This window comes from Granulicella sp. L46 (assembly GCF_009765785.1).
GTDB lineage: Bacteria > Acidobacteriota > Terriglobia > Terriglobales > Acidobacteriaceae > Granulicella.
Genome location: NZ_LMUT01000012.1, coordinates 510,403 through 716,620 on the forward strand (window position 1 = coordinate 510,403; position 206,218 = coordinate 716,620).

The 206,218-nt window shown below is 60.2% G+C and carries 182 protein-coding genes, 2 tRNA genes and 1 riboswitch; of the genes, 100 read left to right on the forward strand and 84 right to left on the reverse strand.

The features are described 5' to 3' along the window. The 3 genes from GSQ80_RS11475 to GSQ80_RS11485 form a co-directional block, all read left to right on the forward strand. Positions 1-400: TolC family protein (locus GSQ80_RS11475; protein ID WP_158787771.1), on the forward strand; the 400-nt coding region annotated here is incomplete at its 5' end. Between the two features lie 7 nt (positions 401-407). Further along, on the forward strand, positions 408-1,823 hold the full coding sequence (locus GSQ80_RS11480; protein WP_158787772.1) for a sigma-54 dependent transcriptional regulator: 1,416 nt from the start codon (positions 408-410) through the stop codon (positions 1,821-1,823). Next, entirely contained in the window at positions 1,813-3,216 is a 1,404-nt protein-coding gene (locus tag GSQ80_RS11485) for a PAS domain-containing sensor histidine kinase (RefSeq protein WP_254059590.1), read from the forward strand. Before GSQ80_RS11480 ends, GSQ80_RS11485 begins: the two co-directional genes overlap by 11 nt. Before the next feature lie 32 nt (positions 3,217-3,248). On the opposite strand, the gene GSQ80_RS11490 is transcribed toward GSQ80_RS11485, so the two are convergent. Then, the gene (locus GSQ80_RS11490; protein WP_158787773.1) at positions 3,249-5,903 is read right to left on the reverse strand and encodes an ABC transporter permease; all 2,655 of its coding nucleotides are present in this window, start codon (positions 5,901-5,903) and stop codon (positions 3,249-3,251) included. 9 nt (positions 5,904-5,912) lie between these two features. Next, positions 5,913-6,251, reverse strand: a complete 339-nt coding sequence (locus tag GSQ80_RS11495; protein ID WP_158787774.1) for a PadR family transcriptional regulator — start codon at positions 6,249-6,251, stop codon at positions 5,913-5,915. A gap of 663 nt (positions 6,252-6,914) precedes the next feature. Between GSQ80_RS11495 and GSQ80_RS11500 the strand changes: the two genes are divergently transcribed. From GSQ80_RS11500 to GSQ80_RS11510, 3 genes are all read left to right on the forward strand, one after another. Further along, positions 6,915-7,002: transfer RNA gene (locus GSQ80_RS11500), tRNA-Ser, on the forward strand. A gap of 367 nt (positions 7,003-7,369) precedes the next feature. Next, positions 7,370-8,893 carry a PAS domain S-box protein gene (locus tag GSQ80_RS11505; RefSeq protein ID WP_158787775.1) on the forward strand — a complete coding sequence of 508 codons (1,524 nt, stop codon included), beginning with the start codon at positions 7,370-7,372 and terminating at the stop codon, positions 8,891-8,893. Between the two features lie 51 nt (positions 8,894-8,944). After that, positions 8,945-11,035, forward strand: a complete 2,091-nt coding sequence (locus tag GSQ80_RS11510) for a PAS domain-containing protein (protein WP_158787776.1) — start codon at positions 8,945-8,947, stop codon at positions 11,033-11,035. Between the two features lie 22 nt (positions 11,036-11,057). Here GSQ80_RS11510 and GSQ80_RS11515 read toward each other — a convergent pair whose 3' ends face one another. From GSQ80_RS11515 to GSQ80_RS11530, 4 genes are all read right to left on the reverse strand, one after another. After that, positions 11,058-12,077 carry a response regulator gene (locus GSQ80_RS11515; protein WP_158788670.1) on the reverse strand — a complete coding sequence of 340 codons (1,020 nt, stop codon included), beginning with the start codon at positions 12,075-12,077 and terminating at the stop codon, positions 11,058-11,060. 420 nt (positions 12,078-12,497) lie between these two features. Next, positions 12,498-15,068 carry a hypothetical protein gene (locus tag GSQ80_RS11520; RefSeq protein ID WP_158787777.1) on the reverse strand — a complete coding sequence of 857 codons (2,571 nt, stop codon included), beginning with the start codon at positions 15,066-15,068 and terminating at the stop codon, positions 12,498-12,500. A gap of 111 nt (positions 15,069-15,179) precedes the next feature. Beyond that, positions 15,180-16,124 (reverse strand): DmsE family decaheme c-type cytochrome, encoded by a 945-nt coding sequence (locus tag GSQ80_RS11525; RefSeq protein WP_254059591.1) that lies wholly within the window; start codon positions 16,122-16,124, stop codon positions 15,180-15,182. Between the two features lie 494 nt (positions 16,125-16,618). Continuing rightward, positions 16,619-16,771, reverse strand: coding sequence for a hypothetical protein (locus tag GSQ80_RS11530; RefSeq protein ID WP_158787778.1), 153 nt, complete (start codon positions 16,769-16,771; stop codon positions 16,619-16,621). Between the two features lie 171 nt (positions 16,772-16,942). Between GSQ80_RS11530 and GSQ80_RS11535 the strand changes: the two genes are divergently transcribed. Both GSQ80_RS11535 and GSQ80_RS11540 read left to right on the forward strand, forming a co-directional pair. Next, positions 16,943-17,656 (forward strand): Crp/Fnr family transcriptional regulator, encoded by a 714-nt coding sequence (locus GSQ80_RS11535; RefSeq protein WP_254059592.1) that lies wholly within the window; start codon positions 16,943-16,945, stop codon positions 17,654-17,656. 220 nt (positions 17,657-17,876) lie between these two features. Further along, the gene (locus tag GSQ80_RS11540) at positions 17,877-18,821 is read left to right on the forward strand and encodes a universal stress protein (protein WP_158787779.1); all 945 of its coding nucleotides are present in this window, start codon (positions 17,877-17,879) and stop codon (positions 18,819-18,821) included. Positions 18,822-18,877: 56 nt separating this feature from the next. Here GSQ80_RS11540 and GSQ80_RS11545 read toward each other — a convergent pair whose 3' ends face one another. The 4 genes from GSQ80_RS11545 to GSQ80_RS11560 form a co-directional block, all read right to left on the reverse strand. Next, positions 18,878-20,035: a TIGR04053 family radical SAM/SPASM domain-containing protein gene (locus GSQ80_RS11545; RefSeq protein WP_158787780.1), complete on the reverse strand. Its 1,158-nt coding sequence runs from the start codon at positions 20,033-20,035 to the stop codon at positions 18,878-18,880. A gap of 12 nt (positions 20,036-20,047) precedes the next feature. Next, entirely contained in the window at positions 20,048-21,487 is a 1,440-nt protein-coding gene (gene hemG / locus GSQ80_RS11550) for a protoporphyrinogen oxidase (RefSeq protein ID WP_158787781.1), read from the reverse strand. Between the two features lie 320 nt (positions 21,488-21,807). Beyond that, positions 21,808-23,349, reverse strand: a complete 1,542-nt coding sequence (locus tag GSQ80_RS11555; RefSeq protein WP_216850288.1) for an acetyl-CoA hydrolase/transferase family protein — start codon at positions 23,347-23,349, stop codon at positions 21,808-21,810. 158 nt (positions 23,350-23,507) lie between these two features. Beyond that, positions 23,508-24,827: a citrate synthase gene (locus tag GSQ80_RS11560; protein WP_158787782.1), complete on the reverse strand. Its 1,320-nt coding sequence runs from the start codon at positions 24,825-24,827 to the stop codon at positions 23,508-23,510. Positions 24,828-25,115: 288 nt separating this feature from the next. Here GSQ80_RS11560 and fumC point away from each other — a divergent pair, with 288 nt between their 5' ends. From fumC to GSQ80_RS11575, 3 genes are all read left to right on the forward strand, one after another. Continuing rightward, the gene (gene fumC / locus GSQ80_RS11565; RefSeq protein ID WP_158787783.1) at positions 25,116-26,525 is read left to right on the forward strand and encodes a class II fumarate hydratase; all 1,410 of its coding nucleotides are present in this window, start codon (positions 25,116-25,118) and stop codon (positions 26,523-26,525) included. A 152-nt stretch (positions 26,526-26,677) separates the two neighbouring features. Beyond that, on the forward strand, positions 26,678-27,868 hold the full coding sequence (locus GSQ80_RS11570) for an alpha/beta hydrolase (protein WP_158787784.1): 1,191 nt from the start codon (positions 26,678-26,680) through the stop codon (positions 27,866-27,868). Positions 27,869-27,969: 101 nt separating this feature from the next. Next, the gene (locus GSQ80_RS11575; RefSeq protein WP_158787785.1) at positions 27,970-30,426 is read left to right on the forward strand and encodes a bifunctional (p)ppGpp synthetase/guanosine-3',5'-bis(diphosphate) 3'-pyrophosphohydrolase; all 2,457 of its coding nucleotides are present in this window, start codon (positions 27,970-27,972) and stop codon (positions 30,424-30,426) included. Between the two features lie 25 nt (positions 30,427-30,451). On the opposite strand, the gene GSQ80_RS11580 is transcribed toward GSQ80_RS11575, so the two are convergent. Both GSQ80_RS11580 and GSQ80_RS11585 read right to left on the reverse strand, forming a co-directional pair. After that, a complete protein-coding gene (locus GSQ80_RS11580; protein ID WP_158787786.1) occupies positions 30,452-30,844 on the reverse strand; it encodes a LysM peptidoglycan-binding domain-containing protein in 393 nt (130 codons plus the stop codon). A 167-nt stretch (positions 30,845-31,011) separates the two neighbouring features. Further along, a complete protein-coding gene (locus tag GSQ80_RS11585; RefSeq protein ID WP_158787787.1) occupies positions 31,012-32,250 on the reverse strand; it encodes a glycine C-acetyltransferase in 1,239 nt (412 codons plus the stop codon). Between the two features lie 130 nt (positions 32,251-32,380). On the opposite strand from GSQ80_RS11585, the gene GSQ80_RS11590 reads away from it, so the two are divergent. After that, positions 32,381-33,298, forward strand: a complete 918-nt coding sequence (locus tag GSQ80_RS11590) for a hypothetical protein (protein WP_158787788.1) — start codon at positions 32,381-32,383, stop codon at positions 33,296-33,298. Between the two features lie 128 nt (positions 33,299-33,426). Then, positions 33,427-34,623 (forward strand): VWA domain-containing protein, encoded by a 1,197-nt coding sequence (locus GSQ80_RS11595; protein WP_254059593.1) that lies wholly within the window; start codon positions 33,427-33,429, stop codon positions 34,621-34,623. 12 nt (positions 34,624-34,635) lie between these two features. Here the strand turns inward: GSQ80_RS11595 and GSQ80_RS11600 are convergent, their stop codons facing one another. The 3 genes from GSQ80_RS11600 to GSQ80_RS11610 all read right to left on the reverse strand — a co-directional run bounded on the left by GSQ80_RS11600 (position 34,636) and on the right by GSQ80_RS11610 (position 37,389). Next, positions 34,636-35,013 carry an RNA-binding S4 domain-containing protein gene (locus GSQ80_RS11600; RefSeq protein WP_158787789.1) on the reverse strand — a complete coding sequence of 126 codons (378 nt, stop codon included), beginning with the start codon at positions 35,011-35,013 and terminating at the stop codon, positions 34,636-34,638. Continuing rightward, the gene (miaA, locus tag GSQ80_RS11605; protein WP_254059594.1) at positions 35,010-35,996 is read right to left on the reverse strand and encodes a tRNA (adenosine(37)-N6)-dimethylallyltransferase MiaA; all 987 of its coding nucleotides are present in this window, start codon (positions 35,994-35,996) and stop codon (positions 35,010-35,012) included. Before miaA ends, GSQ80_RS11600 begins: the two co-directional genes overlap by 4 nt. A 226-nt stretch (positions 35,997-36,222) precedes the next feature. Further along, entirely contained in the window at positions 36,223-37,389 is a 1,167-nt protein-coding gene (locus GSQ80_RS11610; protein ID WP_254059595.1) for a TonB family protein, read from the reverse strand. Positions 37,390-37,526: 137 nt separating this feature from the next. Between GSQ80_RS11610 and GSQ80_RS11615 the strand changes: the two genes are divergently transcribed. Then, on the forward strand, positions 37,527-38,036 hold the full coding sequence (locus GSQ80_RS11615) for a molybdenum cofactor biosynthesis protein B (RefSeq protein WP_158787790.1): 510 nt from the start codon (positions 37,527-37,529) through the stop codon (positions 38,034-38,036). A 33-nt stretch (positions 38,037-38,069) separates the two neighbouring features. Further along, positions 38,070-38,726 carry a YqaA family protein gene (locus tag GSQ80_RS11620; RefSeq protein ID WP_158787791.1) on the forward strand — a complete coding sequence of 219 codons (657 nt, stop codon included), beginning with the start codon at positions 38,070-38,072 and terminating at the stop codon, positions 38,724-38,726. 72 nt (positions 38,727-38,798) lie between these two features. Here GSQ80_RS11620 and GSQ80_RS11625 read toward each other — a convergent pair whose 3' ends face one another. The 4 genes from GSQ80_RS11625 to GSQ80_RS11640 form a co-directional block, all read right to left on the reverse strand. After that, on the reverse strand, positions 38,799-39,356 hold the full coding sequence (locus tag GSQ80_RS11625) for a DUF6580 family putative transport protein (protein WP_158787792.1): 558 nt from the start codon (positions 39,354-39,356) through the stop codon (positions 38,799-38,801). 144 nt (positions 39,357-39,500) lie between these two features. After that, complete coding sequence (locus tag GSQ80_RS11630) at positions 39,501-40,691, reverse strand: metal-dependent hydrolase (RefSeq protein ID WP_158787793.1); 1,191 nt, start codon at positions 40,689-40,691, stop codon at positions 39,501-39,503. Between the two features lie 6 nt (positions 40,692-40,697). Continuing rightward, complete coding sequence (locus GSQ80_RS11635; RefSeq protein ID WP_158787794.1) at positions 40,698-41,669, reverse strand: hypothetical protein; 972 nt, start codon at positions 41,667-41,669, stop codon at positions 40,698-40,700. Positions 41,670-41,763: 94 nt separating this feature from the next. Then, on the reverse strand, positions 41,764-41,946 hold the full coding sequence (locus tag GSQ80_RS11640; RefSeq protein WP_158787795.1) for a hypothetical protein: 183 nt from the start codon (positions 41,944-41,946) through the stop codon (positions 41,764-41,766). A 313-nt stretch (positions 41,947-42,259) separates the two neighbouring features. On the opposite strand from GSQ80_RS11640, the gene GSQ80_RS11645 reads away from it, so the two are divergent. The 3 genes from GSQ80_RS11645 (at position 42,260) to GSQ80_RS11655 (ending at position 45,829) form a co-directional block, all read left to right on the forward strand. Continuing rightward, a complete protein-coding gene (locus tag GSQ80_RS11645; RefSeq protein ID WP_158787796.1) occupies positions 42,260-45,193 on the forward strand; it encodes a ribonuclease R family protein in 2,934 nt (977 codons plus the stop codon). 61 nt (positions 45,194-45,254) lie between these two features. After that, positions 45,255-45,533: a type II toxin-antitoxin system RelE/ParE family toxin gene (locus GSQ80_RS11650; protein ID WP_158787797.1), complete on the forward strand. Its 279-nt coding sequence runs from the start codon at positions 45,255-45,257 to the stop codon at positions 45,531-45,533. 11 nt (positions 45,534-45,544) lie between these two features. Then, entirely contained in the window at positions 45,545-45,829 is a 285-nt protein-coding gene (locus tag GSQ80_RS11655; protein WP_158787798.1) for a HigA family addiction module antitoxin, read from the forward strand. An 84-nt stretch (positions 45,830-45,913) separates the two neighbouring features. Here the strand turns inward: GSQ80_RS11655 and GSQ80_RS11660 are convergent, their stop codons facing one another. After that, entirely contained in the window at positions 45,914-47,635 is a 1,722-nt protein-coding gene (locus tag GSQ80_RS11660; protein ID WP_158787799.1) for a M56 family metallopeptidase, read from the reverse strand. Position 47,636: 1 nt separating this feature from the next. Continuing rightward, on the reverse strand, positions 47,637-48,011 hold the full coding sequence (locus tag GSQ80_RS11665) for a BlaI/MecI/CopY family transcriptional regulator (RefSeq protein WP_158787800.1): 375 nt from the start codon (positions 48,009-48,011) through the stop codon (positions 47,637-47,639). Positions 48,012-48,220: 209 nt separating this feature from the next. Between GSQ80_RS11665 and GSQ80_RS11670 the strand changes: the two genes are divergently transcribed. From GSQ80_RS11670 to GSQ80_RS22900, 4 genes are all read left to right on the forward strand, one after another. Then, positions 48,221-48,787 (forward strand): RNA polymerase sigma factor, encoded by a 567-nt coding sequence (locus tag GSQ80_RS11670; RefSeq protein ID WP_158787801.1) that lies wholly within the window; start codon positions 48,221-48,223, stop codon positions 48,785-48,787. 41 nt (positions 48,788-48,828) lie between these two features. Further along, a complete protein-coding gene (locus GSQ80_RS11675) occupies positions 48,829-49,221 on the forward strand; it encodes a DUF3106 domain-containing protein (RefSeq protein ID WP_216850290.1) in 393 nt (130 codons plus the stop codon). A 16-nt stretch (positions 49,222-49,237) separates the two neighbouring features. Then, positions 49,238-49,600, forward strand: coding sequence for a hypothetical protein (locus tag GSQ80_RS11680; protein WP_158787802.1), 363 nt, complete (start codon positions 49,238-49,240; stop codon positions 49,598-49,600). Positions 49,601-49,959: 359 nt separating this feature from the next. Continuing rightward, positions 49,960-51,852, forward strand: coding sequence for a FecR domain-containing protein (locus tag GSQ80_RS22900; RefSeq protein WP_174241335.1), 1,893 nt, complete (start codon positions 49,960-49,962; stop codon positions 51,850-51,852). 180 nt (positions 51,853-52,032) lie between these two features. On the opposite strand, the gene GSQ80_RS11690 is transcribed toward GSQ80_RS22900, so the two are convergent. Further along, positions 52,033-53,451: a serine hydrolase gene (locus GSQ80_RS11690; RefSeq protein WP_158787803.1), complete on the reverse strand. Its 1,419-nt coding sequence runs from the start codon at positions 53,449-53,451 to the stop codon at positions 52,033-52,035. Positions 53,452-53,602: 151 nt separating this feature from the next. Further along, positions 53,603-55,597 (reverse strand): 30S ribosomal protein S1, encoded by a 1,995-nt coding sequence (locus GSQ80_RS11695; RefSeq protein ID WP_158787804.1) that lies wholly within the window; start codon positions 55,595-55,597, stop codon positions 53,603-53,605. Positions 55,598-55,993: 396 nt separating this feature from the next. Between GSQ80_RS11695 and GSQ80_RS11700 the strand changes: the two genes are divergently transcribed. Together GSQ80_RS11700 and GSQ80_RS11705 are read left to right on the forward strand one after the other, a co-directional pair. Next, positions 55,994-56,575, forward strand: a complete 582-nt coding sequence (locus GSQ80_RS11700) for an HIT domain-containing protein (protein ID WP_158787805.1) — start codon at positions 55,994-55,996, stop codon at positions 56,573-56,575. Between the two features lie 186 nt (positions 56,576-56,761). Then, positions 56,762-57,112, forward strand: coding sequence for a hypothetical protein (locus GSQ80_RS11705; protein WP_158787806.1), 351 nt, complete (start codon positions 56,762-56,764; stop codon positions 57,110-57,112). 109 nt (positions 57,113-57,221) lie between these two features. Here the strand turns inward: GSQ80_RS11705 and GSQ80_RS11710 are convergent, their stop codons facing one another. The 4 genes from GSQ80_RS11710 to GSQ80_RS11725 form a co-directional block, all read right to left on the reverse strand. Then, positions 57,222-57,692, reverse strand: a complete 471-nt coding sequence (locus tag GSQ80_RS11710; protein WP_216850292.1) for a nuclear transport factor 2 family protein — start codon at positions 57,690-57,692, stop codon at positions 57,222-57,224. 184 nt (positions 57,693-57,876) lie between these two features. After that, positions 57,877-58,164 carry a putative quinol monooxygenase gene (locus GSQ80_RS11715; protein WP_158787808.1) on the reverse strand — a complete coding sequence of 96 codons (288 nt, stop codon included), beginning with the start codon at positions 58,162-58,164 and terminating at the stop codon, positions 57,877-57,879. Positions 58,165-58,207: 43 nt separating this feature from the next. After that, the gene (locus tag GSQ80_RS11720) at positions 58,208-59,548 is read right to left on the reverse strand and encodes an adenylosuccinate synthase (protein WP_254059596.1); all 1,341 of its coding nucleotides are present in this window, start codon (positions 59,546-59,548) and stop codon (positions 58,208-58,210) included. Between the two features lie 166 nt (positions 59,549-59,714). Further along, positions 59,715-60,224, reverse strand: coding sequence for a DUF1572 family protein (locus GSQ80_RS11725; protein ID WP_158787810.1), 510 nt, complete (start codon positions 60,222-60,224; stop codon positions 59,715-59,717). 51 nt (positions 60,225-60,275) lie between these two features. Here GSQ80_RS11725 and mutM point away from each other — a divergent pair, with 51 nt between their 5' ends. The 10 genes from mutM (at position 60,276) to GSQ80_RS11775 (ending at position 67,469) form a co-directional block, all read left to right on the forward strand. Beyond that, positions 60,276-61,151, forward strand: coding sequence for a bifunctional DNA-formamidopyrimidine glycosylase/DNA-(apurinic or apyrimidinic site) lyase (gene mutM, locus GSQ80_RS11730; protein ID WP_158787811.1), 876 nt, complete (start codon positions 60,276-60,278; stop codon positions 61,149-61,151). Positions 61,152-61,175: 24 nt separating this feature from the next. Then, entirely contained in the window at positions 61,176-61,751 is a 576-nt protein-coding gene (locus GSQ80_RS11735) for a thiamine phosphate synthase (RefSeq protein ID WP_158787812.1), read from the forward strand. Between the two features lie 87 nt (positions 61,752-61,838). After that, positions 61,839-62,390, forward strand: coding sequence for a DUF177 domain-containing protein (locus GSQ80_RS11740; protein ID WP_158787813.1), 552 nt, complete (start codon positions 61,839-61,841; stop codon positions 62,388-62,390). A gap of 95 nt (positions 62,391-62,485) precedes the next feature. After that, on the forward strand, positions 62,486-62,671 hold the full coding sequence (gene rpmF / locus GSQ80_RS11745) for a 50S ribosomal protein L32 (protein WP_158787814.1): 186 nt from the start codon (positions 62,486-62,488) through the stop codon (positions 62,669-62,671). A gap of 116 nt (positions 62,672-62,787) precedes the next feature. Continuing rightward, positions 62,788-63,828: a phosphate acyltransferase PlsX gene (plsX, locus tag GSQ80_RS11750; RefSeq protein ID WP_158787815.1), complete on the forward strand. Its 1,041-nt coding sequence runs from the start codon at positions 62,788-62,790 to the stop codon at positions 63,826-63,828. Positions 63,829-63,906: 78 nt separating this feature from the next. Beyond that, positions 63,907-64,377, forward strand: coding sequence for a vitamin K epoxide reductase family protein (locus tag GSQ80_RS11755; protein ID WP_158787816.1), 471 nt, complete (start codon positions 63,907-63,909; stop codon positions 64,375-64,377). 18 nt (positions 64,378-64,395) lie between these two features. After that, positions 64,396-64,836 carry a hypothetical protein gene (locus tag GSQ80_RS11760; RefSeq protein ID WP_158787817.1) on the forward strand — a complete coding sequence of 147 codons (441 nt, stop codon included), beginning with the start codon at positions 64,396-64,398 and terminating at the stop codon, positions 64,834-64,836. 6 nt (positions 64,837-64,842) lie between these two features. Next, entirely contained in the window at positions 64,843-66,069 is a 1,227-nt protein-coding gene (locus GSQ80_RS11765; protein WP_158787818.1) for a S9 family peptidase, read from the forward strand. Position 66,070: 1 nt separating this feature from the next. Next, entirely contained in the window at positions 66,071-66,421 is a 351-nt protein-coding gene (locus GSQ80_RS11770) for a hypothetical protein (RefSeq protein ID WP_158787819.1), read from the forward strand. Positions 66,422-66,455: 34 nt separating this feature from the next. Then, the gene (locus GSQ80_RS11775; protein WP_158787820.1) at positions 66,456-67,469 is read left to right on the forward strand and encodes a threonine/serine dehydratase; all 1,014 of its coding nucleotides are present in this window, start codon (positions 66,456-66,458) and stop codon (positions 67,467-67,469) included. Here GSQ80_RS11775 and GSQ80_RS11780 read toward each other — a convergent pair. Then, a complete protein-coding gene (locus GSQ80_RS11780; protein ID WP_158787821.1) occupies positions 67,455-68,429 on the reverse strand; it encodes an amidohydrolase family protein in 975 nt (324 codons plus the stop codon). The two genes, GSQ80_RS11775 and GSQ80_RS11780, sit on opposite strands and share 15 nt — an antisense overlap. Before the next feature lie 65 nt (positions 68,430-68,494). On the opposite strand from GSQ80_RS11780, the gene GSQ80_RS11785 reads away from it, so the two are divergent. After that, a complete protein-coding gene (locus GSQ80_RS11785; RefSeq protein WP_158787822.1) occupies positions 68,495-69,409 on the forward strand; it encodes an undecaprenyl-diphosphate phosphatase in 915 nt (304 codons plus the stop codon). Here GSQ80_RS11785 and GSQ80_RS11790 read toward each other — a convergent pair. After that, complete coding sequence (locus tag GSQ80_RS11790) at positions 69,406-69,807, reverse strand: DoxX family protein (RefSeq protein ID WP_158787823.1); 402 nt, start codon at positions 69,805-69,807, stop codon at positions 69,406-69,408. The two genes, GSQ80_RS11785 and GSQ80_RS11790, sit on opposite strands and share 4 nt — an antisense overlap. Positions 69,808-69,849: 42 nt before the next feature. Next, a complete protein-coding gene (locus GSQ80_RS11795) occupies positions 69,850-70,326 on the reverse strand; it encodes a PA2169 family four-helix-bundle protein (protein ID WP_158787824.1) in 477 nt (158 codons plus the stop codon). Between the two features lie 401 nt (positions 70,327-70,727). Between GSQ80_RS11795 and GSQ80_RS11800 the strand changes: the two genes are divergently transcribed. Continuing rightward, complete coding sequence (locus tag GSQ80_RS11800) at positions 70,728-73,442, forward strand: DNA translocase FtsK (protein WP_158787825.1); 2,715 nt, start codon at positions 70,728-70,730, stop codon at positions 73,440-73,442. Between the two features lie 8 nt (positions 73,443-73,450). On the opposite strand, the gene GSQ80_RS11805 is transcribed toward GSQ80_RS11800, so the two are convergent. Beyond that, positions 73,451-74,230 carry a hypothetical protein gene (locus GSQ80_RS11805; RefSeq protein ID WP_158787826.1) on the reverse strand — a complete coding sequence of 260 codons (780 nt, stop codon included), beginning with the start codon at positions 74,228-74,230 and terminating at the stop codon, positions 73,451-73,453. Between the two features lies 1 nt (position 74,231). Beyond that, positions 74,232-75,575: a hypothetical protein gene (locus GSQ80_RS11810; protein WP_158787827.1), complete on the reverse strand. Its 1,344-nt coding sequence runs from the start codon at positions 75,573-75,575 to the stop codon at positions 74,232-74,234. A 158-nt stretch (positions 75,576-75,733) separates the two neighbouring features. Here GSQ80_RS11810 and GSQ80_RS11815 point away from each other — a divergent pair, with 158 nt between their 5' ends. Then, entirely contained in the window at positions 75,734-76,729 is a 996-nt protein-coding gene (locus tag GSQ80_RS11815; protein ID WP_158787828.1) for a YpdA family putative bacillithiol disulfide reductase, read from the forward strand. Between the two features lie 21 nt (positions 76,730-76,750). Here the strand turns inward: GSQ80_RS11815 and GSQ80_RS11820 are convergent, their stop codons facing one another. Beyond that, positions 76,751-77,602: an ABC transporter permease gene (locus tag GSQ80_RS11820; protein WP_158787829.1), complete on the reverse strand. Its 852-nt coding sequence runs from the start codon at positions 77,600-77,602 to the stop codon at positions 76,751-76,753. 21 nt (positions 77,603-77,623) lie between these two features. Beyond that, positions 77,624-78,574, reverse strand: coding sequence for an ATP-binding cassette domain-containing protein (locus tag GSQ80_RS11825; RefSeq protein WP_158787830.1), 951 nt, complete (start codon positions 78,572-78,574; stop codon positions 77,624-77,626). Positions 78,575-78,871: 297 nt separating this feature from the next. On the opposite strand from GSQ80_RS11825, the gene GSQ80_RS11830 reads away from it, so the two are divergent. Together GSQ80_RS11830 and GSQ80_RS11835 are read left to right on the forward strand one after the other, a co-directional pair. Continuing rightward, complete coding sequence (locus GSQ80_RS11830) at positions 78,872-80,488, forward strand: OmpA family protein (protein ID WP_158787831.1); 1,617 nt, start codon at positions 78,872-78,874, stop codon at positions 80,486-80,488. Positions 80,489-80,587: 99 nt separating this feature from the next. Further along, entirely contained in the window at positions 80,588-81,364 is a 777-nt protein-coding gene (locus tag GSQ80_RS11835) for an SDR family oxidoreductase (RefSeq protein WP_254059597.1), read from the forward strand. Positions 81,365-81,372: 8 nt separating this feature from the next. Here the strand turns inward: GSQ80_RS11835 and GSQ80_RS11840 are convergent, their stop codons facing one another. The 3 genes from GSQ80_RS11840 to GSQ80_RS11850 all read right to left on the reverse strand — a co-directional run bounded on the left by GSQ80_RS11840 (position 81,373) and on the right by GSQ80_RS11850 (position 83,709). Continuing rightward, positions 81,373-81,633 (reverse strand): hypothetical protein, encoded by a 261-nt coding sequence (locus GSQ80_RS11840; RefSeq protein ID WP_158787832.1) that lies wholly within the window; start codon positions 81,631-81,633, stop codon positions 81,373-81,375. 56 nt (positions 81,634-81,689) lie between these two features. Then, the gene (locus tag GSQ80_RS11845) at positions 81,690-82,382 is read right to left on the reverse strand and encodes a hypothetical protein (protein WP_158787833.1); all 693 of its coding nucleotides are present in this window, start codon (positions 82,380-82,382) and stop codon (positions 81,690-81,692) included. Positions 82,383-82,530: 148 nt separating this feature from the next. Then, entirely contained in the window at positions 82,531-83,709 is a 1,179-nt protein-coding gene (locus GSQ80_RS11850; RefSeq protein WP_158787834.1) for a DUF481 domain-containing protein, read from the reverse strand. Positions 83,710-83,902: 193 nt separating this feature from the next. Between GSQ80_RS11850 and GSQ80_RS11855 the strand changes: the two genes are divergently transcribed. The 3 genes from GSQ80_RS11855 to GSQ80_RS11865 are packed head-to-tail and all read left to right on the forward strand — an operon-like array spanning position 83,903 to position 85,825. After that, positions 83,903-84,349: a hypothetical protein gene (locus tag GSQ80_RS11855; RefSeq protein WP_158787835.1), complete on the forward strand. Its 447-nt coding sequence runs from the start codon at positions 83,903-83,905 to the stop codon at positions 84,347-84,349. Between the two features lie 23 nt (positions 84,350-84,372). Then, positions 84,373-85,554: a lactonase family protein gene (locus GSQ80_RS11860; protein WP_158787836.1), complete on the forward strand. Its 1,182-nt coding sequence runs from the start codon at positions 84,373-84,375 to the stop codon at positions 85,552-85,554. 10 nt (positions 85,555-85,564) lie between these two features. Next, positions 85,565-85,825 carry a hypothetical protein gene (locus GSQ80_RS11865; protein WP_158787837.1) on the forward strand — a complete coding sequence of 87 codons (261 nt, stop codon included), beginning with the start codon at positions 85,565-85,567 and terminating at the stop codon, positions 85,823-85,825. A 40-nt stretch (positions 85,826-85,865) separates the two neighbouring features. Here GSQ80_RS11865 and GSQ80_RS11870 read toward each other — a convergent pair whose 3' ends face one another. Then, complete coding sequence (locus tag GSQ80_RS11870; RefSeq protein ID WP_158787838.1) at positions 85,866-86,909, reverse strand: NAD(P)-dependent alcohol dehydrogenase; 1,044 nt, start codon at positions 86,907-86,909, stop codon at positions 85,866-85,868. Between the two features lie 109 nt (positions 86,910-87,018). On the opposite strand from GSQ80_RS11870, the gene GSQ80_RS11875 reads away from it, so the two are divergent. Together GSQ80_RS11875 and GSQ80_RS11880 are read left to right on the forward strand one after the other, a co-directional pair. Further along, positions 87,019-87,453 carry a DUF2809 domain-containing protein gene (locus tag GSQ80_RS11875; protein WP_174241336.1) on the forward strand — a complete coding sequence of 145 codons (435 nt, stop codon included), beginning with the start codon at positions 87,019-87,021 and terminating at the stop codon, positions 87,451-87,453. Positions 87,454-87,552: 99 nt separating this feature from the next. Then, positions 87,553-89,241 (forward strand): CRTAC1 family protein, encoded by a 1,689-nt coding sequence (locus GSQ80_RS11880; protein ID WP_158787840.1) that lies wholly within the window; start codon positions 87,553-87,555, stop codon positions 89,239-89,241. A 16-nt stretch (positions 89,242-89,257) separates the two neighbouring features. On the opposite strand, the gene GSQ80_RS11885 is transcribed toward GSQ80_RS11880, so the two are convergent. The 3 genes from GSQ80_RS11885 to GSQ80_RS11895 all read right to left on the reverse strand — a co-directional run bounded on the left by GSQ80_RS11885 (position 89,258) and on the right by GSQ80_RS11895 (position 92,151). Then, a complete protein-coding gene (locus GSQ80_RS11885; RefSeq protein WP_254059598.1) occupies positions 89,258-90,799 on the reverse strand; it encodes a tetratricopeptide repeat protein in 1,542 nt (513 codons plus the stop codon). Between the two features lie 367 nt (positions 90,800-91,166). Further along, positions 91,167-91,694: a DinB family protein gene (locus GSQ80_RS11890; protein WP_158787841.1), complete on the reverse strand. Its 528-nt coding sequence runs from the start codon at positions 91,692-91,694 to the stop codon at positions 91,167-91,169. Positions 91,695-92,075: 381 nt separating this feature from the next. Continuing rightward, positions 92,076-92,151, reverse strand: a tRNA-Ala gene (locus GSQ80_RS11895). A 254-nt stretch (positions 92,152-92,405) separates the two neighbouring features. On the opposite strand from GSQ80_RS11895, the gene GSQ80_RS11900 reads away from it, so the two are divergent. From GSQ80_RS11900 to GSQ80_RS11935, 8 genes are all read left to right on the forward strand, one after another. Next, the gene (locus GSQ80_RS11900; protein ID WP_158787842.1) at positions 92,406-93,074 is read left to right on the forward strand and encodes a sigma-70 family RNA polymerase sigma factor; all 669 of its coding nucleotides are present in this window, start codon (positions 92,406-92,408) and stop codon (positions 93,072-93,074) included. Then, a complete protein-coding gene (locus GSQ80_RS11905) occupies positions 93,071-93,799 on the forward strand; it encodes an anti-sigma factor (protein ID WP_158787843.1) in 729 nt (242 codons plus the stop codon). The genes GSQ80_RS11900 and GSQ80_RS11905 overlap by 4 nt, the downstream gene beginning before the upstream one ends. A gap of 86 nt (positions 93,800-93,885) precedes the next feature. Then, complete coding sequence (locus GSQ80_RS11910) at positions 93,886-95,751, forward strand: hypothetical protein (RefSeq protein WP_158787844.1); 1,866 nt, start codon at positions 93,886-93,888, stop codon at positions 95,749-95,751. Positions 95,752-95,847: 96 nt separating this feature from the next. Next, positions 95,848-96,729 (forward strand): ribonuclease III, encoded by an 882-nt coding sequence (gene rnc / locus GSQ80_RS11915; RefSeq protein ID WP_158787845.1) that lies wholly within the window; start codon positions 95,848-95,850, stop codon positions 96,727-96,729. Further along, positions 96,726-97,448, forward strand: coding sequence for a signal peptidase I (gene lepB / locus GSQ80_RS11920; protein ID WP_158787846.1), 723 nt, complete (start codon positions 96,726-96,728; stop codon positions 97,446-97,448). Before rnc ends, lepB (GSQ80_RS11920) begins: the two co-directional genes overlap by 4 nt. Before the next feature lie 953 nt (positions 97,449-98,401). Next, complete coding sequence (lepB, locus tag GSQ80_RS11925; RefSeq protein WP_158788679.1) at positions 98,402-99,241, forward strand: signal peptidase I; 840 nt, start codon at positions 98,402-98,404, stop codon at positions 99,239-99,241. 211 nt (positions 99,242-99,452) lie between these two features. Further along, positions 99,453-100,190, forward strand: a complete 738-nt coding sequence (gene lepB / locus GSQ80_RS11930; RefSeq protein WP_158788680.1) for a signal peptidase I — start codon at positions 99,453-99,455, stop codon at positions 100,188-100,190. A gap of 42 nt (positions 100,191-100,232) precedes the next feature. Beyond that, complete coding sequence (locus tag GSQ80_RS11935; protein WP_158787847.1) at positions 100,233-101,903, forward strand: AsmA family protein; 1,671 nt, start codon at positions 100,233-100,235, stop codon at positions 101,901-101,903. A gap of 234 nt (positions 101,904-102,137) precedes the next feature. On the opposite strand, the gene GSQ80_RS11940 is transcribed toward GSQ80_RS11935, so the two are convergent. From GSQ80_RS11940 to GSQ80_RS11955, 4 genes are all read right to left on the reverse strand, one after another. After that, positions 102,138-104,324, reverse strand: a complete 2,187-nt coding sequence (locus GSQ80_RS11940) for a hypothetical protein (RefSeq protein WP_158787848.1) — start codon at positions 104,322-104,324, stop codon at positions 102,138-102,140. Between the two features lie 89 nt (positions 104,325-104,413). Next, positions 104,414-104,623 (reverse strand): hypothetical protein, encoded by a 210-nt coding sequence (locus GSQ80_RS11945; protein ID WP_158787849.1) that lies wholly within the window; start codon positions 104,621-104,623, stop codon positions 104,414-104,416. Between the two features lie 116 nt (positions 104,624-104,739). Continuing rightward, complete coding sequence (rlmB, locus tag GSQ80_RS11950) at positions 104,740-105,546, reverse strand: 23S rRNA (guanosine(2251)-2'-O)-methyltransferase RlmB (protein WP_158787850.1); 807 nt, start codon at positions 105,544-105,546, stop codon at positions 104,740-104,742. Between the two features lie 19 nt (positions 105,547-105,565). Then, positions 105,566-105,949 carry a rhodanese-like domain-containing protein gene (locus tag GSQ80_RS11955; RefSeq protein ID WP_158787851.1) on the reverse strand — a complete coding sequence of 128 codons (384 nt, stop codon included), beginning with the start codon at positions 105,947-105,949 and terminating at the stop codon, positions 105,566-105,568. Positions 105,950-106,211: 262 nt separating this feature from the next. Between GSQ80_RS11955 and GSQ80_RS11960 the strand changes: the two genes are divergently transcribed. From GSQ80_RS11960 to GSQ80_RS11975, 4 genes are all read left to right on the forward strand, one after another. Next, on the forward strand, positions 106,212-106,871 hold the full coding sequence (locus tag GSQ80_RS11960) for an RNA polymerase sigma factor (protein WP_158787852.1): 660 nt from the start codon (positions 106,212-106,214) through the stop codon (positions 106,869-106,871). Beyond that, positions 106,868-107,251, forward strand: coding sequence for a hypothetical protein (locus tag GSQ80_RS11965; RefSeq protein ID WP_158787853.1), 384 nt, complete (start codon positions 106,868-106,870; stop codon positions 107,249-107,251). Before GSQ80_RS11960 ends, GSQ80_RS11965 begins: the two co-directional genes overlap by 4 nt. After that, a complete protein-coding gene (locus tag GSQ80_RS11970) occupies positions 107,248-107,796 on the forward strand; it encodes a zinc ribbon domain-containing protein (RefSeq protein ID WP_371315710.1) in 549 nt (182 codons plus the stop codon). Before GSQ80_RS11965 ends, GSQ80_RS11970 begins: the two co-directional genes overlap by 4 nt. Positions 107,797-107,874: 78 nt before the next feature. Continuing rightward, positions 107,875-108,774 carry a LytTR family DNA-binding domain-containing protein gene (locus tag GSQ80_RS11975; RefSeq protein ID WP_158787854.1) on the forward strand — a complete coding sequence of 300 codons (900 nt, stop codon included), beginning with the start codon at positions 107,875-107,877 and terminating at the stop codon, positions 108,772-108,774. A 125-nt stretch (positions 108,775-108,899) separates the two neighbouring features. Here GSQ80_RS11975 and GSQ80_RS11980 read toward each other — a convergent pair whose 3' ends face one another. After that, positions 108,900-109,859 (reverse strand): hypothetical protein, encoded by a 960-nt coding sequence (locus GSQ80_RS11980; RefSeq protein ID WP_158787855.1) that lies wholly within the window; start codon positions 109,857-109,859, stop codon positions 108,900-108,902. A gap of 165 nt (positions 109,860-110,024) precedes the next feature. Here GSQ80_RS11980 and GSQ80_RS11985 point away from each other — a divergent pair, with 165 nt between their 5' ends. Then, positions 110,025-110,336, forward strand: coding sequence for a hypothetical protein (locus GSQ80_RS11985; protein ID WP_158787856.1), 312 nt, complete (start codon positions 110,025-110,027; stop codon positions 110,334-110,336). Here the strand turns inward: GSQ80_RS11985 and GSQ80_RS11990 are convergent. Continuing rightward, the gene (locus tag GSQ80_RS11990) at positions 110,333-110,941 is read right to left on the reverse strand and encodes an outer membrane protein (protein ID WP_158787857.1); all 609 of its coding nucleotides are present in this window, start codon (positions 110,939-110,941) and stop codon (positions 110,333-110,335) included. The two genes, GSQ80_RS11985 and GSQ80_RS11990, sit on opposite strands and share 4 nt — an antisense overlap. Before the next feature lie 215 nt (positions 110,942-111,156). Between GSQ80_RS11990 and GSQ80_RS11995 the strand changes: the two genes are divergently transcribed. Continuing rightward, positions 111,157-112,287 (forward strand): Gfo/Idh/MocA family protein, encoded by a 1,131-nt coding sequence (locus tag GSQ80_RS11995; protein WP_158787858.1) that lies wholly within the window; start codon positions 111,157-111,159, stop codon positions 112,285-112,287. Between the two features lie 6 nt (positions 112,288-112,293). On the opposite strand, the gene GSQ80_RS12000 is transcribed toward GSQ80_RS11995, so the two are convergent. The 3 genes from GSQ80_RS12000 to GSQ80_RS12010 all read right to left on the reverse strand — a co-directional run bounded on the left by GSQ80_RS12000 (position 112,294) and on the right by GSQ80_RS12010 (position 114,607). Beyond that, entirely contained in the window at positions 112,294-112,602 is a 309-nt protein-coding gene (locus tag GSQ80_RS12000) for a hypothetical protein (protein ID WP_158787859.1), read from the reverse strand. A gap of 195 nt (positions 112,603-112,797) precedes the next feature. Beyond that, a complete protein-coding gene (locus GSQ80_RS12005; RefSeq protein WP_158787860.1) occupies positions 112,798-113,097 on the reverse strand; it encodes a GlsB/YeaQ/YmgE family stress response membrane protein in 300 nt (99 codons plus the stop codon). A 703-nt stretch (positions 113,098-113,800) separates the two neighbouring features. Continuing rightward, positions 113,801-114,607, reverse strand: coding sequence for a DUF4097 family beta strand repeat-containing protein (locus tag GSQ80_RS12010; RefSeq protein ID WP_158787861.1), 807 nt, complete (start codon positions 114,605-114,607; stop codon positions 113,801-113,803). Between the two features lie 307 nt (positions 114,608-114,914). Between GSQ80_RS12010 and GSQ80_RS12015 the strand changes: the two genes are divergently transcribed. From GSQ80_RS12015 to GSQ80_RS12025, 3 genes are all read left to right on the forward strand, one after another. Continuing rightward, entirely contained in the window at positions 114,915-115,166 is a 252-nt protein-coding gene (locus tag GSQ80_RS12015; RefSeq protein WP_158787862.1) for a hypothetical protein, read from the forward strand. Between the two features lie 164 nt (positions 115,167-115,330). Beyond that, the gene (locus GSQ80_RS12020) at positions 115,331-116,308 is read left to right on the forward strand and encodes an ornithine cyclodeaminase family protein (RefSeq protein WP_254059599.1); all 978 of its coding nucleotides are present in this window, start codon (positions 115,331-115,333) and stop codon (positions 116,306-116,308) included. A 91-nt stretch (positions 116,309-116,399) separates the two neighbouring features. Beyond that, positions 116,400-116,654: a hypothetical protein gene (locus GSQ80_RS12025; protein ID WP_158787863.1), complete on the forward strand. Its 255-nt coding sequence runs from the start codon at positions 116,400-116,402 to the stop codon at positions 116,652-116,654. A gap of 39 nt (positions 116,655-116,693) precedes the next feature. On the opposite strand, the gene GSQ80_RS12030 is transcribed toward GSQ80_RS12025, so the two are convergent. Beyond that, a complete protein-coding gene (locus tag GSQ80_RS12030; protein WP_158787864.1) occupies positions 116,694-118,160 on the reverse strand; it encodes a DHA2 family efflux MFS transporter permease subunit in 1,467 nt (488 codons plus the stop codon). 224 nt (positions 118,161-118,384) lie between these two features. Then, positions 118,385-118,717 carry a hypothetical protein gene (locus GSQ80_RS12035; RefSeq protein ID WP_158787865.1) on the reverse strand — a complete coding sequence of 111 codons (333 nt, stop codon included), beginning with the start codon at positions 118,715-118,717 and terminating at the stop codon, positions 118,385-118,387. Between the two features lie 297 nt (positions 118,718-119,014). On the opposite strand from GSQ80_RS12035, the gene GSQ80_RS12040 reads away from it, so the two are divergent. Further along, positions 119,015-119,245, forward strand: coding sequence for a hypothetical protein (locus GSQ80_RS12040; protein WP_158787866.1), 231 nt, complete (start codon positions 119,015-119,017; stop codon positions 119,243-119,245). 35 nt (positions 119,246-119,280) lie between these two features. Here GSQ80_RS12040 and GSQ80_RS12045 read toward each other — a convergent pair whose 3' ends face one another. Next, on the reverse strand, positions 119,281-119,547 hold the full coding sequence (locus tag GSQ80_RS12045; protein WP_158787867.1) for a GlsB/YeaQ/YmgE family stress response membrane protein: 267 nt from the start codon (positions 119,545-119,547) through the stop codon (positions 119,281-119,283). A gap of 243 nt (positions 119,548-119,790) precedes the next feature. Here GSQ80_RS12045 and GSQ80_RS12050 point away from each other — a divergent pair, with 243 nt between their 5' ends. From GSQ80_RS12050 to GSQ80_RS12060, 3 genes are all read left to right on the forward strand, one after another. After that, positions 119,791-122,340, forward strand: a complete 2,550-nt coding sequence (locus GSQ80_RS12050) for a phosphocholine-specific phospholipase C (RefSeq protein WP_158787868.1) — start codon at positions 119,791-119,793, stop codon at positions 122,338-122,340. Between the two features lie 61 nt (positions 122,341-122,401). Continuing rightward, positions 122,402-123,940 (forward strand): MFS transporter, encoded by a 1,539-nt coding sequence (locus tag GSQ80_RS12055; protein WP_158788683.1) that lies wholly within the window; start codon positions 122,402-122,404, stop codon positions 123,938-123,940. 203 nt (positions 123,941-124,143) lie between these two features. Further along, a complete protein-coding gene (locus tag GSQ80_RS12060) occupies positions 124,144-124,743 on the forward strand; it encodes a hypothetical protein (RefSeq protein WP_158787869.1) in 600 nt (199 codons plus the stop codon). An 80-nt stretch (positions 124,744-124,823) separates the two neighbouring features. On the opposite strand, the gene GSQ80_RS12065 is transcribed toward GSQ80_RS12060, so the two are convergent. After that, a complete protein-coding gene (locus tag GSQ80_RS12065; protein ID WP_158787870.1) occupies positions 124,824-126,722 on the reverse strand; it encodes a winged helix-turn-helix domain-containing protein in 1,899 nt (632 codons plus the stop codon). Positions 126,723-127,135: 413 nt separating this feature from the next. Here GSQ80_RS12065 and GSQ80_RS23055 point away from each other — a divergent pair, with 413 nt between their 5' ends. The 4 genes from GSQ80_RS23055 (at position 127,136) to GSQ80_RS12085 (ending at position 134,439) form a co-directional block, all read left to right on the forward strand. Further along, positions 127,136-128,191 (forward strand): cytochrome P460 family protein, encoded by a 1,056-nt coding sequence (locus tag GSQ80_RS23055; protein ID WP_216850295.1) that lies wholly within the window; start codon positions 127,136-127,138, stop codon positions 128,189-128,191. A gap of 89 nt (positions 128,192-128,280) precedes the next feature. After that, positions 128,281-130,011, forward strand: a complete 1,731-nt coding sequence (locus GSQ80_RS12075) for a thiamine pyrophosphate-dependent enzyme (RefSeq protein WP_158787871.1) — start codon at positions 128,281-128,283, stop codon at positions 130,009-130,011. Positions 130,012-130,145: 134 nt separating this feature from the next. Beyond that, positions 130,146-130,333, forward strand: a riboswitch (cobalamin riboswitch). Positions 130,334-130,425: 92 nt separating this feature from the next. Further along, positions 130,426-133,263 carry a ribonucleoside-diphosphate reductase subunit alpha gene (locus tag GSQ80_RS12080; RefSeq protein WP_158787872.1) on the forward strand — a complete coding sequence of 946 codons (2,838 nt, stop codon included), beginning with the start codon at positions 130,426-130,428 and terminating at the stop codon, positions 133,261-133,263. 33 nt (positions 133,264-133,296) lie between these two features. Continuing rightward, positions 133,297-134,439 carry a ribonucleotide-diphosphate reductase subunit beta gene (locus GSQ80_RS12085; RefSeq protein ID WP_158787873.1) on the forward strand — a complete coding sequence of 381 codons (1,143 nt, stop codon included), beginning with the start codon at positions 133,297-133,299 and terminating at the stop codon, positions 134,437-134,439. A 525-nt stretch (positions 134,440-134,964) separates the two neighbouring features. Here GSQ80_RS12085 and GSQ80_RS12090 read toward each other — a convergent pair. Beyond that, entirely contained in the window at positions 134,965-135,450 is a 486-nt protein-coding gene (locus GSQ80_RS12090) for a hypothetical protein (protein ID WP_158787874.1), read from the reverse strand. Between the two features lie 451 nt (positions 135,451-135,901). Between GSQ80_RS12090 and GSQ80_RS12095 the strand changes: the two genes are divergently transcribed. From GSQ80_RS12095 to GSQ80_RS12105, 3 genes are read left to right on the forward strand one after another with little or no spacing between them, the layout of a single operon-like run. Further along, positions 135,902-136,372 (forward strand): hypothetical protein, encoded by a 471-nt coding sequence (locus GSQ80_RS12095; protein WP_158787875.1) that lies wholly within the window; start codon positions 135,902-135,904, stop codon positions 136,370-136,372. Then, complete coding sequence (locus GSQ80_RS12100; protein ID WP_158787876.1) at positions 136,369-137,268, forward strand: TIR domain-containing protein; 900 nt, start codon at positions 136,369-136,371, stop codon at positions 137,266-137,268. The genes GSQ80_RS12095 and GSQ80_RS12100 overlap by 4 nt, the downstream gene beginning before the upstream one ends. An 8-nt stretch (positions 137,269-137,276) precedes the next feature. Further along, on the forward strand, positions 137,277-137,666 hold the full coding sequence (locus tag GSQ80_RS12105; protein ID WP_158787877.1) for a hypothetical protein: 390 nt from the start codon (positions 137,277-137,279) through the stop codon (positions 137,664-137,666). A gap of 64 nt (positions 137,667-137,730) precedes the next feature. On the opposite strand, the gene glmS is transcribed toward GSQ80_RS12105, so the two are convergent. The 12 genes from glmS to GSQ80_RS23755 all read right to left on the reverse strand — a co-directional run bounded on the left by glmS (position 137,731) and on the right by GSQ80_RS23755 (position 153,475). After that, on the reverse strand, positions 137,731-139,671 hold the full coding sequence (gene glmS, locus GSQ80_RS12110; protein WP_158787878.1) for a glutamine--fructose-6-phosphate transaminase (isomerizing): 1,941 nt from the start codon (positions 139,669-139,671) through the stop codon (positions 137,731-137,733). A gap of 166 nt (positions 139,672-139,837) precedes the next feature. Continuing rightward, positions 139,838-141,361, reverse strand: a complete 1,524-nt coding sequence (locus GSQ80_RS12115; protein ID WP_158787879.1) for a hypothetical protein — start codon at positions 141,359-141,361, stop codon at positions 139,838-139,840. A 131-nt stretch (positions 141,362-141,492) separates the two neighbouring features. After that, positions 141,493-142,305 (reverse strand): hypothetical protein, encoded by an 813-nt coding sequence (locus GSQ80_RS12120; RefSeq protein WP_158787880.1) that lies wholly within the window; start codon positions 142,303-142,305, stop codon positions 141,493-141,495. A 115-nt stretch (positions 142,306-142,420) separates the two neighbouring features. Beyond that, on the reverse strand, positions 142,421-143,506 hold the full coding sequence (locus GSQ80_RS12125; protein ID WP_158787881.1) for an LLM class flavin-dependent oxidoreductase: 1,086 nt from the start codon (positions 143,504-143,506) through the stop codon (positions 142,421-142,423). A gap of 39 nt (positions 143,507-143,545) precedes the next feature. Next, positions 143,546-143,815, reverse strand: a complete 270-nt coding sequence (locus GSQ80_RS12130) for a hypothetical protein (protein ID WP_158787882.1) — start codon at positions 143,813-143,815, stop codon at positions 143,546-143,548. 18 nt (positions 143,816-143,833) lie between these two features. Further along, positions 143,834-144,697: an NmrA family NAD(P)-binding protein gene (locus GSQ80_RS12135; RefSeq protein ID WP_158787883.1), complete on the reverse strand. Its 864-nt coding sequence runs from the start codon at positions 144,695-144,697 to the stop codon at positions 143,834-143,836. A 19-nt stretch (positions 144,698-144,716) separates the two neighbouring features. Further along, positions 144,717-145,730: a RimK family alpha-L-glutamate ligase gene (locus GSQ80_RS12140; RefSeq protein WP_158787884.1), complete on the reverse strand. Its 1,014-nt coding sequence runs from the start codon at positions 145,728-145,730 to the stop codon at positions 144,717-144,719. Positions 145,731-145,803: 73 nt separating this feature from the next. Continuing rightward, a complete protein-coding gene (locus tag GSQ80_RS12145; protein ID WP_158787885.1) occupies positions 145,804-146,238 on the reverse strand; it encodes a DUF4375 domain-containing protein in 435 nt (144 codons plus the stop codon). A gap of 96 nt (positions 146,239-146,334) precedes the next feature. Continuing rightward, the gene (locus GSQ80_RS12150) at positions 146,335-146,781 is read right to left on the reverse strand and encodes a response regulator (RefSeq protein WP_254059601.1); all 447 of its coding nucleotides are present in this window, start codon (positions 146,779-146,781) and stop codon (positions 146,335-146,337) included. A 132-nt stretch (positions 146,782-146,913) separates the two neighbouring features. Continuing rightward, a complete protein-coding gene (locus tag GSQ80_RS12155; RefSeq protein WP_158787886.1) occupies positions 146,914-148,656 on the reverse strand; it encodes an ATP-binding protein in 1,743 nt (580 codons plus the stop codon). A 157-nt stretch (positions 148,657-148,813) separates the two neighbouring features. Next, on the reverse strand, positions 148,814-149,512 hold the full coding sequence (locus GSQ80_RS12160; protein ID WP_158787887.1) for an outer membrane beta-barrel protein: 699 nt from the start codon (positions 149,510-149,512) through the stop codon (positions 148,814-148,816). 18 nt (positions 149,513-149,530) lie between these two features. Beyond that, the gene (locus GSQ80_RS23755; RefSeq protein WP_158787888.1) at positions 149,531-153,475 is read right to left on the reverse strand and encodes an Ig-like domain repeat protein; all 3,945 of its coding nucleotides are present in this window, start codon (positions 153,473-153,475) and stop codon (positions 149,531-149,533) included. Between the two features lie 618 nt (positions 153,476-154,093). On the opposite strand from GSQ80_RS23755, the gene GSQ80_RS12170 reads away from it, so the two are divergent. The 5 genes from GSQ80_RS12170 to GSQ80_RS12190 all read left to right on the forward strand — a co-directional run bounded on the left by GSQ80_RS12170 (position 154,094) and on the right by GSQ80_RS12190 (position 160,108). Then, on the forward strand, positions 154,094-155,266 hold the full coding sequence (locus GSQ80_RS12170) for a hypothetical protein (protein ID WP_158787889.1): 1,173 nt from the start codon (positions 154,094-154,096) through the stop codon (positions 155,264-155,266). Continuing rightward, the gene (locus GSQ80_RS12175) at positions 155,250-156,311 is read left to right on the forward strand and encodes a DUF4129 domain-containing protein (RefSeq protein WP_158787890.1); all 1,062 of its coding nucleotides are present in this window, start codon (positions 155,250-155,252) and stop codon (positions 156,309-156,311) included. The genes GSQ80_RS12170 and GSQ80_RS12175 overlap by 17 nt, the downstream gene beginning before the upstream one ends. Then, a complete protein-coding gene (locus tag GSQ80_RS12180; RefSeq protein WP_158787891.1) occupies positions 156,308-157,528 on the forward strand; it encodes a DUF4350 domain-containing protein in 1,221 nt (406 codons plus the stop codon). Before GSQ80_RS12175 ends, GSQ80_RS12180 begins: the two co-directional genes overlap by 4 nt. Positions 157,529-157,560: 32 nt before the next feature. Beyond that, positions 157,561-158,541, forward strand: coding sequence for a MoxR family ATPase (locus tag GSQ80_RS12185; RefSeq protein ID WP_174241337.1), 981 nt, complete (start codon positions 157,561-157,563; stop codon positions 158,539-158,541). Positions 158,542-158,620: 79 nt separating this feature from the next. Next, the gene (locus GSQ80_RS12190; RefSeq protein ID WP_158787892.1) at positions 158,621-160,108 is read left to right on the forward strand and encodes a DUF58 domain-containing protein; all 1,488 of its coding nucleotides are present in this window, start codon (positions 158,621-158,623) and stop codon (positions 160,106-160,108) included. A 99-nt stretch (positions 160,109-160,207) separates the two neighbouring features. On the opposite strand, the gene GSQ80_RS12195 is transcribed toward GSQ80_RS12190, so the two are convergent. Then, entirely contained in the window at positions 160,208-161,173 is a 966-nt protein-coding gene (locus GSQ80_RS12195) for a stage II sporulation protein M (RefSeq protein WP_158787893.1), read from the reverse strand. Positions 161,174-161,220: 47 nt separating this feature from the next. Here GSQ80_RS12195 and GSQ80_RS12200 point away from each other — a divergent pair, with 47 nt between their 5' ends. After that, the gene (locus GSQ80_RS12200; RefSeq protein ID WP_158787894.1) at positions 161,221-162,114 is read left to right on the forward strand and encodes an RDD family protein; all 894 of its coding nucleotides are present in this window, start codon (positions 161,221-161,223) and stop codon (positions 162,112-162,114) included. A 117-nt stretch (positions 162,115-162,231) separates the two neighbouring features. Beyond that, positions 162,232-163,242, forward strand: coding sequence for a YihY/virulence factor BrkB family protein (locus GSQ80_RS12205; RefSeq protein ID WP_158787895.1), 1,011 nt, complete (start codon positions 162,232-162,234; stop codon positions 163,240-163,242). Positions 163,243-163,449: 207 nt separating this feature from the next. Here the strand turns inward: GSQ80_RS12205 and GSQ80_RS12210 are convergent, their stop codons facing one another. Beyond that, positions 163,450-165,351: a M61 family metallopeptidase gene (locus GSQ80_RS12210; RefSeq protein ID WP_158787896.1), complete on the reverse strand. Its 1,902-nt coding sequence runs from the start codon at positions 165,349-165,351 to the stop codon at positions 163,450-163,452. A 181-nt stretch (positions 165,352-165,532) separates the two neighbouring features. Between GSQ80_RS12210 and GSQ80_RS12215 the strand changes: the two genes are divergently transcribed. From GSQ80_RS12215 to GSQ80_RS12235, 5 genes are all read left to right on the forward strand, one after another. After that, positions 165,533-166,996, forward strand: a complete 1,464-nt coding sequence (locus GSQ80_RS12215) for a sodium:solute symporter (protein ID WP_158787897.1) — start codon at positions 165,533-165,535, stop codon at positions 166,994-166,996. 140 nt (positions 166,997-167,136) lie between these two features. Then, a complete protein-coding gene (locus GSQ80_RS12220; protein ID WP_158787898.1) occupies positions 167,137-167,712 on the forward strand; it encodes a hypothetical protein in 576 nt (191 codons plus the stop codon). A gap of 28 nt (positions 167,713-167,740) precedes the next feature. Further along, entirely contained in the window at positions 167,741-168,208 is a 468-nt protein-coding gene (locus GSQ80_RS12225; protein WP_158787899.1) for a DUF1440 domain-containing protein, read from the forward strand. 6 nt (positions 168,209-168,214) lie between these two features. After that, positions 168,215-168,427: a hypothetical protein gene (locus GSQ80_RS12230; RefSeq protein ID WP_158787900.1), complete on the forward strand. Its 213-nt coding sequence runs from the start codon at positions 168,215-168,217 to the stop codon at positions 168,425-168,427. Next, on the forward strand, positions 168,424-169,917 hold the full coding sequence (locus tag GSQ80_RS12235; protein ID WP_158787901.1) for an aldehyde dehydrogenase family protein: 1,494 nt from the start codon (positions 168,424-168,426) through the stop codon (positions 169,915-169,917). The genes GSQ80_RS12230 and GSQ80_RS12235 overlap by 4 nt, the downstream gene beginning before the upstream one ends. 17 nt (positions 169,918-169,934) lie before the next feature. On the opposite strand, the gene GSQ80_RS12240 is transcribed toward GSQ80_RS12235, so the two are convergent. From GSQ80_RS12240 to GSQ80_RS12255, 4 genes are all read right to left on the reverse strand, one after another. Beyond that, the gene (locus tag GSQ80_RS12240) at positions 169,935-170,618 is read right to left on the reverse strand and encodes a radical SAM protein (RefSeq protein ID WP_158787902.1); all 684 of its coding nucleotides are present in this window, start codon (positions 170,616-170,618) and stop codon (positions 169,935-169,937) included. A 1-nt stretch (position 170,619) separates the two neighbouring features. Next, a complete protein-coding gene (gene queD, locus GSQ80_RS12245) occupies positions 170,620-171,012 on the reverse strand; it encodes a 6-carboxytetrahydropterin synthase QueD (protein WP_158787903.1) in 393 nt (130 codons plus the stop codon). A 71-nt stretch (positions 171,013-171,083) separates the two neighbouring features. Next, a complete protein-coding gene (locus tag GSQ80_RS12250) occupies positions 171,084-171,338 on the reverse strand; it encodes a hypothetical protein (RefSeq protein ID WP_158787904.1) in 255 nt (84 codons plus the stop codon). Between the two features lie 18 nt (positions 171,339-171,356). Continuing rightward, on the reverse strand, positions 171,357-173,426 hold the full coding sequence (locus GSQ80_RS12255) for an ATP-dependent DNA helicase (RefSeq protein WP_158787905.1): 2,070 nt from the start codon (positions 173,424-173,426) through the stop codon (positions 171,357-171,359). An 84-nt stretch (positions 173,427-173,510) separates the two neighbouring features. Here GSQ80_RS12255 and der point away from each other — a divergent pair, with 84 nt between their 5' ends. Together der and GSQ80_RS12265 are read left to right on the forward strand one after the other, a co-directional pair. Next, positions 173,511-175,451: a ribosome biogenesis GTPase Der gene (der, locus tag GSQ80_RS12260; RefSeq protein ID WP_158788687.1), complete on the forward strand. Its 1,941-nt coding sequence runs from the start codon at positions 173,511-173,513 to the stop codon at positions 175,449-175,451. Positions 175,452-175,456: 5 nt separating this feature from the next. After that, positions 175,457-175,852: a hypothetical protein gene (locus GSQ80_RS12265; RefSeq protein ID WP_158787906.1), complete on the forward strand. Its 396-nt coding sequence runs from the start codon at positions 175,457-175,459 to the stop codon at positions 175,850-175,852. Here the strand turns inward: GSQ80_RS12265 and trmFO are convergent. Beyond that, entirely contained in the window at positions 175,839-177,215 is a 1,377-nt protein-coding gene (trmFO, locus tag GSQ80_RS12270) for a methylenetetrahydrofolate--tRNA-(uracil(54)-C(5))-methyltransferase (FADH(2)-oxidizing) TrmFO (RefSeq protein ID WP_158787907.1), read from the reverse strand. The two genes, GSQ80_RS12265 and trmFO, sit on opposite strands and share 14 nt — an antisense overlap. A gap of 6 nt (positions 177,216-177,221) precedes the next feature. Beyond that, a complete protein-coding gene (locus GSQ80_RS12275) occupies positions 177,222-177,743 on the reverse strand; it encodes a GNAT family N-acetyltransferase (RefSeq protein WP_158787908.1) in 522 nt (173 codons plus the stop codon). An 81-nt stretch (positions 177,744-177,824) separates the two neighbouring features. Here GSQ80_RS12275 and GSQ80_RS12280 point away from each other — a divergent pair, with 81 nt between their 5' ends. The 11 genes from GSQ80_RS12280 (at position 177,825) to moaC (ending at position 187,066) form a co-directional block, all read left to right on the forward strand. Beyond that, positions 177,825-179,129: a 3-deoxy-D-manno-octulosonic acid transferase gene (locus GSQ80_RS12280; RefSeq protein ID WP_158787909.1), complete on the forward strand. Its 1,305-nt coding sequence runs from the start codon at positions 177,825-177,827 to the stop codon at positions 179,127-179,129. Beyond that, positions 179,126-180,178, forward strand: coding sequence for a tetraacyldisaccharide 4'-kinase (gene lpxK / locus GSQ80_RS12285; protein ID WP_158787910.1), 1,053 nt, complete (start codon positions 179,126-179,128; stop codon positions 180,176-180,178). The genes GSQ80_RS12280 and lpxK overlap by 4 nt, the downstream gene beginning before the upstream one ends. Further along, positions 180,178-181,185 carry a glycosyltransferase family 9 protein gene (locus tag GSQ80_RS12290; protein WP_158787911.1) on the forward strand — a complete coding sequence of 336 codons (1,008 nt, stop codon included), beginning with the start codon at positions 180,178-180,180 and terminating at the stop codon, positions 181,183-181,185. Before lpxK ends, GSQ80_RS12290 begins: the two co-directional genes overlap by 1 nt. Positions 181,186-181,232: 47 nt before the next feature. Next, positions 181,233-181,808, forward strand: coding sequence for an isoprenylcysteine carboxylmethyltransferase family protein (locus GSQ80_RS12295; protein WP_254059602.1), 576 nt, complete (start codon positions 181,233-181,235; stop codon positions 181,806-181,808). A 53-nt stretch (positions 181,809-181,861) separates the two neighbouring features. Further along, positions 181,862-182,710 (forward strand): DUF3108 domain-containing protein, encoded by an 849-nt coding sequence (locus GSQ80_RS12300; protein WP_371315711.1) that lies wholly within the window; start codon positions 181,862-181,864, stop codon positions 182,708-182,710. Positions 182,711-182,765: 55 nt separating this feature from the next. Beyond that, positions 182,766-183,074, forward strand: a complete 309-nt coding sequence (locus tag GSQ80_RS12305) for a putative signal transducing protein (protein WP_158787913.1) — start codon at positions 182,766-182,768, stop codon at positions 183,072-183,074. Further along, entirely contained in the window at positions 183,071-183,799 is a 729-nt protein-coding gene (gene queC / locus GSQ80_RS12310; RefSeq protein WP_158787914.1) for a 7-cyano-7-deazaguanine synthase QueC, read from the forward strand. Before GSQ80_RS12305 ends, queC begins: the two co-directional genes overlap by 4 nt. 43 nt (positions 183,800-183,842) lie before the next feature. Further along, positions 183,843-185,042 carry a tetratricopeptide repeat protein gene (locus GSQ80_RS12315; RefSeq protein ID WP_216850297.1) on the forward strand — a complete coding sequence of 400 codons (1,200 nt, stop codon included), beginning with the start codon at positions 183,843-183,845 and terminating at the stop codon, positions 185,040-185,042. A 90-nt stretch (positions 185,043-185,132) separates the two neighbouring features. After that, positions 185,133-186,359, forward strand: a complete 1,227-nt coding sequence (glp, locus tag GSQ80_RS12320; protein ID WP_158787916.1) for a gephyrin-like molybdotransferase Glp — start codon at positions 185,133-185,135, stop codon at positions 186,357-186,359. Positions 186,360-186,368: 9 nt separating this feature from the next. Then, complete coding sequence (locus GSQ80_RS12325; protein ID WP_158787917.1) at positions 186,369-186,599, forward strand: hypothetical protein; 231 nt, start codon at positions 186,369-186,371, stop codon at positions 186,597-186,599. Continuing rightward, complete coding sequence (moaC, locus tag GSQ80_RS12330; protein WP_158787918.1) at positions 186,596-187,066, forward strand: cyclic pyranopterin monophosphate synthase MoaC; 471 nt, start codon at positions 186,596-186,598, stop codon at positions 187,064-187,066. The genes GSQ80_RS12325 and moaC overlap by 4 nt, the downstream gene beginning before the upstream one ends. Positions 187,067-187,902: 836 nt before the next feature. Here moaC and egtD read toward each other — a convergent pair. Together egtD and egtB are read right to left on the reverse strand one after the other, a co-directional pair. Further along, on the reverse strand, positions 187,903-188,949 hold the full coding sequence (egtD, locus tag GSQ80_RS12335; RefSeq protein ID WP_158787919.1) for an L-histidine N(alpha)-methyltransferase: 1,047 nt from the start codon (positions 188,947-188,949) through the stop codon (positions 187,903-187,905). 254 nt (positions 188,950-189,203) lie between these two features. Continuing rightward, entirely contained in the window at positions 189,204-190,601 is a 1,398-nt protein-coding gene (gene egtB, locus GSQ80_RS12340) for an ergothioneine biosynthesis protein EgtB (protein WP_158787920.1), read from the reverse strand. Positions 190,602-190,892: 291 nt separating this feature from the next. Between egtB and GSQ80_RS12345 the strand changes: the two genes are divergently transcribed. From GSQ80_RS12345 to GSQ80_RS12355, 3 genes are all read left to right on the forward strand, one after another. Next, a complete protein-coding gene (locus GSQ80_RS12345; protein ID WP_158787921.1) occupies positions 190,893-191,747 on the forward strand; it encodes a hypothetical protein in 855 nt (284 codons plus the stop codon). Positions 191,748-191,813: 66 nt separating this feature from the next. After that, positions 191,814-195,473 carry a TonB-dependent receptor gene (locus GSQ80_RS12350; protein WP_254059603.1) on the forward strand — a complete coding sequence of 1,220 codons (3,660 nt, stop codon included), beginning with the start codon at positions 191,814-191,816 and terminating at the stop codon, positions 195,471-195,473. Positions 195,474-195,516: 43 nt separating this feature from the next. Further along, positions 195,517-197,691 carry a VWA domain-containing protein gene (locus GSQ80_RS12355; RefSeq protein ID WP_158787922.1) on the forward strand — a complete coding sequence of 725 codons (2,175 nt, stop codon included), beginning with the start codon at positions 195,517-195,519 and terminating at the stop codon, positions 197,689-197,691. A gap of 13 nt (positions 197,692-197,704) precedes the next feature. On the opposite strand, the gene GSQ80_RS12360 is transcribed toward GSQ80_RS12355, so the two are convergent. From GSQ80_RS12360 to GSQ80_RS12395, 7 genes are all read right to left on the reverse strand, one after another. Further along, a complete protein-coding gene (locus GSQ80_RS12360; protein ID WP_254059604.1) occupies positions 197,705-197,914 on the reverse strand; it encodes a DUF5522 domain-containing protein in 210 nt (69 codons plus the stop codon). Continuing rightward, complete coding sequence (locus GSQ80_RS12370) at positions 197,911-202,884, reverse strand: DEAD/DEAH box helicase (RefSeq protein WP_254059605.1); 4,974 nt, start codon at positions 202,882-202,884, stop codon at positions 197,911-197,913. Before GSQ80_RS12370 ends, GSQ80_RS12360 begins: the two co-directional genes overlap by 4 nt. 347 nt (positions 202,885-203,231) lie before the next feature. Further along, positions 203,232-203,636: a cupin domain-containing protein gene (locus GSQ80_RS12375; RefSeq protein WP_158787923.1), complete on the reverse strand. Its 405-nt coding sequence runs from the start codon at positions 203,634-203,636 to the stop codon at positions 203,232-203,234. A 10-nt stretch (positions 203,637-203,646) separates the two neighbouring features. Further along, entirely contained in the window at positions 203,647-204,252 is a 606-nt protein-coding gene (locus GSQ80_RS12380; protein WP_158787924.1) for an HAD family hydrolase, read from the reverse strand. Positions 204,253-204,371: 119 nt separating this feature from the next. Further along, a complete protein-coding gene (locus GSQ80_RS12385) occupies positions 204,372-204,680 on the reverse strand; it encodes a YXWGXW repeat-containing protein (RefSeq protein ID WP_158787925.1) in 309 nt (102 codons plus the stop codon). A 108-nt stretch (positions 204,681-204,788) separates the two neighbouring features. Continuing rightward, positions 204,789-205,451 (reverse strand): hypothetical protein, encoded by a 663-nt coding sequence (locus GSQ80_RS12390; RefSeq protein WP_158787926.1) that lies wholly within the window; start codon positions 205,449-205,451, stop codon positions 204,789-204,791. Positions 205,452-205,635: 184 nt separating this feature from the next. Continuing rightward, positions 205,636-205,833: a hypothetical protein gene (locus GSQ80_RS12395; RefSeq protein ID WP_158787927.1), complete on the reverse strand. Its 198-nt coding sequence runs from the start codon at positions 205,831-205,833 to the stop codon at positions 205,636-205,638. Positions 205,834-206,218 lie beyond the last annotated feature (385 nt).

Genomic DNA, 206,218 nt, shown 5'->3' on the forward strand with positions numbered 1-206,218 from the left:
CAAGTCCGACCAGTACCGCGCCGAACTGGAATCGCGCCAAGCTGAGCTGCGCCTCCAGCAACTCCGCAAACAAATTCGCATCGAAGTCCGCAACGCCCAATATTCTCTGGATCAAAGCCAGGCCCGAGTCCAATTCGCCACCAAGGCCCGCGACCTCGCACAGAAGACCTTCGATATCACCGGCAAGGAGCAATCGCTCGGCGCAGGCTCGGCGCTCCAGACCCTCACCGCGCGTCACGACCTCGCCACCGCGGAGTCTGCGCTGGTAGCTGCAAGGACGGCATACCAGAAAGCACGCATCGAATTGGACCGCGCGGTCGGTAGAACGCTCGATGCGAATTCAATTTCGGTAGAATCAGCTCGTACCGGTGTGCAGTCCGTAACCTCGAAGCAGCCGTAGCCAAACTATGCCGGAAGAAACAGTCCTTCATCCCGCTGCACCGATCCAGTCCGCTGCGGCGGACACCGGCGGACCTCGCCGCCTGCTCATCGGCGATGACCAGCTGCACATTCTCGAAGCGTTGGAGATACTGCTTCTTCCCGAAGGATATCGCCTCTCGACAGCGCGCACGCCGGCCCTGGTCCTCGACTGCTTTGCGCATCAAGAGTTCGACGGCGTGTTGCTCGACCTGAACTACACCCGAGACACTACCTCCGGTCTTGAGGGCCTCGACCTGGTTGCGGCCATCCGAGAACGTGATGCTCTGATCCCGATCATCGTCATGACCGCCTATGCGAACGTAGATCTTGCCGTAGAGGCCATGCGCCGCGGTGCCAATGACTTCGTTCAAAAGCCTTGGGACAACCCGCGCCTGCTCACTGTCCTGCGCAATCAACTCGAATTGCATCGTGCGCTCAAGCGGACGCAATGGCTCGAAGCCGAAAACCGCATCCTCCGTGCCGAAGGCGCACCCGACTTCATCGCTACTGCGCCTTCCATGTATCCGGTCGTTGCCTTGATGGGACGAGTCGGTCCGTCGGACGCGAACATCCTCATTACGGGAGAGCACGGCACCGGCAAAGAGGTCGTCGCCCAAACCCTCCATCGCCTCTCTCATCGTGCCCAAAGAAACATCGTCGCCGTCAACACCGGCGCGCTCTCCGAAGGCACCTTTGAAAGTGAACTTTTCGGCCACGTGAAGGGCGCGTTCACCGACGCCCGCGTCGATCGCATCGGCCGCTTCGAGTTGGCCAACGGCGGCACGCTCTTCCTCGATGAGATTGCCAACATCCCCATTCGCCAGCAAGCCAAACTGCTCCGGGTGCTTGAAACAGGGGAGCTCGAGCGCGTTGGATCCTCGACCACTCGTACGGTCGACGTGCGTATGCTATCCGCCACCAATGCCAACCTGCACGTCGAGGCAAGCGCCGGCCGTTTCCGCGAAGATCTCCTCTTTCGCCTCAATACTGTCGAGATCAGGTTGCCCGCACTGCGTGAGCGGCGCGAAGACATCCCCACTCTGGCGGCGCACTTTCTCTCTCGCTACGCCGCACGCTACCGCCGTCCGATCGAAGGCTTCGATGCGCCCGCCATGCAGGCTCTGCTCTCCTATGCCTGGCCAGGCAATGTCCGCGAACTTGATCACACCATGGAGCGTGCTGTTCTCATGGCTGGGAACTCCCGGATTCACATCGCAGATCTCGGTTTGAATACGCAGCGAACTTCGCCCCAAAGCCTCGATGACCTTAGCCTCGAAGCCGTCGAATCCATTCTTATCCAAAAGGCGCTCAGCCGCTCTCAAGGAAACGTGACCCAGGCCGCCGAAGCTCTCGGCCTCAGTCGCGGTGCACTCTATCGTCGGATGGAGAAGTATGGGCTCTAGGCCGGAGCCCGCCGTCCAGCGTCAGCGGCTCTCGCTCGGCCCAACCCGACGTCGCCTCAAGTACGAGCACCGCATTCGCCTCTGGCTCACCGCCTTCACGCTGCCCATGATCGTCGGCGCCGCTCTACTTGCCTACCAACAAAGCCAGTCGCCACTAATATCCATTGCCGCGGCCGCTTCGGCCGCAACCATCTGCGCAATTGCTTGTGCCTATTTCTTTGAACAGCTCATTCGCCCCCTGCAGACTCTTTCGAACGTCGTCGCTGCTCTGCGCGAGGATGACTTCTCCTTTCGCGCCCGCGGAGCCAGCCGCGGAGACTCTCTGGGAGATCTAGCACTGGAGATCAATGCGCTCGCGAGCACGCTGCAGAGTCAACGCTCCGCCGCACGCGACGCGCTCACCCTCGTAGAGCGGGTCATGACCTCCATGCAGTCGCCCGTGCTGGCCTTTGATTCAGCCGGGCGTCTGCGCCTCCTCAATCCCGCAGCACAGCAGGCCTTTCATCTCGAACGTCAGCGAAGCATCGGCATTTCGGCAAACCAATTGCAGCTCGACACCCTGCTCGCTACCGAGGACGAAGGCCTTTACGCTGGTGCCAACCCTCTCGTCGAGCACGCATCTGTTGCCGTCCGCTGGTCCGTCCGACGCACCACTTTTCGCCTCCAGGGCGTACCCCACACGCTCTTTGTCCTCTCAGACGTCGCAGCAGCGCTTCGCGAAGAGGAACGCATTGCCTGGCACCGTCTTATACGCGTGCTCAGCCACGAGATCAACAACTCGCTCACTCCTATCAAGTCCATTGCGGGAAGTTTGCGCACACGGCTCACTGCCCCTCACAACCCGGGCGCTAACGATGACATGTATCGCGGTCTAACCGTGATTGAGGAGCGTGCTGCCTCTCTCAATCGCTTCCTCCAGGCCTACCAGCAGCTCATGCGTTTACCTGCGCCCCACATTCAATTGCTCTCGCTCACTCCATTGCTCGAACAGGTCACCCACCTTGAAACCCGCCTCCCCATCGCCCTCCATCCCGGCCCACCCATTCACCTCCGTGCCGATGCCGACCAACTCCAGCAACTGCTCATCAACCTCATTCGCAATGCCGTCGAAGCAGCTCTCAGTTCCACCGCTGGAGCCCGCCCCGAGGTCTCAGTCGCCTGGAGCACCAACCCCACCTCCGCAGTCGTTCAGGTTCGCGACAACGGTATGGGGCTCATGAATCCGGCCAATCTTTTCGTCCCCTTTTACACTACAAAGCCGGAGGGCAGCGGCATCGGCCTCGTCCTCGCACAGCAAATCGCGACCGCGCACAAGGGCTCCGTAACGCTCTACAACAACCCCGACGCGGCAGGGTGCATCGCCGAACTCCGACTTCCCTTGGAGCAATCGTGATGACATGTTGGCCTGCTCGCTAACCTTGATTGCTAACACTCCCGCAAGAGCCGCGCCGGATCGATCGCGAGAGCGCGACGCGCCGGGATCCATGTACCAATGAGACCAAGCATCATCATGACGAGGGCGACGCAGGCGAGCAACAGCGGATCACTCGTGCTTGGGAAGGAAATGAGGTGTGCGAGGAGGCGCGCAGCCAACAAGCCGCCGATGAGACCGGCGCACGCTCCAATGATCAGGATGAGGACGGGGCGGCTAAGCGTGGAGCGCATGACCTGCATGCGCTGAGCGCCGAGGGCCATTCGGATGCCTTGCTCCTTCATGCGTTTAGAGACGGAGTACGACGCCATACCGAAGATGCCGGTGACCGCGAGTATGGCGGCAATCAGCCCCATGACGCCCAGAACAAGCGTGGCGGTGCGAACTGGCATCATGGACCGATCGATGGCGTCGCTCCATGTGAGGATGGAGAACGGCGCGGTCGTTACGACCTGCGAGAGCGAGCGGCGCAGAGCGCCAGCAATTTGGTCTGGAGGCAATTGCGAGCGAACAAGAACGGTTACGGGACCAGAGACCATATACTGCCCGATGCCCTGCGCATAGGCCATGAAGATCGCGGGTTGCGGATTCTCGCCTGGATCCATGTATTTTCCGTCTTCGACAACGCCGATGATCTCCAGTCTGACCGGGTCGAAAAGCTTGAACCGCTTTCCGAGAACATGGGTCGTGCCAAACATGCGCCGGGCAAAGGTCTCATTGACAAGGGCGACGGTCGGCGAGCCCGGCTTGTCCTCTGGTGTGATGTCGCGCCCGGATTCGAGGTGCGTCCCGGCAACCTGAAAATACCCTGGAGAAACAGAATAGGTGATCGAGTCGAAGGCTGCGTTAGCCGGCACAAACTGCGTTGTGTCCCATGAATAGGTTGTCCATCCCCAGACGCCCAGGAATGGAGCGTAATCCGAAGTCGCGGCTGCGGTCACTCCAGGTATCGCCCCGGCCGTGTCCAGCAGCCGTTTCTGGACAATTCGAGCTTGAGGATCGGGAACGCCGGCCATCTTCAGATCGACCTGGGCGAGCGTTACCCCCTTGGTTGAGATACCCAGCGGCGCGCGCAGCCGCTGGATCATGCCACGCACGGCAACCAGCGAACTGGTGACAAGAAGAGTGCAGACAGCGACCTGGACCAGCAGCAGAGCGTCACGCATGGCAAAGCGACGAAAGGACCCGGCGGCGACATAATTGCTCTTGATCGCCTGAACGACATCTGTCTTCCACACCTGCCGTGCCGGAAGGAGGGCGAACACGATTCCACTTCCTATGGAGAGAACGATGGCGACGATATAGACGCGCACATCCGGAGCGATGAGGAATTTGCTGGGGAAATCGCCAGGCCGCCAGTGACTGAGGACGCCAAGCACCAGACGGGCGAAGAAGGTTCCGACAATGCCGCCAACGAGTGAAACGAGGATGGCTTCGGTCAGCAACTGACGCGCGACAGCCAATCGGCTGGAGCCGATAGCTAGACGGATAGCAAGCTCGCTGCTACGGTCCGCGGCACGTGCCGCGAAGATGCTGGCGAGATTAGCGCATGCGGCGAGCAGGACCAGCAACGCCAGGACTGTCATGCCGAGCAGTGCTTTTCTGATTGGATCATCACTGTTGCCAGAGGGTCCTGGTTTGCGTGTGGTGAGTGTGAGCCCTTGGTCTTCCGGGTACTCTCTTGCCATCTGCCTCGCAATCGCTCCGATGTCTTGCGAGGCTTGCTGCTGTGTGACACCCGGCTTGAGCCGGCCGAGGAGGGTGAACTCGCGGTGACTGCGCCAATCAAAGTCGTCCCAACCCGTCACCTGCTGGGCGTTCACCGCAGGAATCCAATAGTCCGGCCAGAAGAAGAAATCGGTGCCGTGAAAGTTCTTCGGCGCAACGCCAATGACGGTAAGGGGCTGCTGATTGAGAAAAGCAACCTTGCCGATTAAGTGCGGGCTTGCGGCAAAATGACTCTGCCAGAAGTCGTAGCTGAGAACAATGTATGGCGCCGAGGCGAGGCCGTGTTCATCCGAAGCATGAAAGAAGCGACCGAGTGCGGGTTGCAGGCCGAGCACATCGAAGTAGTTGCCGGATGCGGCATTGCCCCAGCTTTGAGATAGGGACTTGTCGATGTCCATGCTGACGTGAATGATCTTGTAGGCAAGTATCCCGCTAAAGGATCGGTTGCGGTCCTGGTAGTCGCGATAGTCGGGATAGGACTGCGAGGCACCTCTGTTTCCTTCACCCGCAATCTGGACGAGATTATCGGGCTGAGGTACATTCAACGGCCGAAGCAGGATGCCATTCAGCACACTGAAGACGACGACATTGGCACCGATTCCGACTGCGAGCGTGAGGATGGCAGTGAGAGCGAATCCCGGTGAATGGAGTAGCTTACGAAAAGCGAAGCGGATGTCACGCGCGATCTCTTCGAGCCAAGGCAATCCTCGCTGTACGCGATAGCTCTCGCGAACCTGGGTGACACCGCCGACCGCGCGCAGAGCTGCTATCCGCGCCTGCTGCTCGGTCATGCCGTTTGCTCGATGTTCTTCCATCGCCAGTTCGATGTGCGCGCGTAGCTCTTCATCGAGATCGGCATCGAGCTGCCTCTTGCGGAAGACCGCCGAGCAGCGACTTAACAAGACGCGAATCCAACTCATAGGCGGCTCCTAATTAAATGGTGCAAGAAAGCGCGCCATGGTGGCGGCGACGCGCTCCCAGTTCTCAGTTTGCTGCGTTATCTGCTTTCGTCCGCTACGTGTCAGCGAGTAGAACCTGGCTCGACGACCCGTTTCCGATGTGCCCCACGCGGCCTTTACCCATGCTCGCTGTTCCAGGCGAAGGAGAGCCGGATAGATAGTCCCCTGGTTGAGGCTGACGGAGTTCTCACTGACCTGTTCAATGCGCCGCGCTATGCCATAGCCGTGCATCGGGCCCATCGACTCAAGCGTCTTTAGCACCATCAGATCAAGCGTTCCCTGTAATACATCTGATTTGCTTTCTGGCACGCCTTTTCTCCTGTTGGTTGTCCGCCTATAGGATGGGCGCGCTATAGGCCGAATGTCAACAGGTAAGGGATTAATATCTCCGTCTTTGTTTGAACCTCAATTTTTGATATCAGGCCGATGCGCTCATTGAACCCTAAAACGAGGAGCCTCCATGTTGTTCGGGGGAATTTAGGGCAACTCAGAAGCTCTCTCGTTTGGGCTTGCCAAACGCTCAACCATTGCGAGTAATACGATGCTCTAGATCGGGAGTGTCAAGTGTCCGAGCGTCCCAAGATGTGAGTAACACGGAGCGCTAGCTTGGCGGTTGCGGCAGGGGAAGGCCCTCGAGCGAGCCTTCAACTATACGTTCAGGTGGGTTTCGGGTTACAAGCCGGGGTGCTTAGCCCGGTTTCGGGTTACGCATCTAGGTCTACAGCAACGTGTCGCTTCATTCTTCGACGAGCCAAACAATAAGGGAGCTTGACCGAAGAACGAGCGGCCTAACCAAGGAAATCCGATCTGGAGTTGTTCTTGGCCCTCTTATGCGGCTTGCCAGCACTTCGCTGTCGCTGGAACATTCGCGGATGGACCAATGACCCGACGAACGCTGGCGCTCCGTGTTACGACGGATACTTCCCTGCTTACCCCTCGTGATAAAGTTAAACGGTTGCCCCGCGTTCGAGTGGAGAGATGGCCGAGTGGCTGAAGGCGCACGCTTGGAAAGCGTGTTTACCGCAAGGTAACGTGGGTTCGAATCCCACTCTCTCCGCCATTTTAGAATCAATGGTTTGCATGGAGAGCGGCACCATCCCGGTTCTAATCCGTTGCCAACGCTGCCTTGGAGTACGTCTTTCTCAAGCGCCCCGGTTCCCTGCCGTGCTCGAGGCCCGATAAAAAAGTTCTGCCGCCTGCCTAATAAAGGGCCGGGGCGTTTGTGTAACCATCGCCATCGGGTCAGCTTCATCCTGCTGAAGCGCTTCCGCCTATCCCCACACAGCACTGGAACCCGAGATGTCACGCGCGCCCATTCGGGCGCGATGAGCGCGTTTGTTATCGCAAGTTAAGAGCAATTAGCGAATGCCTATGCTCATTCTATTGCACTTAAGAGTGTATGATGGCTTTTCCGGGAGATCGACGGGATGAAAAATGCCAGTGTTGCGGCGCAACTCGAAGCCGTTGTTGCTCCAACCAAGACTACGATCCGGCCTCAGATAACTACGCCGAATGGAGACGAGATTCTGAGTGAGAGCGAAGCGCGGTTTCGCTGGTTGGCGGATGCTGCTCCGGTGCTGATCTGGGGGTCCGGCGTCGACAAACTGTACACCTACTTCAATAGGCCCTGGCTGGAATTCACGGGACGAGCCTTGGACCTCGAGCTTGGAGAGGGCTGGGCAGAAGGTGTTCATCCGGAGGATTTGCGACAGTGCCTGAATACCTACACGCAATCCTTCGATCGGCGAGAGAAATTCAGGGTGGAATACCGGCTACGGAGGTACGACGGCGAGTATCGATGGATTTTGGACATCGGAGTGCCGAGGTTTGATCAGGATGATTCCTTTGTCGGTTATATGGGGATTGCTGTCGATGTGACCGATCGCAAGTTAGTAGAGGAAACACTGCGGGGGAGCGAGGCGCGGTATCTGGAGTTGGCCGAACAGAGCCGCTCGACCCACTGGGAAGTGGACCCGCAGGGTCTTTTCATCTATGTCAGCAATGTCTCCCAGGCCACCTGGGGTTATCCCCCGGAGGAAATCATTGGCCAGATGCACTTTTACGACCTCCATCCCGAAGAAGGACGCGATGCGTTCAAGGCGGCGAACTTCGCAATCATGGAACAGAAGCAAAGGTTCCAGGACGTAGTCCACGCCGTGAAAAGAAAGGATGGCCGCCTCGCTTGGGGCTCCGTCAACGGCATCCCCGTTCTGAATGCCGACGGAACCCTGCGGTGTTATCGAGGTAGTTGCACTGACATCACCGAGCGCAAGCTGGCGGAAGAGGCGCTTTCCAGCGTAAGCCGGAAGCTAATCGAAGCACACGAACAGGAACGTACTCGGATTGGGAGAGAATTGCATGACGACATCGTCCAAAGACTCGCGATGTTGGTGGTACAGCTCGACAGAATTCAACAGCATATTCCCGATCCGGCATCTGAATTCGGTAGGCAAATCGGCGATCTTAGAGGCCAAGCTTCCGAAATAACGAACGATGTTCAATCGTTGTCCCACGAATTGCACTCTTCGAAACACGAGTATCTAGGGATCGTTGGAGCGACCAGAAATTTCTGCCGTGAGTTTGGTGAGCGTCAGAAGGTGGAGGTTGATTTTCAGAGCCATGATATTCCTGATACCTTACCAACCGACCTTTTTCTTCCATTGTTCCGAGTTTTACAAGAGGCCCTCAGTAATGCCAGCAAGCACAGTGGGGTAAGGAGCTTCGAAGTGAAACTGTTGGGGAGCCCGGAAGACATTCAGCTCACTGTCAGAGATCGCGGTGCGGGGTTTGATCCAGAAGCCGCAACGAAGTGCACCGGGCTTGGCCTCACGAGCATGAAGGAGCGTCTGAGACTCGTCGGTGGAGAACTTTCGATCAGGTCGCAACGCGAGCACGGCACTACCATCCACGCTCGTGTACCCCTCGGTCGGGATGCAATTCAAAGTGTGTGACTCGGTAACTTATCTAGATTGGAAGTGTCTTTGCTTTAATCGGTGGCGTTTATGTTTAAAACTCTCATCATAAACATGGGGAAACGATTCTCGTCGAATTCTGGAACGGGGCTAAGAGTTTCTCTTTGGCCGACGGCGCTGGTCGGAATCGTGGTCATCAAAGCCGTGCTTTCACTCAACGTGACGCCGGGATCTTTTCTGCTTTCTTATAGCGGGATCAGTTATTTCCTTTTACTATTTTTGGCAACAAGTTTCGCTATCCGCAATGGAATACGGAAAACCGCAGGAACGCGCGCATTCTGGATGTCTCTCGCAATTGCCTACGGCCTTTGGACGCTAGACCAGTATCTGATGCTGTACTACGAGCTTGTTCGGCACATTGCGGTGCCCGATGGTTCGATTGCTGATCCGTTGCTATTTCTGCACATCGTACCGCTGATGGCCGCTGTGGCAAGCTTGCCACACCAGAGCAGCACTTCCGGCCGCAAGCTATACAGCACGATATTGAACTCTCTACTCTTATTGTTTTTCTGGAGCTTTCTCTATGGTTACCTGGTTTTTCCATACCAATACTTCCCAACCGCCGCCGGTTACGCCCTGCGTTTTGACGTTCTCTACTTACTAGAGAATCTGGCTCTGTTGTTGGTTGTCGGCGTATTGACCCTGCGCGCGCAGCCTCCATGGAGGTCTATCTATCTTCATCTCCTGGGCGCCTCGACTCTATATGCGTTAAGCTCAACTGTCGCCAACCTTGCAATTGACTCGGGAGGATACATCAATGGCAAGTTGTATGGCCTGGGCCTGACCGCTTCGGTTTGCTGGTTCGTGTGGATACCGCTGCGCGCACGGCAGATAGAGGGAGAAGCAACAGCCATCCAGTCTGATAGTGGTCAGAGTTCACGAGGCTCTGCATGGGCGATGCTCGTTGTTGTGGCAGTTCCGATCCCGATTATCTGGGAACTGTTCAAACGAAATGAAAACGTCGGTCTGCCGACTTTTCGTCTGCTGGTCGCAATTATCGCGATTCTGTGTCTGGCGAGCGCTGCCTTTATAAAGGAATATCTTGCCAGACGTGAAATGGATTTCCATTTTAATTTGGCCAACGACAGACTACGTCTTGCTATGGAAGCAGGCGCATCGGTGGGGTGGGACCTGGACGTGAAGAGCGGACGGAATGTCTGGTTCGGCGACCTGCGCATCTTCGGAATCGATTCCGATACTTACGTAACAACCGGCTCAGAGTTCACTCGTCTCCTGCATCCGGAAGACCGGACGAGAGTCTCGGAAGCGATCGCGGATGCAAGGCAAAGCAAGAAGCCGTACGCCGCAGAATTTCGTGTCTTACAGCCAGATGGGACAGTTCGCTGGCTGGGAGCGCGAGGCAAGTTTTACTACGCCAGGAACGGCAACCCGGAGCGGATGCTTGGCGTGTCGGTAGATATCACCAAGAGCAAGTTGGCGGAAGAAGCCGTTTCCTCCATGAACCGCAGAGTGATTGAGGCAGAAGAACGGGAGCGTGACCGGATCGCGAAAGACCTTCACGAAAACATCGGTCAGCGTCTTGCTTTGTTGGCGATTGCGATCGAACAACTCAAACGTGACCTCCCCGATCAGGCCGTCGAATTTCTTGATTCTATGGACGCAGTATGGAGGAAGACCTTAGGGATATTGACCGATGTGAAAGCTTCGGCGCATGAACTGTATTCTCCAAGGCTCGAGTATCTCGGCATTGCTGCAGTGATGAAGACCTTCTGCGAAGAGTTCTCGGAGAGAAAGAGTGTTGAAATTGACTTCAGGAGCCAAGGTTTCTCCAGCCCCGTACTACCGGACGTTTCTATCTGTCTTTTCCGCGTTCTGCAAGAAGCGCTGCATAACGGGGTGATGCACAGCGGGGTGCAGAAGTTCAGTGTGAAATTGTGGGGTGAATCGGATGAGATTCGTCTTAGAGTCAGCGACGCGGGCGTTGGCTTTGATCTCGGAGCGGCGAGGGGAGGCCGTGGGCTTGGCCTGGTTAGAATCGAGCAGCGAATTAAACTGGTGGAAGGAACGTCTTGGATCGATTCACAACCAGAAAAAGGCACTACAGTCCAGGTTAGCGTGCCCATGCATTCTGAACGCGTTTTCCTTCGTGCGGCTGGCTAGATAAGCACGAACTTTTGCCCGTTCAATTGAAAGAAACGGCGGAGTGCCTCGCGCGAATTCTTTCATAGATGCGGCTTTCCTCTTCACTCTGAAAAGCGCTCAACACATACCCACACAAAAGATCGGCATCGCAGCTCCTGGCGATCTCGTCACATAGGCGTTCTACTTCCATCGCCGCATCCGTCTTTCCCTGCTCCCACAAAACGGGAGCACATTCACCACAAAGCGCGACATGGGGGCGATCCCCGCTCGATGCTTTTCCGGCTGCGGCAATCAGATCGCCCGCGACTTTAAGAAATCGAGCCGGGTCAGGCAGATCATTCACCATGAAAGTCGAGAGCGTGTCGGCAACATCCAAAGAGACATAGCGCGCCTGTTCAACAGCGGCGACAATATCCACGCCGTGCTGGCGCAATTTCTCTAGAAGACTCCTCCGATGCGACTCAGTCACCACCGCGATCACTGTATTGCCGGCGACCAAAGCGGCTTCGATGAAACGAGTAAAGCCAATTACGAAGGCTGCGTCATCCGCATAGAATTCAACCTCGTGATTGCGCGTGGCATCCACCCTTTCCAATGCTGGTGGTTGCAAAGGCTCATCGGTACGGTCGAGAGTTTTCGTCTCAAACGAGGGGATGAAAACGTGACCCGATAGTCCGCTGCTGACAAACTGCACGCCTTGAAGAACCGCTTCCACAGCAACCAGCAACTCGTTGCCGGCGTGCACTTTAACCACGTAGCCCAGGGCCCCCGTGGCGAGAGCTTCCTGTACTACTTCGGCAGAAGACTCTTGGCTAACGAAGAGGATTTTGCTCTCCGGGAACAGCTTGCGGATTCGTCGAGCCGCATCGATTCCATTCAGTGAAGGAAGCCCGATGTCGAGCAAAATCAACTCCGGCCGGAGTTCTTCGGCTTTCTTGACTGCTTCTAATCCGTCCGCGACCTCGCAGATCTGAAATCCTGGCTCCTTGCTCAGCGTCGAACAAATGAAGCGCCGAAATGGCTCATAATCTTCGACTACGAGAACCCGGCGCAATGACATTTCCAAGTTGTTTCCTCACCCTTCATAAGGTGCAAACCCGGTTCTCCGAGTTTAGTTGCTAGTTCTACTCATAGTCTCACGTTCCGCGATTCAGGCTGGGCCTTCGCCTGTGAGTGGGTATCTCACCCCGATATCCTCCCCACCTGACAAATCTGGCGGCCTCGCCGGGAGGCAGTCGCTTAGCCGATCTCTGGTTTCAGCCGTTGACTTGGGCTGGCATGGGAAGCGAGCGGACATCCAGATATGCACCTCTGCCAGACGATTCCTAGTGCGTTGGAAACTGGCACCTACTCAATGCACTTTGCATCCGCTGATGAAAGCACAACAAACATTGAGGTGCCCGGCCGAATCCGGTTTAAAGAAAATGCAGCTGCCCCAAACTATCGAGAGCGGCTGTCATTTCTTTAGCAGTCTGCGTTTCTAGAACTCGTAGTGCATGGAGAGGGTGACGAGGTTGGCGTGGAAGTTTCTGGGGGCTGTTAGGCCGGAGGGAGGTTCGGTGAGGCCGGTGGGATAGGGTGCGAGGGAGGGGGAGTTGCAGGGGACTACCACCGCGGTTGGCGAGGTGGTGGTGCTGCAGAGGGGAGCGCCGGAGGGGCCGCCTTCACCGTAGCCGTAGTAGTTGTAGTCGGCTCGGAAGATCCAGCCGGGGTGAACCGTCCATGCAACGTGTACGAAGGGCGATTGATAGGCGGACTGTAAGGAACCATTCACCTGGCGTGCGTCGTTGAAGAACTGGTTGCCGCTGACCGCGCTGATGGTGTAGCCGAGGCTACCCTGGATGGTCCTGGTCGGATTCACGGTGAGCGAGGCAGAGGCGTACTGGGTGGGTGCATCCATGAAGTCCTTGGTTGGACCCCAGTCGGAGAGGACGGTCGTCGATCCGCGGACGAAGACTCCGGGACAGATGGCAGGGGTTCCGGCGGGCGTAAGGACGGCTGTACCGGGCAGCGTGGGGGTGGCTCCGTTGAGGTAGCAGATGTTGGTGGAGGTGTAGACATCCGAGTAGGCGTAGCTGAAGTCGAAGCTGTAGCGCTCGCTCGGCGCCAGGTCCGTGGAGATGCTGGCCACGCGGCTGTGATCCACATGCTGGAGGGGGCCGTCGATGGGCGGGACACCGGTGTTGTTGGTGTTGTTGTGGTGCTCGGTGTCGAGGTAGGAGGTGGCGATCGACGCCCAGGTTTTGGGTTTGTAGGTCGAGTGCACGCGATAGACCTGGGTCTGGCGCGCGCCTACCGGGGTGAAGGCATTGTCGGCGTAAAAGGCCTCGAAGGTGCCGTTGATGTTCCAGTGATCGGTTGGGCGAAGAGCGATGTTGACGATGCCGCCGTTTTGTTCGATGTTGATGTTGGTGGTCGGCGAGGTGAGCACGGAGGGGGTTCCGGCGTAGGCTGAGATCTTTTGGCCGATGAACCGGGTGCCGTAGCGATAGGTGACCGAGATCATGGCACGCGGCGTGACATCCCAGGTAACCGTTGCGTTATTGGTGAGGATCCTTTGCCCGAAGTAGTTTGGCAGCGGCAGTCCGTTGGGAGCCTGGCCGACGATCGCGACCACGCCTGGAGTCAGTGGACCGGCGTAGTTGATGGTCTCGTTGTGCGCCGTCGCGGGCGTGCTCTCAGAGACGCCGCGGAACGTGCCCGTACCGGGGATGCGGACATTGGAGAAGTCGAACTGCTCCGAGAAGCTGAACTTCTTGGCGAACTGCCAGGTCGCACCCACATCTGCGCCTACGTTCTGACGCCTTGCTGTCCCTGCTCCCGTGTAGCTCTGGGTGCGGATGATGCCATTCAGGCCCTGGAAGTTCTCCTGGTAGCTGGGCATATTCGTATTCGCCGCGGTGTAGCGGAAGATTCCATTGGCGGCGAGATTGTGGATGCTGGAGGATTGGAAGCGCAGCATCTCGGTCGGGTAAATGCTCCGCGTCGGCTGATAGCGAGAGTAGTTGGAGATGACGCTGCAGGCTGGATCCACCACCGGCAGGCCGGCGGTGCCCGAGGCTGACGTCAGGATAACGCCTGGCGTCGCGATGCTGTTCGCGTTGCAGTTGCTCGCAGCGTACGGTGTCTGGCTATCCCAGTTGCCCAGCGATACCGGCAGGCCGTTCGCCTCCTGCACCGTGTATTGATTGGGGTTGAGGATGAAGTAGGAGTCATTCTTGTAATGCGTGATCTGCTCCTCGAACGTGATCATGGTCTGCTGCAGCGGCTTCCAATCGACCGCGCCAAGGAAATCATCCGTGCTGTTGCGCTCCATCTCCTGGAACAGCATGCTGGTTTTGGCTGTTTCGTAGCCGCCGCCGATGCTCCTTGGACCCTGGAAGATGTTCTGCGAGTAGCCGACACGGAAGGTCAGCTTGGATAGAGGGAAGATGGTGAGGTTGGTGTCGGTCATCCTGCGGACGGTGTTGAACAGCTCCGGGGACTGGAGAACCTGGGGCCAGGCGTAGTTTCCAAGCGCTCCGCCCACGCCGATCGGGATGCTCTGCCCTCCCGGGATGTTGGGATTGCCGAACAGATCGTAATCGAAGTACTGGCGGTCGCGACGGAACAGGCCGGAGAACTCGTAGACCTTGCCCTTCGAGAAGTCGAGCTTGACGACATTGATCGGATCGCCGCCGAAGCCGTTGCTGTACCCCGTCAGGCTATCCAGCAGCGGATGCTTGATGCCCGGAACCGAGCGCAGCGTGATGGTTTGACCCAGCACCCGCGGTCCGGATTGGATGTTGACCAGCGTGTCGTACATCGAACCGCTGCCGGTGATGCCAACGATGTGTCCGCCCAGGTCCACCGTGTTATGGACAACGAAGCCGTCCTGCACAACGGGCTTGGCGGGCAGAGCGGCGTTGACAGGAGCTGCGGTTGCAGGAGCTGCGTCCTGGGCGGCCGCGAAGCCGGTCATCAGCAGTAGGGCGACGCCTACGGCACCGGCGACCCGATGGGTCATGCTGGGGTGCGCTTTGGGCAGCCGCGTATCGTTTGTCTTCATCATCTCAAGCCTCACTTGACCTAAACCTTGCTTCTGTAAGCCCGTTATCCGGGCGTGCTGCTGAATCTGGACCCAGCCGTCCTGTTGCTGCCGGACGGCAACCACGTATCGCCGCTACTTTTTCAGGTAGGGATCCACGTTCGATCCGTGGATCATCACGTGGCAGTCGATACAGGGAGACAACTCTGCCGATCCCGAACCCATCCCGTGGACGGTGTTTGCGGCAACCGGACTATGGCACTGGTTGCACAGCTGGTTGATGTTCGGCACATTCAACAAGCGGGCGTTTTGCGATCCGTGGGGCGTATGGCAGGCGATGCAGCCTTCTCCCCTCACCGCGGCGTGCTCGTAGATGAACGGTCCGCGCGTCTCGGTGTGGCACTTGGTGCAGATCGCGTTCTGATCTGCCGTTATTTTGAGATTGGCGGGCTGGAACGTCCCGTGCACGTTGTGGCAGTCGCTGCAGGAGATCAAGCCCTCGTTCACCTTGTGGTGGAACGGCATCGCGAACGCCGGCTTGATGCTGGTGTGGCAGCTGTAGCAGAGCGTCGGCTGCGTCGCCACTAACAGCGGCGTGTCCTCGACCGACTTGTGGATGCTGTGGCAGCTCAGGCAGTTCACCCCGGCCTTGGCATGCGGCGAGCGCAGGAAGTTCGGGTGCGTGTTTGCGTGGCAGCCCAGGCAGGTCTTGTCCACCTCGGACGGCGTCAGCTTGTTGAAGCGCACGATCTTGGTCACATCCCCGCCACCCTCTACGTGCGCCTGGCCTGGTCCGTGGCAGCTCTCGCAGCTCGCGCCCGCTCCACCATGCTCGAGCGCCAGCTTGGCATGGGGATTGTCCACCATGCTGTCCGCGTTCTTCTGGTGGCATGTCGCACACGTCTCGCTGCCTACATACCCAGGCGCCGGGGTCGCTTCCGCCGCCGTCGTCGCCTGCTTCAAGGTCTGCGTCTGGGTCTGCGTCTGCGCGGCCGCCATCCCCGCGCCCCACATCGTCATCACCCCAACCACTGCGATCAGAAGAAAATACTTCGTTGTCTTGCGGGGCATCTGTCCCATGTAAAACACCTCTATTGGCGCGTTAAGTTTGTTGTTTCCATCTACTGGTTGAAGTCGGCCACACCATCAACATCGCAACCATAGTCTTGCCCCCAGCCGCATACGGTGACCTTCATCACACGGATGACGATAAGGAATCACTCCCTCTACGCCATGCTTCGAGACGGGGACGCAATCTGGTGAAAATGAGCCAGTTACTGGATTCCCGATCTAAATGGAATGGGGGCGATATGCGGTGAAGCAGTTCGGTAAACGAATCTTGTGATCCAGATCACCGCGTCATGTTCAGGCTTGGCATTTTATGGTGATGCGGGTTCATCTGAGCGACCCGAATTCACTGGAGGCTGCATGCCACTGCAGTTTCGGCGAGGAAGAGCGATGAGAGTGTCGGCAGGCCCTGAAGCTCAAATCAAGATCCTGTGCCGATCGAATCGCCTTGCGCCATTTGAAGCTTCACGCAGAGACGAAATCATGAGCCTTGGCGAAGAAAGATCTTACCGGGGGAGCTGGGCAGAGCAGAGGGTGGTCGCGAGGTTGGCAACGAACAGGACGAGGAAGGCGACAAGGATTACAACGACACCGCCGACGGTCAGCCGTTCCCAGAGATCTGAACTATCGCGTGCTAGCAACTCCCGTATACCTGTCATCACTCTTGTCCTCATGAGCAACTTTACAGCCCTCACCAATCATTGCAGTGACCAAGATCACAGGCCGACTCTTTGCCCTTCGCCGACGCAGAGATGTTGCTCTTCGCTAACACAGAGACGGATCGCATCCACAAGGATTTTCCCATTCGCATTTCAAGAGAGAAGGTTTGCATGACGTATCCCCACTCACACATGACCACGGGCTGCAAGAACTGTTCGGACCGTTCGCTGCGAATTATGTGCGACCTTTCCGGGCAGGCGCGCGTGGACTTTGAGGCCCTCGGCATGCAGATGAAGCTGCCCAAACGCGCGATCATCTTTCAGGAAGATGACGTCTGCGATGCGGCGACGATTGTCTGCATGGGCCAGGTGAAGTTGTCCTGCACTTCGCGTGAGGGCAAGACACACATCCTTAAGATTGCGGTCCCGGGCGACGTGCTTGGAATGGGCGCAGCGATCTCCGGGGCGCACTTCGAGGTGACGGCGGAGACGATCGAGCCGTGCGTGGTGAAGAAGATTCGGCGCAGCGAGCTGCTGGCGTTTCTGGAGAAGTATGGGCAGGCGAGCATGCTCGCGGCTAAGGCACTGTCTGAGGAGTACAAGTCGGCGTTCTTCGATGCGCGGCGGCTGGCGCTGTCAGGATCTACGGCGGGCCGGCTGGCTGGCGTTCTGCTGGACTGGGGACGAGCTGCAGCGGGATGCAATGGAACCGATATGCGGTTCACGATGGCGTTGACGCATGAGGAGCTGGCGAACCTGGCAGGCACGTCGCGAGAGACGGTCACGCGCGCGCTGGGGAAGTTTCAGAAGGAAGGGTTGATCGAGATTCATGGCTCGTCGTTTCGCGTGGTTTCACCGACGGGCCTGGAGACGTTGTGCTCTTAGTACGACAGAAGCTTTCTCATAATCGGCTCATAAGTCCTTCATAAAACCTGTTTGTGACTTTTATCACAGCTATCGACTCTCAGAGCGCATTGAATCAGGCGCAACGCAGCTTTCAAGATGGCCCGAATGACTGGACGGTCGATGTGCAGGCATCAGAGCTCTTTTCCGAGACCGACGGTGCGCGCGCGAGACTCGAACGCTGAGTGAGGAGTCATGGGCTATGAAACAGATATCGGGTAAGACAAGCTCACCATTCAGGCGAGTTCTATTTGCGACGAAGTGCTCGGCGGATTATGAGGGCGCCCTTCAGGCAACATTTAATTTTTGTCAGAAAAACAAAGCCAGCCTGCGCATTCTGCATGTATCGAAGACGAATGCTTCGCCACGTGGAGGGAGCAACGCATCGACGGATCAGAGTGCGGCATTGATCCTTCGGCAGATGAAGGAACGGGCGATAGGGCTGGGGCTCAGCTGCACCAGCCAGCTTGAAACGGGAGATCCGGCAGAGAAGATTCTGCAGGCGATCGAGGAGTACCAGGCGGACCTTTTGATTCTGGGAACCAGTGAGCTGCGCGGATCGAAGCGCGGAGCCTTCGGTCCCACCGCTGAAGAAGTCATGCGTGCGTCGAGCTGCCCCATCATGACGGTTGGTCCGGTGGCCGCAGGCCTTATTCCGCAGCAGGCGTTTGACGGGCCAGTGGTATTTGCGACCGATTTCCACTCGAGGACACGGCATGCGGTTCAAACGGCGGTTTGCTATTGCAAGGGGCTCGACCTGCAGCTGCATTGCCTGCATGTACTTCCGCGCTCGCTACAATCCAGCCACGACAATACGCTGCCGGAGATCCTGACTTCTGCGCTGAAACATCTGGTCGCAACCAGTCCCGTGGCGATCGAGAAGCTGGTCTGCCGCGTCACGTATGGCAGCGAGATATCCAATTCGGTGGTTGATTACAGCCGGCAGCAGGGCGCAAGTTCGATTTTTCTCGGAGTTCGCCGCGATAGCATCTTCTCTCTGGACGATCCGTTGCCAATTGTCTTCCGCATCATTACCGAGGCGCCGTGCCCCGTGGTCACGATTCTTTGTGACGCCGAGGCTGATCCGGAGTCGACGAGCCATCCTGCACCGCCGAAGTCGGCCGTGCCGCCGTCATTTCTTCAGTAAGCTGACCGCCCGAGTAGACCGCGAGCGAGCGCGCTCTACTTGCGGTTGAGGTGTTTCTAGTGGACCGCTGGCTCGTAGTGGCAGAAGGGGTCGCTGGCCAGCGCATCGCCGGTGGCGGCGAAGGCGCGAGCTCGGGAGCCGCCGCAGAGGGCGCGGTACTCGCAGTAACCGCATTTCCCCTTGAACAGGTTTGGATTGTGCAGTGCCTGGAACATGGGGGCGTTGCGGTAGACGTCCTGCAGTTGATCCTGACGGACGTTGCCGATGGTGAGCGGGAGGAAGCCGGCGGGGCAGATGTCTCCCTGGTTGGAGATGAACATGATGCCGTGGCCGTCGCGAATGCCGAAGCCGCGGTAAACGGGCGTGCGCTCGATCTCGGCGGCAACCATGCCGGCCTGGCGCATGCGGTTGAGCGCGACGCGGCGATAGGACGGTGCCTCGGTGGTCGCCATGGCGAAGGGTGCAATCTTCGACTGATCGTAGATCCAGTTCATTAGCTGCTCGCCGCGCTCGCTCGAAATGGGCTGCAGAACTTTGCCGCGGCCGACTTCGATGAGGAAGAAGAGGCTCCAGCGCATGACGGGGAAGGACGAAGTTAGCAGCTCGTAGATTGCGGGAATGTCGTCGACCGTTTCCTGGGAGACCAGCGTGTTGATCTGAATGGGAACGCCGAGGCTGGCCGCGGCTTTGGCAGCGGCGATGGTCCAGTCGAAGCAGCCTTCGACGCCGCGAACGGCCTCATGGCGAGCGGCGTTGGAGCCATCGAGACTGAGGCCGAAGCTGTCGACGCCGTGGGCTTTCAGCTTGGTCATTACTTCGAGCGTGAGATCGGTGGTGGCGCTGGGCGTGATGGAGACGTTGATGCCGAGGGAGCGTGCCTCGTCGATGAGTTCGAAGAGATCCTTGCGGCGCAGCGGGTCGCCGCCGGTGAAGACCAGGTGCGGCGTGGGGTGGTTGAAGGCTGCGATTTGGTGCAGCAGGTTCTTCCCTTCCTCGGTGGTGAGCTCGTTGGGGTGGGGCGTGGAGACTGCCTCGGCGCGGCAGTGGCGGCACGCAAGGCCGCACGCCTGCGTCATCTCCCAATAGACCAGCATGGGCTGATCCGAATAGCTGTGGGTGGAGGAGTGCTGCGGGTGCGTGGACGGGTGGCCATGACGGGCGGGAGTGGGAATGGGAATGGAACGAATATCTTTGATCGAGGTTGGGGACGACATTGGGTGGATCTCCTAGGTGGCAACGAAAGCAGGCGCTGCGTGGGAGATCGCAGGGTTTGAAGAAGTTTGGCGCGGGACGATCTTTGCGGCAGTGTCGACGCCGCTCTGGATGCAGTCGGGGATGCCCGAGCCGCGGTAGGCCGCGCCGGCGAGGTAGAGGCCGGGATGCGCGGATACGAGCTGATCGATTTCCTTGATGAGCGCGCCGTGGCCGACGTTGTATTGCGGGTTCGATTTCGTCCAGCGGTAGGCGCGGGCGAGCACAGGCGTTGCGGTGATACCCATGATGTCGCGGAGTTCGTTGCGCGCGATGTCGATGAGGGTAGCTTCATCTTGCTCGGCGAGGTCTTCCGCGAAGGCGCCCCCGATGAAGACGCGCATGAGGACGAAGTCGTCGGGTGCGCGATGGCTGAACTTGGTCGATGACCAGGAGCAGGCGTTAATCTTGCGGCCTTCGGCGGCGGGCACGATGAAGCCGAAACCGTTGAGGTCGCAGGTGATTTCGCTGCGGCGGAAGGCGAGCGAGACTGTGGAGGTCGAGACGTAACGGATGCGACGCAGCTTTTCGGCGAGAGCGGGAGTGAGCTGCTGCAGTATCTCGGCGGTTACGTAGGCAGGCGTGGTGAAGACGACGTTGTCCGCGATCAGCGAGGTTCCGTCGGCCAGGCTGATCCTGTACTGGCCGCCGGCCGCCGCTACGGATTGCACGCGGGTGTTGAGCTTGACCTGCTGCGGGTTGAGGCGCGCGGCGATGGCGTTGGGCAGTTGCTGCAGGCCGCCGGAGAGCGTGGTGAACATGGACGGACGCGGACCTGTGGTCAGCTGGGCTGCTTGAGCCTTTTTGCGTTTCATCATTCCTAGCACCAGGCTGCGATGAGTCTTTTCCATGTCGGTAAACATGGGGAAGGTGCTGCGCAGGCTGAGGGCTTCGGGGTCGCCAGCGTGGATGCCGGCCATCAGCGGGCCAGCGATTTTCGCGAGCAGCTCAGAGCCCATGCGGCGGCGGACGAAGCTGCCCAGGCTTTCGTCGGCGACGGTGGTGTTGCGGCCGATGAAGATCTCAAGGCCCATGCGCAGCTTGCCGGGCCAGGAGATTAGCTCCGAGCGCAGGATGGGAAGGATCATCGTCGGCGCCATGAGCATCATGCCCTCGGGCATGGGGTGGAGCTTGCCCTTGCTCAAGACGTAGGTGGAGGGAGTCGCGGTATGGTTGGAGCCGATGAGCTGATCGCCGAGGCCTAGCTCGCGGCAGAGGTCGAGCGCCGCGCGCTTTTGGGTGAGGAACGAATCGGGACCACCTTCGATGAGGAAGCCCTCGCCGGCGTAGGTGACGATTTTTCCGCCGAGGTGGTCGGAGGCCTCGATCAGCAGATAGTCGGCTTCAGATTTTTGAAGGGCGTAGGCCGCCGCGAGGCCAGAGATCCCACCACCGATGACGATAGTTTTTGGCATCACGCTGTCAGCTTTCGGTCAGCATTGCTACGCATTGTTACCCCTGGGAGAGGGCTCCTTGTTTGAGAGCCCGCGAGTTCGTCATCGCCCTTAAGGTTAGCGGCGGTTGAACGGTCGCACCGTGACTTGAATCACAATGCTGTTGCGGCGAGGATGCACTATCGACGGAAATTCGCCGCGATATTGCGAAACCGCCGCTTGATTCGACCTTAAACTCATTGGCTGTGAGGGTCAAGGAAGGGATCACACAACGACGCAGCAGGAGCTCGATGGCGACTGCTGCGTTCGTTGGAAGCTGCTTTTCTGGGAGGTTTCAGTTGTTACTGTGGCAGCATGCTCCCCGTCTTCAGGAAGCGGCTGTGCCAGGATAACGACTCGTCGAGAAGATGGGGAGTGTGCTTGCCGGGCGCCAGCTTTTCCGCGCGATCGAGGTAATCGCGCAGCGCGGGACGGAAGTCGGGGTGCGAGCAGTTTTCGATGATGAGGCGCGCACGCTTCTTCGGGGAAAGTCCGCGTAGATCCGCCAGCCCCTGATCGGTGACCATAACCTGTAGGTCGTGCTCGGTGTGGTCGACGTGCGAGACCATGGGGACGATGGTGGAGATGTTGCCCTTGGCGGCAGTGGAGGGCGCCATCATGAAGGAGAGGTAACCGTTGCGGGTGAAGTCTCCCGAGCCGCCAATGCCGTTCTGCATGCTCGAGCCCATGATGTGGGTGGAATTTACGTTGCCGTAGATATCGCCTTCGATCATCGCGTTCATGGCGATGACGCCGATCCGGCGGATGATCTCGGGGTTATTGGAGATCTCCTGCTGGCGGATGACGACCTGGTTGCGGTAGCTGCCAATCTTCGGCATGATGTTTGCGATGCCGTCGGGGCTGAGCGAAAAGGCCGTCGCGGAGAGGCTGCAGATCTTGCCCTTGTCGAGCAGCTGAACCATACCGTCCTGGATGACTTCGGTGTAGGCCGTCATGCCTTCGAAGGGCGCATCTTCGAGGCCGAAGAGCACAGCGTTGGCTATGTTTCCGACGCCGGATTGCAGCGGGAACAAGGTCGAGGGTAGGCGGCCTTTCTTAACTTCCCACTCGAGGAAGTTAATGATGTTGGCCGCGATCTTGCGCGAGGCTTCGTCGGGTGCCTTGAATGGGCTTGCACGGTCTCCGATGTCGGTCGAGACGACCGCGATCACCTTCTCCATCGGCACCTTGAGGTAGGGAGTGCCGATGCGCTGGTCGGACCGGAGCAGCGGGATGGGCTGGCGATTCGGCGGGAGGCCCAGGCCATAGTAGATGTCGTGCATGCCCTCAAGTTCGAGAGGCTGCGCCGAGTTCACTTCGAGGATCACCTTGTCCGCGCGGTTGATCCAGGTGGTGTTGTTGCCCATCGAGGAGCTGGGAACGATGCGCCCGTCTTCGAGGATTGCTGTGACCTCGATGATGGCCACATCCATCTTGCCGAGGAAGCCGTAGTCGACCAGCTGCGCGACGTGACTGAGATGGATGTCCATGTAGTCGGTCTCGCCCCCGTTGATGCGCTTGCGCATCTCGGGATCGCCGCTATAGGGGAGGCGCAGATTGACGCCATCGGCCTTGGCGAGCGCGCCGTCCAGCTCCGGGCCGGTGGAAGCACCGGTGAAGACACTGACCTTGAAACTCTCACCCTTCTCATGCGCGGCTACGATTCGCTTCGCGAGGGCGGTCGGAACGGCCTTCGGATATCCGGAGCCGGTAAAGCCGCTCATGCCAAGGATGGATCCAGGCTGGATCAGCGCTGCTGCTTCGTCGGCGCTCATCGTGCGCTGAGCGAGAGCGGGATTCAAAATTCTGGAGCTCGTGGGGATGGTGGAGCTTGTGGAGGCCATTGAAATTTATACCTTCCCTTTTCATATCGTTATCTTTGCCGGGCTCGATCGGGATGAGTCTCGCACGCCTCGGGAACTCCTCATCGCCCGCCATGAAGATTCATGCGCGGGTCGCACTGGGGGGCTCCGGCGGGCTGGATTTCCCGGCGTCGATTATTCTAGCGGGTGTAAGCCAGGGACTCTTCCGATGGAGCTCCATAAGTATAAGAATCAGGAAGCTTCCTTTGCTCGTAGCCGGTATAAATTTGCCGGGGGCGGGCGATTTTCTGCGCCGGATCGTTGATCAGCTCCTGCCATTGGGCCAGCCAGCCCACTGCACGCGGAATGGCGAACAGCACGGTAAACATCTGGGGCTCGAGGCCCATGGCCTCATAGATGATGCCGGAGTAGAAATCGACGTTAGGATACAGCTTGCGCGAGACGAAATAGTCGTCGGTGAGGGCGATCCGCTCCAGCTCCATGGCAAGATCGATCTTCTTGTTCCGGCCAGTAACCTCAAAGACTTCTTCTGCCGTCCGTTTGATGATGCGAGCGCGCGGGTCGTAGTTCTTGTACACGCGATGCCCAAAACCCATCAGCTTGTGCTTACCCTCTTTCACTCCCCTGATAAATTCAGGAATGTTTTCCTGGCTACCGATCTTGTCCAGCATCTTGAGTACTTCTTCATTGGCGCCGCCGTGCAGCGGGCCAGCCAGGGCGGCGGCCGCGCCGGCGATCGACAGGAACGGGTCCGCTTCCGAACTGCCTACCGCGCGCATCGCGTTGGTCGAACAGTTCTGCTCGTGGTCGATATGCAGAATGAACAGCACATCGAGGGCGCGCGCCAGCACCGGGTGCTTCAGGTGTTCGAGCGGGCTGCGGTCCCACAGCATGTGCATGAAGTTTTCCGCGTAGCCTAGCTTCGGCTCCGGAGAGATGTAATCGAGACCCTTGCTATGACGGTATCCATAGGCAGCGATGATGGGAATCTTCCCGATGATTCGGCGGATGCAGTGCATCTGCACCTCGGAATTGCGCACGTCTTTAGCGTCGGGATAGAAGGTGGAGAGCGCGGCCAGCGTGCTGACCAGCATGCCCATGGGGTGGGCGTCGTAGCGGAAGCCTTCCATGAACTTTTTGATGTTTTCGAAGATGCCCATGTGGATACGCAGGGCGGCCAGCCACTCAGTCTCCTGCTCAGGATCGGGGAGCTCGCCGTGGATGACGAGGTAGGCTACCTGCGGGAAGGTGCAGTGCTCGGCCAGGTCGGCGATGTCATAGCCGCGGTAGCGCAGAATTCCCTTGTCGCCATCGATGTAGGTGATCTTGCTCTCGCAGGAGGCGGTGTTCATGAAGGCAGGATCGTAGGACATCATCCCGAAGTCATCGGGAGCAACCTTGATCTTGCGCAGATCCATCGCGCGAATCGTGTCGTGCGTAACAGGAAACGTGTATTGCTCGCCGGTCCGGTTGTCGGTGACGGTGACGGTGTTCTCCATGGGTACTCCCTTTCGATGGGTCAACAATCCACTTCCGCGATTATCGTTGGCTGTGATGAATATCACAGGCCCGGCTAATAGCCTCAAGCCCCTGAAGTTACTGTATTCAAGGGAGACAGGGGATGGTAAGGGTGAAGCGCGGGGCTGAGCGATTACCGAAACGGGCGGGTTGAGGCCACGTCATTTGTACCTTGTAAAGTTGGAAGGAAGAGTAAAAAGGAATCTGCAGAGGATTCTGCGCAAGCGGAGCGAATTGGGGCGCATACCATCGTGAACAGGACAACCGAGATGATTGAAGAGAGCGTAAAAGGCGTACGTGTCGAGTCCGACAGCATGGGGCAGATCGACGTGCCGGCCGACCATTATTGGGGAGCGCAGACGGAGCGTTCGCTGCATCACTTCGCTATCGGCGACGATCGGATGCCGCTGGAGCTGATTCGCGCCTTCGCGATCCTGAAGAAGGCTGCGGCACTGGTGAACTTCGATCTCGGCAAGCTGCCGAAGGATACGATGCAGCTGATCGTGAGGGCCTCCGATGAGGTGATTGCCGGCGAGCATAACGGCGAATTTCCGCTGAGTATCTGGCAGACGGGGTCGGGCACGCAGACCAATATGAATGTGAATGAGGTGATCTCGAACCGTGCCATCGAGATCGCCGGCGGAGAGATGGGCAGCAAGAAGCCCGTGCATCCCAACGACCACGTCAATATGTCGCAGTCGTCGAATGACACCTTTCCGACCGCGATGTATATCGCCGCGGCAACGGCGGTGAAGGAGCGGCTGATCCCGGCAGTGCAGCATCTGCGGGCCGCGCTGGCAGCCAAGGCAAAGGTGTTTGAGCACATCGTCAAGATTGGTCGAACGCATCTGCAGGATGCTGTGCCGATGACGCTGGGGCAGGAGATTGGTGGATGGGCAAGCCTGCTGGAACGCGACATTGCGCGGATGGAATCCACGCTGGATGGTCTCTACGAGCTGGCGATTGGCGGAACGGCCGTCGGTACGGGGCTGAACACGCATCCGGAGTTCGCGGACCGCGCGGCGGCGAAGATTGCAGAGCTGACCGGGCTTCCCTTCCGCTCGCATCCGAATAAGTTTGCTGCTCTTTCGGCGCATGACGAGCTGGTGTTTGCCAGCGGCGCGCTAGTCACGCTCTCGGCATCCATGATGAAGATTGCCAACGATATTCGCTGGCTGAGCTCGGGACCTCGCTGCGGTATTGGCGAGCTGATCATCCCGGAGAACGAGCCGGGAAGCTCGATCATGCCCGGCAAGGTGAACCCCACGCAAAGCGAGGCGATGACCATGGTGGCGGTGCAGGTGCATGGCAACAACGCGGCGATTGCCTTTGCCGGCAGCCAGGGCAACTTTGAGCTCAACGTCTTCAAGCCGGTGATGATCTACAACTTTATGCACTCGGTGCGGCTGTTGACCGACACGTCGCACATGTTTGTCGAGTTCTGCGTTCAGGGCATGGATGCCAATCTCCAGCGCATTAATGAATATGTGGAGAAGTGCCTGATGCTGGTCACTGCGCTCAACCAGCACATTGGCTACGACAAGGCGGCCAAGCTGGCCAAGACGGCGCATCACAAGGGGCTGTCGCTGCGCGAGGCCAATCGCGAGCTCGGTTACCTGACCGAAGAGGAGTTCGATCGTTACATGCGGCCCGAGAAGATGACCAGCGCTGGAGGGTGATCGGGTCTAGCCATGCGAATGGTTCCCTGGCGGCCGCATCGTTACGACCATTTTTTCGATGCCCTCTCGCTGCATGACCTGTTGTCTATGCGAATTTTTAGCTTCCGCGGCGGACCGGCTGAAGCGGTCGCGCTAAAATGATCCAACCCCACATGCTCATGGCTGCACGACGACCCACACTCGCCGCCATCGCCCTCCCGGCAATTCTGCTGCTAGCGTCCGCGCCCGGGCTGGATGCTGCCGGGCCGCCTGCTACGCCGACGCCCAGCCATAACGAGGTGCTTCAGTCGCCAGCGGGCATCACCGAGGTCGGGCTGCTCAACGGCGCCTCCTATCGCATCGACATACCGCTGCACTGGAACCACTCGCTGGTGGTCTTCTATCACGGGTATGCGCTGCAGCCCGTCAGCTATCACATTGCCGCGCGACTGGCTGGCCAGGAGCAGCCGTTCTTCGAGCGGCATTATGCCGTCATTCAAAGCGCTTTCTCGAAGACCGGATGGGCGCTGGAGCAGGCCTATCCCGAGACCGATGCGTTGCGCCGCTACTTCATCAAGAAGTATGGCCAGCCCAACGAGACCTACGTCGCGGGCGGCTCCATGGGCGGCCAGTTGGTCGCGGTAACGCTGGAGCTCAATCCCAAGCCGTACCTGGGAGGGCTCGACCTGTGCGGCTCGGTCGGGCCAACGTATGTGAACTTCGATCACCGCTTCGCGATGCGCGCTGCGTTTGACTATTACTTTCCGGGGGTGATGCCGCCGCTGGTGCCTGTCCCGGCGAGTTTCGAGGACACGATCGCCGATCGGGACAAGGTGTTCGATGCGCTGCGTGCGGATCCTGCCGCCGCGACCGCTATGCGCAATCTGACCGGTCTGCACAACGACGCGAACCTTGCGCACGATATTGCGTACTGGACGTTCATCGTCAAAGACCTGCAACAGCGAGCGGGCGGCAACCCCTTTGACAACAGGAATTTTGTTTACAACGGCACCAGTCCGAGCAGTGCGGGCGACGATTTCGAGCTAAATGAGAAGGTGAGACGCTACACCGCGTCCCCCCAGGCGCGCGCCTACATGTTGCACCATTACACACCGACCGGCCGGCTGGGCCGCCCCATGCTCGCCCTGCACACGATCTACGATCCCATCGTGCAGCTGAGCCAGCTCGAGTTGTATGAGGACGAGGTCCAGGTTGCGGGGGCAGAACAGAATCTGGTGCAACAGGTCGTCGACCGGGAGGGTCACTGCGACTTCACCCAGGACGAGATCGGCGATGCCTTCGATGCGATGGTCCGCTGGGCAAAGGGCGGGCCGCGGCCTGTACCCGGGGTGATTAAACCCTGAGGCTGCGGGCTCAATACGTGGCGTCCTGCCGCTGCCAGAGCCTACGTTACGCTCGCGTTACCTCTTCACGACAGCCCTGCACGCGGCCCGTATAATAGAGTATGGAATTTGTGCGGCCGGAGACTTCGGACTCCAGCGCTCCTGAATCTAGCGCGCCCGCTTCCTCCGGCGCGACCCAAACCAGCGAAACAGGCATCGAGCTCGAAGCAGCGCTCCCCGCCATTCCGCATACTCAGAGTGTGTCCAAGGCCTCCGCCGCAGTGGATGGACCCGCCGGCAAGCTTGCGCCGGTGTTTCCAAAGGCGCCGCCCACTGGTCTAATTCCCTCATCCGACCGCGCGGATTTGGAGGCGCGATTCGAGCATCTGATCGAGACGGTTAAAGCTAATCGCCCGGCCGACGATCTCGACCTCATCCGCTCTGCCTGGGCCTTTTCCATCCAGAAACACGAAGGGCAGCGCCGTGCATCGGGCGAGGCCTACATTGGCCATCCGCTGGAGGTCGCGCAGGTACTTGCCGAGCTGAAGATGGACGCGACGGCCATCGCCGCCGGCCTCTTGCACGATGCCGTGGAAGACACCGATGTTACCGCCAGCGATATCGCCAAACGCTTCGGCGAGCAGGTCGCGCACATCGTTGAGGGCGTCACCAAGCTCGACAAGATCAAGTTTGCGAATCGCGAAGACCACCAAGCCGAGAACATCCGCAAGATGCTTCTGGCAATGGTCACGGACCTGCGCGTGGTCATCATCAAGCTCGCTGACCGCCTGCATAACATGCGCACACTCGAGCACCTGAACCCTGAGAAGCAGCGCCGCATCGCTCGCGAAACGCTCGATGTGTATGCGCCGCTGGCACATCGTCTCGGCATGGGTAAGCTGCGCGGCGAGCTCGAAGACCTGGCGTTCCGCTACATCGATCCCTTCACGTACACGCAACTCTCGTCCGAAGTCGATTCTCTGCGCGGCGAGGGCGAAGCGTTTTTGCAGCGCATCGTCAGCACACTCGAGACGAAGTTTAAAGAAGTTGGCGTCACCGCGCGGGTCGAGTCGCGCATCAAGCGGCTCTTTTCTATTCAGCAGAAACTCATCGCCCACAGCATTCCCGTGGAGCAGGTCTACGATCTCTTTGCCGTTCGCGTGATCACCGAAACCGAGTCCGACTGCTACGCCGTACTCGGCCTGTTGCACAGCATGTGGCGTCCTGTGCCGGGCCGCTTCAAAGACTTCATCGCGATGCCGCGGCCTAACCTTTACCAGTCGCTGCACACTACTCTGATCGCCGAGGGCGGACACCAGTTTGAGGTGCAGATCCGCACCGAGGACATGCACCGCGTCGCCGAAGAAGGCATCGCCGCGCACTGGAAGTACAAGGCTACCGACAACGTCAGCGCAAAGGACGAGCAACGCCTGGCGTGGGTTCGTCAGCTGATGGAATGGCAGCGCGAGATGAGCGACCCCAACGAGTTCATGTCGACGCTGCGCATCGACTTGTATCCCGAGGAGGTCTACACCTTCACGCCTAAGGGCAAAGTGATCGTGCTGCCCAAGGACGCGAGCCCGATCGACTTCGCGTATGCGATTCACACGGACGTCGGCCATGCCACTATCGGCGCCAAGGTCAATGGCCGTATCGTCCCGCTGCGTACGCGGCTGCGCAATGGCGATATCGTCGAGGTCACCACGCAGGCCGGCCATGCGCCTTCGCGCGATTGGCTGAGCTTTACGAAGAGTTCGCGCGCGCGCAACAAGATCAAGCACTGGTTGAATGAGAATCAGCGCGCACGTGCCGTTGAGATTGGCAACAAGCTGCTGCAGCGTGAGGCTCGCAAGTACAAGCTCTCGTTGGAGAAATTCAAGAACCCGGACTACGAGCGCATCGCCTCGGAATACGGTCTGAGCTCCGTGGACGATTTGCTTGCTGGCATCGGCTTCGGAAAATATTCTGCGCGACAGGTGCTGAACAAACTTGAGCCCGGCAGCACGATGCCTGCAGAGAATACGAGCACCGAATCCGGCACGACCGGCAACACGCTCGCGCACATGTCGGAGGCGGTCAAGCGCGTCTTCTTCGGCAAAGGCTCGGACTCGCTGCAGGTGGAAGGCCAGGACGATCTGCTGGTCTATCGCGCCCGATGTTGTAACCCGATTCGTGGCGAAGAAATTATTGGCTACGTGACGCGCGGCAAGGGTGTCGCGGTGCACGCCCGCAGCTGCCCCAATGTGCAGAACCTGCTCTACGAGGCCGATCGCCGCATTGATGTGGCCTGGGCTGAGAGTCCCAGCAACGCCTCACCTGGCGCTCCTAAGCCCACTACGTATCCGGTCAAGCTGGTGATTCTCGTCGACGATCGCTCCGGCCTGCTCAAGGAATTCGCCGCCATCATCTCCGAAGACGGCACCAACATCAAATCCGTTGAGACTCGCCCGGCTGACGACGAAGCCGTGTACGTCGACTTCGTCATCGAGACGCTTGACCTGCGACACCTTACGCGCCTCACGCAAAATTTGCGCAAGGTGCCGGGCGTGCGCGACGTTCATCGCGTGCAGAAGGTTTAGCCAGCGATTCGATTTCGTCGAGAACCTACGACAGGACGGGCACGTTGATCTGCTGTCCTACCTTGACTAGATCCGGATTGCTGATGCTGTTCGCCGAGGCAATCTCCGTGTAGTGATTCGGGTTGCCGTAGAACAGCTTGCTCACCTTGCTCAGGTTGTCGCCAGGCTTGATCGTGTAAGGCTGCTCCGCCCCTCCGGTCGTCGCGATCTCGTGCTCCAAATCGCTGTAAGTCGGGTCGACTTGCTTGATCACATCCCATACGCGATTGGCAATCACTGTCGACGGAACCTCACCCTTGATGTGCAGCTTTTCGCCATCAAGATCGACGGAGTCCACCTTGGCTCCATACTCTGAAAAGCTATTGAGTGTATCCAGCACGGGCGCATACTTTTGTTTCAGTGCATTCAGGTCAGCCATAACGATCCGTCCCTCCATGGACTTTCTAGCTCACCAGATGCCGTTTTCACGTCTCGAGGATGCTAATTCTCCAACAAAAACTTCATCGCTTTCTTCAAGGAACCCTCATCGCCGCGCAGACAGTGGCGGTCTTCGACGTAAATGCTTCTCACCGCAGCGGATGTTGCCTAGGACAACAACTCCATCCGCTTCGCTGTCCCTGTCAAAACTTCCAGCGCCTTATCGATCTGCGATTGCGTGTGTTCGCTGGTCATGATGCAGCGCACGCGCGCCTTGCCTTCGGGCACCGTTGGGAAAGCGATGCCGGTCGCCATCACACCCTGCTCGAAGATTGCACGGCTGAACTCCATCGTCTTTCGGCCATCACCAATGATGATGGGCGTGATCGGGGTCTCGCTTTTCGGAGTCGTCCGACCGCCGATGTCGAAACCGGCGTGAGTCAATTGCTCCTGGAAATAACGGGTGTTCGACCATAGCCGCTCGATACGGTCTGGCTCGTTCTCGAGGATGTCGAAGGCAGCGATGCAGCTAGCGGCGACGCTGGGCGGATGCGAGGTGGAGAACAGAAACGGCCGCGCGCGATGGTAGAGATAGTCGATGAGATCGCGCGAGCCGCACACATAGCCACCCAGCGCGCCGATCGCCTTGGAAAGCGTGCCGACCTGCACATCCACGCGCTGCGTGCAGCCAAAGTGATCCACACTGCCGCGGCCGTTACGCCCCAGCACACCGCTGGCGTGCGCGTCGTCCACCATCATGATCGCGCCATACTTCTCGCAAAGATACGCCAGCGAACCGACCGGCCCAATGTCGCCATCCATCGAGAACACGCCATCGGTAATCACGAGCTTGTGTCCGGGCTCGTTTTGAATCTCCTTCAGCAACTCCTCCGCGTGCTCGACATCCTTGTGGCGAAAGACCTTGATCTTGGCGCGCGAGAGCCGCGCTCCATCGATGATGCTGGCGTGGTTCAGTTCGTCGGAGAGAATGAAATCTTCTTTGCCCAGGATGCTCGACACGGTTCCAGCATTCGCCGTGAACCCTGATTGAAATACGACGCACGCTTCCACGCCCTTGAAGTGCGCAATCTTTTCCTCGAGCTCCATGTGAATACGCATGGTGCCAGCAATGGTGCGAACGGCGCCTGAGCCAACACCGTACTTCTCGATCGCAGCCGTCGCGGCTTCACGCAGCTTGGGGTGATCGCAAAGGCCAAGGTAGTTGTTGGAGGCGAGATTGATCACCTCGCGGCCATCGTAGTGGCACACCGGAGCCTGCGCGTCGTCGAGCACACGCAGTTTGAAATAGGTGCCTTGAATCCGCAGGGCTTCTAACTGCGCGCTTAGGTGCGCCAACTGCGGGCGCTTCGACGATGTCTCTCCGAGAAGGGTTGTCGCGATACTCATAATGCTTCGATGTTAAACCTTTCTTCCGCTTTAGGCAGCACGCTCAGCGCCAAGGGGCATCTTACCTACCATGCAAGATCGTGGCGTTAGCCCTTCTTCGCAAGCCATGCGTGCGCATGGAAGGAGATCTATGACCATCCGTAGAACGTTTCACGTCATCCTCAGCGGTGCCGGAATTTTGACCCTCGCATTCCTCGCAGGCTGCGCCAACAAGGTAAACCGGGCGGTCGATCAGGCCAAGTCGCAGGCAACGACGACCAACACGCCGCAACAAGTCCAGTACGTTGATAGCGACGGCAACACGATCACCAAGACCGTACAGCCACCCGCAGCCCAAGGCCAGCAGGCCGCGGTATCGACGTTGACCACGCCACCGCCGCCGGGACCGAAGCCGCACAGCACGGACCCGGTGATCACGCCGTTAACCTCCGGCGCACAAGGCGCGCCGATGCAGGGACAGGATGCTCAGCCTATGGCGATGACGGGTGCCCCCACTGCACCGCAGCCGTCGCAACCGGGCCAGCCGCCTTCGGTCTCGGTTCAAGTTCCTGCGGGCACGGAGCTCGCCATTCGCATCGATCAGCGCATCAGCGTCAAAACCAGCCAGGCCGGTGACCATTTCAACGGCAACGTAGTTGAGCCAGTGTCGACCAACGGCACCGTGGTGATTCCGAACGGCACGCCCGTCAGCGGACGCGTCGTCGAAGCGCATCACAGTGGACACTTCCGCGGACGCTCGGTGCTCGAGTTGCGGCTGACGGCGATGACCCTCAACGGCTACGAATATCCTCTCGACACGCATGACAGCGTACGCAGCCAGAAGGGCAAGGGACGTCGCTCTGCAGGGATCATCGGTGGCATGACCGGCGCCGGCATGCTGATCGGTGGCCTCGCCACCGGCGGCGTCGGCCTGGCGATTGGAGCCGCGGCAGGCGCAGGCGGCGGCACCGCCATCGCAGGCGCTACCGGCAATCACAATCTCGACATCCCGGCCGAGTCGATCGTGCACTTCCGGCTGGCCGATCCGCTCATCGTGCAGAATCCATGAGTTTGCCCCACGTGCGCAAGACGGCTCATCTCGCGATGGGCCGTTTTGCTTTTCCTGCCTCGTACACTGCAACTTGCGCGTCCCTGGTTCGTCCAACCTTCCAGATAAGCGCACCCGCTACACTGAGGATGGAACTTCCGCTGCGCCCGCACACCATGAAGCCTGTCGCCACCATCCTCTGCTCCATTGCGCTGCTCGCCGCTGCGTTCTCGCACGCGCAGAACCCGGCACCCGGTACGCAGGCCCCCTCCGAAAACAATTCTCAGACGGCGTCGATCACGGTCAGATCTAACCTGGTCATCGTTCCCGCTCTGGTGCGAACCAAGTCTGGCGAGCTCGTCTACACGCTCAAGGCTGACGACTTCATTCTTACCGATAATGGCGTCGTCCAGAAGCTGCGGCTTGAGCAGGACACCGGCAGCGAGCCGCTGGCCATGGTCATCGTCGCGCAGACGGGTGGGGACGCCTCCGCGCATCTCGATCAGTACCAGCATCTCGGCCCCATGCTCGACAATATGCTCGGCGGCGTCGATCATCGCGTTGCCGTGGTTGGCTTCGACAGCAAGCCCATCCTGCTGCACGGCTTCACCTCCAACCTCGACTTCATCAGCCACTCGCTCGACATCCTGGAGCCGGGCGACAACCACGCAGCGGTGCTCGACGCCATCGTGTACGCGGTTAACCTGCTTCGCCAGCAACCCACCACTTACCGCCGCGCCATCCTTCTGCTCTCGCAGACCACGGATAACGGTAGCAACGTAGCGGAGCTGGACGCGCTGCATGCGATCAGCGACACCAACACGGTCATGTATAGCGTCGGGTTCCACACGACAGGAACAGACGAAGGAAAAGAAGCCGCGAAGTTCGGCTCTCCATACACGCCACCGCTTGAACCTGGCCCGCAGCATGGCTGCTTCAGTCGCGATCTCGGCACCGACGCTGACGGCAATCCGATTAAGCCGACGGAGAGCGCCGGCTCGCAGGACTTGAACTGTGTGGAGGAACTTTTACCTCCGCTGCGCCTCGCACATCTTGCCGAAATTGCCGCGCGCAATGCGCTGCGCCACGACATCTCGGAGTCGGTCGCGCATCTCACCGGTGGCGAATACTTCAAGTTCAAGAATACGAAGACGCTTGACCATGATCTGTTTACGATCGCCAACCACATTCCCAATCGCTATGTGCTGAGCTTCGTGCCGACGTCGCCCACCCCCGGCTTCCACTCCATCGTGCTCAAGTTGCACGACGAGTCGAAGCTCTCCGTCGAAGCGCGAAATGGCTACTGGGTGAATGCAGACGACGGCTCGTCCGCGCCGCAACCCTGAGTCGCTTGAACTTCACTCCCCGGAAAATTTATGGATCAGGCGCCGATCGCGCTTGGTTGGCCGACGAGATGGCGCTGGCTGGGACGCAAACATCGCCTTGCGCTCGTCGGCAGCCTTCGCCCGCGCCTGCTTGCTGTCTTCGGTTTCCCGATAGAGAGCTTGTGCAACCGCCGCGGGACCGCGCACCTCGCTAAGCGTCAGGACCTCGATGACGAAGTCGCCGGCCTCGTTGCGCACCTGCAGCACGTCACCCACGCGCACCTCACGCGCTGCCTTGGCGAGAATTCCATTCGACTGTACGCGCCCCAGCTCGCATGCCTTCGACGCCAGCGCACGCGTCTTGAAGAATCGCGCCGCCCACAACCATTTGTCGATGCGTACACCGTTCACTGCAGCTTCCCTCCTTCAATCAGGCTTCGGGACCACTGCAGCGCTTCCTCCTGCACGGCAGCCTCATCGCCAAAACCCTCGAGCCAGCGCATCGCTTCCACTCTACGAAACCACGTACCCTGCCGCTTCGCGTAGTTGCGATGTCCCTGCTGTGCCGCCGCGATGGCTGCATCGAGTGTGCTCTCGCCGCGCAGGACTTGCATTGCCTGGGCGTATCCCAGTGCGGCCAGCGAGCGACAGGTATCGCCATATCGTTCCCGCAGCATCTCTGTTTCTGCCAGCAATCCGCGCTCGAACATCGCTGCCGCACGATCGTTGATGCGGGCGTAGAGTTTCTCCCGAATAGTCTTCGACGTGATCGGTGCGAGGCCCATCTGCAGCACGCGATAGCCGTGCAATGCATCACGCCCCGCCTGCCATTGCTCGGTCTGCGGCTGACGCGCGGCCAGCGTTACCTCGATGCTGCGCATCAGCTTCGGCACATCGTTCGGATGGATAAGCATAGCTGCCTGGGAGTCGAGTCGCTGCAATATGCGATGCAGCCATACGGATCCACGCTGCTTGGCGCGCATACGCAGCCGATCGCGCAACGCGTCGTTTCGCTTCGGCGCCGGGGCTAAACCTTCCAGCAGCGCACGCAGATACAGCCCTGTCCCACCGGCGACGATTGGAATCCGACCACGTGCGCGAATGCCTGCGATAGCCTCGCGTGCAGCTCGCGCATAATCTCCCGCGGTGCAGGCTTCATCAGGCCAGTAGAGATCGATGCAATGATGCGGAACGCGCTGCCGCTCCGCAAGCGTTGGCTTTGCCGTGCCAATCTCCATGAGCCGATACACCGCAACCGAGTCGCAGCTGACGATCTCGCCGCCGAGCTCTTCGGCCAGGCGCAGCGCCAACGCAGTCTTTCCGCTCGCGGTCGGGCCGGCCACCACCAGCAGCGGATACTCGTTCTCTCCGCGCGCCTCCACTAGGGTCGCCACCAGCCATGGAAGAACACGCGGTCCAGGCCCGCGCGTGCCATGCTTCCGACCAGCAACACGACAGCTAGGAGGATCAGACCGCGCACCACGCTACGGCGCTCAGTCTTTTCCCGTTCGCTTCGATAGCGCGCAAATGCCTGGCGATCCCGCTCGAACGCGGGCGTCAATGCGGGTAACTGGGGAGGTGCTGCACGGTGCTCGTCTACACGCTCGGAACCGTGCATCGTCACTGCTCCGTATCTTGATTAACCAGGTAATGAATGCGCAGCTCGAGGTTGGGTCCGTGGAACTGCTTGGGCAGCGGCGGGAACTGCCCAACGCCGGTGATCGATCCCCAAGCCGCACGATTGAGAGCATCGTCATGGCTGGAGCCATCGAGGTGCATCGCCGCAATCGTTCCATCTGGATTGATCGTAAAGCGAATTTGCGATGTGCCTCGCTTGTTCAGCGGGGGACGCGCTTCTTCCGGCAGCAGCGGAATCCACTGCTGATAGATCAAGCGAATGATGCGCTGCAGATACGGCTGGAAATTCACGCCCTGCGTATCGGAGAGAATTTCAGCGCCGGACCCTACTCCCGTACCGCGGTTGCTGCCCTTGATCCCCACGCTACGATCGTCGCCCGCGCTTTGCGAGCCCTGCATCGCCTGCTGCATGTCGTCGTTGGCGGTCCGCCCGGTGTTGAAGTTCGGCCGGGTCGATGGCTGCGGCGTGGGTGCCTCCGGCTCTGCGGAACGGATTGCGGGCCGTGGCGCCGAGGGCAGCGGTAACGCGGGGGATGGAACCGGCGGGGTGGGCTGCGTCATCGCTGCCGGCGGAGTCTGCGAAGGTTCCGTGGGCGCGGGCGCCGCGGTTGGGACAGGTGCTGGCGGCGCCGCAGTGGGCGCCGGCGCCATCGCTTTCACCTTGGCGATGGTTCCCCGATCGATCTTCGGCGCTGGAGCGAATGCATGGTGCGGCAGAACCGGCGCATTTAATTGCACGACTTCCTGCTGATGCAGCGCGTCCGCCGGCGTGATCAGTTGCGGAGAGTGCCATAGATACTTCGGCCCATAGAACAGGACCCAGGCGATCGCGAGCCAGACAAACAGGGAAATATAGATGGACTCGCGGAACCGCCCGCGCGCCCGCTCATCTTCAATTGTGTCCAGCAGCTTGATGAGCTCATGCTCTTCCAGGTGACCGAACCGATTGGTACGGATCCGGACCGGCGCGGAGACGGTCTTGCTTGTCCCTTCGTGCGGGACCACCGACAACGGCGCGTGACCCTGCGGCGTCTCGGCAGACGGGGCGGACGTTTCGGGGGTCGGAGCCTGCGGGGCACCGGGAACTTGCGGTCCTTCAGGTTGCATCCCGGGATGCTCTGGATCGATCTGTGGGGGTGTTGTCGGCATTAGCTCGTTAGTCTGTGACGGATGTGCCCCAGTGAAGGTTGCGTTCGCAGGGACAAATCGCCAGACCAAAAAGACGCTGGCCTTCCTATTTTCTCATCTTCAGCCCGATTCCGCGCGCCCGCATCTATTCTTGATATATGTCGCACCCTGCACCGCTCGCCGGCCGCACCGCCGTTGTCCTGACCGTCAGCGACCGCTGCTTCGCCGGAACCCAAACAGACCTCTCCGGGCCAGCCATCGTCCGCATCCTGACCGCCGCCGGCGCCGAGATCGTCGAAGCCGTCACCCTCCCCGACGAGCTCGAGCGCCTCACCGCGGCACTCCGTGAAGCCGCCAACCACGCCAGCCTCGTGATTACCACCGGCGGCACGGGCCTCGCTCCCCGCGACATCACGCCCGAGGCGACGCTCGCGGTCTCCACGCGACTTGTTCCGGGCCTCGCCGAACTTATTCGCCAGGACGGCGCCCGCCAGACACCGTTTGCCGCTCTCGGCCGGGGCGTCTGCGTCACCTCCGCTAACTCCCTTATTCTCAACCTGCCCGGCAATCCCAGCGGCGCCGAAAGCTCCCTGCGCGCCGTGCTTCCCCTGCTTCCCCATGCCCTCGATCTGCTGGACGGACAAACCGAGCACCCAGCAAAGCGGTAGAACCACCCACTGCGGCGGTAGAATAAAGATTCCGTGAAACTTGGACCCATCGCTCTCCTGCATAAGTTTTCTGCCGTCCTTCTAACCGTCCTCAAGCCCCTTGGGATCTGGGGGGTTGGCGGCCTGGCTCTCATCGACTCCGCGCTCATTCCCATTCCCGTCTCCATGGACGGCGTCATTATCGGCTATGTCGCAGCCGATCATCATCGGTTCTTCGCGTACAGCCTCATGGCGGCGGCCGCTTCCACGATCGGCTCGCTGGTTCCCTTCTTTATCGGCCGCGCTGGCGGAGAGTTCTTCCTCCTCAAGCGCATTAATCGCGAGCGGTACGAGAATATTCGCGACCGCTTCGAGCGCCAGGAGTTCCTCGCCATCATGATTCCGGCGATGCTCCCGCCCCCAACCCCGCTGAAGCTCTTCGAGTTCTCCGCCGGCGTCTTCGAGATGAAGCTGGTTCCCTTCCTGCTGGCCATCTTCTGCGGGAAGCTCACCCAGTTCCTGGTCTGCTCGCTGCTCACCATCTGGTTCGGCCCCACGCTGGTGCACTCGCTGCGCCATGTCGTGCATGAACACCACAGCCTGGTGATTGCGATCGCGGTAGCCGGAGCCCTCTGGCTCGTCTTCTATGCCGTCCGCAAGATTTTCGATCGCCGCAAAGGCGTCTCGTTACCCAGCGAAGAAAATATTTAGCCCACACACGCGCACACAACAAAGGCCGCGCATCGAGCGCGGCCTTCGTCTTGCCACTCAAGTCTGTTGGCGCTAAATTGTCTCGGGCGTTGACCGCGTGCTCTCCACCAGCCGCTTCGCCAGTACAGGCAGACCGAAAAACGCCGTCGCAAATAATCCCGTTGACAGCAAGTCGTTGCCATAAAAGGGCAGAGCCGCAACATAGCATGCAGCCAACCCGCTCAAGGTATGCGGATACATCGCTGCCGCTCCGAACGATGCACTGTTCGCCCACATTGCGAAGTTGCTCAGCAGGAAGAAGCTCGTAGCCGACGCCAGCACACCGCCAGCAACGCGCAGCACTGTCACCTTGCGCAGAAGCGTGCTGCCAAGCAAACAAACCGCCGCATACCACGCCCACGTTACCAGGTACCCCCGCAGGTGAAACGCATAGCCGTACACCTTCGTCGTCAGGTAGACATCCATCAGCGCCATGACGGCGACGGCCAGCACGGTCTGCCAGCGTGGTCTCCGCGAGCCAAAAAACAGCAGCCCCGCGCCAACCGCCGTGAAGTTGAACGCCATATTGTGGAAGATGTGCGGCAGAAGGCGGCTCAACGCAGCGAGCACGAGTACGAGGATGGCAAGCATAATAGGTTGGCCTTCAAAATGGGGTTCGCGGCATGACTGCCGCTACTAAGATTGTAGCCTGTGTAGCGCGCTCCCTTGTCAAAAAGACTTTCACGCGATCAACAAACAAGCCGCCTAGCAATGGGCCGCATACCATGTCGCGATCTATGGCTCAACGTGGCCATCCATCGTCTGGAGCACCACGTGGTCGGCCGCGTCCAGCTCCACCGTCCCTGTCAGCGGCTGCCGTCCGGTCTCTCGCAACCGACCACCGAGAAATCGCGGATCACGAAACGTAACCACGGTCGCTGCTGTACTTGGCTCTTCGCCGCCCGCCGCCAGTTCGCTGTCCGCCTTCGTCACCTCGACAAACGGCATCGGCGACCAGTCCATGTACACGCGCCCAAGCTTGTTCCGCTGCGCAGCCAGTACCGCGGCACTGCGTCCAGGCTTCGGATAGGTTGTTTCGCCGGTCGTCAGCGTTCCACCATAGGTGTCGATCTCCGCCAACCGATAGACCGGGCCGAAGTCCATCACGGCCGACCAGCGAAAGGGGCTCAACAGATCGGGGCTCGCCAAGGCTGCACGCGCCGGTAGGAAAGTCGGCACGTAGGCGCTGTCGGCGGCGGCCGCGTGCGTGGCATCCTGCGACTGCGAACCATCCGGCGGCGGCGTTGTGTCCGTCGCACTCTCGGGCGTCGGCGCAACCATGCTCTGCGCCATTGCCATCTGCACAGCGCGCTGATGCTCTACCGCGCGCAACCCCCACCATGCCACAATGCCCACCAGTGCGGCGATCGCCCAGCCTCTTCCCTTGAAGGGCTGTTTCTTCGCCCCAACTTCTGCGCCCACCAGGCCGAATATCCAAGGCAGAATCAGCGCGCCCAGCAACAGCGCAAGCATTAAAGGGTCAACGATGAACACAATCGACCCGGCATACCAGCGGTCGTTGAAGGGAAAGAACGGTCGCAGCCCATAGTTGTTGGTGTAGTCCAGTAGCAGATGGCTCAGCAGCGCGACCAGCGCCAGGCCGTACAACACACCCCAGCGTACAGGCGCAACGGTCAGCGGCTTTGTTCTGGAGCCCACGGGAGCTGCCGCGCGCCGTACCCGCCATCGATGCCACACATAAACCCCCGCAACAATCAGGGCCGCCTCGAAAGGCAGCCCCAGAAAGGTATGCGTGATGCCGCGATGATGCTGAAAGCCCTCGATCGGCCCGCGCAGACTCCACAAGGTGTCAATGTCGGGAAACTCGGCCGCCACAACCATGGTGAGCGTGGCATACGCCGCTCGTCGATTCAGCCCGGTTCGCGAAAGGCAGGCGCCGGTAAGCAGATGCGTTACCGGCTCCATGCGTTGTTACCGTTGCATAGCGATCGAGTGAATGCCCATGGCCTGCTGCGTCGCCTGCGCTGTCTCAACCTCGCGTTCGGCACGAGCCGTGCGCTCTTGCTCGATCTCACGTTCACGCGCGCGCTTCGAACCTGCCGTAAAGGCAGTCATCTCAGCAGGTGCCAGCATCTCCGGCTTGAACCCGGCGATGGCCACAAAACCCGGCTCGTCGCCCAGCGCCTCCGAGATGCGATTCCAAAGGAAGAACGGCGAGGTCGTCGGCAGCAGAATCATCTTGCGTTCCGGCTGCGGCAGGGCGAAGTACGTTCCCCACGTCAGCAGCGCAGCGCAACTGCCTAGCGTGCTAAAGACAAAGACCGGCGAATAGACGGTTGGCGCTCCGGCTACGGTCCATACGGACTCCACGAGCATTACCGTCGCGAAAACTCCAAGGCCCAGGCTCACACCAAAGATATGGCTCCTGTAGGTAAGACCCAGGTATCTCGTAGAAAAGCAGACGAACAGCAAGAGGCAAAGAGTCAAAACGCTTATGCCTTGCTGCATCTGGCTAGACAGTGTCGCCATGGTGTAAGAGCCTGCTGTGTGCGGCCCAAGTGCAAGGGCAACGGAAAGTGCGATGGAAACTCCAGCAACCCAGCGAAATACAATCTTGCCCGCGCGGTGCAATCCTTCCAACGGCTTCATGGCCTGACGGAAGACGCTGTAGATCACCAGCAACAACAAAGCATACTCGACAAAGGAGATCACCCAGTGCGAGTAGAAATAGATCTCGTAACCAAGAACCTTGGAGACTCCAAGATCCTTGCGGAAAAAAAGAATAGGGATCGAAATCACATCTTCAAAACAGCCAACAGCCAGAAGCGCCGCAAGGAAATGAAACTCGCGAAGCAAACGCTTGCGCGCCATCAGAACCAAAATCCCGGCACCAATAAAAAGGTCTGCGAAGATCGAGTATTCCAGAAGTAGTTTCGTATCCATGGCGAACGCCTCCGGTGCGCGATAAGAGTATCGTACACAGGAGGCGATGCGATTGCACCATTAATTTGCTAATTTTTAGGGTATTTAGCCCAGATTAGTCGAGGCCGCAGGTGCTGCCGGGCGAGCACATCGTCGTCGGCGTATGCACAACGCCGGGCTGCGCTACGAGGACCTTCGCCTGATTGTTGCGGGCGATCGAAGCCGAGTACATCGAGGAGGCGCTGAAACCGGCGACTGCGAGGGCGACGACGAAGGTGCGGATGGCGAGGTTCTTCATGAGGGTATTTCTCCTTGGCAGTAAATAAGTGATGAAAGATTTCTAAAGATTTCTCTGGACAACCAGATGAGAAGAACATAGAGTCATACAAACTGTAAGTCCATCTCTATCAACAACATAACTATATACTCTTTAGTTAACGTTACTAAAGTCATTTCCAGGTGTTAATGAAGTCATCATCAAATTTCGACACTGAAATCAGTTACTTAGTCGCTTCCCATCCCCTGCAATCCAGTTACTTTCCCGTCCTTTGGTTGTAAACCTGCCCTTAAAATGCGCTTTTTTAGCTCTCCGCGTATGCTCGTCCTAGGCCATGGCCCGCATTCCTACTCCACGCGCTGACAGAAATTCGCTCGGACGAAGCGACCGCGACCTGCTCGCCAGGATTACCCGGTCCGCCGGCAGCAAGGCGGGATACAAACAACTCATTCGTGAGCTTGGATTAGGCGGTGGCCGCGAGCGGCGGCTGCTGGTGGAGCAGCTCACACGCCTCGTTGCCCGCGGAGAGTTGGCTCGCCTGGGCGACGATATGTGGTCTATCCCTAAGCGTGAACCACCTCAGAATGAGAATCTTACGACGCCTGGCAAGCCGGGTGCCGCAGGCCTTTGGGATGGCATGGAGAGTTCAGTTCGCGGTGGCCGTGAGCGGCTGGTGAGTGGGCGGCTGGATCTTCATCGGGATGGATTCGGGTTTGTGCGGCCGGAAGCGATTGCGTCGCGAAACCAGGCTAAAGATGGCGGTTTGCAGCCCCAAACAGGGCTAAGTACACACCAAAAACAGGACGACATTTTCATTCCACCGAATGAAATTCACGGCGCCATGCAAGGGGACTTAGTCCTTGTAGATGAAGCACTTCCGGGCCGCGATGGACGCCGGTCGGGGCGCATTGCGCGGGTGCTGACGCGGCGCAATCCGACCATCGTAGGGATCTTTCACTATGCGAAGCGTCACCATCGTAATGATTACGAAGCACTTAAGGGGAACTATGTGTCTCCTTGGGATGAGCGCCTGGGCGGTCCCATCCTGATTCCAGACGGCGCGGAAAGCCTGCCGGATGTGGCGAATTCGCCACATAGGATGCTTGGGGATGAAGCTAGAAATGCGCTGCAAGCTGCTGAATCGAAAGACTCTAAGCACCCTCTCGAAGGCATGGCAGTGGACGTCGAGATCATCAGTTTCCCAACGCCGGGACGGCCGGCGACCGGGCGGCTGATTGAGGTGTTGGGGCCACCCGATGCATTCGGTGTCGACGTGGAGATCCTGATCCGTAAACATCACATTCCACACACTTTTCCGGCCCCAGTGTTGGCGGAAGCGGAGGCTCGGGCGCTCGAAACGGTTGCCTCTCTTGACCCGGAAGTGATTGAAAACAGGGAGGATTTCCGGGGCCTTCCAATCGTAACCATCGACGGCGAGACGGCACGGGACTTCGATGATGCCGTGCTTGTTCGGCGTATGCCCAATGGAAACAATGAGTTGCAGGTGCATATTGCCGATGTGAGCTGGTATGTGTGGCCGGGGGCAGCGCTGGATACCGAGGCGCGGCTGCGGGGGACGAGCGTTTACTTTCCTGATCGGGCGGTGCCGATGCTGCCACATGCGCTCTCGAGCGGCATGTGCAGCCTTCTTCCAAATGAAGACAGGCTTGTACTTAGCTGCATTATGGAGATTGATCCGAGGGGCGAAATTGTGGGCTATCGCCTGGCAGAGGGGATCATCCGCAGCGTTCGGCGGATGACCTACACGAGCGTTCAGCACTGCATTAATGCCGGCATGCCCGGTGAGAATTTGCATGACTCAGCCCAGTTTCGGGACACAAACCCAACGACACAGCCTAGTTTGGAGGACATCACGGAGCGGGAGCGGGTGGATCTCGAGGCTCCTGAGCTTCCCCGGGCTTTTGATGCGATGCTCGACCTGGCGCTTCGACTGAATGCGAAGAGGGTGCGGCGGGGGTCGATTGATTTTGACCTGCCGGAACCAATTGTGGAGTTCGATCCGGATGGGAACATGAAGGCCATTGTGCGGTCGGAGCGGGGATGGTCCCACAGACTTATAGAAGAGTTCATGCTGTCGGCCAATGAATGCGTCGCGCACTGGCTGGAGGCGCAGGGGATTGCTTCGATCTATCGGATCCACGAGATGCCGGATCCGAAGCGGATTGTCGATTTTGAAGAGACCGCCGCAGGGTTTGGGCATTCGCTGGGGCTGGGGAATCTGCCGGTGAGGAAGCTGACGATGAAGTCGGACCGGCGGGATTCGCGGCAGAGGTCGGCGCGGGGGAAAGATTCGAGGGGGGCGCAACAGCACGAGGTTACAGAGAGCATTCCGGTGACGCCGCAGATGTATCAGAAGCTGGTGCGGCGGATCAGCGGGACGCCGGAGGAGCGGATTTTGGCGTACCTGATGCTGCGGTCGTTGAAGCAGGCTCGGTATGCGGAGAAGAATGAGGGGCACTTTGCGCTGGCATCGCCGTCGTATACGCACTTCACTTCGCCGATTCGGCGGTATCCGGATTTGATTGTGCATCGGCTGGTGCGCGCGATGTTGCGGAAGGGCGCGGATCCGCGGGGTGGGGCGATTCGGAGTGATGATCCGCAGCCGTGGAGTACGGAGTTGGCGCGGTCGCGGGGGAAACATGGGATTTATGCAGGGGGAAAGGAGAACCAATACAGGGGTCTCTCCACTGCGCTACGCTCCGGTCGAGATGACGGATCCTCGGGCGGGAAGCAGGAAGGGCCGATTGCTGCGGAGGAGTTGAGTGATATTGCGGTGGAGAGTTCGCAGGCGGAGCGGCGGGCGGCCGATGCGGAGCGCGAGCTGATTGAGTGGAAGAAGATGAAATTTATGGCCGATAAGATCGGCGATGACTTCCCTGCTGTGATTTTGTCGGTTACGAAGTATGGATTTTTTGTGGAGCTCGATGACATGTTCATCGAGGGGCTGGTGCCGTTGGGGTCGCTGGCAGGCGACTACTATTCGTATCGCGATACGGACCGAACGATTGTGGGATCCAGGACAGGGCATGTATTTGCGTTGGGGCAGAAGGTGCATGTGCTGCTGGACCGGATTGATCGCCAGCAGAGACGGCTGCAGTTTGCGCTGTTGCCAGGGACGGAGCCGAAGGTAGTTCCAGGTGCTGAGCGCGGCCCGGGTCGCGGTGGGAAGAGTGAGGCGAAAAAGGCTAAGGCGAAAGAGAAGAAGGTTGGTGGGAAGGCCAAGGCGCGGCAGCGGAAGAAGCGGTAATCAGGCGCACTTGACTGATGTAATGTGTGGCCTTACACTTTACATCTATGCTGGACCATGAATGATCAAGTCGTTTAAGCACGCTGGTCTGCGAAAGTTTTATGAGACGGATTCGAAGGCAGGCATCATTCCTGCCCATGCGAGGAAACTGCGCAATCAGTTATCCGTGCTGGATGTAGCGACCAAGCCGAGTGACATGGATCAGTCGGGATGGCAGTTGCATCCTTTAACAGGTAGGCTGAGCGGGTTCTGGTCGATCTCGGTGAACGGAAACTGGCGATTGACGTTTCGATTTATTGGAGTCGACGTGGAGATCGTCGATTATCAGGACTATCACTAGGGGAAAATGTTATGCCGATGTTGAATCCGTCGCATCCCGGTTCGGTTCTACGCGAGTACATGGGGGATAAGATCACGGTCAGTGCGCTGGCGAAGCACCTGGGCGTTACCCGTGAGCATCTGTCGACCATTTTGAATGAGCGTGCAGGGATTTCTCCGCTGATGTCGTTGAAGCTGGATGAGGCGTTTGGAACGAGCGAGGGGCTTTGGTACAAGCTGCAGGCGAATTATGATCTGGCGCAGGCGAGGCGGGTGAAACGGGCAAAGGTGCGGCGGCTGTTTGATAAGGCGGCGTAAAGTTCGGTCCGTAAGCAAGTCAGTGTGTTGATCCAGAACGCAGAGGATGAGGCGATGGGCGCCCGATCCTCTGCGGTGGGTTGCTTACTTGGCTAGGGCGAAGGTTACGGTGATTGTAGTTTCTACGGCGGTGGGATCTCCGTTGAGTAGATAGGGCTTGTAGGTCCATTGCTTGACGGCTTCCCAGGCGGCCTTGGTGAGTTCGGGTGGGCCCGAGACTAGCTTGAGGCTAGAGATCTGTCCGTCCTTGCCGATGACTGCGTCGAGCTTGACGGTGCCTTGAATGCCGGCAGCCTTGGCGTCTGGGGGATAGACGGGATTCACAAATTTGTCACGACTGCCGGCCATGTCGCTGGAGACGATCTGGACCTCGGTTACAGCGTTGGTCTGGGTATCTGTCTGGGTGGTCGTCTGGGTGGTTTGGACTACTGCAGGCGTGAGGACTTTGACAATGGTGTTGGGGCTGGAGGCGTCGTCGATGTCGATCTTGAAGAAAGACTTGGGTTGTCCGTTCGCCGGATGCGGAACGCCGATGACCACGGCGGACGGGCCGACGCCGGCTGGAGCGGTCGCGATGTCGACGTTGGATGGAGCGGCGCCGATTTGGTCTGGGACGATCTTGACGTTGGATGGCCCGGCGCCTATTTGGTCGGGGATAATTTTGACGTTCGATGGCCCGACGTCACTTGGGGCGGGGCCTATGTTGACGGTGGACGGAGCTGCCGTAGTCTGCGTTTGAGGCGCGGCTACTTGCTGGCGGAAGGCGAGGGCAGAGGTGCAGGCGCCGGCGATGAGCACGAGGCTGAGGGCGGTAGGGAGGATGCGGGCTGCACCTCGCAGTTCGGCGGAATGGTGGGTCAGGTTCATAACTCTCCTCTCGAAATTCTTGAAGGGGTGGGCATCGAAGATTCCGATGGCGTGCGGTGTGGGAGCGGCGTGGGGTTCGCGAGAGAACTGGGTCGCGAGACGTAGTAACGAGCGGGCGTAGCGCTGGCGACCGGCGACCGCGTTGGCGGCCATGGCGTCGCAGACGAGCTCGCGTGTTTCTGCCATGCGGCTGCGTGTGAGCCAGGCGAAGGGATGAAAGGCGATGGGGAGGGAGAGAAGTTGGTAGAGGAGGTTCTTGGCAAAGTCGCGCCGGCGCATGTGGGCGAATTCGTGGGCGAGGGCCGCGTCTAGATCTTCGCTGAGGAGGGCGGTGTCGAGGTGTGCGGGGAGAAGGAGGGTGGGGCGGCGGATGCCGAGGGTGATGGGGCTGGCGATCTCGGTTGACGTGGCGATGAGTGCGTGAGGGACGGCGAAGAGTTGAGCGTAGCGGTGGTAGCTTTGGCGGGCGTGGCCGGTGAGGTCTAAAGGCTGGGCACGGCGGCGGAGCGCGGCTGTCTGGCGGAGGCCGATGGCGAGGCGAATGGCGAAGAAGGTGATTGCGGCGAGGTAGAGGATTGCGGCGGTGGCTAGCAGCATGGGCGGGACATGGAAACTGGCGGCGGCGTGTGGCGTGCCCATCGTGATGGTGATGTGCGCGGTCTGCGGGAGGCTGCTGCGGCGGAAGGTTAGCCAGTGGAGGATCGCCTGGAGGATTTGGCTGGGGCGCGCGGAGCAGGCGGGGAGAAGGACTTCGGCGAAGAGGGCGGTGGTCCAGAGAGTGTGGTGGAAGGCGGGACCTGCAGGCCGGGAGACTCGGGCGGCCGTCCATATGGCGAGACGGGCGGCGGCGAAGACCAGGGGGACTTGCCAGAGGGCGTTCAGGGCGTAGGTGAGGAGCCACGCTTGCAAAGAGTCGAGGGAGGGTGGGAGTAGATGCATGTTAGCGCTCCTCTTCTTCGAGGCGGCGGGTTAGTTCGGCGATTTTTTTGGCGTCGATCTGGCGGCTCTTGATGAGGCTCATCACTAGCTCTTCGCTGGAGCCACCGAACATTCGGTCGACTAGATCGCGGACGGCGTGGGTGGAGGCTTTGGCCTCGGTTACGGTAGCGGTGTAGGCGAAGGCGCGGCCGTGGAGTTCGCGCTTAAGTTTGCCCTTGCGATGGAGGATGTTGAGCATGGTCTGGACGGTGGTGTAGGCGAGGTCCTGGGGGAGGGACTGCTGGACGGCGGTGACGGTGCTGGCGCCTTGTTTCCAGATGACCTGCATGATTTGGAGCTCGAGTTTGGTGAGGGTGGGCTTTTCGGATTTGGCCATGGGCGTCTCCTAGATGATTAGGACATTAGGGCAGGAGCGGCAAAGTTGTCAACTAAATTCTTAGGAGATGGGAAAGTGTGTGCTCGGGATTATGTGAGGGGAGGGTGAATTTCGAAAAAGTTTGCTGGGGAACACAATATTCATCGCGCTCGTACGTTAACGAAGGTAGAGAGTTATGAAGAGCGCAAAGGGCGATTAGAAAGAAGACGATGCCGAGCCCGGATTTGACGATCAGCGAGCAGGACAGGTTTATCGCGGAAGCGTTTGAGCGCGATGAGTCGCGGCTGCGCGGGTTCATTCGGAAGCGGGTTTTGGATACTGCGGACGCCGAGGATGTGCTGCAGGATGTGTTTTATGAGCTGATCCAGGCGTATCGGATGATGAAGCCGGCGGAGCAGACGACGGCGTGGTTGTTTCGCGTGGCGCGGAATCGGATTGTCGATTTGTTTCGGCGGAAGAAGGCGGTTTCGTTGAACGAGACTGTCGGCGTGGAGGACGACGCTCCGATGCTGGAGGATTTGCTGCCGTCGCCCGATGCGGGGCCGGAGGCGATTTATGCGCGGAATGTGCTACTGGATGCGATCGACGAAGCGCTGGAAGAGATGCCGGAGAATCAGCGCGAGGTGTTTGTGGCGCATGAGTTGATGGGGCGGAGCTTCAAGGAGCTGTCGGACGAGACGGGCGTGAGCGTGAATACGCTGTTGTCGCGGAAGAGGTATGCGGTGCTGTTTCTGAGGGAGCGGTTGCAGGAGCTGGATCGGGATTTTGCGAAGTGAACGATTTTGGGAAGTAAGGGATTTTGGGAAGCGAGGATGAAATGAGAGGTTTTCGAATGTTGAAGGTGTTGAAGATCATCGTGCTGGTGGCGGTGGCGCTGACGGTGTTCGGATTTGTGACGGAGCATCTGTGGAACTGGCTGATGCCGGCGATCTTTGGGTTGAAGACGATTTCGTTTGCGCAAGGGCTTGGGCTTGTGGTGCTGAGCAAGATACTGCTGGGCGGATTTCACAAGCACGCTGGAGGCGGGCCGCGGGGATGGAAGCGCGGAATGGAAGATCGCTGGGCGCGTATGAGTCCTGAAGAGCGCGAGCGGTTTCGGGCAGGAATGAAGGGGCGGCGCGACTGCGGTTGGGGTCCTGGCGGCGGCCCGTGGGGAGCGCGGGGAGATGTCCCGAGCGCAGAGACGGGGCGCGGAGAAGGTTCTATTTAGAGGGGGAACAGAGAGGATGATGACGATGACGATGCGAGTAAAGTTTGCCGGCACTTCTGCCGATGACGGATTCACCGATATTTTTTGGAAACCATTAAACCTGAAGGCTCAGGGCAGCGTACTAGAAGACAGGGCACAGGCACATCAAGAACCACGCGACCGGGAAGTCGGGGCGTTAGACATTTGGGCTCAAGGCTTGCGGGCGGAGGAATTGCCTGCGACGGAATTGCGGGTTGCGGCATCTGCTAATGCAGGGCGGACGTTGGAGGGTTTAGTGGAGCAGGATGCGCTTTCGGAGATGTTGGAGGAGATGTCGCTGAGTACGTTGTTGTTCTACGTGCTGGCAGGAGAAGGGACGGGCAGGGATGAATCTTCATGATCCAATTCGGATGAATCCCCAGGGCGACTGGCGGCTTTGGGTGGTGATGTCAGTGATCGGGCTGGCGTATTTGTTGACGTAGTTTGTTGGGGTGGGCGGCGGCGGGCCGAGTGGTCGGAATGAGTCGCGCTGGGGTGGCGCGAGCGTCGGGGTGGGTGGACTTGAACGGCGTGGGCCGTGTGGGACTGAAAGATTCGGACAAACGTTGAATCAAAAATGTGCGGTGGTACGTCTACCGAGTGTTGCCTGTGCTTGCCGAAGCTGCCTGTAAAGACTATTGTTGCGGCGAGGGAGGACTGGCACCGGGTTTGGTAAAGGGCCCTGTCTTCCTGACGAAACGCATGCCTGCGGAGGCTGCTATGAGCGTAAAACGCTGCTTGTCCCTGTCCTTATTGATCCTTGTGGCTTTGGGCTGCGGAGCTGTCTCCGCGCAAACAGTGGTGGCGCCGGGTGCGACCGCGGCGGCGGTACCGGCTTCGCTGCACCCGGGAGAGGTGTATCCGCAGATCGTGCGGTTCAGCCTGGTGCAGGGCGATGTGCGGGTGGCGGTGGGCAAGGTGAAGGGGCAGCCAGACTTGGCGCCGTGGGTGCAGGCGGTGGTGAATATGCCGCTGGAGTCGGGATTCAGCGTGGTGACGGGGAAGGGTCGCGCGGAGATTGAGTTTGAGGACGCGTCGACGATGTACCTGGGGGAGAACTCGGCACTCGCGTTCGACACGCTGACGACCAAGAATGGGGTTCCGAGCACAGATATGGTGCTGATGACGGGCGTGGCTTCGATGCATCTGCGGCCGACGGTGCCAGGCGAGCGCTACGACGTGAGGACGCCAACGGATGCGTTCCACGTGCCGTATGGCAGCCATTCGAACGTCCGGGTGAATAGCTACATGGACGCGATGACGGTGACGCCGCAGGCTCCGACCGAGATCCACCTGGGGGATGTAAATTCGTCGGCCGGACTGATCGGGAAGACATTCGCGTACAGCAATGGGGTATTCGTTCCTACGCCGCCGAGCCCGACGAGCGACTTCGCCGCATGGGACAAGTGGGTGGCGGCACGCATTGCGGCGCGCAACAAGGCAATGTATGCAGTGATGAAGGAGTCTGGACTGAAGGAGCCGCTGCCGGGCATGGCGGACATGAACGCGCGGGGAAGCTTCTTCGAATGCCAGCCGTATGGAACTTGCTGGGAGCCGACGAATGGCTGGGCTAAGGCGCCTGCGGTGAAGATGAGGACCGACGGACCGCCGCAGGGAGAGGGCGCTCAACCAGCGGAAGCGACTTCGCAGGCGCAGGCGACGACTCAGGATGCTGCTCAAAACGCCAGGCTGGCTCAGCAGGCACAAGGGGATGAGCAGCGGGCCGAGGCGCAGTTGGGAGGGGGCGTGGCTCCGGCGATCTGGGTGGAGGATGAGGACGCGTTTCCGTGCTCGCCGTATTCGATTGCGAACTGGATGACGCTGGATCCGATGACAGGCGCGCGCGTGGTGCTAGCGAGCGAAGTGGTGTTGGGCGGTTATGACGACGACTTTGGGTTTGACTGGGCGGTGTGCCACGCGGGGAGCTGGATCTATTGGAATCATCGGTATGCATGGGTGGCGGGGGACCATCGTCACCACCACTGCCCGGTGCATTGGGTGAAGGCGGGAGGCAAGCTGGGATATGTGCCGATTCATCCGCACGATGGCAAGGGCAAAGAGCCGGAGAATTTGAAGAATGGAATCTTTGTGCATACGGATCGGAAGGGCGGAGGGCTGCAACGTGTGGCCTATGATCCGGGTGCGCACGTGAAGGTGCTGGCAGAGACGCCTAAGGAGTTTCGCAGCCCCGCGCTGCCGACGGTACGGGCTGCAACGGCACCGTCGCTGGAGGCACGAAGCCTACGGGAAGGGCCGTCGGGGAGCAAGGCGATCGCGGCGACGAGCTTGATTGCGTTCGACAGCCGGGCGAAGGGATTTACGGTGACTTCGCAGGTGAATGAAGGCGGCCGGAGCCATACGGAAGTGAGTCACTTCGGCGGAGGGACGAGCGGAGGCGGTGGCCATGGGTTTAGTGGCGGCGGAGGCGGCGGGGGCGGCCGCGGATTCGGCGGTGGTGGCGGCGGATCATCGCATGGGTCCGGCGGTGGCGGATCGTCAGGCGGAGGAGGATCGCATAGCGGTGGAGGATCGTCGGGCGGAGGATCGTCGGGCGGTGGTGGATCGTCGGCTGGCGGGTCTGCGGGCGGCGGTGGTGGTTCACACGGACACTAAGGCGGTGTGGGCTCATCGGGTGGACGAGACGCGGTGCCTGGAGCACATCAAGAGCGTCGATCGACGAGGGCATACCCTCGGGGCTAAAGCCCGTGTCGTTCCAATGGGTAAGAAACCCAAGGCTGAAGCCTTGGGGTACCTGGCTTAGGGTTTGCCCTCGGGTTAGGCTTTGCCCTCGGGTTAGGCTTTGCCCTCGACGAGGAGTTGCTCGATCTTGCCGTCGGGTTCGAGGTAGACGGTGAAGATGAGCGTGGTGCCGCCCGAGAAGGCTACGCGGTAGGAGCTGAAGGTCATGCCGCCGCGGAGGCGGGCGTGGCCGACGGTGACCGAGGTGACGGTGCCGAGGGGGGCGAGGCTGGACTGATAGTCGGCTAGCGCGGTGGCGTCGAAGTAGTCGTTGCAATTGCCGGTGAAGAGGGAGCGGTCGATGCTGCCCTTCTGTAGGCCGGCGACGATGGTCGGAAGGTGGGGCGCGAAGGCCTCGGCGGTAGTGGTGGCGGGGTCGACGGCAGTGGTGGCCGCGGGCGCGGTGGCGGGGAGCAATAGCGGCGCAATCTGCTTGGTGATGTCGGCGGCGGCGGCTGAGGCTTCCTGGTTGGTGAGGACAGCGATGACGATGTGGTCGTCTGGGAAGAGGATGTTTTCGGCGACGAAGCCACCGACTTCGCCGGAGTGCTCGATGGCTTTGTGGCCTTTGTAATCGAAGATCTGCACGCCGAGGCCGTACCCGGAGTCCTTGCCGTTGGTGAGGATGTAGGGGGTCTCCATCTGCTTGTAACTGGCCGGGGTGAGGAGGGTCTGGTTGATGATGGTGAGGTCCCACTTAAGGAGCTGACCGACGGGCATGGCGAGGTCGCCGTCGCCGAAGTACCAGCCGGGAGCTTCGAGGGCGGCGGGGCGGATGGGCGCGAGGGCGTTGCGCATGTAGCCCGTGACCTGGAGTTTTGATTGGTCAACGTTGAGGTTTAAAACATCTTCAAGATGCGCGGGTTTGAGGACGTTGTCGCGTAGGAATTTTGCGAATGGCTCGCCGGAGACTTTCTCGACGATGAGGGCGGCGAGGACGAAGTTGGTGTTGGAGTACTGCCATTGGGTGCCGGGGTCGAAGTCGAGGGGCTTGCCGGCGAACTCATGCACGACGGCCAGGGGATCACCGGCGACTTTCCAGGCAGGGATGGTGTAATCCTGCGGCGCGTAGTCCTGATAGCCGGAGGTGTGGGTGAGGAGATTGATGATTTTTACATCCTTCGCGCGGGTGAGCTCGGGGAAGAATTTGCTGACGGGGTCTTGCAAGGAGAGCTTGCCCTGCTGCTGCAGGATTAGGATGGCGGTGGCCGTGAATTGCTTGGAGATGGAGCCGATGGGATAGGCCATGGCGGCGTCGGCGGGGAGGGGCGGGGTGACGCGGGCGAGGCCGAAGGCGTGGGTGTAGACGATGTGGTTGTCTTGAACGATGCCGATGGAGGCCGAGGGAACACCGCTGTCGGCGAGGATTTTTTGCGCGAGGGTGGCGACCTTGGCGGCGGTGTCGGGCGGTAACTGCTGGGCGGATGCGACGGTGGTGGCGGCGAGGAGTGTGGTGGCAAAGAACAGGCGCATGATTGGGGAAGGATAGCATCTGCGCTGACGAACGGGCGCTCGCTGCGCGAGCGAGAAGCAGGTTCCTCGCGGCGCTCGGAATGTCAGCCAGAAAAGACAAACACAAAGGCCGCCCGGGTGGGCGGCCTTTGTGTTTGAGGCGGGACGGCGATTACTCGGCGTCGTCGGTCTCGTTTTCGGATTGCTTCCACTTGAGGAGGTCGCCCAGGGTGGTGCTGCCGGCGTTGGCGCTGGAGGAGGAACCGCTATTGCTTCCCTGCCCCTTGTTGCCGCCCTTGCCCTTGTTGTTGGACTCCTTGTAGTTCTCGACCTCGGCGCGTGTGGCTTCCTCGCCGATGGCCTTGATGGAGAGGCCGACCTTCTTCTCTTCCTGGTTCATCTTGACGATCTTGAACTCGTGCTCGTCGCCAACTTCCAGGGTGATCTGCTTGCCGGTATCGTCGACTGCTTCGGAGACGTGGCAGAGGCCCTCGACTCCTTCGGCGATCTCGACGAAGGCGCCGAACTGCGCAGTGCGTAGCACCTTGCCCTTGATGACGTCCCCGACGCGGTGCTGGGCGAAGAACGTCTCCCAGACATCGGGCTGGAGCTGCTTGACGCCAAGCGAGAGGCGGCGGTTCTCGGGTTCGACGCCGAGGACGATTGCCTTGACCTTTTCACCCTTCTTGAGAACTTCCGACGGGTGCTTGATGCGCTTGGTCCAGCTGAGGTTCGAGACGTGAACCAAGCCGTCGATGCCGTCTTCGATTTCGATGAAGGCACCAAAGTCGGTGAGGTTGCGAACGCGGCCTTCGATGACAGCGCCGATCGGATACTTCTCCTCGAGCTGCTCCCAGGGGTTGTCCTGGAGCTGCTTCATGCCGAGGGAGATGCGGCGGTCGGTGGGGTTGACCGAGAGGATGATGGTCTCCACTTCGTCGCCGGGCTTGACCAGCTTCGACGGGTGCTTCATCCGCTTGGACCAGGTCATCTCGGAGACATGGACGAGGCCTTCGATGCCCTGCTCGAGCTCAACGAACGAGCCGTAGTCGGTGACCGAAAGGACGCGACCCTTGACGTGGGCGCCGACGGGGTAACGCTCGGTGGCGTCGAGCCATGGATCAGGCGAAAGCTGCTTGAAGCCGAGCGAGACGCGCTGCTTTTCCTTGTCGAACTTGAGAACCTTGACCTGGATCTCGTCGCCTACATTGACGAGGTCGCGGGGGTGGGTGAGACGACCCCAGCTCATGTCGGTGATGTGGAGCAGGCCATCGAGGCCGCCCATGTCGACGAACGCGCCGTAGTCGGTGAGGTTCTTGACGACGCCGGTGAAGACGGAGCCCTCTTCGAGGGTCGAGAGGGTGATGGTCTTCTTCTCGTTCTGCTCTTCTTCGAGAATCTCCTTGCGAGAGATGACGACGTTGCCGCGCTTCTTATTGAGCTTGATGACGCGGACTTCGATCTCGGTGCCGATGTAGCCGTCGAGGTTACGGACGGGGCGAACTTCGACCTGCGAGCCCGGCAGGAACGCCTTGATGCCGATGTCGACAGTCAGGCCACCCTTGACGCGCGAGACGACCATACCCTTGACGGGGGTCTTGGTGTTGGCAGCCTCTTCGAGCTTGTCCCAAACCTTGTGACGCAGGGCCTTCTCGTAGCTGACGAGATAGCCGCCTTCCTTCTCCTCACGCTCCACGACCACTTCGATGACGTCGCCAACGTTGAACTTGGGCGCGCCGGTGTGATCGAGAACCTGATCCAGCGGAATGAGACCTTCGGACTTGAGGCCGATGTCGACCACCGCGTGCTTGTCGGTGATCTTGACGACGGTGCCGGTGATGACAGCCTCTTCGGCAGTCAGCGCCTGGGCAGCATCTTTTTCGGCGGCCTGTTCGCGATCGAAACTTTCGAGCGCCTTGGCAAAGTCTTCGGCATCATACTCGGGCTCGGGAGTGGCGACGTCGACAGCGACGTGGCTCTTCTCGACTGCAGGCTGAACGGTGTTTTGTTCAGAGGCAGTGGCATTCTCGGCCGCGGGAGTGCTGGGGTTGAGGGAAAGGTCATGTGACGCCGAGGTCTCGGGCGTCGCGTCGTTTGCGGTTGATTCCAATGTGGTGTTCAGGGCTATGCTCTCGGGATGGAAAGAATTGTGGTCGATGTCGGCCATGGATAAAACTGCTCCGGGGTCCAGTGCTCAATCGCTTGCGTCAGTCGGTGGACAGCCCTATTCGAGTGGCAGAAGACTGCCTCCCAAAGAGAGTGTGTTCTATACGATGATGTCAGCGGGAATGAGTGATGCAAATAAATGAGAGCCTGCGACTGGGTCCCGCGCGCATGTCCTCAATCCAAAGTGTAGCAGCGTGGTTGGCGAGGGTCAATGCGCAGGAACGGAACTCGGGAACACTCTGGCCGAACATCGCTCATTTTGGGCGGCCTGTGACCGTGGCCCTTGCTGCGCCGATTGAGGTGTGCGTGGCTCGGCGGTTGGGAAGACAAATTTGCTGCGGCATCCACATCTCTGGTCGGGTTCCCTGGCGAGGGTGCGGCCTGTAATACTGCTGTAATGGATCATCTTTGGACACCGTGGCGCTATGCCTATGTGACGGGCGCGGACAATTCCAGGCGGAAGCTCGGAGTTCCCGAGGCGCTGGCGGGCTGGCCTGGAGACAAGCATTGCGTTTTCTGCAACATGATCGCGGCGGTGGATTATGCGATCGAGCACGGCATGCCGCGGGAACAGGCGGAGGAGGCGGTTTACATTCTGGAGCGGGGGAAGAGCTGCTTCATGGTGCTCAACGCCTTTCCTTACAACAGCGGACACTTGATGGTGGTGCCGTACCGGCATGAGCAGAGCCTGGCGGGGCTGACGCTGGAAGAGGCGGACGAGCTGCTCCGGATGACACGGCAGGCGGAGCGAGTTCTGCAGGCGGTGTACCAGCCGCATGGGCAGAACCTGGGGTTGAATCTGGGCAAGGCCGCGGGCGCAGGGGTTGCGGAACACCTGCATTTGCATGCGGTTCCGCGCTGGATCGCGGACAACAACTACATGAGCGTACTGGCGGAGACGCGCGTTCTTCCCGAGATGCTGGACGAGAGCTGGCGGAGATTACGGGCGGCGCTGGCGCTGGATACGCTCGAACAGTAAGCAGCGAAACGCCCTGTATTGGTGCGGTCGGGATGCGCAATGGATTGCGCTGCAGGCGACCGTGCGAATTCGCGATTATTTGTTCTGTTAGCAATTTTTTCCGCCGCATTGCATGCAACTCTTGAGTTGAGGAACGCCGTCTGACATAGAGAACGAATTGCGACCAAAATCCAAGGAGGATTCCCCATGTCACAGCCACCAGCACGGATGAGCTCCTGGATTAGCAAGCTTGGCGATGTGGTTCGGATGCCGAAGCTGGCATCGCGGCACGGGGTACACGGTGGAACGGCGTGGTCGCTTCCGTTTGAAGAGGCGGGGATGATGCAGCCGCAGGATGGCGCCGTGGACACACGGACGCGGATGGCCAACATTCGCTCGCACCAGCACAGCGATGGGTTGCATGAGCCGGAAGATGCCCGGCTGACCGGCGGAACCCGGTCTCTGGATCGGCGGCTGCTAGGTTTGAATGTGCTGGATATGTATGTCAAACGTTCCGCGGTGGCGGTCAAGCCGATTACGCGCGTCGAAGTCGCATAAGTTTCAAGGAGCCTTGCTCACGCAGGCATAAACTTTTCACTTGCAGCCGGGCCAATTGGCCCGGTCTTTTTTTGTCCAAAGGTTCGGGTGGGGGAATTGCGGCTGGCGGCTAGCTCTGATTGGCGGGGGCGTGGTGCGACCGGTTTGCGGGAGTGACCTCGAAGTTGGTGACCTTCCAGACATTGCCGCTGAGGCGTTGATAGACGCGGGTATAGCGATAGGCCCCGTGGAGGATCTCGTCCGCGGAGGTGCCCTCGACCTGGGCGAGGCAGGTGACGATGGCGATGTTGCCGACGAGCTTGATCCTGGTATCGGAGATATCGAGCTTGGTGATGGTGAACTTACCATCGCGCATGCGAGCGAGTTGCTGGGTTTTGGTTAGGACCTCGCCAGTGTCGGTTATACCGAGGTAGTCGTCGGAGAGGAGCTTATCCATGGCAGGAATGTCATCGGCGAGAGCGGCCTTTTTCCATTGGTGCTCGAGCTCGACGATCTGGGCGCGTTCAGCGCGCTTGTGCTCACGGTGGGCGCGGTCCTGGGCGGAGGCGTGCGGAAGAGCTGCCAGAAGGGAGACAGCCATCACAGCAACGAGCACACGCATTGGCAGCCGGCGCAACATGGGCGTACCGGATGTTAGACCGGAAATCGAGGCCACGTCAAAGTTCTTTGTAACGGCTGCGTGAATAGACATCGTTGCACCTAACCCTTAGACGTTCGGATGCGGGCAGGAGCAGGCGCGGGCGTTTATTGACCGGAGGGGAGGCTCAGGCGATGGCGGTAAGGTTCTCGACATTGCGCTCGAGCATGTGCTGATACAAGCCGCCGACGGCGTATTTGGCGAAGTGCGGCGTGGCGCGGTGGGCCTCGGCTGCGGCTTCGTCGCGGTACTGCTCGTAGATGACGATGGTGTCAGGATCGCTCTCGACGATGTGCGGAATGTACACGACGCAGCCAGCCTCCTGGCGGGAGAGGCGGGTGAGCTCGCGAAGGATCTGGTGGATCTCATCGCGATCGTCGGAACGGAAGGTCATGCGTACGGTGAAGCTGATCATTAAAGCTCTCAGTTCTCAGTTATTCGTTCTCAGTTGCTCAATGCTAGGCGAAGAGTTCTTCGAAGCCGGGACGGGTCATGGTCTGGACGCGGTCGGGGCCGGTGGAGATCATACCGATTTTAGCGCCGCTCTCGCGCTGGATGAACTCAAGGTACTCCTGTGCGAGCTTGGGGAGTTTGTCGTACTCGGTAATTCCTTCAGTGGAACACTTCCAGCCCTTGAGGGTTGTGTAGATGGGGTGAATTGATTTGAAGCCGCGAACGTCGGCGGGGATTATGTCGGTAACGTGGCCGTCGATCTCGTAGGCGGTGCAGATGGGAATCTCGTCGCACTCGTCGAGGACGTCCATCTTGGTCACCACCAACCATTCCGTCGAGTTGATCATGTTCGAGTAGCGGAGCAGGGGGATGTCGAGCCAGCCGCAGCGGCGGGGGCGGCCGGTGACGGCTCCATACTCCTGGCCACGCGCACGGAGCAGCTCGGCGGAGTAGCCATCGATCTGGGTGGGGAACGGACCTTCGCCGACGCGGGTGACGTAGGCCTTGGTGACTCCGATGACGGTGCCGATGCGCGTGGGGCCGACGCCTGTACCGGTGACCGCGCCGCCTGCTGTGGAGGAAGAACTGGTGACGAAGGGATAGGTTCCGTGGTCGATGTCGAGGAGAGCACCCTGGGCACCTTCGAACATGACGTTCTGGCCGGCGTTGAGGGCGTCGTTGAGCATGTAGGCGGTGTCGGTGACGAACGGGGCGATCTGCTCGGCGGCGCGGACGTAGTCTTCGTACATCTGCTTGGGGTCGAGCGGCTCGGTGCCGAAGAGGGCGTGGGCGATGGTGTTCTTCTCGTGGCAGGCGTTGTTGATGTGGGTGCGCAGCAGCGAGGTATTGAGGAGGTCGACGACGCGGAGGCCGTTGCGGTGGATCTTGTCTTCGTAGGCGGGGCCGATGCCGCGGCGGGTGGTGCCGATGGTCTGGCGGCCGGGAGCGGTTTCGGCGGCCAGCTCGATCATGCGGTGGGAGGGCAGGATCACCTGGGCGCGATTAGAGATGAAGAGGTTGCCGTCGACTTCGACGCCCGCGTCGCGGAGCTTCTGGACTTCGCCGAGGAAGGCCATGGGGTCGAGGACTACGCCGTTGCCGATGACGCCTTTGCAGCCGGGGCGGAGGACGCCGCACGGGATGAGCTGCAGAACAAACTTTTTGCCGTGAATGATGACGGTGTGGCCGGCGTTGTGGCCGCCGGCGTAGCGGGCGACGATGTCGAACTTTTCGCTGAGGACGTCGACAATCTTGCCCTTGCCTTCATCGCCCCACTGGGCTCCAAGGATGACGGCGGATGGACGGCGGTTCGCGCGCGGCGAGACGGACTTTTCGGATTGGCTCACGAGGAAGATGGCTCCGGAGATGATGCTCGGGGGGAAGTGCGCGCAGCGTGATTCCCGAAGGAACCGCTCGCGCCCATGATTCATTTTATACCGACTGGCTGTGAAGCCTATCCGGCTAGCTTTGCGGGCTTATCCCGGGCAGGTTAGCAATCGATCCTCAGCAGGTTTATCGCTTGCGCGGCATGCTCAGGTCTAGGTCGGTGGCGGTTAGCTGCTTGGTTAGCAGGATGATCTGGCCGGTGTGCATTTCTACGTGGCCGACGACTCTAAAGATGGCTTCGAGGGTGGTGGTGTGACGCCAGGTGCCGGTGGGTTGCGGGTCGATGACCGTGAGGAGGCGCTCGGGCGAGAGGGCGGCGATGACGCGGGCGGACTCGTCGAGTGTGGCGTTGAAGCGGGCGCGGGCTTCGGCGGAGTTGGTGGAGGGGATGAGGGTGAACTCTTCGTCACGCTGGCGGACGTCGGGCTGGTCGGCGATGCCGTGTAGGATCCACTGGCGCATGTTGCCTTCGAGATGCAGGAGGAGGTTGGCGATGGAGTTCTCGTGATCGCCGTTGCGATGCCAGATCTGGTTGTCGGTTAGCTTGTCGAGGCAGGCGGCGATGGATTTCTGGGATTGGTGCAAGCGCTTGGCGGCGTAGTCGAGGAAGTTGTCGGCAACAGGGTTGGAGGACATGCGGCCATTTTACGGCGCGTCGATTCGCGGGCGTGAGTAATCTAAGGGACTATGCCGGAGTTGCCTGAGGTCGAGACGGTTGCGAATGGGGTGGATGCGCGGGTGCGCGGACAGCGGATTGAGCGCGTGTGGACCAGTGGCAAGCCGCAGACGTTTAAGTCCAGTGAGGCGGAGATTGTGGAGACGCTGACGGGGGCGCGGATTGAGCGAGTGCGGCGCGTGGGTAAGACGATTGTGATGGATTTGGCGAGGAAGGGTGGCGGCTCGAAGGAGAAGCAGATTCCCAAAGGGAATGACAGCAAGAAAGGCAAAGGCACACTGATTTCCGCGCAATTCCTGGTGCATTTGGGGATGACGGGGAGGCTGCTGGTATCGCAGGCGGAGGTGCCGCTGCCGCTGCATACGCATGCGGTGCTGTCGCTGGGGGACGGGCGCGAGGTGCGGTTTGTCGATCCGCGGCGATTTGGGCGGCTGTCGGTGGTGACCGAGGTAGGCGGGTATGCGGGGCCCGGGGCGGAGCCTACTACGATTTCGGTCGAGGATTTTTCGAAACTGTTCAAGGGGCGCAAGCTGGCGATTAAGGCCGCGCTGCTCAACCAATCGATCCTGCATGGGGTGGGGAATATCTATGCGGATGAGAGCTTGTTTCGCGCGGGGATTCGGCCGCGAAAACAGGCGGGGCGGCTGACGAAGGCGGAGCTGGCGCGGCTGCATGCGGCGCTGCAGCAGGTGCTGAAACATGCGATTGAGTTGGGCGGGTCGTCGGTGTCGGATTACGTGGATGCGGATGGGGTGCGGGGGTTCTTTCAGCTGGAGCATAAGGTGTATGGGCGGGCTGGGGAAGATTGCCGAGACTGTGGGACGGCGCTGAAGAAGCTCGTCGTGGGTGGGCGCACGACGGTGTATTGCCCTACGTGCCAGCATTAGCGACTGCGGGTCTACACTTTCTGGATGTTGAAGTGCGCGATCACGAGCGGGGAAGGCTGGGCGGCCCTGGAGCATGTGCGGCGGTGGTCGCATGAGGGCGTGCAGTATGTGCAGCTGCGCGAGAAGCAGTTGGCGGCGGGCGAGTTGGTGAAGCTGGCGGCGGCGATGCGGGCGGGCCTGAGGGGGTCGGGCGAGACGAAGTTGTTGGTGAATGGGCGGCCGGATGTGGCGGTGGCAGCGGGGGCGGACGGGGTTCATCTTACGGCACAGGAGGGCGAACTGACGGTGGACCAGGTGCGGGCGGTGTTTGGGGCGGCGGGTGCGGGAACGCCGATGATTAGCGTGTCTTGCCATACGCTCGAGGAGGTCTGGCGGGCGGTGGGCGAGGGGGTGGATTTCATACTATTTGGCCCGGTGTTTGAGAAGCGGGTGGATGGAGAGATGATAGGCGAAGGCGTGGGGCTGGGTAGGCTGCAGGAGGCCTGCGAGGTGGCTGACAGAACGCCGGTTCTGGCGTTGGGTGGGGTGACGTGGCCGCGGGCTGAGCTTTGCATCGAGGCAGGAGCGTCAGGCGTGGCGGGGATACGGCTGTTCGGGTAGGGCAGGACTGGGCTTGGGAATAGCGGCTGATTCCCTGCTGTTCGTTCGTTGATTGACGTGGGGGCGGAGGCGTCCTACCGTTAAGACATGGTTATTTCCCCTGCACAACTTGTTGATGAGCCGCTAAAGCTGGATGAAACGATTGCGCCGGGCGCGATCGAGTATGCGCCGGATATCCGGCAGGTGGGGCCGCTGACTGTTAATGGCCAGGCCGAGCTGATCGTGGAGCATCGGGGGCCGAAGGAGTTTGTAGAGGACATTCGGCTGCGGGCGAGCTTCAAGGGGCGATTTGAGCAGTTGTGCGCGCGCTGCCTGGAGCCGGTGGAGCAGGACCTGGAGGGGACGTTTGACCTGATCTTCCGGCCTGGGGGTGTCGATAATGTGGCGGGGGAGCACGCAATTACGGAAGATGAGACGGAAATCGGGTATTATGAAGAGAGCGGCCTGCTGCTGGAGGACGCCGTGCGCGAGCAGGTGCTTTTGACCCTGCCCGGACGGACGCTCTGCCAGGAGGACTGCAAGGGTCTTTGCCCGCATTGCGGCATCAATCGCAACCTCGCAAACTGTGAGTGTGTTGAGAAGCCGGTGGATCCACGGTTAGCAGCGTTAGCCGGGATTGCTGTTGCGCACAAAGGCTAGGGCTGTTCGAGGTTGAACACCCGCAAGTTTCTGATTACCAAAGATTTCGGCCGCACAGCCTTGAGCTGACTGGCCAATGAAGAAGAGGGTTTACCATGCCTAATCCAAAGCGCCGGCACTCTAAGCAGCGCACCGCAAAACGTCGTAGCCATGACTTCCTGACACCCGTGGGTGTCTCCAACTGCCCGAACTGCGGCGAGAAGAAGCTTCCTCACCGCGCCTGCAAGAAGTGCGGCGAGTACAAGGGTCGCGCCGTGGTTGCGGTCAAGGACGCTGCGTAGCTGGGATTCCCAGTGCGGGATTCGCAGTTCTAAGGGATTCGAGCGAAGTTTTGCCGGATCCTGCAGTGCGGATGAAGTTCCAACCAAAGTAAGAGAGTTTCGAGCCTACGCGCGTTATGCCGATCGACATCGTTCTCGATGCCATGGGGTCTGATAAAGCCCCCGACCCGGAGATTCGCGGAGCTATTCTGGCCTGTCGCCAACTGGACGTACGTGTCCACCTGGTCGGGCCGGAGGATGTTCTGCGTCCGAAATTAAGGGAGGCGCTGAAGGCGACCGAGCGGCCGGCCTTCCCGGGAACGCCAGGAAAGAAGCCACGGCTGCCGATCTTCATGGTGCAGGCCAGCGAGTGGATCAGCATGGAGGATAAGGCGGCTCAGGCGGTGCGGTCGAAGCGCGACTCGTCCATGCGTGTGGGGTTGAAGATGGTGCGCGAGGGGCGCGCGGCGGGGTTTATTACAGCTGGCAATACGGGCGCGGCGATGGCTACTGCCAAGATGGTGTTGGGATCGCTCGCAGGGGTGGACCGGCCGGCGCTGACCGCGATGTTGCCGACGAGTACGGGGCAGCCGTGCGTGATTCTGGATGTGGGCGCGAACGTGGATTGCGATCCGGAAAACCTGGTGCAGTTTGCGGTGATGGGACACATGTACGCGAAGAATGTGCTGCATGTGGCAAGTCCGCGGGTGGGGCTGCTATCGATTGGCGAGGAAGATTCGAAGGGCAACTCGTTGACCCGGGATACGCTGCCGCTGCTGCGCGCTCTGGGGCTGAACTTCATTGGGAATGTTGAAGGACGCGATCTGTTCAACGGCCACGCGGACGTAGTGGTGTGCGATGGGTTTGTGGGCAACGTGGCGCTGAAGACGAGCGAGGGGTTGGCGAAGCTGGTGAGCTCGTCGCTGCGCGAGAGTTTGAAGATGACAGTGACGTCGCAGGTGGGGGCGATGCTGTCGCAGAAGGCGTTCAAGGCGTTCAAGAGCCGGCTGGACTACTCGGAATATGGCGGGGCACCGCTGCTGGGAGTGCGCGGGGTTTGCGTGGTGGGACATGGCTCGTCGAATGAGCGGGCGGTGATGAACGGGATACGGGTGGCGGCGGAGTTTGCGTCGGCGTCGGTGAACTCGGGCATTGAGGCAAAGCTGGCGGCGCGTTAGGCGGCTGATACTCGTCAGACGCTGCGGACACGACGTTTTGGCGCGCGGGGGAACAGAGTCTCTTACAATGAAGGTGCTATGCGCTATCTGATCGCGATCCTCGCACTCGCCGGCATCTTCGATTCCGTGCTCGCCTTAAGAATCCACAACCAGAACCCGGCGGACGCGCCACCGTGCGCGGTGTCCGAGAAGTTCGATTGTGGCGCAGTGAATCATGGACGCTATGCGGTATTTCCGCCGATCGGGTTTGATGAGCCGGAGCACTCGGGCAAGATTCATATTCCGGTGGCGATGATTGGCATTCTTGGCTACGCGCTAATCGCCGGGCTGGCATTGAGCAAGCAGTACTGGCTGACGCTGCAGGCCGCGGAGATTGGATTTGCGTGCGCAGCGTTTCTGTCGTTTCTCGAGGCGTACGTGATCGAGAAGTGGTGCATTTACTGCCTGTACTCGATGTGCATTATTTCGGCGATCCTGGTGTTGACGATTGCGAAGCTGTTAACCGATTACTTGCGTGAGCGAAGATCGGGTGCGGCGGTGGCTCCGTAATACCGCTACAATCTCCGCATGTGGCCAGTCTTGGTGCAACTGCTGAAACTCGCTCCGCATATGACGCGGCTGGCGCCGGTGGCGGACCGGTATCTGCAAACGAGGGCGGAGGGCCGCGACTCCGAACGACGCGCGGTTGAGCATACGGTGGATGGGCTGCGTGGGGACCTTGCACAGACGGCCGAGCGGATGCAGGGAGATTTGACGCAGGTGAATGCGGCCCAGGCTGCGATGGTTCAACAGCTGAATCAGCAGAGCGAGATGTTGGCGAGCCTTGGATCGGATATGCGGGCAACGCGGCTGAGGAGCGACGAGATTGAGGTGGGCATCAAGGCGATGGAGGCGCGGATGGCGCGGCTCTGGATGATCTTGATTGCGGGGATCGTTGTGCTCGCGATACTGGCTGCTGTAATGATTGCGATGCTGCTGCATATGCGGCAGTCTCTTCACGGTTCCTAGTCGACTATGGCTGAGCAACAACGACGTAACCGATTCCCTTCCCTTGCGGGACTGCTGCGCTTGCGGCGAGAGACGATCGCGGCGAATCCGCGACGGTATGTGAAGATGCTGCTGGTTTGCCTGGTTGTGCTGCTGGTGGTGGATGCGGTGGCGGGATGGCCGTTCCTGGTGGCTCGATTGCAGGCAGTGGCGGTGCTGGATAAGGTGGGGGGACAGTCGGTGCCTGCGTTGGTGCGCTGGCTGGCGGTTGAGCCGGTGAAGGCTACGGAGTTGACGCTGACGCTGCCGAGCGGGGTTGAACGGGCGCGGATGTATACGCCGGTGAACCATCCGGATGCTCCGGGGATGGTGGTCGTGCATGGGGTGCACTATTTGGGGATGGACGAGCCGCGGTTGGAGGCGTTTGCCTCGGCGATGGCGGGGTGCGGCTTGCGGGTGCTGACGCCGGAACTTCCGGATATCAAGGACTACCATATCGGGGCGAGCTCGATTGCGAGCATTGGCGACACGGCTGCGTGGATGGCGCATGAGAGTGGCGACAAGCCGGTGGGGGTGATGGGGCTGAGCTTTTCGGGGAGTTTGTCGCTGCTGGCGGCGGCTGCGCCGCAGTACAGGCGGGACATAAAGTTTGTGGTGGCTGTGGGGTCGGAAGGTGAGATGTTGCGGGTGGCAAACTATTACCTGACGGGAAAAGCGCTGCGTCCTAGCGGCGATGCGGAGGTTCTTGCGCCGCATGAGTACGGCGCGTTGGTGCTGGAGTATGAGAGCCTGCAGGATTTTGTGCCGGCGCCGGATCGGGATGCGGTGAGGCTGGTGTTACGAGATCATTTGTACGAGGATTTTGCGGCGGAGCGCGCGGCGCTGGCCAAGCTGACGCCGGGGCAGTTGGCGGAGGCGAAGCAGTTGATGGATACGACGTCGGCTGCTACGCGAAAGATGATCGAGGAGAGTGACGAGCGGCATTTGGCCGAGATGGCGAGTGTTAGTCCGGATGGACAGCTGGCGCAGCTGGAGACGCCAGTGTTCCTGCTGCATGGCGAGGGCGACAATATTATTCCGTCGGCTGAGACGCAGTGGCTGGAGAAGGATGTTCCAAAGGAGATGATGCAGGCATCGCTGATCTCGCCGGTGATTTCGCACCTGGATCTGGATGGGAAGGGGCCGGGATTTGCGGACCAGTGGCGGCTGGTGCATTTTTTCGCGCAGGTGCTGCATGCTGCGGAGGCGCGCTGACATGGTTTATCTGCCTTCCGTCATCGTCGGGTTATCGTTTCTTGCGGTCATCATAGTCATTTTGGCGCGGGGTGGTTCGTCGCTTTCGAGCTGGTTGTTCGCGATCGAAGTGATCGTGTTATTCGAGTGTTTTGGAAATTGTTTTGTTCCGGGCTCATGGAAGCAATTTTGGGAAATAGAGATTCCTGCGATGCTGATCGCGGGTGGGCTGGCGGTCGCATCTTCCATTCTGAGTTGTCGCAGGGAGCGCGTCGAGCGAGGGGCCGGTTTTGCCGCCGTCGCGGCGACGCCACAGATGCTTTCGTTCTACGGTGTCATGGCGATTGTGGCGATTATTGTCGCATCTCACTAATAAATCGTCGCCACTCTACAATCGTTAAGACGCCATGGCACTTATAACTCGAACCGACATTCAAACCGCCCAAGTCCGTATTGCCTCCATTGCCGTTCGTACGCCGCTGGTGCGGCTTAGCCGCGCGAGGTTGCGCATGGCGCGGTTTCGGGAGCTGGCGGAGAGGATGCCCGAAATCTACTTGAAGGACGAGTCGGCACAACCGATTGGGAGCTTCAAGTTGCGGGGTGCGTATAACAAGATTGCGCAGCTCTCGGCGGAGGAGTTGAAGCGTGGGGTGATTACGTACTCGTCAGGTAATCATGCGCAGGGTGTGGCGTATGCGGCGCGGGCGCTGGGAGCGAAGGCGGTGATTGTGATGCCGTCGAATGCTCCTGAGATTAAGCGCGAGGCGACGATCGCGCTGGGCGGGGAGATTGTGCTGGTGGGGACGGCTAGCAGTGAGCGTCGGGAGAAGGCTGAGGAGTTGGCGGCGCTGCATGGTTACACGGTCGTGCCGCCTTATGATGATGCGGCGATTATTGCGGGGCAGGCTACTTGCGGGGTTGAGATTTTAGAGCAGCTGCCGGGCGTGGAGCTGGTGCTGTCGCCGGTGTCGGGTGGAGGGTTGCTGTCGGGTGTGGCTACGGGAATTAAGCTGACGGCTGAAGCCGCGAGGATTGCTGCGCCGCAGGTGTGGGGATGCGAGCCGGAACTTGCGGCCGATGCTGCTGAGTCTTTCCGGACGAAGACGCTGGTAGAGTGGCCGGCGGAGAAGACGACGCGATCACTGTGCGATGGGTTGAGGACGCAGTCGCTGGGGACGTTGAACTTCGAACATATTCTTCGCTTCGTGGATGGGATTGTCACGATCAGCGAGGAGGAGATTCGCACAGCGGCGAAGGTGATTCTGGCCGCGACCAGGATTGTGGCTGAGCCTTCGGGCGCGGTGACGCTGGCGGCTGTGCTGTTTCATGCGGAGGAGCTGCCGAAGGTACGGAAGGTGGTTGCGATTGTGTCGGGCGGCAATTTGGAGCCGGCGCTGCGGACAGAGCTAGAGGCGGAGTAGGCGTTTGGCGTTGCCGTGGGTGAGGGCTTCCATTTCAGCGGTGGAGAGCGCGGGCTCGGACTGCAGGGTTGCGAGGAAGTCGCGGCCGCGGGTGTTGGGGCTGAAGGGATAGTCGACCGAATACATGAGGTGATCGAGGCCTAGGACCTGGCGTGCGCAGTCGAAGGGTGGGCGCGTGAAGTAGCCGCTGGTGGTGATGTGAACTTGCGCGAGGATGGTTTCGGTTACGCTGCGCTTGAGGTTTTTGGCGGCGGCGGAGAGGATGCCGTTGGAACGTGCGAGTGCGTAGGGGACCCCTTCGCCCATATGGCCGACGATGACCTGGAGGTTGGGCAGGCGGTCGAAGACTCCGGAGACGATGAGGCGCAAGAGATGGAGGCCGAGTTCGGCGTGCCAGCCCCAGCCTGCGATGGAGAGAAGCATGCCGGTGTCGCCGGGAAGATCGGAGTAGTACGCGGATTGGACGACCGCGGGCGGAGGGGCGGGATCGAGATAGAGTGGGACGTTGAGGGCTTCAGCGGCTTCGAGGAGCGGGAAGAACTCGGGGGCGTCCAGGAATTTGCCCTCGGTGGTGCCGTTGACGTAGAGGCCTTTGAAGCCGAGGTCGCGGATGCAGCGCTCCAATTCTTTTACGGCGGCGGCGGGTTCTTTGAGGGCTGGGGTAGCGAAGGCCGCGAATCGATCGAGGTGCGCCTGGACGGCGGCGGCGAGTTCATCGTTGACGTCGTGGAAGACGGCAGTCTGATTGGCGGGCGCGAGATCGTCGATGCCCATGGCGGCGAGGGAGAGGACCTGGAGAGTGATGCCGCCGTCGTCCATGGCGGCGATCCGAGCGTCGCCGAGATCGAGGAGCTTGTCGCGAATGGCGCGCATGGGCTCGGGGACGGAGTGGCCGTAGGCTCCGGTGGCCTTGAGGAAGTCGGCTGTGACGAAGTGTTCTTCGAGTGCGATCGTCTTCATGATGATTCAGATGCCGGGGTTTGATTGCAGATTCAAGCGCGAGGCTGGCGGGGTAGAATCGAGGCATGCCTTCTTTGGTTAAAATATTGATTTTGGCTGTTGTCCAGGGCCTTGCGGAACTGTTGCCGGTATCGAGCTCGGCGCATGTAGTGGTCGCGGAAAAACTAATGGGACTCGATCCTTCGTCGCCGCAGATGACGCTGGTGCTGGTGATGCTGCATACCGGGACGATGTTCGCGGTGATCTTCTATTTCTGGTCGCAGTGGAAGCAGGCGTACTTCACAACCGCGCACGCGATGAAGCGTTTTTTGGTTCGGGCGGCTTGGGCGACGGTGCTGACGGGAGTGGTGGGGTATCCGATCATCGCTATTATTGAGCGGACCGCGTTCAAAGGACATTCGAAGGGCGAGATTGAGATGCTGTTCTCGCGACTGGATTTGATTGCGCCTGCGTTGTTGGCGGCGGGTGTGCTGATTCTGATCGCGGGGCTGCGGGAGCGGGGCGAAGCAAAGAGTGCGACGGCTCGGCCAGAGTATGAGCGCTCGATTGTGCTGAGCGGCGATAACGTGACGTTTGCGCAGGCTGGGTGGATGGGAGCGATCCAGGGACTGTGCCTTCCCTTCCGCGGGTTCTCTCGGTCGGGCGCCACGATTTCAACGGGCTTGCTGGCCGGGGCTAACCGGCAGCGGGCAGAGCGCTTCAGCTTTGCGCTGGCCGTGATCCTTACGCCGCTAGCAATTGCACGTGAGGCCGAGCGGTTGCTGAAAGCGAAGCATGTGGCTGATCTTGCGGGACAGTCGCTCGACCTGCATGGGAGCGTGGTGGCGGCGCTGCTGGGGATGGTGTTGTCGTTCTTTGCGGGACTGGCGGCGCTGCGTTGGCTTAGCTCGTGGCTGGAGCATGGGCGCTGGTACATGTTTGGGGTTTATTGTTTGGTGGCAGGGTGCGTGGTGTTTTATCTGTACCACCTCGGCTACTAAGCGGCCGAGGGTTCGGTGGGGCTCTCCAGGCGGAGAGGTGTGGCTTCGGGTTTGGTGTATTGCCACGCCCACCAGAGCAGAGGTAGCTGGAGTGGGAGACGGAGCCACAGAGCCCAGACCGGGATATTGGGGTAGCGGTCTGCGTGTTGAACCATCCAGAGATTTGCGGGGAAGACGGCGATGAGGAGAAGAATGATTCCCCATGCGGCGGTGCGGCGCGTCTGTGGTACCAAGAGGCCTACGCCGCCGGCTAGCTCTGCTGCACCGCTGAGGAGAACAATCTCACGGTGGGCAGGAAGATAGTCTGGCATGATGTGCACGTAGGCGCGAGTCACGATGAAGTGACTCGCGCCTGCTGCAATGTAGAGTACGGCCATGATTGCGCGTCCGAGCCGCATGATGTTACTCCGTGTGCTGGCGCAGAAACGGTTGCGAGGCCGTTACTTGGTTACTGACGCGTCGCGGCTGGTTTTTACGAAGTCGTGCGAGGCGAGTACCTGCTCCTGCTGCTCCGCGAGGAGTTCGCGGATGGGCAGAGGAAGGTCGTGATCAAGAGCTTTTGCGTAAGCCTTCTTGGCTTCGTCCTCACCCTGTTCAGCGGTCTCGAGGAGGCCGTGGTCGCCGCCACCGAGCTTTGCCTTGAGGTCGCCCCAGGTGCGGTGAACGGCTCCAGCGACGGTGCCACCTTCCTTGACGTCGGCCATGCCGGCGCGGTGGAGCTCGTTCTCGAGTTCGGCGCGGAAGTTGGCGCGCTTAAGGCTCTCGGCGAGAAAGAAGCGCTTGAGGGAGATGTCCTTGAGGTGGTCGCCGATATCGGCAAAGCCTTTTTGGCTATCCTCGAGGGTCTTGATGAGGTCGAGGAGAACAGTCTCCATCTCTTTGTTCTTAGTCGATCCGTCCACGGTATTGGTTGACATAGATTCCTTCCTGGCCGAAGCCATGGGGGTTGCGCGGGTGGGGTCCGCCGATTGAGTGCGATTCTCCTTCATCGGCGGCAAGCGGGAGAAATCGCGAAAATCCTGCTCCCCCACCGCTGCGCGTCTGAGGTCCAAGTTCGCCGCAATGCTCACTCACCCCCCGACCTTTTACTAGATGCAGGAAGGGGCTGGCTGCGTTGACTGGGGGCGAAAAATCGGCTGGAGAGTGAATTTTGGGCTGGGGACGTGAGGGTCACCAGTCTGGTTCCACTTCGTGAGGCTGCGCACCGCACAGCGCGCTATGGAACAATAAATTTGCTCTGGTTGTTCGGTTATTCGCAGCAAAGCGCCCGCGCGGTACGGCCCGCAGGCGATTGGCTCGACCGCGCCCACAACCCCTTATGAAGCCCCAGAGACTCATTTACTCGCCAACCCGGAGCCGTCGTCTGAACGAGATGCTCGGGTTGATTGTGCTGGTTGCTGCCGGCTTGCTTCTGCTCGCCTTGGTCAGCTATACGCCGTCCGATCCATCGTTTAACACGGTAGGCGGAGGTGCGGGCGGGCGGCTGGCGCACAACTGGACGGGGCTGGTGGGGGCGTATGTGGCTGACCTGCTGCTTCAGACGGTGGGGATCGCGATCTTCTTTGTTCCACTGGCGATGGTGAGGATTGGCGTTTCGTGGATGCGGTCGCAGCGCGTCGGGTCGACGAAGACGAAGCTTGCGGGGATTGCGCTTTGGCTGATCTTTGCGCCTGCGCTGATCTCCATGATGCCGGGAGAGATGCTGTGGCGGCATGCGCTGCCGATCGCTGGCATTGAAGGCACGATTCTGGCTGGCGGGCTGATCCACTTTGTGAATTATCCGGGCGCGATGATCATTTGCAGCCTGATGGTGGCGCTATCGCTATATCTGACGACGTCGTTTCTGCTGGCGAATGCAGGCGCGTGGTTCACGGCGCACTTCGGATTTTTGCAGAGCTTGAGTGATCGGTATGCCGCGTGGAAGAGCAAGCGGCGTGGTGCGGAAGACGAAGAGTTTGACGAGGCTTTTGCTTCCAAGCGCGAGATCGCGGCGGCGATGGCGCGGCGGCAGGAGGCGAACGAAGGCGAAGAGGCGGCTCGGAGTGGAACGTTGCTGTCGAGCTTCTTCGGTTGGTTTGGGCGTCGCAAGCGGAGGCAGGCAGGAGAAGATGAGGCTGGCCTTGGTCACGCGCCTGGAATGAGTGGGGAGCCAGCGTCGGTATGGCAGACGATGCCGCGGACGTTGGTGGACGCAGCGCCAATGACGGGACTACACGTGGCGGCGGCGGCAGCAGCACCCTATGCAGCGCAACTGGCGGCTGCGGCGGCTCCACTGCGGAACGCGCCGACGGAGGTGCTGCCGTTCGCGGAGGCAGAGGCCATGTCTGCGAATGCGCAGGAAGATGATGGCTGGCTGGATGCGCCGGAGCGCAGGACACCGGCGCCGATTTTGTCGATGCCGAAGGCTTCGCATGTGCCGATGCCGGAACCGCCGCCCGCGCGGGTTCCAAAGCCGGTGGAGTTGCCGCCGATGCCTTCGCCGATGCAGGACATTGCGGCGCAGAATATTGCGTTTGGTAAGCGCGCGGATGCGGATATGCAGGCCGTGGCAATTGTGCCGAAGTCGGTGCGCGGATACAAGCTGCCGCCGAGCTCGCTGCTGTTCAAGTCGGAAGAGCATGCGCAGGTGCGGGAGAACGAGCTGCGTGAAGAGGCTCGGGTGCTGGTGGAGAAGTGCGGCGAGTTTGGCGTGGATGGAAGCGTTGAGCAGATCAACCCGGGGCCGGTGGTGACGACGTTCGAATTTCGTCCGGATGCGGGCGTGAAGTACTCGCGCGTTACCGGGCTGGCGGATGACCTTTGTTTGGCGATGGCGGCGGAGTCGATTTTGATTGAGCGCATGCCGGGCAAGTCTACTGTTGGCATACAGGTTCCAAACCATGAGCGCGAGACGATCTGGCTGCGCGATGTGGTGGAGTGCGAGAACTTTGCGCAGAGCAAGAGCAAGCTGGCGATCGCGCTGGGTAAAGACATTAGCGGACGGATTGTGATTGGGGATCTGGCGAGCATGCCGCATGTGCTGATCGCGGGATCAACGGGTTCGGGTAAGTCGGTCGCGATCAACGCGATGATTATGAGCGTGTTGTTCAAGTCGACGCCGGAGCAGGTGCGCATGATCCTGGTGGATCCGAAGCGGGTTGAACTTGGGATGTACGAGGGGATTCCGCACCTGTTTACGCCGATCATTACGGAGGCGAAGCTGGCGGCCAATGCGCTGAGAAATGCCGTGCGGGAGATGGAGCGCCGACTGAAGTTGCTGGCCGCGAATCACGTGCGCAATATCGACCAGTTCAACAAGCTGTTTGAGAATGGCAGCGAGTATTTGTTTGAGGATGTGAACCAGGAACCGTTGCCGTACATCATGATCATCATCGATGAGTTGGCGGATTTGATGATGCTGGATCGAGCTAACGTGGAAGAGGCGATTACGCGACTGGCGCAGATGGCGCGGGCTGTCGGCATTCATTTGGTGCTGGCGACGCAGCGGCCGTCGGTGGACGTGATTACGGGACTGATCAAGGCGAACGTGCCGACGCGTATGAGCTTCCGGCTGGCGACGAAGGTGGATTCGCGAACGATCATTGACTCCAATGGCGCGGAGAGTTTGCTGGGTCGCGGCGACATGTTGTTTTTGCCACCGGGGACTTCGCGGCTGCAACGCGTGCATGCGCCGTTTGTTACGGAGAAAGAGATTGCCGCGGTGACGGCTTTCTGGAAGGCACAGGGCGAGGCGGAATACGTGCATGGGTTCCTGGAGGGGCCGAAGGACGAGAAGAGCGGCGACGGTGGCAGCGCGGAGGATAGCTCAGAAGATGACGCGCTGTTCGATGACGCGGTGCGGCTGGTGTTTGAGTTTGGGAAGGCGTCGACTTCCCTGCTGCAACGGCGGCTGCGGATCGGCTATGGACGCGCGGCGCATCTGATCGACATGATGGAGCGCGATGGATTGGTGGGGCCGGCTGACGGATCGAAGCCGCGCGAGATTTTGAAGTCGCCGAGCTACTTCTCGGAAGTAGACGCGACGCTGCGGTAGGAGTGCGGTTAGTGTGACGCGGGGGTGGGGCGATTGCGCAGCCAGCGGATGAGGTCGGCGCGGACGTTCTTGTAGCTGGGCTCGCCCTTGGGGTAGAGCTTGATGGTGCCGTGGGATTTTCCGGTGTAGAAGTTCAGGGCGAAGTCCTTGATGACGGGGACGGTGCCGGGATCGACGCCGATGAGGACGTTGGTGTTGGGCTTGAGTGCAGAGCGCGCAGCGTCTGCTGATTCAAGGGAGACGTACTCACGGACGCGGCCATCGGGGCCGAAGTATTCGAAGTTGTAGCGCGTGAGCGAGCGGCCGACGGGCTCGTAGTATTCGCGCACGATCCAGTGTTCGCCGTGGACGTCGAAGGCGTCGATGACATCGCTCTCGCGGGTACTGATGCCGGGGGCGCCGCGCTGGCGGGCACCACGCAGGACGGCGCGTTCGCGGTCGAACTCGTCCCAGCGGCCGAGGGCGGCTTCGACGATGACGAGGTTTTTGTGGGCGAGCCAGAACTCCGGTTGGGCGGCAACAACGGCGCGGTATTGCAGTTCCGCGGCTTCGTATTCGTGCAGGCCGAGTTTGGCGTCGCCGATGCCTTCTTCGGCGTCGATGCTGCCGGGATGGGCTTTCAGGTACGCGGCGAAGAGATCTTCCGCTTGCTGATAGTGCTTGTCCTCTAGGGCTTTGCGCGCCGGGAGAAGCTCAGAGGGGATGGGCCGCTGCGCTGCGCACGCTGCGATGAGCGCGTAGAGGATGAGGGCTGCGGTCGTTGGCTTGGGACGTTGGTTAGGTTTCAAGTTACCTGCGCCTTCCCTGCCGCATGGCTTGTCGGCTCACGAATGATCCGAGGACTGCGATCGCGGCCAGAAGGGCGATCCAGAAGAGGTTTGGGTTGCGCTGGTCGTACGTGCTGGCAACGTGACGTTCAATGTAGCCGGTGTTGAGCTGCTCCGATCCTAGGGTTGCGATGAGCGGCTTGGCTGGCAAGGTTGTGAGGTCCCCCAGGTCATAGACGGTTGCGCGAAGGTCATTGTCACCATAGCGGAGGGTGTAGGTGGCGTTGGGGACAGCGTCGAAGCAGAGGGTGCGTTGACGCATCTGCAATTGGACGGCGCGGATGGGGAGCGGCGGCTGGTCTGCGTTATTGACCGCTATGTGGATAGCGGCGGAATCGTGCAGGTTGGAGGCGATGACGGCGGGGAATGAGAGCCTTGCGTCACTGATCGCGGGGGTGGCGGTGTTCGCGTTGGCGGGACGTGTGACGCGCCAGATCTGACCGGCGATAGCCTCTTGCGGCTGGTCGGGCTGATGGGTGTCCGCGTCGGCGGTGATGGCGACGTTTCGCAGGAAGTCGGATTTGTAGGTGGGATCGAGGATGAACTGTACACGCTCGACGGGAAGGTGGGCCGGTATGTTGAGCTCGGCGACGGAAGATGCATTCTGCTGGGTGACGGTGTTGTAGGCGGAAGCGACGGCGGTGTAGAGGGTTTGGGCTTCGCGGCTGGCAGGGACGGTTGCGCCCTGGATGATGGAGGGATCGGGATGCGGGAAGGGCTTGCCATCCGGGGTTCGGAGATGAAGGAGGATGTGCAGATGAGGGAGGGTGGATTCCTGGAGGGCGAGTGAAGTGGAGCGGGCGAGATGGCGGTCCGCGAGGTCGAAGAGGGTGAAGACGCCTAGAGGTTTGCTGGAGGCGTTGTCGAAAGCGGAACCTGAGATTTCAGCGGTGGCGATGAAGTTGTGCGCGGCAAGGTCGAGGTCGACTTCTGTGTAGGGGCGCGGAGGCATGTCGAGGTCGAAGGAAAGGACACCGTTGTGCAGAGCGAGGTTGCGGACGGTGGCAGTCTGGGCGTCGGTGGGCTGGGCTTCGCTGTAGCTGACGACGAAGGGGATTTCCTGCGGCTTGGTGTGGCCAAGGACTTGGAAGACGCGAAGATCGTCGGCTGAGGGGCTGGCTGCGTGGGCGTAGACGCTGGCGTCGAGTATGGCGCAGGCTACGCCTGAGGCGTTGTGCGGGAGGGTGAGGGTGCGGACGTAGCGAAGGTGTTGCGTATCGGCGAGCGGCGCGGGCGCGTTGCTGACGGAGGGGAAGGTGCCGGCCTGGAGGAGGAGCGCGGCCAGGAGGGGGATGGAGGACTTCAAGCGGTAGCCTCGCTGCTATGGCCGATTGCGGATCGCTGTGGACGAGACTGCTTCCCCATGGCCTAACTTTACCCTTTCAACGCAAAACGGGGGAGTGATTTTGTTGGCGGGTGGATCTGCATCGTGGGGGATGGCTGGGGCATCCGTACAATCGGGGTATGAGCGAAGTGTCAGAGCATGATGTTCTTGTGATTGGGGCGGGGCCTACAGGGCTCGCGTGTGCCATTGCGGCGCAGCGTGCTGGGTTGAGCGTGGTGCTGGTGGATAAGGGCTGCCTTACGAATTCGTTGTTTCATTATCCCGCGCATATGACGTTCTTCACGACGCCGGAGTTACTTGAGATTGGCGATATGCCGTTCTCTTCGCCGAACCAGAAGCCGACGCGATCGGAGGCGCTGGAGTACTACCGGAAGGTCGCCGAATATTACAAGCTGGACGTTCGACAGTACGAAACGGTGGAGCGGGTGACGGGCTCGGATGGAGATTTCAGCGTGCATGCAACGGATAAGTTTGGCCGCAAGGTGTTGCACAAGGCTCGCAAACTGATTGTGTCGACTGGCTATTATGACTTGCCAAATTACCTGGATATTCCGGGCGAGGATCTGCCGAAGGTGATGCATTACTATCATGAGCCACACCCTTATTTCGGGCAGGACGTGGTGGTGATTGGCGGCAAGAACTCGGCTGCGATTGCGGCGCTGGATCTGTGGCGACATGGAGCCAAGGTGACACTGGTGCATCGCGGTGCGGAGCTGCATCGGCACATTAAGTATTGGATCAAGCCGGACATTGAAAACCGGATCAAGGATGGAGACGTGGTCGCGCATTTTCAGACGGTGGTGAGCGAGATTACCGAGGATGCGGTGACACTGCTGACTCCGGGTGGGCCGAAGGTGATTCCGAACCAGTTTGTGTTTGCGCTGACGGGATACCATCCGGACTTCCACTTTATCGAGGGCCTTGGCGTGAAGTTGGATGATGCGAATGCTCGGTGCCCGGTGTGCGATCCGGTGACGCTGGAATCGAATGTGCCGGGAATTTATCTGGCGGGCGTGGTGGTGGCGGGGGAGCGGACGAATGAGATTTTTATCGAGAACGGTCGCTTCCATGGCGACTTGATCGCGAAGGACCTGGCTACGAAGATGCGGCAATAAGTTTGGGCGGTGAGTATCCAGTTAGCTCAGGACGCGATTGGCGAAGCCGCGCAGACCCATCAGGGTTAGCAGGACGAAGAAGAAGAGCAACATGGCGAGGATGGTGGCGTCTGGCATGTGGCCGACGGTGGGAGTGAGGGCGGCACGCAGGCCTTCGGTGATATACACGATGGGATTGATGAGTACGCCATTCTGCAGCCACTTGATGGGGCTAAGCGCTGCCCAGGGATAGTAGACGCAGCCAAGAAAGGTGATGGGCATGATGACCACACCGAAGATGAGGCCGATCTGCTTGGGCTGTACGAAGGTGCCGATGGTGAGACCTAGCGCTCCGGCGAGCAGGCTGGCGAGAACGAGCACTGCAATGAAAAACCACCAGCTGGAGACGTGCACGAGGACGGGTGTGCTGGGGATGTAGTAGGCCAGGGGGAAGACCACGGCAGCGGCGAAGATGCTTTGGATAGCGGAGAACACGATCTTCTCGATCGCGACCGCGCCGATGGGCAGGGGGCACATGACGCGGTCGTCGATTTCGCGGGTGACGCCGAATTCCTGGGCGAGCGGAAGGGCGACGGCGGCTATGCCGGAGAACATGATGGCGACGGCCATGAGGCCCGGGAGAAGAACGGTGCCAAATCCGCCACCACCGGCGGCTGCCATGCCGGCGGTGGGGCTTAAGGTTGAGCCGCCGGTCATGTGCGGCATGACGAAGGTGAAGACGAAAAGAAAGAGCAGCGGATTCATGGCGATGCGAATGAGGAAGGGGACGATCTCGCGCGTGAGCACGCGGAAGTCGCGCTGCATCAAACCAAGGAAAGCGCGCGTGTAGACCACGATTTTCGTGTCGTTGCTGTTCACCACCGCTTCACTCATGGTCGATTCCTGTTCTGCATGCTATTCGCGAAGATCTCTGCCGGTAAGGCGGATGAAGACGGTTTCAAGGCTGGGCTCGATGGTGGTGACGTCACGCAAGCCGTACTCATTGGCGGTGGTGACTACCTTGGCGAGGAGGCCATCCTGCACGCGAGCGAGGACGCGGAGGCCACCCTCGATGACTTCAACGCGGGTGACGCCTTCGATGGTTGCGAGCTCTTTCTCGAGCAAGCCGCTATCCCGGACGCCGCGCATGCGGAGGTCGTAGATGATGTCTCCGCCGACGCTGGCCTTGAGAGCGGCGGGGCTGTCTTCGATGAGAATTTTTCCGTGGTCGATGATGGCGACGCGATCACAGATTGCGTCGGCCTCCTCCATGTAATGGGTGGTGAGGACGACGGTGATTCCTTCTCCGCGCAGAGCCTGGACGGCGTCCCACATGGCGATGCGGCTCTGTGGATCGAGGCCGGCACTGGGCTCATCGAGGAAGAGGACCTTGGGATGATGGGCGATGGCGCGCGCGATCTGAAGGCGCTGCGCGAGGCCGCCGCTGAGTGCTTGCGGATAGGCTGCGGCGCGATCGCTGAGGCGAAACTGCTCGAGTAGCTGCGCGGTTCGCTGAGCGGCAACTTGCTTCGCCATCCCGAAGTATCGGCAATGAAAGTAGATATTTTCGAAGGCCGTGCAGGAGCGATCGAGGGTGTTGTACTGCGGGACGACGCCGATGACGCAGCGCGCAAGAGCAGGGTGCGCTACCACGTCGATGCCTGCGATTTTGACTGAACCAGCAGTTGGAATTGCGCGGGTTGTGGCGATGGAGATGGTGGTGGTCTTGCCGGCGCCGTTGGGGCCGAGCAAGCCGTAGATCAATCCAGAGGGCACATGGAGGTCGATGCCGTCGACCGCCGTCACAGGATTCTTGCCGGCGTAGACCTTGCGCAGACCTAAGATTTCGACAATCGATTCACTCACGCGTGGGCTCTCTCAACAGCTAGATTATAGGGACGATTGGCGGCGAGTAGGGCTCCCGCCACAGTATATTTGGCGGTAAACGACGACGGACACAGCCACTGTGACGAACTTCCCGTAGGATGAGGCGGTGAGGGTGGAAGCCGGGTCCATGTAATTCCAGCGCACAGAATAGGTTGCCTCTTATGAAGATTTATCTGGGGACACCTTTTGCGCGTGGCCGGTCATCCTACTTTTTAAGCAACCACTAGATGCCGTGCCCGTACGTCGACGGCGAGAGTTTCTAAGGAGAACGATACGATGTCAGGCACGTGGACGAAGAAGATGGCAATGGCAGTACCGGCGGTGGCTTTATTGGTCGGCAGTTTCGGATTCGTTGCAGCGGCGCAGGAGCCAAATCCGACTACGGTGGCTCCGGGAGCAAAGACCGGAGAGGTTATTGCGCAAGGGCCGAACGGCGTTTACGTCTACCACGTGAAGGTTGTGGAGCGGCAGCTGGATGCGGTGAATTACTTTAACCGCAGCGGGTCAACTCATGTGGGTTTCAAAGGCACCAATCTGTTGCCCGGCGCGAAGGGTGATGCCAAGGTGAATTCGGTGACGGGCAAGACCGAGATTTCGGTGCATTTTGAGGGTCTCTCGCCGGCCAACGGATTTGGCGCGGAGTATCTGACCTATGTTCTATGGGCGATCTCTGCAGATGGGCGTCCGCAGAATTTGGGCGAACTTGAACTGGCGGGCGATAAGGCTAGCCTCAATGTGACCTCTTCGTTCCAGGCGTTTGGCCTGATTGTTACCGCTGAGCCGTACTACGCGGTCTCGCAGCCAAGCGATGTAGTGGTGTTGGAGAATGTATTTACGGACAAGACGAACGGCGTACTGCAGCAGGTAAATATCCACTACCATCTGTTGCCTAAGGGACTTTACGCTCCTACGTCCGGATCGAAGACGGTGGAATTCCCTATTACAGACCGGGAACATACGCCGCTGGCTCTTTACGAGGCCTATAACGCGCAACGCATTGCAAAGGCTGCGGGCGCCGATCAGTATGCTCCAGACATCATGAAGGAGGTGGCGACCGACCTTCTGAATGCCCAGAACATCCAGTCGAGCAAGCATCGCGACGTGAAGATGGAGTTCACGTATGCGAGGTCTGCTACGCAGCGCGCCGAAGATGCGCGCATCCTGACGCTGCGCAAACAAGAACAGCAACGTCAGCAAGAGGCGCAGGATGCGAAGCTAGCGGCGCAGCAGCAGGCGCAGCAGGCGGAACTGCAGGCGAGCAAGGACAAAGCTGCTGCTGCGGCATCGGCGACTGCGGCGGCGCAGGCGGATGCGGCGAGGGCGCAGGCGGACGCGGCGAAGGCAAGAGCGGATGCCGAAGCGGCTACTGCCCGTGCACAGGCCACCCAGGCCCAGGATCAGGTTGAGGCCGCGAAACGAGAGGCAGCCGCGACTCGTGAGAAGCTGCGTGCGCAATTGAACGCGGTGCTGCAGACCACGGAGACTGCACGCGGCCTGGTGATCAATTTGGGCGATGTGCTGTTCGACACTGGCCGGTACACCTTGAAGCCAAATGCGCAGATTGCGTTGGCGAAGGTGTCGACGATACTGGAGCTTTATCCTGATCTGAAGGTCCAGGTCGAGGGCTATACGGACTCGGTCGGCAGCGATAGTTACAACCAGAAGCTGAGCGAGAATCGCGCGAACGCTGTGCACGATTTTCTGATTCAGAACGGTGTACCGGCGGGGAACGTTACGTCGGTCGGTTATGGAAAAGCTGATCCGGTTGCGTCGAACGATACAGCGGATGGACGTCGGCAGAATCGGCGCGTGAACATGGTTGTTTCGGGTGCGGCGATTGGTGTGCAGACTACGCAGCCTACCATCACGCAGCCACCGACGACGAATCCTTAGTAGCTTGTTGACCAAACCGGAAGCAGATGAAGGCCGCGAAATGTTCGCGGTCTTCATGCTTTTGGGCGTGCAAGAATAATTGGAGTCTTGGAGGGGTATGTGAGCACTTCGATGAAGGGCAAGATTGTTTTTGTGACGGGAGCGAGCTCGGGGATTGGAGCGGCGACGGCTATGGAGTTCGCGCGTCATGGAGCGAGGCTGATATTGTGCGCCCGCCGGCTGGAGCGGCTACAGGCGATGGAGGCGGAGTTGCGGGATGCGGGCGCCGCGGACCTACTGCTGCTGGAGATCGATGTACGCGATCGCGAAGCGGTGAAGCGGGTGCTGACCGAGTTGCCGGAGGGGTGGCGATCGATTGATGTGCTAGTGAATAACGCGGGACTCAGCCGCGGCCTTACGAAGCTTTATGAGGACGATATTGAGAATTGGGAAGAGATGATCGACACCAACGTGAAGGGCCTCTTGTACGTTACGCGCGCGATTGTGCCGGGAATGGTGGAGCGCAATCATGGGCATGTAATCAATCTTGGCTCAATCGCGGGGCATATGGCCTATGCGAATGGCGGCGTCTACTGCGCGACCAAGGCGGCGGAGCGATTCATCTCGGACGGCCTACGGATTGATGTGAATGGAACGGCGGTGCGGGTGACGTCGATTGATCCCGGGATGGTGGAGACAGACTTCAGCAAGGTTCGTTTTCGGGGAGATGCGGAGCGGGCGGCAAAGACGTATCAGAATGTGGATCCGCTACAGCCGGAGGATATCGCCGATGCGATCGTGTGGGCGGCGACGAGGCCGGCCCATGTGAGCATTCAGAGTGTTGTGCTGACACCGACGGCGCAGGCTAATCCCTTTGTGCTGACACGAAGGAGCTAAGCAAGCGGCTACAGTTTGATGGACCAGCCAAGTTGTTCGAGTTCGCGCTCGATGGTGGCGAGTGCGAGCTCCAGCGCGCTGCGGCGGTGGGGGCTTGAGGTGCGCTCGGAGAGAACGCGTTCCCGCTGCATTTCCAGAGACTGCAAGCGACGCTTGCGGTCGGCCTCGTCCCGTCTCGCCTCGGGAGTGACCTCGGAGGTGGAAAGTTTTGGGGTCGCGGCCTCGGCTTGTTGCTCTTCGACGCTCTTGGATTCCCAACCTTTTGACATATATCTATCTTACGCTCGAGGCCGCGGGCGTGGCCCCGATTTTAGGCCGCTGAAATTTATTGCCGGCCAAAACGATAGAGAATGCCGAGGTTGAAGCCAAGATTGTTCTGAATCGTGCTGCCTGTTGGTCCCACGAAGTTGGTCCCTATCCAGGTTGGAGTAAACCTCAGCGCGAGATTGGGATAGAGGTTGTAGTCGGCGTTCACAGCCAGCGAAAAAGCTGGGCGCAAGCCGCTGTCCCACAAGCCGAGATCCGTCGCCGGAATGCCCTTGCTACCGCCGGAGAAGATACCCCAGCTGGTGCCTGCGACCGCCTGAGCACTCACAGCAAATTTTTCCTTGGCCACGAACCGATAGCTCACGCCACCCATAAACATATATTCATTGATCTGGGGGTTGTAGACGCCAAACTCGTTATTGGTGATTGCGTGCGCATTACCAAAAGAGCCCTGGGCATTACCGACCACGGCAAACTTGGGAGTGAAGTAATAGTTGGCTGCCGTTGCCCAGCTGATTTCATTATTCCTGCGGAGATACTCGCCGCTGCGAAAACGCAGATAGCCGCCTCCGCCGAATATCTCCCACCGATGCGAGTAGGTCTCTTCGGTGGTCCGAGCAACGCGCGCGAGACGCGTCGCATTGGTTTCGTGGTGGGCGTGGGACTCTTGCTTTCTCTTTTTGGACTGGGTCTGGGTCACAGTCTGGGCGTTTGCTGGGGCGATGGCTCCGGCGAGCAGACCAACTGCCATTCCAGAGAGAACCAACCGTACTGCCAATTTCCGCACATCACACATCAAATCCGAACTCCTAAACATACACTGGCGGGCCATAAGGCTCGCTCTATCCATTAGAACATCCCGGACCCGTTCGAACACCCCATAACGCGCTCAAGGCGCGTTATGGGAGCACATAGGTGACGCCGGCGATGAACTGGAAGGAGTTCTTCTTGTAGTATTGCGCCGGATCATTGAGGTAGTTGTCCGCGACGGCAATGGTGGCAGCGAGGCGCTTGTACACGGGTAAGACCAGGGCCGCATTGAAATTCGCCGAATACGCCTTGGCGTCATTCCATGCGGGAAGGTAGTTCAAGGACTCGGTAAAGAGCATCTTGTGAGGCAAGTTGCGGGTGTAGCCCTCAAAAAACGTGGTCCCGATGATATTGGTCGATGGCGTGGTCGTAACGATCCCGTCGACCGTGGTGGAGATGTACGACTGCTTCATGTAGTGGACGTCTGCCTTCAGGTCAAGTTCCTGCTTGGCGTCCTTGACGGCGGTGTAGCCGATGCCGCCTCCGTAGACTTGCTGCAACTGGAGGCCCTGTCCGAAGTTGTGGTCGAAGGAGGTGTCCGCGAGGGCGTAAAGCCGCGGATTGAAGTATTCGTCGCGTTCAGCGTCGGCATGGAAGATGTTGGTGATCACCACGCTGGCTGGGGTCGCGGGGACGGTGGGAGGGATGACGGGAGTCGATAGTTTCCCGTAGGCTTCGTTGACGTTCACGATGGTGCGATTGCGTGGAAGCATCCAGGGCACGGTGGGTATAGCGCGAACCAACGAGAGTCCCGCGTAGAACGTGGTGCCGGTGGTTGTGGAGCGCTCAATATTGGCGCCACCAGTGATCTTCCCGCTCCATCCGGTGAGGAAGCCTGCTTTGTGACTCATCTGTTTATCGAAGGACGCACGATCGATGAGGTAATTAACATCCGCAGCAGGAACGACAGCGGGAGGCTCGTTAGCGGGTGGAGTAATCGTGAGTTTCCCCTCAGCGACCTCGACCGAACCCTCGGGCACGTGCGTTTTGCCAGGCAGGTCGCCTTTGCGGAGCAGGGCGAACTGAGCGCCTGACTTCAACTCCTTGATCTTGTCGATGGAGATGGTGACGGTCCCGGCCATATCGCTGTTGAACACGACGTTTCCATCGGTCACACTGTCAAGCTTGCCGGTCAGGCGGTCGCCATTGGAGAAGATCAGGACATCTGTCGGCGGAGCTGGGGCCGGAGTAGCTGCAGGGGCCTGGGGATAGGCAAACGGGACAAAAGCAAGAAAGGAGAGGGGGAGTAGAGAGAGTAGTCTACGCACGATTATGTCCTTTTAGGCGGATCGTTGAACCTGCTGAAGGCTGACTGGAGCTACGTATGTTCGGGACTTCGTACTGGACTAGGGTAACTGATCAAGGGTTAGCAGATGCTGGCAAAATTAACAGGTATATGAGCAGAGTTTGATGGAAACGCCGCTTGCTTCGATGTCACGGTACGACTAACCTGAATGAGTCATGTATGAAGATTTTGTAGCGACCGACCGCTGGACCTCAGAGAAATTGCACTGCGTTTGGAAGGGCACGGTCGTGGCCATTGCGACCCGCCATGCCGATGCGACCGATATCCGCTTTGCTGTCAACGGCAAACCGCTTTGGATTGCGATGCCCAACCTGGCTTGGGTCGAGCATAAACGCCGGAACGGCAAGGTGATCACCGATTTTCTGGCGGCGCAGGCAGCAGGACGCTACTTGAAACAGGCTATCGAGAGTGGGTACGATAACGGCCGTGAGATGTACACCATGACCGTGGATGAGGTGTTGCGCGAGGTGAGTGCGGTGGTGGAAGAAGTGGGGCATACCTCCAATCTGCCCAGTCTGCCCGTCGTCGACCGCGATGCTCATCCCGGGGAATTCGACTTCAAACTACCCGGCGAGCCGCAGACTGTCGCCGAGTCCGCTTAGGCTCGATGGGACCTCAACGCTCGATGCGATTTCAGACCGCTAACCGATCACTTACCAGCCGTCGGCAATTTATAGCCTCGGCCGTCGCTTTTCCTTTTGCGCTGCGCGCACTGGCTAGCCCGATTGTCAGCAATCCACGGTGGGTTCTGCTCGGAACCGGAACGGACAAGGGGATTTTTCGTGCTGCCTGGAATGCTGAGAGTGGCGAGCTGAGTCGGATCGAAGTCGCTGCAACGACGCAGAACCCGAGCTTTCTGGCGATGCATCCGCGACTTTCGATACTTTATGCGGTCAATGAAAGCCCCCGCGGGGATGGAGCGCTGTGCAGTTTTCAACTAGACCCGAGGAGCGCGACGCTGAAGCCACTGGAACGGGTGAGCAGCGGGGGCAATGGGCCTTGCTACGTGTCCGTCGACGCAACGGGATCGAATGCGTTCGTCGCGAATTATGGCGGCGGGAGCCTTGCAGCATTCGGCCTTGGGTCTGGGGGGGCGCTCCGCAGTGCTGGCTTTTTCGACTGCCGGAATAACACGGCTTGCGGCGCGCTCGGACCCGACAAGGCGCGGCAGGAAGCGGCGCATATGCACTGCGCTGTCATCTCGCCGGACAACCGGTTTGTTCTGGCGTGCAACCTTGGAGAGGATGCGATAGAAATCTTTCGCATTCACCCGCGGGCTGCGAATCCGATGGAGGCTCCCGTGCGGTTCGCGGCGCGAGCTGGATCGGGGCCTCGCCATCTGGCGTTTCATCCGAATGGCCTGTGGCTGTACTGCATCCACGAGCTCGACTGCACGATCGATCTCTACGACTGGAACGTGAACAATGGAGCGCCCGTTCCGGTGTTGCGGAAGGACAGTGTGATCTCCACGCTGGCATCGCCTGCGGCGCTGCCGGGGAGTACTGGCTGCGAGGTTGCGGTCAGCCCGGATGGACGGTTTGTTTATGGAAATACGAGGGGTGAGAACTCGCTGGTGGTGTATCGGGTGAATGCTTCGACGGGTTTGCTGACCGAGCAGCAACGAGTGTTTAGTGGCGGAGGCGCGACACGGCACTTCGCGTTCGATCCTTCGCGCCGCTGGTTGTTGTGCGCGAACCAGGGGACGTCGACGGTGACGGTCTTTGCCCACGATCCTGCTACGGGGCGGTTGGCGGATACACCGAAATCGTTTGCGCTCGATACGCCTATGTTTGTGCAGTTCGTCTAAAGACAACGCTATGTTTCAACATAAAGTCACGGTGGAGTATGGGAGCAGCGAAGGCGCTTCGCTTCCCTGCCCTATCAAGTGGCTGGACAATTTTGCTATGCGCAACTTTACGAATGACGCGGTCTTTGACGACACGCTGCCGGTGGAGGATGGCGTGCTTGAGATCGGACATCGGGTACCGCTGGATCGGCTGCGCGACTCGATGGAGGATTGGTTTCGGCGGAAGGGATATCTGCAGAAGGACGAAGCGCTTCGCGTCACGCTCAGGTAACACGGAGAGTGAGGCGAAGCGCTTTGGGGTTTGGCTGGGGCTAAGCGTTTAGGGTTTTACCGTCGAGGACGAAGCGATACTTTACGTCTCCTTTGACGACGCGGGTATATGCCTCTTCGAGGCGGTCGTAGCCGATAAGTTCAATCTCCGAAACAATGTTCTTTTCGGCGCAGTAGTCGAGCATGTCCTGGGTTTCTTTCATTCCGCCAATCATTGAGCCGGAGAGCGAGCGGCGGTTGGTGACGAGGGCGAAGGGCGAGGTAGCGACGGGCTGGTCTGGAAGACCGACGAGGCAGAGGGCGCCGTCGAGGCGGAGCAGGCCGAGGTAGGCGTTGATGTCGTGGGGAGCTGAGACGCAGTCGAGGATGAAGTCGAAGCTGCTGGCGTGTTTGGCCATGGCCGCTGCGTCCTTGCTGATGACGACTTCGTCGGCGCCTAGCTTTTTGGCGTCTTCGATCTTGTTCTCGGACGTGGTGAACTGGACGACATGTGCGCCCATGGAGTGAGCGAATTTGAGTCCCATGTGACCGAGTCCACCGAGTCCCACGACGCCCACTTTTTTGTTGGGACCTACGCCCCAGTGGCGCAACGGGGAGTAGGTGGTAATACCGGCGCAGAGTAGCGGCGCCACGGCAGCGAGGTCTAACTTGGGAGAGATGGTGTGGACGTAATGCTCGGGGGCGACGATGTTGTCTGCGTAGCCTCCGTAGGTTATGTCGCCTTCGTAGGTTTTGGCGTTGTAGGTTCCGACCATGCCTTTGGTGCAGTAGGGTTCTGCGCCGGCTTTGCAGTTCTCGCAGGCCATGCAGGTTTCCACGGTCACGCCGACACCTGCGAGATCGCCGGGCTTGAATTTGGTTACGGAGGCACCGACGGCTGTGACATGACCGACGATCTCGTGGCCGGGAACCATGGGATACATCGAGCCGCCCCATTCGTCGCGAACTTGATGGATGTCCGAGTGGCAGATGCCGCAATAATCGATCGCGACGACGACGTCGGTGGGGCCCGGTTCGCGGCGGTCAAAGTGGAACGGGGTGAGCGGCGAGGTCTTAGTCTGCGCGGCATAGCCAAACGATTTCATGTGTAATGATTCTCCTGTTCGAGTCGGTGGGACAGTTTTGCTGAAGGATGCAGCTACCCTCACAGTAAACCCTGAACGATGTTGTACCCAAGCGATGGTCCGGATGACGATGCCTAAACGTCGTGTCACTTATGTGGTGCTGTTGTTGATCACGATTCCGGTGGGACTCGCGTGGCGGATGGTGCCGCTTGGACTATCGCCCTTCTGGCTTAAGTTTGGCGGATCGGCGCTGTGGGCGATGGCGTTGTATTGGTTCATTGCCGTTTGCCTTCCCAGACTGAGCGTAGTGGGTCTAGGCTGTCTCGCCGCGGCCGTGGCGGCTGTGGTCGAGTTCAGCCGACTGTGGCGTGTACCAGCATTGGATGCTTTCCGATTGACCCTCGCTGGCCGGCTTTTGCTGGGACGCTATTTTTCGCTCAAGAATATTGCGGCGTACTGGGTGGCTATTGCGGTGGCGGCGCTTCTGAATCGATGGCTGGTACGAAGTGATGGGTCTAATCGACGACTCCGACGCGAGCGGAATATAAGGGGTGTTGCTTCGTAGGATACGATTGGATGCTCTCGATGCTACATTTCTTTTCAACCACGGCGGTGGCGGATTGCTAATCCTGTGACTATATCCCGCGCAATCACCGTAGCTTGCATGGCACTCTTCCTTTGGGACACGGGCGCTGGGCTGCGGGGACAAACGACTCAGGAGAAATCGCCTTCTTCGAGTGCGCCGTCGAAGGCGGTCGCGATCGTTTTCGAAAATGCCCTCAAGCAGTCGAAGATCAGTTTCACGTTGAAGAACAGCGTGAGTCCGCATCGTTACTCGATTGAGACGATGACCGGCGGCGTTGCCTTGTTTGATTACGACAACGACGGACTTCTGGACATCTTCTTCACTAACGGCGCAGCGATCCCTTCTCTGGAAAAAACGGACTCCAGCTTTTCGAATCGGCTGTTTCATAACAATGGAGACGGGACATTTACTGATGTTACGGAGAAGGCCGGGCTGGGTGGTATTGGATATTCGATGGGCGTCGCTACAGGAGATTACGACAATGACGGGTTCGTTGATCTCTACGTCACCGGCGTCAATCACAATCAGCTTTTCCATAACAACGGCAATGGCACCTTCAGCGATGTTACGGAGAAGGCTGGGGTCAAAGGTATTGTGCCTGGGATCGGCAAGGCATGGGCCGTAGCCGCTGGATGGTTCGACTACAACAACGATGGATTGCTTGATTTGCTGGTGGTCAACTACCTGAATTACGACATCAAGACGGCCTCTGCTTGTAGCGTGGGAAAGCTGCCTACGTACTGCTCGCCGAATGATTTTCAAGGTACGCCCAACATCCTGTATCGCAACAATGGTGATGGCACCTTTACGGATGTTTCGACTGCGTCGCACATTGGGCAGTACGTAGGCAAAGGCATGGGGGTGGCCTTTGCAGATTATGACGGCGATGGCTTTACAGACATTTTTATTTCGAATGACACGTCCCCGAATTTTCTCTTGCATAACAACGGGGACGGCACATTTACCGATGAGGCGTCGGACGCGGGCGTCGCGTACAACGAGATGGGGAAGACGGTTGCGGGCATGGGAGCAGATTTTCGCGATCTAAATAATGATGGACTGCCCGACATCTTTCATACAACGATGTTTGGCGATACCTTTCCGCTCTACGAGAATGAGGGAAAGGGTCAATTCAACGATGTCACCAGTTCGTCTGGACTGACGGCTGCAACTGGAAGACTGACCGCGTGGGGCACCGGCGCGTATGACTTTGATAACGATGGATTGAAGGATTTGTTCACGGCTGATGCGGCGATTCTAGATAATTCCGTTGAGGTAGAGCATAGGCCGTACCGTCTGCCGAATAGGATTTTCCGGAATATTGGGAATTTTAAATTCGAGGATGTGAGCGGCACAGCTGGGGCGGACTTTGCGGATCCTGCAGCTCATCGCGGGGCTGCGTTTGGTGACTTGAACAACGACGGGAAGGTGGATGTCGTGGTCACAGTACTGAACGGGCCGCCTGAGATTCTCATGAACCGTACGGCGAGCGAACATCACTGGATCATCTTGAAGCTGGTGGGCGTGAAGGACAATCGCGACGGGCTCGGGACCCGGATTAAGATCACGACGGCACATGGGAGTCAGTACAACGAGGCGACGACGGCTCTCAGCTACAACTCATCCAGCGACAAGCGCGTTCACTTTGGGCTGGGTGAGGACGCAGTGATCGATCGCATTGAGCTTTCGTGGCCAACCGGCGTCAAGCAGGTTCTGCGCGGCGTAAAGGCCGACCAGGTGCTGACGATACTTGAGAGTTCCAAGTAATCAAAGCGCAAGGAGCTCATGAAGGCTGCTGGTGCAGTAGCTTCTGGGCTAGATCCTGTTGTTGGTTGCGATTCAGCAGGTCGATGACTCCCTGGACTGCCTTAGGTTGATCTTTCGAATACGTGACTAACAACTCAGCCGTCAGGTTCGCATTTTTTACGTCGCCGAGATGGAAGTACGAATCGCAGAGTATGAACAATAGAGACGGAACCATTGTCTTAGATTTTGATAACAGGTTCGCGGCGTCGGCCCAGCGTGCCTGATGATAACGAATTTCACCAAGTTCGGCGAGAGCAGATTGATCATTTGGATGGATCGCCAGCTCTGCTTTGAATTCGTTCTCTGCCTTGTCGAGATTATTTTGCTGGAGCGCCATGATGCCGAGCGACGTATGGGCGCCGCGGACCGTTGGATCAAGTTCGAGCGCCTTGTGTAGACAGCGCTCCGCATCGTTCGGCCTGTCCATCGCCGAATACAGCGTTCCTACGAGGACATACGAGCCCGCCGGTGTAGCGAACGGGCCTTTTGACTGATCGCGAAATAGTTGAAGCGCCGCCGACTCCTTGTTGTCGAGCAAAAGCTGGCGAGCCTCATCCCAAACTTTATTCTCCTGAGCGGCGTCTCCCTGCGGACCGGCGGAGGAAGCCTGCTCCAGCATGGTGCGGTGAAGGTCTGCCTCGTACTTTGCGTCCGCGGTCCTTCCGAGCCCGGCGTAGGCCCTGGAAAGATAAAAGTGCGCGAGGATCTGGGTGGGATCCTGACGTAGTAGTTGCTCAAGCAGGTTTGCGGCTTGCTGATAGTTCTTGAGTTCGAGTTCGCATTGGCCCAATCCGAGCATGGAGGGAACATCGTTGCTCTTGACCTGAAGAATCGATCGAAAGATTGGCTCGGCGTCCTGCCACTTTCCCAGCTTGACATAGACGGCGGCGAGCAGGGCTTGCACGGTGAGATTGTTCGGCTTGCGTTGGGCTGCCTGCGTGGAATACTGCAAGGCTTGGTCGAGATCCATGCTTCGGAAACTTGCAACGGCGAGATCGAAGTCGATGCGGTCAAGGGTTGGATCAGATTGCTGCGCCTTGTGAAGCCACTGCATCGCGGCCTGGTTGTCGCCCGAACTGCAAAGGAGTTCCCCATATTTCTGCCACACGGACGCGTTGTTTGAGTCGACCTTGAGGCACTCCTGGATGGCCTTCAGGGCGACGTCATTGTCGCCGTTGAGGTGGTAGGCCTGGGCCAGGTAGTAGAGCGTGTCGCGATCGCGGGGCGAGTATTTCAGAGCGCGAGCGAGGAGGTTGATGGCTTCCGCATTATGGCCAGTCTGGAGTTGATAGAGGCCGATCTTGAAGAGCAGCTCGGGGTCTGTGGGAGCGAGCTTTAATGCTGCCTGGAAGGATGCAATGGCCTCTGATCCGTTTCCCAGGTCTTCCAGGAGCGCGCCCTGAAACTTCAGCGCTGGCTCGAAGTTTGGGTGTTGCGCGAGCAGGTCCCGTGTGAGGGCTAACGCCCTGTTTTCATCACCGTGCTCGGCGATTGCAATGGCCTGATGAAGTTGGGACATCAAGGCGGGATTGTTTGATGGAGGGGTACTCTGCGCGTCTATGGTTGAAACGCCTGAGGTCAATGCGAGCAACAGCGCCAATCTCGTAAGGCTCAGCATTTGCGACCAGATTGGCTGACGGCGATCCGACGAGGAAGAAGCCTTTGGCGGTATTTCTTTGCAGGGGTGTGGTCGTTGCATGTTGTTGCATTCCAGGAGGAACCAGGGTCAACCTTGATGGGTGGCGTGTCGTTCATTTGAAAGCAATTAGCGGCGTTTGTCACTACAAAACGAAAGCCCTCTTGGCAGCGGAGGGCTTGGAGCGTCAGGGAACCGAGCGGATCGTATTCATCCTCTTTGGAAATATGCAACGATCCCGTTGCCGTGACTACTTAACGCCGTTCTCTGGATTCCAAACACCGTGCAACTTCCGCACGTACAACATTTGGCCGATGTGGTAAGCATTGTGCGTTGCGATATGCGACAGCAACGATGCGTTCTTCTCCAAGGTTTTTTCATCGACCGTCTCAACATACGTTTCGAGCTCAGTGAGCACTTCATCCAGCTGCTTTTGCGTCTCGGCCCACTGTGCTTCGGTGAACGCATTGAAGGTTTCATCGTTATTGCCACTGAACTTTGCGTTCTTCTCGCCCTTTAGCTGCTCGAGAGCGCGGCGATCCCAGAACACCAAGTGGTTTGCTAGCATTCCGACGGAGTGGTTGCCACTACCGTCGGTCCATGCTGCATCCTTTGCCGATAGGCCGGCGACCGCGTCGTTTGCTGGGACAAACCATTCCTTGACGTTGTGCGTTGATTTGAGTTCCGCGAGTAGGTGCGCGCGCAGCGAGAAGGGCGTTGGCTGCTGTGCGGTGAGAGGAACGCAAACAAGCGCCGCTGCGAGAAGAAGTCGTTTCATGAAGGGCTCCTTGCTATGGTCAGATTCGGTCCAGGCGGATAAAACACCGTCTGTGCCTAAATTGGTTTGATGATTACACCGAATCGAGTAAATGCTGGGATGCATACCCGGAAGCTGCGGCGGATGGCCGACGAAAATGCCTTTCCTCTCACCTGACGACTTCATCTTCGCAAATGAAGCCGGAGGGTTCTTGTACATGGATAACTTTCGCAAACGGGTAACTGCGCGTTTGGGTGGCTGCGAGCCGAAAAAGTCGGCACAGACTGGCGACATCATTGTGGGCCGCCGTAGGCCAGCCAAGCGTTTGACCAAATGACACAAGACCGCTCATGGAAGGAGGGCGACTGCTTGCTGTAGCTATCTGATTTGTAAGGGGTTGTTTGGTGGACCTGATCGGGATCGAACCGATGACCTCTTCCATGCCATGGAAGCGCGCTCCCAGCTGCGCCACAGGCCCACTCATTGGAGGGACCCTCTTATTCTCGCGGATGCGCGCTGGCAAGTCAAACCGCTAGCGCGGAACAAAGGGGTGCGGCATGGTGTCTAACGTGGTGGTTGGACAGAGAATTGCAGATTGAGGCTTTTATGCCTCACGGAATGGGTCGAAGGCGCGTCTATATTGGCTAGTAACGCTGGACAGATGATGAGGCCAGCGCCTACTTTAGTAGCATTCGCGGGTGGAAACTCTTCCCTCCGCAGTTGGGGACAGCAATGAGCGATCTAGCAAGCGCGATCGGAATCCGTGCAGACGAGCAGGAGCTCGTCGCGGAGCTGAAGGCTGGATCCGAGGAGGCGTTTGCCCTCTTGCTGGCTCAATATAGTCAGCCAATTTATTCCCTGATGGCGCGCAGCTTGCGCGATCCGGCCGATGCGGCGGATGTGACGCAGGAAGTGTTTGTTAAGGTCTTTCGTAATATCTCGAGCTTTCATGGCGACGCGAGCCTCAGAACCTGGATTTACCGGATCGCGCTGCATGAGGCGAGCAATCAGCGCCGCTGGTGGAGCCGGCATAAACGGCAGGAATTGACCATCGACGCGCAGCTTGAGAATGACGAGGGCGAGACCTTTTGCATGGCCGACGCGCTGGCAGCACGCGATGCGTCCCCGTTTGAGTGCGCGGCTCACGCGCAGCTTGGGGAACGAGTTGTCGCCGCTTTGCGTACTCTTCCAGAGGCGTACCGCGAGGTTGTCGTGCTCAGAGAGATTGAAGGGTTTGGCTACGAGGAGATTGCCGAGATGCTTAACGTGCATCTCGGTACGGTGAAGAGCCGGCTAATGCGCGGGCGCGCTGCCCTGCGGGAAGCGTTGCGCGATGACGCGGATGTGGCGAAAGCTTCGGGATGTCGCAAGACAGATCCTGCGCGGCTGGTGACACGATGAAATGGCCTAATCAAATCTCGAAGCGGTCGTTACCACGCGCCACGGATGCTCCGATCGAGGAGTGTGAGGCTGTGCGGTCCGGGTTTTCTGCCTATTTGGATGGTGCGGTCAGCGGGGTTGAGATGGCGGAGATGTCTCGTCACTTGAGAGATTGCGATGACTGCGCGAAGGACTTCAATGTGTGGCGCGAGGTGCAACGGTCGTTAGGAGAGCTTGGGCCTCAACCGCCGCCAGCGAGACTTCAGGCGCGCTTGAGGGCTGCCATCGCCGCGGAGCGGGAGCGCGGGGCACACCTGCCGTTCTTCCAGCGAATGCTCCTGATTTGGAGGAGTTCGATCGCTCCACTGGCCTTGCGGCTAAGCGGTGGTTTCGCGGTGGCTGTGGTGCTGGCGGGTGGATTGTTCTGGATGTTCGGAGCGCCTGTCGATGTGCAGGCGAATGATGATGCGATGGCCCACCTGGTCGCGCCACGCTACATGTATTCGCAGGTGCCACCGGAGCCGATCAGCACGAAGCGTGATGTGCCGATCGTTGTAGATGCGATGGTCGATAGCAGCGGTCGCGTGTATCGATACACGATCCTCGAAGGCCCTACGGACAGCGAAGTGAATATTCGGGTTGAAAACAACCTGCTGAGCAGCGTTTTTACGCCCGCAACCGTCTTTGGCGTTCCGGTACGCGGCCATGTTGTGATCACCTACACCGGGGTTTCGGTAAGGGGTTAAGCGGACTCCGCTTACCGGGCGGATTGCGCAGGCTCTATCGGCTTCCATAGACTGTAGCGGTGCGTCGAATCAGTATCGTGAACCTCTTGCCCCCTTTTCGCCCTTCCCCAATAACGCAGTCCGTTTCCAAGCAGACGGTGCGAAAGCGGCTGCGTGCGTTCGGCATTCTGCTGCTGGGTGTTACCGCGGCGCTTTGCGGTCGTGTCCAGGCACAGAGCTCGTCCTCGTCGTCTTCGTCGGCGACTACACCGGCAAGTGCGCCAGTGCAGCCGCAAGCGCCCGCAGGCCACCAAATGGACGTTAACCCCCTGAACCGTCCGCAGGTGGCGAAGATCGAGCGCGGTGGCGCGGCGGTAACGCTGGAAACGAGCGAGCCGCTGTTCCAAATTGCGGCGGCGCTGAATGCTTGCGGCTATGACGCGGACCTGGATAAGTCGGCGCCGGTGCGCGCGGCAGTGCGCGCCGATATGAATGCCGCGTTGGCAGCTTCAGAAGACGCTCGAAACAGCCGTGACCAAATGTGCGCTTACATCTCTAAGCACCACATGAATGACATGGGGCTGGATGTGGGGCAGTATGTGTCGCTGGCGCTCTACCTGTCGCCGCCTCCGGAACTGACGCCCAACGTCGATCTGACGCAACTGCCACCGCAGGCGGCTGATGTGGTGAATGTGCTGCCGCTGCTGCGGACCTTTGCTGAAGATATTGAGCTGCACTATTTATGGCTGAAGCATCGTCCCGAGTACGAGGCGCTGACTGCGCGCGTGCATGATCCGATGACGGACATGATCCTGGCCACAAATCTGTTCCTGCATCAGCCGGTGAGCACCTTCGATGGCCGACGGTTTCTGGTGCTGCTGGAACCGATGCTTTCGCCGAACCTGACGAATGCGCGCGTTTACGGTTCGGACTACATCATCGTCATGTCGCCGGACAACAGTACGTCTGGGGATCCGGTAAGTATGGCCCAGATTCGGCACATCTACCTGCATTACGTTGTGGAGCCGCTGGTTTACAGTCGCGGCGAGGCGATGGAGCGCATGCAGCCGCTGCTGTCGACGGTGCAGGAAGCACCCTTGGAGTTTTTCTACAAGAGTGACATTGTGGCGCTCATGTCGGAATCCGTGATCAAGGCCATCGAGGCTCACATGTACGTGATTCCTGATCCCGCGCCGAAGAAAGCGCGCGGAGCGAGATCTCGTGAAGAGGATGCAAACTATGACGTGGAGAAGGCTGCCTACGACTCGAAGACGAATGTCGCGCGCGACAACCTGGTGATTCTGGATGAACGGCAGGGTTGGGTATTGACACGGTATTTCTATGACGGCCTGACGAAGATGCAACACAACGGGGACGGCCTTCGCGATGAGATGGCGCCGCTGATCTACGGCATGGATGTGCAGCGGGAGAAGAAGGCGGCACAGCAGATTCTGTTCGTGAAGAGTATTCCGCCGGATCCATTGCGGCCGGACGCGACGCCTCACAAGATCGAGGGCATGGAGCTTGCAGAACTCGACCTGCTGAAGGGCGATAAGGACGATGCGGCCGATATTGCGGAGAAGGCGCTGGCGGACCCGCACGGGGATCACGCGGACGCCACCTACGTGCTGGCGCGGATCGACTTGATGGAGGGGGACCCGGAGAAGGCGTCCAAGGGTTTCGAGCAGACGCTGGCGCTAAGCAAGGATCCGCGGACTGTGGCTTGGAGCCACATCTACCTGGGGCGGCTGTATGACACGATGGATCCTCCGGACCGGGGGAAGGCTGTTGCGGAGTACAAGGCGGCGCTGGTGACGCGGGATAGCCTGCCGGATACCAAGAAGGCGGCGGAGAGTGGGATCTCGAAGCCGTTCCTGCTGCCGCAGCGGCAGAAGCCCACGGACGACGATCAGCCGTTCGATCCTACGGGCAAGGCAGAGAAGGACTCGTACAAACCTCCGGCTCCGCATTAGGCTGTTCCGCCTTAGGTTCGCCTGTGCGGGGAGTCCGCGAACGCCGCGTAGAGTAGAGGTCAGGACTCGCAGGCTGGGATCTGAGGATGAACGGCGATGACCACGGCGCGCAGGAAGCAGAGGAAGAAGCGGGAGCCAACTGCTGAAGCACCGGAGATACGGGCTGAATGGCGGGAGTTGGAGGCCAAGCTCGGGCATCGGTTTCAGCGGCCTGAGGTGCTGAGCCTGGCACTGACGCATCGGTCGCATACGTACGAGGCGCGGCATGGAGTTCCGGCGGTGATTCTGCCAGCGCATCCGGAGCAACGCGACCAGCGGAATGCTCCGGGCACGGACAATGAGCAGCTGGAGTTCCTGGGCGATGCGGTGCTGGGACTTGTCGTGACCGAGGCTCTGTTTCGGGAGTTTCCGAAGTGTAGCGAGGGAGAGCTGACGCGGCTGCGGTCGAACCTAGTGAGCCGCAAGCGGATGGCTGATATGGGCGTGGAATTGGGGCTGGGCGACGCGCTGCTGATGGGCAAGAGCGCGGAGCAGAATGGTGGTCGTCGCAAGCCGGCGTTGCTGGCCAATGCGGCAGAGGCCGTGCTGGCCGCGGTTTATCTGGATGCGGGCGATGAGGGGTTGGCCAAATTGCGGGCGATCGCCGAGCGCTACCTGCTGCAGCCCGAGATGGAGGCGATGCGGGCTGCGCTGGCCGATGGGGCTGGACGCGGTGCGATGCGCGACCACAAGACGCTGCTGCAGGAGCGCGTGCAGGCTGAGGGCGCAGGGAAGCTGCGGTACATCGACACGGCGCAGAACGGGCCGCCGCATGACCGGGTGTTCTCGGTAGAGGCGAGGCTGGAAGACGAAGCGGGCGAGCGGGTGCTGGCGTCGGCTGACGGATCGAGCAAGAAGGAGGCGCAGCAGCGGGCGGCGGAGCTGGCGCTGTTGCATTGGAGTGCACCGAGTGTGTCTGCGGAGCGGGGCGAGCGTTGAGTTCGGGGCATCATACGACGGTGGAGCAGGACGGTCTGCTGACGACGCTGAAGTCGATTCTGGAGATTATTGTTTTTGCGATCTTCATTGTGACGTTCATTGTGCAGCCGTTTCGGATTCCTTCGGGGTCGATGGAGCCTACGCTGCGGGTGGGCGATTTTTTGCTGGTCGACAAGCAGTCGTATGCGGCTTCGGGACGGCTGGATCGGCTGGTGCTTCCACCGGCGCGGGTAGAGCGGGGAGATTTGGTGGTGTTTCACTATCCGGTGGAGCCGCGGCTGCACCTGGTGAAGCGGGTGGTGGGGCTGCCGGGGGACCGGATACGGATGCGCGGCGGGCGGGTGCTGGTGAATGGCGTGGTGTTGAACGAGCCGTATGCGTTTTACTCGCCGAGCCGGCCGAATGGGTTTCGGGATGAGTTCCCTTCGCTGCTGGAGGCGGATCCGAATGTGGATCTGCGCTGGTGGATCCGGCTGCGGAGCTCGGTGGTGGACCGGGATGTGATTGTGCCGACGGATTCCTACTTTGTGCTGGGCGACAACCGCAATGACAGCGAGGACAGCCGCTATTGGGGGTTTGTGCCGCGGAGCGCGATTGTGGGGCGGCCACTCCTGGTGTACTTTACGATTCCGCTGGCCGAAGAGATGCATGGCTCGGTGTGGGAGCGGGTTCGGGATCTGTTTCGGAGCGGCGTGCGGAGTTGGCGAGTGCTGCGGTAGTTCGTGCGCGTACGCGAGGAAACCAGAGGGGGCCCCCCTCCCCCCCAGGTAGTACTTTGGCTGTAAAGTAGTGCAACCACGCGGGTTAGAAGCGAAAGTACCCCCTGCCCTACTGGGGACCTTACCGATGTAAGTGTTGCATTCAGATAGGTTAGGAGCAAAGGTACTACCATCGAAAGACTTTACGGTGGCGGTGAGGCTTCGACCCTTGGCTATATGTGTCGGGCCGTTGGACCCTTTTCCGGGAGAGCTTGCTCGCAATTGGGGCTAATTCAATTGTAGCGAGTGGGTGGGTAACTATGCCAAGGCGGGTAGAGAGAAATCGGCAGTGGGGACGCGGGTTTGGTGCGTTGTCGGGGTGGATAGGGGGTTGACATGCTGATTTTGGGTTGTTTTTGAGGGTGGTTGGGGGAATTTATTTTTTGGGAGTGATTTGGCGAGCGGAGTCTGAGGCGTGTAGCTCGGCTGAAGCGCGGATTTCTGATTGAAAAGGGACGAGCGGTTCAGGTGGGCTGAAACCTTCGGGGTCCTTCGGCTACGCTCAGGATGACAGAGTTTGGGCGGAGAAAGGCAGGAGCAGAAGCAGATTCCAGAGGGAATGACAGAAAGAGAGGCAAGGACAAAAGAAGAAGCAGATCCCTGCGGGATGACAGCCAGAAGGGCAAAGCAAGGGCAAGTGCAAATGCAGGGATCTCTCCACTGCGCATCACAAAGACAACAGCGTGATGCTCCGGTCGAGATGACGGGATGGTTGGTGGGATCGAGATTGCGGGATTGTTGGTCGGATAGAAAAAGGGGCGAGAGCACCGACATGGGTTCGCCTGGGGTGGAGAGAGTGGGGCGGGATACACTGGCAGAACGTTTTCGGTTGGCGTGTTGACAGGGTTCGGCTTGGATTTGCGGGAGGCGTATTGAGTTCTGCGCAGGTGGTTCGGGTGAAGCGAGCGAGCGGGATGAAGGATGCCGGCGCGGTCAAAGAAGAGGTGTCGGAGACTCCGCTGGAGGCGGCCGCTTCGCTGTGCGTGATGTTGGCCGTGTATTTGTTTGTGATCGGGTTCATGTTCCAGAACTTTGAGATTCCTTCGCCATCGATGCAGAACACGCTGCTGGTGGGGGATCACCTGTTGGTGGATCGGACAACGCTTGCCCCCGCGTCGAAGTGGGCGCCATTTGTGCATTATCGGCCGGTGCAGCGGGGCGACATTATTGTGTTCATGAAGCCGCATACCGAGGTGCCGGATATGAAACTGGTGAAGCGGGCGATTGGGATCCCCGGGGACCGGATTCATCTGCGTAAGGGCGTGGTGTATTTGAATGGCGTGGCGCAGACGGAGCCGTATGCGATCCAGCCTGCGGAGAACGATTTGATTCCGTTTCGCGACGACTTCCCTTCTGACGTAGCGGGATTGAAGCAGTCTGGAAGCGATCGCCTGGCGGAGGGCGGAGAGTGCCGGGATCAGGCGTGCGTGGAGTCGGAAGGGATCGCCAACCGGATGGTGGATTGGGCGGATGAGCTGCCAAAGTATATCCAGGGAGATGATTTGGTGGTGCCGCCGGGGATGGTGTTCGCGATGGGAGATAACCGCGCCAACAGCCTGGATGGGCGGTTCTGGGGGTTTGTACCGCAGCAGAATATTTTGGGGCGCCCGCTGTTTGTGTATTGGTCGTTCAAGACGCCGGACGAACAGGGGGACAAGACCACGACCGGGGACAAACTGCGGTTTCTTCTGCATGAGACACTGCACTTCTTCGATGAGACCCGGTGGAATCGGACGTTCCATGTGACGCGGTAGAACAGGGGATAGGGGATAGAGTGTAGAGCGTAGAGAAGGCGGTTTGGTGGCGGGGTACACTGGGGTGATGGAGCTGGCGTGTGGTTAGCGCTGACGCGCGGACGTTTAGGAGACAGTTTCGTTGAGCATTGAGAGACCATTGCAGGCGGAGAGCGCCGTTGCCGGGCCAACCGTCCCGGCCAAGGTGAAGGACGAGGTGGCGGAGACGCCGATGGAGGCGCTTGCCTCGATCTGCACGATCCTGGCGATTGGCATGTTTGTGTTCGGGTTCATCTTTCAGAACTTTGAGATCCCCTCGGGATCGATGCTGAACACGCTGCTGATTGGGGATCACGTGGTGGTGGACCGGACTACGCTGGCGCCAGAGACGAAGTGGGCTCCGTTTGTGCATTATCGGGCGGTGCGGCGGGGCGACATTATTGTGTTCATGAAACCGAATCCGGAGTCGCCGGATTTGATTTTGGTGAAGCGCACGATTGGGATTCCGGGAGACCGGATTCATCTGCGGCATGGCGTGGTGTATTTGAATGGCGTGGCGCAGAACGAGCCGTATGCGATCCAGCCGAGCGAGGATGGGCCTGGGCAGGAGGCGTATCAGCCGTATCGGGATGACTTTCCATCGGTGACGCCTTCGCCGGATGAACAGGTGACCGAGGTGTGGCGCGAGGAGCTGCCACAACATATCCAGGGTGATGACCTGGTGGTGCCGCCGGGGTACGTGTTTGCCATGGGCGACAACCGGACGGAGAGTCTGGATGGGCGCTACTGGGGGTTTGTGCCGCAGCAGAACATTCTGGGCCGGCCGCTGTTTGTGTATTGGTCGTTTGAGACTCCGGCGGACCAGGAGGATAAGACCTCGATTGGCGACCGGATCGGGTTCATGTTCCACATCGTGACGCACATCTTCTCGGACACGCGATGGAAGCGGACGTTCCACGTGGTGCGGTAACGGCAGGGGATAGAGTGTAGAGGATAGAGGGTAGAGAAGACTTTGCCGGCACGGGATACGGAGACGGGGACGGAAGTAGATGGATCGTCGCGGACGCGGCGTTGGTGGGTGTGGGCGTGCGTGGTGGCGGCGGTGCTGTTGCTGTTGCTGACGCCTCCGCTGCTGAATGTGAATCGGCTAAAGAGAAGGATTGCGACCAGCATCAGTGCGAGTTTGGGAAGGCCGGTGCAGCTGGATGGCGTGACGATGCACCTGCTGCCGGTGCCGGGATTTACGCTGCAGAATTTTGTCGTGAGCGAGGATCCGGCGTTTGGGACCGAGCCGATTATTCGTGCGAACGTGGTGGATGTGACGCTGCGGCCGAGCTCGCTGTGGCGGCGTCATGTGGAGTTTTCGTCGATGACGTTTGAGACGCCGAGCTTGAACCTCGTGCGCAATGCGGCGGGCGTGTGGAATGTGCAGAGCCTGTTGATGCATGCGGCGAGTGTGAGCACTGCTCCTACGGCGCAACGAAAGGCTGGGCCGGAGCCGCGGTTTCCGTATATCGAGGCGACTGGGGCGAGGGTGAATGTGAAGCTGGGCGAGGAGAAGAAGCCGTTCTCGCTTACGGACGCGGACTTTGCGCTTTGGCTGACGTCGCCGCAGGAGTGGAGGGTGCGGGCGAAGGGCACGCCTACGAGGACAGACACGAATATTTCTGATCCCGGCGTGGTGAAGCTGGAGGGGTCGTTGAAACGCGCGGCCACGATGGCAGAGGTTCCGGTGGATCTGACGGCAAGTTGGACGGGGGCTCCAATGGGCGAGGCGACCAAGATGCTGAGCGGGCAGGATGCCGGGTGGCGAGGGAATTTGAATGTGGAGGCGTCGCTGATGGGAATGCTGGGAGCGGCGAAGCTGACCACGACCTTCCACATGGAAGAGCTACGGCGGTCTGAATTTGTGCCGGTGCAGGCGATGGACGTGCGGGCTGATTGCCGGGGGACGCTGGATGTGACGGCGGCGGTGGTGACCGATCCGGATTGCGCTGTGACGACGCCGATTGCCGATGGAGCGAAGGTGGCGGGACGGGTGGTCGGGATTGCGGACCGGCTGGATTTGTCGGCGCTGTCGGATGCATCGACGCTGGACACGGCGGGGGTGCGCGTGGGGATGACGAATGTTCCGAATGCGTGGCTGCTGGATTGGGTGCGGCTGTTCTCGCAGAGGATTCCAGCGGGCGAACGGCCGGAGGGGACTGTGGCTGGGAGCGTCCTGCTGAAGAGCACACGAAAGGGGCAGCCGGCGCGGTGGGACGGCGAGTTTCGTGGGGAGATTATTGGATTGCTGCCGTGGGGCGCAGAGAGTGCGAACCTGGTGCATGCGGTTACCGTGACGAGCAGAGCTACCGAAGACGGGTTCGTGCTTGCGCCGCTGGGTTTGACGCCGCCGGGGAAGACACCTGCGCTTACGCTGAGTGGGACGGCGACGAAGTCTGGATATGCGCTGCACTTTGCGGGGACCGCGACTGAGGCGCAGTTGCAGGCGCTGCGGGCGCTGGCTCCGCCGCTGGGGGATGGGTTGCAAGAAGTGGTGAGGCCGGATGGTTTGAGCGGGGCGGCGAAGGGTGAGGCGGCTCGGGTGATGAAGGTGGATGCTACGTGCACGCGGGCGTGGGGTTCGGGGCAGACTTGCGTGGCGGGTGAGGCGGCGGCTCCGAAGCGGAGACGGCGGTAGGAGGAAGGGCCAGGGCTAAAGCCCCTTCGATTTCCCGCGACCTTCCAAGGGGCTAAAGCCCCTGCTAATCCGGTGGAGCAGGCAACCGGAAGGACAACGGCAAGAACAACCGCAAAGACAAATACGGGGGTCCTTCGCTGCGCTCAGGATGACGGCGAAAAACTAGCAACTACAACTGCAACTGCAACTGCAACTACAACTACAACTACAACTACAACTGCAACCGCAACTGCTCTAAGGGTTGGCGGTGGTGGGCTGGAGGACTACTTCGCGGGTGTGGGTGGCGGCGCGGATTTCGGGGGTGCTGCCGTCGTTGAGGATGACTTCGGTGGGTGGGGCGTTCACGATCACGCGGGTGGTGGCGTTGGAGAAGCCGGGGATGTGGATGCGGGTGTTGGTGGTGAAGGCTCCGGAGAGGATGTTGAGAGGGACGTCGACGGCGGGTGCGCCTTCGTTGCGGACGGTGACGGAGACTAGCCAGCCGGAGTCGTGGCCTTTGCCGGCGGCCATGAGGCGGGGTTGGACGTCGACGATGGAGAGGTCGGGGAGGCCGCGATCGCGGAGGATCCAGTCGGAGAAGAACCAGCCAAGATCTTTGCCGCTGGTCTTTTCGAGAAGCTTCTCGAAGGCTATGGCCTGGATGGTGGGGTCGTCGGAAGGTGAGGGCTGGTCGCGCCACTCGGTGAGAGCTTGCTGGAGGGGTTTGTCGCCGGCGATGCTGCGCAGCATCCACCAGACGGCGGCGGATTTGCGGCGGTAGTAGAGCTCGTCGGTGGCGGAGACTAGGGGTTCTCCGGTGGGAGCGGTGGGGGCGTCGGCTTCCTGCTGGGTGTCGAAGCTTATCTCGGCGATGTTGAGGGGCTGCATGAGGTTGTTGAGCTGGAGGATGGCGGCGGGGCGGCCTTGATCCTGCTCGACCCAGAGGAGGGCGGCGAACTGGGCGAGACCTTCGTCGAACCAAGGTTGGCCGGTATAAATCCATGAATGGGTGAGGGAGTGGGCGAGGGCGGCGGTGGAGGTGGTGGAGGCTAGCTTGTTGATCGGTGCTACGAGGAGGGCGTCGTCCTCGAAGGGGTCGCCGGGGTTGTCGAGGATGGTGAGAGGGCCCAGGGGTTTGGGGCCGAACCAGGTTTGGAGGAGGGGCGCTACGCGCTCGGCGGAGGAGGTGAGGGGTGCGAGGGAGGCGGTGTCGGTGGTCGCGACGGAGAGCATGGCGGGGCCTTGGTCGTCACCCACCTTAGCCGACGATGAAGCCGTTGACGAAGATGAGGCACCCGGCTGCGAGGTCGTTTCCGGTGGCGAGGGGGGTTCCGAATCGGATGGGTTACCGGGTTGGGAGGGGAGGCTGGAGGAGAAGACTTCGGGGAGGGGGGCGATGGAGGTTTCGGGCTGCTGGACTACGAAGAGGCTGGGCTGGCGGAAGCCGATGGGGCGGGCGGAGAAGTCGGCAGTGGCGATGCCGCTGCCGGTGCCTGGAGTGGCGGCGGGGTCGTCGGGATGGGCGGTGAGGGGTTGGCGGCGGCTGCAGAAGTAGGCGGCGACAGGAGGGATCCCGCGATACTCGATTGCGAGATGGAGGTGGATGGTGGCGGCGCGCTCGGCCAGGCGCTGCTGGCCGATGGCCTGGAAGAGCTTGGCGCCGTCGCCGAGGAAGAGCTGAGGCGAGGCTACGGGATACCAGAGGACGTTGCCGAAGCCGCGGAGGGCTACGGTGAGAGCGGGGGTGATGGAGGTGTCGGCCGAGCTGGAGGAGCTTGAGCCGGTGAGTTGCACGGAGCCGATGGCGTCCCAATCGGTGGTGAGGGCCTGGGAGACGGAGGCGCCGAGGCGCTCGAGGCGGGAGGTGTCGGCGGAGAGGTTGCCGGAGTAGAGGGTGTCGAGGGTGAGGGTGGCGCCGGGAGCTAGGGGCGCGGGGAGGTCGAGGACGGCTTCGGAGGATTTGCCGGTGTGGTCGGCGTCGGTGTCGATGACGTGTTGCGTAACGGTAAGTGGGGAGGCGCCGGTGGGGGTGATGAGGGTGGCGGATTCCCAATGGAGCGTGGAGGAGATTTGCAGGGCTACGCGGGAGAGGGGCTGGCTGGTGATGTTGCGCAGGGTGACGCGGGCGCGCATGGTGAGGTGGCCGGTGGCGGGGGCGATGCGGGCGTCTAGATCGTAGGCGGTGAAGAGGAGGCTGGAGCGCTGCTCGTCGGTGAGGACGGGACCGGTGGGGGTTTGGCCGGGGGGGATGGCTTGCGGCTCGAGCGGGGCGTCGTCGTCGGGCGTGGGGGGCGGGGTGCCGTGGCTTTCGAAGAGGACTTGTCCGGCTGGTGGGGGCGGAGGTGGCGCGGGTTGGGTGGGGGTGGTTTGGGCTTGCGCCGTTAGGCTCGCCAGGAGGAGGGCAAGGGGGAGGAGGCGCGTTGGGTGGTGGGGGAAAAACAAGTTTTGGGTGACTCCGGTTCTTGGGTGGAAGTGAGCGCTTGGGTAGAGAAGCAGGTTCCTCGCTGCGCTCGGAATGACAGCCAGAAAAGCTAGGGCAACAGCAAGAGCAACAGCAAGAGCAAGGGCAACAGCAAAAGCAAGAGCAACAGCAAAAGCAAGAGCAACAGCAACAGCAAAAGCAAATACGGGGGTCCTTCACTGCGTTCAGGATGACGGCGAAAAACTTGCAACAACAAAGACAGAAGCAACAGCAACAGCAAATACAGGGATCCTTCGCTGCGCTCAGGATGACGATTCATGGGGGTGATTCGAATGACGACTCATGGAGGTTATTCGGGTGACAACCCTTGTAGGTGATTCGGGTGACAACCCTTGGAGATGATTCCGATTACGACTTATGAAGATGAGTCGTGTGTTAAGAGCCTAGGCCTTTGCGGGGCTTTGGAGGTTTAGACTCTGGCGCGGCGGGTTGGGTGCTGGGGTTGCGGCGTTGGCGCATGGCTTCGTACATCACCACGGCGCCGGCTACCGAGACGTTGAGGGAGCTTACGCTGCCGGCCATGGGGATGCGGAGGAGGTGGTCGCAGGTTCGCTTGACTAGATCGTGGAGGCCGGAGCCTTCGCTGCCCAGGACGAGGCAGATATCCTGGCGGAAGTCGAAGTCTGTGTAGTCGGGGGTGCCGCGCTCGTCGAGGCCCACGATCCAGATGTGGTTTTTCTTCATGGCTTCCAGGGCTCGGGTGATATTGACGACCTGGGCGATGCGGACGTGCTCACTGGCACCGGCGGACGATTTGGCGGTCACCGCTGAGAGCGGGGCGGAACGACGTTCGGGGAGGACTACGCCGTCGATGCCGGAGCCGTCGGCGGAACGGAGCAGGGCGCCTAAGTTGTGGGGGTCTTCTACGCCGTCCAGAGCCAGCAGGAACTTGCTGCCTGAGGGGCCGGTTGGGGCGTTGAGGAGGTCTTCGAGCGCCAGGAATTTGCGCTCGCGGACGAAGGCTACGATTCCCTGATGGGCGTCCGTCTTGCAGTGGCGGGTGAGCTGGTCGCGGGGCTCGGTGCTGACGCGAATGCCTTTGGCGCGGGCTAGCTCGAGGACGGCGTCGATGCGGGGGTCGCGGCGGGCTTCGCGCTCGCGGGCTACGGAGAGGTGGTCGAGGGGTCGGGTGCCGGCGCGGAGGGCCTCCTCGACCGGGTGCAGGCCGTACAAAACATCCATTGTTTCAGTGTAATCGGCTTTACAATCCGGGACGCACGGGGCGGAGGATGAGGCGGGCAGCGCGGCCGTAGGAGCCTAAATTGAAGGCCTTGGCGTAGCCCTGGCGCTTGAGACGCTGGGCGGCCAGCTCGCTGCGCAGGCCGGTCTTGCAGTGCAGTAGGAGAACCTGATTCTTGTCCTGTGCGAGGCGGGGGACGTAGGTGTCCAACTCGTTGAGCGGAAGGTTGATGGCGTGGGGCAGGTGGCCAGATTTAAATTCAGCCGGGCTGCGCACGTCGATGAGCAGACCGCCGCGGTCCTGATATTCGCGGGCGAATTTAGCCGCTTCGTGGCTGGAGCGCCAGAGGTAGACGTAGGCAGCCACGAGCATAAACAGAAGTGTTGCAGGAAGAATGAGACTCATCGGTTTGTCATCTTTTAGGGCTTGGGCTGGAGGGCGCAGGACCTGTTGTACAGTGGGATGCGCCAAATGGATAAAGCGTTTGGAAGATTCGGAAACAGTTCTGCAATTTTTCTAACCCGAGATTACCGGAGAAGTTCCTGATTCGCAGAGATGAATTGCGAGGGAGTAGCGGCCTAGTGACTTTTTCCCGCCGATGGAGGCGGTCGGACGTTAGAATATAGGTTGCGTCGACCGAGACTTTCTTGAGCAAAATAGCGTCCATATGAGCGTGAGAACTCCTACAGTACTGACGGCCGAAGCGGCGAAGCAGGTTGAACGCGAGAACGCGGCGATTGCGCGCGGTCTGAAGCGTCAGGATCCGGAGCTGCTCGATCAGTTGATCGAGACGTACCAGCATCGGCTGATGCGGTACCTGATGTTTCTGACGAGCAAGCGCGAGGTGGCTGAGGACCTGTTTCAGGAGGTCTGGATCCGGGTGCTGCGGCGAGGTTCGCAGTACAACGGCAAGGCGCGGTTCGATACGTGGATTTTTACGATTGCGCGCAACCTGGTGATCGATCTTTCGCGCAAGCGGACGATGGCGTCGCTGGACGAGATGCGCGAGGGTGGCGAGGATTCCGACTCGCGGCCGTTTGAGATTGTGCAGGAAGGGCCGTCGCCGCTGGAGCAGTTTCAATATCGCGAGAATGCGTCGGAGGTTGCGACGGTGCTGTTGACGCTCGACCCGGCGTATCGCGAGGTGCTGACGCTGCGGTTTCATGAAGAGATGTCGCTGGAAGAGATTGCGACAGTCACGCGGGCGCCGTTGTCGACGGTGAAGTCGAGGTTGTATCGTGGGCTGGCCGCGCTAAAGCCTGAGTTGCTGAAGCTACGTGCAGGCGTTGGTCGCGGTGAGCAGGGCTCGGCGGAGGTGGACGTTTGAATTCACGTCATTCAGAGAATCAAGACAGTGAAGTAGGGCGGGCGTTTCGCGGAGCGGTGATGGCAGCGGGAGCGCGGGGCGTGGTGGTGAACCGGACGCATCGCGTGGTGCGTGAGCAGGCGTTGACGATGCGGGAGCAGAAGAGCAAGTCTCGCAGCCTGTGGGTTCCGCTGGGGATCTCGTCGATCCTGATGGTGATGATCTGTTATGCGATCTGGGGCATGCTGGATGGATATGATCTGACGCCGAATGGGATTCCGGATGCTAGCGACCAGTTGATGATTTTGCTGCTGTGGTCGTTGCCGGTGACGGCGGCGGTGATGGGGTTGGTGTGGTTCAAGCGGGCACGCACGCGTTCCGATAGCGAGGCGCAGCTATGATGCCGAAGTGGATGGGGACAGGATCGAGCGCGAAGGACGCGGCGACTGCGGGGGATGAAGAGCTGCGGATGATTCCGCGCTGGTCGATGGTGCTGGCGTTGGTGTTGTTCGCGGGGATGCAGTACATCTTCCACGTGGTGATGCCGCACCACAAGCATGAGCTGCTGCCGCTGCGGCTGATGATGGGCTATGCGTGGGGCTCGCTGGTGGCGAGCTATGCGCTGCTGCTGGGGTATGTGAGCCGGGATGTGAAGCGGCGCGGGATGTCGGCTGGTTTGTGGATGCTGGTGTGCGTGCTGCTGCCGGGTGGGATTGGCGCGGTGGTGTACTTCCTGCTGCGGCAGCCGATATTGTCGCGATGCCCGAACTGCTCGACTACGGTGGCGGCGAGTTATCACTACTGCCCACAGTGCCAGTTCCAGATGGCGCCGGTGTGTGGCGAGTGCCATCGCGGCGTGAAGCTTACCGATGTGTTCTGCACGTGCTGCGGACATGACCTCGCGCAGGATGGGGCTCCTGCACGGCTGCGCGTTTATAGCGATTAAGAACAGAGTGTAGGGGATAGAGTGTAGAGCGTAGAGAGAGGTGGTTCTCTTGCGCGTGCGCGTACACTATTCGCAGCCATGGCAACTCCGCTGACAGCGCTGATTATTGACGACGAGCCGCTGGCTCGGCAGGAGCTGCAGTACCTGCTGGATGCTGCGGGGGACGTGTCGGTACTGGCGCAGGGGACTAACGGCATTGAGGCCGTTGATTTGATCCGAACGCATAAGCCGGACGTGATCTTTCTGGATGTGCGCATGCCCGGCCTAGATGGGTTTGCGGTTCTGAAAAAAGTTCTGGCGCAGGATCGCAAGATGAAACTGCCGCAGGTGGTGTTTGCGACGGCCTTCGATCAGTATGCCGTGAAGGCGTTTGAGGTGAACGCCATCGATTATCTGCTGAAGCCGTTCGATAGCAAACGCGTGCATCGGACGCTGGATAAGGTTCGCGAGCGGATGAACAGCTCGACGGATCTGGTCGCGGAGAGCGCGGGGATCTCGAGTGCGGGTGGCGGCGAGGGCCGGGTCGCGGGTAGGGTTGCTGGCGCGGAGGCGAAGCTGGATGCGCTGTTGCGTATGGTGGAAGAGCGGACGGGAATTGCGGCGGCGGGAGCTGCGCCTGTCGGGGTCGCGGGGGTGGGACGGTCGGGCAAGGTGGTGGTTCGGGCGCAGAGCCGGCTGCTGCTGGTGGATCAAAAGGACCTGTGCTTTGCCACAATCGACGAGGGACGGATTTCGGTGGTGACGAAGGCGCTCGAGGGGGATTCGAATTGCCGGACGTTGGAGGAGTTGACCGATCAGCTGGACCCGGAACAGTTCTGGCGCGTGCATCGGTCGTTTGTGGTGAACATCCAGCACATTCGCGAGGTGGTGCCTTGGTTCAAGTCGAGCTACCAGCTGCGCATGGATGATCGTAAACAGACGGAAGTGCCGGTGAGCCGATCGCAGACCAAGCGGCTGAGAGAATTATTTAATTTGTAGCTGCGGCTGGGACGATATCGGGCGAAGCGGAGCTGTGGCTTAGCGAGCAAACAGCAGATTCCCAAAGGGAATGACAGAAAGAAAGGCAAAGCAAGAACAACAGCAGAGTCCTGCGAGTGTTTGCGCTAGGGCTGGGAAGGCTTGGCGGGGGGTATGGGGGTAACGCCGTCGGCGGCGGCTGCAGCGGCGGCCTTGCGGGCTTTGTGGTTTTTGTATTTCTGAGCGATGTCGGGATAGAACTCCTGCAACATGCCGCCGATGGTGCCCTGATAGGTGACGCTGAGGGCACGGCGAAGGGTGGGGTAGAGGCCACGATCGCCTTCGGGGTAGTAGAGGTTCGAGATCGAGGCGCCGATGAGATTGCCCGTAAGGTTCGAATAAGCGGGCTGCCAGTTGCCGTTATCGCCGCGGGTGCGGAACGTCGTGGAGATGGAATAAAGTGCGCGATGGAGGACGGATCCATGGCCCAGGCGGAAGTAGCGCGGATCCTGGTGGAGGAGCGACGGCAGGACAGCATTGCCGAAGAAGTTGCCGCTGAAGTTATCCGCATAGTTGGCGCCATAGCGCTTCGCGTAGCCTTCGAAGCCCTGGCCGTAGCCGGGGTTCTCGTTTTCAGCCTGACCGATGCCGGCGTCGATGCCGGCCAGTACGAACTGGTAGGGGTCAAACGCACCTTTGAAGAAGAGATGGAACTTCTGGCCAGGGCTGAGCGGGGTTGCCTTGCCGTTGTTGACGGTGTTGAAGTTCGGAATCACGCCCGCCATGCGCTGTTTTGTTTCTAGCTTGAGTTCGGCGGCGGCACGGGCTTTGCGCTGCTCAGGAGTTTCTTCCTGCGGAGGCGTGGTTGTCTGCTGTGCGCCGGAGGCAGGCGCGGCGGTCTGCTGCTGATCGGAAGGCTGGGAGGAACTGAAAACGTCCGGGGACGAGCTGGAGACGGCGTCGTGCAACTGCGGGTTGGGGGCATCCGGCAAGGTGACGGGATCAGAAGCTGCAGCGACAAGTTGTTGAGCGGCGAGAGGAGCCGCGAGAGTGAGGCTTGCAAAGAATGCAGAAATTACAAAGAACGACACGGTTTGTTTCGACACGATGATGGGTTTACCTGCCTCTATTTTCCCATAGACGGGGTTCCCGAGATCGAAATTGCCCAAAGTAATGCGAGGAATGTATCGCTGCCGACACGGAATAGAGAATGGAATTCAGGGAGAGGGATGAGGCGGCTCTGCTAGTCTGCGGGAGAGCGCGAGGAGCGTATGGCAGAAGATTTTGTTATCGAGAAGTTTGCATTCAAGATGGTGCTGCGAGGGATTGGTATTGTCTTGCTGATCGCGGCGCTGCTGTATCTAGTGGACTTTGCGGTGTGGAGGGTGAGAGTCGCTGCGGGGGGCGGCATGGGGTCCGTGATGGTGGACCGGTATACGGTGGCGGATCTGAAGGGTGGGAAGGAAGACTATTACGCGAATGGAACGGTTGCGATGCCGTGCACGAAGTCAATTTACCCACAGGAAGGCAGTAATCCCTGCTGGTGGGTGGAGCGGCATCGCGAGGTGGTGCAGCACTACTAGTGGATTTCAGCTTTGCTGGGGAAGAAGCCTCCGAAGCGATAGACGACACCGATGGTGAAGGGCTTGGAGTAGAGGCTGCCGCTGGTGGTGACGGGGGTTCCATAGCGCTGAAACTGGCCGTCGAGCTTGATGGCGAAGTGGTCAGTGACGGTGATATCGAGGCCACCGCCTGCGCCGAACACGTTGGAGACGGAGTCAAGATAAAGCAGCGTGCCGGCGGGATTGGGATAACCACCATGTAGATAGTCGATCTTGCCTCGGCCGTAGAAGAAATCAACGTAAGGGCGGAAGTTTCCGTAAAAACGCTCGATCTTCGGACCGAAGAGGATGTTCTTTTGGGAGGCCACCTCGCCATCGTCGATGGGGTAGGTTCCGCGGACTTCTACCGAGGGATAGAAGGAGTGGAAGGGTTTGAAGCCGATGTCGCCGCCGGCGGTGATGCCGAGATTCTTACCGCCGGCGAGGCCCGTATAGGTGCCTGTGACGCCGCCGAATGCGGAAATGTTGAAGAACCTGGAGGCGGTCGGCATGGCCTGGGCATGAACGAGGGAGCAGGGTAAAAGCACAAAGCAAAGCAAGGTGAGGGCGCGGACAGCTGTCTTCAATCTGACTCCTTGGTGGCTAGGCCCACTCGAGATTATCCTAGCCGAATTCAAGAGTTTAGACGGCGAAAGTTGCAGAGGAGTGCACCTAGGTACCACTCTTTGGAGATCGGCAGTTTTGCGAGTGAGAGTAATGAGGTTTAGCTCACTCCCTTGCTTTAGATGCCAAAACGGGAAGAGACTTCAGGGGCTGTCTATTTCAGGATGTGGGGAAGAAGATGAAGAAAGTTCTGGTGGTGGCGTTGGCTATGGTGTTTGGCTGGGGTGGTGTGAACGCCTGGGCTGCGGCTCCGCTGAAGGTGGGGATTGTGGGGCTGGTGCATGGGCATGTGGCGGCGTTTCTGGCTGGCGGAGCGATGGTGCCGGCAGGAGCGATTCTGAAGCGCCCGGACGTGGAGCTGGTGGGGATCGTGGAGCCGGACCAGGTTTTGTTTGAACAATATGCGACGCGGTTTGGGCTGTCGGAGAGTTTGCACTTCAAGAGTATTGCGGAGATGGTGGCGCACGCGCATCCGCAGGCGGTGCTGGTGTTTACGGCTCCCAGTGAGCATCGGCGAGTGGTGGAGGAATGTGCCGGGCTGGGGGTGAGCGTGATGATGGAAAAGCCGCTTGCGTTTAATTACCAAGACGCGCTGGCTATCGAGCATGCGGCGAAACGCGGCGGGATTCATGTGCTCGTGGACTTCGAGACTAGCTGGTATGGCAGCAACACGAAGGCGGCGCAACTGCTGGCAGGGGGTGACTTAGGGTCGATGGTGAAGGTGGTGGTGAGGGATGGGCATCAGGGGCCGGAGAAGATCGGGGTGCAGCCGGAGTTTCTGAAGTGGCTGGTGGATCCGGCGATGGATGGAGATGGGGCACTAACTGATTTTGGCTGTTATGGGCCTGATTTGGTGACGGCAATGCTGCATGGGGAGTCGCCGCTGTCGGTGAGCGCGGTTACGCAGCATTTGCAGCCGGAACTCTATCCAAAGGTGGCGGATGAGGCGGATATTTTGCTGAAGTACAAGAGCGCGGTGGTGATTGTGGAGGCGTCGTGGGACTGGCCGTTCGCGGTGAAACAGATGGATGTGTATGGTCGGACGGGCTTTGCGAAGACTGTCGATGGGAGCCAGATGGTGGTTCGGCAGGAGCGTGATGGTGTTGAAAGGAAAGAAATTGCGCAGGCTCCGCAAGCGCCGTATGACGATCCGCTGCACTACCTGGAGGCGGTGTTGGGGGGATTGGATGAGGGGGACAGCTTGTCTTCTTTAAAGACGAATGTGACGGTCACCGAGATTCTGGACGCTGCGCGGCGGTCAGCGCAGACGGGAAAGACGGTGGTCCTGCCGCTGGCGCGGCAGGACTGAGGGGGCTTATTTTACGGAAGCTACGGTGATGGTGTCGCCGGCCAGGGAGCCATCGACCGTTACGGCCTTACCCGCGAAAGCATTTAGTTTGTCTGGGTTAGAGACGGTGTAGATCTTTGTGCCGACGACGAGGACGGCGGGGGAGCCCATGCCGATGCACTTCTTGGCACAGTCAGCGTGACCGGGGGTGCCGGCCTTGGCGACGTCGTTCTTTGCGCACATAGCGTCAGAGACGACACCGTGGAAGGTCTCGGCCATTGCGTTCACAGAGAGGAATGAAAGACCTAGGGTACAGACGGCAAGAAGCTTCTTCATAGGAGACCTCGTGGTATTACTTCGTGCAGCGATATCGAGTATAGCGCTGCGGGGATTCGGTAGGCGGAAATTTTTGCGGGTTGGGGCGCGGAGTAAAGGGTCCGGGGCGTTTCGTTGATTTTGTGTGTGACCTAGCCCGGTTTCGCGCACTCACAGACATACTCAGCTTAGTTTCGGGTAGCGCAGGTCACTTTGTTAGAGGCGGTTTCGGGCGCCGGTGACGAGGCGGATGAGGAAGGTTAGGAGGACGGCTCCAATGACGGCGACGAAGACGGTGTAGAAGAAGCCGCCGGAGCCGGCGTAGCCGAGATGGGTCATGATGAAGCCGCCGATGAGGGCTCCGAGGATGCCGACGACGATGTCCATGATGGGGCCGAAGCCGGCGCCGCGCATCAGCTTGCCAGTGATGTAGCCGGCGACGAGGCCGATGAGGATCCAGACGAGGAGGGTGTGGCTGGAGACGTTGAGACCGACGATATGGTTGGAGCTGTTCATGCGTGACTCCTGGGAGATGAGGGTGACAGGTAGTCAGAGTGGGGGAATGGAGGGCGGGTTGTGCGGGTGGGAGATAAGTTTGGTGGAGGGGTGGTGCGGGCGTCGGGACGGAACGGCGCTTCTGGCTTCTCATCTCTTACTTGTTGTTCAGGGTTGACGCGTGGGGAATCGGGTCTTTCGTGGAGCGCTGAGTTCTTGCGAACCCAGGTCTCAAAGGCGAGACCTGGGGCACCCGGATTAATTTGTAATCCACATTGCGGAGGCCGCGGTTCGCATGACCATTCGGGTTTTCGTGCAGGCTTTGCACTTCCCTTTTTCTTTTATGAACTGACCGGGCATGATCCACACGAGCCTTCGGATGGCTGTGTATACCGCCTCCAAGCTGATTCCAAGCTCGTCTGCGATGCACTGAGCGCAACGGGAGGTGCCTTGATGCCGTTTTATGCAATCACTTACTCGATCGATGACGGCCATCTGCGTTTTGATGCTGAATGAGCTTGATTGGCAAAGCGGGCTTGCGCAAAAAAAATTCGCCCCCTCGATCCACGAATTTCAGACTGCTGGAAGCTCGCAGCCTGGATTTCTCTCGAGGGGGCGGAGGAAGCTCTCTTTGGAGCAGCTTTCCTGCGGTGAAGTCCGGTAGAGCGTCGAGCGGCGCGCTCAAGTACGCCGCTGCGCGCTCTACCCTTGCAGGAAAACTAACTTAGTCGATCGACACGCCGCCGTTCGTGGTCTCAAAGGTAATGGTGGGACCGCCGGAGCCGAGGTTGGTGTCGATGGAATGACGGTGGACGCCGTCCTGGTTGGCGTTGGGGATGTTGAGTGCGGTGCCGCCGTTGGTGGTGTTGGCGACGAGGTGGGCGGAGTAGTTGGAGGGGAGCTTGACGGAGACGCCGCCGTTGGTGGTGCTGGCGGTGAGGCCGCTTCCCTGCCAGGTGGGGCCGGCAAGGTTGGCCTTGATGCCGCCGTTGGTGGTGCTGACGTTGACGTTGCCGCCGAGGTTCTCGATGTGCAGGCCACCGTTGGTGGTTTCACCCTGGATGTCGCCGTGGATGCCGGAGAGTTCGAGGCCACCATTCATGGTGTGGAATTTGCCGGCGAGTTGACGGGGGACGAGGAGCTTATAGCCGACCGACCAGTTGTGGTTGCCGAAGGTGTGGGGGCCATGGGCTTCGACGGTGGCGCCGGTCTCGATGGTGATTTCCTTGAGCATGGATTCGGCTTCGGACTGGCTGCCGGAGTGGGCGCTGACGCGGGCCTCGAGGGCGACGTCCTGACGATCCTGGCCGATGACTTCGATGCCGCCGTTCATGCTGTTGACGTTGATGTGTCCGTTGACGAGGGGGAAGGTGGTGAGGCGGACTTCGCAGGCCTGCTCGCCGTTGAACCAACGAGAGATGGTGCCGCCGTGGTCTTCGTCGGAGGCGCAGGGGTGGGTGGTGAAGTTCTGGGCGCCGAGAGGGAGGACGGTGAGAAGGGCGGCGCAGGTGGTTAAGGCGGACAGACGCATGGAGGTCTCCTTCGGGTTTCGGGTGCGAGAGGAGATACGGTGAGACTGGAGCGGCGGTTCCAAAGATTTTTGTTGAACACGGGCTTTGATGGCTCGGTGGAGGGGAGGCAATTCGGTCGTTACGCCTGCGGCTTCACTCCAGCCTGCGGCAGCGCGGTGAGCTCCTGCGGAACTGGTTTGATTGGCACGGCTGAAGCCGTGCCCATTCGAGGGGGCTTGTTTGGCTCGACTGAAGCCGCCCCTTCGAGGATATTTGGATGGCCTGGGGGCGTGAAAAGGGTGGGGATGGTTTGCTAGGATAGGCGGCATGAAGATTCTTGGGCTCGCTTTGCTTGTGGTTTTGACCGGATGCTTGGCATCGTCGGCGGAGAATCATGGTCAGCGGTTTGTGCTGGTTGCCGATCCTTCGCAAATATCAAAAGATATTCCTGCGGGTGCGCTGGCGCTGGATACGCAGACGGGTCAGCTTTGCTATACGGTGCAGGGGGCGTTTACTTCGGGGTCGCCGGGTATTGGGATGTGCACCGCTTTGGGGAAGAAGCCGTCGGGTAAAGAGTAGTAAGGCTGCTGGTGGGAGTTGTGTGGTGTCGGCCTGCACAGAGGGCATGGCAATGGGGTTGGGGTGGGCGCGATCATGGCGCTCCTTTGTGCTGAAGAGGATTCGGCGGTGGAGGTGAGGTTTGGGGGCAGCCCGCCTTCGCGACGATGAGACCGGCTGCGCGTATGGTGAAGAAGCTGGAGATCGAGGAGCGTGGGATGCGGTGGATTGATCGTGAGGAAGTGGCCGAGCGGCTGACGTATGAGGTTTGTTTGCCGATTGTTCGGGAGGCTATGATCGCCTTCTCGAAGGGTGAGACGTTGCAACTGCTGCGGTCGATATTGCCGCTGGGGGAGGGGCGGATGTTTGGGGTGATGCCTGGTGGCATGGGCGCGGGAAAATGCTTTGGGGCGAAGCTGATCAGCGTGTTTCCGGAGAATTTTGCTAAGGGGGCGCAGTCGCACCAGGGGGTGGTGGTGCTGTTTGATCCGGAGAGTGGGGCGCCGGTTTGTCTGGTGCATGCGGGGGAGATTACAGCTATACGTACGGCGGCGGCTAGCGCTGTCGCTACCGATGCGTTGGCTCGGAAGGATGCGCGGAGGCTGGCGCTGCTTGGGTATGGCGAGCAGGCGGGGACACATGCTCGGGCGATTTCTCGGGTGCGGGCGTTGGAGGAGGTGGTGGTTTGGGGACGGTCGGTGGAGAGGGCTCGGGCGTTTGCTGCGGCGATGGGAAAGGAGCTTGGGCTGCCGGTGCGGGCGGTGGAGACGGTGCTTGAGGCGGTGGCGGAGGCGGATGTGGTGTGTACTGTGACGTCTGCTGCGGAGCCGATTTTGATGGGCGAGTGGGTGAGGCCGGGGACGCATGTGAATGTGGTGGGGTCGAGCTTTGCGGGCCCGGCGGAGGTGGATATCGAGTTGGTAAGGCGGTCACGGTTTTTTGTGGATAGCCGCGAGGGGGTGTTGGCGCAGGGTGGGGAGTTTCTACGGGCGAAGGCTGCGGGGGTGGTCGGGGATGAACATATTGTCGCGGAGATTGGGGAGGTGCTGGCGGGGGATGTGGTGGGGAGGACGTCGGCGGAGGAGATTACGGTTTATAAGTCGCTGGGACATGTGGTGCAGGATTTGGCTTGTGGGTGGTGGTTGTGGGAGAGCGGCGAGTAGTTGTTCGTTCTCCGTTTTCCGTTGTTAGATCTCAGCTTTTAGCTGCTAGCTTCTAAGGAAAAGGCGCCTGTGAGGCTGTTAGGATGGCCGCATGATCGACGACGAGAAAATCAATCGGATCGCGTTTGCGGCAGTCGCTTTGATTGCAGCTATCTTGTCACTCTACTCAGCGCTGATGATTTTCAATGTTTGGTTTCTAGTCCCAGCTGACGCCTCGAAGACGCCGTCACAAGATTTGGAAATGAGACTGGCGTTCACGGTCGGAGCCGTCGTCGCCTTTGCTGTGCTGATACTGATTGCTAGATGGGCGCTTAGAAAGCGGAAGTACTACAGCAGTTCAAACTGACCCTCTACGCTGAAGTTCATCAGTTCCCTGCTCTGCGGGTTAGCCGTTGGGGTGGAGGATTTTTTCGTGGTGGCTTACTGCGTCGCCGTCACCGCGCTTTAGGCTGTGGAAGACGATGGTCGAGATCATGGTGAGAACGCCCAAGGCGATGAGTGCCTTGTGGATGCCGTGGATCATTTCTGTTGCGGCGGAGGGGCCGCTGACGTGGCCGGTGGGGACGAAGAAGGCTGTGGCCAGGCCGGCGGTGGCTACTCCGAAGCTGATGGACATCTGCTGCATGGTGCTGGCAATGGAGCTGGCAGAGCTGGATTGCTGGTCGTTGGTGTCGGCGTAGACCAGGGTGTTCATGCTGGTGTATTGCAGCGAGGTGAAGGCTCCGTAGAAAAAGGCCAGGAGGACGATGACCCAGATGGGGGTGTGAATGCCGATCGTCGCGAAGAGCAGGAGAAGCAGGCCTAGGACTAGCGTGTTCGAGATCAATACCCAGCGGTAGCCGATGGTGGCTAGCAGGCGAGGCATGATGGCTTTCATGCTCATGGCGGCGATGGCTTGCGGCATGATGAGGAGGCCGGATTGCACGGGGGTGAAGCCTAGTCCTACCTGGTAGAGAAGGGGTAGGAGGAAGGGGATGCCGCCGATGCCGATGCGGGTGAAGAAGCTTCCGCTGACAGCGGCGCGGAAGGTTCGGATCTTGAAGAGGCTTAGTTGCAAGAGTGGATAGGCGAGGGATTTTGCGTGTAGCCAATAGCCGGCGAGTAGCGAGAGCGAGAGGATGGTGAGGCCGGAGATTTCGTAACGGCTGAGGGTATGTTCGCCGAAGACTTCGAGGACGTAGGAGAGGAGAGCGATGCCGGAGCCGAAGAGGATGAGACCTACGATGTCGAGGGGGTGGGTGTCTTCGCGGTAGTCGGGTAGATGGAGGTAGACCATGATGAGGCCAATGAGGCCGATGGGGATGTTGAGGAAGAAGATGAAGCGCCAGTGGAGATAGTCGACGATGAGGCCGCCGGCGATGGGGCCAAGCATGGGGGCGACCAGCGCGGGGATGGAGACGAAGCTCATGGCGCGGAGCAGGTCGGCTTTGCCGAAGGAGCGGACGAGAGTGAGGCGGCCTACCGGGACCATCATGGAGCCGCCCATGCCTTGAAGGATTCGGCAAGCTACTAGCTCGTGGATGTTGCTGGAGAGGCCGCATAAGAGCGAGCCGAGGGTGAAGAGGCCGATGGCGGTGGCGAAGACTCGGCGGGTTCCGAACTTGTCGGCTACCCAGCCGCTGATGGGGATGAAGACGGCGAGTGAGAGAGTGTAGCTGGCGAGCACAGCCTTCATGCTGAGCGGGCCGACGTGGAGTGCGGCGGAGATGGCGGGGACGGCGGTGTTGAGGATGGTGGTGTCGAGCGACTCCATGAAGAAGGCGACGGCGACGAGCCAGGGGAGTAGGCGCTTGCTGGCGACTGAGTGGCCGGGGGCGGGAGCGATGGCGCTTGAGGAACCGGTTGGCGTCATAGAACCATAAGAGCATAGGTAGGCGGTTGGGGTTGTGGCGCGGTGCGGCGATAAAACTTCGTAGGGTAAGGGCTGCGGGTGAACACCGCTGCTGTAGTTTTGCCGCAGGTGGGATTGCGACTTCCGCTGGGGTCCGCGGACGGCGGGAGTTAATACGCAGCGATTTCCTCACCCGGTAGTTTGGGTGAAGTTAGTCGTGAGTTTCATTTGTGGGGGCGGGGTTGCTAGGGATGCGCCTTGACCCAGTGGTGCGCGGCGAAGTCCGTGGCGATGCTGGCGGCGAGGAGGGTGAGGCTGGCGCCGATGGCGAGGAGAATCCAGGCGAGCTCGATGCGGCCCTTGAGCATGAAGTAGTCGAGGAGGCCGAAGACCAGGACGAGCACGGCTGCCTCTGCGAAGAAGGCGGAGCAGCGGCGGCTGGTGATGATCAGCAGGTCGAGACGCGTGGCGGTGCGAGCCGGGCGGCCGATTGAGACCGAAGGCATCACACGGAGATTGTTGGGGGTTGAGGCGATGGAGTTGGAATTTTCAAAGCTTACTGCGTTTTTGTGAAACATAAACAGACCCTTTTGGTGCTTCCTTGAGGATACCTGCGCCAATGAAGGGTTTGGTGAATTTCCCGTGAAGTCCTGCGCGGACGACGAGGGCTTTCTTGTCGTGGACAAAGGCATGCTGTTTGTTGGGGTTAGGTGGGGCTGGGACTAATCGGCGAAGGGGTTTTTGAAGGTGATAATCCAGACGTTGCGGTTGGCTAGGCGGGGTTGGGGATGGTGGCGTCGTCTGGCTCGGCAAATTGTATGCTGCGGTTGAAGGCGAGTAGAGTGGGTGGATTCGGAAGCTTGGGAGGAGACGTTATGGCTTTGAGCTTTGCTACGGATATTCGGCCGCTGTTTCGGGATGGGGATGTGGCTTGTATGAAGCCGGCGGGAATTGCGCTGGATGAGGCCGCGTGGATGTGTGTGCCGGCGAATGCGCAGCTGGTGTATGGCGCAGTCGCGGCGGGGACGATGCCTCCGGATGCGCCTTGGGAGAAAGAGACGGTGGCGAAGTTTAAAGAGTGGATGGACGCAGGTTGCCCTGCGTAAATCCTACGCGAACGGCGAGGGTTGCGTGCGAGGCGCTAGACGGATTTGCGGCCGGTGAAGAGGTGGATGATGAAGGTGAGGATGACCGCGCCGATGGTCGCGATGATGATGCTGACGATGAGGCCGTGATCGCCGGTGCCGCCGTAGCCGAGGGCGCGGAAGATTTCTCCGCCAATGACGGCGCCGATGAGGCCGATGACCATGTCAAGTAGCATGCCGTAGCCGCCGCCCTTCATGATTTTTCCGGTGAGCCAGCCTGCAACGATGCCGATGATGATCCAGGCAATGATTCCGTGACCCATGATGTTCCTCCTGAGATGTGGTGTTCTGGTGTTCAGAGTGTAGGCGATGAAGGATGGTTGTGTCCTGCGCGGACGGCGGGAATTTTTTTATGAGGTGGCGTCCTCCTCACGAGGCCGAATATCTTATGCCGATCTTGCTTAGGCTTCGGTCAACGTTCCGCGTTGTGATGAGTGGATGAGGTGCGGCCGGCTATTGAGAGAGCCTTTCATCGATGCATTGCATTCCTGTGTAAAAATGCCGGTATGGCAGGACATACAAGGCGGGATTTTCTTAAGGTTGCGGCGATGTTATCGGGTGCGGCGGGCGCATCCGGGTTCATTCCGGATTCTATTCAAAGGGCATTTGCGATCGAACCCTCGCCAGGTTCCACCTATATGGACGCAGAGCATGTTGTCATCCTGATGCAGGAGAACCGGTCGTTCGACCACACCTTGGGGACCTTGCAAGGAGTTCGCGGCTATAACGATCCGCGGGCTCTGAAGTTGGCAAACGGCAACTCCGTATTCGTGCAGACGGATGCAGCGGGAAAGTCCTATGCGCCATGGCGGCTGGATATACGCGATACGCGCATTACGTGGATGGGTTCGATTCCTCACTCGCGCAACAGCCAGGTGGATGCCTGGAGTGAAGGCCAGCACGATGGATGGCTGGAGGCCAAACGCTCCTATAACCACGCCTATTCTTATCTTCCGTTGACGATGGGGCACTATACCCGCGAGGACCTTCCTTTTTATTACGCGCTTGCCGATGCCTTCACCGTTTGTGACCAGAGCTATTGCGGAGTGATGACGAGCACGACGCCGAACCGCAGTATGTTCTGGACAGGCACCGTCCGTGACGCGCAGCGCACCGACTCGAAGGTTTACATGCGGAATGATCAGTACTTCCGCGGCAACATGACGTGGAAGACTTATCCTGAGCGTCTGCACGAAGCGGGCGTGTCGTGGAAGTTTTATCAGAACGGCCTGACCTTCGCCGGTGGGATGACCGGGGAAGAACAGGCGTGGCTTTCAAACTTCGGTTGCAATCTTCTGGAGTGCTTTGCTGCTTATAAGGTTGAGGCGAACCCGGAATACGGTGCCTACCTGCGAAAGAAGATTGATGCGCTGACCGAGCAGATTGAGAAGGACGAACAAACGTTGTCCACGGAGAATGACACGATCCGCGAGACGCAGTTGCGTGCGAGGCTCGAAGACAACAATCGTCTGCTGGAACAGTACAAAGCAGCGCTGCCCAACGTCGGTGACACCCTCTACGGAACGCTCACTCCGCAGCAGCGCCAGTTGCATGATGCGGCCTTTGTGACCAATAGCAAGGACCCGCACTATAGGTTGCTGGAGCCTCTCGGCTTTGAGGATGACGGCAAGGACCTGAATATGAATGTGCCAAAGGGCGATCTGTTTTATCAGTTTCGGAAAGACGTCGAATCTGGCAAGTTGCCCGCGGTGTCCTGGCTCTCGGCGCCTGAGAAGTTCTCGGACCACCCAACGTCGCCGTGGTACGGAGCGTGGTATGTCTCCGAGGTGATGGACATTTTGACGAAGAACCCGGAGGTCTGGAAGAAGACAATCTTCATTCTCACGTACGACGAAAATGACGGCTACTTTGACCATGCTCCGTCGTTCGTAGCTGCCGATCCGAAGCGACCGAGCACGGGTGGAGCTTCTTCCGGGATCGACACCGGGCTGGAGTATTCCTATGCCGCCGATGAACTGGCGCAGGGAGTGCATGCGAAAGACGCCAGGTCTGGGCCCATCGGGTTGGGCTATCGAATCCCGACGATTGTGGCCTCGCCGTGGAGCCGCGGCGGCTGGGTCAACTCGCAGCTGTTCGACCATACTTCAACCCTCATGTTCCTTGAGGATTTCGTACAGAAGAAATATGGGAAACAGGTGAAGGAAGAGAACATCAGCGCATGGCGGCGTGCCATAAGCGGTGACCTGACCTCCTGCTTCCGGCCTCACGACTCTATGGAACCAGCACTTAATTTTTTAGATCGCGACAAGTTTGTCGTGGGTATTGAGAAGGCACGTTTCAAGGAGGTGCCCTCCGATTACAGGGAGCTTAGCCCTGCGGAGATCGAGCAGATTAATCGCAATCCAGTGGGGTCATCTTTGATGCCCCACCAGGAGTCGGGCGTTCGGCCATCGTGCGCTATTCCGTATGAGCTATATAGCGATGGTCGAGTGAGCGCTGACGCGAAGAAGTTTGAATTGAGTATGACGGCGGCCAAGGATATTCATGGTGAGCTCTCCTCGGGAGCCCCGTTTAATGTTTACTTGCGTGGCGTCCGCAGCAATGGAAAGACGAGTAACGGTGAGGAGAATCATGGCATGACGGCTGCGACGTTCGCCGTGAAGCCGGGAGATGTGCTTCGCCAGGAGTTTGCGCTTGAAATGTTTGCGGATGAGCGGTACCTCATCGACGTTCACGGGCCCAATGGTTTCTACCGGTCTTTTATGGGAGCGTCGCAGACCTCGCCACTTCATATTGAAGTGGTCCATGAGCGCAAGGGTTCGGAGATCAGTGGCAACGTGGAGGTGCGGCTGCGCAACATTGGGCAAGCTCCGCTCGCGGTGACGTTGCAGGACAACTCCTATAAGACAGCGACCGTCGCGAAGAAGGTTGCGGCGGGCGTTACTACATCGGTCGTCCTGCGCCTCGGCAAGAGTCATGGCTGGTATGACTTCAGCGTGTCGAGCGACGGTAACGTTGCTGTGGCGCGCTATGCGGGACACGTGGATACGGGTAAGCCTAGCTTCAGTGACCCCGTGATGGCGGGAGAGGCATAGGCTAAGCGACGGAGTAACTGTTAGAGAATTGAAATGGGCCAGTGTCTTCGTCGGTCAATTCATGCGAGATAACAGCTCCAATTCGCGAGCACGCGGGAGTATCGTACTCGCGGTCACCATCCTGGGATCGAGCATGGCGTTCGTTGACGGAACTGTCGTCAATGTCGCGCTTCCCGCTTTGCAGAACGCTTTCGGCGCTTCCATTGCGGACGTGCAGTGGGTGGTGGAATCGTATGCGCTGATGTTGGCGGCGCTGCTTCTTGTGGGCGGCAGCCTGGGAGATCTTCTGGGCCGTCGTAAGGTGTACGTATTTGGTATTGCCGTGTTTGCAGTCGCCTCTGCGGGATGTGGAGCAGCTCGCAATATCGACATGCTTATCTGGCTTCGCTCGATTCAGGGCGTGGGGGCCGCGTTGCTGGTACCTGGAAGTCTCGCGCTGATTACGGCTTCCTTTCCCGAGGAGACGAGAGGACGCGCGATCGGCACATGGTCGGGATTTACCGCGATGGCGGCCGCCGTCGGCCCGGTGATCGGCGGCTGGTTGATCGAATACTCCACTTGGCGTTGGGTCTTCTTCTTGAATCTTCCGCTTGCGTTGGCGGTCATCCTGCTGGCTCCCAAGGTGCCGGAGAGTCGTAACGAGAATGCCTCGCACCATCTCGACTGGCCTGGCGCGCTGCTGGTGACGTTCGGGCTTGGTGGTGTCACGTACGCGCTGATCGAGTGGCCGACTCGCGCTCGTCATGGCGGCCACTTCGTTGCCGTTACAGCTGTTTTGGGTGTAGCGGCTTTAGCAGGATTCGTTGCCGTGGAGTATTGGTCTCGCATGCCGATGGTTTCGCTCGCGCTGTTTCGTTCGCGGAACTTTGCAGGTGCGAATCTGCTGACACTGTTTCTGTATGCGTCCCTTGGTGGATTGATGTTTTTCTTTCCGATGGACTTGATACAGATTCAGCACTACACACCGACTCAGGCGGGAGCGGCGTTTCTTCCTTTTGTCGCGATCATGTTTGGGCTGTCAAGATGGGCAGGCGGCCTGGTTGCGCGGTTTGGATCACGGATTCCGCTTACGGTTGGGCCTCTTGTTGCGGCGTGCGGGATTGCGCTCTTCGCGGTTGTGCCGCAAGGTGGGAGCTATTGGACTACATTTTTTCCGGCTGTCGTGGTGATGGGTATGGGCATGACCATCAGCGTCGCTCCCTTGACGACGACAGTAATGGACGCTGTGCCGGAATCCGAGTCGGGGCTCGCGTCTGGAATCAACAATGCGGTCTCCCGTTTGGCTTCTCTGCTTGCGGTTGCTGTCTTCGGTGCGATTCTGGTCACGGCTTTCAACCACTCACTGGATCGAGCCCTCAATCAACTGGCGTTGACCCCTACCGTCCGCGGTCAGGTTGATGTCGCCCGACCTTTGCTCGCTGCTGCTCACAATCCCAATCCTATGGTTCAGCGGGCGATCATTGAATCTTTCGTGAGTGGCTATCACTTCGTAATCTGGATAGCGACAGGCCTGGCTGCCTTGAGTGCTGTCACTGCGTGGCTGCTCATTGAGCCTGGTACGCGTAGGTCTGTCGCGCAGCTCCCAACGAAGGGACGTTGACGTGTGGGGACCACTCCTTCCAAGAGATTCATTCTTAGTGGATTAGACGGGTACAAACAATCCGCACGTAGACCATTGCGGTAATGCCACAGATTCCCCGACACTCCTCTTCGTCTCGCGAGCGGGTGCGGGAACCGGTACCAACCCTCGCGGGTTTGGCGTCGGTTCCTCGTGCCCGAAGAGACAAGAAAAGGAGCAACATCATGAATCAGTCCATCAATATGACGGAGATGACCCTAGCGCCCGTGCTGAAAGCAAGTCTGTGTAACCGGGTCTCTCGGGCGGCGCTGGCTTTCCTCGGTCTCTTCATCCTTTTATTCACCGCTACCGGTTCGGCAAAGGCCGCCACCGGATGCTACACATTTGGCGGAGGGAATAACGGTGTCAAGTTTCCCATGCCTGACAACAATGGAGTCAGAGGCCCGGATTCCATCGTAGGTTTGTGGCACGTCGTCTATACGACCACCAGCGGAGCGCCCTTCGGCGTATCCCTTAAGGAATGGCACAGCGATGGAACGGAGTTCGAAAACATTGATCATCCCGCCGTCGTCGGAAACATTTGCTTCGGTGTGTGGAAGCAAGTTGAGCTCAGGACAGTTCGCCTTCATCACACTGGATGGACTTTCGACGACAACGGGAATCCTACGGGCTCGTTCACCATCGACGAAACCGATACCCTCGCCCCCAACGGCATGAGCTACACCGGCAACTTCACGTTCAAAGTCTTCGACACGAACGGTGACTTCATCTCCGGATCGGAGACAACCGGCACAATTGCTGCATCACGAATAACTGTTAACTGACTAGCGATGACCCGCCTTGGTTTCAAACGGCCGCTGGCACTTCCGTGTGGCTCTGTCAGCGGCGCCGTTCTCTTGCTGACTCAATATGCCGGGGGCAGTCCCATCCCTTTGATGATCGCCCGATACCGCTCATCCGAATGAACGAAATCGTAGGCGGGATCGTTCTGCACCCACAGTAGCAGAGGATCACGCGCGGCATAAGCTTCTTCGAGCGAACTCAGCGTCTCCTCCCGCTGTTGTAATTGCGCATGCTCGAGCGCGAACAAGACTGGGGAGACGTAACGCTGCATGGATTGTTTCTTCAGATCTGCCAGCTTCCAGCGAACTACCGCCGGATAGCCTCCCTCCGCAAACGCACGTCGCACGCTCGCCGCCGACACTTCATCGCCACGCGCGGAAAACGTATCCGCCCAAGCCTGTGCGGCCTCTTTGTACATTCCCTTGCACCGGTAGAGGGCGGCGAGGGTCTCTAACGTGTGCGCATTGCGTGGACTGGACTCGAGGCGCAGGCGCGCATTGGCGATGCCCAAGTCATACTTTCGCGCCCACAGATAGGATCGGGCCAATCCCCACTCATAGCCGGATGGAGAGAGCTCGGTGGCAATCTTCTCCTGTGCAATGCCTTCCTCGTGACGATTGACTGCGGCGAAAATTCTCGCGCGCATGTGATACGCAGACGAATATCTCGGATCAAGTTCGATCGCGCGAACGCACTCCCGGTCAGCCCGCGCCCAGTCATGCTCCTTGAAAAAGGTCGACCCACAAAGCGCAATGTGTGCATCCGGAAACGAGCCATCCAGTTCAACGGCTTTTTGCGCCGCCGCTTCCATGGGCGCGAGTCCTTCCTTCGGATTCAGGTGGCCATCGAGCATGCCACCACCATAATATTGCGAGAGGCCAAGCCAGCCGGCCGCGTAGTCGGGCTGCAGTTCCACGGCCTTCTGAAAATAAATCTTCGCCTTTTCGTTGCCGTTTTCGCTATACCAAAAGTGTTCCCCGCGCAGGTAAGCGTCATGCGCCTCCGGGTTCACATAGCGCATCGGAGCACGCTCCGCAACGGCGCTGTTCGTCTTCTTCGCGATGGCCATCGCTGCTTCCTCGGGCAGCGAGCCCACGTTGTTCGTATTCCCGTCATAGCTATCCGCCCACACGTGCGTGTCGGATGAGCCTTGAATCAACTGCAGCGTCATATGAACTTTGTCGCCGCTTCGCTCTACCGAGCCCTCCACGACGCCATCCACTCCCAGCGCCTGCGCTATCTCGGGCAGCGGCCGAGACGCTCCTTTGTATTGCATCGCTGACGTCCGCGAAACAATACGCAGCGTGGAGTCCTTCGCCAGCATGGTCGTCAACTCGTCCGTCATTCCGTCGGCGAAGTAATCCTGCTCGTGGTCGCCCGATAAATTGTTCAGGGGAAGCACAGCGAGGGAATGAATCGGAGCCATCTTCCCATCCCTGCCCTGCTTTCTGTGAGCCATCCATCCGGCCCCAACCAGCAGCATAGCGACACATGCGGCCAGCCATAACCAACCTGCGTTGGTGCGGGATTTTGTTTGGGAGACCAGCGTGCTCTGGTCGCTGATTGGTTCTACAGGGATATGGTTCGCGGTCTGCTCGTCCGGCTCCGATGTGCCTAGCTGCGCACCCCGAGTAACCGGCGCAATGAAACGATAGCCGACCCGTGGAATGGTCTCAATGAATCGCGGCGACTCCGCCGAGTCTCCTAACGCGTCCCGCAGCTTCTGCACTGATTTATTCAGCCCGTGATCAAAATCGACAAACGTATCGGGCGGCCACAACCTCTGGCGCAGTGCTTCTCGTGTCACCACTTCGCCCGGTCGCTCAAGCAATTGGGCAAGCACTTGAACGGGCTGCTGCGAGATCCGGATTCGGCTGCCATTCTTGCGAAGCTGCCAGCTTTTCAAGTCCAGCTCAAAGAGGCCGAAGCGAATCACGTTCTCAGTGGGCGAAACCGGCACTCTTCACCCCCCTCGCGCGTCTGACAGCACCGAGTTTAGCACTGCTCCTGAATTGCGATTCATCTCCGATTTTCGTCAGCTGCTCAGTGCAGGGCGACGACTAATCCGAAACGGGCTCACGTCAAGTCGCACGAAATCGCCGACGCGCTCATGCAGTATTGCTTAGACTGGCGCTCATTTTTTCATTAGAATGTTGCGCATCTGTCGATCGTAGGACAGTAGGATCTAAAAGCCACCGTTGATGTTCGTGCGCTCCGACAGGCAGGATGAGATCGTTGGGTGCGAACTGCTCGCTGCTATATTGCCGCGCTCCCTGACAGCGGATGGGCGAACACGGAGATTGCAGTTAATCGCGATCGTTCCAGAGGCGGGTTGGGTCGGGCTTGAAATCTTTCTTCGTGAAGGAGAACACTATGCCTGAACTTATGAGGGAATCGGGAAGCGCGCCGAGGATTGGCGGGTGGGGCGGAGGCGATCGCCGCGTGGCGCTAAAACACGAGCTGATGCTTGGTGTGATGAGTGCACTGCTGGGCACTTTGCTTCAAGGTTGCACAGCGGACAAACATCCTTCCCAAGGGGAAACCAGTTTGGCCAATGCGGCCAAAGACGTCTCCATTCCATTGGAGGCTGGGAAGATGACGAATCCGGTGCCTGAGACCGACGAGGTCGTGAGCCAAGGGCAGGAAGTATTTCTTGGATCGTGTGCACAATGCCACGGTGCGGATGCGCGCGGAGATACGAACGTTGGGCGCAACATGTACCCGCCTGCCATGGACCTGAGTTCAGCCCACGTGCAGCACTGGAGCGACGCGGAACTGTTTTGGATCATCCAGAATGGAGTTCGCCTTACGGGTATGCCTGCGTGGAAGTCGAGCATCTCCGATGACGACACCTGGAAGCTTGCGCGTTTCATCCATAAGCTTCCCGGCCTCGGCGCTGCCTCCGCCTCCACAGCCATTCCGTCTCAGGAACAAGGCGTCGTTTCCGCGCAGGACAAGTACACTCTCAAAATACCGAATGGCCTCGCGTTCTCTGAGTTCAGAGGGTACGAAAATTGGCCGGTGATTTCGCTCAGCCATAACGGAAATAAGCTGGCTGCGATCCTCGGGAATTCTGTGATGATCGAAGCCTATAAGGCGGGCATTCCCGGTAACGGCAAGCCCTTTCCGGATGGCGCCAAGATGGCGAAGGTGCATTGGAACGCGAAAGTGGATGTCGGGGAGCCTGGTGCGCCGACGTTGCCAGACACCCAGCATGACGTTGATTTCATGGCGAAGGATAGCAAGAGGTTCGCGGACAGCGGTGGATGGGGTTATGCCGTCTTCGAGTATGACCCCGCCACCGATAGGTTCAGGCTCGGCAACTTGACGGACAAGCCGCCGCAGGGGAACGACGCTAAGTGCGGGTTCGCGTGCCACACGAGCGTCAAGAATAAGGATTACGTTTTCACCAATTACGGACACAGGTGAATCGGCAGGAGCGGACTGTACTTGTGTCCAAACTAAACCGTTGACTCAACGTGATTCAACTGCTACCGAAGTCACATTGGAGGTGCAATATGGCGAATGTTGCGGACCTGTTGTGGGAGATGCTGGAGAAGGCTGGCGTGCAACGCTGTTACGGGATCGTGGGCGATGCGCTGAATCCTGTGATCGACGCGCTGCGGCGCAATGGAAAGATCGAGTTCGTGCATGTGCGGCATGAAGAGTACGGCACGTTTGCGGCCGTGGCGGACGCGTATTTCACGGGCAGGCCTGTGGCCGTGTGCGGCACCGCGGGTCCGGGAGTAACACATCTCTTCAATGGGTTGATGGATGCGACGAAGGAAGGCGCGCCTGTGATTGCGATTGCGGGAGACGTGGAGCGGTCGCTGATCGATACGGCTGCGCTGGAAGAGTTGAACCCTTATAAGTTCTTCGAAGCGGCCTCTCTGTATGTTGGCCGCATTGTCGATCCGGTACAGGCGCGACCAGTAATTGCTACAGCCATCATGACTGCGGTGATCAAAAAAGCTTCGACGGTGATTTCTTTGCCAGCAGACGTTGCGGTATTGGACGCGCCATCAAGCGCTTCTGTGGTTTCGGTGCCGGTGACTCCAGTGCTGCGGCCAGCGGATGCCGATGTTGAGCGACTGGTAGAGATGATTGAGAACGCAAAGAGTGTGGCGATCTTCGGCGGAGATGGCTGCCGGGACGCACGTGAGGAAGTTCTGGCGCTGGCGAGTAAGCTGAAGGCGCCCGTCGGGTATTCGTTTCGCGGCAAGCAGTGGCTGGAGTACGACAATCCCCAAGCTGTCGGGATGACCGGTCTTCTGGGATATGGAGGAGCCTACAGCGCAATTCATGATGCGCAGCTCCTGCTGATGTTGGGAACCGATTTTCCTTTCTCGGAGTTTCTGCCAGGGGACGATGTGAAGAAGGTGCAGATCGATCGCGAACCGAGCCACATAGGGCGGCGTACTCACGTTGACCTGGGACTCGTTGGCGACATCCAGCCGACGCTGGCTGCTATTTTGCCGAAGGTGCGCGAACGAAGCGATACGAGCTTTCTGGAGAAACACGTGAAACAGACGCGTGACTTCGAAGAGCTGATGAATCACTATGTCGAGAAGGGGCCGGGTCTGAAGCCAATTCGGCCGGAATTCCTGGCCGCCACACTCTGCCAGCTAGCTGCAGACGATGCGATGTTTTTCGCCGACACAGGTACGCCGTGCATGTGGCTGGCGCGGCACATCAAGGGCTCAGCCAACCGGCGGATGTTCGGGTCGTTCACGTGGGCTTCGATGGCCAATGCCGCACCCAATGCGTTCGGCGCACAGTTGGCGTATCCCGGGCGGCAGACAATTGCTCTATGCGGCGATGGAGGATTTACGATGCTGGCGCTGGGCGATCTACTTACCCAGGTCCAGCGCAAGGCGCGGGTCGTTCAGATCATCTTCAATAATGAGTCACTCGACTTCGTCAACATTGAGCAGCAGGAAGCCGGCATGGTGCCGTTCGGCGTGGACTTCAAGAACCCGAATTTTGCGCGAGTAGCAGAGGCCATGGGCGCCAAGGGCATACGCCTGGAAGATCCCGGCGATGTGAAAGAGGCTCTATCGGAAGCACTGGCATACAAAGATGGACCGGTAGTTGTGGACGCTGTGGTCGATCGGTTCGCACTCTCCTTGCCATCGCACGTGCCACTCCACACGGCCGTGGGCTACACCTTGAGTTTTGCGAAGCAGGTGCTCTCGGGCCATATGGACTCGGTGATTAAAAGTATCGAGCATAACGTTGGCTTGATTTGAGAGATCTGTAATTGAAAACCAGGGTTCCCCGCTGAGGGCATTTGACGTTGTCCCTTGTACGGGACGGTATCTCCGTAGAGACCCTTGCGAAGTTATCCACAATAAGTAGCGTTGCAAGCGATTGTGCGCCTAGATATAGTGGGTTCTTCCACGGTCTCTCCAGCGATGGAGGGTGAAAAGGGAATCCGGTGAAACTCCGGAACTGCCCCGCAGCGGTAAGCAGGTACGAAAGCCAAATGACACTGGGCCTTAACCTGGGAAGTCTGGCGAGTAGGAATGAGCCTGCAGAGTCCGAAGACCTGCCATGGAAATATTCGCTACGCCTCCGAGGGGAGGCGAGGGTCAACGGCTGTCTTCGCTGCACGCGAATTTCCGTTGTTTCTTCGCACACTTCAGAGGCCAAGGAGACTCTCCATGGCCGCACACTTAGAAATTCCGAACTCACCCGTCCCCATTCTGGCGCCGAACCAAATCAACGGCATAGCCACGCTTAGCGTTGTGCGGCGAAATGGCATGCTCTCGGCATTCGATCCCTCCAAAATTTCTGTGGCGATTAGTAAGGCATTTGTCGCCGTGGAAGGCACCGGGGCGGAGGCTTCGCAGCGGATTCACGCCACGGTGGAATCGCTGACCGCGCAGATTGTTGCCATACTGTTGCGTCGTCATCATGGTGGTCAGACGATCTCCATCGAAGATGTGCAGGATCAGGTTGAGCTCGCACTGATGCGCTCTGGCGAACACAAAGTCGCACGGGCTTATGTGCTATATCGCGAAGAGCGCGCGCAGCAGCGGCGTACGCAACAGCTCGTCCGGCCACAGGAAACGACGCTCAATTACATGGTGAAGCTGCCCGATGGGAAGACGGAGCTGCTCGATGAGAACAAGATTCTCGAGACGATCAGTGAGGCTTGCCGAGGCCTTGATGGCGTTTCTGCCGTCGATGTGATGTCCGAAGTGCGGCGCAATGTGTATGACGGAATTCAATTACACGAGCTTGGCCTAGCGCAGACGATGGCGGCGCGAACACTGGTGGAGAAGGACCCGGGCTATGCGTTCGTCAGCGCACGGCTGCTGCTGAACAACCTTCGTGCGGAGGCGATTGGGTTCATTCTTCCGGCGAATGCGGTAACGACACAGGCGCAGATTGCTGTTACTTACGCGGATTATTTTCCAGAGTACGTTCGACGGGCCATCGACATGGGCTTCCTCGATAGGGAGATCGCTAACTTCGACATCGCAAAGCTCGCTGCGGCGCTGCGTCCGGAGCGCGACGGTCTATTTCAATTCCTTGGCCTGCAAACACTTTACGACCGGTACTTTCTTCAGAGAGACGGCGTGCGGTTTGAGCTGCCGCAGGCGTTCTTTATGCGGGTGGCGATGGGACTTGCTGCGCGCGAGATTGATCGTGATGCTCGGGCGATTGAGTTTTACGAACTGCTGTCGTCTTTTGACTTCATGTGCTCGACGCCTACGCTGTTCAACGCTGGAACGTTGCGTCCGCAGCTCTCATCGTGCTTCCTCACCACGATTGACGATCACCTCGACGGAATCTTCAAGGCCATCAAAGACAATGCGTTGCTTGCTAAATATTCGGGCGGGCTGGGTAACGATTGGACGCCGGTGCGTGGGCTTGGCGCGCACATCGCCGGGACCAATGGGCAGTCTCAAGGCATTGTGCCATTTCTCAAGGTCGCGAACGATACGGCCATTGCGGTAAACCAGGGAGGCAAGCGCAAGGGCGCGGTGTGCGCTTACCTGGAGACCTGGCACATCGACGTGGAAGAGTTCCTCGACTTGCGCAAGAACACAGGGGATGATCGGCGCCGGACACACGATATGAACACGGCGAACTGGGTGCCGGATCTCTTCCTGGAGCGCGTGGAAGCTGATGGGCCGTGGACGCTTTTCTCTCCCGATGAGGCGACAGATCTGCACGATCTGTACGGAAAGGCGTTCGCTGAGCGTTATACGTTCTACGAAGAGAAGGCCTCGCGCGGGGAGATGAAGGTGACCAAGACGTTGCGCGCGCTGGATCTGTGGCGGAAGATGCTGACGATGTTGTTTGAGACGGGGCATCCATGGATTACGTTCAAGGACCCTTGCAATCTGCGCTCGCCGCAGCAGCATATCGGTGTCGTTCATTCTTCGAATCTCTGCACTGAGATCACGTTGAACACTAACCAGCGCGAAGTCGCCGTGTGCAATCTCGGTTCGGTGAATCTCGCGAATCACGTTACGGTGGACGGGCTTGATGAACAGCGTCTTGAACGCACAGTGAAGACGGCGATGCGGATGCTCGATAATGTGATCGACATTAACTTCTATACGATCCCGGAGGCGCGGCATTCTAATCTGCGCCATCGCCCTGTCGGGCTGGGGATCATGGGTTACCAGGACGCGCTTTATACGCTGCGAATTCCGTTTGCATCGGAGGCTGCGGTAGCGTTCGCCGATAGCAGCATGGAGCGCCTGAGCTTTTATGCGATCTCCGCATCTGTCGATCTCGCTGCCGAGCGCGGCCGATATGCCAGCTTTGATGGTTCTCTGTGGAGCAAGGGAATTCTTCCGATCGACTCTGTTGAACTGCTGCAACAGAATCGTACACATACACTTCAGCTTGATCGGTCGTCCACACTCGACTGGGCGAGTCTGCGTCAGCGTGTGATGACGACCGGCATGCGTAACTCCAACACTATGGCGATTGCGCCGACGGCGACCATCTCCAATATCTGCGGTGTCACGCAATCTATTGAGCCGACCTATCAAAATCTGTTTGTGAAGTCGAATATGAGTGGCGACTTTACTGTAGTCAATGCTGCGCTTGTTCGGGATCTGAAGGCGCGGGGGTTGTGGGACGAAGTTATGATCTCCGATCTCAAATACTTCGATGGGGCGCTCGGTGGAATTGAACGAGTACCCGACGAATTGAAGCAGCTCTATGCCACGAGCTTCGAAGTCGAGACGACCTGGATCATCCAGTCCGCTGCGAGACGGCAGAAGTGGATCGATCAGGCGCAGTCGCTGAATTTGTATATTGCAGAGCCAAACGGTCGAAAGCTGGATGCTCTTTATCGTGAAGCCTGGCACTCGGGGTTGAAGACGACGTACTATCTGCGGTCGCGTTCTGCGACCCACGTTGAGAAATCCACTGTGAAACGCACGGATGGCAAATTGAACTCGGTGTCACCGAATGCTGTCAGCGCTGCAAAGCAGTGCGTCCTCGACGATCCTACCTGCGAAGCCTGCCAGTAAACGAACGCCTATACCGTCCTTGAGGAGTTACCTATGTCTTCTGTTCTTGATTGGAGCGAGCCCGTCGAGCCGCCCTCGACGCTCATCCTTACGCAACCTTCTGCTGCGGATATTGCTGGGCCAGATCCGACTGGGCTTGGGGCTATCGCTCGCGGCGCTGCGCGGGTGCGCGTGGATGATAAGGCGATGATTAATTGCCGTGCCGACGTCAACCAGCTTCTCCCGCTTAAGTACCGCTGGGCTTGGGAGAAGTATCTTTCCGGCTGCAACAACCATTGGATGCCGACGGAGATTTCGATGCAGGCGGATATTGCGCTCTGGAAATCGCCCAATGGTTTGAGCGATGACGAGCGTCGTTCTATTAAGCGTAACCTCGGATTTTTTGCTGCGTCTGAATCGCTTGTTGCGAACAATATTGTGCTCGCTATTTATCGGCACCTGACTAATCCGGAATGCCGGCAGTACTTGCTGCGGCAGGCGTTTGAAGAGGCTGTGCACACGCATACGTTTCAGTACATTGTGGAGTCGCTTGGGCTTGATGAAGGCGAGTTGTTCAATATGTATCGCGAGGTGCCTTCGATTACTGAGAAGGCTGCCTGGGCTATTCAGTACACGCAGCATCTGAGCGATTCAAACTTTGCGACCGGAACGGCTGATACGGACCAGGCGTTCGTGCGGGATCTGATTGCTTTCTATGTGGTGTTCGAAGGGATGTGGTTCTATACAGGGTTTGCGCAGATTCTTTCGCTTGGGCGGCGTAACAAGATGGTTGGGATCGCTGAGCAGTATCAGTACATTTTGCGGGACGAGTCTATCCACCTCAACTTCGGGATCGACGTGATCAACCAGATCAAGGCGGAGAATCCGCATCTTTGGAGTGAGGCGTTTCAGGAGGAGGTTCGGGGTATGCTGCGTTCTGCTGCGGAGCTTGAGGCGGCTTATGGGCGCGATACGATGCCGAATGGGTTTCTTGGATTGAGCGCGGCGCTGTGCGAACAGTACATGCACTTTATCGCCAACCGGCGCTGCGTCCAGATTGGGCTGGAACCTGTTTTTGCGGAGACCGAGAATCCGTTTCCTTGGATGTCCGAAGCTATGGATTTGAAGAAGGAAAAGAACTTTTTTGAGACTCGGGTTATTGAGTATCAGAACGGCGGTTCTTTGGATTGGAACTAGGTGCCCCCCCTCCCCCCTCCGGTCATACTTTTAGTCTAAAGTAGGGCAACGAAATGGGTTAGGGGAGAAAGTATCCCCCTACCTTCACCTCTTTTTGGCTTCAAAGTAGGGCAAGCAAAAGACTTTAGGGGTAAAGTCTGGCAAGCATTGGGGTTAGGGGTGCGCGGGCGGTGGAGGCTCGGGGTGGTGTTTTGGTATTTGGGGGCTACTTCTATTGTAGCGAGTTGATGGGGTAACTATGCCAAGTTTTGGAAAAAGAAATCGGCAATGGGGGCGCGGGCTTTGTGGGTTTTGGGGGTTGGTGGGGGCTTGACAGGATTTCGGCCTGAGGTCAGTGGGGGTGTGCCGGGCTAGAGGAGAGCAAGTCAGTCGCTTCGCCTGCGGCTTCACTCGGGCCGGCGGCAGCGAGGAAGGGCCCTTCGGTGCAGCACTATGAGACCCAAGGCTGAAGCCTTGGGGTACCCAGGTCCTGGGCGGACTGCGAGGTCCAGCGGGGACGGCGGGGGATGGGGTGGTGGCGGGGGGCTAGAGTTTGGGGAGGATGGCGGTGGCCAGGGATTGCTCGGCGGATTCGTTTTGGGTTTTGGTGAAGTTGGGGCCGTCGACGGTGACGAGGAGGAGGTGCTTGTCTTTGAGGACGTAGAGGGCGGCGGAGTTGCCGGCGGAGGAGATGAAGAAGGCGTCGCCGCCGAGGCCGGGGATGGGGACGAGTTTGCCGGTGGCGAGCATGGAGTCGCGGAAGGATTTGTAGTGGATGCCGGGGTCGTTGAGGGAGAGGTAGACGCGGGTTACGCCCTTGGGGTCGGACCAGGTGCAGTCGGTGGTGCCGTCGGTGGGGGAGCCGGGTTTGGGTTCGCTGAGGGGCGTGGTGAGGACGGTTTTGATTTGGGTGGGGGTGAGGAGCGTGCACGGTGCGGGGAGTTGGGCGTGCAGGGGTTGGGGGAGGGTGAGGGCGGTGAGGGCGAGGATGGCGGTGGTGAGGGGGAGGAGCCGGGGCGTGCGTGGGGTCATGGTTGGGCGCTCTGGGGGAGTTAGATGCGGGATGCGTGGACGGTGAGGGTGTTGGTGGTGTGGTGCGGATACCCCTGTACTCCATCCATTCGCAGAGGCGCGCGTGGATAGCGCGACCGGTGTAGATGCGAGGTTCGGAGCTCTTGTATCTCTCGTTTCGTTAGCGAACACACCCAATTGCTCTATACCCACTGTGAACAATCGACAGACGTGTTTCAAATGCGGTATAAGTACCTCATGCCACTTGCCGCACAATTTCTCTGTCCAGTGATTAGATTCTCTAGTATTTTCGGGCATTTTGGATACCTAAATGGGACTCCGAACCTATGTACGGGCATGGTGCTGTGAGAAAAAACAGGATTGACATTATTCACTTTATTTCGATTGCTCTCTTGACTGCTCATTCTATTATGTTTAGAATTTCTACAAGTTGATTGGAGGATATCTGTACATGTTGGATTACGCTGCGAAGGGTACAGTTGATTGGGACGGGAAGAAAGTTACGCTGGAGGGTTCGGAGGAGTTTGTCTCGACCGAGCTGGAGCGGTTCCGTAATGCGGCAATAGGCACCACCGCCGCAGCACCAGAAGCAGAGTCCAGCAAACCAACCGAGGATGGGCGCCCATTGACCGACGCGGCCTTCGTGGAACTGAAGAAGCCGGCCGATCATTTCGAAAAGATAGCTGTATTGGCAGTGAAGCTGGCGCAAGCCGGCACCACCGAGTTCACGGGTGACGATATGCGTCGCGCTTACCTCCGGGCGGGGATTAAGCCGCCGAAGGTCATGACGCAGGCATTGGTCGACACGAAGCGCCACAAGGACTACATCGAACCCACCCAAACACGGGGTGCTTACCGTTTGACCACCTTTGGATCGGATTTTGTTGAATTCGACCTTCCGCGTGACGGAAAACAAAAATGAGTGAACTTTCTACTTACATAAAACGCATTCCGAATTTCACTGAGCTAACTCGTCAGCCTTCGAAGCTCGTTCCATATTTTGCTCATTACTTGGAGTTTCAAGACGCAAATACGGTGATCAAGCCGAGCGGCGTGGATGCACTTTTTGACGAGGTGCGTGTCCGCCGTCCGGGAAACACCTCGGATACGATCCGCAAGTCCCAGATGTTTGTGAGAGTTCGCGGCGGTGGGTATCGATTGAGCCACGAGGGACGCAGCAAGATCAGCTCTTCATTGGAGCCTAGCGAACCGCCAGACCTTGCAAAGCCTACAGCGCCCAATAACCGACTCCCTGCACCAACCAACTCGCCCCAGTCTCATGCGGAGCTTCTTCCGTCTTCAGAAACTAAGCGCAATGTGATGGTCGTCTATGGGCAGGATGAGCGGTTGAGAAGCGACTTGTTTTCTCTTCTACGAGCGTTCGGTCTCAATCCGCTTCAGTTCACTGAAATGGCCCACCTAACTGGAAGTGCCTCGCCGTACCTATGGGAGATAGTAGAGGCAGGCTTCCGTCACGCTCAAGTCTGCGTTGTTATGTTTTCGCCCGACGAACTTGTAGAGCTTCGCCCGGACCTGTGCATTCCCGGGTCGGCACGTGTAGTGGAGTCGCAGCCCCGCCCAAATGTCCTGCTCGAAGCTGGGATGGCTTTAGCGCTTCATCCGACGCGAACCATCCTTCTGCGGATTGGTGCGATTCGCCCTATCTCAGATCTCATCGGGAAGCATTATGTAAATCTTGATGGAACAGCGGAAAGTCGACACAAGCTGCTCAATAAGTTGAAACTTGCCCAATGCGACGTCAACACTCAGGGCGAGGATTGGCTAAGTGTGGGAAGTTTCAAATTAGGTTCTATTTAGGAGTAATAATGGCCACACTCGAAGAACTCAAAGCGCAATTTCTCGTCAGCAGCAATCTCTCAGAGGCGAAGATGCTTTCGCTGCTTCAACTCGCTATCGCACATTGCGCGGTCGATTCCAAGGGAAACGTCGACATCAAATCGCCCAAACTAGCCGCTCGCGACAAGATAATGCTTGTTCTGTCCGCAAGGTATATAGCGCATCACCTCGATGAATCAATCTCCATGGATGTCACCGGCGATGAACTTGTCCGTAATGCGGGAGTGGCGCTAGACCAGATCCGCGCAAGGACCAGCGACTTAGTCCGAGATAAGCAAATCGAGACTCCTGCTCGGGGCACTTATCGTGTCTTAGTGCACAGGATTGATCCGTTCCTTCAGGGATTGAAGGCGAGCTGACCTCTCGACTAACGTCCTACGGGCACGGCCTAGCATTGCCGCCGTCGTCTAGAGCAGGGTTCAGCTATTCGACGGTCACACTCTTGGCGAGGTTTCTGGGTTGGTCTACGTCGCAGCCTCGTCTTACGGCTATGTGGTAGGCGAGGAGTTGGAGGGGGACTACTTCGAGGATGGGGAGTAGGAGCTCGTGGGTTTGGGGGATGTGGATTACGTGCTCTACTAGCTGGCTGATGTGGGTGTCGCCTTCGATCGCGATCGCGATGACGCGGCCGCTGCGGGCCGTGACTTCCTGGATGTTGCTGAGGGTCTTTTCGTACTTGAGGACCGAGCTGGGGTCGTTGGGGTCTTGCGTGGCGATGCAGACTACGGGGAGGGTTTCGTCTATTAGCGCGTTAGGACCGTGCTTCATCTCGCCGGCGGGGTAGCCTTCGGCGTGGATGTAGGAGATTTCTTTGAGCTTGAGCGCGCCTTCGAGGGCGATGGGGTAGTGGATGCCGCGGCCGAGGAAGAGGAAGTCGCTGCAGGTGGAGAAGGACTTGGCTAGCTCGTGGCACTGGTCGTCTACGGTGCGGAGAACTTCTTCGAGCTTTGCTGGGATCTTGGAGAGCTCGCCGACTAGGTAGAGAGAGTGCTCGAAGGTGACGGTGCCGCGGACTTGCGCGAGGTAGAGGGCGAGGGTGAAGAGGGCGGTGAGCTGGGCGGTGAAGGCCTTGGTGCTCGCTACTCCAATTTCTGGGCCGGCGTTGGTGGTGATGGTGCCGGCGGCCAGGCGCGTGACTGCAGAGCCGACTACGTTGCAGATGGCGAGGGTCTTGGAGCCTTTGGCGATGAGCTCGTGTTGCGCGGCTATGGTGTCGGCGGTTTCACCGGATTGGGTGATGAGGAGGCCTAGCTCGGAGGGGTTCGGGATGGGGTCGCGGTAGCGGTACTCTGACGCATAATCCACATCTACCGGGAGTCTCGCCAGGCGCTCGATCATGAATTTGCCGGCTAGGCCTGCATGCCAGCTGGTGCCGCAGGCGGCGATGGTGATGCCGGTGGTCTTCTTGAATTCCTCTGGGGTGATTTGCATGTCGGGGAGGAAGACTTTGCCGGTGTCGAGCGAGACGCGGCCGAGGGTGGTGTCGCGGACGGCGCGGGGCTGCTCGTTGATTTCCTTGAGCATGAAGTGCTTGTAGCCGGCCTTTTCGGCTTGGATGGGGTCCCAGGTGATGCGCTGTGGGTTCAGTTGCAGGACGTTTGCCTGGAAGTCGGTTAGCTTGATGCCGGAGGTGGTGAGGGTGGCGACTTCGCCGTCCTGGAGGAAGTGGATGAGGCGGGTGTGGTGGAGGATTCCTGGGACGTCGGAGGCCAGGAAGTATTCGCCTTCGCCGATGCCGAGGACGGCGGGTGGGCCCATGCGGGCGGCTACTAGCTTGTCGGGTTCGGCGGCGGAGAGGACGCCTATGGCGAAGGCGCCGGTTAGACGCGCTACTGCGCGGCGGACTGCTTCTTCGAGAGGGAGAGAGGCGGGGGCGGTGACTACGGCTTGGGACTCGTTGGCTTCTACGGTGCGGGTGCCGGGCGCAGGACTTTGGGAGGCGGCTAGCTCTAGCTCGTCCTGGATTACGTGGGCGATGATTTCGGTGTCGGTTTCGCTGGTGAACTTGTGGCCCTTGGCGATTAGGGCGGACTTTAGCTGGAGGTAGTTTTCTACGATGCCGTTGTGGACTACTACTAGCGTGCCGGTGCCGTCGCGGTGGGGATGGGCGTTTTCTTCGGTGGGGCGACCGTGGGTGGCCCAGCGGGTGTGGCCTATGCCGTAGGTGCCTTGGACGGGATCCTTGGCCAGGATTTCGGCGAGGTTGCGGAGCTTGCCGGGGGCTCGGCGAAGTTGGAGAGGGTGGCCGCCGCCAGCGACGGCGATGCCGGCGGAGTCATAGCCGCGGTATTCGAGGCGGGCGAGGCCCTCCATGATGACAGGGACGCAGGCTTTGGGGCCGATGTAACCGACGATTCCACACATAAGAAAGAGTGTAGCTCCTACGCGGAGGCGAGGGTTTGGAGATCGTGGTGAGAAAGGTTCGGGCAATGTTGCGCCGTGCAGAGGGTGGCGGGTCCTTCGGCTGCGCTGCGCTTCGCTCAGGATGACAGATCTGGGCGGGCGGGGAGAGTTAAGAGCTTAGGCTCGGTTAGGGGCGGGAGTCGTAGAGTAGGACCGCGGTGGCTGGGGGGAGGGTGGAGAGTTCGTGGTTGCCGGAGGGTTCGGCGAGGGTTACATGGGTGGAGTCTAGCGAGGGGGCGGCTAGGGTGGGACCCTGGCGGTAGTTGGGGAGGTCGAGGGTGAGGCTTTGGTGCGCGTCCTTGTTGATGAGGGCTACTACGCGCTGGCCGGTGGGGAGGGTGGCGGCGTAGGCGGTCGCATTGACCGAGCCGGGGTTGAAGTCGATGGGGAAAGAGGTGGCGCCGGCGAAGTTGTTGGCGAAGAGCATGCCGTAGGCTACGGGCTCGATGATGTAGTTGTCGCCTATGTGGGCGATGGGGGTGTAGTAGGGATGCGGGTGGGTGGAGGGGTCGCCGTGGGCGGCGGTGACGATTTCATCGCCGGGGAGGTGGCCGCCTAGAGAGTTGCCGACGTATTCGCCGGTGCCGCCGTGGAGGTTGACGCCGGCATAGCCGTTGCAGGCGAGATTGAGGAGGTAGTCGGCGGCCCAGAGCGAGGCGGCGAAGACGTCGGATACGCCGGGCTTGCCGCCGCGATAGCAGGTGTTGCCTTCGGTCATGCGGTAGGGGACGGTTTTGTGCTCGCCGGCGCTGAGGCGGGCGGCGGCCTCGCGGATGTCGTGAGCTAGCAGAGCGACGCGGGGACTGGGAGCGAGGATGTGGTCGATGGTCATGTCGGGGTTGGAGGGAGGGCCGCCGATGTAGTAGTGGTGCGTGAGTGCGGCGATGGTGGGCGGGTCCGTGAGGGTGAGGAGACGGGTGACGATGGCGGCGTACCATTCGGGGCTGCCAGAGGTGTCGGGAAGACCGAAGCGGGCGGCGGGGACGATGGCGCGGATGGCGTTGGCTTCCTCGAGCCACTCGTCCATGTAGAGCTCGGGCGACCAGGTTTTGGGGTCGCGGAGATGAGTCTTGAAGAGGTCAGGCTCGTTGCCTAGCTGGAAGTATTCGAGCTTGCCTTTCTCGTGGGTGTGGCCGAGGGTTTTGGCTACGTAGTCGGCTTCCTGGGCGGCGCGGCCGGGGGTGTTGGTGCCGAGGTTGATGCCGTAGATGCAGGTCCAGCCGGTGCGATTGAGGAAGCCGCGAAGATTGTGGATGGCTTCGGGTGTGATGGAATACGCCAGCGCGGAGGTGGGTTCGCCTACTCCTGTGCCGCCTACATGGATCTCGGGCGCCGGGCTGGTGGGTGTGGGTTTCCAATAGCCGATGTCGGAGGTGTTGCCGCCGATGCGGAGAACGCCGTTGGTGGAGAGGGTTCGGAATTTTTCGATGAGGGCGGTGTTTTCCATGGAGAAGAACGAGGGGTTGGTGAGCTCGTTGGTCTCATAGGAGAGGCCGATGAAGTTGTCGGGGATGCGCGGGCCGGTTGCGTCGGAGTGGAGCTTGAGAGTCGCTGCCGGGGTGGTGGTGGCCTGAGCGAAAGATCTTAAGGTGGGGAGAGCGGCGGTGGCGGCAGAGGCGAGCAGGAAGCGGCGACGGTCCATTGACTTCATGGATGGAAGCATACCCCAGGGCTAAAGCCCCTTTCTATAGAGGGGGTATGAGACCCAAGGCTGAAGCCTTGGGGTACCTGGTTCTTATGGGGTCCGCAGTTCACAAACGCGCGTCACGCGGGTGGTGATGATCAGGGCTGGAAGCGGTGTTGGGCTGGGGGGGGAGTGGCGGCAGCTTGCTTGACCAGGGCAGGGCGTGGGGCTGGGTGGTGGGCGGGCGCGGTGGTTAGGATCGGAGCAGGAGAGGGGACAGTTGGCTGCGACGCGGTTAGGGGCTTGGCCTGGACGGGGGCTTGTGTAGTGGGGGGGACCTGGGCGGATTGCGGGGCGAGGTGCGCGGCCGGTGGAGGCGCGGGTTGGAGCTGTGACTGGGTGTTGGTAGCAGGCGCGGATTGAATTGGGGCTACTGGCGGGACGGTGGTGGCGGTGGGGGCAATGATCGTGGCGGCGGGGGCGACGGGGCCGAGGACGAAGTCGATGGGGCGCATGGCGGAGACGCCTACGAAGATCATGGAGGCGACAAGGATAACGCCGCCGGGGATGAGGCGTTTGGCGCTGGCGGCGTAGTCCCTGACCTGGCCGTTCGCGTCGAGGGTGCCCTGGATGCCGACGAGAAAGAGAGCGAGGCCGACGAAGGCGAAGAAGAGGCCAGCGACCATGCCGCAGGATTGCTGGAACATGCGATTCTGGGCCGTGTGGAAGCCGAGGACGGTGGGAAGATTGGCGGTGTTGCCTGAGGCGTAGGAGTCGAAGTGGCGCTCAAAGGAGAGGGTGGAGTCGAGGGAGTAGCTGAAGATGTAGAGGATGATGAAGACCATGCACAGGGCCGCGCAACCCAGGGCGGCGAAGACGCTATAGCGGATCAGCGTGTCGCGCGGTGGTGCCGAGGGAGTTTGCTGCGGCGGGTCGGGTGGTGCGAAGTCGTTCTCCATGAGGCTTGGCACGAATGAGGCTTCGGGTATTGATCCTTGAGGACAATCCTAAAGCATTGGGAGGACCTGGCCCCAAGTAAAAGGTAACTGTGCGTGGTGGCGAGATGGAGAAGGTACGAAGTTGTTACTAGTGAGGCATTACCTGTGCGGCGAAGCGGGCCATCTCGGTGTGCTGCGGGGAGGATTGGAGGAGGACGAGGGAGCAGCCGGCGGCTTCGAAGTCGGCTAAGCGCTGGGCTACGGTTTCGGGTGTGCCGATGAGGCCGGATTGGAGGCCTCGGTTGGAGACGGAGTAGTCGCGGAGGGAGATTTTCTTTTCGAGCTGGGAGCCGGAGATCCATTGCTGGAAGTTGGCGAAGCCTGCGGGGGACTTTGTGGGGTCGGGCGCGGAGGTGATGCGGTCTACTTCCCTGTTGGCTTCGGCTTCGGAGTCGCGGACAATGCAGTAGCCGGTTACGCCGAAGATCATTGGCGGGAGGTGGGGGTGGAGGGCGCGGCGTTGTTTCATGTCGGCGATTTTGGTGGCGATGGTGGTGGGGTCGTCGCCGTGCATTAGATAGGCGTCGCACTTGGCGGCGATTAGGTTCTTGGCGGTTTCGGATTCGCCTCCGGCGTAGAGGGTGGGGAAAGCAGGGGATAGGGGATGGGGGATAGAGGATAGGGTGTCGGCACCGGAGTAGGTGCGCGTGGAGTGAGGCTTGGGGCTGAGGATGTTGTCTTCGATGTTGTAGTAGCGGCCGGTGTGGGTGGTGTGTTGTTGGGACCAGGTGTTGGTGAGGACGTCTAGCCATTCGGAGGTGCGAGCGTAGCGGTCGTCGTGCTCGTCGAAGGGGATGCCGTACTTGAGGGCTTCGTCGCGCCACCAGCTGCTTACTACGTTGAGGGTTAGGCGACCGTTGGAGATGCGGTCGATATTGGCGGCTTGCTTGGCGAGCATCGCGGGATTGTGGAAGGTGGGACGGACGGCTACCATCAGCTCGAGTTTTTTCGTGATGGCGGCTAGCGCGGCGGCGGTCGACCAGGCGTCGAGGCTGTCGGCTTCTGTGCCCTTGATGTCGTTGAGGTTTAGCTCGGCGATGAGGGTCAGGTCGTAGCCCAGGTCTTCGGCTTTGAGGGTTAGGTCTTGAACGTAGTCCCAGGTGGCGGGCATTTGTTCGTCGTCGATGTTGCGAAGCCAGCCGCCGAAGACGGGTAGCCAGAAGCCGTAGCGCATAAGACAGAGTGTAGAGGATAGAGGGTAGAGTGTAGGGGCTTAGGAACGAAGTTTTAGGAAGACAAGCGATGCGGCCGGATTGAGCAGCATGAGGAGCCAGAGCTTTGAGTTTTTCCACGATGCGAAAGGCGGCAGGAGCAGGCTGAAGAAGAATAAGCTAACAATTCCTGCCCGAGCGCCGGGCGTGGCATCGAAAATGTTCCGGTTGAATTGCGCGGGACTTGTCGACAAAATGAACGCCCACAAAAACAACGCCACCACTATGGAGAGACAGCCGAGGGTGTTGCCGATCGTGCGGTCCAGGCTCATAGGGGAGAAAGGCTGGGGCTAGACGAGGGATTGAATGACTGTGTCCAGCTCGGTGGCGCCGGCGGTTGGTTCTGTTCCTGGGATGCCGAAGTCAATCCATCCGGAGTTGAATGCGTCCAGCATTTGGACGCGGAGGGGAGTGCGATCTTCAGGTGTTCCCTGAGCGACGAACGTCTTGACCCACTCGTCTCTCGGAACGGCTACAGGCTCTACGCTCTTGCCCAGTGCCTTCGAGAATGCAGCGGCGATGTCGCGGGGGGAGTAGCGGCGAGGGCCGCCGACTTCAAGATGACGATGACCTTGCCACGTCTGGAGAAGCGTGTCTGCTCCGATTTTTCCGATGTCGCGGGTGGCTACCAGCGGAAATTCATGATCTAGCGGCTGGAGATAAGAGAAGAGTTTTCCCTGGTCCCGCGCAGGAGCGACGTCCCATACGGAATTTTCCATGAACCAGCCGGCGCGAAGAGCAGCCGTCGGCACAGACAGCGCGTCGAGGCTTTCTTCGAGCAGGTGGAGGGCGGTGATGAGGCCTAAGCCGGTGCCCTGCTGGGCGCCAATGGAAGAGAGATATACGACCTTGGCGGGCCGGGCGCGATTGAGGGCGGTTGCGAGCGCTTCGATGGTCTTGCGTGACTCGCGCAGGTCGGGAGAGGGCGCGAAGTTGGGAGGGATCATGGCGAAGACGCCGGACGTACCGCGAAAGGCCTGCTCCAGTGCGGCGGCATCGTCGTAATCTGCTTCGGTGAGTTGCGCTCCGCGAGCTGCCCAGGTGGAGGCCTTCGCGGAGTTGCGAACTATGGCTCGAACTTTTTCGCCGCTCGCAATGAGTTGATCGGCGATGGCTCCGCCGACCTGACCGGTGATTCCCATGATGGCGTACATGTTTTCTCCGTTCTGGAGCTTAGAGAGTCATATCCGCAGTAGTGGTGATGTTGGCTTCGGATTCCAGCCAGTCGGCTAGCTTGGCGAAGGGGTCGAAGCCCAAGACGTTGGGGCCGTCGGCTACGAAGTTGCTCAAGGCGTTTACGTCGTAGTAGTAGCGTTGGCCGTCGCGGCTGTCGGTGATGTATTCGATGCCGCCGATGTTGATGCCAGAGTGGCGCATGAGGAGTTCTACGTCGGCGATGGCGTCGGCGGGGGGCGTGTAGGCTTCTACCGTGATGCCGGACTTGGGGGCGTCGATGGCGCAGGCTCCGCGGGCTAGATCTGTGCCGGTGGTGGTGCGGCAGATGTCGGCGGGGCAGAGGTCGAAGGTTTCGCCAGTGATGTGGACCTTGATGGCGTAGAGGTATTTGCCGTTGAGGACTTCCACTCGGACTATGTGGGAGCCTTCTGCGGGGATGAACTCCTGGACCAGGGCGGTGGAGTCGAGGCCGAACTGGAGGGCGTCGGGGGTGCCGGGGTCTCGCGCGATCGCGGCCTGGAGCTGGGAGAGGCCGTCGAAGCGCTTGACGCCTGCGCCAGAGCCGCCGATGTTCGGCTTGACTACTATTGGCCAGCGGAGACCTACTACTGCTTCTTCGGCTTGCGCTGCGCGGTGGATCACGCGGGCTTTCGGGTAGGGGATGTTTAGCTTGTCCATGAGGACTAGCTGGCCGGCTTTGCTTAGCTCGGAGGCGAAGGCTTTGAAGCCGTTGATGACTTTTACGCCTCGGGACTCGAGGTGCTCGAGGAAGCTGAGGGTGTAGAAGATCTGGTCGCCGTGGTCGCGGTTCCACGCAGAGGGGCTCATGCGGTTGAAGACCAGGGAATATTTTTCTTCGGGATGGTCTTCGGGCGCGAAGAAGTGGTCGGGGGCGTAGAGCTTTACGTAGGGGGTTCCGCGGCGGTCTAGCTCGGCGAAGAGGGGTTTGAACCAGTGGGGCTGCTCGTAGTAGATGGCGATGGGGAGGGCGTTAGTGTGGGTAGTCGACATGGAATTACAGGATAAGACGTTGGGAGGGGTTGTGGGGATGCGAATATGTGGCGCCGATTGCCTTTCAACGAGATCAATGGGCAGTAAGGAATGCTTGGGCCGCTGATTCGAAACCGCCGTTTTCTGACGATATCAGGGCGATAAACTTGTTATTGATTGTATTGAGAACCTTCGGGTCAACCAGTTTCAGCTTTCCCTGTCGTTGGCTTCGTTCGCGAGGATATGGTGTCCCAAGCAGTGTAGCGGCCTGTTGGAGGAGCGCGGCCGTCTGTGGCATGTTGACTGCTTCCATTCCGGAAATCGCTTCTGGACTGAGGACGCCGGTGCTATTAGAGAAGAACTGTTGGAAGCCACCATTGCAAATTTCCGACTGAGCAAAGTGAGCTGCATACAGCAACCCAACATTTCGATCGGCCCTTGCGAAAGTCCGAAGGAACACCTCGGGGCCCTGATAGATTTCGATCAGATCGCTCGCTCTAACGAAAGAAAGATCCTGTTCGTATGACATGTATTCCTTTTAGGGCGCTGCTGTGCGGGGGTTCATGCTGTAGCCCACCTTAGGCGCAAAGAACGCGCCGAAGATGGTGCACCCGAGGGTGCCGAGCTATTCCTGGCGAAGGTGTTTGATTAGCTGGGTGGGGTGGAGGGGTTTGGCCAGGAGCTCGAAGTGGTAGCCGCGGACGCGGGCACGGGCCAGGATTTCGACCGTCGCTGCCTGTCCGCTGAAGAGGACGATGCGGGCTTCGGGGAGGAACTTCTGGATGGTGATCGCGGCTTCGACGCCGTCGATGTGGGGCATGAGGACGTCGGAGAGGATGAGCTCGGGGTTGATGCGGCGGGCGGCGTCGATGGCTTCCCTGCCCCCGTAGGCGGCTTCGGCGATGAAGCCGTTGCGGTTGAGGATTTGAACGATGGTGTCGGCGATGAGAGGTTCGTCGTCTACGACGAGGATTCGAGTGGGAGATGTCGCGAGTACGCTGTCACCGTCCGCTTGTGAGGTTGCGGTGGACATAGTTTCGCGCGCGTCGCTGGAAAGAAAAGTGTTGTGCATGGGGGCCCTGTACTGTTTGCGGATTGCTGGCTTGAGTGTAGCGAACTCGGTGAGCCAACACAAAACAGGTCGGGTTTTTCCATCGATAGGCGATAGAAAGAAATGAGGGTAAACGAAAGGGGCTCTATGCGGTTAGGCGCGAAGCGGAGGAGTGGAGGCTGTGCGGGGCGGGGGAATGTGAACGGGGAGAACGACGCGGAAGATGGTTCCGGAGGGGTCGCCGGTGCGGGTGTGGAAGCAAATTGTGCCGCCTTGTTTTTCGACAAATCCACGGGTAACCCAGAGGCCGAGGCCGGTGCCGACTGAAAGCTTGGTGGTGAAGAACGGAGAGAAGATGCGGGCGCGCGCGGTGGGAGAGATGCCGGAGCCTTCGTCGCAGATCAGGATGGAGACGGCTTCCTGGCCGCCGCCGAATTTGGCGCCGTGGAGATGGCGGCCACGGATGTGGATGCGGCCGGGCTTCAGCATGGGGTAGGTGAAGGCGTCGATGGCGTTGACGATGAGGTTGGAGAAGACCTGGCGGATCTCGCCCTGGAGGCCGTGGATGCAGAGGTCGGGCTCGAGGTCGAGGGTGCAGCTGATTTTGCGGGTGACCATCTTGCGTTCGAAGAGGTCGACGACGCTGTGGAGGAGGTCATTGAGTTTGATTTCGATGGGGCGGGTGGTGTCGCGGTAGAAGCCGAGGGTCTGCTGGGCGATCTGGGCGACGCGCGCAAGCTCGGCGTCGGCGGTTTCGAGCAGCTGCTGGACAGGTTCGGGGACGTCGGGGTCGGTGCGGGAGAGGTAGATGAGGTTGGTGACGGCTTCGAGGGGGTTATTGATCTCGTGGGCGATGGTGGCGGCTAGGCGGCCGGTGGCGGCGAGCTTTTCGCTTTGGCGGAGGGCAGTCTCCTGAGTTTTGCGGGTGGTGATGTCCTGCACGGTGCCGACCATGCCGATGATGTCGGGGGAGTTGGGAGCGAAGGTGGCATTGCCGCTGGCGGAGAGCCAGGTCTGGATGCCGTCGGGCGACTCGACGCGATATTCAGCGGTGTAGATGCCGCCGGTTTCGAGGAACCTCTCCAGGTTTTCGGCGGTGTAGGCCTGGTCTTCGATGGCGACGACGCGTTTGCGCAGGGCGGTGCGGGTGATGGGGGCGTGGGGCTCGGCGTGGAAGAGGTAGGCGGCGCGCTCGTCGAGGTCGAGGAGGTCGGTGGCGCGATCCCAGGTCCAGGTGCCGAGCTGGGCGGCGTCGAGGGCCTGGCGGAGGCGTTCGGAGGTCTCGCGCTGGAGGGCGCGGGCGGCGTCGACCTGGGAGATCTCGTAGGTGAGGTTTTCGGAGAGGCGAAGGTTGTCGATGGCGACGGCGGCCTGGGAGGCGATGGTGGCGACGAGGTCTTCGCTGGCGGGGGTAAAGCTGTCGACGTCAGGATGGCCGTAGATGAGGCAGCCGAGGCTCTCGCCGGCGCGGCTGCGGACGGGGACGGAGAGATAGCTGCGAACGGGAGGGTGATTCGGGGAGAGAGCAGCGAAGGGAAGATTTTCGGTAAAGCGGGGGTCGCGGGTGATGTCGGGCGAGCGGACGATTAGCTGATTGAGGAAGCTGTCCTTGGGGATTTCGGTGCAGTGAGGCTCGGGAACGGTGGCGAAGATGTTGAGGTCGGGGCCGGCTTCTTTATAGAGGCTGTAGGACTTATCGTTGTCGCCGATGTTGTTGTAAAAGAAGGCGCCGTAGCGGGCGCTGCAAAGATGCAGCCCGGCGTCAAGAGCGGCCTGGACGATCACGTCGAGAGAGCGCTCCGAGGCGAGCAGAATGCCTGTCTCGACAAGGAGACGGAGGCGCTGTTCGTTCTGCGAACCGTCGGGCGAAAAAGCCTTTGTGGAGTCGGATCCCATCGATCTGTTTGGATGCAACGTGGAGAAGTTCAGCCGTATGTCTGCTACTAATCGTACGCCTGGGGCTTAGATGGCCGATGGCGACAGCAGCGCGCTTTGAGTCGGTCGAATAGGCCGAATTTGGCTGCTTATTGGGGAAACGCCAGGGCGGTCGGAGCTAGTTGCCGAAGTGCCAGTTGACGCCGGCGCTGACCTGGGTATCTTTCTGCTGATTAGTGCCGCCGTTGGGGAGCTCGGTAACGAAGTAGTGGGCCATGACGCGGAGCTCGAAGCGGTGATAGAGGTTGTAGTTGACGCCGCCGCCGAAGGCGTAAGTGAAGCCGGTTGCGGTGCTGGTGAGGGTGTTGGTCTTGGGGCCGAGGGGTCCGGTGGGATAAAGGCCGTCGCTGGCGTGGGTGATGCCGACGAGGCCTTCGCCGAAGATGCTTGCCCTGCGGCTCCAGACGGTGGGGGAGACGTGGCCAAAGCTGTAGGTGTAGCGGCCGCCGAAGAGGAAGCTGGCCTGGTGGATGTCGATTTCGGTGCGAAGGTTGGTGACGGCCATGCCGTTGAGGGAGACGACGGGCCCGATGCCGTGGAAGGGCGAGTACGCGACGTCGACCGTGGCGCCGCGCATATAGAAGTTGTCGGTGGAGGCGGCGCCGACGAACTTGGTGCGCATCTGGGTGTAGGTAAGGCCGAGATCGATGGGGGCCTGGGCATGGGCTGCGGGAAGGAAGGCAGCGAAGGACAGGAGGAGAAGAAGTGTAGTCGCAATCCGGCGGAGAGCGTTGGCCAGGAAAGGCGCTGACGCGTGGACCGCGTGCGTTGCTGGGCGGTGGGTTGCGGTCCGGATTGCTGAAGCTGTCTGACGCATGCCGAAAGTTGCTCCTGGTTACTGGACGGTGAGCGTGAGGTAGACGGACCGAGAGAGATTGCCGGACGTAGCGGTTACTGTCAGGTTATACGTATTCGGAGTTTCGCCGTAGTACCCGGTGTTGGCGGGGCCAGCGCAGCCGGAGACACCTGCCGTGATCGCGAAAAGAAGAAGGACCGAGGCGAGGAGTGAGGCGAAGCGCTTGCGGCGACGGAACCATGCGAGTGGAAGCGCCAGGAGTGCGAAGGTGATCGGCGCGTAACGCATGGGCGAGCGATGGACGGGCGGGCGGTGTAGTTGCGCCTGGGTAGCGAGGAGGTTCGCCGCGGTGGCCGCGAAGGCTACTGGCGTGGTGCCGGAGCCGGCGGAAATGGTTGTGGGGGTGATGGTTCCGGCAACCGTCGCGGGAAGGCCGGAGAAGGTGAGGGTGATGGGGCCGGGGAAGGTGCTGGTGATTAGCGGCGTGACGACGAGAGCATAGTTCGCGGTGCCGCCGGCTATGGTGGAGGCAGAGCTGGAGCCTCCGGTGGCGACGGTGAGCGAGAAGTCAGCGACGGTTTGGGTGAAGGCAGGCGAGGTCGCGGGGGCGTTTTGCGCGTCGCCGGCGAAGACTGCGGTGATGGAGTGAGGTCCGGCGTACACGAAGCTGGCGGTGATGCTGACCATGCCGTTGACGATGGTGCCAGAGCCGATGGGTGTGGCGCCGTCAAAGAAGTTGACGGTGCCGGTGGGAGCGGGGCCGGCGGAAGCGGTGGTGAGGGTCGCAGTGAGGACGGTGGGATTGTCGAGGAAGACTGGGTTGACCGAACTGGTGAGCGCGATGTTGACGACGTTGATCACGGTCTCGAGGACAGTGTTGGTGGTCGCGCCCTGATTGTTGGGGTCGCCGCCATAGACAGCGACGAGGGTGTAGGTCCCGGGGAGCTTGAAGCTGGTGACCAGGGTGGCGACGCCGCCGCTGAGGGTTCCTGTGCCGATGGCGACGCCGTTGCTCTTGAAGGTGACGGTGCCAGTGGGGGTGCCGCTACTGGACTTCACGGTCGCGGTGAGCGTGGTGTTGGCGTTGACGTCCACGGGGTTGACCGAGCTGGTGAGCGTGGCGGTGGTGGCGTAGAGAACGACCTGGGTCAGGGGTGGGGACGTGATGGTCTCGGTGTTCGAGTCGCCGGAGTAGACGGCGGTGAGGATGTGGTTGCCCGGCGTCGTGAATGAGACGGAGATGGAGTTGGCGGGAAGGGTTACGGTGCCGATGAGGGTGGTGCCGTCGTAGAACTTGATGGTGCCGCCGGGGTTGGTGGTGAGGGTGGAGAGCGTGGCGGTGAGCGTGGTGGACTGGCCGGGCGTCGAGGGATTGACGGAGCTGGTGAGGAGGAGGGTCGCGATGTTGAGTACGTGCTGGATGTAGGGGCCGGAGGTGGCGTTGGTGAGGTCGGGGTTGGTGCTGGTGAAGACCGCCGTGAGCGTGTGGTTGCCGGCGGTGGAGAAGCTGACGGGCAGCGTGGCGGACGAGCCGCTGACGACGACCGTGCCGAGGGAGGTGGCGCCGTCAAAGAACTGGACACTGCCGGTGACCGCCCCGAATACGGGATTCGACATGATGGTCGCGGTGAGGTTGGTGGACTGGCCGACCAGCGACGGGTTGATGGAACTGGTCAGCGCGATAGAGGTGGCGTTGCCGACAACCTGGGTGAGGGTGGCGGTGCCAGGCTGCGTCAAGGTGCTGGGGGTGTAGACGGCCTTGATGGGATAGGAATCGGGGGTTGGGAAGCTGTCGTTGATGCTGGCAGTGCCGATTTTGCCTGTGCCGGTTACGGTCGCGGTGCCGATGAGGGTGGTGCCGTTGAAGAAGTCGACTGTGCCGCCGGGAGTGATGGTGCCCGTGGTGGTGATGGTAAGGGTAAAGACGGTGGTCTGGTTGACGAGCGAGGGGTTGACCGAACTGGTGAGCTTGAAGGTCGCGGGCTCGATGACAAAGATCTGATTGCTGATGGCGGTGCCATTGGCGCCTGCGGGGACGGTGGCGGGATCGGCTACTGCGGTGGCTGTCCAGATACCGTACTGATTGAGTTGCAGACCAGAGGCGACGGGGATGGTGAGCACGCCATTGTCGGCCAGGGTCATGGTGTAGACGCTGGTGTTGGTGCCGGCACCGGTGCCGCCCTGGTAGATGCCGTTGGCGTCGGTGGTGGTGAAGGTGATGGCGCCGCTGTAGTCCTTGGCGACGGTGTTGTCGGAGTTGAGGGCGGTGAGGACGAGTTCGACGGAGCCACCGAGGTTGACCGTGGTCGGCGTGGTGGGCGGGACGCTGATGGCAACGAGGGAGAAGTGGGTGAGGGTGGTGACGCCGATGCCCTTGAGCGAGGCGGTGTTGCTGGAGGTCAGGCCGCCGGCCGCGGTGGTGGTCAACACGAGGTTGGCGAGATTGGGGCCTACGACTGTGGGCTGGAAGTTGAGGTCGTAGGTGCAGACCTCACCGATGCTGAAGGTGCCGCCGGTAAGTGTGGGGCAGGTGCTGCCCGTCGGAGCGAGAAGGAAGGCGGTGGGGTTGGTGCCGGTGAAGCTCGGGTCGTTGGCGTTCAGGGAGCTGGCGATGTTGCCGGTTCCCTGCACGGTGAGGGTCTCGGGATCGTCGGTGGTATCGAGGCTGCCGACCAGGGTCGGGGTTGGCCAGTTGACGTTGGCGGTGGTACGGACGAAGGTGACCAGGCCGAGGGTGGTGTCGCTGACGAGCAGGTCGCCGTCGCCTTCGACGAGGATGCCGGCGGGGGTATCGAGGTTGAACGGCGGGACGTTGTTGGTCGTGAGAACAAACTGGTCGCCTGAGGCAGTGGCCTCGACGATCTGGTGGTCGCCGGTGTTCGCAATGTAGAGGGTGCCTGCAGCATCGACGCCGACGCCGGTAGGGTTGCTTAAGGTGATGCTGGTGGGGCTGACGTCGGTGGTAGCTGTGGAGCCGAGCGAGTTCGCGAGGATGCGCTTATTGCCGGAGTCGGCGATGTAGAGATTGGTACTCGGATAAATCGTGCTAATGGAGGCGACGGCGAGACCGGTGGGGCCCAAGAGCGATGCGCCCGGTCCGGTAAAGGTCAAGGTAGTGGCCGTGGTGGCACTCGGAGGTAGCTGGTAGATTTTGTTGTTGGTTGAGTCGGCGATGTAGAGATCACCGATGAGATCGACGGCGAGGCCGGTGGGCGTCGACAGCGTGACGTTGGAAATAACGAGAGCCGTGGGGGTGTAGGGAGGGGTGGAGCTAAGCGCGACGGTATAGACAGAATTACCGGAGGAAACAAAGAGGTTTCCGTCGCCGTCAATGGCAATCCCCGAGGTATTGGAGACGGGCAGGGAGAACAAGTCAGAATAGACGCCTGTAGCGGAGCGTTCCAGGATGCGGCCATGCAGTACGTCGGTGAAGAAGACATTGCCGAGGCCGTCCTGGGTGACAGCGCCTGCGGTAAAGGAGGCTGGGGTGAGCGTGGTGGCGCTGTTAACGGGGACCGCCGTAGCGGGCGAGAAAGTAAACTGCGGGCCAATTCCGACGCCCGAGAGATAGATCGTGTTGATGACGACGTTCGAGGTATTGGTAATCACGAGGGCGCCTAAGCGAAGGCCAATCTGCTTAGGTTTGAAGGCGAGGTTGACGGTGCAGGTGTTGGGGTAGGTGATGGTTCCGGTGCAGGTGGAAGAGATGACACTGAAGTCCTCGCCGGAAGCGCCGTAGGTGACCGCCGCGACGCCCTGAACGGAGACGCCCCCTGGGGGGCCGATGAACTGCTGGGTAAAGTCGCCGGTGCTACCGACATTGACATTGCCGAACTGGATGGCGTTGTTCGGCGAGAGGCCCTGGGCGAATGCGGACGAAGCGCCGAAGAGGGCGAACAGCATCAGCAGAAGAGTGGAGCGTACTGCCGCGAGCGAGAATCGGTGCTTGCTCGAGTGAGCTTCGCGCAGCGAGACAGTCATCATTCCTCCAACAAGGGCCGACAGAGCACAGAACAAGCGGGTTCCCCGGATCAGTAGAAGGTTGGGGTCGGGGGGAGTGGGCGCGTGCTCCCCAAACCGGACGATGGCCAATCTGCTACCCATAATAGATTCAACAACTCCGCACAATTTCCGCAGACGAAACAGTCGGGTAAAAATTGAGGTAACGCGCCAAGAATACCATCTCAAAACCTGCAATCCATAAATAACTCGGGAGGTTACAGCCCATTGAGCGTGGAAGGTAAACAGTCCCGAGCAGAAACGGGTGTTTCCACCATGCATGAGGAAGTGGTCTGCGGGAAAGAACCATAGTGGATACGTCTCAAGTGGAGCGCGTGTTGAATGATGACGCGCAGTGGAAAACAGGCGGCTCGATGAATTGCTCGAGGCGAAGGTTGTCTAGCTTCTCGGAGAAAGAGAGTTGTGGAGCGTTTCGTTCTTGAGCCGGATTATAGCTGCGCAATATTAACGATCGTGTGAAGCGCATCAGCGGCTGGCGCATGGGCGGCTTGCGGTTAGTGCTATTCTTCCCCAAATCGGTGCAGAGAGAAGTCTGGCGGCGTGGGCGGAGGATGGCCTGCGGGTGCAGAGGAGAATGGGAAGATGACGCCACAGAGTTGGGAGTCGCCAGAGACATTTCATGCGCCGGGGGGCGCGGCGGTGTATGGGGGTTCGGCGCAGGCAGCTGCCTATGCGCTTCGACCGCTCTCGCTGGGCGAGCTGCTGGATCGGACGTTTTCGGTGTACCGGTCGCGGTTCTGGTTGTTTGCGGGGATCGGGGCGATTTCGGCGCTGCTGCAGACGGTGATCAGCGCGGCGCAGCTTGCGCCTATGCACCTGGCGAAGATGGCGGGGGCGTTCGATGGCGCGAGAACGCGGACGGCAATTCCTGCGACTCCTTTCCCGCCGAATTACCTGACGGGGATCGGGATGGGCATGGCATTGGCGATCCTCGGAGTAAGCCTGCTGTACCTGCTGGTATTCGTGGTGACGCAGGCGGCGACGGTGTTTGCGCTGAGTGAGGTGTACCTGGGAAAGGCGACGACGATCGGGGAGTCCTTGCGGGCGACGATTGGGCGGTGGTACCGGTATCTCGGGATTGGGATATGGCAGGCAGGCAGCATGATGTGGATACCGGGGATTGCGTTAATCGCGGGCGCGATTTTGTTGGCAACGAAGATTCCTGGGCTGAAGATACTGGGAGGGGTGCTGATTTTTCTGGGGATTGCGGGCGGGGTTCCGGTGGGCGTAATTCTGTGGCTGAGGAATTCGCTGGGGGTCCAGGCGACCGTGATTGAAGGGCTGACGGTGCGGGCATCCATGGCGCGCAGCAAGGTGCTGACGGCTGGAGCGAAGGGGAGGGTGTTCGTGCTGCTGTTGCTGGCTGGCGCGTTGAATTATGCGGCGAGCCTGCTGCAGATGCCGCTGATGTTATTTGTGATGTTCACGATTGCGCGCGGTGGGAAGGCGGTTGCGACGGAGATTGTGATGCTGCTGGTGGGATTTGTCGGCCATGCGTTGGTACAGCCGGTGCTGATGATTGGCCTGTCGCTGTTGTACTTCGATCAGAGGGTGCGCAAGGAGGCGTTCGACCTTGTGATGCTGCTCGGGCCGGAGAGTTCGCCGGTGGCGGCTGCGGGGATGTGGGCGCCGGCGCAGACGATGCCGATGTCCATGCCGCCTGCTTCGATTGAGGCTATCGCTGCGGGACCGATCTCGGGTGCACCGATGGATGAGACGTCAAGTCCGCGGACGGGTGATGAGACGCTGCCCTAGTCTGCTAACGACGATCAGTGCGGTGATGCTGGTCGCTGCGGCGCTGCCGGCGTGGGGGGCGCTGAAGAGCGCGTCGCCAGCGGAGGTGCGCGGGGTGGTTGTGCGACTGCAGGGGGTGGTTGCGGGATGCGCGGCGAAGGGTGGGTCGGCTTGCGCGTCGACGGCAGTGGGGGATGATCTGCGGGTTGGCGATCCTAAGCAGGGCGGCTATGAGGTGCATTGGGACTGGCTGCGGGATGCGCTCGATAAAAGCAAGGATGTGGAGGCGGGCAAGCGTGGGGAGTTGCTGCGGGATTCGGCTGCACGGTTGACGCGGATGGAAGGTGAGTTGGGGTCTGCGGAGGACGCGCCGGTCGGCGGGCCAATGGGCCAGAAGGAGTTTGGGCGGGCGCGGGCGGCGGCGGATGCGGTGTTGGCGCAGCCGGAGTTTCAGCGGAAGACCACTGTGACGTGGTGGGACCGCGTGATGGGATTCTTCTATGCGTGGCTGGCGCGGATGCTGAGTGGGATTGCGCGGGCGGGGGCGGCGGCTCCGTGGCTGGGGCCGGTGGTGATCTGGACGCTGTGTCTTTCCGCGGCGGCGGGATTGGTGTTCCTGGTGCTGCGTAACTTGCAGCGGCAACGGCTGCGGATTTCGCTGGCCGGAGCAGCGATGGCGAAGACAGCTTGGGATCGCGAGGCTACTGACTGGGCGAAGCAGGCGGAGGAGTTCGCCAGCGGCGGCGAGTGGCGCGAGGCGGTGCATTGCTTGTATTGGGCAGCGATTGTTTCGCTGGAATCGCGGCGGGCGTGGCGGCATAATCCGACGCGGACGCCGAGGGAGTATGTGCGGCTGCTGAAGCCGGGGTCGGCACAGCAACGGAGTCTGCGCGAGCTGACTCGGATGTTTGAGCGCGTGTGGTACGGGCTGCGCGAAGGACGCGCGGAGGAGTATGCCGAGGCGCGGGGGATGTATGAGGCGCTGGCTTCCGGGACGATCGAGCGAGCGGGTGGTATGGATGAGGGGCGTTCAGGCGCGGCGGTTGGGGAAGGCGGTGTGGCTTGAGCATTGTCGCTGGCAAGCGCTCGGGGGTGAGCGACCGGAAATTGCTATGGGGCGTGTGCGGCGTGATGTTGGCGTTGATTGTGGTGATGGCGGTGGTGCGGCCGGCGCAGAGCCCGGAGGATCCTCGACCAACAACTACGAACACTGGACCCCAGGGAGCGAAGGCGGCGTTCGTGGTGCTGCAGCGGCTGGGGCGGACGACGTCGCAGGGTAACCAACCGCTGGCGGAGTTCAACGACGGGATGGACGATGCACAAGCGGCGCGCACCACGCTGGTGCTGGCGGCGCCGGAGTACGACCAGACGGAGCTGCCGCGGCTTCGGAAGGAGTTGGAGCGGTTTCTGAACCGCGGTGGACGTGTGCTGACGACTGGGCCGAGTGGGGCAGCGTTGTTGCCGGGTGGCGAGAGCAAGGCGCCGGGAATGGTGCAGCCTCCGCTATGCCACACGACGCCGGAGGGAGCTGGTGAGATGGCGCGGGTGGGGAGCGTGGAGATGGCGGAAAGGGCGCAGTGGTCTGACGACGCCGCTAAGTTTGAGGTGGAGCAGCGATGCGGGGATGAGGCTGCGGTGGTGCGGTATGCGGTGGGTAAGGGAGAGGCGATCTGGTGGGCGTCGGCGGGGCCGCTGGAGAATGACGAGTTGAAGAACGATGCGGATCTGCGACTGTTGCTGGCGACGGTTGGTGAGGGGAAGGACGTGGTGTTCGACGAGTCGCTGCATGGGGCGGTGAAGACGATTTGGGATGCGGCGAAGGGGCTGCCGCTGAAGTGGCTGATGCTGCAGGCTGCGCTGCTGTTTGTGCTGCTAGTGGTGAGCTTCAGTAGGAGGCGCGGGCCGTTGCGGTCGCCGTTGCGGTTGCCGCGGAGTTCGCCAGTGGAGTTTGCTACGTCGATGGGGGATTTGTACGAGAAGGCGGCGGCTAGTAGTGCGGCGACGGAAGCGGCGAGGCGCAGGCTGCTGCGCGTGTTGACGCGTGAGGCTGGCGTCGCGCAGGGGACGATTGAGGAAGGGCCTGACGCGATCGCTGAGGCGCTGCGAGTTCGACTGGGTGGGGATTGGTCGCTGGTGAGTGAGCATCTGCAGGAGGCGAAGCGAGCGGAGCATGAGGTGATCGCGATGCGGAGTGCGCTGGCGCTGGTGCGCGCGTTGAGCGAGGATGCGAAGAGGGTGCGGACGCGCCTGGCGGCGCGTCAGACAGTAGAGAGTAGAGCGTAGAGAGTAGAGAGAGCGTTAAGCGAGGAGAGTGTGTGAGCGAAGAGAGTTTGGGTGTGGCGGCGGCGAACGAGTTGTTTGCGCAAGGGCAGGAGCAGATTGGGCGCGTGATTGCCGGGCAGAAGGAGGTGATTGCGCAGGCGCTGCTGACGATGCTTTGTGGCGGACATGCGCTGATTGAGGGCGTGCCGGGCGTGGCGAAGACGCTCGCGGTGAAGACGCTGGCGAGGTTTCTGGGGCTGGAGTTTCGGCGCGTGTCGGGGACTCCGGACATGATGCCGGCGGATATTTTGGGGACGAGCGTGTTCTCGCCGAAGACGGGCGAGTTCAGCTTTCACAAGGGACCGGTGTTCACGCAGTTTCTGCTGACGGATGAGATTAATCGGATGCCGCCAAGGACGCAGGCTGCGCTGCTGGAGTCGATGGAAGAGCGGCAGGTGACGGCGGATGGCGAGCGGCATGTGTTGGATGATTTCTTTACGGTGTTCGCTACGCAGAATCCGGTGGAGTTTGAGGGGACGTATCCGCTGCCGGAGGCGCAGCTGGATCGGTTTCTGTTGAAGATCAAGATGGAGTATCCGGATGTGGCGGAGGAGCGGCTGGTGCTGGAGCGGCATCATGCGGTTGGGCTCGGTAACGGGTCTGGTGCGGGGTTGGCGGAGACGGCGATTGAGGCGGTTCCGTTTGAGTTGCTGGCGGCCGCGCGGAGAGAGGTGCGCGCTGTTCGCGTTGAGCCGGCGATTTTTGATTATTTGTTGGCGGTGGTTCGGAGGACGCGGGCTTGGCCGACGATTGCGCTGGGGGCTAGTCCTCGAGCGAGTACTGGGTTGTTGTTGGTGGCGAAGGCATTTGCAGCGCGCGAGCAGCGGGACTTTGTGATTCCTGATGATGTGAAGGAGGCGGCGCTGCCGGTGCTGCGGCATCGGTTGGTGTTGCGGCCGGAGGCGGAGTTGGAAGGGCTGGATACGGATCGCGTGGTGCGGGATGTGCTGGCGGCTACGCAGGTGCCGAAGTAAAGCAGGGGATAGGGGATAGAGGATAGAGCGTAGAGAAACGTGCTGATAGCTCTTACTCCAGGCACGAAATGTTCGATCTATGCAGACATTGATTCCACAATCCGCTAGTGCGAGGGCTAAGCCGGTGGGAAGGGCTGGGCGGGTGGTGGGGTTTGGGCTTACGCCGCTGGCGCTGGGGCTGTTTGCTGCGGGATTGATGATGGCGGTGCCGGCGTTCTTTCATGCGCGACAGATTTATTTCATGCTGGGGTGGGATGGGTTGGTAGCGCTGCTGGTGGTGGTGGATGCGGTGCTGCTTCCCCGCCCTGAACAGTTTTTGGTGACGCGGGCTTTTTTGGATTCGCCGCAGTTGGGGTTGGCTACTCGGGTCGAGCTGGCGGTGCGGGTTGATGCGGATGCGGTGCTGGATGTGCGGATGGTGGATGATCTGCATTCGGCGCTGGTGGCGATGCCGGGGGTGCAGCGGGTTGAGGCGTTTCCTCGTGAGGATGCGGTGAGTTTGTCGACGATTTATCCGCGGGAGCGTGGGGACTTTGGGTTGGGGCGGGTGTATTTGCGGTATCGCGGCGCGTTCAGATTAGTGGATCGGTGGGCTGCTGCGGAGCCGGTGGTTGCGGCGACGAATTCCGAAGATGCGGCGCGGCGGCAGCGGGTGCGGGTGTTTCCGGCTCATGAGGATAGTCGGGAGAAGACGCAGTTTTATTTGCTGCGGGCGCGGCAGATCGAGTTGGAGAAACGCAAATTGCGTTTGCGCGGGGTAGGTCGGGAGTTTGAGAGTCTGCGGGATTATCAGCCGGGGGATGAGCTGCGGAAGATTTCGTGGACGGCTACGGCACGGCGCGGGAGGTTGGTGACGCGGCAGTTTACGGTGGAGCGGTCGCAGCAGGTTTGGATGATGCTGGATGCGGGTCGGCTGTCGCGAACGGCGTTTGAATTGCGGCGGGGTGGGGTAGAAAGTTTTGCCGAGACCAGCGCTGAGCGTGAGGCCGCGCATGTGCTGACGGTGACGCAGTTGGACCAGGCGGCGACCGCGGCGACGATGTTGGCGCAGGTGATCCAGGGGTCGGGCGATAAGTTTGCGATGCTGACGTATGGGCGGGAGGTGCAGCAGTTGCTACCTCCTGGTAACGGCGCGGCGCATGTGCGGCTGCTGATTGATTTGTTGAGTCAGACGCGGTCAGAGGCTGCGGAGGCGGATCATCTGAATGCGGTGGCTCGGCTGAAGACGGCGCAGCGGCGACGCGGGTTGATTGTCTGGATTACGGAGTTGATGGATAGTGTGGGGAAGCCGGAGTTGGTAGTTGCGGCTAGTGAGCTCGTGCGGAGGCATCTGGTGGTGCTGGTGCTGTTGAAGCATCCGGAGCTGGAGGAGTTGGCGGCGCGGGAGCCTAAGACTAAGGATGAGATGTTTCAGACGGCAGCGGCGCAGGAGATGCTGGAGCGGCGGCGCGAGACGGTGGCGCAGCTGGAGAGGCAGGGGGTCTTGATTGTGGAGACAACTGCAGCGGAGGTGGGGATGCGGGCGGTGAGTAAGTATCTTGAGGTGAAGGCTGAGGGGCTGCTGTAGAGAGGTTCTTAGTTCTTAGTTCTTAGTTCTTAGTTCTTAGTTCTTAGTTCTTAGTTCTTAGTTCTTAGTTCTTAGTTCTTAGTTCTTAGTTCTTAGTTCTTAGTTCTTAGTTGCGATTGACTTGCGGCCGCCTTCGGTTAGCCAGAGGGTTAGGGCGGTTAGGAGGGCGGCGCCTACTGCGAACTTCAGGGCTATGGGGGCGTGGGTTGGGGAGAGGAAGGCTTCTAGTGTTCCGGCGACGATGAGCAGGGGGATGGTGGCGGAGACTAGCTGGACGGCTTCTAGGCCGGCTCGGGCCAGGGCGGCGCGGCGGTTGAGCATTCCGGGGAAGAGGATGCCGGCGGCGAGGCGGAGGCCGGCGGCTCCGGAGATCATGATGCTGGGGATCTCGAGGGCGCCGTGGGCCGCTACAAAGCTCCAGAGACTGAGGGCCATGTGGTGCTGGCGGCAGACTACTGCGATGGCGCCTAGCATTAGGCCGTTGTTGAAGAGGGAGTAGAGGGTGAAGAGGCCTGCAGTGATTCCGCCGGCGAAGGTTAGGAAGCAGACGGTGATGTTGTTGGTCATGATGCCGGAGGCGGCCTGTGGTTTGACGCTGAGGACGCTGTCGGTCCACATCTTCTGATGGTCGAGGTTGGCTACCTTGTCGGCGCCGAGGAACATGACGCCGAAGTCTGGACGGAGCATGACGATGAAGGCGCCGAGAAGGCCGGCGGCGACGCTGACTAAGATGGCGGCGAGAAGATAGCCGGAGAGGCGACGCAAGAGGCGTGGATAGCCGTGGGCGAAGAACTGCCAGAGGCTCGCGAAGGAGATGCGGCGGCCGGAGTAGACGTAGTTGTGGGCTCGGGAGACGAGGCGGTTGAGGTATTGGGCTAAGGCTTGCGAGGAACGGTCGGCGCGAACGGCGGAGAGATCGGCGGCGGCCTGGCGGTAGAGGAGGCCTAGATCGCGGAGGTCGGCGGGGGGAAGCGACTTGACGCCGTTGGATTCGACCTGGTGGACGAGCGCGTCGAGCCGGTTCCAGTTATTCTTGCGAGTATCGATCCAGAGATTCGTCAGCATAAGGGCAGAGTGTAGAGAGTAGAGAGAAAACTCAGAGGTTCGCGATCATGTCGAGTTTCGAGCAACGCAACTTCACGGATGAAACGTTTGCGGGGCGGGCTGAGACGCATTATATCGACACGCCGGAGCAGGTGGAGCTGGCGTACAGCGTTGCGGGGATCGGCAGCCGGTTTGTTGCGGTGCTGCTGGATTCGCTGATTCTCGGTGCATTTTTCCTTGCTGAGATCCTGTCGATGGTAGCGTTCGCGGGGGCAACAAGCGCTCTATCGTCGGGTGACGGTGGCGTGGTGGGGGCCGCGGTCAAATGGTTTATCGCGTTGATTGTCTTTATCAACTTCGCTGTTGCGTGGGGGTATTTTGCGCTGTTTGAGGCTTACTGGCATGGACAGACGCCGGGCAAGCGGGTGATGAAGATACGGGTGATCAAGGATTCGGGACGGCAGATTACGTTGTTTGAGGCGCTGGCGAGGAACCTGCTGCGGGTGGCGGATTATCTGCCGGGGTTCTACCTGGTGGGCTTGATTACGATGCTCTGCAACAAGCGCAGTCAGCGGCTGGGTGACTTGGTGGCGGGAACGATTGTGGTGCATGAGCGGTTGGATGAGGCGTCGCTGCTTTATCAGACGAGCACGACGCTAGTGGCCCCGGTGGGGTTTAGTGAACAGCCGTTTGGACAGGATACGGTGCTGCCGTGGGGGCAGGCCGTAACCGCGATGTTCCCTGCTGACGCGGTGGCGAGGTTGAGTGCGCAGGACCTGATGGTGATTGAGACGTTCTTCTCGAGAATGCTGGATTTGCCGCTGCAGACGCGGGCGACGGTGGCATACCAGATGGTGAGGCAGATGTCGGCGAAGATGGGCGTGGAGGTGCCGGAGGGCAATCCGGAGCGGGCGTTGGAGTCGATGGCGTACCAGATGCGGAGCGGTGGGCGGAGGGTTTAGCTACTCCAACTTGCACCCGCATCCCATGTCCCCAAGTGCGAGGGACATGGGGCACCCGGCGCATTGAACGCCGGAGGCACTGGATGCATCTGAGTGAGCGACGAAGGAAATGCTTCCATGCGTTCAACTGACCACAGGCTAACCGCGATTGACCCGCTGGCTCAGCAGATCTGGGACCTGGTGGCGCGATCCCCGCTGCATGATATGTGGGATTTTCAGGGGGCGAGCGCGGGGTTGGTGTGGAAGCGGACGTTCCGGGCGATCCTGAGCGATGACCTTCTTTCGCGGGCGGCGGAGATGGGGTATTACTTTCTGTTCGCGCTGTTTCCTACGCTGGTTTCCGCTAGCGCGATCCTGGGGTTGGCGGCGCGGCAGGCGGAACATATTTTTGACAAGCTGTTGCACTACCTTGCGCTGGTAGTGCCGGGTGGGGCGTACACGATGGTGATCGAGACATTCAATCAGACGACGGAACACGCGACGAAGGGAAAGATCACCATTGGTCTGGTGGCCGCGATCTGGTCGGCTTCGGTGGGGTTTGCGGCGATCCAGGACGGGATGAACACGGTGTACAAGGTCCGGGAGTCTCGACCGTATTGGAAGGCGCGGGGGCAGGCGATTTTGGTGACGATGTTGCTGTCGGTGATGGTGACGGCGAACCTGGCGGTGCTGCTCGGAGGAGACCTGTTTGCGCGGCTGATGTACGTGAAGATCTGGCATCACTGGCTGGCATTCAGTACGGCGATGGTGATTCACATTTTGCAGTGGGCGGTGGCGAGTACGTTGCTGATGCTGCAGTTCAGCATGATCTATTATTTCGCTCCGGATTTGAAGGTGAAGCGTTGGCACTGGATGACGCCGGGGGCGGTGATTGGTCTCGTTGGATGGGTGATTTGTTCGCTGGGGCTGCGGGTCTATCTGCACTTCTTTGACAATTTCTCGCTGACGTACGGGTCGTTGGGCGGCGTGATTATTCTGCTGACGTGGTTTTACATCACGGGATTGATGCTGCTGCTGGGCGCGGAGGTGAACAGTGAGATTCAGGCGGCGGTGGCAGAGAAGAAATTGAAGGATAGTGGCGCGATTCCGCAGGACGTGGATGCCGAGCCGAAGATTGCGACGGGATAAGGCTTTGCGTGAACGGTCGGGTCTCATGGTCGCACGGGCTTCCCGGTTGGAATGGGACGAGCCATCGTGGTGAACGGAAACCTTCGGGGTCCTTCGGCTACGCTCAGGATGACAGAGTTTGTGCGGTTCGGGAACCCCTGCCTTTGCAGTCGGTTCTGCAACCCAGGTCCGAGAATCCGGACCTGGGGCACCCGGATCACTTGCTGGTTATTTGGTTAGAGGGTCGAGGATGGTGTCGAGGCGGTCGGGCGTGTTCTCTATGCGTTCGAGCTGGGGATAGCGTTCGCCGCCGTGGTAGTCGAGGGAGATTGTCTTGAAGTAGCCGGTGTTCTCCACGATGAGGTTGATGGCGGGACCACTGCCCTTGGCTGCGTCGATGGCTGCGCGGAGCAGGCCTGGGGTGTAGGCGCGGCCGTTGACGGCGATGATCTGGAAGCCGGGGGCCAGGCCCGCCTTGTAGGCAACACTGTTGATGATGACGTCGCCGAGCATGCCCGTGGAGCCGGCGGTGAGGCCGAGAGAGTAGGTTGCGCTGATACCGTCGCCTTCATTGAGCGTGGACCAGTAGTTGGGCTTGTCGGTGTAGGTGAGGTGGTAGCCGGAGAGGGTGTTGATGCCGGCGATCTCGGGGGCGTGGAGTTCGTTGGAGTCGAGGCGGGTGCGGAGGAAGGTGGCCCAGTCGTTGGGGACGACGGCGTTGAGGCCGGAGACGATGTCCTCAAAGGTGTAGGGCGCGACGCGAGGTGGAGTGTTGCCGCCGAAGCCTTCGAAGGCGGCGAGGAAGTTGTTGAGGCTCTTCTTGCCCTGAGACTTTTCGCGGATGGTCTCGTCGATCTCGAGCCAGAGGAGGTCGCCTTCGCTGTAGTAGTCGGTGTCGCGACGCCAGTTATCGTAGGGGCCGCTGGCGTTGTAGAGGATCTGGGCGGCGGTGGCGGTGTCCTGCAGATCGCGCCAGGTGCGGCCGGGGCGCGCGTCGTTGAAGTCGGCGACGATGGTGGCCAGGCGGTCGCGGAAGGTGTCGGCGCTCCAGATGCCGGAGCGGGCGGCGAGGATGTCGCCGAGATAGTTGGTGAGGCCTTCATAGACCCAGAGGAGGTTGCCCTTCATGGGCTCCTGGTAGTTGGGGGTGGCGAGGCCTGCGGGGCGGCGATATTTTCCGTTCCAGGAGTGGGTGAACTCGTGGGGGAGGAGGTCGCCCTCTTCGGCGAAGGAGCCTTCGTCGATGAAAGTTTTTTCGGGAACGCGGTCGTCGGAGGACTGGTGGTGTTCAAGGCCGAAGTGGGCTACCTGGTCGGAGAGCGTGACGAGGAAGTGGTAGGAGCCGTAGTGGCGCGACTGGTAGAGCGCGCCGGTTTCGCGAACGAGTTTGGAGAACTGATCGATGTGCTGCTGCGAGAGGGCGAGGTCTTCAGGACCGTCGCCGGCGAGGTCGAGGTAGTGCTTGGGAGAGACTTCGGGGGCGAGAACGATCTCGCGGAACCAGCGGCCGGCGAGGACTGGCGAGTCGATGAGCTGCTCGAGGGAGACGGTCTGGAAGGAGGCGTGAACGGAGGCTTCGGTGGCGCCGTCTGTGGGCTGGAGCGCGGTGCCGAAGTGCCAGCCATCAGGGATGGTGATGCTGGGGGTGATCATGACGTCCGAGGCTTTTGTGTGCTCGATGTCGATGTTGAGGGGGTAGACGAGGAGGGTGTTCCAGCTGAGGAGCGCGAGGTTGGCGCTGGTGGAGCCGCCTTCAGTGAAGTTGGCGCCGCCGGTGGCGAGGAAGTCCATCTTAATGTTGAGTTGCGTGACGCCCTCGGGGACGTTGACGTGGTAGCTGTACATGTCGACGAGATCGCGCTCCCATTTGATCGGCTGGCCGGTGGGAGTAGAGATGATGAAGCCGGCCTGGTTGATGATGGGGCCGGTGGGTCCGTGCTCGCCGGGGATCCACTCGGGATAGACGAGGGTGAGGGGGCCGGGCTGAACGGGGATGATTTCGGTGGCGTGGAGGATCTTGCGTGGAGCGTCGGTGAGGTCGACGGAGAGCGTAATGGGTGCGGATTGGGCGCTGGCAGAGAGGGTGGCGGCGCAGAGGGCGGCCATGGGGATGAGGCGAAACAACGACATGTAGTGAGCTCCTGAGGCAGGTACTTCGTGGGATAAGTTTACGCGGGAGAACGGTAAAAGGGTGCGGGGACCTTGGCTTTCACCCCAGCGAGCGAAGATCGCTCGTCGGGGACCCCGGCTTTCACCCCAGCGAGCAAAGATCGCTCGTCGGGGGCCCCGGCTCCGATAGAATTGGGCACGCATGATCCTATACGCAATTGTTCTTGGCCTTATCGTTGTAACGCTGCTTGGTGTGTCGCTGGCCCGGTTGGGTAGTGTGAAGACCAAGGCAGACTACCTGGTTGCGGGGCGCTCGCTGCCGGCGTTTGTGTTGGTGTTTACGCTGCTTTCGAGCTGGATTGGATCGGGTTCGCTGCTGGGGGGAGCGGAGAATGCTTATAAGCATGGGTTCGCGGCACTGTGGCAGGCGGGCGGCGGATGGGCTGGGTTGCTGCTGATTTACTTTATTGCGCCGCGGGCGAGAAAGTTTGCGCAGTTCACGATTCCGGATTTGCTGGAGTCGCGCTATAACCAGACGGCGCGGGTGCTGGGTGTGATCGCTGTGCTGTTTACGTATACCGCGATTACGAGCTATCAGTTTATTGGCGGCGGCGACATTCTGCATTTGATCTTCCCGCAGATTTCCGCGGTGCATGGGCAGTGGATCCTGGCTGGGTTTGTGATTCTGTTCACGATGATCGCGGGGATGGGTTCGGTCGCGTATATGGACGTGGTGATCGGGCTGCTGGCGACGGGTACGCTGATTGCGTCGTTGCCGGTGCTGCTGCATATGGCTGGCGGCTGGACGGGCGTGCGGGCGGTATTGCCGGCTACGCATTTTCAGTGGTTCGGTGATCTATCGGGCGTGCAGGCTATGGAGTTGTTTCTGCCGACTTGCCTGCTGATGCTGGGTAACCAGTCGATGTATCAGAAGTTTTTTTCGGCGAAGTCGGAGAAGGACGCGACGCGCGCGGTGAGTGGATGGCTGGTGGGCACGGTAATTTTGGAGACAATTATTGTGGCGATCGCGGTGGTGGGGTCGGCACTGTATCGAACGGGCGAGGTGGCTGCGCGGCCGAGGGAGATCCTGGCGTATACGGCTACGCATGCGTTTGGCCAGTACATGGATAATGCGGGGATCGGCGCAAAGGCATTGAGCGTGCTGGGCGCGCTGCTGGTGGGGGCGATCTTTGCGAAGGTGGTGTCCACTGCGAATAATTATCTGTTTTCGCCAGCGACGAACCTGGTGAACGACGTGTTCCTGCGGTACATCAAACCGGACGCGAAGAATTGGGTGGTGCTGCTGGTGAGCCGGGGGACGGTGGTGGGGCTGGGGGCTTGGGCGCTGTACCAGTCGTTGGGGACGACGTCGGTGCTGAAGAAGTCGTTGTATGCGTATACGATTTATTCGGCAGCGCTGACGCCTGTGATCCTGGCAGCATTTTTCTGGCGGCGTGCGACGGCGAAGGGGGCGGTTGCGAGTATCGCCGCCGGGACCGTGATCACTGTGGGTTGGGACTTGCTGACGCCGCACCTGCCGGCTGTGCTGGCGGCTCGGGATGCGATTCTTCCGGCGCTGGTTGGATCGCTGCTGTGCCTGTTCATTGTGAGTTTGGCTACCGAACCACCTAGCGAGAGCCACTTGCGGCCTTTTGAAGAAGGGTGAGCCGCGCTTGGAGTGGGTCACCGGGCAAAAAATGAAATCGGCCAAAGACGCTTTGTTTTGAGTATGCGCGGTTGCATTTCCAGCATCTAACGGCGCAGGAAACGATCCGGGCGGATCAGGATCGACAAAGGAGATATCCCGTGGCTGAGAACAAGATTCCAATAGCAACCGATAGCGAGGCTGAGTTGCATGAGCTGATCGGCGATGATGCGACTGCGACGTTTGAGAGCGATCCGAACTTTGTCGAATCGAACCCGACTGCTGATGCCTCCAGCGACCATATTGAGCTGCGCGACACAGACGATATGGAAGACAGCGAAGAGGAAGACGAGGAAGCGGACGAGGAAGACATAGGCGAAGAAGATGAAGACGACGACGGGGAGGACGGCGAGGACGAGGAAGAGGAGGAAGACGACGACGATGATGATGACGACGTTGACTTCGACGATGAGGAGGACGATGACGAGGCTGAGGTGCTCAGGACAGCCGAGCCCGTCGATGTGCATGGTCCCGGGAAGCACTCGCGAATCGAAATAGAGGAGGAACTGGAAGAGATGGAGGAGGAGAGTGGGGAGGATGCGATTGAATCCCCCGAGGATGAGGAAGAGGAGGAGGGCGAGGAAAGACGGCATGCCGATCGCGCCATTGATGAGGCACTCCGTATGGATGCGGTGGTAAGACACGGCGGGATTGTAGGGGCGGCATTGCGGGTTTGAGTAGGTTGCGTTGAGGAGAGATAGCGGCGTGAGCGAGACGAAAGCAGGACGTTCCCTTGCAAAGGGTCTGGTAGCAGGATTGGTAGCTGGGCTGGTGGCCACAGCGGCGAAGTCGTGCGTTGAGGCTGTGTTTCCTCCGCGTGTGCAGGGAAAGCCGGAGCCGCCGGAGGCATTGGCGGAGAAGATTGCGGGACATCATCTGGACCGCAAGACGAGGACGGCCGCGGGCACAGCCATCCATTGGGGATTTGGCGCGGCGGTGGGAGCGGCGTATGGCGCCCTGGCAGAGTATTATCCCGCGGCGACCGATAAGCAGGGTGCAACGTTCGGGTTGACGTTGATGTCGCTCACGCATGAGACATCGTTGCCGGCGATGGAGTTGGCGGAGCCTGCGGAAGAGCAAAGCTTTCGGGAGCGGAGCAGCGAAGCCACAAGTCACCTGGTGTACGGCCTGGTGGCTGAGCGGGTGCGGAGTATCGTGCGAAGAATGCTTTAGCGTAGTTTGCGCGGTGGATTGCCGCAAAACCGGTTCGTGGACGTCGACGGCATATACTTGACAAGCGGCGGAACTCACCCGGGTTCGGACTTGCCGGTCATCTTTCAGTCGGCGCGGATTAGCTCCGAACTGCTGCTGGAAGACCTGGATATCGGGCCGCGGTGGTCGACGTCTTTGGAGCTTGCGATGGAAGATGGCATGATGCAGGTTGCGTCGTGAAGGCTGCGACGGAAGAGCTACAGAACGTACGCGTCGAGGGAGCCTCGTGCCCTTTGCTGTCGGGAGTTTGCGGGATAACGACGGGTGCAACGCCGGCAGCTGAGCAGGCTCGGTGGGCGAGCATGCCGTTGAGGGCGCGGCTGCGGGTATTGCGTGCTGCACGACACCTGATGGCAGCTCGCGCGGAAGAGTTTAGTGAAGCGATCTCTCCTCAGCTGGCGAGGACAAAAGCGGACACGCTGGCAACGGAGTTGTTGCCGCTGTTGGCGGGATGCAAGTTTCTGGAGCGCGAAGCTGGAAGAATCCTGGCGACGCAAAGGCTCGGTATGAGCGGACGACCGTTGTGGATGACGGGTGTTGCCGCCGAGATTCATCGCGTAGCGTTGGGGCATGTGCTGGTGATTGGGCCGTCAAATTTTCCTTTGTTTATTCCGGGTTCGCAGGTGTTGCAGGCGCTGGCTGCTGGAAACCGAGTGACGTGGAAGCCGGGCCTGGGCGGCGGCCCCGTTGCGCAGCTGATGGCGCGGATGCTGATCGAGGCTGGCCTGCCTCCGAGCGCGCTCACGGTTACGGATGAGAGTGTGGAAGCGGCGCGAGAGGCGTTGGCAGCGAGGCCGGATAAAGTTATCTTTACCGGTTCGACGAAAACGAGTCAGGGCGTGCTGGCGGAGCTGGCCGCGACCACAACGCCAGCGGTGCTCGAGCTTTCCGGCGCGGACGCGATCGTGGTTACACCGACAGCGGATCTTCAACAGGTTGCGAGAGCCGTGGCGTTCGGGCTGCGATTGAATGGCGGCTCGGTGTGTATGTCACCGCGGAGGTTGTTTGCGACGCCAACGACGATGTCCGCATTGCGGCCGCTGCTGCATGCGGAGCTTGCAAAGGTGCCAGGAGCTGCGCTGGATGCAGGCACGTCCACGCGTTTGCGGACGATGCTGGATGAGGCTGCCGGTGGAGGCGCAGAGGTGCAGGGAACGTTCGCGCCGGACGCGCAGAAGCCTTTGCTGGTCGATCACGCGACGGCGGATATGGCGATTGCGCGCAGCGATATTTTCGCGCCGGTGCTTTCGTTGATTGAGGCAGAGTCGATGCTGCACGTGCCTGCACTGTATGCGCAGTGCTCGTATGGGCTGACGGTGGCGATCTTTTGCGCGCGCGACAAAGAGAAGAAGGCACGCATGCTGGGAGAGATGCTGGATGCTGGGACGCTGTTGATTAACGACATCATCGCGCCGACGGCTGATCCGCGCGTGCCGTTTGGCGGACGCGGTGCGAGCGGCTATGGAGTAACGCGGGGCGTCGAGGGGTTGCTGGAGATGACAGCGGTGAGGACAGTGTTGATACGGCGCGGAGGCGTGATGCTTCATCTGGATGCGACCACCGATAAAGACGCGCCGAAGTTTGCCGGGATGATCCGGGCGATGCACGGCAAGGGTCTGGCAATGCGGTGGGCGGCGTTGAAGCAGATGGTCAAAGGATTGCGATCTTAAGGCTGACCGTTGCTGCGCTAGACGCCCTTTTTGCGGGGTTCCCAGATGTACTTGTGAATTTGGAGGCTGAGGCGGGCGGGTAGGCCGTCGGCCAGCATCCATTCGACCACGAGGCGAGGGTCGAGGGCGGCGTTATCGGTGGAGCGCTGGTCGGTGGGGCTCTTGAGGAAGGCTGGAGAGAGGAGGATTTGGCCGCAGCGGTCGGCTAGATTGTGGGTGTGGATGAAGTCGCGGGCGAACTCGTAGTCGGCGCGGTCGGTGAGGACGAATTTTACTTCGTCGTTGGGGGTGAGGGCGTCGAGGTTTTCGAGGCGGAAGGTGTTGGCGGCGGCTCCGGCGCCGGGACACTTTACGTCGACGATTTTGTGGACGGCGCGGGGCACGGCTGCGAGGGGCTGTTCGCCGCTGGTTTCGATCATGAGCGTGTAGTTGTTTGCTAGCAGGCGGTCCATGAGGGGGAGAAGTTCGCGGGCCTGGAGCATGGGTTCGCCGCCGGTGAATTCGATGAGGCGGCAGGGCTGGAGGGCTTCGATCTGCGCAATGATTTCGTCGGCGGTGAAGGGTTGGCCGCCGGTGAAGGTGTACTCGGAGTCGCACCAGGCGCAGCGAAGGTTGCAGCCGGCGAAGCGAACGAAGATGCAGGGGACGCCCGCGAAGGAGCTTTCGCCTTGTACTGATTTGTAGAGCTCGATGAGGTGCATGCTACTTCCCTGCTTCTGGCTCGTAGTAGCGCGCGAAGCTGGTGTCGGTTTCGTAGAGGGTGCAGTCTTTGACACGGACACGGCCGTTGGTCATGTCGTGGAGCTGTGTTGCTGTCTTCTGGAAGAAGTAGCGCGCTAGGTTTTCCGCCGATGGATTCAGGGTGGTAAAGGGTTCGAGGTCGTTGATCATCTGGTGGTCCAGATACTCGACTGTGGGGCGAAGGACTTGCTTGAGAAGCTTGAAGTCCAGGAGGAGGCCGGCTTCGTCGAGTGTTTCGCCGATGAGCGTGACGAGCACGCGGTAGTTATGGCCGTGCGGGTTTTCGCACTTGCCTTGGTAGTTGCGGAGGTAGTGGCCTGAAGAGAAACCGGCCTGTACCGTGACTTCGAACATGGTGGGGAAAGCTCCAATCGGCGGGTAATTCGCGCCATTTCCCATTCTACCGGGATTCGCATTGGAGAGTGCTATTTGGGGCGGCTGCTGCGCTTGTGTTGACGGTCGACGTCGTGGCGACGCTCGGCCTGCTCGAAGAGCGAACTGAGTACGCCGAGGAGGGTAATGACGAGGGCAACGCAGAGGAGGGCGATGCTGGTCATGCGCCAGAGAGAGGCGTCGCCGGGGGAGCCGGGCTGCTGGGCGATGTTGGTGAAGGACAGCGCGATGGATAGGAGCGAGAGGGCTCCTAGTGTGGCGGCGAGGATGTAGAGATTGCGTCCCATGCGGCTGAGTTGAGGATACTAGGGGCGCGGTGCGTGCGTCTTGATGGGCTCGAAGAAGCGCTCTACTTCGGTGATGTCGTCGGTGCGGGCGTAGGGGGGGAGGGAGTCGAGGAAGGTGGCGCCGTAGCGGGTGGTTCGGATGCGGGGGTCGAGGAGCATGAGGACGCCGCGGTCGGAGAGCGAGCGGATGAGGCGGCCGAAGCCTTGCTTGAGGGCGATGACGGCTTGCGGGACCTGGAGGTCGTTGAAGGCGTTGCCGCCGGCTGCGGTGATTGCGTCGGTGCGGGCCTTCATGATGGGGTCGGAGGGGACGGCGAAGGGGAGCTTGTCGATGATGACGCAGCTGAGTTGCTCGCCCTGGACGTCGATGCCCTGCCAGAAGGAGCTGGTGCCGAAGAGGACCGCGTTCGGGGTGTCGCGGAATTGTTGGAGGAGGATGTGGCGGGGGGCGGAGCCTTGCATGAGCAGCGGGTAGGGGAGTTGGGTGAGGAGGCGGTCGTGGAGCTCGCGCATTTGGGCATGGCTGGTGAAGAGGCAGAAGGCGCGGCCGCGGGTGATCTCGAGGACGCGGCGGATTTTTTCTGCGGCCTGCGGGAGGAAGTTGGGGTCGCGGGGCGGCGGCATGCCGGGGGGTAGGTAGAGGAGCGCTTGTTTGGCGTAGTCGAAGTGGCTGGGGACTACGAGCTCTTTGGGGAAGGGGATGCCCAAGCGGCGCTTGAGGTGTTCGAAGCTGGGCGTGCCGTCCTGCGCGGCTACGGCGAGCGTGGCGGAGGTGAGAATGACGCTGGGGTAGTGGGTGAAGAGGGTCTCGGCGAGGAGGGTGGAGACATCGATGGGAGTGGCGAGGAGATGGGTGCTGAAGGCGAATGGAGTTGAGGCTGCGGCGCCCGATCTTGCTGCGTTGCGGAGGCCGCTGGTGGCGCGGCGTTCGATCCAGAAGACGGTGTTGGGGTCGGTGGATTCGAGGAGGAATTTGAGGTGATTGCGAATGTCGGCGGCGCGCTTGCGGAGGCCAGCAGCTTCGTCGACTTCGCGGAGGCGCTCGAGCTCGCCTTCGAGGCGTTGGAGGGAGTTGAGGGCGCCGAGGTAGGCGTCGCCGCGGGCTTCAAGGAAGTCGGCGCGGTCGATGAATTCGAGACGGCCGAGGTCGCTGGAGCCGACGGGGAGCGAGGCGAAGAAGAGCTTGGAGCGCTCACGGATGGTTTGCGTGGCGCTCTCGATGGCAGAGGTGGTGACGCCCTTGGCGCGGAGCATGGTTTCGGTGTCGCGGGCTAGTTCGTCGAAGCGGGCGTTGGAGAGAGCGATGCCGAAGTACTGGCTGGCGATGTCTTCGAGCTCGTGGGCTTCGTCGAAGATGACGGCGGCGGCTTCGGGGAGGATGCCGGCGTCGGGTGCGCCGGCGGCCTGCTGCTTGATGGAGAGGTCGGCGAAGAAGAGGTGGTGGTTGACGATGACGATGTCGGATTCGAGGGCCTTGCGGCGCATCGAGGTGATGAAGCACGACTCCCAGTTGGGGCAGGTCTGGCCGAGGCAGACTTCGCTGCGGGCGTCGAGTTTGTGCCAGAGCGAGGAGTGCTCGGGGAGGTCTTCGACCTCGGCGCGGTCACCGGTTTCGGTGGTACGCTCCCACTGGATGATGGAGTGGAACTGCGAGATTTCTTCGAGGCCGGTGAGTAGCGGGTTGTCGCGCAGGGCGTAGAGCTTTTGTTTGCAGATGTAGTTGGCGCGGCCCTTCATGTAGCAGACGCGGAGGGGGCCGAGGAGGGTTTCGAGGAAGGGGATGTCCTTGAAGAAGAGCTGCTCCTGGAGATTTTTGGTGCCGGTGGAGATGATGATGCGCTGTTTGTGCTCACGGGCGCGGCGGAGAGCTGGAAGTAGGTAGGCGAGGGTTTTGCCGGTGCCGGTGCCCGCTTCGACGATGAGGTGGCGGTGGTCCGCGAAAGACTGCTCGATCTGCTTGGCCATGGTGTACTGGCCGGCGCGGTGCTCGAAAGCGAGGGACGAGTTCGCAAGGATGCCGCCGGGGTGGAAGAAGTCGTGGAGGGTGGGGAGCTTCTGGTCGGTGTCGATCTGGGTGAGGGCGGGCATGCTCTGTGTTGATGATAGCCGCCGTTTGTTCGCCGTGCGCCGGTGGATGCGTGCGACCATAAAGGAGACAGAGGTTTGAGAGCGATGGCGGCGAAGCGGACTGAGAAGAAACGGCTGGGTAAGAAGCATCGGCAGGCGAGTACGCGGCCGAAGCTGGGCAGGACGGCTCCGCGTGGGACGGCGACTACCGGAGCGGTGTCGCCGAAGAAGCGCCACGAGTTGGCGGCGAAGAAAGCTGCGGCGACAAAGCTGGCAAAGACGCCGACGAAGAGTCCGGACCGGGAGCATAAGGTGGTGCTGCGCAATCGGGATGAGGCGGGGACGCGCGGGTATGGCGGGGACTTCGACGATGAGCGCGAAGAGCGGGCAGCGCGTGACACGCGGACGCTGGGTAAGCGCAACAAGAGTTCGGTTGCGGGTGGGGCGGGGAGTGGGCATGAGGAGCGCGACTGGAAGGAAGCGGAGAAGATTGCTTCGGCGCTGACGCTGGCGACGGATGTGGGGCATCGTGAGGCGGCGCGGTTGCCGCTGGTGGCGATTTGCGGGCGGCCGAATGTTGGGAAGTCGACGCTGTTTAATCGGCTGACGCAGACGCGGCGCTCGATTGTGGGCGATGAGCCGGGGATTACGCGCGATCGCATCTATGGCGAGGTCGAGTGGGCGGGACGCGATGTGCGGCTGGTCGATACCGGCGGCGTGGTTCCGGATGATGAGGCGCTGATTCCGTCGGAGATTTTTCGCCAGGCGAAGGTTGGGCTGGAAGAGGCGGACGTGATCATCATGGTGGTCGACGGACGCACGGAATTGGCTTCGCCGGATGTCGAGTTGGCTCGATTGCTGCTGCGTGGCGGCAAGCCGATCTTTCTGGCGGTGAACAAGATGGATGCGCCGGATATGTATGCTGCGGCGGAGAATTTTCGCCGTTTGGGGTTCAAGAACGTCTGTCCGATATCGGCAGAACATGGCGCGGGCATTGGCGATTTGCTGGATGAAGTTTGGGCGGCGTTGCCTCCGGAGTTTGTTGCGGAAGAGCCGGAAGAACGGTTTGAAGGTGAGGAAGAGGAGTTCGAAGAAGACATGGACGGGGGCGGCGATCCGCTGCCCGGGGCACAGACGGGGCCGGATGAGGAAGTGCCTGCGGGGCCGGGGCGCCGGTTGCGGTCGCATGGCGAACACATTTCGCGGGAGACCAAGATTGCGATTATTGGGCGACCGAATGTTGGGAAGAGCACGCTGTTGAATGCGCTGACGAACAGCGATCGCGCGATTGTTTCGCCGATTGCGGGAACGACGCGCGATGCGGTAGACGAGGTGGTGGAGCGGGACGGGCATAGCTTCCGGTTCATCGATACGGCGGGCATCCGGCGCAAGGGAAAGACCAAGCTGATGGCGGAGAAGCTTTCGGTGATCATGAGCCGCAAGCATTTGGAGGCGGCGGATGTGTCGCTGCTGGTGATCGATGCGACGGAAGGTGTGGCGGCGGCGGACGCGAACATTGGCGGCTATGCGCATGAGAGTGGCCGCAGCGTGATTATCGTCGTGAACAAATGGGATTTGGTGACCAAGGTTGGGCCGGACGGAAAGACCTTGTTTGACGGCAGCGCGCCGGCGGACAAGAAGCTGTATGAGCAGCAGGTGCGGGACTCGCTGAAATATTTGGATTATGCGCCGTTGTTGTTTGTATCCGCTTCAGAGTCCAAAGGTATCGATGAGGTGTTTAAGAAAGTGGAGTTGGTTGCGCGGGAGCGGCGCAAGCGTGTGTCGACGGGCGCGATGAATCGCTTCCTGGACAAGATTGATTTTCAGCGGGCGAGCGTACCCATGAATCGGCGAGTGAAGATTTATTACATGACGCAGGCCGCGGTTGCCCCGCCTACGTTTGTGCTCTTCACGGATCGCGATGTGAAGCTGCACTTCAGCTATGAGCGGTTTTTGGCGAATGAGATTCGGGATACGTTCAAGTTTATTGGTAGCCCGATCTGGTTCAAGGTGAAGGCGCGGAATAAGAAGAAGGACAAGGATTAGAGGAAATGGTCGCTGCAATCGATAAAGTCTCGGGGTTCGACCAAATTGTTGCCCACTTCGGCCACTGGCCCAGCTTCCATGATGCGATTGTGGAAAGCTTTCGGCTTGAGCTCAAAGGTGAATCCGTCTTGCAGGTACGAACCTGGAATACTTTGACTGAAACAGATCAGCAAGGCTACTTTCGTACCGCGCAGCACGGGATCGTCGAGTTCACGATCTACGGCTTGAGTTCGTTCGAGCTAGGTGGATCGGATTTAGAAGCGGGATGCATTCTTTTCGGCTTGAGGATCGAGGCCGACGGTGACGCGTATCGCATTGAATTCGATCCATGTCTTGGCATAGGCGGATGGTTGCGTTGCCATTCGGTTTCACTCAGCCTTCGAATTCCTATTGAAGCTTAGGTCCGCTATCGAGCCACTGATCCCAGGCGGTGAGGGCGCGTTCGCACTGGATGCGGTGGCATTCTTTCTTGTCGCGGATTTTCTTGCGGAGGTCTTCTTCTAGCGGGAGCAGAAGATCAAAGGTGATGTTGGCTGGCTGGAATTTCTTTTGGTCGGCGTGGGTGATGTAATGCGTGAGCGAGCCGTTGGCCGTGATGCGTGGGGCGGGGGTTGGTTGGTGGCCACTGGCTAACGCGGCTGCGTAGCGTCCGGCGAGCAGGCCACTGGCGATGGACTCGGTGTAACCTTCGACTCCTGAAAGTTGGCCGGCGATCAGGATGCTTGGGTGGGCGCGCAGTTGCAGGGTTTCGGTGAGGAGCGAGGGTGCGTGGATGTAAGTGTTGCGGTGGATTTGGCCGTAACGGAGGAAGGTGGCGTGCTCGAGCCCGGGAATCAGACGGAGGACGCGGGCTTGCTCGCCGAACTTGAGGTGATTCTGGAAGCCGACGAGGTTGTAGCTGTCGGCACGGAGATTTTCCTGGCGGAGTTGAACGGCGGCGTAGGGCCAGCGGCCGGTCTTGGGGTTGGTGAGGCCGGCGGGCTTCATGGGGCCGAAGCGGAGGGTATCGCGGCCTCGGCGGGCGGTCTCTTCAATGGGCAGGCACCCTTCGAAGTAGTTCATGGTTTGAGGCGCCGGCGTAGCGACGCCGTTAGTGGGTAACGCTTCCCAACTTTTTGCTTCCACGATCTCGGCGGTGGTGAGCGCGTCGAGGAAGGCTTCGTACTCTTCTTTCGTGAAGGGGCAGTTGATGTAGTCGGCGGTGCCTTTGTCCCAGCGGGCGGCAAAGTAAACCTTGTCCATGTCGATCGTGCTGGCGTCGACGATGGGGGAGATGCTGTCGTAGAAGGCTAGCTGCTCGGCGCCGGTGAGGCGTTGGAGCTCTGCTGCGAGCGGAGAGCTGGTCAACGGGCCGCTGGCGAGGATGGTGATTGTGTCGGGATCGGTTTCGTCGAGGGCTGTGACTTCTTCGCGGCGGACTTCGATCTTTGGGTTCGCTGCGATGAGGTCGGCGACGCGGCGAGAGAATTCGATACGGTCGACAGCGAGGGCGTGTCCGGCGGGGACGGCGCTGGCGTCGGCGGCTTGCAGGAGGAAGGAGTTGGCGCGGCGCATCTCCTGTTTGAGCAGCCAGGGTGCGGTGTTTTCGCTTTCGCTCTTGAGGGAGTTTGAGCATACGAGTTCGGCGAAGTCGGAGGTTTGGTGAGCTTCGGTGGAACGGATGGGGCGCATCTCCGAGAGAATGACGTCGCAGCCGAGGCTCGCTGCCTGTAATGCTGCTTCGGGGCCGGCGAGGCCGCCGCCGATTACGTGGATCTTTTTCATCTGCTCTTAGGATACGTGCTCGGAAGGGTCAGAGCTGCTGTCGGTGGCGGCCAGGGCTGCGAGTGGCTCGTCGGCGATGCGCATGATGCGCCACTCGGTTAGCACGTGGGCGCCGACACGACGGTAGACGGCGATAGCTGACTCGTTCCACTCGAGGACATCCCACTCGAGGCGGGGACAGCCCTGGTCTACGGCGATGCGGGCGAGCCGCGCGAGGAGTGCCTTGCCGATGCCGTGGCCGCGCAGGGAGGGGGTGACGTAGAGATCCTCGAGTCGAATGCCATGATGGCCGCGCCAGGTGGAGTAGGTGGTGAAGTAGAGCGCGAAGCCGGCGGCGATCCCGTTGTATTCGGCGATGATGGCGGTGAAGCGTGCGGAGGTTCCCCAACCGTCGCGGAGGAGGTCGGCCTCGGTTGCTTTAACGGCGTGGGGTTCGCGTTCGAACTCGGCTAGCTCGCGAATGAAGGTGAGGATGGTGGGGACGTCGTCGGGCGTGGCAGGGCGTATGTTCAGGGTGAATTCGTTCATGGGTGAGTGATCTTCGTTCCCTTCGATTATCCTCTTCAGGATGCTGCGAAAACAAAATACGGCGATGGGTAAAGCGTGACGATGCTGGCTTACAGCGCGTTGCTGACGCTGGCGCTCGCGCTGAGTTCGCCCTGGTGGCTGCTGCGCATGGCCACGACTGAGCGATATCGCGAGGGTTTGTGGCAGCGTCTTGGTGCAGTTCCCTGGCAGTTGGTGCTGTCCGTTCAAAGCAAGCGAGCGGTGTGGGTTCATGCTGTGAGCGTGGGTGAGGTGCTGGCGGCGTCGCGGTTGGTGGGAGAGCTGGAGGCGGCGTTGGGGGATGGATATCGGGTGGTAATTTCGACGACCACGCGCACCGGGCAAGCGCTGGCGCGCGAACGGTTTGGTGTGCACCGCGTGTTCTATATGCCGCTGGACTTTGCTTTCTCTGTGCGGGCGTATCTGCGCGCGGTTCGGCCGACTGCGGTCGTCCTGATGGAGAGCGAGCTTTGGCCGCGGATGCTGCACGAGTGCGGGCGTCGAGGCGTGCCGGTTGTGGTTGCGAATGCGCGGATGAGCGACCGGTCGTTTGCGCGAGCCCAGCGGATGCAATGGATCTGGGGGCGGATACTGCGCAAGCCTGCGCTGTGGCTGGCGCAGAGTGAGCAAGACGCATTGCGGCTGGTGATCGCGGGGGTTCGCGCGGAGCGGGTGCAGGCTGCGGGGAATATGAAGTATGACATCCGTGCACCGAAGCAGAGCCGGGTTCCGGAGTGGATTCGATCCATGGCGGGAGGGCGCTCCATCTTCGTCGCGGGAAGCACGGTGGACGGGGTGCCTGCGGAAGAGGAACTGGTGGTAGCAGCATGGAAAGAATCTTTGCGTGGAAAGACGAATGCACTGTTGGTATTAGCGCCGCGCCATCCGGAGAGGTTTTCGGGTGTGGAGGTTCTGCTGCGATCGATTCGCTATGTGAAGGCTAGTGAGCCTCTCGGGACAGGTGATGGAGCAGAGATTTCATCGCTGGGAATCGAGGTTGTGCTGCTCGACACGATTGGGGATCTTGCGGCTGTGTATGGGGTTGCAGATGTCGCGTTCCTCGGCGGCAGCCTGGTTCGGAAGGGTGGCCATAATCCGTTGGAGCCTGCGCAGTTTGGTGTGCCGGTGGTGATGGGTCCGTCGTACGAAAACTTCCGTGACGTGGTCACGAAGTTGAAGGAGGTAGGCGGGATTCGTATTGTGCACGATGAGATTGAGCTGGGTAACGTGGTCGCCGATTTGCTGGCGGATCGCGAAGAGGCGAAGGCGGTTGGGGAGGCGGGACGGCGGGTTTTTGAAGAGCAGCAGGGGGCAACGGCGCGATCGGTGAAGGCGATTGTGAGCTTGATTTCCGGGGAGGCGGCATGAGCGCGAGACGGGCGTGGGCGAAGCCGCTGGTGCCTTTGTATGCGGCTGCGATCCGGCTGAAGGAGGGGTTGCGTCGTGCGGGGCTCGGACGGACGCGCACGCTGAAGTGGCCTGTGGTGAGTGTTGGCAGTTTGTCGGCGGGCGGCGCGGGCAAGACTCCGGTGGTGATTGCGCTGGCGAAGCTTTTGCGCGACGGGGGATGGACAGTCGATGTTCTTTCGCGGGGGTACGGCCGCGAGGGGTGGGGCATGGAGCAGGTGGAGCCGGAGTTGGATTACGCGGCGCGTCGATTTGGAGATGAACCCGTCTTGATTGCCGAGCAGACGGGCGCGCCGGTGTGGGTGGGCGCCGATCGATATGTTGCGGGAAAGCGTGCGGAGGAACAGACTGAATGCATAGTGCGCGGCGTGCATCTGCTGGATGACGGATTTCAACATCGGCAACTTGGGCGAAGCGTTGATATCGTCCTGGTGACGTCGGAGGACCTTGAGGATACGTTGTTGCCGGCGGGCAATCTACGCGAGAGTTTGTCTGCGCTGCAGCGCGCAGACGTTCTGGTGGTTCGCCAGAACGAAGTGGATGCGGATATCGATGCGGGAGTTACGGCCGTAAATAAGCGCGCGTGGGAGATGCTTCGCGAGAGTGGACAGATGTGGATCGTGCGCAGGAAGCTGGTCTTCCCTGCTCCGCTGCGGGTGTTTGGAGCTGGACTTCGACCGGTGGCATTTTGCGCTATCGCGCGGCCGGAGGATTTTGCCACCATGTTGCAGAGCTCGGGATGTGGAGTGGTGGAGACGGTCGCGTTTCCGGATCATCATCGTTATACTGCGGCCGATATGAAGCGGGTGATTGAGGTGGCGAAGAGCCTGAATGGATCAGGATTCGTTACGACGGAGAAGGATGCGGTGAAGCTGACAGAAGCGATGCGGCGGCGGCTGGAAGAGCATGGACCGGTAATGGTGGTCGCGCTGGCGGCAGAGTTTGCGGATCCCGCAGCGGTGTTGCGCGCACTAGAAGCGAAGCTGCTGCGTCGGGGGGCAAAGGCCTGATGAAGATCCTTGTCATCCGCGTAGGTGCGATGGGCGACGTGCTGCATGCGTTGCCGGCAGTCGCTGCATTGCGGAGAATGCGGCCGGATTGGAAGATCGATTGGGTGGTGGATCCGCGGTGGGCGCCGCTGTTGGTCGATGGCGAGGGGGAAGGTCCGATTGTAGGCCGCGTGCATTTGGCGGAGACGAAGAAGTGGTCGAAGGCTCCGGCGTCGCCTGCAACGTTACGCTCGATTTTTGAGTTGCGCCGTGCGTTGCGGGGCGAGAGCTATGATCTGGCGGTCGATATGCAGGGGACGTTGCGGTCTGCGGTGATTGGGCGGATGTCGGGCTCGGAAAAGTTTGCAGGGTATAGCGATCCGCGCGAGGCTATGGCTGCGAAGTTTTACCGGACGAAACTCGAACGCAAGGGCAGGCATGTGATTGAGCAAGGCGCGGCGTTGCTGGGGGAGGCTTGTGGGGTGGCGCTGGAGCCGGGTGGCGTGGAATTGCCGCATGAGGAGTGGGCGGATCATTGGGCCGCGGAGGTGGTGGATGATCGGCGGACGTGCTTACTGGCTGCGAGTGCAGGATGGCCGGCCAAGTGCTGGGCGGTGAAAAACTATGGGGCGCTCGCTGTCGAACTGAAGGCTATGGGGATGGATGTCGTGGTGAATGCTCCGCGCAAGGATGATGCGTTGGCGGCGGCGGTGGTGGAGGCTAGTGGAGGCGTGGCGCGGGTTGTCGTGTGCAATGTTACTGGGTTGATTGCATTGATGCGACGAATGACGCTGCTGGTGGGTGGTGATTCTGGGCCGACGCATTTGGCGGCAGCGCTGGGTGTTCCGCTGGTGGCGCTGTTCGGGCCGACCGATCCGGAGAGGAATGGGCCTCGGGGGCCGGGCGCAAAGGTGGTGCTGCGTGATCCTGCTTCGGTGACGAGTTATAAGCGCGCGAATTCGGAAGACGCAGGATTGGCGAGGATCTCGGTGGACGCCGTAGTGGACGCCGTCCGCAGTCTGCTGTGAGGCGCAGGGATGCGATTTGAGAGAATGGTGGGATGGGTTCGGCGACGATGACGAAAGCTGGTGGCAAGACGGGTTGGCAAAAGATCGCACGCAGGGTGCGTGTCCCGCTTGGATTTGTTGTGGCGGCGGTTTTCCTCGTGTTTGCCCGGCCGAGCTGGCATACTCTGGCGTTGAGCCTGTTGCTGGTACTGCCGGGATTATGGCTGCGTGGGTATGCGGCCGGGTATGTGAAGAAAAATGCGGAGCTTACGCGGACTGGGCCGTATGCGCACACGCGCAACCCGCTTTATTTGGGATCGGTATGGATTGCGGCTGGGTTTGCCGTGGCTGCGGGACGCTGGTGGCTGGTCGTCTTGCTGATAGGAATGTTTCTGGCGATTTATGTGCCGACGATTTTGTCCGAGGAGAACTTTCTACGCGGCGAGTTTGCGGGCTTTGAGGAGTATTGCCGCAAGGTTCCGCGGCTTTGGTGGCGGTGGTCTGCGGCGCGCTTTGACGGCGTGGACGCGAGCGGCGGGCGGTTCTCAGCGGAGCGCTACCGGTATCATCGCGAGTACAATGCCAGTATGGGCGCAGTCGCGATTTATGCGGCCTTGACGCTGCGGATGATACTGTGGCACTGACACTTCGCAGGTGCGTCTAACCCACGGGAGATGCTGATTTGAAGGTTGTTTGGATGGCCCGTTTGCGGGTCTGGAGAGACTCGTCGGCGGTGGTCGTGGGGAGAACAGCCTTTGCGCTGGCCGTTGTGATGAGCTTTGGACAGCCGCTGAAGATGAAGGCGCAGCTGTTTTCGAAGCCGGTAACGCCGGCCGTGCAGCGACCGATTCCGGTACTGCAGCCGCCCGCTCCAGGGTTTGATTATCCTCAGCACCAAACCCTTACCTACAGCGTGGATTGGCGGGTTTTTACGGCGGGAACTGCGGTATTTCACCTGGACCAGGTGGGGAATCTGCTGAAGATCTCGGCTACGGCAAATACGGTAGGCGCGGTGAATATGCTGTTCCCGGTGGTGGATGGCTTCCAGTCGGGCTTCGATTTGAAGACTGGGTGCTCGACAGGGTTCGATAAGCAGACGCAGGAGGGCCGGCGCAAGATCGCAAGCGATCTCACCTTCGATTATGTACATGGAAAGCAGACGCGGAACGAACGGAACCTGGTTAAGGGCACGGCTACGCATAACGTGACCAATATTCCGGCTTGCGTGACGGACTTGCTGTCGGCCATGTTTTACACGCAATCGCAACCGATGGCGCCCGGACAGACAGTGGAATTCCCGTTAGCGGATGCGATGCGGACGGTAAGCGTGGGCATGAAAGTAGAGGGTCGCGAGGAAATCAAGACACCCGCAGGGACGTTTCAGACCATCAAAGTTCAAGCGACCGCAGAAGAGGGGGTCGTGAAAAACCGCGGCAGCATCTGGATCTGGTACACAGATGATGCTCGGCATCTACCCGTGCAGATGCAGGCCCGGCTGTTCTGGGGCACGATTACTTTCCACCTGCAATCGGTTGATTTCAAGTAGCCGAGCCGCGGAGAATAAGGACAACCGCGCAAGCGGAGACAGCGAGACGAAGATCATGAGCAACGAAGCGAACGTGGATCAGAGGAACACGGATCAGCAGGACGAGTTAGTCACGATAGCCACCTTTCCAGAGCCAATGGAGGCCAACATGGCGAGGTCTGCGCTGGAAGCTTCCGGCATTCCCGTATTTGTTGTGGGGGAGACGGCAAACAGCATGATTCCGGTTGCATTTGAATCGCAGCTGCAGGTGCAGGCAAAAGACGAAGCGGCGGCGCGTGGCCTGCTGGAGGCGATGAATGATGCGCCTGAATCCTTGGAGTCGGTAACCGCGGCAGAGATTGCAGCGGAGGATTCGTCAAAATGAGTCGGGCGAGGGCCGTGGTCTGCCTCTCAGGGGGGATGGATTCCACTGTCTGCGCGACACTGGCAGCTCGAGATTACGACAGCTTTGGTCTGCACTTCAGTTACGGTCAGCGCACGCAGAAGCGTGAATTGCAGGCAGCGCGCGAGGTAGCGAACGCGGTTGGGTTGCGGGAGTTGATGGAGCTGGATACAGATCTTTTCCGGCGCATCGGCGGATCGGCCCTGACGGACTCGAGGATTGCGGTACCGGAAGCGGCTATCGACGGGATAGACGGTGCCTCGGCGAGAGCAGGAGAGGATGTGCCGGTGACCTATGTTCCCTTCCGCAATGCGCATTTTCTGAGCGCGGCGGTGAGTTGGGCGGAGGTTCTGGGAGCGACGACCGTGTTCATGGGCGCGGTCGAACAGGACAGTTCGGGTTATCCGGACTGCAGGCCAGCGTATTACGAAGCCTTCAACGAGCTGATCCGTCGAGGGACCAAAGAGGGCGAGATCAAGGTGGTAACGCCACTGATCAAGCTAAGAAAGCACGAGATTGTGACGCTGGGAGTTGAATTGGGCGCTCCGTTACATGTAAGTTGGTCGTGCTACTCAGGTGAAACTGAGGCCTGCGGAGTGTGCGAAAGTTGCGATTTGCGGCTGCGAGCTTTTTCCGCAGCCGGCTTAGCCGACCCAATCCGCTATGCACAGAGCGGAACGGCACGAGATTATACGAACGTCCGTTAGCAGATCGAGGCTTCGGGCTGAATCGAAAGAAGGCGACGAAATGATGAAGACTTATAGAGGTTCTCTTTTTGCCAAACTTGCAAGCATCGTGGGTGTGGCAATTTTCGCGATTACTCCCGCGCTTGCTCAGAAACCTGGAGCGACGGTGCATGGTCACGTCACAAACCCCGCGGGGATGAGCTTTACCACCGGTGAGGTGAAGTTCACGACCGATCAGTCAGTGGCCTACAAGGACGCCAAGTTCGCGACGGTTGTCCCAATCGATGGCGAGGGAAACTATAAAGCTACCGGCGTGGCACCGGGCAATTACTACGTCTACTTCGTGCAGGGCACCACTGTCGCCGATCGGCTTGAGCTGAAGGTGAAGGGTGAGGACACGGACCTGACACTGGATGATGACATGTCGCGCGCCGAGTACATCAAGCAGATGACTCCGGAGCAGCAGAAGGCGCTCGAAGAGTACAAGAAGAAGAATGCTGCGGTTAGCTCGGCTAACGAGGTCATCGCAAAGTTGAATGGGACGTTGAAGACGGTGCGCGCAGATCTGGCGGCTGCGGCTCCGAACAAGGACGACGTGAGCAAGGACGTCGCGATGATGAAGGAGGCCGTTGGCGCAAAGCCCGATGAAGGCTTGCTCTGGCTGACTTACGGCGACACGCTGCTGGCTCAAGGGCGGCACCTGGCCGATGCAGATAAGAAAGCCAGCAAATCTCCCAGCTCTGATGACGCGGTAAGTCAGACGTACGGCGAGGCGGTGGATGCTTACAAGAAGGCTGTGGCACTCGATTCAGCGGCCGCGAAGCCCAATGTTGCAGGTCTGGCGGCTGACTATAACCAGCTTGGCAATGCACTAACCGCGCAGGGCAAGACCGATGAGGCGATCCCCGCATTCGACAATGCGGCGAAGGCAGATCCTACCAAGGCGGGCATCTATTACAAGAATGCCGCCGCTGTCCTATACAACGCTGGACAGATGGATGCGGCGCTGGACGCAGCGAACAAAGCGATTGTCGCTGATCCGAACCAGGCCGATGCTTATTTCATCAAGGGTCAGGCTTTGGTGACGAAGTCGGCTGTCGACCCGAAGACGAATAAGTTGACGGCGCCTCCAGGATGCGTTGAGGCGTACGACAAGTTCCTCGCGCTGGCACCCAACGATCCGAAGGTTCCGCAGGTGAAGGCAGTGCTGGCGAGCCTTGGCGAAACGATCGACACGAATTACAAGGCACCGAAGAAGCACTAAAGAGCGTGCAGTGAGGAGAGCCCCGGTCAGGAGCAGTTGACCGGGGCTTTCGCGTCTCTGAACCGAGGTCGCGGGCGGGAGATTTGGACGATGAGCGAGAGGGTGTTGCCGTTCGAGCAGGCATTGGAGGAGGTGCTGACGCAGGCGCGTTCGGGTGGGAGTGTGCGCGGGGTGGAGGTTGTGGAGCTGCTCGCTGGTGCGGGCAGGGTGCTGGCTGCGGTGGTTGTGGCGGACCGGGATCAGCCGGCGTTCGATCGGGCTACGCGGGATGGGTATGCGGTTCGCTCGGGGGATGTGGGTAAGGCGTTGCGGGTTGCCGGTTCGGTGCGGGCGGGCGAGAGTTGGTCAGGTAAGGCGCTGGGTGAGGGTGAGGCGATCGAGATCATGACGGGAGCTCCTTTGCCTGTTGGGGCGGATGCTGTGGTGATGGTCGAGCATACGGCGTTGGCTGAGGAAACGCTGCGCGTGGAGGCTGGGCGTTCGTTGAGGGTTGGGGAGAATGTGGTGCCGCGCGGGGCGGAGACGCTTGCCGGCAATGTAGTGCTGCCTGTTGGGCGTTCGCTGGGCGCGGCGGAGATCAGTGTCGCGGCTAGTTGTGGACTGGCGAAGGTGCAGGTGTTCGCTCGGCCGAAGGTGGCGATTATTGCGACGGGCGATGAGTTGGTGGAGTTGGATGAACCGATGGAGGCTTGGCAGATTCGGAACTCCAATAGTTATGCGCTGGCCGCGCTGGTGGAGGCTGCTGGCGGCGTTGGCTTGCGGCTGGCGATTGCGCGGGACACGCTTGGGGAGCTGCGGGCGCAGGTCGCTGAAGGCCGCGAGGCGGATCTGCTGCTGCTGTCGGGCGGCGTTTCGATGGGCAAGTATGACCTCGTCGAGCAGGTGCTGCGGGAGTTTCGCGCGGAATTCTTCTTTACGGGTGCGCTGATTCAGCCGGGAAAGCCGATTGTGTTTGGGCGGTTGCCTTCGGAGAAGGGTTGGACTTACTTCTTTGGGTTGCCGGGAAATCCTGTGTCGGCGCAGGTTTGCTTTGCTTTGTTTGTTGCGCCGATGCTGCGGGCGCTGGCTGGTCGGACGGAGATTGCGCCGGTGTTTGTGGAGGCTCGGCTGAGTGAGGGGGTGAAGGGTGGGGCACGGGTTACTCGGTTTCTGCCGGCTGAGTTGAGCGGCGGTTGGGATGGGGTTGGGGTTCGGGTTGTTGGTTGGCAGGGTTCAGGGGATGTGGTGGCGAATGCTCGCGGGAATGGGTATGTGGTGCTTCCAGCGGGCGTCGAACACTTCCCTGCTGGGCTGACGGTGCGCGTGTTGCTGCGGTAGGATCACTGCATGAGCGACCGAAGCGAGAATCTCCTTTTCGTTAGCGGCATTTTGATCGGGCTGGGTGTTGGCCTGTTCGTGGGCGTTGGGATGGCTGTGGTGGGTGTGTTCTTTGTGCTGCACCACATGTTCGTCCCGGGAACTCACTGGTTCTTGAAGCTGCTGCTGTCCTCGCTGGTGCCGGTAATCATGATCGTGGCCGGCTGGTTGACGCGTACGTTCGCGCGGAGGCGACCGTGAGCGACAAGCTGTCGCACTTTGATGAGGGTGGGCAGGCTCGGATGGTGGATGTTGGGGCTAAGGCTGAGACGCGGCGGGAGGCTGTGGCTTCCGCGTTCGTTGAGTTGAATGAGGCTGTGTTGGCTGCCTTGCCGCAGAATCCCAAGGGTGATCCGTTGGAGGTGGCTCGGTTTGCCGGAATCCAGGCGGCGAAGCGGACTAGTGAGTTGATCCCGATGTGTCATCCGCTCGCGCTGACGTTTGTGGATGTGCAGGCTACCGTGGTGGCCGGTGGGGTGGAGATTCGGGCTACTGCGGCTACTGTGGCTGGGACGGGCGTCGAGATGGAGGCTATGACTGCGGCGGCGGTTGCGGCGCTTACTGTCTATGACATGACCAAGGCGCTGGATAAGGGGATTCGGATTCGGGAGATTGTGTTGCTGTCCAAGACCGGCGGGAAGAGTGGGACGTATACGCGGGTTGTGTAGGGGTGCCCCCCTCCCCCCTCGGGGTATGACTTCATGTGTAAACGATTCTATTCAAACGGGTTAGGGACGAAAGTACCCCCTGGCTGGTTGATGTAACTGTTGCATCTAAGGACGTTAAGGGTCGAGGTACTACCATCGAAAGACTTTACGCGTGGATGGGGCGTGGGGTCTTTCATTCCTTGGGTATGGGTTGAGTCGTTGGCCCCTTGTTTTGGGCGGCGTGGGTTTCTGATTTGTCGTGGGAGAGGGTCTAGTTCAATTGTAGTGGGTTGGTGGGGGTAAGTATGCCAAGTTGGTTGGCGCGAAATCGGCAATGGGGGCGCGGGGTTTGTGGGTTTGGTGAGGTGGTGGGGGGTTGACATGCTGATTTTGGGCTGTTTTTAGGGTGATTGGGGGGGATTTATTTTTTGGGGGTGAGTGCAACGGTTCGTCCGCAGGCCGGGTGGGTTGGCTACGTAGCGAGCTATTGCCTAAAGGGGTTAGCGATCGAGGTGAGTCGAAAGCGTCGGGGTCCTTCGGCTGCGCTCAGGATGACAGAGCTTGGGTGAGGAGACGTTCGGACGAACGCAGATTGCCGGAGGGAGTGACAGACAGAAAGAAAGGCAAGGGCAAGAACGGGAGAAAGCAGGTTCCTCGCTACGCTCGGAATGACAATTTCTCTTAGAAATTGTCAAAGAAAAGCAAAAGCAAAGGCAAAGGCAAAGGCAAAGGCAGAGGCAGAGGCGGAGGCAGAGGCAGAGGCAGAGGCAGAGGCAGAGGCGGGGGCAGGGGCAGGGGCAGGGGCAGGGGCAATCGTAACGGCAACGACCGGGGCAGCGTGGGCAAAACGATCCGGGCTAGAGGGTGTGGGCCAGGGTTAGGGCGAAGCTGCGGGTGGGGTCGTGGAAGGTGCGGGTGGGGGTGAAGCCAGAGCGGGTTAGGAGGTCGTTGAGGGCTTCGTCGGTGAACTTGTGGCTGTTTTCGGTGTGGATGGTTTCGAACTGGGCGAAGGGGATGCGCTGGCCGGCTATGTGGACCGTTTGGGGTATGAGGCTTTCGAGGTGCATCTCGATGCGGCTTTCGTTGGCGTTCCAGCGGGCGCGGTGGGAGAAGGCATCGAGGTTGAAGTCGGCGTCTAGATCGCGGTTGAGGCGGGTGAGAATGTTGAGGTTGAAGGCGGCGGTAACTCCGGCTGCGTCGTCGTAGGCGGAGAGGATGGTGGAGATCGGCTTGTGGGCGCTGGGGGCGAGGTCGGCGCCGAGGAGGAGGGCGTCGCCGGGCTGGAGGTGGGAGCGGAGGCGATGCAGGATGGCTTGAGCTTCCTCTGGTGAAAAGTTGCCGATGCTGGAGCCGATGTATAAGGCGAGGACTCGGCTGCGGGGGCCGTGCTGGTGGCCGTTGCCGTTGCCATTGCCCGAGGTGCAGGGATGTTGGAGGGTGTAGGGTTCGGTGACGTAGTTGGCTACCTGGGCATGTACGTTGAGGCCGGGGATGGTGAGGGCGAGGTTTTCAGCGGCTTCGAGGGCGGAGGCGCTGACGTCGATGGGCTGGTAGAGGAGGTTGGGCTGGAGGCGGGTGGCGGCCTGGAGGAGGAGGCCGGTCTTGGTGGCGGAGCCGGCGCCCAGCTCGGCGATGGTGAAGGTGTCGTGAGAGTGGAAGGACTGGCTTGCGGGGGCGCCGGGGGTGAGGAATTCGCGGAGGATGTCGTCGGCGTGGGTGGCGAAGAGGGCGCGCTCGGTGCGGGTGAGGTAGTACTCGGGGAGGTCGGTGATGGCTTCAAAGAGCTCGGAGCCGCGCTCGTCGTAGAAGAGCCAGGGGGAGAGGACCTTGGGGGAGGCGGTTAGGCCGGAGAGGGCTTCGTTCAGGACGGCCTCGTTGAGGGAGACAGGGGTCGCGGTGGTCAAAGGGGGCCTCGTGGGAGAGCAAGGTACGAACGAAAGAGCTTCGGGCTTGGATGCGAGGTAGAGGCTTTGCGGTTCAGGATTGCTCGGAAATCGGGTTCGGCTTTGGTGCGGCTAATCCTTTAGCGAACGGATGTTCGTGGCATCGCGTGATTATCGCCATCACGTAGAAATACGGGGGTCCTTCGCTCCGCTCAGGATGACAGCGAAAAACTGACAACGACAATCAACTACAGGTACAAAGGCGACGGCGGGAACTACGCTCCGTCGCGGGCCAGGCGGAGGCCGCTGAACTGCCAGCGGGTGGCGGGGGAGAAGAAGTTGCGATACGTGGCGCGGATGTGGGTCTCGGGGGTTACGCAGGAGCCGCCGCGGAGGACGATTTGGGAGCTCATGAATTTGCCGTTGTATTCGCCGAGGGCGCCGGGGAGAGGCTTGTAGCCGGGGTAGCCGGTGTAGGGCGACTGAGTCCACTCCCAGACGTCGCCGTAGAGCTGCTGGGGGGTGGGGGCCGTGGCGCTGCCTACCTGGGGGTGGAGGGCGCCGGATTCCATGAAGTTGCCGTGGATGGACGGAGAAGCAGATCCTCCGCCTTCAGTGAAGGATGACAATTCTTTGGATTGCTGGGCGGCGACAAACTCCCATTCGAACTCGGTGGGGAGGCGGTTGCCGGACCAGCGGGCGAAGGCGTCGGCCTCGAAGAAGCTGACGTGGCAGACGGGGGTTTCGGAGAGCTCGCCGAGGGGGCGGAAGCCGTTGAGGGTGAAGATGCTCCAGCCGGAGGGATTGTGGGAGTCGCGCGTCCAGTAGAGAGGGGCTTGCCAGCCCTGGGCCTGGAGGGTGTCCCAGCCTTCGGAGAGCCAGAGCTCGGGGCGGGCGTAGCCGTCGTCTTCGATGAAGGCGAGGTACTCGGCGCAAGTTACGGCGCGGGAGGCTAGCTGGAAGGGCGGGAGATAGATGGGGTGGCGCGGGGTTTCGTTGTCGAAGGCGAAGGCGTAGATATCGTTTGGGTCGGGGGAGATGCCGATGCCGACGATGCCGGGACGGGCGGAGGTGCCGGGGGTGAAGCTGATCCAGTTGAGCGGCGGGGAGATGCTGTCGGCACCGGCAGCAATCTGGTTGAGTTGGGGCGGAGACAGGCGGTAGGCGGGGTGCAGGGGGTTGGTGAAGAAGGCGTGCTTGATGTCGGTGGCGGCGAGTTCGAGATGCTGCTGCTCGTGCTCGAGGCCGAGGACGATGCGGCGCTGAGATTCGTCCTCGGGATGACTGCAGAGGAGGCGCTCGATGGCTGCGTCTACATGGCGACGGTAGGCGAGGATCTGGTCGAGGGGAGGGCGGGAGAACGAGGCGCGGAGCTTCTTTTCCGGCATCTCACCGAGGGCGCGGTAATAGCTATTGAAAAGCCATTTGAAGTTGGGGTCGAAGGGCTGGTACCCGGCAACGAACTCGGAGAGAACGAAGGTTTCGAAGAACCAGGAGGTGTGGGCGAGATGCCATTTGACGGGCGAGGCTTCGGCGCAGGATTGGACCATCATGTCTTCCGGGGATAAGGGACTACAGAAGGCCATGGTCGCGGCACGCACGGTGCGGAAGCGATCGAGGAGATCCGCGCTGCGCGATTGTTTGGGGGCGAGATTTGTCGACTGCGTCAGCATGGTTTGCTCCAGGGTACATTCGATGCTTCTGGCGCTTGGATGCTTCACAAAGCGGGGTTGTTGCTCTGAATTTGCTTTGGGGGATGCTTTGGTATTGGTCGTGAGACGGCGAGCGAGGGGCCGTTGTTTGACGGTAAACCCAAGCGCGGAGAAAGACAATGGCCACGCGGCAGAATCGGAGGGCCGCGCGAGTGGTGAGACACGGCGAATAATTCGCTTGGTGAGCGCGTCTTCCGGGTGGGGATGCCGTCTTTGTTTGTAGAGAGTATGGGGTGGGCGAAGGAGCACGGTATGGGTCGTAAGGCGAGGTTGGCGGCGCTGTGGGCAGTGGTGGTGGGTGCGGGTGTGATTCGTGCGCAGGTGCAGATTCAGGCGCCGCCGCCGGGAGCGCAGCGGGGCGGCGGAGAATTCTTCGCGAATATGCAGCGGGTGGCGGGGGAAGTGACGGCGATTTCGGGATCCACGCTGACCGTGAAGACGGAGGATGGCGGGTCGATGCAAGTTGTGACGACCGACAATACGCGGGTGATGATGGGTGGAGGTCGAGCTACGGTAGCTGCTTCGTCGGGTGGCACGCCCGGTGCGGTGACGCCGCCTCCCGCTCCAGGTCGCGCTCGCGAGACTGTGGTGAAGATTTCGGATTTGAAGGTGGGGGACGGGGTGATGGCGGCCGGGATTCTGGATGCGCCGAATAAGACGCTGCATGCTGCGGTCGTGTTTGCGACCGACGCGGCGCAACTTAAGGCGATGAAGGAGAATTTGGGGAAGACGTACATCGTAGGGCGGGTGACGGCGATTGATCTCGATAACGCGAAGATGACGGTGGAGCGGCCGGACCACGTGGCGCAGACGATCGGGCTGGATGAGACGACTTCGTTTCGGAAGGGCGGACGAGGTGCGCGGATGAGCGGAATGGCTGGCAGCGGAGTTGCTGGCGGCGGAACGGGTGCGGCGGCAGAGCAGGGTGGGGAGAGCATTACGCTGGCCGATATCAAGGTGGGGGAGAACGTGCGGGGGACTGGGTCGGTGAAGGGTGGGATCTTTGTGCCGACGGAACTGGTGGTGATCGAGCGGGGTCCGCGCGCGGCGGGAGATGCGGCGTCGGGTGGTAAGGCGAGGCCTAGTCCGAATCCGAACCCGCAGTAGGAAGAACAAGAACAGAAGCAGATTCCCAAAGGGAATGACAGAAAGAAAAGCAAGGGCGAGAACGGTGTGCGGCTGAGTTGGTTGCGGTTTGGGATTGAGGGAGAGGTGTACGTGGAGGGTCGGACGATAAGACGGCGAGTGTGGATGGCGGCGGCGATGCTGTGCGGGGGTGCGTTGATGGCGCAGAGCCCTACGGCTGTACAGCCTGAGCCAGCCATACAGCCAGGATCCGCAGTACCCGCTGTTGTAGCGATACAGGCTCCGGCGGCGCAGGGGGCGGCAGTTGCTGGGCAGGGCGGAACGATCGAGGGTCGGGTGGTTGCTGGCGCGGGGGGTAAGGGCGGGGGAGTTCCGCTGCCGGGGGTTGCGATTACGGCGATGAATTCGTTGACTGGGAGAAAGTACGCGACGACAACTGACATTGATGGAAAGTATGCGATGGCGATTTCTCGCAATGGGCGGTACGTGGTGCGGGCGCAGCTGACGGGGTTTGCGGATGTTACGCAGGAGGTCGTGCTGAATGGGGTGCAGGCCGAGGCGGCGAACCAGGGGATTACGATTGTGCCGAAGGCTACGGATTTTGGATTGCAGTTGGCGAGCCGGGTTGCCGCGGAGGAGGCGAAGCAGGCGCAGGGTTCGGGGCTGGGAGCGCAGGGGGGGATGCAGGGGTTGAGTTTGAATGCGGGTGGGGATGTGGCGGATGCGACGACGGGGACGCGCAATGCGGGGGCGGCAATGCCAACGCTGTCGGGGATGGGGGATGAGTCGGCTGACTCGGTAACAGTGCAGGGGCAGACGGGTGGGACCAATGGGCTGGCGAACTTGAGCGAGGAAGAGATTCGGCAGCGGGTGCAGGATGCGGTGGCGCAGGCGCGGGCGAGCGGGATGATTCCGCAGGGCGGCGATCCTACCAATGCGATCGTGGGTGCGCTTGGCGGGATGATGGGCGGTGGTGGATTTGGTGGAGGTGGGGGTGGGCGCGGTGGACGCGGCGGTGGTGGTGGCTTTGGGAGTGGGGCGTTTCGGAACTTCAATCCATCGCAGCCGCACGGAAGTATTTATTACCGGGTGAGCAATGGGGCGCTGGATTCGGCGCAGTGGTCGCCGACGTTGCAGCCGCAGATGAAGCCGTCGTCGTACGCGAATAATTATGGCGTGACGTTTGCGGAGTCGCCGTACATTCCAGGACTGACGAAGCCGAATCCGAAGCAGTTCGTGTTCATCAATTTGACGGGGCAGAAGAATCTGAATGCGTTTCTGGGTGGGCCGGAGCGGGTGCCGACGACGCTGGAGCGCGAGGGGGATTTTTCGGAGTCGACGCAGGTTGTGAATGGAGTGATCACGCCTGTGACGATTTATGATCCCGCCACGGGGCTGCCGGTGAATGGAAATAATCTGGCGAATGCGACGACGCCGATCTCGCCGCAGGCGCTGGCGCTGCTGCAGTATTACCCGGCGCCGAATATTCCGGTCAACGCGCAAGGGTATAACTACGAGACGATTTCGAATGCAGGCAATAACGTGGTGGCGTTGAACACGCGGTATGTGCGCACGCTGGGTGGAAGTGCGGGATCGCCGTTTGCGATGCTTGGCGGCGGCGGTGGAGGCGGGCGACGCGGTGGAGCAAGCATTGGGCCGGCTACGCTGCAGCAGAATATCAACATTGGATACAACTACTCGCACCAGGCACAAGATCAGCGGAATATTTTTTTGGCGCTGGGCGGAGCGAGTGAGAGCGATGGCAACCAGCTGAGCACAGGGTACACGGTTTCGTACGGACGACTGTCGAATCATGCGACGTTGACGTGGAACAGGCTGAATACGGAGGCGCGGAATTATTTTACGAACACTGCGAATGATCCGACGACGGCGGCTGGGATCACGATTCCGAATGAGAGTGGCGGGTTTGCCGATCCGAACTTTTATAACGGCCTGCCCTCGCTCAATATCAGCAACTTTGCGGGGCTTACGAATGCAACGCCGAGCCAGTTGATTAACCAAACAATCAGCTTCTCTGATTTTGTTGCGTATCGGCATGCGAAACACAACTTTCGTTTAGGGCTGGATATTCGGCGAGTGCATGCCGATTCGATTGGCGGAAATGATCCGCTGGGGCAGTTCACGTTTACGGGCTATGCGACGGAGAGCCCGGAGGACAAGGCTGTTGGGAGCGCGGCGTTGACGGGATCGGGGTTTGCAGATTTTCTGCTGGGGCTGCCGCAGAGTACGGCAATCCAGGCGGGGCTGTACAAAATTTATCTGCGCGAGAATGTGTACGACTGGTACGCGAACGATGACTTCCGGCTGGCTGCAAATTGGACACTGAATTTTGGTCTGCGGTATGAGTATTTCGCGCCGTATACGGAGAAGAACAACCGGTTGGTGAACCTGGATCACAACGCGGATTTTAGCGAGGTGGATCCGGTGCAGCCGGGACAGATAGGAGAGTTTCAGGGCAAATTTCCGAGCGGGTTGGTGAATCCCGATCGTGCGATGTACGCGCCGCGATTTGGATTGGCGTGGAGGCCGAAGTCGACATCGAAGTGGACCAAGCAGACGGTGGTGCGTGCGGGGTATGGGATCAACTACAACACGGGACAGTTTGCGGCGATGGCGAAGTCGCTCTCGTTTCAGCCGCCGTTTGCGGAGACGCAGACGAATGTTCTTCCGGTGGCGAGCGCGGCGAATCCAGATCCGGCGTCGACGGGCTGCGTGACGACTACGCCGGACTCGACTGCGAACATGACACTGGCGAATGGCTTTGGGTGCTCGACGGAAGAGACGATTCAGAATAACTATTCGGTGAACAAGTATTACCGGCTGGGGATGGTGCAGGCGTACAACGTGAATATCCAGCGGACGTTTCCAATGGGGATCGTATTCAACATTGGATATAACGGGGCGAAGGGTAGCGGGTTGGATGTGCTCGGGTCTCCGAACAGCACGCCCGCGGGAGTTACGACGCCGGGTGTGGCGCCATTTTTGTATGAGACATCGGTGGCGGGATCGCATGCTAATTCGCTGGTGGTGAGCTTGCAGAAGCGGCAACAGAAGGGCATCGCGCTGGGGATTACGTATACGTATGGGCATGCGATTGATAATGCGTCGTCGGTTGGGGGGTCGAGTGCAACGAGCGTGCAGAATTTCCAGCGACTGGATTTGGAAGAGGGCAATTCTTCCTTTGATGTGCGGCAGAGCGCGACGGGCAACTGGCTGCTGTCGCTTCCGTTTGGGCCCAACCGCGCGTACTTCAACAAGGGTGGATTCTGGTCGCATGCGCTGGACGATTTCTCGCTGAGCGGGACGTTTACGTTCTCGACGGGGAGCTACTTTACGCCGTCGTACTCGGGAAGCCAGGAGGAGGCGTCTTCGGGCAACGCGTTTACGCTGCGACCGGACCGCGTATTTACGCAGCCTATCAAGGGTGCGGGGACGATCAATGACTTCTTCAACAAGGCGGCGTTTGCGGTGCCGGCTGGCGAGTATGGGACGGCGTCTCGAAATTCGATTGAAGGGCCGGGGACGGCGGCGGTGAATGCGTCGCTGTCGCGGACGATTGAGTTTGGCGGGACGCGGTCGTTTGAGGCGCGCGTGACAGCGAGCAACGTGTTCAACACGGTGCAGTATAGCGGGATCAATACGACGGAAAACTCGGCGAACTTTGGTGTGGTGACGAGTGCGGCGCAGATGCGGACGTTGCTGATGCAGGCGCGGTACAGGTTCTAAGGGCAGAGTGTAGAGCGTAGACAGTAAAGCGTAGAGGATGGCGATGCGGCGATTGGTGGCGGCGGTGATGGCTGGGGTGGTCGGGCTGGGCGGGCCGGTCGGGGCTGCACAGACGGCTGCGCCCGTGTCGCAAGACGTTCAACAGGCCGCGGGCCAGGGGACGTATCGGCTGAATTTGAATGCGAATATTGTGTTGACGAACGTGGTGGTGCGGGACAAGAAAACGGGCGCGGTGGTGAAGGGGTTGAAGGCGTCCGACTTTACGATCTATGAGGACAAGAAGCCGCAGAAGATTATCAGCTTCGACTATCAGAATGTGGATGAGGCGGCGGTGCTGGCGGAGAAGTCGACGGCTTCGGGAAAGGCCACGGTCGCCGATCTGTTGGAGAGGAATTTTGCGGCGAGTCCGAAGGAGTTGAAGGACCATCGGCTGATTGTGATCTTCTTCGATTTGAGTTCGATGCAGGATGAGGATATTGATCGCGCGGTCGAGGCTGCGGAGAAATATGTGAAGACACAGATGCAGCCGGCGGATTTGGTGGCGCTGGTGAGCATGTCGACGGGTCTGACGATGGACCAGGATTTCACGTCGAACAAAGACGCGCTGCTGCGGGGGCTGGGGAAGTATAACGGCACGGATGCGACGGGATTTGCGAATGGGGGGACGGGGTCGACTAGTGGGACGGCGGATGATACGAGCGCGTTTGCGGCCGATGATACGGAGTACAACAGCTTGAATACGGACCGCGAGCTGCTGGCGATTCGGACGATTGCGAAGAGTTTGGAGCGGGTGGATCAGCGGAAGTCTATGCTGTATTTTTCTGGTGGGCTGACGCGGAATGGGATTGAGAACCAGGCTAGTTTGCGGGCCGCAACGAACGAGGCCGCGAAGGCGAATATGGCGATCTACTCGGTGGACTCGCGGGGGCTGCAGGCGTTGCCGCCGGTGGGGGATGCGAGCACGGGAAGTTTGCGCGGGAATTCAGCGTATAGCGGAGGTGCGGCGACGGCGCAGATCAGCTCGAATGCCCAATCACAGGAGACGCTGGATACGCTGAGCATGGATACGGGCGGGAAGGCGTTCTTCGACTCGAATGATTTTGCGCCGGTGTTTCAGCAGATACAGCATGATACGGAAGCGTATTACATCCTGGGATTTCGATCGACGAATCAGCGGCAGGATGGGTCGTATCGGCACCTGACGGTGAAGGTGAATCGCGACGATGTGAAGATCGAGTATCGGCCGGGCTACTACGCGGGGGCGGACTTCCAGCATCAGAAGAGCGAGGACCGCGAAGAGGCGCTGACGGAGCAGATGCGTAGTGATTTGCCGGCTACGGATGTCGCGGTGTATCTGCAGGCACTTTATTTTATGAGCAGCAAGAATTTGTACTTTATTCCGGTGAATTTGATCGTGCCGGGATCGCAAATTCCGTTTGTGAAGGGTGGGGATCGGGACAAGGCTACGCTGGATATTGTGGGGCAGGTTAAGGACGCCCAGGGCATCTCGGTGGGGAATGTTCGGCAGACAGTGAAGCTGGCGGTGGATGCGGCGGCGGAGGTGCAGCGAAAGAATATTCAGTACTCGACTGGCTTTACGCTGGCGCCGGGGAGGTATCACTTGAAATTCGTGGTGCGTGAGAATCAGACCGGCAACATGGGGAGCTTTGAGACGGACATCCAGGTGCCGGATTTGAAGAAGGCTCCGCTAAAGATGAGTTCGGTGGTGGTAGCGAGCCAGCGAACGCCGAATACGGAGAAGCATGCGGCGAGTCCGCTGGTGCGCGATGGGCTGGAGTGGGTGCCGAATGTGGCTCACGTGTTCCGGCAGAACCAGCACCTTTATTTTCTGTACGAGGTGTATGACCCGGGGAAGTCGAAGGACGTGAAGGGCGAGGCCGTGACCACCCCAGCGAGCAAAGACCGCTCGCCGGGGACCCCGATTAAGCTGCTGACCAGCATCCAGTTCATGAGCAACGGAACGAAGGTGTATGAGACTCCGCTGGTGACGGCGGTTGCTGTCAATGATCCGGAGCATGGTGCGGTGGTGTTCCAGTTCGATGTGCCGCTGGCGCAGCTGAAGCCGGGAACGTATATCTGCCAGGTGAATGTGATTGATGATGCGGGCGGGAGCTTTATGTTTCCGCGATTGGCGCTAAAGGTGGTGGTGCCTGAGGCTGTCACGCCAGCGGTTGCTGCTGCGCCGGTAACGAAGTGAGGTCCGCTATTTGCTACTTGTAGGGGCAGTGACGGCAGTCAGAGTTGCAGCAGGAGCCGCGGCGGAGGTGGTAGGCGGCGGTGAAGACCAGGTAGGGGCCTTCCATGTAGAAGTCTTCGGGGCGGAGGGACTCTCCCTCAGGGGCTAAAGCCTTCGGATTTTCAGCAGGTTCTATGGATGGGCTGAAGCCCATCCCCTTCGAAGGATCGTTGCCGTCGGTCATGAGAAGAGGCTGGGAGAGGCTGCGGGTTGGGGGGTGCGCGTGGTGAGGGCTTCGGCTCGGAGCATGTCGGGGATGCTGCGGGTGCGGGTGGCGCGCGGTGGTTTGGTGGTGGAAGATGGGGAGGGATTTTCTTCGACGGTGACGCCGTTGAGCAAGCTTACGGTGCGGCCGGGAATGGCGGGGATGCGGTCGCCGGGGACGAGGATGCCGGCGAGGTTGAGGGGATCGGCGGCGGCGACGGTGATGGCGGGTTCGTCGGCGCGGGAGGCGTGTTGGGTGCGGGCCTTGCGGAGGCTGTCGGCGGCTTCGGAGAGGGCGTATTGCTCGCCGAAGGGGCCGCTGACGAAGCGGCCGCCACGGATTTCGCCGCGGGCTTCGAGACGGCGGAGGATGGGGAGGAGGTCGCGCCACTTGGGGGCGTTGGCTTCGCGGGTGAGGAGCTCGCGGAATAGGACGCCGTAGCGGCAGAGAAGGATGCGGGCGTGGGCGTCGAGGGCGGCGTCGGTTTGTTTGGCCTGGGCGATAGCGGTTGATGTAGTGGCGCGAGGATCGTGCGAATCCCAGGTCCGAGAATCCGGACCTGGGATACCCGGGGTGGTGGCTGACAAGAGGGACCAGCGGCCGGCGGTGGTGCGGGCGGCGGCTCGTTTGCGGAGGCTGGTAGGGGCGGGCGCGGTAGTTGCGGATTTGCGGCGCGGGTCCATCATGGAGCGGAGCTGGTCGAAGCCGTCGGCGGAGGCCAGGCCGGCGGTGGCGAGCTCCCAGAGGGCCGTCGTGGTTTGGAGCTTGGTTAGGCCGGAGACGCGCTGGAGGTCGGTGGTGAAGGCGGCGCCTTGCGTGGCTAGGAGAGCGCGGATGGTTTGGGCTTCGGGGGAGAGGGATTGGGTGAGGGTCGTCTCGTCGATGGACTTGGAGGCGAGGGCGTGGTGTAGCCAGTCGGAGGAGTCGCGGAGGTAGAAGGTTATCGGGGCGGCGGTGGTGGGAATGACACGACGGGGTGCCGTTCTTGCTGGTGCGAGAGAAAGGCATACCTCGGGGGCTAAAGCCCCTTCCCCTCCTGAAGGATATGAGACCCGAGCCTGAAGGCTCGGGGTACCTGGAAGCGGCGTTGCGGTAGACGCGGATGTGGGGATTTCGGCAGACGTGGAAGCCGCGGAAGTCCAGGCGGGGTGGGGGGAGATGCGGCCCCAGGCCAGGACGCCGGCGAGGCAGAGGTTGTCGAGCCATTGGGGCTGGTAGTTGGCGATGCGGTTGGGTAGGAGGGTGCGTTCCCACTCGATGGCGGGGGCTTCGAAGCCTTCTAACTGCTCGATGGCGGCGAGGACGGCTTCTTCGCCCGTGAGCTGGGTTTGGGGGGCGAGGTGGTGCCAGTCGAGGAGCCAGCGCATGAAGATCGCCGGGGTAACGGGCTCGACTTGCTTGCGGAGGGTGCCGAGAGTGAGGCGGTGGATGCGTTGCAGGATGCGGCGCTCACACCACTCTTCGGCGTGGGGGTCGGTGGTGGGTGGGTGCTCGAAGACGCCGCGCATGGAGAGGCCTTGCATCTCCATGGTGAGTAGAGACTGGTGGATGTCCGCGGGCTTGAGGTGGGTTAGGGTGGCGAGGTGAATGGAGGTGGTGGGGCCTAGGAGTTGGAGGTAGCCTTGTGTGAGGGTAAGGGTGGCGGTGTCGCGCGGGCTTGCGGTGGCTGATGGCGCGGGCGCTGTGGTGGGTGTGAGCGGTGTGGCAGGTCCTTCGGCTGCGCGCTGCGCGCTGCGCTCAGGATGACAGGGTTTGGGTAGTTCGATCGAAGGCCAGAGAGCGGCGGCTTCGGGGAGGCGCTCGGTGGCGATCCAGGTGGGAGAACCTTCGATGTCGATGCAGTGGGCTCTTCCCTTCTCTGCGAGGCGGTTGAAGAACACGGGCCAATGTTGGGTAGAGCGAGAGGTTGTGGGCATCGTGGAAACCAAGGTCCCAGAATCGAGACCTGGGGCACCCGGTTCTGTGGTCCGAGAAACTGAGCTTGTGGCACCCGATGCGCCGAGCCATTGGATCGGGAGGGCGATGAGTTGGAGGAGGAGGTCGTGGAGTTCGTGCTCGTCGCGGACGTCGGGCCAGAGTTGGGTGCGGACGGTGGCGATGGCTGCGGGGTCGATGCGGCCGGGGGATTCGGGGAGACGCGAGGGGACGTTGCCTCGGGTGCTGACGGCGCGGGTGCGGCGGGCGGCCGCGTCCTCTGGGTCGAGGAAGGCGTAGGGCATCGCGTTGATTAGCTCGTGCGCGAAGACGCTCGGGATTGGGGTGTCGACGGCGATGCAGGTGATGGTGCCGTCGGCGATGCCTGCGAGGACTTCGAGGAGGCCTTCGAGGTCCATCGCTTCGGTGAGGGTGTCCTTCATGACTTCGCGGACTAGTGGGTGGTCGGGGATCTCGATGTCGCCGGTCATCGTCTCGGGGCAGGCCGAGGCGTGGGGGAATACGCTGGCCAGGAGGTCGTCGGAGCGGGTGCGCTGGATTTGCGGGGCGACGCGCTTTCCCTTCTGCATGCGGAGGAGTTGGAGGCTGCGGCCCGCGGCCCAACGCCAGCGGTTCTTGAAGAGCGGCGAAGGGATGCTGGCTTGCTCGAGGAGCTCGCGGGCGGTGAGGGTGGTGAGGAAGTGGAAGACGTCCGCGAGGGGGAAGCTGTGCTGCTCGGCTAGGGAGATGTTGATGCCGTTGTCGGTAGCGGCGGCTTGGAGTTCGAAGTTGAAGCCTCGGCAAAAGCGCTTGCGGAGGGCTAGTCCCCAGGCTTTGTTGAGGCGGCCGCCGAAGGGTGCGTGGAGGATGAGTTGCTGGCCGCCGCCTTCGTCGAAGAAGCGCTCGGCGATGAGGGTGGTTTTGGTGGGGACGGCGCCGAGGACCGCGCGGCCGTGGACGATGTAGGTGATGAGTTGGAGGGCGGCGGAGTGGGAGAGGAAGCAGGTGTCGCGGAGGAAGGCGAGGGTGTCTTGGAGTTGGGATTGGGGATCGTCGGCGAGAGGAGGAGAGCATACCCCAGGGGCTGAAGCCCCTTCCTCAACCGGGGCATGTGAGACCCAAGCCTGAAGGCTTGGGGTACCTAGAAGCTCTGGTCCACTTACGAGGTGTTGCGGAGTGAGGCTGGTGGTGCGTTGGTCGATCTCGTGGCGGAGGGCGCTGACGCCGTCGCTGAGCACGGAGGTGCGTTGGGGGGCTTCGCCTTCCCAGAAGGGGATGCTGGGTGGGGCGCCGTGGGCGTCTTCTACGAGGACCTTGCCGTTGGGGTCTACGCGCTGGATGCGCCAGCTGGTGTTGCCGAGGAGGATGACGTCGCCGGGAGAGCTGTCGACGGCGAAGTGCTCGTCGAGGGTGGCGATCTGGACGTTCTCGGGCTGGAGCATGACGGCGAAGATCGAGGTGTCGGGGATGGCTCCGCCGTTGGAGATGGCGATGCTGCGCGAGCCGCGGCGGGCGTGGAGATGGCCTTGGACCTGGTCGCGCAGGATGTAGGCGCCGTAGCGGCCGCGGGAGTTCTCGATGCCGTTGTGGAGGAGAGCGAGGACTTCTTCGTACTGCTCGCGGGTTAGGTTGCGGTAAGGGTAGGCGCGGCGGAGGACGTTGTAGAGGGCGTCTTCGTGCCAGGACTCGGCGCCTATGGTGGCGACGATCTGCTGCATGAGGACGTCGATGGGTTGGTCCGGGATCTCTAGGAGGTCGAGTTCGCCGGCTACCATCTTGCGGAGGAGGGCGGCTTGCTCGAAGAGGTCGTCGCGGGTGGTGGCGAAGAAGCGGCCTTTGGGGATGGCGCCGCGCCAGTGGCCGGCTCGGCCTACGCGCTGCATCGCTACGGCGACCGCGCGGGTGGTGGCGATCTGGCAGACGAGGTCTACTGTGCCGATGTCGATGCCTAGCTCGAGGGAGGCGGTGGCGATGAGGATCTTGCACTCGCCGGCTTTGAGGCGCTGCTCGGCGTCCAGGCGCAAGGTGCGGGAGAGGCTGCCGTGATGCGCGGCTACTGCGTCTTCGCCGAGACGGTTGCTTAGCTCGAAGCTGATCTTCTCTACTAGCTTGCGGGTGTTGACGAAGACTAGCGTGCTGCGGTGTTGCTGGGCTAGCGCGGCTAGCTTGTCGTAGATCTCGTCCCACATAGCGATGGAGGTGATGGAGGTGAGTTCGGTGCTGGGGACTTCGATGGCTAGGTCGAGGGTGCGGCGTTGGCCGACTTGGATGATGGTCGCGGGTTTGCGCGCGGGCGCGTTGCCGATTAGGAAGTTGGCTACTAGCTCGATGGGGTTTTGGGTGGCGGAGAGGCCTATGCGCTGTGGGCGCGTGGTTAGGCCGGTTAGCATTGCTCCGGGCGCTAGATGGTTCTCTCCGCAGACTAAGGCGTCGAGGCGTTCGAGGGTTAGGGCTAGGTGGGCGCCGCGCTTGTCGTCGGCGATGGCGTGGATCTCGTCGACGATTACGGTCTGGACGCGGGTTAGGTTCTGGCGGGACTTCCCTGCTGTTAGCAGGATGTAGAGCGACTCGGGCGTGGTGACGAGGATGTGCGGTGGATGCTTGAGCATCGCGAGGCGGTGTTTGGTGAGCGTGTCGCCGGTGCGAACGCTGGTGCGGATTTCGGGGCATAGATAGCCGCGCGCGATGGCTAGTTGCTGGATCTCGGCTAGCGGTGCGTCGAGGTTCTTCTGGATGTCATTGGAGAGGGCCTTGAGGGGCGAGATGTAGACGACGTGCGTGTGCGCGGCGAGGCGGCCTTCGATGGCGGCGCGAAGGAGTTTGTCGATGCAGACTAAGAAGGCTGAGAGGGTTTTGCCGGAGCCTGTGGGCGCCGAGATCAGGGTTGATTCGTTGCGGAGGATCGCGGGCCAGCCGGCGATTTGGGGCTCGGTGGGAGAGCCGAATTTGGTGAGGAACCACTCTCGCACGATGGGATGAGCCCAGGCTAGGGCTGGGTCGATGGGAGTGTCGACGATGACGGGTGCGATCGCCATGAGACATTGTAGCTGTTCGCGGTTTCTTCGCTTATTGCACAGGTGAGATGAGGAAGTGCAGAAGCAGATTCCCAGAGGGAATGACAGAAAGAAAAGCAAAGGCAGCGGCAAGAGCAAGGGCAACGGCAACGACCAATGCGGGGGTCCTTCGCTCCGCTCAGGATGACGACGAAAAACGAACAACGACAAGAGCAACCGCAACTGCAACTGCAAGTGCAACTGCAAGTGCAAGTGCAAGTGCAAGTGCAAGTGCAAGTGCTTTGATGCGAAGGGCGCGAAGGGCGCGAAGGGCGCGAAGGGCGCGAAGGGCGCGAAGTTGCGCGAAAGACAACAGGCGGCGGTTGGTTCTAGGAAGAGGTTTTGGAGTATTGCTCGTCGGTTACTTGCTCTAGCCACGCGACTACTTTGTTGTCGAGGCGTTCCTGGATGGCTATGTGGGTTAGGGCGGTGATGGGGCTGGCGCCGTGCCAGTGTTTTTCGTTGGGGGCGAACCAGACTACGTCGCCGGGGTGGATGGCTTCGATGGGGCCGTCCCAGCGTTGGGCGTAGCCGGAGCCTGCGGTGACGATGAGGGTCTGGCCTAGCGGGTGGGTGTGCCAGGCGGTGCGGGCGCCGGGCTCGAAGGTTACGCTGGCGCCCTGGACTAGCGCGGGGTCGGGGGCTTGGAAGAGCGGGTCGATGCGGACGCTGCCGGTGAACCAGTCTGCGGGACCTTTGCCGGAGGGTTTGGTTCCGACGCGTTGGATGTCCATGATGTGCTCCTTACATGTTGCCGGCGCCGATGTCGGCGGATTTTGCTTCGGCGCTGGTGGGGTCGAGGTAGCGCTCGATGGTCTGGTCGAGGATGCCACGGGAGTTGAGGATGAAGTCGATGGCGTCGCGGCCGGCTCCCTGGCCGCCGGGGTTGGGCGTTACGTAATGCGCGGCGGCTTTGGCTTGAGGTCTCGCGTTCGCTGTTGCTATCGCGAAGCCTACTTTGCGCATCACGGGGAGGTCGATGATGTCGTCGCCTACGTAGGCGATTTCGTCGAGGGTGCAGTTTTCGGCAGCGATGATTTTGTTGAGTGCGTCGACTTTGTTGGATTGGCCTTGGTAGACGTGGTCGATCTTCAGGTCGCGGGCGCGGATGGCTACTACCTGCGAGTTGCGCTTGGTGACAAAGCCTATCTTGAGGCCTGCGAGGCGGGCGATGCTGATGCCCATGCCGTCGTGGGCTGAGAAGGCTTTGATCTCGGTGACATGGCCGTTGGGATTGCCGTCGAGGGGAGGGATGATGGTGATGTCGCCGTTGGTGAGGACGCCGTCTACGTCGTAGAGGAGAACTTTGACGCGGCGGGCGCGGTCTTCGGGGGTGAGGGCTTCGGACATGAGTTGATGATACTTGGCATCGCGAGTGAGTAACGGGTAGTGGGTAGTGAGCAGTAAGAGCGCGCGGAACGCACTCCTTCCTACCCACTACTCGCTGCTCTTCCACTACTCACTTGTCCTTAGTGGCGCCAGTGGCCAGCGACCCAGTAGTAGCCACCGGGGCCGCTACGCCACATGCCGGGGACCCAGACGGCTCCGCCATACGGAGGCCTGACCCACACGCCGCCGACCCAGACATAACGGCCTCCGTGCCAGCGATAGTAGCCGGACTGGTAGACATAGCCGCGATGGGGTGCGGGCCCGATGACTATGCCGCGCGGCGGTGGCGGAGGACCGACGCGGACATAGGCCTGGGCGCCAGCGGTGAGCGATGCCGAGAGGATGAGGCCTCCGGCGATTGCGAGCGTTGCTTGTTTCAGTTTTGTCATGTGAGCTCCTTGCAGGATCTTGTTCCCTTGGGTGTCAAACCAGACCTGGACCCGAAAAGTTGCGGTGAACGTAGAGGAGAATCCTATGGGGAGATTCGGTTCGGAGGGTTAGCAGTTGCCTCGGGTTTGATCAATATTGCGATCTGGTTGGGTGTTGGATTCCATGGAGGGAGGTAGTGGCGTGCCGAGGTTTGCGGTGGCGGCGTCGGCTTCGGCCTTGAGGCGTTCCTTCTCTCGGTCTTCGGCCTGTAGCATCTCCCAGTAACGGGTGGCGGTGCCCTTGCGCTCGTAGTCTTGTGTCTCATCGGGGTCTTCGGGGTCGCCCTCGGGAGCGATGAGGTTGCCGTCGGCCTCGTCGAGAACGGTGAGGCTGACCTTGCCGGGATTGCGCTCGGGGATTGGGTTGAGATTGTGGGCGTTGGTGCTGGCGACCTGGAGGCCGTAGAAGAGCAGGGCGGCGAGCTTGGGGTCGATGCGGGCTTCGGTCAAGGCGATGATGACCATGGAGAGCGCGACCTGGATGGAGTGACGGTCCTCCAGCTCGGGGAGGTTGAGCTGCGGGAGCTGCTCGGCGAGGATGGGTTCGCGCTGCGATCCGTCCTGCAGGGTCATGGGATGGAGGACGGTGAGGCCGGGGTCGCGACGAGAGTCGCAGCGGGGATGGTAGCGCTTGAACTCGACGTGGTAGTAGCAGAATAGCTCGTTGCGGAGTGCGGGCGAGCCGCAGCGTTCTCCGTTGATCTTGATGTGGCGACAATACTGAATAGACATGGGTTCCTTATGGGATGCCCGGTGGGCACCCCCCACCCCCCTCCCTAGGGTACTTTAGGTGCAAAGTCGTCCAGGGACAGGGGTTATGGGGCAAAGTATGGGTCAGGGTCTGGCACATTTCGCCGTAAAGTAGCCTATTCGGAGACTTTACGGGCAAAGTAGGGCAAACAGAGACGTTAGGTGCTTATTTGTGGTGGGTGATGCGGTCTACCCCGTGGTTGAAGACTTGGTCGTTGGGGGGGATCCCGGGTTCGTGGAAGGTGTCGCTGGCGATCGGCCGTTTGAAGATGGGCGGCGGCTGAGGGAGGACGTGCTTGCGGGCGCGACGGGCGTTTAGCTCGTGCGGCGGGAGGACTCGGCTGATTTTGAATGGTTCGAACATGATTTTTTCTCCTAGGTTGAGCCATTAAATGGACCAGGGGCTGCGAGTGGCTTTCGCCGACTCGCAGCCCCTGTGTTTCAAAAAGATGGCTTAGTTCAATTGTAGGCTTTTGGTGGGGGTAACTATGCCAACTCTATTTGGCTTGGTTTGTTGGGGTTAGGGCTTGAGGGGGCTTGACAAGATTTTGGCGGTGGGAGGGTTCGGTGGCGGGGCTTGGGAGCACGGGCTGGATCGGGGAGGGCAGATCAGTCGTTGCGCCTGCGGCTCCACTCCGGCCTGCGGCAGCGAGGAAGGGTCTTCGGCCCACGGTTATGAGACCCAAGGCTGAAGCCTTGGGGTACCTATAGGCCTAGAGTTGAACGGCTAACCGAGCGGATGTGGCGGG

Coding starts and splice junctions, on each gene's coding strand:
- GSQ80_RS11765 (WP_158787818.1), top strand. CDS start 64,843: ATGGCTGAGCAACAACGACGTAACCGATTCCCTTCCCTTGCGGGACTG.
- GSQ80_RS11870 (WP_158787838.1), bottom strand. CDS start 86,909: ATGAAATCGTTTGGCTATGCCGCGCAGACTAAGACCTCGCCGCTCACC.
- GSQ80_RS12175 (WP_158787890.1), top strand. CDS start 155,250: ATGAGACGCTGCCCTAGTCTGCTAACGACGATCAGTGCGGTGATGCTG.
- GSQ80_RS11785 (WP_158787822.1), top strand. CDS start 68,495: ATGCCTTCTTTGGTTAAAATATTGATTTTGGCTGTTGTCCAGGGCCTT.
- GSQ80_RS11520 (WP_158787777.1), bottom strand. CDS start 15,068: ATGATGAAGACAAACGATACGCGGCTGCCCAAAGCGCACCCCAGCATG.
- GSQ80_RS11610 (WP_254059595.1), bottom strand. CDS start 37,389: ATGCCGACAACACCCCCACAGATCGATCCAGAGCATCCCGGGATGCAA.
- glmS (WP_158787878.1), bottom strand. CDS start 139,671: ATGTGTGGAATCGTCGGTTACATCGGCCCCAAAGCCTGCGTCCCTGTC.
- GSQ80_RS11820 (WP_158787829.1), bottom strand. CDS start 77,602: ATGAGTGAAGCGGTGGTGAACAGCAACGACACGAAAATCGTGGTCTAC.
- GSQ80_RS11480 (WP_158787772.1), top strand. CDS start 408: ATGCCGGAAGAAACAGTCCTTCATCCCGCTGCACCGATCCAGTCCGCT.
- GSQ80_RS12360 (WP_254059604.1), bottom strand. CDS start 197,914: ATGACCGACGGCAACGATCCTTCGAAGGGGATGGGCTTCAGCCCATCC.
- GSQ80_RS11580 (WP_158787786.1), bottom strand. CDS start 30,844: ATGGCTGACCTGAATGCACTGAAACAAAAGTATGCGCCCGTGCTGGAT.
- GSQ80_RS11790 (WP_158787823.1), bottom strand. CDS start 69,807: ATGCGGCTCGGACGCGCAATCATGGCCGTACTCTACATTGCAGCAGGC.
- queC (WP_158787914.1), top strand. CDS start 183,071: ATGAGTCGGGCGAGGGCCGTGGTCTGCCTCTCAGGGGGGATGGATTCC.
- GSQ80_RS12135 (WP_158787883.1), bottom strand. CDS start 144,697: ATGTACGCCATCATGGGAATCACCGGTCAGGTCGGCGGAGCCATCGCC.
- GSQ80_RS12305 (WP_158787913.1), top strand. CDS start 182,766: ATGAGCAACGAAGCGAACGTGGATCAGAGGAACACGGATCAGCAGGAC.
- GSQ80_RS11760 (WP_158787817.1), top strand. CDS start 64,396: ATGTGGCCAGTCTTGGTGCAACTGCTGAAACTCGCTCCGCATATGACG.
- GSQ80_RS11890 (WP_158787841.1), bottom strand. CDS start 91,694: ATGAAACGACTTCTTCTCGCAGCGGCGCTTGTTTGCGTTCCTCTCACC.
- GSQ80_RS12385 (WP_158787925.1), bottom strand. CDS start 204,680: ATGACAAAACTGAAACAAGCAACGCTCGCAATCGCCGGAGGCCTCATC.
- GSQ80_RS11845 (WP_158787833.1), bottom strand. CDS start 82,382: ATGGCAGTTGGTCTGCTCGCCGGAGCCATCGCCCCAGCAAACGCCCAG.
- GSQ80_RS11635 (WP_158787794.1), bottom strand. CDS start 41,669: ATGGATACGAAACTACTTCTGGAATACTCGATCTTCGCAGACCTTTTT.
- rnc (WP_158787845.1), top strand. CDS start 95,848: ATGACCACGGCGCGCAGGAAGCAGAGGAAGAAGCGGGAGCCAACTGCT.
- GSQ80_RS12035 (WP_158787865.1), bottom strand. CDS start 118,717: ATGTTTCACAAAAACGCAGTAAGCTTTGAAAATTCCAACTCCATCGCC.
- GSQ80_RS11615 (WP_158787790.1), top strand. CDS start 37,527: ATGTCGCACCCTGCACCGCTCGCCGGCCGCACCGCCGTTGTCCTGACC.
- GSQ80_RS12195 (WP_158787893.1), bottom strand. CDS start 161,173: ATGCTGACGAATCTCTGGATCGATACTCGCAAGAATAACTGGAACCGG.
- GSQ80_RS11905 (WP_158787843.1), top strand. CDS start 93,071: ATGAAATGGCCTAATCAAATCTCGAAGCGGTCGTTACCACGCGCCACG.
- GSQ80_RS12210 (WP_158787896.1), bottom strand. CDS start 165,351: ATGTCGTTGTTTCGCCTCATCCCCATGGCCGCCCTCTGCGCCGCCACC.
- GSQ80_RS11525 (WP_254059591.1), bottom strand. CDS start 16,124: ATGGGACAGATGCCCCGCAAGACAACGAAGTATTTTCTTCTGATCGCA.
- GSQ80_RS11695 (WP_158787804.1), bottom strand. CDS start 55,597: ATGGCCGACATCGACCACAATTCTTTCCATCCCGAGAGCATAGCCCTG.
- GSQ80_RS12130 (WP_158787882.1), bottom strand. CDS start 143,815: ATGAGCCTGGACCGCACGATCGGCAACACCCTCGGCTGTCTCTCCATA.
- GSQ80_RS12280 (WP_158787909.1), top strand. CDS start 177,825: ATGCTGGCTTACAGCGCGTTGCTGACGCTGGCGCTCGCGCTGAGTTCG.
- GSQ80_RS12005 (WP_158787860.1), bottom strand. CDS start 113,097: ATGAACAGCTCCAACCATATCGTCGGTCTCAACGTCTCCAGCCACACC.
- lepB (WP_158788679.1), top strand. CDS start 98,402: ATGAAGGATGCCGGCGCGGTCAAAGAAGAGGTGTCGGAGACTCCGCTG.
- GSQ80_RS11780 (WP_158787821.1), bottom strand. CDS start 68,429: ATGAAGACGATCGCACTCGAAGAACACTTCGTCACAGCCGACTTCCTC.
- GSQ80_RS11960 (WP_158787852.1), top strand. CDS start 106,212: ATGAGCGTGAGAACTCCTACAGTACTGACGGCCGAAGCGGCGAAGCAG.
- GSQ80_RS11770 (WP_158787819.1), top strand. CDS start 66,071: ATGGTTTATCTGCCTTCCGTCATCGTCGGGTTATCGTTTCTTGCGGTC.
- GSQ80_RS11540 (WP_158787779.1), top strand. CDS start 17,877: ATGAAACAGATATCGGGTAAGACAAGCTCACCATTCAGGCGAGTTCTA.
- GSQ80_RS12030 (WP_158787864.1), bottom strand. CDS start 118,160: ATGACGCCAACCGGTTCCTCAAGCGCCATCGCTCCCGCCCCCGGCCAC.
- GSQ80_RS11645 (WP_158787796.1), top strand. CDS start 42,260: ATGGCCCGCATTCCTACTCCACGCGCTGACAGAAATTCGCTCGGACGA.
- GSQ80_RS12100 (WP_158787876.1), top strand. CDS start 136,369: ATGAGTGAACTTTCTACTTACATAAAACGCATTCCGAATTTCACTGAG.
- GSQ80_RS11900 (WP_158787842.1), top strand. CDS start 92,406: ATGAGCGATCTAGCAAGCGCGATCGGAATCCGTGCAGACGAGCAGGAG.
- GSQ80_RS12250 (WP_158787904.1), bottom strand. CDS start 171,338: ATGGGACGCAATCTCTACATCCTCGCCGCCACACTAGGAGCCCTCTCG.
- GSQ80_RS12170 (WP_158787889.1), top strand. CDS start 154,094: ATGACGCCACAGAGTTGGGAGTCGCCAGAGACATTTCATGCGCCGGGG.
- GSQ80_RS11740 (WP_158787813.1), top strand. CDS start 61,839: ATGGTTATTTCCCCTGCACAACTTGTTGATGAGCCGCTAAAGCTGGAT.
- GSQ80_RS11955 (WP_158787851.1), bottom strand. CDS start 105,949: ATGAGTCTCATTCTTCCTGCAACACTTCTGTTTATGCTCGTGGCTGCC.
- GSQ80_RS12040 (WP_158787866.1), top strand. CDS start 119,015: ATGGCTTTGAGCTTTGCTACGGATATTCGGCCGCTGTTTCGGGATGGG.
- GSQ80_RS11725 (WP_158787810.1), bottom strand. CDS start 60,224: ATGTCCTCCAACCCTGTTGCCGACAACTTCCTCGACTACGCCGCCAAG.
- GSQ80_RS12255 (WP_158787905.1), bottom strand. CDS start 173,426: ATGCCCGCCCTCACCCAGATCGACACCGACCAGAAGCTCCCCACCCTC.
- GSQ80_RS12325 (WP_158787917.1), top strand. CDS start 186,369: ATGAGCGACCGAAGCGAGAATCTCCTTTTCGTTAGCGGCATTTTGATC.
- GSQ80_RS23055 (WP_216850295.1), top strand. CDS start 127,136: ATGCCTGAACTTATGAGGGAATCGGGAAGCGCGCCGAGGATTGGCGGG.
- lpxK (WP_158787910.1), top strand. CDS start 179,126: ATGAGCGCGAGACGGGCGTGGGCGAAGCCGCTGGTGCCTTTGTATGCG.
- GSQ80_RS11690 (WP_158787803.1), bottom strand. CDS start 53,451: ATGCGCCTGTTCTTTGCCACCACACTCCTCGCCGCCACCACCGTCGCA.
- GSQ80_RS12150 (WP_254059601.1), bottom strand. CDS start 146,781: ATGCACAACACTTTTCTTTCCAGCGACGCGCGCGAAACTATGTCCACC.
- GSQ80_RS11885 (WP_254059598.1), bottom strand. CDS start 90,799: ATGTCCCAACTTCATCAGGCCATTGCAATCGCCGAGCACGGTGATGAA.
- GSQ80_RS11560 (WP_158787782.1), bottom strand. CDS start 24,827: ATGGAGAACACCGTCACCGTCACCGACAACCGGACCGGCGAGCAATAC.
- GSQ80_RS11975 (WP_158787854.1), top strand. CDS start 107,875: ATGGCAACTCCGCTGACAGCGCTGATTATTGACGACGAGCCGCTGGCT.
- GSQ80_RS11505 (WP_158787775.1), top strand. CDS start 7,370: ATGAAAAATGCCAGTGTTGCGGCGCAACTCGAAGCCGTTGTTGCTCCA.
- GSQ80_RS11830 (WP_158787831.1), top strand. CDS start 78,872: ATGTCAGGCACGTGGACGAAGAAGATGGCAATGGCAGTACCGGCGGTG.
- GSQ80_RS11795 (WP_158787824.1), bottom strand. CDS start 70,326: ATGTCAACCAATACCGTGGACGGATCGACTAAGAACAAAGAGATGGAG.
- GSQ80_RS12375 (WP_158787923.1), bottom strand. CDS start 203,636: ATGGACATCCAACGCGTCGGAACCAAACCCTCCGGCAAAGGTCCCGCA.
- GSQ80_RS12090 (WP_158787874.1), bottom strand. CDS start 135,450: ATGACCCCACGCACGCCCCGGCTCCTCCCCCTCACCACCGCCATCCTC.
- trmFO (WP_158787907.1), bottom strand. CDS start 177,215: ATGAAAAAGATCCACGTAATCGGCGGCGGCCTCGCCGGCCCCGAAGCA.
- GSQ80_RS11995 (WP_158787858.1), top strand. CDS start 111,157: ATGAAGAAAGTTCTGGTGGTGGCGTTGGCTATGGTGTTTGGCTGGGGT.
- GSQ80_RS12240 (WP_158787902.1), bottom strand. CDS start 170,618: ATGCACCTCATCGAGCTCTACAAATCAGTACAAGGCGAAAGCTCCTTC.
- lepB (WP_158788680.1), top strand. CDS start 99,453: ATGGAGGCGCTTGCCTCGATCTGCACGATCCTGGCGATTGGCATGTTT.
- GSQ80_RS12200 (WP_158787894.1), top strand. CDS start 161,221: ATGTCGAGTTTCGAGCAACGCAACTTCACGGATGAAACGTTTGCGGGG.
- GSQ80_RS11530 (WP_158787778.1), bottom strand. CDS start 16,771: ATGACAGGTATACGGGAGTTGCTAGCACGCGATAGTTCAGATCTCTGG.
- GSQ80_RS12125 (WP_158787881.1), bottom strand. CDS start 143,506: ATGCGCTACGGCTTCTGGCTACCCGTCTTCGGCGGCTGGCTTCGCAAC.
- GSQ80_RS12295 (WP_254059602.1), top strand. CDS start 181,233: ATGACGAAAGCTGGTGGCAAGACGGGTTGGCAAAAGATCGCACGCAGG.
- GSQ80_RS11515 (WP_158788670.1), bottom strand. CDS start 12,077: ATGTCATTGCGCCGGGTTCTCGTAGTCGAAGATTATGAGCCATTTCGG.
- GSQ80_RS11735 (WP_158787812.1), top strand. CDS start 61,176: ATGTTGAAGTGCGCGATCACGAGCGGGGAAGGCTGGGCGGCCCTGGAG.
- hemG (WP_158787781.1), bottom strand. CDS start 21,487: ATGCCAAAAACTATCGTCATCGGTGGTGGGATCTCTGGCCTCGCGGCG.
- GSQ80_RS11655 (WP_158787798.1), top strand. CDS start 45,545: ATGCCGATGTTGAATCCGTCGCATCCCGGTTCGGTTCTACGCGAGTAC.
- GSQ80_RS11590 (WP_158787788.1), top strand. CDS start 32,381: ATGACCATCCGTAGAACGTTTCACGTCATCCTCAGCGGTGCCGGAATT.
- GSQ80_RS11800 (WP_158787825.1), top strand. CDS start 70,728: ATGAAGCCCCAGAGACTCATTTACTCGCCAACCCGGAGCCGTCGTCTG.
- GSQ80_RS12080 (WP_158787872.1), top strand. CDS start 130,426: ATGGCCGCACACTTAGAAATTCCGAACTCACCCGTCCCCATTCTGGCG.
- GSQ80_RS12370 (WP_254059605.1), bottom strand. CDS start 202,884: ATGGCGATCGCACCCGTCATCGTCGACACTCCCATCGACCCAGCCCTA.
- mutM (WP_158787811.1), top strand. CDS start 60,276: ATGCCGGAGTTGCCTGAGGTCGAGACGGTTGCGAATGGGGTGGATGCG.
- GSQ80_RS12115 (WP_158787879.1), bottom strand. CDS start 141,361: ATGAAGTCAATGGACCGTCGCCGCTTCCTGCTCGCCTCTGCCGCCACC.
- GSQ80_RS11575 (WP_158787785.1), top strand. CDS start 27,970: ATGGAATTTGTGCGGCCGGAGACTTCGGACTCCAGCGCTCCTGAATCT.
- GSQ80_RS11665 (WP_158787800.1), bottom strand. CDS start 48,011: ATGGCCAAATCCGAAAAGCCCACCCTCACCAAACTCGAGCTCCAAATC.
- GSQ80_RS12345 (WP_158787921.1), top strand. CDS start 190,893: ATGGGTCGTAAGGCGAGGTTGGCGGCGCTGTGGGCAGTGGTGGTGGGT.
- glp (WP_158787916.1), top strand. CDS start 185,133: ATGAGCGAGAGGGTGTTGCCGTTCGAGCAGGCATTGGAGGAGGTGCTG.
- plsX (WP_158787815.1), top strand. CDS start 62,788: ATGCCGATCGACATCGTTCTCGATGCCATGGGGTCTGATAAAGCCCCC.
- GSQ80_RS12055 (WP_158788683.1), top strand. CDS start 122,402: ATGCGAGATAACAGCTCCAATTCGCGAGCACGCGGGAGTATCGTACTC.
- GSQ80_RS12380 (WP_158787924.1), bottom strand. CDS start 204,252: ATGTCCGAAGCCCTCACCCCCGAAGACCGCGCCCGCCGCGTCAAAGTT.
- GSQ80_RS12395 (WP_158787927.1), bottom strand. CDS start 205,833: ATGTTCGAACCATTCAAAATCAGCCGAGTCCTCCCGCCGCACGAGCTA.
- GSQ80_RS11675 (WP_216850290.1), top strand. CDS start 48,829: ATGAGAGGTTTTCGAATGTTGAAGGTGTTGAAGATCATCGTGCTGGTG.
- GSQ80_RS11670 (WP_158787801.1), top strand. CDS start 48,221: ATGCCGAGCCCGGATTTGACGATCAGCGAGCAGGACAGGTTTATCGCG.
- GSQ80_RS12205 (WP_158787895.1), top strand. CDS start 162,232: ATGCGTTCAACTGACCACAGGCTAACCGCGATTGACCCGCTGGCTCAG.
- GSQ80_RS11585 (WP_158787787.1), bottom strand. CDS start 32,250: ATGAGTATCGCGACAACCCTTCTCGGAGAGACATCGTCGAAGCGCCCG.
- GSQ80_RS23755 (WP_158787888.1), bottom strand. CDS start 153,475: ATGATGACTGTCTCGCTGCGCGAAGCTCACTCGAGCAAGCACCGATTC.
- fumC (WP_158787783.1), top strand. CDS start 25,116: ATGATTGAAGAGAGCGTAAAAGGCGTACGTGTCGAGTCCGACAGCATG.
- GSQ80_RS11840 (WP_158787832.1), bottom strand. CDS start 81,633: ATGTCAAAAGGTTGGGAATCCAAGAGCGTCGAAGAGCAACAAGCCGAG.
- GSQ80_RS11985 (WP_158787856.1), top strand. CDS start 110,025: ATGGCAGAAGATTTTGTTATCGAGAAGTTTGCATTCAAGATGGTGCTG.
- GSQ80_RS12215 (WP_158787897.1), top strand. CDS start 165,533: ATGATCCTATACGCAATTGTTCTTGGCCTTATCGTTGTAACGCTGCTT.
- GSQ80_RS12025 (WP_158787863.1), top strand. CDS start 116,400: ATGATCGACGACGAGAAAATCAATCGGATCGCGTTTGCGGCAGTCGCT.
- GSQ80_RS11860 (WP_158787836.1), top strand. CDS start 84,373: ATGCGATTTCAGACCGCTAACCGATCACTTACCAGCCGTCGGCAATTT.
- queD (WP_158787903.1), bottom strand. CDS start 171,012: ATGTTCGAAGTCACGGTACAGGCCGGTTTCTCTTCAGGCCACTACCTC.
- GSQ80_RS11945 (WP_158787849.1), bottom strand. CDS start 104,623: ATGAATCGTCATCCTGAGCGCAGCGAAGGATCCCTGTATTTGCTGTTG.
- GSQ80_RS11510 (WP_158787776.1), top strand. CDS start 8,945: ATGTTTAAAACTCTCATCATAAACATGGGGAAACGATTCTCGTCGAAT.
- GSQ80_RS22900 (WP_174241335.1), top strand. CDS start 49,960: ATGAGCGTAAAACGCTGCTTGTCCCTGTCCTTATTGATCCTTGTGGCT.
- GSQ80_RS11625 (WP_158787792.1), bottom strand. CDS start 39,356: ATGCTTGCCATCCTCGTACTCGTGCTCGCTGCGTTGAGCCGCCTTCTG.
- GSQ80_RS11640 (WP_158787795.1), bottom strand. CDS start 41,946: ATGAAGAACCTCGCCATCCGCACCTTCGTCGTCGCCCTCGCAGTCGCC.
- GSQ80_RS12190 (WP_158787892.1), top strand. CDS start 158,621: ATGCAGACATTGATTCCACAATCCGCTAGTGCGAGGGCTAAGCCGGTG.
- GSQ80_RS12275 (WP_158787908.1), bottom strand. CDS start 177,743: ATGAACGAATTCACCCTGAACATACGCCCTGCCACGCCCGACGACGTC.
- GSQ80_RS11710 (WP_216850292.1), bottom strand. CDS start 57,692: ATGGCTGTCTCCCTTCTGGCAGCTCTTCCGCACGCCTCCGCCCAGGAC.
- rpmF (WP_158787814.1), top strand. CDS start 62,486: ATGCCTAATCCAAAGCGCCGGCACTCTAAGCAGCGCACCGCAAAACGT.
- GSQ80_RS12290 (WP_158787911.1), top strand. CDS start 180,178: ATGAAGATCCTTGTCATCCGCGTAGGTGCGATGGGCGACGTGCTGCAT.
- GSQ80_RS12300 (WP_371315711.1), top strand. CDS start 181,862: ATGGCCCGTTTGCGGGTCTGGAGAGACTCGTCGGCGGTGGTCGTGGGG.
- GSQ80_RS11485 (WP_254059590.1), top strand. CDS start 1,813: ATGGGCTCTAGGCCGGAGCCCGCCGTCCAGCGTCAGCGGCTCTCGCTC.
- GSQ80_RS11715 (WP_158787808.1), bottom strand. CDS start 58,164: ATGATCAGCTTCACCGTACGCATGACCTTCCGTTCCGACGATCGCGAT.
- GSQ80_RS12140 (WP_158787884.1), bottom strand. CDS start 145,730: ATGTCGACTACCCACACTAACGCCCTCCCCATCGCCATCTACTACGAG.
- GSQ80_RS11660 (WP_158787799.1), bottom strand. CDS start 47,635: ATGCATCTACTCCCACCCTCCCTCGACTCTTTGCAAGCGTGGCTCCTC.
- GSQ80_RS12145 (WP_158787885.1), bottom strand. CDS start 146,238: ATGTCATACGAACAGGATCTTTCTTTCGTTAGAGCGAGCGATCTGATC.
- GSQ80_RS12355 (WP_158787922.1), top strand. CDS start 195,517: ATGCGGCGATTGGTGGCGGCGGTGATGGCTGGGGTGGTCGGGCTGGGC.
- rlmB (WP_158787850.1), bottom strand. CDS start 105,546: ATGGATGTTTTGTACGGCCTGCACCCGGTCGAGGAGGCCCTCCGCGCC.
- GSQ80_RS11535 (WP_254059592.1), top strand. CDS start 16,943: ATGACGTATCCCCACTCACACATGACCACGGGCTGCAAGAACTGTTCG.
- GSQ80_RS11875 (WP_174241336.1), top strand. CDS start 87,019: ATGCCTAAACGTCGTGTCACTTATGTGGTGCTGTTGTTGATCACGATT.
- GSQ80_RS11700 (WP_158787805.1), top strand. CDS start 55,994: ATGGATCATCTTTGGACACCGTGGCGCTATGCCTATGTGACGGGCGCG.
- GSQ80_RS11555 (WP_216850288.1), bottom strand. CDS start 23,349: ATGGCCTCCACAAGCTCCACCATCCCCACGAGCTCCAGAATTTTGAAT.
- GSQ80_RS11570 (WP_158787784.1), top strand. CDS start 26,678: ATGCTCATGGCTGCACGACGACCCACACTCGCCGCCATCGCCCTCCCG.
- GSQ80_RS12085 (WP_158787873.1), top strand. CDS start 133,297: ATGTCTTCTGTTCTTGATTGGAGCGAGCCCGTCGAGCCGCCCTCGACG.
- GSQ80_RS11775 (WP_158787820.1), top strand. CDS start 66,456: ATGGCACTTATAACTCGAACCGACATTCAAACCGCCCAAGTCCGTATT.
- der (WP_158788687.1), top strand. CDS start 173,511: ATGGCGGCGAAGCGGACTGAGAAGAAACGGCTGGGTAAGAAGCATCGG.
- GSQ80_RS11545 (WP_158787780.1), bottom strand. CDS start 20,035: ATGTCGTCCCCAACCTCGATCAAAGATATTCGTTCCATTCCCATTCCC.
- GSQ80_RS11595 (WP_254059593.1), top strand. CDS start 33,427: ATGGAACTTCCGCTGCGCCCGCACACCATGAAGCCTGTCGCCACCATC.
- GSQ80_RS11815 (WP_158787828.1), top strand. CDS start 75,734: ATGAGCGAAGTGTCAGAGCATGATGTTCTTGTGATTGGGGCGGGGCCT.
- GSQ80_RS11970 (WP_371315710.1), top strand. CDS start 107,248: ATGATGCCGAAGTGGATGGGGACAGGATCGAGCGCGAAGGACGCGGCG.
- GSQ80_RS11680 (WP_158787802.1), top strand. CDS start 49,238: ATGATGACGATGACGATGCGAGTAAAGTTTGCCGGCACTTCTGCCGAT.
- GSQ80_RS11650 (WP_158787797.1), top strand. CDS start 45,255: ATGATCAAGTCGTTTAAGCACGCTGGTCTGCGAAAGTTTTATGAGACG.
- GSQ80_RS12390 (WP_158787926.1), bottom strand. CDS start 205,451: ATGTCTATTCAGTATTGTCGCCACATCAAGATCAACGGAGAACGCTGC.
- GSQ80_RS12015 (WP_158787862.1), top strand. CDS start 114,915: ATGAAGATTCTTGGGCTCGCTTTGCTTGTGGTTTTGACCGGATGCTTG.
- GSQ80_RS11865 (WP_158787837.1), top strand. CDS start 85,565: ATGTTTCAACATAAAGTCACGGTGGAGTATGGGAGCAGCGAAGGCGCT.
- GSQ80_RS12045 (WP_158787867.1), bottom strand. CDS start 119,547: ATGGGTCACGGAATCATTGCCTGGATCATCATCGGCATCGTTGCAGGC.
- GSQ80_RS11855 (WP_158787835.1), top strand. CDS start 83,903: ATGTATGAAGATTTTGTAGCGACCGACCGCTGGACCTCAGAGAAATTG.
- GSQ80_RS12155 (WP_158787886.1), bottom strand. CDS start 148,656: ATGGGATCCGACTCCACAAAGGCTTTTTCGCCCGACGGTTCGCAGAAC.
- GSQ80_RS12105 (WP_158787877.1), top strand. CDS start 137,277: ATGGCCACACTCGAAGAACTCAAAGCGCAATTTCTCGTCAGCAGCAAT.
- GSQ80_RS12020 (WP_254059599.1), top strand. CDS start 115,331: ATGGTGAAGAAGCTGGAGATCGAGGAGCGTGGGATGCGGTGGATTGAT.
- GSQ80_RS11490 (WP_158787773.1), bottom strand. CDS start 5,903: ATGAGTTGGATTCGCGTCTTGTTAAGTCGCTGCTCGGCGGTCTTCCGC.
- GSQ80_RS12315 (WP_216850297.1), top strand. CDS start 183,843: ATGAAGACTTATAGAGGTTCTCTTTTTGCCAAACTTGCAAGCATCGTG.
- GSQ80_RS11755 (WP_158787816.1), top strand. CDS start 63,907: ATGCGCTATCTGATCGCGATCCTCGCACTCGCCGGCATCTTCGATTCC.
- GSQ80_RS12000 (WP_158787859.1), bottom strand. CDS start 112,602: ATGAAGAAGCTTCTTGCCGTCTGTACCCTAGGTCTTTCATTCCTCTCT.
- GSQ80_RS11630 (WP_158787793.1), bottom strand. CDS start 40,691: ATGGAGCCGGTAACGCATCTGCTTACCGGCGCCTGCCTTTCGCGAACC.
- GSQ80_RS12050 (WP_158787868.1), top strand. CDS start 119,791: ATGGCAGGACATACAAGGCGGGATTTTCTTAAGGTTGCGGCGATGTTA.
- GSQ80_RS12160 (WP_158787887.1), bottom strand. CDS start 149,512: ATGCGTCAGACAGCTTCAGCAATCCGGACCGCAACCCACCGCCCAGCA.
- GSQ80_RS12265 (WP_158787906.1), top strand. CDS start 175,457: ATGGTCGCTGCAATCGATAAAGTCTCGGGGTTCGACCAAATTGTTGCC.
- GSQ80_RS11880 (WP_158787840.1), top strand. CDS start 87,553: ATGGCACTCTTCCTTTGGGACACGGGCGCTGGGCTGCGGGGACAAACG.
- GSQ80_RS12075 (WP_158787871.1), top strand. CDS start 128,281: ATGGCGAATGTTGCGGACCTGTTGTGGGAGATGCTGGAGAAGGCTGGC.
- GSQ80_RS12010 (WP_158787861.1), bottom strand. CDS start 114,607: ATGCGTCTGTCCGCCTTAACCACCTGCGCCGCCCTTCTCACCGTCCTC.
- egtB (WP_158787920.1), bottom strand. CDS start 190,601: ATGCTGACGCAGTCGACAAATCTCGCCCCCAAACAATCGCGCAGCGCG.
- GSQ80_RS12060 (WP_158787869.1), top strand. CDS start 124,144: ATGAATCAGTCCATCAATATGACGGAGATGACCCTAGCGCCCGTGCTG.
- GSQ80_RS11705 (WP_158787806.1), top strand. CDS start 56,762: ATGTCACAGCCACCAGCACGGATGAGCTCCTGGATTAGCAAGCTTGGC.
- GSQ80_RS12095 (WP_158787875.1), top strand. CDS start 135,902: ATGTTGGATTACGCTGCGAAGGGTACAGTTGATTGGGACGGGAAGAAA.